At 54.9% G+C, this 230,686-nt stretch carries 189 protein-coding genes, 1 rRNA gene and 4 pseudogenes (1 of these 194 cut by a window edge); 77 read left to right on the top strand and 117 right to left on the bottom strand.

Annotated elements, in window-relative coordinates:
• The 3 genes in view from hisA to hisIE are tightly spaced (at most 40 nt apart) and all read left to right on the top strand, a layout consistent with a single transcriptional unit that may run on beyond the window.
• A protein-coding gene (gene hisA / locus HC757_RS00970; protein WP_169562388.1) for a 1-(5-phosphoribosyl)-5-[(5-phosphoribosylamino)methylideneamino]imidazole-4-carboxamide isomerase crosses the window boundary here: on the top strand, window positions 1-669 show its 3' portion. It extends 69 nt beyond the left edge of the window; only the last 669 of its 738 coding nucleotides appear in the window; its start codon lies beyond the left edge, outside the window; the stop codon is at window positions 667-669.
• Window positions 651-1,436: an imidazole glycerol phosphate synthase subunit HisF gene (gene hisF, locus HC757_RS00965; RefSeq protein ID WP_169562387.1), complete on the top strand. Its 786-nt coding sequence runs from the start codon at window positions 651-653 to the stop codon at window positions 1,434-1,436. The genes hisA and hisF overlap by 19 nt, the downstream gene beginning before the upstream one ends.
• A 40-nt stretch (window positions 1,437-1,476) precedes the next feature.
• Entirely contained in the window at window positions 1,477-2,160 is a 684-nt protein-coding gene (gene hisIE, locus HC757_RS00960) for a bifunctional phosphoribosyl-AMP cyclohydrolase/phosphoribosyl-ATP diphosphatase HisIE (RefSeq protein ID WP_169562386.1), read from the top strand.
• 45 nt (window positions 2,161-2,205) lie between these two features.
• Here hisIE and HC757_RS00955 read toward each other — a convergent pair whose 3' ends face one another.
• The 5 genes from HC757_RS00955 to pheS form a co-directional block, all read right to left on the bottom strand.
• Window positions 2,206-3,135 (bottom strand): mechanosensitive ion channel family protein, encoded by a 930-nt coding sequence (locus HC757_RS00955; protein WP_169562385.1) that lies wholly within the window; start codon window positions 3,133-3,135, stop codon window positions 2,206-2,208.
• Window positions 3,136-3,384: 249 nt separating this feature from the next.
• On the bottom strand, window positions 3,385-4,323 hold the full coding sequence (gene lpxM, locus HC757_RS00950; RefSeq protein WP_169562384.1) for a lauroyl-Kdo(2)-lipid IV(A) myristoyltransferase: 939 nt from the start codon (window positions 4,321-4,323) through the stop codon (window positions 3,385-3,387).
• 97 nt (window positions 4,324-4,420) lie between these two features.
• Window positions 4,421-4,717, bottom strand: a complete 297-nt coding sequence (ihfA, locus tag HC757_RS00945; RefSeq protein WP_169562383.1) for an integration host factor subunit alpha — start codon at window positions 4,715-4,717, stop codon at window positions 4,421-4,423.
• Window positions 4,718-4,720: 3 nt separating this feature from the next.
• Window positions 4,721-7,108, bottom strand: coding sequence for a phenylalanine--tRNA ligase subunit beta (pheT, locus tag HC757_RS00940; protein WP_169562382.1), 2,388 nt, complete (start codon window positions 7,106-7,108; stop codon window positions 4,721-4,723).
• Window positions 7,109-7,122: 14 nt separating this feature from the next.
• Window positions 7,123-8,103, bottom strand: a complete 981-nt coding sequence (gene pheS, locus HC757_RS00935) for a phenylalanine--tRNA ligase subunit alpha (protein ID WP_169562381.1) — start codon at window positions 8,101-8,103, stop codon at window positions 7,123-7,125.
• A 505-nt stretch (window positions 8,104-8,608) separates the two neighbouring features.
• Here pheS and HC757_RS00930 point away from each other — a divergent pair.
• Both HC757_RS00930 and HC757_RS00925 read left to right on the top strand, forming a co-directional pair.
• Window positions 8,609-10,117, top strand: coding sequence for a methyl-accepting chemotaxis protein (locus tag HC757_RS00930; RefSeq protein WP_169562380.1), 1,509 nt, complete (start codon window positions 8,609-8,611; stop codon window positions 10,115-10,117).
• Between the two features lie 141 nt (window positions 10,118-10,258).
• A complete protein-coding gene (locus HC757_RS00925) occupies window positions 10,259-12,928 on the top strand; it encodes a PDC sensor domain-containing protein (protein WP_169562379.1) in 2,670 nt (889 codons plus the stop codon).
• Window positions 12,929-12,940: 12 nt separating this feature from the next.
• On the opposite strand, the gene HC757_RS00920 is transcribed toward HC757_RS00925, so the two are convergent.
• The 5 genes from HC757_RS00920 to HC757_RS00900 form a co-directional block, all read right to left on the bottom strand.
• Window positions 12,941-13,312, bottom strand: coding sequence for a SpoIIAA family protein (locus HC757_RS00920; protein ID WP_169562378.1), 372 nt, complete (start codon window positions 13,310-13,312; stop codon window positions 12,941-12,943).
• Window positions 13,313-13,341: 29 nt separating this feature from the next.
• Window positions 13,342-13,653, bottom strand: coding sequence for a hypothetical protein (locus HC757_RS00915; RefSeq protein WP_244622992.1), 312 nt, complete (start codon window positions 13,651-13,653; stop codon window positions 13,342-13,344).
• A gap of 105 nt (window positions 13,654-13,758) precedes the next feature.
• Entirely contained in the window at window positions 13,759-14,115 is a 357-nt protein-coding gene (locus HC757_RS00910; protein ID WP_169562377.1) for a DUF3802 family protein, read from the bottom strand.
• A gap of 80 nt (window positions 14,116-14,195) precedes the next feature.
• A complete protein-coding gene (locus HC757_RS00905; RefSeq protein WP_169562376.1) occupies window positions 14,196-14,771 on the bottom strand; it encodes a YceI family protein in 576 nt (191 codons plus the stop codon).
• Between the two features lie 96 nt (window positions 14,772-14,867).
• Window positions 14,868-15,326 carry a YaiI/YqxD family protein gene (locus tag HC757_RS00900; protein WP_169562375.1) on the bottom strand — a complete coding sequence of 153 codons (459 nt, stop codon included), beginning with the start codon at window positions 15,324-15,326 and terminating at the stop codon, window positions 14,868-14,870.
• A gap of 184 nt (window positions 15,327-15,510) precedes the next feature.
• On the opposite strand from HC757_RS00900, the gene HC757_RS00895 reads away from it, so the two are divergent.
• Entirely contained in the window at window positions 15,511-15,723 is a 213-nt protein-coding gene (locus tag HC757_RS00895; protein WP_169562374.1) for a cold-shock protein, read from the top strand.
• 30 nt (window positions 15,724-15,753) lie between these two features.
• Here HC757_RS00895 and pdxH read toward each other — a convergent pair whose 3' ends face one another.
• The 5 genes from pdxH to speE all read right to left on the bottom strand — a co-directional run bounded on the left by pdxH (window position 15,754) and on the right by speE (window position 21,290).
• Complete coding sequence (pdxH, locus tag HC757_RS00890) at window positions 15,754-16,392, bottom strand: pyridoxamine 5'-phosphate oxidase (RefSeq protein WP_169562373.1); 639 nt, start codon at window positions 16,390-16,392, stop codon at window positions 15,754-15,756.
• Between the two features lie 110 nt (window positions 16,393-16,502).
• A complete protein-coding gene (gene speB, locus HC757_RS00885) occupies window positions 16,503-17,435 on the bottom strand; it encodes an agmatinase (protein WP_169562372.1) in 933 nt (310 codons plus the stop codon).
• Between the two features lie 31 nt (window positions 17,436-17,466).
• Complete coding sequence (locus tag HC757_RS00880; protein ID WP_169562371.1) at window positions 17,467-18,396, bottom strand: adenosylmethionine decarboxylase; 930 nt, start codon at window positions 18,394-18,396, stop codon at window positions 17,467-17,469.
• A gap of 68 nt (window positions 18,397-18,464) precedes the next feature.
• On the bottom strand, window positions 18,465-20,390 hold the full coding sequence (speA, locus tag HC757_RS00875) for a biosynthetic arginine decarboxylase (protein WP_169562370.1): 1,926 nt from the start codon (window positions 20,388-20,390) through the stop codon (window positions 18,465-18,467).
• Between the two features lie 30 nt (window positions 20,391-20,420).
• On the bottom strand, window positions 20,421-21,290 hold the full coding sequence (speE, locus tag HC757_RS00870; protein WP_169562369.1) for a polyamine aminopropyltransferase: 870 nt from the start codon (window positions 21,288-21,290) through the stop codon (window positions 20,421-20,423).
• A 688-nt stretch (window positions 21,291-21,978) separates the two neighbouring features.
• Here speE and HC757_RS00865 point away from each other — a divergent pair.
• The 4 genes from HC757_RS00865 to HC757_RS00850 all read left to right on the top strand — a co-directional run bounded on the left by HC757_RS00865 (window position 21,979) and on the right by HC757_RS00850 (window position 25,380).
• Window positions 21,979-22,818, top strand: a complete 840-nt coding sequence (locus HC757_RS00865; protein ID WP_169562368.1) for a CvfB family protein — start codon at window positions 21,979-21,981, stop codon at window positions 22,816-22,818.
• A 101-nt stretch (window positions 22,819-22,919) separates the two neighbouring features.
• The gene (locus tag HC757_RS00860) at window positions 22,920-23,594 is read left to right on the top strand and encodes a YceH family protein (RefSeq protein ID WP_169562367.1); all 675 of its coding nucleotides are present in this window, start codon (window positions 22,920-22,922) and stop codon (window positions 23,592-23,594) included.
• Window positions 23,595-23,644: 50 nt separating this feature from the next.
• Entirely contained in the window at window positions 23,645-24,478 is an 834-nt protein-coding gene (locus HC757_RS00855) for an ABC transporter permease subunit (protein WP_169562366.1), read from the top strand.
• Window positions 24,475-25,380, top strand: a complete 906-nt coding sequence (locus tag HC757_RS00850) for an ABC transporter ATP-binding protein (RefSeq protein WP_169562365.1) — start codon at window positions 24,475-24,477, stop codon at window positions 25,378-25,380. The genes HC757_RS00855 and HC757_RS00850 overlap by 4 nt, the downstream gene beginning before the upstream one ends.
• Before the next feature lie 985 nt (window positions 25,381-26,365).
• Here the strand turns inward: HC757_RS00850 and HC757_RS00845 are convergent.
• The 3 genes from HC757_RS00845 to HC757_RS00835 form a co-directional block, all read right to left on the bottom strand.
• Entirely contained in the window at window positions 26,366-26,575 is a 210-nt protein-coding gene (locus tag HC757_RS00845) for a cold-shock protein (protein ID WP_011789734.1), read from the bottom strand.
• A gap of 309 nt (window positions 26,576-26,884) precedes the next feature.
• Window positions 26,885-27,703 (bottom strand): 23S rRNA (guanine(745)-N(1))-methyltransferase, encoded by an 819-nt coding sequence (rlmA, locus tag HC757_RS00840; protein WP_169562364.1) that lies wholly within the window; start codon window positions 27,701-27,703, stop codon window positions 26,885-26,887.
• Window positions 27,704-27,734: 31 nt separating this feature from the next.
• Window positions 27,735-28,598 carry a hypothetical protein gene (locus HC757_RS00835; RefSeq protein WP_169562363.1) on the bottom strand — a complete coding sequence of 288 codons (864 nt, stop codon included), beginning with the start codon at window positions 28,596-28,598 and terminating at the stop codon, window positions 27,735-27,737.
• Window positions 28,599-28,773: 175 nt separating this feature from the next.
• Between HC757_RS00835 and sbcB the strand changes: the two genes are divergently transcribed.
• Entirely contained in the window at window positions 28,774-30,189 is a 1,416-nt protein-coding gene (sbcB, locus tag HC757_RS00830) for an exodeoxyribonuclease I (RefSeq protein ID WP_169562362.1), read from the top strand.
• Between the two features lie 58 nt (window positions 30,190-30,247).
• Entirely contained in the window at window positions 30,248-31,138 is an 891-nt protein-coding gene (gene cdd / locus HC757_RS00825) for a cytidine deaminase (RefSeq protein ID WP_169562361.1), read from the top strand.
• A 61-nt stretch (window positions 31,139-31,199) separates the two neighbouring features.
• Here cdd and HC757_RS00820 read toward each other — a convergent pair whose 3' ends face one another.
• From HC757_RS00820 to yceD, 10 genes are all read right to left on the bottom strand, one after another.
• A complete protein-coding gene (locus tag HC757_RS00820; protein WP_169562360.1) occupies window positions 31,200-32,075 on the bottom strand; it encodes an NAD(P)-dependent oxidoreductase in 876 nt (291 codons plus the stop codon).
• 138 nt (window positions 32,076-32,213) lie between these two features.
• Entirely contained in the window at window positions 32,214-32,699 is a 486-nt protein-coding gene (locus HC757_RS00815) for an acyl-CoA thioesterase (RefSeq protein ID WP_169562359.1), read from the bottom strand.
• Window positions 32,700-32,903: 204 nt separating this feature from the next.
• Window positions 32,904-34,142, bottom strand: coding sequence for a beta-ketoacyl-ACP synthase II (gene fabF / locus HC757_RS00810; RefSeq protein ID WP_169562358.1), 1,239 nt, complete (start codon window positions 34,140-34,142; stop codon window positions 32,904-32,906).
• A gap of 210 nt (window positions 34,143-34,352) precedes the next feature.
• Complete coding sequence (acpP, locus tag HC757_RS00805; protein ID WP_011865403.1) at window positions 34,353-34,586, bottom strand: acyl carrier protein; 234 nt, start codon at window positions 34,584-34,586, stop codon at window positions 34,353-34,355.
• Window positions 34,587-34,750: 164 nt separating this feature from the next.
• Window positions 34,751-35,497 carry a 3-oxoacyl-ACP reductase FabG gene (gene fabG, locus HC757_RS00800; RefSeq protein WP_169562357.1) on the bottom strand — a complete coding sequence of 249 codons (747 nt, stop codon included), beginning with the start codon at window positions 35,495-35,497 and terminating at the stop codon, window positions 34,751-34,753.
• 9 nt (window positions 35,498-35,506) lie between these two features.
• Window positions 35,507-36,433, bottom strand: coding sequence for an ACP S-malonyltransferase (fabD, locus tag HC757_RS00795; protein WP_169562356.1), 927 nt, complete (start codon window positions 36,431-36,433; stop codon window positions 35,507-35,509).
• Window positions 36,434-36,545: 112 nt separating this feature from the next.
• Entirely contained in the window at window positions 36,546-37,505 is a 960-nt protein-coding gene (locus HC757_RS00790; RefSeq protein WP_169562355.1) for a beta-ketoacyl-ACP synthase III, read from the bottom strand.
• 9 nt (window positions 37,506-37,514) lie between these two features.
• Window positions 37,515-38,543, bottom strand: coding sequence for a phosphate acyltransferase PlsX (gene plsX / locus HC757_RS00785; RefSeq protein ID WP_169562354.1), 1,029 nt, complete (start codon window positions 38,541-38,543; stop codon window positions 37,515-37,517).
• Between the two features lie 15 nt (window positions 38,544-38,558).
• Window positions 38,559-38,729, bottom strand: coding sequence for a 50S ribosomal protein L32 (gene rpmF, locus HC757_RS00780; RefSeq protein WP_011496728.1), 171 nt, complete (start codon window positions 38,727-38,729; stop codon window positions 38,559-38,561).
• Window positions 38,730-38,746: 17 nt separating this feature from the next.
• Window positions 38,747-39,271 (bottom strand): 23S rRNA accumulation protein YceD, encoded by a 525-nt coding sequence (yceD, locus tag HC757_RS00775; RefSeq protein ID WP_169562353.1) that lies wholly within the window; start codon window positions 39,269-39,271, stop codon window positions 38,747-38,749.
• Window positions 39,272-39,546: 275 nt separating this feature from the next.
• Between yceD and HC757_RS00770 the strand changes: the two genes are divergently transcribed.
• Window positions 39,547-40,146 carry a Maf family protein gene (locus HC757_RS00770; protein WP_169562352.1) on the top strand — a complete coding sequence of 200 codons (600 nt, stop codon included), beginning with the start codon at window positions 39,547-39,549 and terminating at the stop codon, window positions 40,144-40,146.
• A 69-nt stretch (window positions 40,147-40,215) separates the two neighbouring features.
• Here HC757_RS00770 and HC757_RS00765 read toward each other — a convergent pair whose 3' ends face one another.
• Complete coding sequence (locus HC757_RS00765; RefSeq protein WP_244622991.1) at window positions 40,216-40,884, bottom strand: HAD family hydrolase; 669 nt, start codon at window positions 40,882-40,884, stop codon at window positions 40,216-40,218.
• Window position 40,885: 1 nt separating this feature from the next.
• A complete protein-coding gene (rluC, locus tag HC757_RS00760) occupies window positions 40,886-41,845 on the bottom strand; it encodes a 23S rRNA pseudouridine(955/2504/2580) synthase RluC (RefSeq protein WP_169562351.1) in 960 nt (319 codons plus the stop codon).
• Window positions 41,846-42,437: 592 nt separating this feature from the next.
• Between rluC and rne the strand changes: the two genes are divergently transcribed.
• Both rne and HC757_RS00750 read left to right on the top strand, forming a co-directional pair.
• Window positions 42,438-45,788, top strand: coding sequence for a ribonuclease E (gene rne, locus HC757_RS00755; protein ID WP_169562350.1), 3,351 nt, complete (start codon window positions 42,438-42,440; stop codon window positions 45,786-45,788).
• Between the two features lie 126 nt (window positions 45,789-45,914).
• Complete coding sequence (locus HC757_RS00750) at window positions 45,915-47,474, top strand: SulP family inorganic anion transporter (protein WP_169562349.1); 1,560 nt, start codon at window positions 45,915-45,917, stop codon at window positions 47,472-47,474.
• A 180-nt stretch (window positions 47,475-47,654) separates the two neighbouring features.
• On the opposite strand, the gene HC757_RS00745 is transcribed toward HC757_RS00750, so the two are convergent.
• Window positions 47,655-48,566 carry a bifunctional methionine sulfoxide reductase B/A protein gene (locus tag HC757_RS00745; RefSeq protein ID WP_169562348.1) on the bottom strand — a complete coding sequence of 304 codons (912 nt, stop codon included), beginning with the start codon at window positions 48,564-48,566 and terminating at the stop codon, window positions 47,655-47,657.
• Between the two features lie 216 nt (window positions 48,567-48,782).
• Here HC757_RS00745 and HC757_RS00740 point away from each other — a divergent pair, with 216 nt between their 5' ends.
• Together HC757_RS00740 and ylqF are read left to right on the top strand one after the other, a co-directional pair.
• Entirely contained in the window at window positions 48,783-49,622 is an 840-nt protein-coding gene (locus tag HC757_RS00740) for an isopenicillin N synthase family dioxygenase (RefSeq protein WP_169562797.1), read from the top strand.
• Window positions 49,623-49,727: 105 nt separating this feature from the next.
• Entirely contained in the window at window positions 49,728-50,669 is a 942-nt protein-coding gene (ylqF, locus tag HC757_RS00735; protein WP_169562347.1) for a ribosome biogenesis GTPase YlqF, read from the top strand.
• Window positions 50,670-50,705: 36 nt separating this feature from the next.
• Here the strand turns inward: ylqF and HC757_RS00730 are convergent, their stop codons facing one another.
• Window positions 50,706-51,173, bottom strand: coding sequence for a low molecular weight protein-tyrosine-phosphatase (locus HC757_RS00730; protein ID WP_169562346.1), 468 nt, complete (start codon window positions 51,171-51,173; stop codon window positions 50,706-50,708).
• A 47-nt stretch (window positions 51,174-51,220) separates the two neighbouring features.
• On the bottom strand, window positions 51,221-52,081 hold the full coding sequence (locus HC757_RS00725; protein ID WP_169562345.1) for a DNA ligase: 861 nt from the start codon (window positions 52,079-52,081) through the stop codon (window positions 51,221-51,223).
• Window positions 52,082-52,288: 207 nt separating this feature from the next.
• On the opposite strand from HC757_RS00725, the gene HC757_RS00720 reads away from it, so the two are divergent.
• A complete protein-coding gene (locus HC757_RS00720; RefSeq protein ID WP_169562344.1) occupies window positions 52,289-52,660 on the top strand; it encodes a diacylglycerol kinase in 372 nt (123 codons plus the stop codon).
• Here the strand turns inward: HC757_RS00720 and HC757_RS00715 are convergent.
• The gene (locus HC757_RS00715) at window positions 52,632-53,522 is read right to left on the bottom strand and encodes a LysR substrate-binding domain-containing protein (RefSeq protein ID WP_169562343.1); all 891 of its coding nucleotides are present in this window, start codon (window positions 53,520-53,522) and stop codon (window positions 52,632-52,634) included. The two genes, HC757_RS00720 and HC757_RS00715, sit on opposite strands and share 29 nt — an antisense overlap.
• A 108-nt stretch (window positions 53,523-53,630) precedes the next feature.
• Here HC757_RS00715 and HC757_RS00710 point away from each other — a divergent pair, with 108 nt between their 5' ends.
• From HC757_RS00710 to HC757_RS00700, 3 genes are all read left to right on the top strand, one after another.
• On the top strand, window positions 53,631-54,065 hold the full coding sequence (locus tag HC757_RS00710) for a MaoP family protein (protein WP_169562342.1): 435 nt from the start codon (window positions 53,631-53,633) through the stop codon (window positions 54,063-54,065).
• A 22-nt stretch (window positions 54,066-54,087) separates the two neighbouring features.
• Window positions 54,088-55,104: an ATP-grasp domain-containing protein gene (locus HC757_RS00705; RefSeq protein ID WP_169562341.1), complete on the top strand. Its 1,017-nt coding sequence runs from the start codon at window positions 54,088-54,090 to the stop codon at window positions 55,102-55,104.
• Window positions 55,105-55,322: 218 nt separating this feature from the next.
• Window positions 55,323-56,189, top strand: coding sequence for a hypothetical protein (locus HC757_RS00700; protein WP_169562340.1), 867 nt, complete (start codon window positions 55,323-55,325; stop codon window positions 56,187-56,189).
• A 79-nt stretch (window positions 56,190-56,268) separates the two neighbouring features.
• Here the strand turns inward: HC757_RS00700 and HC757_RS00695 are convergent, their stop codons facing one another.
• Window positions 56,269-57,828, bottom strand: coding sequence for a M28 family metallopeptidase (locus HC757_RS00695; RefSeq protein WP_169562796.1), 1,560 nt, complete (start codon window positions 57,826-57,828; stop codon window positions 56,269-56,271).
• Between the two features lie 186 nt (window positions 57,829-58,014).
• Here HC757_RS00695 and HC757_RS00690 point away from each other — a divergent pair, with 186 nt between their 5' ends.
• Window positions 58,015-59,040: a diguanylate cyclase domain-containing protein gene (locus tag HC757_RS00690; protein WP_169562339.1), complete on the top strand. Its 1,026-nt coding sequence runs from the start codon at window positions 58,015-58,017 to the stop codon at window positions 59,038-59,040.
• Here HC757_RS00690 and HC757_RS00685 read toward each other — a convergent pair.
• The 3 genes from HC757_RS00685 to pdsO all read right to left on the bottom strand — a co-directional run bounded on the left by HC757_RS00685 (window position 59,027) and on the right by pdsO (window position 62,972).
• On the bottom strand, window positions 59,027-59,650 hold the full coding sequence (locus HC757_RS00685; RefSeq protein WP_169562338.1) for a class GN sortase: 624 nt from the start codon (window positions 59,648-59,650) through the stop codon (window positions 59,027-59,029). The genes HC757_RS00690 and HC757_RS00685 overlap by 14 nt on opposite strands.
• Before the next feature lie 26 nt (window positions 59,651-59,676).
• Window positions 59,677-61,929 (bottom strand): marine proteobacterial sortase target protein, encoded by a 2,253-nt coding sequence (locus HC757_RS00680; RefSeq protein ID WP_244622990.1) that lies wholly within the window; start codon window positions 61,927-61,929, stop codon window positions 59,677-59,679.
• A gap of 89 nt (window positions 61,930-62,018) precedes the next feature.
• Window positions 62,019-62,972, bottom strand: coding sequence for a sortase-associated OmpA-like protein PdsO (gene pdsO / locus HC757_RS00675; protein ID WP_425313938.1), 954 nt, complete (start codon window positions 62,970-62,972; stop codon window positions 62,019-62,021).
• Between the two features lie 194 nt (window positions 62,973-63,166).
• On the opposite strand from pdsO, the gene pdsR reads away from it, so the two are divergent.
• From pdsR to HC757_RS00660, 3 genes are all read left to right on the top strand, one after another.
• On the top strand, window positions 63,167-63,859 hold the full coding sequence (pdsR, locus tag HC757_RS00670) for a proteobacterial dedicated sortase system response regulator (protein ID WP_169562337.1): 693 nt from the start codon (window positions 63,167-63,169) through the stop codon (window positions 63,857-63,859).
• A 41-nt stretch (window positions 63,860-63,900) separates the two neighbouring features.
• Window positions 63,901-66,069 (top strand): proteobacterial dedicated sortase system histidine kinase, encoded by a 2,169-nt coding sequence (gene pdsS / locus HC757_RS00665; protein ID WP_169562336.1) that lies wholly within the window; start codon window positions 63,901-63,903, stop codon window positions 66,067-66,069.
• 127 nt (window positions 66,070-66,196) lie between these two features.
• Window positions 66,197-67,375, top strand: coding sequence for a cystathionine beta-lyase (locus HC757_RS00660; protein ID WP_169562793.1), 1,179 nt, complete (start codon window positions 66,197-66,199; stop codon window positions 67,373-67,375).
• 182 nt (window positions 67,376-67,557) lie between these two features.
• Here HC757_RS00660 and HC757_RS00655 read toward each other — a convergent pair whose 3' ends face one another.
• Both HC757_RS00655 and yegD read right to left on the bottom strand, forming a co-directional pair.
• Complete coding sequence (locus tag HC757_RS00655; RefSeq protein ID WP_169562792.1) at window positions 67,558-68,031, bottom strand: CreA family protein; 474 nt, start codon at window positions 68,029-68,031, stop codon at window positions 67,558-67,560.
• A 34-nt stretch (window positions 68,032-68,065) separates the two neighbouring features.
• On the bottom strand, window positions 68,066-69,508 hold the full coding sequence (yegD, locus tag HC757_RS00650) for a molecular chaperone (RefSeq protein WP_169562335.1): 1,443 nt from the start codon (window positions 69,506-69,508) through the stop codon (window positions 68,066-68,068).
• Window positions 69,509-69,801: 293 nt separating this feature from the next.
• On the opposite strand from yegD, the gene ppk1 reads away from it, so the two are divergent.
• Both ppk1 and HC757_RS00640 read left to right on the top strand, forming a co-directional pair.
• Window positions 69,802-71,943 (top strand): polyphosphate kinase 1, encoded by a 2,142-nt coding sequence (gene ppk1 / locus HC757_RS00645; protein WP_169562334.1) that lies wholly within the window; start codon window positions 69,802-69,804, stop codon window positions 71,941-71,943.
• Window positions 71,944-71,984: 41 nt separating this feature from the next.
• Window positions 71,985-73,496, top strand: a complete 1,512-nt coding sequence (locus HC757_RS00640; RefSeq protein ID WP_425313937.1) for a Ppx/GppA phosphatase family protein — start codon at window positions 71,985-71,987, stop codon at window positions 73,494-73,496.
• A gap of 89 nt (window positions 73,497-73,585) precedes the next feature.
• Here the strand turns inward: HC757_RS00640 and trhO are convergent, their stop codons facing one another.
• Complete coding sequence (gene trhO / locus HC757_RS00635; protein ID WP_169562332.1) at window positions 73,586-74,569, bottom strand: oxygen-dependent tRNA uridine(34) hydroxylase TrhO; 984 nt, start codon at window positions 74,567-74,569, stop codon at window positions 73,586-73,588.
• A gap of 288 nt (window positions 74,570-74,857) precedes the next feature.
• On the opposite strand from trhO, the gene HC757_RS00630 reads away from it, so the two are divergent.
• Entirely contained in the window at window positions 74,858-75,526 is a 669-nt protein-coding gene (locus HC757_RS00630; protein WP_169562331.1) for a glutathione S-transferase, read from the top strand.
• A 68-nt stretch (window positions 75,527-75,594) separates the two neighbouring features.
• On the opposite strand, the gene HC757_RS00625 is transcribed toward HC757_RS00630, so the two are convergent.
• Window positions 75,595-77,355: a SulP family inorganic anion transporter gene (locus HC757_RS00625; protein ID WP_169562330.1), complete on the bottom strand. Its 1,761-nt coding sequence runs from the start codon at window positions 77,353-77,355 to the stop codon at window positions 75,595-75,597.
• A gap of 139 nt (window positions 77,356-77,494) precedes the next feature.
• Window positions 77,495-78,103: a LysE family translocator gene (locus HC757_RS00620; RefSeq protein WP_169562329.1), complete on the bottom strand. Its 609-nt coding sequence runs from the start codon at window positions 78,101-78,103 to the stop codon at window positions 77,495-77,497.
• 93 nt (window positions 78,104-78,196) lie between these two features.
• On the opposite strand from HC757_RS00620, the gene HC757_RS00615 reads away from it, so the two are divergent.
• The 6 genes and pseudogenes from HC757_RS00615 to HC757_RS00590 all read left to right on the top strand — a co-directional run bounded on the left by HC757_RS00615 (window position 78,197) and on the right by HC757_RS00590 (window position 84,807).
• Window positions 78,197-79,594 (top strand): aminotransferase-like domain-containing protein, encoded by a 1,398-nt coding sequence (locus HC757_RS00615; protein WP_169562328.1) that lies wholly within the window; start codon window positions 78,197-78,199, stop codon window positions 79,592-79,594.
• 204 nt (window positions 79,595-79,798) lie between these two features.
• Window positions 79,799-80,980, top strand: a complete 1,182-nt coding sequence (locus tag HC757_RS00610; RefSeq protein ID WP_244623016.1) for a multidrug effflux MFS transporter — start codon at window positions 79,799-79,801, stop codon at window positions 80,978-80,980.
• 514 nt (window positions 80,981-81,494) lie between these two features.
• Entirely contained in the window at window positions 81,495-83,216 is a 1,722-nt protein-coding gene (locus HC757_RS00605) for an acetolactate synthase 3 large subunit (protein WP_169562326.1), read from the top strand.
• Entirely contained in the window at window positions 83,216-83,710 is a 495-nt protein-coding gene (gene ilvN / locus HC757_RS00600) for an acetolactate synthase small subunit (protein WP_169562325.1), read from the top strand. Before HC757_RS00605 ends, ilvN begins: the two co-directional genes overlap by 1 nt.
• Before the next feature lie 199 nt (window positions 83,711-83,909).
• Window positions 83,910-84,074 (top strand): annotated as a pseudogene (locus HC757_RS00595) (transposase); the annotation flags it as partial.
• A gap of 343 nt (window positions 84,075-84,417) precedes the next feature.
• Window positions 84,418-84,807: a putative quinol monooxygenase gene (locus HC757_RS00590; protein WP_169562323.1), complete on the top strand. Its 390-nt coding sequence runs from the start codon at window positions 84,418-84,420 to the stop codon at window positions 84,805-84,807.
• 168 nt (window positions 84,808-84,975) lie between these two features.
• Here HC757_RS00590 and HC757_RS00585 read toward each other — a convergent pair whose 3' ends face one another.
• From HC757_RS00585 to HC757_RS00565, 5 genes are all read right to left on the bottom strand, one after another.
• Window positions 84,976-85,395 carry a fucose-binding lectin gene (locus HC757_RS00585; RefSeq protein ID WP_169562322.1) on the bottom strand — a complete coding sequence of 140 codons (420 nt, stop codon included), beginning with the start codon at window positions 85,393-85,395 and terminating at the stop codon, window positions 84,976-84,978.
• Window positions 85,396-85,625: 230 nt separating this feature from the next.
• The gene (locus HC757_RS00580) at window positions 85,626-88,310 is read right to left on the bottom strand and encodes a cation-translocating P-type ATPase (RefSeq protein ID WP_244622989.1); all 2,685 of its coding nucleotides are present in this window, start codon (window positions 88,308-88,310) and stop codon (window positions 85,626-85,628) included.
• A 1-nt stretch (window position 88,311) separates the two neighbouring features.
• The gene (locus tag HC757_RS00575) at window positions 88,312-88,896 is read right to left on the bottom strand and encodes a hypothetical protein (RefSeq protein WP_169562321.1); all 585 of its coding nucleotides are present in this window, start codon (window positions 88,894-88,896) and stop codon (window positions 88,312-88,314) included.
• 4 nt (window positions 88,897-88,900) lie between these two features.
• Window positions 88,901-89,170 carry a DUF211 domain-containing protein gene (locus tag HC757_RS00570; RefSeq protein ID WP_169562320.1) on the bottom strand — a complete coding sequence of 90 codons (270 nt, stop codon included), beginning with the start codon at window positions 89,168-89,170 and terminating at the stop codon, window positions 88,901-88,903.
• A gap of 295 nt (window positions 89,171-89,465) precedes the next feature.
• Window positions 89,466-90,059 carry a Vps62-related protein gene (locus HC757_RS00565; RefSeq protein WP_169562319.1) on the bottom strand — a complete coding sequence of 198 codons (594 nt, stop codon included), beginning with the start codon at window positions 90,057-90,059 and terminating at the stop codon, window positions 89,466-89,468.
• Window positions 90,060-90,376: 317 nt separating this feature from the next.
• On the opposite strand from HC757_RS00565, the pseudogene HC757_RS00560 reads away from it, so the two are divergent.
• The 3 genes and pseudogenes from HC757_RS00560 to HC757_RS00550 form a co-directional block, all read left to right on the top strand.
• Window positions 90,377-90,650: pseudogene (locus tag HC757_RS00560) on the top strand (transposase family protein); the annotation flags it as partial.
• Between the two features lie 365 nt (window positions 90,651-91,015).
• Window positions 91,016-91,435, top strand: a complete 420-nt coding sequence (locus HC757_RS00555) for a GNAT family N-acetyltransferase (RefSeq protein ID WP_169562318.1) — start codon at window positions 91,016-91,018, stop codon at window positions 91,433-91,435.
• A gap of 119 nt (window positions 91,436-91,554) precedes the next feature.
• Window positions 91,555-92,025, top strand: a complete 471-nt coding sequence (locus tag HC757_RS00550) for a GNAT family N-acetyltransferase (RefSeq protein ID WP_169562317.1) — start codon at window positions 91,555-91,557, stop codon at window positions 92,023-92,025.
• A gap of 328 nt (window positions 92,026-92,353) precedes the next feature.
• Here the strand turns inward: HC757_RS00550 and HC757_RS00545 are convergent, their stop codons facing one another.
• From HC757_RS00545 to HC757_RS00535, 3 genes are all read right to left on the bottom strand, one after another.
• Window positions 92,354-92,809: an Hsp20 family protein gene (locus HC757_RS00545; protein ID WP_169562316.1), complete on the bottom strand. Its 456-nt coding sequence runs from the start codon at window positions 92,807-92,809 to the stop codon at window positions 92,354-92,356.
• 327 nt (window positions 92,810-93,136) lie between these two features.
• Window positions 93,137-94,846 (bottom strand): bifunctional UDP-sugar hydrolase/5'-nucleotidase UshA, encoded by a 1,710-nt coding sequence (ushA, locus tag HC757_RS00540; RefSeq protein ID WP_169562315.1) that lies wholly within the window; start codon window positions 94,844-94,846, stop codon window positions 93,137-93,139.
• Window positions 94,847-95,219: 373 nt separating this feature from the next.
• Entirely contained in the window at window positions 95,220-95,894 is a 675-nt protein-coding gene (locus tag HC757_RS00535; protein WP_169562314.1) for an alpha/beta hydrolase, read from the bottom strand.
• A gap of 199 nt (window positions 95,895-96,093) precedes the next feature.
• Here HC757_RS00535 and HC757_RS00530 point away from each other — a divergent pair, with 199 nt between their 5' ends.
• Entirely contained in the window at window positions 96,094-97,083 is a 990-nt protein-coding gene (locus HC757_RS00530; protein ID WP_169562313.1) for a glutathione S-transferase family protein, read from the top strand.
• A 14-nt stretch (window positions 97,084-97,097) separates the two neighbouring features.
• Here the strand turns inward: HC757_RS00530 and HC757_RS00525 are convergent, their stop codons facing one another.
• On the bottom strand, window positions 97,098-97,325 hold the full coding sequence (locus HC757_RS00525) for a DUF3389 family protein (protein ID WP_169562312.1): 228 nt from the start codon (window positions 97,323-97,325) through the stop codon (window positions 97,098-97,100).
• Between the two features lie 195 nt (window positions 97,326-97,520).
• Between HC757_RS00525 and HC757_RS00520 the strand changes: the two genes are divergently transcribed.
• Window positions 97,521-99,437: a M1 family metallopeptidase gene (locus HC757_RS00520; protein WP_169562311.1), complete on the top strand. Its 1,917-nt coding sequence runs from the start codon at window positions 97,521-97,523 to the stop codon at window positions 99,435-99,437.
• A gap of 159 nt (window positions 99,438-99,596) precedes the next feature.
• Here the strand turns inward: HC757_RS00520 and HC757_RS00515 are convergent, their stop codons facing one another.
• Window positions 99,597-100,079, bottom strand: coding sequence for an FKBP-type peptidyl-prolyl cis-trans isomerase (locus tag HC757_RS00515; protein WP_169562310.1), 483 nt, complete (start codon window positions 100,077-100,079; stop codon window positions 99,597-99,599).
• Window positions 100,080-100,192: 113 nt separating this feature from the next.
• A complete protein-coding gene (locus HC757_RS00510) occupies window positions 100,193-101,419 on the bottom strand; it encodes a lytic murein transglycosylase (protein ID WP_169562309.1) in 1,227 nt (408 codons plus the stop codon).
• A gap of 294 nt (window positions 101,420-101,713) precedes the next feature.
• Here HC757_RS00510 and HC757_RS00505 point away from each other — a divergent pair, with 294 nt between their 5' ends.
• Window positions 101,714-102,073, top strand: a complete 360-nt coding sequence (locus tag HC757_RS00505) for a DUF2750 domain-containing protein (RefSeq protein WP_169562308.1) — start codon at window positions 101,714-101,716, stop codon at window positions 102,071-102,073.
• A 51-nt stretch (window positions 102,074-102,124) separates the two neighbouring features.
• Window positions 102,125-102,769 carry a hypothetical protein gene (locus HC757_RS00500; protein ID WP_169562307.1) on the top strand — a complete coding sequence of 215 codons (645 nt, stop codon included), beginning with the start codon at window positions 102,125-102,127 and terminating at the stop codon, window positions 102,767-102,769.
• An 82-nt stretch (window positions 102,770-102,851) separates the two neighbouring features.
• Here the strand turns inward: HC757_RS00500 and HC757_RS00495 are convergent, their stop codons facing one another.
• On the bottom strand, window positions 102,852-103,802 hold the full coding sequence (locus HC757_RS00495; RefSeq protein WP_169562306.1) for a chemotaxis protein CheV: 951 nt from the start codon (window positions 103,800-103,802) through the stop codon (window positions 102,852-102,854).
• 115 nt (window positions 103,803-103,917) lie between these two features.
• The gene (locus HC757_RS00490) at window positions 103,918-104,526 is read right to left on the bottom strand and encodes a class I SAM-dependent methyltransferase (protein WP_169562305.1); all 609 of its coding nucleotides are present in this window, start codon (window positions 104,524-104,526) and stop codon (window positions 103,918-103,920) included.
• A 497-nt stretch (window positions 104,527-105,023) separates the two neighbouring features.
• Between HC757_RS00490 and HC757_RS00485 the strand changes: the two genes are divergently transcribed.
• Window positions 105,024-105,197 (top strand): hypothetical protein, encoded by a 174-nt coding sequence (locus HC757_RS00485; RefSeq protein WP_169562304.1) that lies wholly within the window; start codon window positions 105,024-105,026, stop codon window positions 105,195-105,197.
• A gap of 447 nt (window positions 105,198-105,644) precedes the next feature.
• Here HC757_RS00485 and HC757_RS00480 read toward each other — a convergent pair whose 3' ends face one another.
• Window positions 105,645-106,595: a 1-aminocyclopropane-1-carboxylate deaminase/D-cysteine desulfhydrase gene (locus tag HC757_RS00480; protein WP_169562303.1), complete on the bottom strand. Its 951-nt coding sequence runs from the start codon at window positions 106,593-106,595 to the stop codon at window positions 105,645-105,647.
• Between the two features lie 235 nt (window positions 106,596-106,830).
• On the opposite strand from HC757_RS00480, the gene HC757_RS00475 reads away from it, so the two are divergent.
• Window positions 106,831-107,238: a YccF domain-containing protein gene (locus HC757_RS00475; protein ID WP_169562302.1), complete on the top strand. Its 408-nt coding sequence runs from the start codon at window positions 106,831-106,833 to the stop codon at window positions 107,236-107,238.
• Between the two features lie 26 nt (window positions 107,239-107,264).
• Here HC757_RS00475 and HC757_RS00470 read toward each other — a convergent pair whose 3' ends face one another.
• From HC757_RS00470 to HC757_RS00455, 4 genes are all read right to left on the bottom strand, one after another.
• The gene (locus HC757_RS00470; protein WP_169562301.1) at window positions 107,265-107,999 is read right to left on the bottom strand and encodes an alpha/beta fold hydrolase; all 735 of its coding nucleotides are present in this window, start codon (window positions 107,997-107,999) and stop codon (window positions 107,265-107,267) included.
• A 67-nt stretch (window positions 108,000-108,066) separates the two neighbouring features.
• Entirely contained in the window at window positions 108,067-109,095 is a 1,029-nt protein-coding gene (locus tag HC757_RS00465; protein ID WP_169562790.1) for a DUF2817 domain-containing protein, read from the bottom strand.
• Between the two features lie 87 nt (window positions 109,096-109,182).
• Window positions 109,183-109,911: a transporter substrate-binding domain-containing protein gene (locus tag HC757_RS00460; protein WP_169562789.1), complete on the bottom strand. Its 729-nt coding sequence runs from the start codon at window positions 109,909-109,911 to the stop codon at window positions 109,183-109,185.
• 215 nt (window positions 109,912-110,126) lie between these two features.
• Window positions 110,127-111,848, bottom strand: coding sequence for an AMP-binding protein (locus tag HC757_RS00455; RefSeq protein ID WP_169562300.1), 1,722 nt, complete (start codon window positions 111,846-111,848; stop codon window positions 110,127-110,129).
• A 358-nt stretch (window positions 111,849-112,206) separates the two neighbouring features.
• Here HC757_RS00455 and HC757_RS00450 point away from each other — a divergent pair, with 358 nt between their 5' ends.
• Together HC757_RS00450 and HC757_RS00445 are read left to right on the top strand one after the other, a co-directional pair.
• Entirely contained in the window at window positions 112,207-112,698 is a 492-nt protein-coding gene (locus HC757_RS00450) for an EVE domain-containing protein (RefSeq protein ID WP_169562299.1), read from the top strand.
• A 1-nt stretch (window position 112,699) separates the two neighbouring features.
• Window positions 112,700-113,026, top strand: a complete 327-nt coding sequence (locus HC757_RS00445) for a hypothetical protein (RefSeq protein WP_169562298.1) — start codon at window positions 112,700-112,702, stop codon at window positions 113,024-113,026.
• A 109-nt stretch (window positions 113,027-113,135) separates the two neighbouring features.
• Here HC757_RS00445 and HC757_RS00440 read toward each other — a convergent pair whose 3' ends face one another.
• Together HC757_RS00440 and HC757_RS00435 are read right to left on the bottom strand one after the other, a co-directional pair.
• Window positions 113,136-113,930: a TIGR00266 family protein gene (locus tag HC757_RS00440; RefSeq protein ID WP_169562297.1), complete on the bottom strand. Its 795-nt coding sequence runs from the start codon at window positions 113,928-113,930 to the stop codon at window positions 113,136-113,138.
• A gap of 201 nt (window positions 113,931-114,131) precedes the next feature.
• Window positions 114,132-115,046 (bottom strand): LysR family transcriptional regulator, encoded by a 915-nt coding sequence (locus HC757_RS00435; RefSeq protein ID WP_169562296.1) that lies wholly within the window; start codon window positions 115,044-115,046, stop codon window positions 114,132-114,134.
• A gap of 260 nt (window positions 115,047-115,306) precedes the next feature.
• Here HC757_RS00435 and HC757_RS00430 point away from each other — a divergent pair, with 260 nt between their 5' ends.
• Together HC757_RS00430 and hppD are read left to right on the top strand one after the other, a co-directional pair.
• Window positions 115,307-116,467 (top strand): homogentisate 1,2-dioxygenase, encoded by a 1,161-nt coding sequence (locus tag HC757_RS00430; RefSeq protein WP_169562295.1) that lies wholly within the window; start codon window positions 115,307-115,309, stop codon window positions 116,465-116,467.
• 67 nt (window positions 116,468-116,534) lie between these two features.
• The gene (gene hppD, locus HC757_RS00425) at window positions 116,535-117,575 is read left to right on the top strand and encodes a 4-hydroxyphenylpyruvate dioxygenase (RefSeq protein WP_169562294.1); all 1,041 of its coding nucleotides are present in this window, start codon (window positions 116,535-116,537) and stop codon (window positions 117,573-117,575) included.
• Between the two features lie 86 nt (window positions 117,576-117,661).
• Here hppD and HC757_RS00420 read toward each other — a convergent pair whose 3' ends face one another.
• From HC757_RS00420 to HC757_RS00370, 11 genes are all read right to left on the bottom strand, one after another.
• Entirely contained in the window at window positions 117,662-117,823 is a 162-nt protein-coding gene (locus HC757_RS00420; protein ID WP_211164213.1) for a DUF3303 family protein, read from the bottom strand.
• A 625-nt stretch (window positions 117,824-118,448) separates the two neighbouring features.
• A complete protein-coding gene (locus HC757_RS00415) occupies window positions 118,449-118,757 on the bottom strand; it encodes a hypothetical protein (protein WP_169562293.1) in 309 nt (102 codons plus the stop codon).
• Between the two features lie 544 nt (window positions 118,758-119,301).
• A complete protein-coding gene (locus tag HC757_RS00410; protein WP_425313940.1) occupies window positions 119,302-120,243 on the bottom strand; it encodes an FAD:protein FMN transferase in 942 nt (313 codons plus the stop codon).
• A gap of 58 nt (window positions 120,244-120,301) precedes the next feature.
• On the bottom strand, window positions 120,302-121,600 hold the full coding sequence (locus tag HC757_RS00405) for a DUF3570 domain-containing protein (RefSeq protein WP_169562292.1): 1,299 nt from the start codon (window positions 121,598-121,600) through the stop codon (window positions 120,302-120,304).
• The gene (locus tag HC757_RS00400; protein WP_169562291.1) at window positions 121,591-121,806 is read right to left on the bottom strand and encodes a DUF4266 domain-containing protein; all 216 of its coding nucleotides are present in this window, start codon (window positions 121,804-121,806) and stop codon (window positions 121,591-121,593) included. Before HC757_RS00400 ends, HC757_RS00405 begins: the two co-directional genes overlap by 10 nt.
• A gap of 3 nt (window positions 121,807-121,809) precedes the next feature.
• A complete protein-coding gene (locus tag HC757_RS00395; RefSeq protein WP_169562290.1) occupies window positions 121,810-122,292 on the bottom strand; it encodes a TlpA family protein disulfide reductase in 483 nt (160 codons plus the stop codon).
• A gap of 150 nt (window positions 122,293-122,442) precedes the next feature.
• Window positions 122,443-123,861 (bottom strand): sensor domain-containing diguanylate cyclase, encoded by a 1,419-nt coding sequence (locus tag HC757_RS00390; RefSeq protein WP_169562289.1) that lies wholly within the window; start codon window positions 123,859-123,861, stop codon window positions 122,443-122,445.
• Window positions 123,862-124,083: 222 nt separating this feature from the next.
• Window positions 124,084-124,521 (bottom strand): nucleoside deaminase, encoded by a 438-nt coding sequence (locus HC757_RS00385; RefSeq protein ID WP_169562288.1) that lies wholly within the window; start codon window positions 124,519-124,521, stop codon window positions 124,084-124,086.
• Between the two features lie 234 nt (window positions 124,522-124,755).
• Window positions 124,756-125,235, bottom strand: a complete 480-nt coding sequence (locus HC757_RS00380; protein WP_169562287.1) for a P-loop nucleotide/nucleoside kinase family protein — start codon at window positions 125,233-125,235, stop codon at window positions 124,756-124,758.
• A gap of 10 nt (window positions 125,236-125,245) precedes the next feature.
• Window positions 125,246-126,160 carry a class I SAM-dependent methyltransferase gene (locus HC757_RS00375; protein WP_169562286.1) on the bottom strand — a complete coding sequence of 305 codons (915 nt, stop codon included), beginning with the start codon at window positions 126,158-126,160 and terminating at the stop codon, window positions 125,246-125,248.
• Window positions 126,161-126,166: 6 nt separating this feature from the next.
• Window positions 126,167-126,856 carry an N-acyl amino acid synthase FeeM domain-containing protein gene (locus HC757_RS00370; protein WP_169562285.1) on the bottom strand — a complete coding sequence of 230 codons (690 nt, stop codon included), beginning with the start codon at window positions 126,854-126,856 and terminating at the stop codon, window positions 126,167-126,169.
• A gap of 759 nt (window positions 126,857-127,615) precedes the next feature.
• On the opposite strand from HC757_RS00370, the gene HC757_RS00365 reads away from it, so the two are divergent.
• From HC757_RS00365 to HC757_RS00355, 3 genes and pseudogenes are all read left to right on the top strand, one after another.
• Window positions 127,616-129,580 (top strand): hypothetical protein, encoded by a 1,965-nt coding sequence (locus tag HC757_RS00365; protein ID WP_169562284.1) that lies wholly within the window; start codon window positions 127,616-127,618, stop codon window positions 129,578-129,580.
• Window positions 129,577-132,987, top strand: coding sequence for a hypothetical protein (locus HC757_RS00360; RefSeq protein ID WP_169562283.1), 3,411 nt, complete (start codon window positions 129,577-129,579; stop codon window positions 132,985-132,987). Before HC757_RS00365 ends, HC757_RS00360 begins: the two co-directional genes overlap by 4 nt.
• Window positions 132,988-133,524: 537 nt before the next feature.
• Window positions 133,525-133,788 (top strand): annotated as a pseudogene (locus HC757_RS00355) (transposase); the annotation flags it as partial.
• A 68-nt stretch (window positions 133,789-133,856) separates the two neighbouring features.
• Here HC757_RS00355 and HC757_RS00350 read toward each other — a convergent pair.
• From HC757_RS00350 to HC757_RS00340, 3 genes and pseudogenes are all read right to left on the bottom strand, one after another.
• On the bottom strand, window positions 133,857-134,300 hold the full coding sequence (locus HC757_RS00350; protein ID WP_211164235.1) for a GNAT family N-acetyltransferase: 444 nt from the start codon (window positions 134,298-134,300) through the stop codon (window positions 133,857-133,859).
• 203 nt (window positions 134,301-134,503) lie between these two features.
• The gene (locus HC757_RS00345; RefSeq protein WP_169562282.1) at window positions 134,504-135,334 is read right to left on the bottom strand and encodes a DUF4238 domain-containing protein; all 831 of its coding nucleotides are present in this window, start codon (window positions 135,332-135,334) and stop codon (window positions 134,504-134,506) included.
• Window positions 135,335-135,845: 511 nt separating this feature from the next.
• A pseudogene (locus tag HC757_RS00340) lies at window positions 135,846-135,995 on the bottom strand (transposase); the annotation flags it as partial.
• Window positions 135,996-136,060: 65 nt separating this feature from the next.
• On the opposite strand from HC757_RS00340, the gene HC757_RS19170 reads away from it, so the two are divergent.
• Entirely contained in the window at window positions 136,061-136,351 is a 291-nt protein-coding gene (locus tag HC757_RS19170; protein ID WP_425313936.1) for an ISAs1 family transposase, read from the top strand.
• Between the two features lie 47 nt (window positions 136,352-136,398).
• On the opposite strand, the gene HC757_RS00330 is transcribed toward HC757_RS19170, so the two are convergent.
• Entirely contained in the window at window positions 136,399-136,998 is a 600-nt protein-coding gene (locus tag HC757_RS00330) for a CPBP family intramembrane glutamic endopeptidase (protein ID WP_169562279.1), read from the bottom strand.
• 109 nt (window positions 136,999-137,107) lie between these two features.
• A complete protein-coding gene (locus HC757_RS00325; RefSeq protein WP_169562278.1) occupies window positions 137,108-137,455 on the bottom strand; it encodes a hypothetical protein in 348 nt (115 codons plus the stop codon).
• Between the two features lie 837 nt (window positions 137,456-138,292).
• Here HC757_RS00325 and HC757_RS00320 point away from each other — a divergent pair.
• The gene (locus HC757_RS00320; RefSeq protein WP_169562277.1) at window positions 138,293-138,910 is read left to right on the top strand and encodes a LysE family translocator; all 618 of its coding nucleotides are present in this window, start codon (window positions 138,293-138,295) and stop codon (window positions 138,908-138,910) included.
• A 47-nt stretch (window positions 138,911-138,957) separates the two neighbouring features.
• On the opposite strand, the gene HC757_RS00315 is transcribed toward HC757_RS00320, so the two are convergent.
• Window positions 138,958-140,094: a GNAT family N-acetyltransferase gene (locus HC757_RS00315; RefSeq protein WP_169562786.1), complete on the bottom strand. Its 1,137-nt coding sequence runs from the start codon at window positions 140,092-140,094 to the stop codon at window positions 138,958-138,960.
• 122 nt (window positions 140,095-140,216) lie between these two features.
• Here HC757_RS00315 and ggt point away from each other — a divergent pair, with 122 nt between their 5' ends.
• On the top strand, window positions 140,217-141,977 hold the full coding sequence (gene ggt, locus HC757_RS00310; protein ID WP_169562276.1) for a gamma-glutamyltransferase: 1,761 nt from the start codon (window positions 140,217-140,219) through the stop codon (window positions 141,975-141,977).
• An 80-nt stretch (window positions 141,978-142,057) separates the two neighbouring features.
• Here ggt and HC757_RS00305 read toward each other — a convergent pair whose 3' ends face one another.
• Window positions 142,058-142,675: a LysE family translocator gene (locus HC757_RS00305; protein WP_244622986.1), complete on the bottom strand. Its 618-nt coding sequence runs from the start codon at window positions 142,673-142,675 to the stop codon at window positions 142,058-142,060.
• 147 nt (window positions 142,676-142,822) lie between these two features.
• Window positions 142,823-144,325: a dipeptidase gene (locus HC757_RS00300; RefSeq protein ID WP_244623012.1), complete on the bottom strand. Its 1,503-nt coding sequence runs from the start codon at window positions 144,323-144,325 to the stop codon at window positions 142,823-142,825.
• A gap of 326 nt (window positions 144,326-144,651) precedes the next feature.
• Here HC757_RS00300 and HC757_RS00295 point away from each other — a divergent pair, with 326 nt between their 5' ends.
• Complete coding sequence (locus tag HC757_RS00295; protein ID WP_169562274.1) at window positions 144,652-146,868, top strand: M3 family metallopeptidase; 2,217 nt, start codon at window positions 144,652-144,654, stop codon at window positions 146,866-146,868.
• Window positions 146,869-147,008: 140 nt separating this feature from the next.
• On the opposite strand, the gene HC757_RS00290 is transcribed toward HC757_RS00295, so the two are convergent.
• A complete protein-coding gene (locus HC757_RS00290) occupies window positions 147,009-149,159 on the bottom strand; it encodes a M3 family metallopeptidase (RefSeq protein ID WP_169562273.1) in 2,151 nt (716 codons plus the stop codon).
• Between the two features lie 615 nt (window positions 149,160-149,774).
• Here HC757_RS00290 and HC757_RS00285 point away from each other — a divergent pair.
• Entirely contained in the window at window positions 149,775-151,802 is a 2,028-nt protein-coding gene (locus HC757_RS00285) for a bifunctional 2',3'-cyclic-nucleotide 2'-phosphodiesterase/3'-nucleotidase (RefSeq protein WP_244623011.1), read from the top strand.
• Between the two features lie 146 nt (window positions 151,803-151,948).
• Here the strand turns inward: HC757_RS00285 and HC757_RS00280 are convergent, their stop codons facing one another.
• Both HC757_RS00280 and cobB read right to left on the bottom strand, forming a co-directional pair.
• Window positions 151,949-152,452: an AAA family ATPase gene (locus HC757_RS00280; RefSeq protein WP_169562271.1), complete on the bottom strand. Its 504-nt coding sequence runs from the start codon at window positions 152,450-152,452 to the stop codon at window positions 151,949-151,951.
• Window positions 152,449-153,183 carry a Sir2 family NAD+-dependent deacetylase gene (cobB, locus tag HC757_RS00275; RefSeq protein ID WP_169562270.1) on the bottom strand — a complete coding sequence of 245 codons (735 nt, stop codon included), beginning with the start codon at window positions 153,181-153,183 and terminating at the stop codon, window positions 152,449-152,451. The genes HC757_RS00280 and cobB overlap by 4 nt, the downstream gene beginning before the upstream one ends.
• Window positions 153,184-153,434: 251 nt before the next feature.
• Here cobB and fur point away from each other — a divergent pair, with 251 nt between their 5' ends.
• Window positions 153,435-153,866, top strand: a complete 432-nt coding sequence (gene fur, locus HC757_RS00270; protein WP_169562269.1) for a ferric iron uptake transcriptional regulator — start codon at window positions 153,435-153,437, stop codon at window positions 153,864-153,866.
• A gap of 53 nt (window positions 153,867-153,919) precedes the next feature.
• Here the strand turns inward: fur and HC757_RS00265 are convergent, their stop codons facing one another.
• From HC757_RS00265 to sdhC, 10 genes are all read right to left on the bottom strand, one after another.
• Complete coding sequence (locus HC757_RS00265) at window positions 153,920-154,417, bottom strand: GNAT family N-acetyltransferase (protein ID WP_169562784.1); 498 nt, start codon at window positions 154,415-154,417, stop codon at window positions 153,920-153,922.
• Window positions 154,418-154,508: 91 nt separating this feature from the next.
• A complete protein-coding gene (locus HC757_RS00260; protein ID WP_169562268.1) occupies window positions 154,509-155,435 on the bottom strand; it encodes an AEC family transporter in 927 nt (308 codons plus the stop codon).
• 101 nt (window positions 155,436-155,536) lie between these two features.
• Complete coding sequence (gene sucD / locus HC757_RS00255) at window positions 155,537-156,409, bottom strand: succinate--CoA ligase subunit alpha (RefSeq protein WP_169562267.1); 873 nt, start codon at window positions 156,407-156,409, stop codon at window positions 155,537-155,539.
• Window positions 156,409-157,575 (bottom strand): ADP-forming succinate--CoA ligase subunit beta, encoded by a 1,167-nt coding sequence (gene sucC, locus HC757_RS00250; RefSeq protein WP_169562266.1) that lies wholly within the window; start codon window positions 157,573-157,575, stop codon window positions 156,409-156,411. Before sucC ends, sucD begins: the two co-directional genes overlap by 1 nt.
• 78 nt (window positions 157,576-157,653) lie before the next feature.
• A complete protein-coding gene (gene odhB / locus HC757_RS00245) occupies window positions 157,654-158,847 on the bottom strand; it encodes a 2-oxoglutarate dehydrogenase complex dihydrolipoyllysine-residue succinyltransferase (protein WP_169562265.1) in 1,194 nt (397 codons plus the stop codon).
• A gap of 30 nt (window positions 158,848-158,877) precedes the next feature.
• The gene (sucA, locus tag HC757_RS00240) at window positions 158,878-161,709 is read right to left on the bottom strand and encodes a 2-oxoglutarate dehydrogenase E1 component (RefSeq protein WP_169562264.1); all 2,832 of its coding nucleotides are present in this window, start codon (window positions 161,707-161,709) and stop codon (window positions 158,878-158,880) included.
• A 212-nt stretch (window positions 161,710-161,921) separates the two neighbouring features.
• Window positions 161,922-162,629: a succinate dehydrogenase iron-sulfur subunit gene (locus HC757_RS00235; protein ID WP_169562263.1), complete on the bottom strand. Its 708-nt coding sequence runs from the start codon at window positions 162,627-162,629 to the stop codon at window positions 161,922-161,924.
• Between the two features lie 12 nt (window positions 162,630-162,641).
• The gene (sdhA, locus tag HC757_RS00230; protein WP_169562262.1) at window positions 162,642-164,408 is read right to left on the bottom strand and encodes a succinate dehydrogenase flavoprotein subunit; all 1,767 of its coding nucleotides are present in this window, start codon (window positions 164,406-164,408) and stop codon (window positions 162,642-162,644) included.
• A complete protein-coding gene (sdhD, locus tag HC757_RS00225) occupies window positions 164,409-164,756 on the bottom strand; it encodes a succinate dehydrogenase, hydrophobic membrane anchor protein (protein WP_169562261.1) in 348 nt (115 codons plus the stop codon).
• Entirely contained in the window at window positions 164,750-165,145 is a 396-nt protein-coding gene (sdhC, locus tag HC757_RS00220) for a succinate dehydrogenase, cytochrome b556 subunit (RefSeq protein WP_169562260.1), read from the bottom strand. The genes sdhD and sdhC overlap by 7 nt, the downstream gene beginning before the upstream one ends.
• Before the next feature lie 412 nt (window positions 165,146-165,557).
• Between sdhC and HC757_RS00215 the strand changes: the two genes are divergently transcribed.
• The 8 genes from HC757_RS00215 to HC757_RS00180 all read left to right on the top strand — a co-directional run bounded on the left by HC757_RS00215 (window position 165,558) and on the right by HC757_RS00180 (window position 180,124).
• The gene (locus HC757_RS00215; protein WP_169562259.1) at window positions 165,558-166,844 is read left to right on the top strand and encodes a citrate synthase; all 1,287 of its coding nucleotides are present in this window, start codon (window positions 165,558-165,560) and stop codon (window positions 166,842-166,844) included.
• 321 nt (window positions 166,845-167,165) lie between these two features.
• A complete protein-coding gene (locus HC757_RS00210; RefSeq protein WP_169562258.1) occupies window positions 167,166-168,230 on the top strand; it encodes an efflux RND transporter periplasmic adaptor subunit in 1,065 nt (354 codons plus the stop codon).
• Between the two features lie 13 nt (window positions 168,231-168,243).
• Complete coding sequence (locus HC757_RS00205) at window positions 168,244-171,519, top strand: efflux RND transporter permease subunit (protein WP_169562257.1); 3,276 nt, start codon at window positions 168,244-168,246, stop codon at window positions 171,517-171,519.
• The gene (locus HC757_RS00200; protein WP_169562256.1) at window positions 171,516-174,560 is read left to right on the top strand and encodes an efflux RND transporter permease subunit; all 3,045 of its coding nucleotides are present in this window, start codon (window positions 171,516-171,518) and stop codon (window positions 174,558-174,560) included. The genes HC757_RS00205 and HC757_RS00200 overlap by 4 nt, the downstream gene beginning before the upstream one ends.
• Window positions 174,561-174,683: 123 nt before the next feature.
• The gene (locus HC757_RS00195; protein WP_169562255.1) at window positions 174,684-175,580 is read left to right on the top strand and encodes an MBL fold metallo-hydrolase; all 897 of its coding nucleotides are present in this window, start codon (window positions 174,684-174,686) and stop codon (window positions 175,578-175,580) included.
• 269 nt (window positions 175,581-175,849) lie between these two features.
• Window positions 175,850-177,208, top strand: coding sequence for a sigma-54 dependent transcriptional regulator (locus HC757_RS00190; RefSeq protein ID WP_169562254.1), 1,359 nt, complete (start codon window positions 175,850-175,852; stop codon window positions 177,206-177,208).
• A 149-nt stretch (window positions 177,209-177,357) separates the two neighbouring features.
• A complete protein-coding gene (locus HC757_RS00185; RefSeq protein WP_169562253.1) occupies window positions 177,358-178,170 on the top strand; it encodes a thioredoxin domain-containing protein in 813 nt (270 codons plus the stop codon).
• 313 nt (window positions 178,171-178,483) lie between these two features.
• The gene (locus tag HC757_RS00180; RefSeq protein WP_169562252.1) at window positions 178,484-180,124 is read left to right on the top strand and encodes a DUF11 domain-containing protein; all 1,641 of its coding nucleotides are present in this window, start codon (window positions 178,484-178,486) and stop codon (window positions 180,122-180,124) included.
• 92 nt (window positions 180,125-180,216) lie between these two features.
• Here HC757_RS00180 and HC757_RS00175 read toward each other — a convergent pair whose 3' ends face one another.
• Window positions 180,217-181,848 carry an Ig-like domain-containing protein gene (locus HC757_RS00175; RefSeq protein WP_211164210.1) on the bottom strand — a complete coding sequence of 544 codons (1,632 nt, stop codon included), beginning with the start codon at window positions 181,846-181,848 and terminating at the stop codon, window positions 180,217-180,219.
• A gap of 1,413 nt (window positions 181,849-183,261) precedes the next feature.
• Here HC757_RS00175 and HC757_RS00170 point away from each other — a divergent pair.
• Entirely contained in the window at window positions 183,262-185,538 is a 2,277-nt protein-coding gene (locus HC757_RS00170; protein ID WP_169562250.1) for a hypothetical protein, read from the top strand.
• Between the two features lie 92 nt (window positions 185,539-185,630).
• On the opposite strand, the gene HC757_RS00165 is transcribed toward HC757_RS00170, so the two are convergent.
• The 6 genes from HC757_RS00165 to HC757_RS00140 all read right to left on the bottom strand — a co-directional run bounded on the left by HC757_RS00165 (window position 185,631) and on the right by HC757_RS00140 (window position 195,855).
• A complete protein-coding gene (locus tag HC757_RS00165) occupies window positions 185,631-188,723 on the bottom strand; it encodes an Ig-like domain-containing protein (protein WP_244622985.1) in 3,093 nt (1,030 codons plus the stop codon).
• A gap of 651 nt (window positions 188,724-189,374) precedes the next feature.
• A complete protein-coding gene (locus HC757_RS00160; protein ID WP_169562248.1) occupies window positions 189,375-190,100 on the bottom strand; it encodes a lipopolysaccharide kinase InaA family protein in 726 nt (241 codons plus the stop codon).
• Between the two features lie 366 nt (window positions 190,101-190,466).
• Window positions 190,467-190,646 carry a Trm112 family protein gene (locus HC757_RS00155; protein WP_169562247.1) on the bottom strand — a complete coding sequence of 60 codons (180 nt, stop codon included), beginning with the start codon at window positions 190,644-190,646 and terminating at the stop codon, window positions 190,467-190,469.
• On the bottom strand, window positions 190,633-191,646 hold the full coding sequence (gene lpxK / locus HC757_RS00150; protein ID WP_169562246.1) for a tetraacyldisaccharide 4'-kinase: 1,014 nt from the start codon (window positions 191,644-191,646) through the stop codon (window positions 190,633-190,635). Before lpxK ends, HC757_RS00155 begins: the two co-directional genes overlap by 14 nt.
• Window positions 191,647-193,464: a lipid A export permease/ATP-binding protein MsbA gene (gene msbA / locus HC757_RS00145; RefSeq protein ID WP_169562245.1), complete on the bottom strand. Its 1,818-nt coding sequence runs from the start codon at window positions 193,462-193,464 to the stop codon at window positions 191,647-191,649.
• Window positions 193,465-193,497: 33 nt separating this feature from the next.
• Window positions 193,498-195,855, bottom strand: coding sequence for a DNA internalization-related competence protein ComEC/Rec2 (locus tag HC757_RS00140; protein WP_169562244.1), 2,358 nt, complete (start codon window positions 195,853-195,855; stop codon window positions 193,498-193,500).
• A 32-nt stretch (window positions 195,856-195,887) separates the two neighbouring features.
• On the opposite strand from HC757_RS00140, the gene HC757_RS00135 reads away from it, so the two are divergent.
• Window positions 195,888-196,421, top strand: a complete 534-nt coding sequence (locus HC757_RS00135) for a DUF2062 domain-containing protein (RefSeq protein ID WP_169562243.1) — start codon at window positions 195,888-195,890, stop codon at window positions 196,419-196,421.
• 141 nt (window positions 196,422-196,562) lie between these two features.
• On the opposite strand, the gene lolE is transcribed toward HC757_RS00135, so the two are convergent.
• From lolE to HC757_RS00120, 3 genes are all read right to left on the bottom strand, one after another.
• Window positions 196,563-197,810, bottom strand: a complete 1,248-nt coding sequence (lolE, locus tag HC757_RS00130) for a lipoprotein-releasing ABC transporter permease subunit LolE (protein ID WP_169562242.1) — start codon at window positions 197,808-197,810, stop codon at window positions 196,563-196,565.
• Window positions 197,807-198,502 (bottom strand): lipoprotein-releasing ABC transporter ATP-binding protein LolD, encoded by a 696-nt coding sequence (gene lolD, locus HC757_RS00125; protein WP_169562241.1) that lies wholly within the window; start codon window positions 198,500-198,502, stop codon window positions 197,807-197,809. Before lolD ends, lolE begins: the two co-directional genes overlap by 4 nt.
• 188 nt (window positions 198,503-198,690) lie before the next feature.
• On the bottom strand, window positions 198,691-199,923 hold the full coding sequence (locus tag HC757_RS00120; RefSeq protein ID WP_169562240.1) for a lipoprotein-releasing ABC transporter permease subunit: 1,233 nt from the start codon (window positions 199,921-199,923) through the stop codon (window positions 198,691-198,693).
• A 94-nt stretch (window positions 199,924-200,017) separates the two neighbouring features.
• Between HC757_RS00120 and HC757_RS00115 the strand changes: the two genes are divergently transcribed.
• From HC757_RS00115 to HC757_RS00105, 3 genes are all read left to right on the top strand, one after another.
• A complete protein-coding gene (locus HC757_RS00115) occupies window positions 200,018-200,632 on the top strand; it encodes a hypothetical protein (RefSeq protein WP_169562239.1) in 615 nt (204 codons plus the stop codon).
• Between the two features lie 78 nt (window positions 200,633-200,710).
• The gene (gene mfd, locus HC757_RS00110; protein ID WP_169562238.1) at window positions 200,711-204,211 is read left to right on the top strand and encodes a transcription-repair coupling factor; all 3,501 of its coding nucleotides are present in this window, start codon (window positions 200,711-200,713) and stop codon (window positions 204,209-204,211) included.
• Between the two features lie 17 nt (window positions 204,212-204,228).
• The gene (locus HC757_RS00105) at window positions 204,229-205,458 is read left to right on the top strand and encodes a peptidoglycan binding protein CsiV (protein WP_211164209.1); all 1,230 of its coding nucleotides are present in this window, start codon (window positions 204,229-204,231) and stop codon (window positions 205,456-205,458) included.
• A gap of 10 nt (window positions 205,459-205,468) precedes the next feature.
• Here HC757_RS00105 and HC757_RS00100 read toward each other — a convergent pair whose 3' ends face one another.
• Window positions 205,469-205,744: an acylphosphatase gene (locus HC757_RS00100; protein WP_169562236.1), complete on the bottom strand. Its 276-nt coding sequence runs from the start codon at window positions 205,742-205,744 to the stop codon at window positions 205,469-205,471.
• A 493-nt stretch (window positions 205,745-206,237) separates the two neighbouring features.
• Complete coding sequence (gene nagZ, locus HC757_RS00095) at window positions 206,238-207,266, bottom strand: beta-N-acetylhexosaminidase (protein WP_169562235.1); 1,029 nt, start codon at window positions 207,264-207,266, stop codon at window positions 206,238-206,240.
• Between the two features lie 392 nt (window positions 207,267-207,658).
• Between nagZ and HC757_RS00090 the strand changes: the two genes are divergently transcribed.
• Window positions 207,659-209,035, top strand: a complete 1,377-nt coding sequence (locus tag HC757_RS00090; RefSeq protein ID WP_169562234.1) for an L-serine ammonia-lyase — start codon at window positions 207,659-207,661, stop codon at window positions 209,033-209,035.
• 123 nt (window positions 209,036-209,158) lie between these two features.
• On the opposite strand, the gene cysB is transcribed toward HC757_RS00090, so the two are convergent.
• The gene (gene cysB / locus HC757_RS00085) at window positions 209,159-210,133 is read right to left on the bottom strand and encodes an HTH-type transcriptional regulator CysB (RefSeq protein ID WP_169562233.1); all 975 of its coding nucleotides are present in this window, start codon (window positions 210,131-210,133) and stop codon (window positions 209,159-209,161) included.
• Between the two features lie 216 nt (window positions 210,134-210,349).
• Here cysB and HC757_RS00080 point away from each other — a divergent pair, with 216 nt between their 5' ends.
• On the top strand, window positions 210,350-211,129 hold the full coding sequence (locus HC757_RS00080; protein WP_169562232.1) for a hypothetical protein: 780 nt from the start codon (window positions 210,350-210,352) through the stop codon (window positions 211,127-211,129).
• 79 nt (window positions 211,130-211,208) lie between these two features.
• On the opposite strand, the gene topA is transcribed toward HC757_RS00080, so the two are convergent.
• Window positions 211,209-213,854 (bottom strand): type I DNA topoisomerase, encoded by a 2,646-nt coding sequence (topA, locus tag HC757_RS00075; protein ID WP_169562231.1) that lies wholly within the window; start codon window positions 213,852-213,854, stop codon window positions 211,209-211,211.
• Window positions 213,855-214,185: 331 nt separating this feature from the next.
• On the opposite strand from topA, the gene astB reads away from it, so the two are divergent.
• A complete protein-coding gene (gene astB / locus HC757_RS00070; RefSeq protein WP_169562230.1) occupies window positions 214,186-215,520 on the top strand; it encodes an N-succinylarginine dihydrolase in 1,335 nt (444 codons plus the stop codon).
• A gap of 120 nt (window positions 215,521-215,640) precedes the next feature.
• On the opposite strand, the gene HC757_RS00065 is transcribed toward astB, so the two are convergent.
• Window positions 215,641-218,100 carry an Ig-like domain-containing protein gene (locus HC757_RS00065; protein ID WP_169562229.1) on the bottom strand — a complete coding sequence of 820 codons (2,460 nt, stop codon included), beginning with the start codon at window positions 218,098-218,100 and terminating at the stop codon, window positions 215,641-215,643.
• A 220-nt stretch (window positions 218,101-218,320) separates the two neighbouring features.
• Between HC757_RS00065 and HC757_RS00060 the strand changes: the two genes are divergently transcribed.
• Window positions 218,321-219,640 carry a dicarboxylate/amino acid:cation symporter gene (locus tag HC757_RS00060; protein ID WP_169562228.1) on the top strand — a complete coding sequence of 440 codons (1,320 nt, stop codon included), beginning with the start codon at window positions 218,321-218,323 and terminating at the stop codon, window positions 219,638-219,640.
• A gap of 326 nt (window positions 219,641-219,966) precedes the next feature.
• On the opposite strand, the gene HC757_RS00055 is transcribed toward HC757_RS00060, so the two are convergent.
• From HC757_RS00055 to HC757_RS00045, 3 genes are read right to left on the bottom strand one after another with little or no spacing between them, the layout of a single operon-like run.
• On the bottom strand, window positions 219,967-221,490 hold the full coding sequence (locus HC757_RS00055) for an ABC transporter permease family protein (protein WP_169562227.1): 1,524 nt from the start codon (window positions 221,488-221,490) through the stop codon (window positions 219,967-219,969).
• Window positions 221,491-221,525: 35 nt separating this feature from the next.
• A complete protein-coding gene (locus HC757_RS00050; protein WP_425313935.1) occupies window positions 221,526-222,233 on the bottom strand; it encodes an ATP-binding cassette domain-containing protein in 708 nt (235 codons plus the stop codon).
• Window positions 222,230-223,084, bottom strand: a complete 855-nt coding sequence (locus tag HC757_RS00045; RefSeq protein ID WP_169562226.1) for a putative selenate ABC transporter substrate-binding protein — start codon at window positions 223,082-223,084, stop codon at window positions 222,230-222,232. Before HC757_RS00045 ends, HC757_RS00050 begins: the two co-directional genes overlap by 4 nt.
• 226 nt (window positions 223,085-223,310) lie before the next feature.
• Here HC757_RS00045 and HC757_RS00040 point away from each other — a divergent pair, with 226 nt between their 5' ends.
• Window positions 223,311-223,985 (top strand): response regulator, encoded by a 675-nt coding sequence (locus HC757_RS00040; RefSeq protein ID WP_169562225.1) that lies wholly within the window; start codon window positions 223,311-223,313, stop codon window positions 223,983-223,985.
• A complete protein-coding gene (locus tag HC757_RS00035) occupies window positions 223,976-225,325 on the top strand; it encodes an ATP-binding protein (protein WP_169562224.1) in 1,350 nt (449 codons plus the stop codon). Before HC757_RS00040 ends, HC757_RS00035 begins: the two co-directional genes overlap by 10 nt.
• A gap of 21 nt (window positions 225,326-225,346) precedes the next feature.
• On the opposite strand, the gene HC757_RS00030 is transcribed toward HC757_RS00035, so the two are convergent.
• Window positions 225,347-226,042 carry a 2OG-Fe(II) oxygenase gene (locus HC757_RS00030; RefSeq protein ID WP_169562223.1) on the bottom strand — a complete coding sequence of 232 codons (696 nt, stop codon included), beginning with the start codon at window positions 226,040-226,042 and terminating at the stop codon, window positions 225,347-225,349.
• 116 nt (window positions 226,043-226,158) lie between these two features.
• Between HC757_RS00030 and HC757_RS00025 the strand changes: the two genes are divergently transcribed.
• Together HC757_RS00025 and HC757_RS00020 are read left to right on the top strand one after the other, a co-directional pair.
• Window positions 226,159-227,421, top strand: coding sequence for a cyclic di-GMP phosphodiesterase (locus tag HC757_RS00025; protein ID WP_169562222.1), 1,263 nt, complete (start codon window positions 226,159-226,161; stop codon window positions 227,419-227,421).
• A gap of 197 nt (window positions 227,422-227,618) precedes the next feature.
• The gene (locus tag HC757_RS00020; protein ID WP_169562221.1) at window positions 227,619-227,927 is read left to right on the top strand and encodes a DUF3135 domain-containing protein; all 309 of its coding nucleotides are present in this window, start codon (window positions 227,619-227,621) and stop codon (window positions 227,925-227,927) included.
• Between the two features lie 23 nt (window positions 227,928-227,950).
• On the opposite strand, the gene corA is transcribed toward HC757_RS00020, so the two are convergent.
• The 3 genes from corA to rrf form a co-directional block, all read right to left on the bottom strand.
• Window positions 227,951-228,898, bottom strand: a complete 948-nt coding sequence (gene corA / locus HC757_RS00015) for a magnesium/cobalt transporter CorA (protein WP_169562220.1) — start codon at window positions 228,896-228,898, stop codon at window positions 227,951-227,953.
• Between the two features lie 192 nt (window positions 228,899-229,090).
• Window positions 229,091-229,966, bottom strand: coding sequence for a patatin-like phospholipase family protein (locus tag HC757_RS00010; protein WP_169562219.1), 876 nt, complete (start codon window positions 229,964-229,966; stop codon window positions 229,091-229,093).
• A 420-nt stretch (window positions 229,967-230,386) separates the two neighbouring features.
• A 5S ribosomal RNA gene (gene rrf, locus HC757_RS00005) occupies window positions 230,387-230,502 on the bottom strand.
• Between the last annotated feature and the right edge of the window lie 184 nt (window positions 230,503-230,686).

Below are 230,686 nucleotides of genomic sequence, written 5' to 3'. Positions count from 1 at the left end.
CAGACCAGCTTCGATGTCGGCCCGCTGGCTCAACTGCAATCCTATCAGGCCCAGGGCGCTGCCTGGCTGCACCTGGTGGATTTAACCGGCGCCAGGGATCCCGCCAAACGGCAAATCGACTTGATTGCCACCTTGGTCGCGGGGCTCGAGGCCAAGCTCCAGGTCGGCGGCGGCATACGCACGGAGGCACAGGTGGCCGAACTGCTGGCCAGTGGCGTCCGGCGGGTGGTAATAGGCTCGCTGGCGGTCAAAGAACCCGAGTTGGTCAAGCGCTGGTTCGAGAAATACGGCAGCGAGGCCATCTGTCTGGCGCTCGATGTCAACATAGACGAGCGTGGCGAGAAGCAGGTCGCCGTCTCTGGCTGGCAGAGCGGCGGCGGCAAGCGCCTGGAAGACATAGTCGCCCAGTTCAGCAGCGTCGGCCTCAAACACGCCTTGGTGACCGACATCAGCCGCGATGGCACCCTGAGCGGCGCCAACACGGCACTCTACCGCGAGTTGGCCCAGGCTTACCCGGATATTCACTGGCAGGCGTCCGGCGGCATTGCCAGCCTGGATGACGTGGCCGCGGTGCGCGACAGCGGCGCCGCCGGCATCATCATAGGCAAGGCGCTGCTCATCAATCAATTCAGTGTCACGGAGGCAATCCAATGTTGGCCAAACGCATAGTCCCTTGCCTGGATGTGAAAGACGGCAAGGTGGTCAAGGGGGTGCAGTTTCGCAACCACGAAATCGTCGGCGACATAGTGCCCCTCGCCGCCCGCTACGCCCGGGAAGGTGCCGACGAGTTGGTATTTTACGATATCACCGCCAGCGCCCACGAGCGGGTGGTCGACAAGTCCTGGGTCAGCCGGGTAGCCGAGCAGCTGGATATCCCCTTCTGCGTCGCCGGCGGCATCAAGACTATCGCCCAGGCCCGTGAGTTGCTGGCCTTCGGCGCCGACAAGATCTCCATCAATTCTCCGGCGCTGACGGATCCCACGTTGATCTCCCGCCTGCAGGATGAGTTTGGCCGCCAATGCATAGTGATAGGCATAGACTCCTTCTACGATCAGGCAAGCGACAGTTACAAGGTGAAGCAGTTTACCGGCGATGAAGCGGCCACCAGGGACACCCAATGGTATACCCAGGATTGGGTCGAGGAAGTGCAGCGCCGTGGTTGTGGCGAAATAGTGCTCAACGTGATGAACCAGGATGGCGTCCGCGGCGGCTATGACATTCAGCAACTGAGCCTGGTGCGCGCCATCTGCGATGTGCCGCTCATCGCCTCCGGCGGCGCCGGCACCATGGCACACTTCAGGGACGTCTTTCTCCAGGCCGGGGTGGATGCGGCGCTGGCGGCCAGCGTATTCCACAAAGGGATCATAGATATAGGTGAATTGAAGGCCTACCTCAAGGGTCAAGGAGTCGCCATCAGACACTCGCGACCCGAGTGATCTGCAGCGGCAATGTTAACGAACAGATAGAGACATTATTATGCAACAACTCAATACACCCAAGGGCGCGGCGACGCAGCCGCAACCCGGGTCACAGGCAGATATAGGGACAGAGTCACTGGCAAGCGGACTCGATTGGGACAAGCAGGATGGCCTGATCCCTGCGGTAGTGCAGCATCACCTCACGGGCAAGGTGTTGATGCTGGGCTACATGGACAAGGCGGCGCTGGCCAAGACGCTGGAAACCGGCCGGGTGACCTTCTTCAGCCGTTCCAAGCAGCGGCTATGGACCAAGGGCGAAACCTCGGGCAATACCCTGGAGCTGGTCGCCATAGACAAGGATTGCGACAACGACAGCCTGTTGGTACAGGTGCTGCCCAACGGGCCGACCTGCCACAAGGGCACAGAGAGCTGCTGGGTCGATGGCAAGGCGCATGCCTTCCTCGACAATCTGGCGCGGCTTATCGCCTCGCGCAAGGGCCAGAGCGGCGACACCAGCTACACCGCTTCGCTGTTTGCCAGCGGCACCAAGCGGATCGCCCAGAAGGTCGGCGAGGAAGGGCTGGAAACCGCGCTGGCGGCGGCGACCCACGACAGGGAAGAATTGGTGGATGAAGCCTCGGACTTGCTGTTTCACCTGTTGGTACTGCTCGAAGATCAACAGCTGGGCCTGGCTGACATCAGCGCCAGGTTGATGCAGCGGCATCAGGCTCGTCAGGGCTGAGACCAGGCCCGGGGAGCCGGCTGGGTTCCCCGGGCGAGGTTCCACTCATCCCCGATCTTCGGGCTTCCCTTCCTGTGGCTCCTCCCGCCGTGCCGCGCGTTTGACTTCCCCTTTCACCTCCCGCTTCAGAGTCAGGGCGCCGTCAAGGTGCAGATCCCGTTGCGGGAAGGCGATGCTGATATGATGCTGCTGCAACAAGTCACATAACCTGAAGCGCAGTTCGCTGCGCAGGCGCCTGATATCCGTCTCAGAATGGGCCAACAGCCAGAAGACGATCTCGAAGATCAGCGCATTGTCGCCGAAGTCATCGAAGTACACATACGATCTGTGCTTCAGCACTATGTCCTCACGCTCATCCATGACCTGGCGCAACAGGGATGCCACCAGCACCACGTCCGAGCCATAGGCCACCCCCACCCGCACCGAGGTGCGCACATTGTTGTCTATCAGGGTCCAGTTGGTGACGGTATTTTCCAGCAGCTGACTGTTGGGCACCAACAGATGCACGCCGTCGTTACGGCGGATCAGGGTCGAGCGGGTGTTGATGCTCTCCACCATGCCACGGGCGGTGCCGACCTCGAGAAAATCCCCGATGCGAATGGGCCGCTCCCACATCAAGATCCAGCCGCTGATGAAGTTGTTGATGATGTTCTGGGCACCGAAACCCACGCCTATGGCGATGGCCCCCGAGACAAAGGCGAAGGCCGTCAACGGAATATTCAGCAACTCCAGGCTGGTGACTATCACCAGCGCCAGGGCGACGACCAGATAGACGCGGGAAAACAGATGCACAGCGTCGGCACTCACATGGCGCGCCACCAGGGCTTTTTTGATCAACTTGCCGAGTCGGGTGATGATGAACCAGGCCAAGAGTAAATACAGGGGCACCTGCAGCAACTGCATCACAGTGATGGGTCGCTGATCATAGCTGAAAATAACGTAGGCCAACCATTCACGTACCGTATCCAGGCTCATGCCATTCTCCCTTCATCGAGGCATTTGCTGAGTATAGTCAGGCGCGCGCGCCTCGTTAAACTGAGTCAAAAAGCCGGGCGTTAACGATAAGCCGCAGGACATAAGGAATAAGGGATAAGGGATAAAGATAGAAAAGGGTAGGAGCTTAGAGCTTGGCAGCCGGGACGGGACAGCAGGCTCCAGGCGTGGCCCTTGCCAGGGGAGCAAAAAAAGACAGGCCTGGGCCTGTCTCTTCATCGACGATAGCCGTCAATCGTAGATCTGGGCCTCGCCCGGGGGACGGGTCTTGAGCACCTTGAGGAACCACATGTACTGCTCAGGGTAAGCCAGGATCACCTGCTCGACCGCACGATTCAGGGTCAGGGCCTCGTTATCCTTGCCCTTCATGGTCTCAGGGGCTATCGCCGGCATCACAGTCAGCTCGAAGCGGCGCGCCGCTTGATCATAGCCTATCTTCACCGGCATCACCTGGGCATTGCCGGCCTGAGCCAGGCGCCCCACCACGGGCAAGGTCGCCTTGACCGTGCCCAGGAAGGGACTGAACACGCTCTGCTCCGGCCCCAGATCTTCGTCGGGCAGGTAGAAGAAGCTGTTATGTTGCTTCAGCTCACTCAACAGGGCGCGGATCCCCGCCTCGCGCATATACACATTGCCGCCCAGGCTGCTGCGCAGGCGATTGCTGAACCAGTTGAACAGCCCATTCCTATGGGCCTTGGCCATGGTCACCATGGGCAATTCGAGATTCAGTCGCAGGCCCGCATAATCTATGCCCCACACATGGGGCATGATGAAGATCACCGGCTGGCCGGCCGCCTTGGCCCGTTCGACATGCTCGAAGCCCATCAGCTTGACCCGGCGGCGTATATGGGCCGGCGAACGCAACAACAATTCGGCCTGGGCCAGGAGTATGATGACAAAGTTATCGACGTTGTCTTTAACCAGGGCCTCGATCTCGGCCTCGCTCTTGTCGGGAAAACAGGCGCGCAAATTGGCGCGGGCGACGGCCAGTGGCTTGGTGGCGAGCTTCATCACCAACCTGGCCAATAACCTGGCGAGGGGATCCCTCAGGCCTGCGGGCATGGCACCGAACGCCAACAGCAAGAGAATGGCCAGCCAAGTGAACCAATATCTGGGATGCAGCAGGGAAAGTGTAAAACGACGATCGAAATATTTGGCTTGTCTCGACAATGGATAACCTCTGATACTGGAACAACCAACTGAAAATAATACGACAGAAACAGCAAAGCCACTCAGCGAGTGGCTTTGCTGTTATACGCAAGCGAAACTATTTGCCCGTGTTGGATGCTTCTACACGGGTCTTCAGCTTCTGGCCGGGACGAAAAGTCACGACCCGACGGGCTGAAATAGGTATGTCTTCACCTGTTTTTGGGTTCCTTCCCGGTCTTTGATTCTTATCCCTAAGGTCAAAATTGCCAAAGCCAGATAGCTTGACCTGCTCACCGTTCTCGAGTGCGCCTCGAATTTCTTCGAAGAACGACTCTACCATCTCTTTTGCAACGCGCTTATTAATACCAAGCGTTTCAAAAAGATGCTCTGCCATTTCGGCCTTGGTAAGTGCCATACTCTATTCCCTCAACGATGCGTTGAACTCGACCTTCAGGGCGGAAACGACTGAATCAACGGTTTCAGCTATCTCTTTTTCCTCAAGGGTACGAGTAGTGTCTTGTAACGTAAGTGCTATCGCCAGGCTCTTCTTGCCGGGTTCAACACCTTTACCTAAGTATACATCGAACAAGTTTAAGCCAACCAACTGATTTTCGCCAACTTTTCTTATCAAATTCATCACATCGCTTGCTGCCACACTCTCGTCTACCACCAAGGCTATGTCACGGCGGTTTGCCGGGAACTTAGACACAGCTTGGGCTAGCGGCAATTTCGCATGTAATAAAGCATCCAATTCCAGTTCGAAAACGATTGTCTTACCATTGAGACCAAACGGCTTCTCCAGGCTGGGATGAACCGCACCTATGTAACCTATGACGCGATCATTCCTTAATATTTCAGCACATTGCCCAGGATGAAGCGCCGTATGGCTCGCCTCTTTAAAGCTAAATTCTGATGTGGAAACTGTCAAGCCGATAATGGCTTCTAAATCGCCTTTAAGATCGAAGAAATCAACGGTTTTCGACTCCATAGACCAATGTTCGTCCTGCTGCAGGCCGGTGATCACCGCGCCCAGCATGGCTTGCTGCCTGACACCGGATTCGGCATTCAGATCAGGAACAAAGCGTAAACCTGTCTCAAATAATCTCACCCGGCCCTGCTGACGCGCCTGGTTATAGCCGACGGCGGTCAATAAACCGGTGAACATGGACAGGCGCATGACAGACATTTCGCTCGATATCGGGTGCGGCAACACCATGGTGTCTTGCCCCGGGTGCACCAGAGACTGCAACTTGGGATCGACGAAACTGTAAGTCACGGCTTCCTGGAAACCCCTGCCCACCAAGAGGTCACGTACCCGCTTGAGGCTCAGCTCAGACTCTTTGTGGACGGGCATGCTGAGCGCCGCCACCGGGGCCACGTTGGGAATGTTGTTGTAACCATAGATACGGGCAACTTCTTCGATCAAGTCTTCTTCGATCGCCATATCGAAACGGTAAGTGGCGGTAGTGACCAGCCAGCTGTCGGCGGCGACTTCGACGCCAAAACCCAGGCGCTGCAAAATCTCGGTCACATCGCTGTCCGGAATGCTATGGCCCAGGATCCTGTCCAGCTTGCTGCGGCGCAAGCGGATCTCCACCTGCTTTGGCAGGTGTTCATCTGACTTGGCTTCGACCACAGGACCGGCTTCGCCGCCACAGATGTCCAGTACCAGACGGGTCGCCCTGTCCATGACCTTATGCTGCATCTGAGGATCGACACCGCGCTCGAATCTATGGGATGAGTCGGTATGCAGCCCCAGACGACGGGATTTGCCCATGATGGCCAGCGGCGCGAAGAAGGCACACTCGAGCAGTATGTCCCGGGTGGTGTCGCTGACACCTGACGCTTCTCCCCCGAAGACACCGGCCAATGCCAGCGGCTTGACGCTGTCGGCGATCACCAAGGTGTCGGCCGGCACTGTGACTTCGGTGCCATCGAGCAGCGTCAGCTTCTCTGCACCATTGCCCAGACGCACCTGGATATCCCCCTCGAGCTTTGCCAAGTCGAAGGCATGCATCGGCTGACCGAATTCCAGTAACACGAAGTTGGTGATGTCGACTATGGGATCTATGGAGCGAATACCGCTGCGGCGCAGCTTTTCCTGCATCCACAGCGGGGTCGCTGCCTTGACGTCTATGTTCTTCACCACCCGACCCAAGTAGCGCGGGCAAGCCTGAGGCTCGAGCAGGTTAATCTTGACCTGGGCGTCGCTGCCGGCAACCGCCGCTTCCCAGCTCGGCTCGATGACGGCCTGACGGTTCAGCACGCCCACTTCACGGGCGAGGCCGGCCAGACCCAGGCAATCGGCGCGGTTGGCTGTCAGGTCCACGTCGATGACGGCGTCGTCGAGTTGCAGGAACTCACGTATATCCATGCCGAGGGGCGCATCCTGCGGCAATTCGATGATGCCGTCACTCTCTATGTCTATGCCCAGCTCACCGTAGGAGCAGAGCATGCCCATGGAAGGCTGACCGCGCAGCTTGGCTTTCTTGATCTTGAAATCGCCTGGCAATACGGCACCGACCATGGCGACGGCCACTCTCAGGCCCTGACGACAGTTGGCGGCACCACAGACGATGTCGATAAGCTCATCGGCACCGACGTTGACCTTGGTGACCCTCAGCTTGTCGGCATCCGGGTGTTGGCCGCATTCGACCACTTCGCCGACGACGACACCGCTGAACTCGGCGGCAACGGGGTCGATACCGTCCACTTCCAGACCGGCCATGGTAATTTGATGGGATAAGGCCTCACGGCTAATGGCAGGGTTGACCCACTCACGCAGCCAGGATTCACTGAATTTCATTGGATACTGCTCCGTTATTTAAATTGCTTGAGGAAACGTAAATCGTTTTCGAAGAAGGCACGCAGGTCGTTAACGCCGTAACGCAACATGGTCAAACGCTCGACCCCCATACCAAAAGCAAAACCGGAGTATTTCTCGGGATCTATCCCTACGCTGCGCAGCACATTCGGATGTACCATGCCGCAACCCAGGACTTCCAGCCAGCCATTCTTGCCTTTCACGTCCACTTCGGCCGAAGGCTCAGTGAAGGGGAAATAAGAAGGACGGAAGCGCACTTCCAGATCTTCTTCGAAGAAGTTACGCAGGAAGTCATGCAATATGCCTTTGAGCTCGGCGAAATTCACATGCTCGTCCACGAACAGGCCTTCGACCTGGTGGAACATGGGTGTATGGGTCTGATCGTAATCGTTACGGTAGACGCGACCGGGAGAGATGATCCTCAAAGGTGGCTTCTCCGTTTCCATGGTGCGGATCTGCACGCCCGAGGTCTGGGTACGCAGCATCAGCTTGGGATTGAAGTAGAAGGTATCGTGATCCGCCCGCGCTGGGTGATGTTCGGAAATATTCAAGGCATCGAAGTTATGAAAATCATCTTCGATCTCCGGGCCATATTTGACACTGAAGCCCAGCTCACCGAAAAAGGTTTCTATGCGTTCTATGGTACGGGTAACTGGATGCAAGCCACCTAGGTCCATGGTGCGACCCGGAAGTGTCACATCAATTTTCTCGGCGACAAGTTTGGCTTCCAGCTCGGCGCGCTTGAGGCCGTCGATCTTTAGGCCCAATTTTTGCTGAACGGCTTGCTTGGCGTCATTGACGGCTTGACCAAACGCGGGCTTCTCTTCGGCACTCAGAGTCCCCATCATTTTCATCATGTCGGTGATCTTACCCTTCTTACCCAGGTAATCAACACGGATATCATCCAATGTCTTCAGATCACTGGCCTGGTCAATAGTGACTAAGGCTTGTTCTACGATCTCAGTTAACTGCTGCATCTTATCTTCCACTGCTTACTAGCACTCATAGGAGGCTGAATTGGCGCCTCAGGATCAGGCTATTGGCTGCTGTTGGTGTAACACTGCGCTTGGTTTTCCACCCGGCTTTTTCACCCGGCTATGCCTGGCTCTGACCTTAGCGCCGTTTTGGTTCCTAGCGAGAACAAAAGAGTAGAATTTTACGCGAGACAAGGGGCTTTTACTAGGCTTTATTCGCCCTTTTCATGATGTTAATGCATCTGTCGGCGCACTTAGCCGGCTGAATTTCAACCCAGGCTAAAGCCCCTCGCCGGCGGCCTTCCCGGGCGGATGGCTGCCAATGACGTCTTGCTATCTGCGGCCAAACTGACGCACACTCTAACGCTGATGGAAAATCCCCCAACAACAGGCGCTCCATGGCGATTTTCTGAACAAACAAACCCGAATACCCTGAAATAGCCTCAAGTCGGCGGCATATTACCCGATATAGAGAAGTCGTTTCAGAGTCCATAATATCGAGGCGTTAATGAAAGAAGTTAAATTTCGTTGGATAGATCAATTTCTCATCCACATGACCCTAAAAACCAAATTTGCCATTCTGGCACTGGTGCCCATCATCATCATCCTTGGACTCAGCTGGTTACTCAACAGCCAGTATAACCAATCCATGCGCGACGCCCTGCTCAAGCAAGAGCAGAGCCAAATTCAAGCGGCCAATAATCTCTTGGGTCAGGCCTACGCCGCCCTGCCCGCGGAACAGGCCGGCGATTTCTTAAGACAGCTCGGCGATGGGCTCAGCGTCAGCCGAGTCAATGACGCCGCCCCTGCCCTTGCACGGCTCGCCGCCGACGGCGGTGGCATGCTCCAAAACGGCGACAACTTTACCCTGGTCAGTGGCATCAACGGGCAACAACTCGTCAGCAGCCGCAGTGTCACCCGCCAGGCCCTCGACGCCATGACGGCGCATGACAATGGCCTGGTCTATGGCGCCATTGCGGCCTCGCTCATCATCCTCTGCCTGTTCAGCTATTACATTTCCACCTTCGTCGGCGGCGCCCTGTACACGACTGTGATGGCGTTGAAACGGGCCGCCTCGGGCGATCTCACCGGCCGGCTCAACTTCTTCGAAGTCAAGGATGAATTCAGCATCCTGGCCATCAGCATAGATGCCCTGGTCGAACGCCAGCACCAGCTGGTCAAACAGGTGTCACAAGCCACGGCACAGATCCGCAGCGTCGTCGCCGCCTTCCGGGATACGGCGCAGCAGGGGCAATCGCTGGCGATGAATCAACGTCAGCATCTGGACTCGCTGGCCACAGCGATGGAAGAGATGACGGCGGCGGTGAAAGAAGTCGCCCGCAACGCCGAACACTCCTCGACCGAGACCCAGGAAGCCAATGTCCAGGTCGATGCCGGTGCCAAAGGCATAGCCACCACAGTGCAGGCCATAGGCCAGCTGTCCAATGAAATCGCCGATGCCTCCGATGCCGTCAATGTGCTCAACGACAACGCCAGCCAGATAGACGAGGTCGTCTCGACCATCAACGCCATTTCCCAACAGACCAACCTGTTGGCGCTCAATGCCGCCATCGAGGCCGCCAGGGCCGGCGAGCAGGGCCGCGGCTTTGCCGTGGTTGCCGATGAAGTCAGGACCCTGGCCGGACGCACTCAGGCGGCGACAGTGGAGATCAAGTCCATGATCGAATCCCTGCAAGCCGGCACCCGTAACCTGACCCAGGTGATGTTGCGTACCGTGGGCCAGGCCGATGAAGGCAAGAAAAATGTATTGCAGACGGGCCAAGATCTGGAAAACATCGCCCTGCATAGCGGCAAGGTGTTCGAGATGAGTGTGCTGATAGCCACCTCGGCCGAAGAGCAGTCGGCGGTCGCCAACGAGATAGCCACCAATCTGATGGAGATCCGCAACCAATCCCACGATGTCGAGCAGTCCGCCAACCAGTCGGTTTCAGGGTGCGACGAGCTACATGCCACCGCCGAACAATTGGATCAGTTGTTGGTCGGTCTCAAACTCTAACTTCCCCGACCAAACCCCACAGAGCCAAGAGGTGCGCGCGCCTCTTGGCTTTTCTTTTGCGCAATTTCCACTTAAGTTAATACCAAGTAACAATAAAAAGGTTAAACTCAGCAGAGTTCCCCGCAACGATAAGGGATGGCGATGGTGCAAGGAATCACGACAGGGGCGAGATCCCAGTTGGCCCACTGGCGTAACAGTCTGACCTTCAAATTCAGCGTTATTCAATTCGTTATCGCCACCATACTCATCACCTGCACCGTCTGGGTGATGGTCATCATCCAACGCTCGCAACTCCTGGATCAACAGACGGCGCTCAATCAGAGCAATGGCCAGTTGGTGGTCGCCAGGCTGATGGAGATGACAGCCAAGGTCGAGACCAAGGTGGTGGCCATCGCCGATCTCGGCGCCCTGTATCGCCACGATCATGAACAGCTGCTCCATACCCTGCCGGCTATCATGGAGCAGAGCCATCCACAAAGCATCATAGCAGGGGGCGGCATCTGGCCCGAGCCAGGTGCCTTCGAACAAAAAAAATACCGCGACAGCCTATTCTGGGGCCGGGACAGCCGAGGCAAACTGCTCAGGGTCGATGATTACAACAGTGACAGCCGCATGAGTTATCACTCGGAGGATTGGTATCAACCGACCCGCTTCCTGCCCGCGGGCAAGACACTCTGGTCCAAGTCCTATCGCGATCCCTTCACTCACCAAACCATGGTGACCGTCTCGACGCCGCTCTGGGTCGAGCATCATTTCATCGGCGCGGCCACTGTGGACGTGAGCCTGACGCAATTCTCCGCCATGTTGCGCAATTTGATGCTGGACCTGAGCGGCTATGTGATAGCTCTGGATCCCCAGGACAGGATCTTGGCCTATCCGGATGAAGACAAGATCAGCGAGTCCGATCCCAATGGAGACAGGCGTTTCATCACCTTCGCGCAGCTGAGCGCCAGGCAAACTGAATATGAGGCGGTGCAGCAGGCGGTAATAAGCGCCAATCAGGCCTTCATGCGCAGCGCCGCCAAGGTGAGCAGCTCAGCGCCTCAAGGGGAACAACTGAGCCCACAGCTGGATCCAAGCCAGAGGGCCATGCTCGGCGCCATAGTCAACACCAGGGTCAACAACGAACTTCAGGCGCCTAGACTGTTACAGTCGGTCGAATTGAAACACGATCCCCTGCTGGGTGAACCCGCATTGGTGTCTCTGTTTCTGATGCCCAACACCTATTGGAAGGTCATCATAGTCACCCCCATCTCGTCTCTGGCCAACAAGGCGAATCTTATCGCCGCCAAGGTGGGGGCCTACCTCATCGCCATGCAGCTGCTGGCGCTGGTATTGCTGTTCCTGTTACAGCAGAGGTTATTTGTGACCCCCATGAGCCGCATGGCCGACGCACTGCAGCAGAATAATCCCGCCCTGCTGGAGTTGGATGCCTCCAGTCGCCAGGATGAGGTCGGCATGCTCGCCAGGGCTTTCATCGCCCGTACCCGGCAGCTGGAAGTGACCATGTCGAGCCTGGATGCCAACAACCTGGCATTGGAGCAGCAGCTGCAGAGCCAGAAGGAAGCACAGCAGGAGCTGAAACAATACAAGGACCAACTCAATGCCCTGCTGAAATCATCCAATAATTTGATTTATATAAAAGACTTGAATGGCCGCTATATCCTGGCCAACGACAAGTTCTGCGAAACCTTGGGCATAGAGAAGCGCCACATACTGGGGGCCACGGACAATGACCTCTTCCCGCTCGCCTTGGCACAAATTTACCGCAAGAATGATAACAGGGTACTGGAGAGCAACGACGCCATCAGCTTCGAGGAGGCATTCCCCTCGCCCCATGGGGATCTCAGTTATCTGGTCACCAAGTTCAGCATACTGGATGATAACGACAAGGCGGTCGCCGTGGGTGCCATCGCCTTCAATATTGCAACCAAGAAACAGCTGGAACAACAACAGGCCCAGGCATATCAACAACTGCTGGGTGAAAAACAACAACAGCAAAATCAACTTCAGCAGTTATCCCATAAATACCAGACCCTGGCCGCGCAGCATAGGGAGCTGGGTGCCAGCCTGGAGAGACAAATTCAGCTGAATAAGAGTGGCCACCTGAGCCATAGGTTGCTGCAGGGCCTGGTGGAGAGCCTGGTTGCCGGCATGATGCAGGAGCAGGATAGCCTGCTGGCGAAGATCTGCCGCCTCGACCCCGGGTCCCCCCAAACCCAGGAGCCACTCATGGCGCTCATGAGCCAGCATACCGACAGGATACGCCATCTGCACCAATTGGTGGCCGCCCAGCATAGCGACGTTAAACCCGTACACCTGGCGCAGTTCGTCCAACATCTGCTGAGCCTGCTGCAGCCGCAGCTGCACAAGCAAGGGGTCGAAGTCGAGCTCGAGTGTGATAACAAATTGGTGGTCGAAGGCGATGCCTGGAGCTACTTGCACCTCTTGTATCCCTTGCTGATCAACACCCTGGCACATGCCTTCAGTGAGCACATAGAACACAAACGCATCAGACTGACGCTTTACACCGAGCATCGGCAGCTGCATATCGACTGTGAAGACAATGGTATCGGGCTCACTTTCCAGCAGTTGGCACAACTCAAGGAATGGATACGCCAGGACAAGTGTCATGGCACCCTGAGCTGTCTGTCGCTGTGGCTGCGCACCGAACTCAAAGGCAGCCTCAACATTCAGTCGAGCATCAACAAGGGCACTAAAATCAGCTGTTGCCTGCCCTTGCCCAACAGCGACGAGAGCGACGAGAGCGAGAACCCAACTGAGACCCCAACTGAGAGCAAGGCAAATTAAGCCGTGAAGGGACTAGGAAGGTGTTTGCTCGAACCAGAGTTTGGCATCATTCAGCTCGGCAAGGCCGAAGACCCGTACCGAACAGGGGATCATGCTGGCCAGGGTCTTGGCCATGGTGCGCATCAGAGGATCGTCGGCCACTATGGCGATGCGGGAAAAGTCATTCAGATGAAACAACCCAAGCACGGCATCATCCCACAGGGCGCCAACAGAAATACCTTCAAATTGTGCTGAAAATTCATACCATAGGCGGATGCTGGCATGATCCCTGAGCTTGGCTTCTATGGCGGGCAGCAAGACTTCCTCATAGTCTTGCGCGCTAATCACACCCGAGGCCTTCACGGCGACTGTGTCGTGCTCGAAACCGGCCTTAAGCTCAAGCATGGTCACTCCTTCACGGCGTCAACGCACCATCAATAGACGAAATGGAAAATATACAACAGCAACAACCCCATGGTACAGGCGCAATGACAGGCATGCTGCCCCCTATGATGCCCTTCCTTGAAATAGCGGAAATGTCGCGAGAACTGTACACCTAGCCAGACGAGAATAAAGGGCACGAAAGGCAGGGAAATCACGAAGGGAATAAAGCCCCAACCGAAGTCGGTTGCATGGCTACTGAACAGCCGCAGCAACAGCCAGCATAGGAATAACAGCAGATAAATGACCAGATGATACCCCAGAAACGGCCGTCCAAATGGCTTGATATTCATCATATGCAACATAACGACTCCCTACACAAGAACAACTCAAACATTAGATGTGCAGGTAAAGAAGTACAAGCGGCATCAATCAAAAGACTGTAACTAAGTATTTAATCCCCATGAGTTTTATTCGACGGGCTCGAGCCTGGCGATTTCTTGATCGAACAGATTCTTGATCAGCCCGGAAAACTCGGTAATAAACAGGATCTGGGCCTGGGTCGCCTTATGGGAGGCGACTTTCGCCAAAATCTCTTCCAAATCGTAGATGATGGCATCTATCTCGCGGATCACTGTGTTGCGTTGTTCGAACGTCAGCGAAGGGTTTTGGCCGCACACCATGATGATCTGCGCCGAGAGTTGGTCCTCAAACCACTCCATCACAGTTTCGCTGCAAAGCTGCTGACTATCCGGAGTTTCAAACAGGCCTAGATGCTCAGTAAGATATTGTATCAAATGCATATAGCCGTCTTTATCTGTTACCATTTCCCCGCCCTTAACACGCTGATTATGATGAACGCCGGACCCGGGTCCGGCGGTTTTTTCCTGCCTGTCGCGGCTCGGCCTTATTGCGTCAGTGTCAGCACAAAAGACACCGGCACAGCCAGACTGATGCTGGGTAAGCCTGCAATATCCCGCAGCTTATCGACCCCGGCGACGAGATCAAACTCCTTGGCATTGACGATGACAGGTTGCCAGCTGCTGACCTGCACCTTATGCTCGGATAACTTGGCCAGCACCAGGCTGAAACGCTTATTCAAGGCCTTGCCATGCAGGCCTATCTGTCCATCGAGCTCGACCACCCGGCTATCACCGACCGCCAGATCTGCTATGAGTGCCGGGGCTATGCTGGCATTCAGGGTCAACTGCGGAAACCGAGTCACATCGAACAACAGACTCTGCATGCGCTCGTCACGGATCTCTACCCCGGTAGACACGCTCGACAGGGGGATATTCAGCTCGAAGTGGCCCTTATCATCCAGACTGCCGCTGAGGCGCTTAAAATGATGCACTTCGGCAATATCGCCTTTCTTGATGGAGATAAAACTGACCCTGGAATCTTGATTGGCAACTTGCCATGGGGCCGCATTGGCAGCGCCGGCAAGCATGGCCAAGGCGATAACACTCATCCATTTATTCATCACATATCCTCTTGGTATTATCTTTCCGTAAGTTACTTGTTCTGTCGCCGAGGCTGTCGCTGTGTCCCCAACGACGGCCTCCAGCCGCGAATTACTTTAACGACCTGCCAGCCATTTATCTAATGTTTTTGCAAAGGCGTGCTTATCCGCCTGGGAAAAACTATCCGGCCCGCCGGTATGCACCCCCGAGCCGCGCAGGGTTTCCATGAAATCCCGCATGGTTAATTTTTGGCGGATATTATCGGCGGTATAGAGCTCTCCCCTGGGATTGACCGCCAGCGCGTCCTTGTCGATCACCGCCGCCGCTAATGGAATATCGGCGGTGATCACCAAATCATTAGCCCGCACCTGAGCTTCTATGTACTGATCGGCCACATCGAAGCCACTGCCCACCCGCACCACGGCGATATGGGGCGATACCGGCACCCGCAGCAATTGATTGGCTACCAGGATCACCCTGACCCCTTTGCGCTCTGCCGCCCGGAACAGTATCTCCTTGATGGGATTGGGGCAGGCATCGGCATCTACCCAGATTTTGCTGTTAGTGTCGTTCATCTTCTCGTCTCAAAGTTACAGCCTGCGCCACTCGGCAACACACCTGCTCATTGGCAGCGACTGGATATCTTACGCTTGCACTGTCAAGTACTTGCAATAATTCACTGCTAGCCTATGAGGGTTTCATCCTGCCAGTGGATGGCGGTGCAAACGTGTAACAAACCCAAAATATATCGAGGATATTATGTCAGATCAGTTAGTTACCGGTGTTGTTAAATGGTTCAATGATGAAAAAGGTTTCGGTTTTCTCGCACTGGAAAATGCCGAAGACGTCTTTGTACATTACCGAGCCATCAACAGCCAGGGTCGCAAGACCCTCAGAGAGGGTCAACAGGTAAGCTTCATCGTCACCCAAGGTCAAAAAGGCCCACAAGCGGAAAACGTCACGCCGCTCTGACTGCGGCGCGAGGTTCCAGCTGGCAGGCTTTTAAGGCGCGAGCCTGTCTATCTGCCAGCTGCTTGCCTCTTTGGTGTAGAGGAAACGGTCGTGTAGCCTATGCTCGCCCCCCTGCCAGAATTCTATGCTCGAAGGCCTGACCAGAAAGCCGCCCCAGAATTTAGGCAAAGGTATCTCGCCCTGAGCAAATTTCGCCTTCATCTCCATGAATTTACTCTCCAGCGCCTGACGCGCCGACAGCTTACTCGACTGCTTGGACACCCAGGCGGCGATCTGGCTCTCCTTGGGGCGGCTCATGAAATACTTGATCACCTCGGCGGTGGATAGCGCCTCGGCCTGGCCCGTCACCGCGACTTGACGCTCCAGCGGATGCCAGGGAAACAACAGGCTGATCTTGGCGTTGGCGGCGATTTGCTGCGCCTTGCGGCTCTCGAGATTGGTAAAGAAGACGAAACCATTATCATCGAAGCGTTTCAGCAAGACTATGCGCTGGAATGGCTGACCACTGGCATCGACTGTGGCAACACACATGGCGGTTGGATCGCTCAGCTCAGCCTCCCTGGCCTGCCCCATCCAAGTGGCAAACAGCGTCATGGGATTGGCCGGCAAGTCGGCACGCCGCAGCCCTCCCTTGTTGTATTCCCGACGAATATCACTGAGATCTGTCATTGTTCTTTCCTTAGCATGTTGAGAAGCGGAAGCCGTCGTTATAGCGCTATTATGACGGCACAAATGAAAAAGCCAACGTCAGGACGTTGGCTTTTCGCTGTCGATAACACTTATTTCTTAATCAGCCCCTGACCTTCGGCCCAGACGTGCAGCATCTCCAGTCCCAGGGTCGCACCGGCCAGCGCCGTGATGTCGGCCGAATCATAGGCGGGCGCCACTTCAACCACGTCCATACCGACCACATTCATGCCACGCAGGCCACGGATAATCTTCATCGCCTTATCACTGGTGAGGCCGCCACACACTGGGGTACCAGTGCCTGGAGCGAAGGCAGGATCCAGGCAGTCGATATCGAAGGTGATATACAAGGGCATGTCGCCGACCCGGGTGCGGATCTGCGCCACGATTTCCTCGGCACTGAGATCGTTGGCGGTAGCGCCGTCGATCACTTGGTAGCCGTGGTTTTCACGATTGTATTCGGTGCGGATACCGACCTGCACAGAGTGCGCCGGATCTATGATGCCTTCACGGGGAGCATGGAAAAACATGGTGCCGTGATCATACTTGCTGCCCTGACTGTAAGTGTCTGTATGGGCATCGAAATGCAGCAACGCCATGGTGCCGAACTTCTTGTAATGGGCACGCAGCAAGGGCAAGGTCACGAAATGATCGCCACCGAAACTCATCAGCGTCTTACCCGACTCCAGCACAGAGGTCGCGAAGGCTTCCACTCTCTGGGTAAAGTCTTCGGCATCGCCGCAGTTATAAACCAGATCGCCGGCATCGACCATCTTCACATGCTGGCTCAGGCTGAAATCCCAAGGCCAGCGGGTCTCTTCCCAGGCCAGGTTAACCGAGGCACGACGAATCGCGTCCGGGCCCATACGCCCGCCAGAACGCCCGGTAGTTGCCATATCGAACGGCAAACCAATGACAACCACATCCGCATCGCTTTCGAGGGGCTTGAAGTTCAATGGTTGACGCAAATACCCAAACGCATTCGAATACAGCGAGTAATCGGGTTTATCTGCTAAGGTGGTCATACATTCTCCAAAAAGGGCAAACGCCGAAAAATTACATAGGTTCAGGGATCAACACTTCATGGGACAAGTGCTGATAATGACTGAAGTCGATATTATACCCCTGCTCCGAGGCTAAAGAACAACTTCCCAAGCATAAATGCGCCGGAAAAGTGTGATTCTGGGGGGTAGAATTAAAGCCGATCACATCCCAGCTCCCCGGATTGAGGCGGGCCAGGAGCTGCGCACAAATATCGACCGGATAATTGCCCAGGTCCAGATTGGTTTCCAGGCTCACATAGGAGCTGGTTTCCTGGGGGGTGATGTGTAGGGTGACATAGTCCTTGCCACGGATAGCGTTCACCGAATATCCCAGGGGCTGAAACAGGAAATCATCAAATTGAAACTCAGGCAGCATGCTCTCCAAGGCCAGCAAGTGACGCACTCCCGCTGCCGTCTGCCGACTGCCGCGCAGATAATCGGCCGCCTCACCGCGTATGTGGTACATGAGCAGCTCGCTGGTGCAGTCATCCGCCGCGGCTCGATAGTCTCTGTCGGTGCAAAAAATATAGTGGTGATGTGAGTCCAGATGCCCTATGCGATAGGCCTTGCCTGACACGTGCCGGCGCAGCCTGAGCAGATCTTGTTCGAATGAACTCGGCTGCAAGTGCGACAGGTATTCGTTCTTGCGCTGATAGCTGGCGAAAGCGATGGCATCCTGGCCCAGGTGCTCGATAAAGCCAATGGCCGCGTCGACCAGAGTGGTAGTGCCACAGGTTAACATCAAGAATCTGTCGTCCCAGACGAACAGACTCGATTCGCTCAACAGATAGGCATCGCAATATGGGTTGCGGATACAGGAGAGGATCTCGGCATTGGCACGGGTCACCAATTGCGCCCAGAAGCCGTCACCGAGCCGGCGCAGACTCTGATACTGAGGCGTGACTATGACCTCAATTTTTTTCTCCGAACCTTCAAAAAACATCGTGTCTCTATACCTAATACAGGCCGGAAGGATGGGCTCCTGCCGGCCTGTTTCATGCCTGCTTAGCTTTAAACCTGCTCTACCGAGAAGTCTTCTAAATAGGTATAACCCTTCAAGCCCAATTGCAGCTCTTCGAGTATGTTGGCCCGTTCAGCTTCCTCTATATGCAGATTCACCAATTCTTCATAGGTGCGCATGAAAGACACGGCATCCAGGTTAACGTAGCGCAACACGTCCGCCACCGTATCGCCGGCGAGCACGGACTCGATATTGGTCAGGCCCTTGTCATCGATACGCACCACGGCCGAGTTGGTATCGCCGAACAGGTTATGCATGTCACCCAGAATTTCCTGGTAAGCCCCCACCAGGAAGAAACCTATCAGGTACGGACTCTCGGCACTCCAGGCAGGCACAGGCAGGGTCGTTTCAATCCCCTGACCATCGACGTACTGATCTACTATGCCGTCGGAATCGCAGGTGATGTCCAGCATCACGGCGCGGCGCTCGGGAGCCTTATCCAGCCCGGACAGAGGCAGCACGGGGAACACCTGATCTATGCCCCAGGCATCCGGCAGGGATTGGAACAGGGAGAAGTTCACGAAAAACTTATCGGCCAGCTTCTCGTTGAGCTCATCTATGATGGGTCTGTGATAACGGTTTTTCGCATTCAACATGCCCTGCACTTCATGGCATACCCGCAGGTTCGCCTGTTCGGCCCAGGCGCGTTCCGCCAGATTGATTTGCCCGGCGGCAAACAAGGAATGGGCTTCGGCCAAGTCACTCTGGCTGTCATGGTAGATTTCAATCAGCGCCCGCTGATCGGCGCGGCCACGGATCTCGGACCAGGATTGCCACATGTTATGCAGCAACTGGGGCGATTCTTCCGCTGGTGGCTGAATGTTTTCAGGCACATAGGCTTCGGTGCCTATCACATCCGTGATCAGCACGGCATGATGAGCCGTCAAATAACGCCCGGATTCCGAGATGATACGCGGCATGGGTTGCTCGTACTCATTACAGATATCGGTCAGCACATTGACTATGTTGTTGGCATATTCGGTCAGGCCATAGTTCATCGAGTTATTGCTCTGGCTGCGGGTACCGTCATAGTCCACCGCCAGACCGCCACCCACGTCGAAACAATTGACGCTGGCGCCGAGTTTGCGCAATTCGCAATAGAAACGTCCGGCTTCGCTCACACCCTGGCGAATATCGCGGATGTTGGCGATTTGCGACCCCAGGTGGAAATGCAGCAGCTGCAGCGAGTCCAGCATGTCATGCTGTTTCAGCTGCTCGACGACTGTCAGTACCTGCGCCGCCGACAAGCCAAACTTGGACTTTTCGCCGCCACTGGCCTGCCATTTACCCTTGCCCTGGAATGCCAGGCGGGTACGCAGGCCCAGTCTTGGGGTCACGCCCAGGCGCTTGGATTCGGTCAATACCATCTTAAGTTCAGACAGCTTTTCCAACACTATGTAGACTTTATGGCCCAGCTTCTCGCCGATCAATGCCAAGCGTATGTATTCGTTGTCTTTGTAGCCATTACAGACGATGACGGAACTGGCCTTCTGCGCCATGGCCAGTACGGCCATCAACTCAGGCTTACTGCCGGCTTCCAATCCAAGCTGCGGCACTTCCTTGGAGACCTGGCTCGCCAGGATCTCTTCGACCACTGTCTGCTGTTGGTTCACCTTGATGGGGTAAACCAGCAAGTAGTCGGCCTGATATTCATACTTCTGGATCGCCTGATCGAAGGCGTGACACAGGCTGTTGACTCTATGATGCAATATCTGTGGGAAACGCACCAACACGGGTAAGGCTACCCCGGCCTTGACCATGTCTTTGGCCAGCTCGTTCAAGCCAATCTTGTATTCAGGGTTCGCAGGATCCGGTGACACAGTCACCTCACCGCCATCGCTGATACCGTAAAATCCTTGGCTCCAGTGGGTTACATTGTACCCAGAACGAGCATCATCAATAGACCAATCATTCATTATATATTTAGCCCGTTAATTAAAAATGGGTTAGACAGTCAGGGCAGACCTGACGGCTTGTTCTACAAATCCAGGCAAAGCGAAGCTCGCCTGATGTATTGCTGGCGTGTAATAACGCGTGCTGATCCCAGCCGCGTCATAACGAGCCATGAGGCTGGCCAAATCGAGCTGGCGCGCACTCAGGTTATCTGTTGCCCATGCAAACGCCATGCTGCCACCGACATAGGTGGGCACGGCGGCCATATAGAACCAACATTCCTTCACATATGGGCTCATGCGCCTTACTGTGTTTGGCACTTCGTCGGGTTGCATGAATGGCACCCCATTCTGGGCGACGAAAATACCCTCTTCGTTAAGGCATGCAATACAAGCCTGATAAAAGTCCGAACTGAACAAGACTTCACCCGGTCCGACCGGATCCGTACAGTCGGAAATAATCACATCGAAACCTTGCTGGCAGGACTGCACAAATGCCATCCCGTCCTCTATCACCACCTCGACCCGCTCATCCTCGAATGCGCCCTGGGAATGCTGCGGGAAGTAAGTCTTGCACATCTCTATCACTGCCGCATCAATTTCCACCAGAGTGATATTGCGGATCTGTGCATGCTTCACCACTTCTCTGAGCATGCCGCCGTCGCCACCCCCGATGATCAGCACACTCTGCACCGCACCATGGGCCAATATGGGCACATGGGTCAACATCTCATGATAGATAAACTCATCTCTTTCCGTCGTCTGTATGGCGCCATTGAGTGACATCACACGCCCAAACCTGGCATTGTCGAAGATAGTCAACTGCCACTGGGGCGTTGACTGCTCGAAGACCAGTTTATCCTGGGTAAAATATTGGCCATAAGCGCCGTACAGGGTTTCATAGTATCTGTTGTTAGCTTGCATGAAATTGACCGCACCACCTCGACATCAGAGGGTAAAAAAGCAAAGCACTCAACATCGGATGCTTCCCTCCAGGGAATTCCGATGCGCCAGCCGCCACTCCAGGGAGTTGAGCGACGTCTATGACTGGGGACTATTGGTCTCTTCGCGGCCGGAATTGATGCGGTTAAGCGTGAGGTGCTTCAAGCGTGTGTCGGCACAGGCTACCGGGCAGGCTGCCACAGGTAAGCGCAGAATGAAAAATCTATGGTTATGCATTAGCTAAAACCCCTCTTAACCCCGTGTAACTTATGATAGTGCAAGAACACGGTTCATGACCTGTGAACCATAAAGCCTGGAGGCGGCTTAAACCCGATAACTTAGTCGATGTCTCCATAAGTATCAAGCCGCTAACTCGTAAAACGGCGCAATTAAACCTTGCTGGGCGCCATAATGCAAGCACGAATATCACTTTAAATTAACCGTTAAAAAATAATCCACACAACATAGAGACAGCATTGGCACTAAATAACAAAATTTACCATAACAATCAGAATGATAACTCAACCTCCCTTCAGCAATACTGTTCAATATTTTTTAATATTCCGGGCTCATTCGCGCATTTGGGCATGGGAAAACTTGTCGAGCATCCCAAGGGGAATTCCTCTATAATTCTCCCCAGTTACAATCGATAGTGCACACAGAGAATTACATGATACAGATAGGCAGAATCTGCAAGCTTGAAGTCGTTAAACAGGTCAGTTTTGGGGTGTACCTCAACGCCCAGGAGCTGGGGCAAGTCCTGTTACCCAACAAGGTCACGCCAAAGGACTGCCAAGTCGGCGATTGGCTCGAGGTCTTCCTCTACCTGGACTCGGAAGATATGGTCATCGCCACCACCCGTCGCCCACTGGCGCAAGTGGGTGAATTTGCCTATTTGAAAGCCGTTGCCACCGGCCCCTATGGTGCTTTTCTCGACTGGGGGCTGGATAAAGACTTGCTGCTGCCCTTCGGCGAACAGCATAAGACCATAGAAGAAGGCCGCTCCTACCTCGTCTATGTCCATGCCAACCGAGCCGATGAACGTATCGTCGCCTCGGCCAAGCTCGACAAGTTCCTCGATAAGACGGCCCCGGATTATGACGTTGGCCAGCAGGTGGAGCTCATCATAGGCGGCACCACAGACTTGGGCTACAAGGCCATAGTCAACCAACAACACTGGGGCGTCATCTACCAGAACCAGGTATTCCAGAAGCTGAGGTTTGGCCAGAAACTGAAGGGGTTCATCAAACAGGTGCGCGCCGACGGCAAGATAGACTTAACACTGCAACAAGGCGGTAAAGAGGAGCTGGATCAACACGCCAGACGTATCTTGTCCAAATTAAAGCAGGCCGGCGGTTTCCTGCCGTTAACCGACAAGACCGATGCCGGCATCATTTACGAGCAGCTTGGCATGAGCAAGAAAGCCTTCAAGAAATCCATAGGCGGGCTATTCAAGGCCGGCCAACTCAGCATTGACAGCGACGGTTTAAGGCTCACAGAAGATGCCTGATCGACTGATTTAGCAGCAATATCTCCGCTCGCTGGGACAACTCCTAGGATAATCGGCATGGCTCTGTTATAACAAAGCCATGCTTTTTTATGGGAGTCCATATGCAACTCACGTCACACGAAGCCAGAGTCATAGGTTGCCTTCTGGAAAAAGAAGTCACCACCCCGGAACAATACCCATTGTCACTCAACGCCCTGACCTTGGCCTGTAATCAGAAGTCCAGTCGCGATCCTGTGCTGGAACTGAGCGAAACTCAGGTGCAGGCGAGTCTGGATTCATTGGCGAAACGCAGGCTCATCAGCGAGCAGTCCGGCTTCGGCAGCAGGGTCATCAAGTATCAACACAGATTCTGTAACACAGAGTTTGGTGAGTTGCAGCTGACGGCGGCGCAGCTGGCCATAGTTTGCCTATTACTGCTGCGCGGCCCACAGACGGCCGGCGAGTTGCGCACCCGCAGCAACAGGCTGTATAACTTCAAGGATATTGCCGAGGTCGAGCAGACACTCTCTGAGCTGATGCGAGCCGAGCCCCCCATGCTGGGACAACTCCCCCGGGAGCCGGGCAAGCGTGAATGCCGCTTCGAGCAGCTGTTCAGTGGCTCTGTCAGCCCGGCGGGCTCGCCAAAGGCCCAAGTGGCTCCAGTCGATAAACTTGCTGCCAGTGACACAGCCGCCGACACAGGCGAAGCCGAACTGGTCGAGCGAGTCGCTCGGCTCGAGCAGCAGCTCGCCCAATTAACCGAGCAAGTGGCGCTATTGCTGGCCGCCGCCAAATAATCCAGACCGTCCAAGATGGTCGGCAACATGCGTTAAAGGATCTGCACTCCATGGTCAATCACACTCCTCCCACGGGCTTGCGCAACAGTCTCATCATTGCCAAGTTCGAATTGCATAAACTCTTCTTACAAACCCGGGGAATTGTCGCCTTAATCGCTTTCGGCCTGGTATGGGGGCTCATTCTCCTCTATCCGGTGCAAAGCGCCTCGGGGATATTACTCCAACCTCAGTTTAAAGAGATGATAGATCGCCTCTTTGGCCCCAACACACTCAACGAGTTGTTTGACTGGCCGGTCGCCGAATTGGCGGTATTCTGGTGCGTCGCCCTATACCTGTTTCCGATTTTCAGTATTTTCATTGCCGCCGATCAGTTCGCCTCGGATAAGAGCCGGGGGACCTTCCGCTTCATTTGTCTCAGGGCCAGTCGCGACAGTTTGTTTTTCGGTCGCTTCCTGGGACAGATGCTCATTCAGTCCCTGCTGATCTTGCTCACTGTGCTGGCGACCATAATATTGGCCGCCTCCCGGGATCCCAACCTCCTGCTGACCGCCGGCAATACCGGCCTGGGGGTCGCGATTAACCTCATCATAGTGATAATGCCCTACACGGCCGGGATGGCCATACTGTCACTCTATGCCTCGACGGCCCGTCAGGCGACCATCTACGCCACCATATTATGGACCCTGGTCTCTATCGGCATCATGTTGCTGGACAGTCAATTGCCTTATGTTGGTGCGCTGCGCTGGGTATTGCCTGGCTCACAACTGGACGCCATGATCAACACCCAAGGGCTGGCCAGCTTCAGCTACGCCCCCATTCCGCTGCTCCAGACCGCAGTCATTCTGCTGCTGGGCCGAGTCTACCTGCAAAGGAGCGCATTATGATGTTGGTTAATTGCACCGGCCTCAGCCAATTCTATGGCAACAAACTGGCACTCGATAACGTCGATTTCAACCTGGGTGCCGGCGCCCCCATAGCCCTGGTGGGCCCCAACGGTGCCGGGAAGACCACGCTCTTCAGCCTCATGTGTGGCTATTTGACCCCCAGCAAGGGAGAGATATTGATCTTGGGTGAGAAACCCGGCAGTGCTCAACTCCTGGGACGGGTGTCGGCCCTGCCGCAGGATGCCAAGTTGGATCCCAACCTCTCGATTTTGTCACAGCTAACCCTGCTGGCTCAGTTGCAGGGCATGAAACCCAATGCGGCCAGACAGGAGGCCCTGAGGGTGCTGACCCTGGTGGATCTGACCGAGGTCGCCGGACAGAAGCCCCCCAGCCTGAGCCACGGCATGAGCAAGAGGGTCTCCATCGCCCAGGCGCTGATGGGCAGCCCAGAGTTGGTACTGCTCGATGAACCCACCTCGGGCCTGGATCCGGCCAATGCCAAAAAAGTCAGGGAGCTGGTGCTAAGCCTGTCCGGCGAGATCACTTTCATCATCAGTTCGCACAATCTGGATGAATTGGAAAAGCTATGCGATCAGGTATTGTATTTGGACCAAGGCCGGCTAACCCAATCCGTATCCTTACAATCCCGCAACCAGGCGCAGTTCGATTACCTCACCCTGACCATGCAGTCCTGTGATGCCGACAGCCTCACCAAGGAGCTCAGTGCCCGTACCGGAGTCATAGCGGTCACCTCCAAGAGCAGTAATGAGTTCGTGATCCAATACGATCCAGCCCTCACATCCGCTCTGGAGCCGACACTCTTCAGCCTGTTTGAGCAACAGGGCTGGCAGTATAAGATGCTGTTGAAAGGCCGTACCCTGGAGGACACCCTCTTCTCTTAAGGGCTTTGCCTGCAAAGGCGATGGTCGCAAAACACCGGCCCCAAGCCCACAATAACAGTCCCGGGCGCAGCGCCACTATAGCGCCACTATAGCGAGCGCCATCGCAGCGCTTCGCCCGGACACGCTGAAGACTCATCAGAACAAAGCGGTTTACACTTCCAGTTATTGCCAACGTGTATTGCCGATAAGCAGATATTCGCCCTTGTGATAGGACATGACGAGCCGTGCATATCGCGTCAGATCGCCGCCAAGGGCTTTATACTCCAGGACAAGCTCCCCCTCAAGGTGCAGATCAGATAGCGGGTTTCATCTATGGGCACAAAGGGAAAACCAGAGACGAAGCAGGATGAACCCCGCCGCTACTAATGCAGCTAAAGTTAATGCAGCCAAAGTTAATGCAGCCAAAGTGGCCCCGCCCCCAAAGAATACACTTTTGCGAAAAATACCCTCTCCCTTTGATTGGCGCTGACTCATCAATCCTGGTGAGTCATAGTTTAACACTCAGCCCCTGCGCCACTATCTGTGCCCGGTGTCCGGTGTCCAGTGTCTGTGGGGGCTTGACGCTTACCTTAGAGATTCATCATGAAGGAATCATTAAAGGTATTGCTAATGCATGTTTAAAATCGAATAAAAGCAATGACTTTATGCCAGTGAAAACAAAATTTGTCGGCAGGGGCTTAACCCATGGGGCTGAAAATAAGCGCAAAGAATCCGGAAAGGCAGACAGGCTGAGAGACGAAAGGGATGCTGAAAAGCGCCATAGCCGGCGGTGAGCCAGCCCAACCCCGGGTTGTACAGCTGTCTATTCGTTAAGGAGAACTAAGGAGTAGCTAAGCATACTGAATGATGGGTTTGAGGACACAACGGCTGCAATCGAGACTCGGGAGGGTAACAACGGCTCGAAAAATACAGATACAAAAAGAGCCATGGTTTGCACCATAGCCCTTTAGAGTCCTTACTGTCAGCCTGGGCCGACGAGTAATGATTAGCCGATAATTGTTACGTTTTCAGCTTGAGGACCTTTCTGACCTTGAGTCACAGTGAAAGATACTTTCTGACCTTCGTCAAGAGTTTTGAAACCGTCAGAGTTGATTGCACGGAAGTGAACGAATACGTCTGGACCAGACTCTTGCTCGATGAATCCGAAACCTTTGTCAGAGTTGAACCACTTAACTACACCAGTTACTTGAGACATGATATAAATCCTGTAAATAAAAATATTAAAGCCTTAACGGCGGTGGAGCTGGAAAATGCCGGTATTACTTATGTTTACAGGACGAACTGGGTCGTATTGAACACATAAATATAAGCCCAACCTTCAAGCTGGTATGACTATAACCCATTTTCGGAATATGTCAACAAACTATATCGACGCCAACTTTAGTTTCTGCATGACATTGTCCATACTCTGTGCCGGCTCATTGACCATGACGCTTGCGGTTTTAGAAGTCCGTAAAAAAAACAAATTAAAACATTTTAATTTCAATTGTTTGAGAAATAACATTCAGGCGCATTTCACTCTATGCACTTCAATCTGGAAATCCAGTTCGCAGCTCAGGCCCTGCTGGGTCAAATTAATTTTTTGGTCGGCGGTCAGTTTCCACGCATAAGGCGTCATCTCGAGGAAATGGGCTATGTCTTGTGGCTCAGTCAATGTCAGCTGCCACCTCAGACGCTCCTGATGCAGGCAATCGAAACCTGCCAGCTCGGCCGTCGTTTCCGGATGCAATCTGGGTTCAGGGTAAATCAGTTGTTTCAGGGCAAAATGGTGCCAGGGCCCGGGCGATACAGTGATCAATATGCCTTCCTTGGCCAATACCCTACACACCTCCTCCAGCTTGGATGGCGCGTAGATCCTGATGGCCAAGTCGAAACTCTGGGCCGCAAACGGCATATCGTAGGCACTCGCGACGCAGAAGGATGACTCGGGGTAGCGTTTGGCGGCATATTTTATCGCGGATTTGGAAATATCCAGCCCCTGCAAGTTGCAGGCATGATGCCGCTTGATGCTGTCAAACAGCCTCTGACTGTAATAGCCCTCACCGCAACCTATATCCAGCAGGCTCCCGGCTTCGGGGGCATGGGTCAACGCCAGCTCGTTGACCCTGTCGCTCAACGCCTGGTAATGACCGGCATTGAGAAACTCGCGCCTGGCGAACATCATCTGCCGGTTATCCCCCGGATCTTTGGAGTTTTTCTTCTGTACAGGCAATAAATTCACATAGCCTTCTTTGGCGCAATCGAAGCTATGTGAGGCCAAACACCCCCAGCTGTTGCCCTGTAAAACCAAGGGCGCGGCGCAGAGGGGACAAATATAATGCATAGTGATACCCGGCTTCCTTTAATGTCAGAAATTACAAGACGATGTCATGTTCATCATCTGTGAGTCGCCTGACCATCTCTGTCACGCCCGGCGGCGCCAACAGTTCGTAGCAGTCAAGCTTGCGCTGCAGCTTTTCCTGGCTCAGGCTCTCATTTGCTGCCTGGCCGTAGCTTTGGCGCTCAAGTTGTTGGCTGTAAGTCCGGAATAACCATTGTCTTTTTTTCAATAACTGGCTATCCAATTGCATTGCTTCGGCCGACAAGCCGGGATGCAACTTACCCAGCTCTCCCCTGAGAAACGCCTGCAGATCGCTTCTGACCTGCTCGAGTTCGGCAATATGCACCGCCAGCATCTGTGAAGACTCACTGTAATCATAGCTTCTGGCCAACAGGGCCTTGGCCAGCATTATGTCCTTGGGCTCTTGAAACAGGCGCAGATCATGCTCCAGCGGCACAGATTCGAACAAGCTGTCCCCTGCCTGACTGAAGCTCAAGCTTGTCGCTCCGGGCGTCAATGTCAGACGGATCCCGGTCCGCAACTGAGCGGCACAGATCCCGGGGGCCGTCCCCAGCCGGGGATAGAGTCTCAGGCCCTGCCCCATACCCCGGACCACGCTATGATCCGATGGCAGCTCTCTGGAGCCTGCCTCTGTTCCTGTCGCAGACTCTGCCTCCATCTCAGTCTCTGGCTCGAATTCCAAGCGCAAGAAGGCTTGGCTTTTAATGGTCAAACGACTCTTGCCGACACTGCTGTCGATAACGATCATTTCAACCAGGGGGGCATTGAGCATCTGCAAGACGATAAAATCGCTGACGTCTTCGGGTAATCTAAGTCTTAAATGGCGTTCTTGCTGCACATCGACAATGACGGGCTGACTGAAAAATGGGTTATACATACGGCTCACAGTCCCTTAATTAGCGCACGATTGTACCTTTGAAGCCGATAGGGGTCACGAGTTAACAAGGTATTTAATCAAGATAATGATGCCGATAGACAGTGATTGCTGCCCCTGTCAGCCCATTAGGTGGTAAGATAATTCCATTCTCACGTCTGCCTTTTTATTCATACTTATGTCCTCACCCGTTCAGCCAACCTTGTTTTGGCACGATTATGAAACCTTCGGTGTCAGCCCGGCCAGAGACAGACCGGCGCAGTTTGCCGGGATCAGAACCGATCTCGATCTCAACATCATAGGCGAACCCGTCAGTTTCTATTGTAAGCAAGCCACGGATTATCTGCCTTCTCCCGAGGCTATCCTGATCACAGGGATCACCCCTCAGCTGGCGAACCTCAAGGGCCTGGTCGAGACCGAGTTCATGGGGCAGATCAACGCCTTGTTCAGCCAGCCCAATACCTGTGTCGTCGGCTACAATTCACTCAGGTTCGACGATGAGGTCACCCGCTTTGGCTTCTATCGCAACTTCATCGACCCCTATGCCAGAGAATGGCAGCAAGGCAATTCCCGCTGGGATATTATCGACCTGGTCAGGGCCTGCTATGCCTTCAGGCCTGAAGGCATAAATTGGCCACAGAAAGAGGACGGTTCCCCCAGCTTCAAACTCGAACAGCTCACCCAGGCCAACGGCCTGAGCCATGATAAGGCCCACGACGCCCTGTCCGACGTGTATGCGACCATTGCCATAGCCAAACTCATCAAAGAGAAACAGCCCAAACTCTACCAATACTATTTCGGTCTGCGGCGTAAGCAGGCGGTCAGCGAGCAGCTGGATGTGCTGAATATGCAACCCTTGGTGCATGTCAGCTCCAAAATCAGCGCACTCCATGGCTGCACTACCATCATAGCTCCCGTGGCCCATCATCCAGTCAACAAAAATGCCATCATCTGTGTCAACATGGCGATGGATATCGGCCCGCTGATCGAGCTGGACGTTGAAGCCATCAAGACCCGGATGTACACCCCGAGAGCCGAGCTCGGCGCCGATGAGCTGCCCATTCCGGTGAAACAGATACATATCAACAAGTGCCCCTTCATCTCACCCGCCAAGACGCTCACAGATGAGAATGCGGCGCGATTGCAGATAGATAAGGCGTTTGCCCGCGAGCAATATAAGCGGCTGCGCAATCATCCTGAGATCCGGGAGAAGCTCACTGCCCTGTTCGAATCCCAATCCGAATATGAGTCAGACAACCAGGATCCCGATCTCATGCTCTACAGCGGTGGTTTTTTCAGCCATGCGGATAAGGCCAAGATGAAGATAATACGTCACACCACACCACAAAACCTGGCCGCCCTGGATCTGCAATTCGACGATCCCAGGGTCAAGGAGATGTTGTTCCGTTACCGGGCACGCAACTATCCTGAGCTGCTCGATGAACAGGAGTCCCTGCGCTGGCGTGAATTTTGTCAGCAAAGGTTGGCCGACCCCGACTATCTGTTGCGTCTGGAAAACTTGTTGCAAGACACGGAAGATGAAACGAAACAAAAGCTCCTGGCCGCCTTGTGCCATTATTTGCGTTCGCTCTGAATACCCTTCATTGCGACTGGATCACATTTAGCGACTTTAACGATTAAGGATGAGGGAAATGCAAGACAGATTCATTCACAGCATAACCCAGTTACCCCCAAAATTAGCCAGTGCCCTACTCCCCCTGTTGGGCCATGACTTTGCCGGCCATCTGGACGCACAACAATTGGCGCAGTTGATGACGGCCGCCAATCTGAGTGAAGCCGAGCTCCTGCTGGCCTTGCTGCCGATCGCCGCGGCGCTGGCCAATCCGCCGATCAGCGACTTCTATGTCGGTGCCATCGCCAAGGGAAAAAGCGGTGCTATCTACATGGGTGCCAACCTCGAACTGGCGGGCGAAGCCCTGTTTCATTCCGTCCATGCGGAGCAGAGCGCCATCAGCCATGCCTGGTTGAGCGGCGAGAGCCAGATCCTGGATATCATAGTCAACGCCAGTCCTTGCGGTCATTGCCGCCAGTTTATGAACGAGTTGGTCAATGGGGCGAACATCCAGATACATTTGCCCAGACAGCAGGTACAACCCCTGTCCCATTATCTGCCCCATGCCTTCGGTCCCCTGGATCTCAATGTCACCATGCCCTTGTTATCCAAGCAGCAAACCGAATTTGCCATCGAGAGCTCGGATCCCATGGTCATCGAAGGCCTGGATCATGCCAGCCTCAGCTATGCCCCCTACAGCAAATGCTTTGCCGCCGTGGTGTTGGAAACCCATGATGGGGCAACGTTCTGTGGCCGCTATGCCGAAAATGCTGCCTTCAACCCCTCAATGCTGCCCATGCAAATGGCACTGACGGCGCTGCTGCGCCATGACAGGGACTTTAGCGACATCAATCGCGCCCTGCTGATAGAGTCATCCCAGGGCAAGATCAGTCTGGTCGGGGCGACACTGGATGCACTTCAGGCCGTCAGCGCAATCGAGCTGGAGCATCTGGTGCTGGAACCGAGCTAAACGGGCCTAAGCCAATAAAAAAGGACTGAGCTTCAGTCCTTTTTTATTGCTGGTATCTGTACTAATCGCGCGTCTTTTCCAGTCGCGCCAACAGGCTGGAGGTATCCCAGCGATTGCCGCCCATGGCCTGCACCTCGGCATAAAATTGATCAACCAGCGCCGTCATCGGCAACTGGGAGCCGTTGCGGCGCGCCTCTTCGAGGGCGATGGCTAAATCCTTGCGCATCCAGTCTATGGCGAAGCCGAAATCATATTTGCCCTGCCACATGCTCTGATAACGATTTTCCATCTGCCAGCTCTGGGCCGCGCCTTTGCTTATGACCTCGACCACCTTCTCACCATCCAGTCCGGCGCTGCGGGCGAAATGCAGCGCTTCGGCCAAGCCCTGGACAACGCCCGCGATACAAATCTGATTGACCATCTTGGTCAATTGCCCGGCGCCCACATCCCCGAGGCGCTCGGCACAGCGGGCGTAAGCCGTCATCACGGGCTTAACCCTGTCGAACACGGCTTGCTCACCACCGACCATCACGGTCAAGACGCCATTCTCGGCTCCCGCCTGGCCACCCGAAACGGGGGCATCGAGAAAGCTCATCCCCTGCTCTGCGAGCAGAGCCGCCAGCTCCCTGGCGACATCGGCCGAGGCCGTGGTGTGATCGATAAGCACGGCACCGGGTGCCATGCCCGCCAGCGCCCCCTGTTCCCCGAGCACGACCTGACGCAGGTCATCATCGTTGCCGACACAAGTGATCACTATCTCCTGGCCCTCGGCGGCTTCTCTTGGGGTGGCGCAACTGCGGCCGCCATGGGTTTCGACCCATTTCAGGGCCTTTTCCTGGCTCCGATTGTACACAGTGACCTGGTGGCCTTTACCGACCAGATGTCCAGCCATGGGGAAACCCATGACGCCTAAACCTATGAATGCCACTCTTGCCATGAAAATACCTTCGCTTACCGTGAATATAAGGGGTTACAGAATTATTATGATGATGGTTAAAATCAGATGTTTATTGTCCCGCGGGAGCCGCGTATCAGTTTACCCCTTGGGGAGCAAATGTGAAAGCCACGGCCGGGGTTACCCTCCAGGCGTGACGTGGGCCGCCATTTCGGCGCCAATTTTCTTGCGCATCTCCATCAGCCTGAGGGCCGAATCCCGCAGTTTTATATCCGCTTCCGTGACAGGAACCCACTCGGGTACCTGCGTCGGCTGCCCCTCATCATCGACGGCCACCATGATGACGATACAATGTGTGGTCAGATGGCGCTCGGCGTTCTTGGGATCCCCGGCCCTGACGTCTATGCCGATATGCATAGAGGTCCTGCCGGTGTAGATCACCTTGGCCCCGACCTCGACCAGGTTACCGACATGGATAGGCTCGACAAAGCGGATCCCGCCGGCATAGACAGTGATGCTGTATTTACCGCTCCAACCTGCGGCGCAGGCATAAGCCGCCAAATCGATCCATTTCATCACGGCGCCGCCGTGTACCTTACCGCCGAAATTGACATCCGCCGGCTCGGCCAGGAATCTCAGGGTTATTTGCCTATCTTTACCCGCCATGCTCACCTCTTTTCTTCAGCTAGTTGTACCTGCTACATATGGGTACAGTGTACGCCAGAAATATCCCAGGGAATATTGCCCAAGCCCGGCAAACACGGCTTTTATGGCAGCCATTTGCGGAACAATGCCTAAACCTTGGCTGACGATTAATAAAAAAGCGCCGAATGGCGCTTTGTTGGTTCAAACCTGGCTTGGTTGCTGCTATCAGATTTTTTTAAATAACAGCGAGCCGTTGGTACCACCAAAACCGAAGGAGTTACACAGGGCATACTCCAGCTTCACGTCTCTGGCGGTGTGGGCAACGAAGTCCAGATCACAGCCTTCATCCGGGTTGTCCAGGTTGATGGTCGGCGGCACTGCCTGATCCCTGAGCGCCAACAGGGTGATGATGGCTTCGACCGAACCCGCTGCACCGAGCAGATGCCCTGTCATGGACTTGGTCGAACTCACCAGCACGTCATAGGCGTGGGCACCAAACACAGACTTCACCGCCGCCGCTTCGGCCTTGTCACCGGCCGGGGTCGAAGTGCCGTGCGCATTGATGTAGCCAATCTGTTCACGAGCCAATTGCGCATCCTTTATCGCATTGACCATGGCCGAGGCTGCACCCGCACCGTCGCTCGGTGGCGATGTCATATGAAAGGCATCGCCGCTCATGCCGAAACCGACCAACTCGCCATAGATGGTGGCGCCGCGGGCCTTGGCATGTTCATACTCTTCCACCACCATGACGCCGGCACCATCGCCTATGACAAAGCCATCTCTGTCTCTATCCCAGGGACGACTGGCGGCCGCAGGATCCTCATTGCGGGTCGACAGCGCCTTGGCGGCGCCGAAACCTGCAACCCCCAATGGCGTAGTGACATCTTCGGCGCCGCCGGCAACCATCACGTCGGCGTCGCCATAGGCGATGCTGCGGGCCGCGAAGCCTATGTTGTGTACCCCTGTAGTACAGGCGGTAGTCACGGCGAAGTTAGGCCCTGTCATGCCATACATGATGGACAGATGACCGGCGATCATGTTGATGATGGTGCTGGGAACGAAAAAGGGGGATACCTTGCGCGGGCCGCCGTTGAGCAGCGCGCTATGATTCTGTTCAATCAAGCCCATGCCGCCCATACCGGCACCTATGGCGGTGCCGACGCGACTGGGATCTTCCTTGCTCATGTCCAGACCCGAATCCTGGATAGCCTGGATCCCGGCCGCCATACCATACTGGATGAAGAGATCCATCTTGCGGGCATCTTTCCTGGTCAGGTATTGTTCGACATCGAAGTCTTTCACCGAACCACTGAAACGGGTCGAAAATTCACTGGCATCAAATTTGGTGATGGGCGCTATGCCGCTCTTACCCGCAAGCAAGGCCTTCCACGAAGCATCCACGGTATTGCCTACCGGAGTGACCAATCCTAAACCAGTTATGACTACACGACGTTTAGACACGTTATTCACCTTAATATGCAAAAAATGTGTGAACCATGATAGAAGCTAATGATATGTCTATCACAAATGATCCGCCAACCCGCGACGAGCATCTGAAACGAGAAAGGCTCAAAAATGTCAGACACTTTGAATGAAAACAACTGCAGAAATTGGCGGGCTTAAAACAAAAACAGGCGGCATAAATTGCCGCCTGTTTTCTAGAATTCTGGATTACTGATTCTTAGAAACGTAATCGATCGCTGCTTGAACAGTAGTGATCTTCTCAGCTTCTTCATCAGGGATCTCGGTATCAAACTCTTCTTCCAGAGCCATAACCAATTCAACAGTGTCCAGAGAATCTGCACCCAAATCGTCAACAAAAGAGGCCGCTGGTTTAACGTCTTCTTCTTTAACGCCCAGTTGCTCAATAATGATTTTCTTTACACGTTCTTCGATGTTGCTCATTAGTTTTCTTTCCTATTCAAATTACGCACTTGCGTAAGATTGCGAGTAGTTTATTCGATTCTACTGACAATGCAAGCTTAGTTTTTGTGGTCTAACCACGAAATTTGGCTTGCATCCCAATGAAAATCACAACTCAATTGCGACAGATTCCCTGCCATTCGCCCTTAAACCATGTACATGCCGCCATTCACATGCAAGGTTTCCCCTGTGATGTAAGCGGCAGAGTCCGAGGCCAAAAAAAGCACAGCGTTAGCAATTTCTTGCGCTTGCCCTAAACGTTCCATCGGAACTTGAGACATGATAGCTTGTTGCTGTTCTTCGGTCAGCTCATCCGTCATGTCTGTCTGGATAAATCCAGGAGCAATAGCATTAACCGTAATTTGCCGAGATGCAACCTCTCTGGCAAGAGATTTTGTAAATCCGATCAAGCCGGCCTTGGCCGCAGAGTAGTTCACCTGCCCTGCATTGCCCATGGTGCCTACGACTGAGCCAATATTGATAATACGACCGAAGCGTTTCTTCATCATGGTGCGCATCACAGGCTTGGACAGACGGAACAAGGATGTCAGGTTAGTGTCTATGATATCCTGCCATTCATCATCTTTCATGCGCATCAGCAAATTATCGCGGGTAATACCTGCGTTGTTGACCAGAATATCAACATCCCCGGCTTTTTCTTTGATCTGGGCGAATAAATCGCTCACCGACTGACTGTCGGTCACGTTAAGTACCAACCCGAAACCTTTATCCCCCAGATAGTCCTGAATGGCCGCGGCACCGCGCTCACTGGTCGCAGTGCCTATTACCAGGGCTCCCGCCTGGACTAACGTCTCGGCGATGGCCCGGCCAATTCCGCGGCTGGCGCCCGTGACCAAGGCCACTTTACCGTTCAAATTCAGGTTAACACTCATACAAACTCCTTATGCGGTCAGCGCGGCGAAAGATGCAGCATCGTTCACTGCTTGCGCTGACACAGATTTATTGATTCTCTTGGTCAACCCAGTCAATACCTTGCCTGGACCACATTCGACTAACTGGTTGATGCCTTCTGCCGCCATCTTCTCTACCGTCTCGCTCCAGCGAACCGGACAATACAATTGGCGTACCAAAGCATCTTTAATGTCTGCCGCCGAGGTGGGCGAAGCCACATCGACGTTATTGATCACTCTTATGCTCGGGCTTGAAAATGCGATGCTTTCCAGTGCCTGAGCCAACTTATCTGCCGCCGGCTTCATCAGGGCACAGTGGGATGGCACGCTGACGGGTAACGCCACCGCCATCTTGGCACCTGCGGCCTTGCAGGCAACGGCCGCACGCTCAACCGCCTCTTTCTGACCCGCGATAACGACCTGCCCTGGGCTGTTGAAATTCACCGGACTGACGACCTCCCCCTCGGACGCCGCTTCACAGGCCGCGGCAATGGCCGCATCATCCAGGCCAATGATGGCATACATGGCACCCGTACCCGCAGGTACCGCCTGCTGCATCAGTTGGCCACGCAGCTCGACGAGCTTGATAGCGGCCTTAAAATCTATCACACCGGCACACACCAGCGCCGAATACTCGCCCAGACTATGACCCGCCAAGACGTTTGGCAGTGCCTTGCCTGTGGCAAGGAAAGCCCGCCAGATGGCGACGCTGGCCGCCAATAATGCCGGTTGGGTCTTATCGGTTTCATTGAGCGTTTCCGCCGGACCATCTTGTACCAGGGCCCATAGATCATAGCCCAGGGCCTCGCTGGCCTCGGCGAATGTCTGGGTAACGACCTCATGTGTTGCGCCCAACTCGGCCAGCATGCCGACGGCCTGAGAGCCTTGGCCAGGGAACACGAAAGCAACATTTTCCATAATATTTATACCTATTTATTTGTCTATCAAACGGCGGCCCGAAGCGTTAGCTGCCGGCGATGATGCCCGCCGGTTAACCACACTCGGCGATCGGCAGCCTCGGGCCGCGGGGTTAAAAACGGATCAGTGCACTGCCCCAGGCAAAACCGGCACCGAAGGCCTCCAGCAACAATAATTGCCCCCGCTGAATGCGGCCATCCCTGACGGCTTCATCCAAGGCGATAGGCACGGAAGCCGCCGAGGTGTTGCCGTGTTTGGCCAGGGTCAATACCACCTTATCCAGGCTCATGTCGAGCTTCTTGGCCGTGGCATTGATGATACGGAAATTCGCCTGATGCGGCACCAACCAGTCGATCTCTGACTTACCTATGTTATTGAGCCTTAAGGTTTCAGTCACCACGTGGGATAACTGAGTCACTGCCACCTTGAAGACTTCGTTGCCTTTCATTGTCATATAACCGGAAATATCTGTGGGCTGCTCCCCTCGCGGCGGTAAGGCGCACTTGAGCAGGTCTCCCTGGCGACCATCGGCGTAGATATGGGTCGATAAGATCCCCGGGGTCTCACTGGCCCCAACCACCACGGCGCCGGCGCCGTCACCAAACAAGATAATGGTCGATCTGTCTTCCGGCTCACAGAGGCGCGACAATACGTCCGCGCCTACCACCAAGATTTTTTTAGCCGTACCGGCTTTGATAAATTGATCGGCAACAGATAAGGCATAGACGAAGCCTGAACAGGCGGCGGCAATATCGAAGGCTGGGATAGTATGAATGCCGAGCAAGGTTTGAATTTCACAGGCGGCGGCCGGGAATGCATTGCTGGCACTGGTGGTGCCGCAGATGATCATATCTAAGTCGGCTGCTTCTATGTTGGCCATTTCGAGGGCGTTGACTGCCGCCCTGTAACCCATGGTTGAAACGGTCTCTTCAGTGGCCGCAATGCGACGCTCCGAGATCCCGGTGCGTTCAACAATCCACTGATCTGTGGTTTCCACCATTTTTTCCAGATCTTGATTGCTACGTACCTGCACCGGCAGGTAACTGCCGGTTCCGAGAATTTTTGTATGCATAAGGAAGAGTCAGCTATTGATATCTAAAAGAATCGACTCCAAACGATCTTTTATCATTTCAGGGAGTCGACGTTGCGCTTCGGTCACTGCCAAACTAATCGCTTGTAAATAGGCAGTCGCGTCCGCGTTTCCATGGCTTTTTACTACTATTCCGCGCAATCCTATCAGACTTGCACCATTGTAGTGGTCGGGGTTCATCTGGCTCAGTACCGCCTGAATGCGCGGGGCGATGATTTTAGCCAGAAAACGTACAAAAAAACCTTGGGTCAAACCTTGCTTGAGCCTATCCACCAGTAACTTGGCTATGCCTTCGGATGTCTTGAGCGTGATGTTGCCGACGAAGCCATCACAGACGATCACATCGACATTGCCACTGTAGATTTCATCACCCTCGATAAAACCAGTGTAGTTGAGCCTATCCGTATGTTGTAATAACTGCCCGGCCTGTTGCACCTGATCGTTGCCCTTGATCTCCTCTCTACCTATGTTCAGTAACGCCACCTTGGGGCGTGACGTCTTCTCCACCGCTTCACACAGGACAGATCCCATGACGGCAAACTGAAATAAGGTTTCTGAGTCACAGGAGATATTGGCCCCCAAATCCAGCAAATACACCGGCTTGCGGGTCACTGTTGGCAAACAGGTCACCAGGGCGGGCCTGTCGATACCGGGTAAGGTTTTCAGCAGCACTTTCGCCATGGCCATCAAGGCACCCGTATTACCGGCACTGACACAGGCCTGGGCCTTGTCATCCCTTACCAACTCTATGGCGAGACGCATGGAGCTATTCTTGCGTGAACGCAATGCATGTACCGGACGATCGCACATTTTCACCACTTCTGTGGTGTGCAATATCTCTAAACGGGAGAGTAAAACGGCTTCTGCAGATTGCAGATGGATATCGATTTGGGCCTTATCACCGACCAAAATGATATTGAGAGAAGGATGTAATTTTAGTGCCCGCAAGGCTGCAGGCACTGTGACGTGGGGGCCATGATCGCCGCCCATCGCATCTAACGCAAGCGTCAGACTCGTCATTAGGAAACCAACAAATTACTTGTTGATAACCTTTTTACCGCGATAGAAACCATCGGCAGTCACGTTGTGACGCAAATGTAATTCACCGCTGGTAGCGTCTACAGACAACTGAGCTGTGCTCAGTGCGTCATGTGAACGGCGCATTCCGCGCTTTGAACGAGATTTTTTATTCTGTTGTACAGCCATGGGCCCTGTCTCCTAGATTACTTGCTCTTCAGTTTTTCTAACACTGCAAACGGATTTGGACGCTCCTCTTGAGCGGATTCGATCTCGCCTACAACCACATCCTTCGATCCCTTATTGCAATCAGTACCTTCATGCATAGGGATGATGGGCATGGCGACTATCAATTCATCTTCGATCAATTGATGCAGACGTATTTCGCCAATTTCATTGCACTCAATCGGGTCATACGCATCCGGGAGCTCATCGATTTCTGCCGGCGTCCGACAAGGACTAAAGCAGAAGTCGACCGTAACCTCTGTGGTATAAAGCGTCATGCAACGTTGACATATCAGAGTGAGCTCCGTCACAGCCTTCCCTTTCAGGTAGACTATCCCCTGTAAATCTACGCCACATTCCAACGACACTGTCACATCGGAACAGTCGCCGGCACATAACTCATTTAATCGCTTCAGCTGCTGACCAGGAACAACCCCCTGATAGGTGAGTCGACTCGCGGCAGTGCGAAAAGGATCAATTGAAACCGGTATCTTTACTGTTTGCATAAGGCGCGCATATTATAGTTTGAAAACGCCAGAGTCAAAGAAAAAATGATGCCTGGGTTGCAGTTTGCACTACAGACCCTTTCCTGACCCCGACATTGAAATTGACGGAAGCGAAATTTTACCCAAGCGCCCCGGGTTCCACAAGCATTAGCAGGCTAAAATAGCCGCATTCGCGCAAATGAATGCGTTCCGGGGGCATCCGGGTCATTCCCGGGTGACATAAAAGCCGCCACAGGTACAATACGCCCACATTCTACTCCCCCTTGGGTGACCCAATGACAGCAGATCTTATTTTAGCCTCTACCTCGGAATATCGAAAACAATTGCTGGAGAAGCTGCAACTGCCCTTCGGCTGCTGCAGCCCAAAGGTCGACGAGAGCCCTTTGCCGGGCGAAGGCCCCGAGGCCCTGGTGCTGCGTTTGGCCCAGGCCAAGGCCAGGGCCGGCGACAGGATGCACCCGGGTGCACTTGTGATAGGCTCGGATCAAGTCGCGGTTATCGAAGGCAAGATCACCGGCAAGCCGCTCAACTTCGCCACCGCCGTCGCCCAGCTCACCCAGGCATCCGGCAAGGCCATCACCTTCTATACCGGACTGGCACTCTACAACGGGGCCACAGACACCATGACCGCCGAGGTCGAGCCTTTCACGGTTCATTTCAGGACTCTGTCCCAGGCGCAGATCCAAAATTATGTTCGCCGGGAAGCGCCCTATTACTGCGCCGGCAGCTTCAAGAGCGAAGGTCTGGGCATAGCCCTGTTTTCCCGCCTCGAAGGCCGGGATCCCAATACCCTGGTTGGCTTGCCGTTGATTTTACTGACGCAGATGTTGCTCAGCCAGGGGCTGGACGTGCTCGGGGACGATGGACGGATGTGATTAAGGATATTGAAGGTATAGAAAAGGTATAGATAGGGAATAGATAGGACGGAAACCACCGGCGCGACGTTACAGGTGTGCAAGCAGCTCCCCGGCCGAGTCTATGATGGCTTTGGGGCCGGCGCCACGTAACTGCGCCGCGCTGTGGGCACCGTAGCTGACCCCGATGGCGTCCATGCCGGCATGTTTGGCCATGAAGAGGTCATGCACAGAATCCCCGACCATGATCGCCTGCTCGGGCCCGAGCCGCAGCTGATGCAACAACTGCTGCAGCATCTGTGGGTGGGGCTTGCTCTCGGCTTCATCGGCGCAGCGACTGGCATCGAAATACTCGCCCAGGCCCGTCTCCTGCAGCACACGCTCGAGTCCCTGCCGCCCTTTTCCGGTGGCGATTGCCAGTCGGTATCCCCGCGCCTTGAGCTGCACCAGCAAGTCCCTGCTGCCCTCGAAGAGCGGGCTGGGAGTGGTATCCAACTCGAGGTAGTGCTGTCGAAAGCAGGCTTGCATCTGCCGATAAACCTGAGGCGTCTCGTGCGGGAACAACTGCGCCAGCGCCTTGGTCATGGACAAGCCTATGATATCGCGGATGGCGGCCTCACTCGGCACCGGCCTGGCGAGTTCCAGGGCGAGCCGCGCCATGCAGGCGACTATCTTGCCGACGGAATCCATCAGGGTGCCATCCCAATCGAAAATCACCAGCTCGTAGCCTTGCCTCCGCTCGCCCATGCCCATACCCATGTCAGACCCGGGTCAGCTTAGTCAGCAGGGCTTCGAGATTGTCATCCAGCGGTGCCTTGACCCGCATTATCTCTTCCGAGTCGGGATGGGTAAACATCAGCTCGGCGGCATGCAGGAATAATCGGTTCAGCCCCAGGCTGCGCATGCTGTTATCGAACCCTTGCTCGCTGTACTTATCGTCGCAGGCGATGGGATGGCCTGTGTACTGACAATGCACCCGGATCTGGTGGGTCCTGCCCGTTACCGGGCTGGCCTGGACCAAGGTGCAGCCCTGGTAGCGCTGCATTATCTTGTAGCGTGTCTCGGACGGCTTGCCTTCGGCATTGACCCGGACGATGCGCTCACCGGACTTGAGGGTCAGCTTGAGCAAGGGTACCTTGACCACTTTATCCTGCGCCGACCACTCGCCCTTGACCAGGGCCAGATAATCTTTCTGCATCTTCTTATATCTGAGCTGATCATGCAGATATTTGAGGGCACTGCGTTTCTTGGCAATCAGCAACACACCTGAGGTGTCTTTGTCCAATCTATGCACCAGCTCGAGGAATTTCTGCTGTGGTCTGAGCGCCCGCAGCGCTTCTATCACCCCGTAATCCACCCCGCTGCCACCATGGACGGCGATCCCCGCCGGCTTATTGAGCACGATAAGATGCATATCTTCATGCAAGATACGGTCTTCGAGTTGCGAGACCTTGGTCAGATTGGCAGAAGGTGCGGTACGGTTATCCGGCTCGGCGACCCGCACCGGCGGAATACGTACAATATCCCTGTCCTGCAACTTATATTCCGGCTTGATGCGTTTCTTGTTGACCCTGACCTCACCCTTACGCACGATGCGGTAGATCATGCTCTTGGGAACGCCTTTGAGTTTGGTCAGCAGAAAATTATCTATGCGTTGTCCGGCGTTGTCTTCATCTATGGTGACCAACTGGACTTGGGGGGAGGTAGATTCTGTGTTCATGATGCGCCATTTCGTAGTAACGGCGCTCATTGTACAACAAGTGAGAAGAATTGTGCCTTTCCATTGCCGAATTTTTTGATTATTGCTATATTTCACCAGCGAGTGGGGATAATAGGTGAATAAAGTGTTCACAAAGGCCCCATTTCAAGCGGTGTTCACGCAGTAGAAACCCTGTTCAACTAGGTCGCAACTCATTGATTTGCAAATCGTACCTTGAGTTAATTATAGAAAAACACATTTTTACGATTAAACTTAGTTAACAACCTTAAATTAAGATGGTTTCCACCCAGAACACTTACCCGATTTCGAAGTAAATTTTAACTTGTCGTCAGACAAACCTATTCGATTTGGGCATTACCGGAACGTAATTAGAGAATTTATGGGGTTGGTTGATGTTTTACAACGAATTCCTTGTTTTTGTAATCATTAAAAAATAAGCCATAAATAGGATGCGACACGCAGCGATTGCGTCGGACAGCAATGCGCATCTTCTGCCTATCCCCAGCCGTGAGGCTGTGTTTATCAGGATTAGGCCCGTAATGCAGCGAAGAAGTGTTGTTTGATGACCCATTTATAGAAGAATAATGTCATCATGAAACGTATGTTAATCAATGCAACTCAATCAGAAGAGTTGCGCGTCGCCCTGGTAGATGGGCAACAACTTTATGATCTGGATATTGAAAGCCCAGGCCATGAACAGAAAAAATCCAACATCTACAAGGGTAAAATCACCCGCGTAGAGCCTTCTCTCGAAGCCGCCTTTGTCGACTATGGTGCCGACCGCCATGGCTTCCTGCCACTGAAAGAAATCGGCAGAGAATACTTCCCCAAGGGCTATTCTTTCCAGGGTCGCCCCAACATCAAAGAAGTGGTGCGCGAAGGCCAGGAAGTCATAGTACAGATAGACAAGGAAGAACGTGGCAATAAGGGCGCAGCCTTGACCACTTTCATCAGCCTTGCCGGTTCATACCTGGTCTTGATGCCCAATAACCCGCGCGCCGGCGGTATCTCGCGTCGCATCGAAGGGGATGAGCGCACCGAACTCAAAGAAGCCATGGCCGATCTGGAAGTGCCTGCCGGCATGGGCCTGATTGTCCGCACCGCGGGTGTGGGTAAGGAATCGACCGAACTCAAGTGGGATCTTAAGGTGCTGATGCACCACTGGACGGCAATCAAAGAAGCCTCGGAAACCAAGGGGGCTCCTTTCCTGATCCATCAGGAGAGCAACGTGATAGTCCGTGCCATACGTGACTATTTACGCCGCGATGTGGGTGAAATCCTCATCGACCATCCACGCATCTTCGAAGACGCCAAGCAACATATCGCCCTGGTGCGACCCGATTTCGTCGACCGCGTCAAACTCTACGAAGCCGAAGTGCCGTTATTCACCCACTTCCAGATCGAGTCACAAATCGAATCCGCATTCCAGCGTGAAGTGCGCCTGCCTTCGGGCGGTTCTATCGTTATCGACCCGACCGAAGCCTTGACCTCGATCGATATCAACTCGGCGCGTGCCACCAAGGGCGGCGACATTGAAGAAACGGCGCTCAATACCAACCTGGAAGCGGCCGATGAGATCGCCCGTCAGTTGCGTCTGCGCGACTTGGGTGGCCTGGTGGTCATCGACTTCATCGACATGACCCCGGTTCGCCACCAACGTGAAGTCGAGAATCGTCTGCGCGATGCCGTACACCACGACAGGGCCCGAGTGCAGCTGGGACGCATCTCCCGCTTCGGTCTGATGGAAATGTCACGTCAGCGTCTGCGTCCTTCGCTGGAAGAGTCGGCAGCACATTTATGCCCTCGCTGTCATGGCCAAGGCACCATCCGCAGCACAGAGTCTTTGGCCCTGTCGATACTGCGTCTGATGGAAGAAGAAGCCATCAAGGAAAACACCTCACAGATCGAGGCCATAGTACCGGTCGATGTGGCCGCCTTCCTGCTCAACGAGAAACGTAAAGCCATCCGCATCACGGAGCAGCGTCATGACGTCGAAGTCTATGTGATCCCAGACGCACACATGATGACCCCGGAATATCGGGTTGTGCGTCATCGCAGCGACGATGAAGTCACAGAGTCCAGCTATAAGCGTACCGAACGCCCTGAAAGCAAGCTGTACGAGCCGCGCAAGCTGGAAAGAACTGCGGCCCCCGAGCCGGCCCTGAAAGGTTTCGCTCAGCCACAGAAAATTGTCGCAGCCCCGGAAGTGGTGACGCCTGCGGCCCAGCCACAACAACCTGGCCTCTTCGCCAAGTTAATCTCTGCCATCGGCGCCCTGTTCAGCACAGAAGAAAGCAAGAGCAGCACACCCGTCAAGAAAGTTGAAGCCAAGGCAGCCGACAAGCCACAGGCGAATGCCAATGCCAACAGACGCAATCGCCGTAGCGATAGCCGTAGCGATAGCCGTCGCCCACGCGGCGAGGAAGGCAGAGGCAAGGACAGCGCAACACGTGAGCCGCGCGAGCCTCGCAGCCGCACCGCCAAGAAAGTCGATGCCACTCAGGAACGTCCGGTACGTGACAGAGATGAGCAGGCCAAGCGTCAGCCTAAGGCCGATGCCAAGCCGCGTTCAACGCCCCAAGCGGCACCGGAAGCCAACGTCGAGCAAGACACTCCCAAGCAGGAAGTCGCCCGTGAACGTCGTCAGCGTCGCAACATGCGCCGTAAGGTTCGCATAGAAAACGAGCACAACACGCCCGAAACCAAGCCGGAACTGGCTGTGGACGCGGTTGAAGCCCAAGTTGCCAGCGTCGCAGCTGTGGTTGAAACCAAGGAAAGCAAGCCGGCTAAGTCACGTCGTCAGCCACGCAAAGAGACTGAAGCGCAAACGCCAAGCGAGATAGGCGCCGGCGTAGTGGAAGAAGTGCTGGCCGCGACCATCACTGTGGTTGAGTCACAGCCGGATGTGGTGCTCAGTGCCGACAGCGAAATCCATGTTATCGCCGACCAGGCGCAAGCCGAGCCAAGCGATGCCGCCGAAACGCCAGAAGCCATGGATGACAGCGGTAAGCGTGAACCCAGAGAAGGTCAACGTCGCAGTCGTCGCAGCCCACGTCACCTGCGCGCCGCCGGCCAACGCCGTCGTCGTGATGAAGATGAACAGGGACAAAACGGCGAAGCGGCCTTCACTTCCCATGAGGAAGCCCCGGTCCAGCTCAATCCTACCGAGCCGGTCCGGGCCGCTGTGGCTGCAGAAACTCCGGTTACAGAAACATCGGTTGCAGAAACGCTGGTTGCCGACCAAGCCAAAGAGGCTGACGCCGCCGTGAGTCACACCGAGGCCAAGCCTGAAGTCGAATCTGAGGTTAAGGCTGAAGTTAAACCTGAGGCTAAGCCGGAAGTCGCATCTGAGGTTAAGCCGGAAGTGAAACCAGAGGCAGCTGTTGCCCCTGCCGCTGCTGAACAGACGGCTGAAATAGCTCAAACGACGGCAGAAGCTGAAGTCAGCAAGGCCGAGCCAGCCGTCACAGCCAAGGAGCCGCTGGTTGCCGACACAGTTGCCGAGGTTGTTGAGGTTGTTGAGGCTCAGGCGAGTGAAACCGCCGCGCCACAGGTCAAAGTCGAAGCTCAAGCCGAAGTTCAAGCCGAGAGCGAAAAATCGCAAACGACCGAAGCGCACACCAGCACCGCAGCCAAGGTCGCCGCGGAAGCCTCGGCGCCCATGGCCAAACCTGCTGTCATGCCTAAGCCTGCAATCAAGCCGACTGCGCAAGCCGTGGCGAGCGCCGAGCCCAAGCCTGTGGTTGAGACTCAAGTCAAAGCCAAGCCGGCCACCAGCCGTTTCGGCTCCATGGTATCATCGACCACCACCAAGCCGGTCGTCGATGCCCGTGACCAGGTTGAGACCCCTAAGGGCCGTGCCTACGAGCCGAGCGAGTCGGAACCTGCCGAAGCCAAGGCTAAAGTCACCAACAGTGCCGATGCGGATATGGCTCGTCCATAAGCCGGCACCCTGAAAACAAGCCATGCCTGGTGCATGGCTTTTTTTTTGTCCAAGGTTTAGCCGCAGTGGTTTTTTTGTTAGTATCCGCCGCCTGAACCGCAACCCAACATGAAAAACAGAGGATCAATGTTCGATCTCATTCGTCATAAAACCAGCAGCCACAAAGCCGACGTGCTTTCGGGGCTCACAGTGGCACTCGCACTCATTCCGGAAGCCGTGGCTTTCGCCTTCGTTGCCCATGTGGAACCCATGGTCGGGCTCTATGCCGCCTTCATCATGGGGCTAATCACCGCGCTCATTGGTGGCCGTCCCGGGATGATCTCCGGCGCGACCGGTGCCATGGCCGTGGTCATGGTGTCGCTGGTGATGGAACATGGGGTGCAATACCTGTTTGCCGCCGTGGTGCTCGCCGGCCTGATCCAGATCTGTGCCGGTATCTTCAAACTGGGCAAATTTATCCGCATAGTGCCTTACCCTGTGATGATAGGTTTCGTCAATGGCCTGGCGATAGTGATCTTTCTGGCCCAGCTGGGGCAGTTTAAGGTCAAGGATGCCGCCGGCGATCTGGTATGGATGGCACAGGAGCCCTTGCTCTTGATGCTGGGCCTGGTGGCCTTGACCATGGCCATCATTCATTTCCTGCCCAAGCTCACCACGGCTGTGCCCTCCTCCCTGGTGGCCATATTGACGGTGACGGCACTGGTCGTCGGCCTGGATCTGGATACCCGCAACGTGCTGGATTTTCTCAAGACCATGAGTGGCGATGACAATATCACCATAGCCGGAAACCTGCCCAGTTTCGCCATCCCCAGCGTGCCCTTCAACCTGCAGACCCTGTACATAATACTGCCTTATGCCTGTATCCTGGCGGCCGTTGGCCTCATAGAATCCCTGCTGACCCTGACAGTGATAGATGAGATGACCAGCACCCGTGGACGCAGCAACAAGGAATGCGTAGGCCAAGGTGTCGGCAACATCACCAGCGGCTTCTTCGGTGCCATGGGTGGCTGTGCCATGATAGGCCAGTCGATGATCAACATTAACTCGGGTGGCCGTGGCCGCCTGTCTGGCATCACGGCGGCTGTCGGCCTGTTGACCTTCATACTGTTCGGCTCGGCCTTCATCGAGATCATCCCCCTGGCCGCCTTGGTCGGGGTGATGTTCATCGTGGTGATAGGGACCTTCGAGTGGGCCAGTTTCAGGGTGATGAATAAGGTGCCTAAGCACGATGCCTTCGTGATAGTGCTGGTGACCACGGTCACAGTGTTCACGGATCTGGCCTTCGCGGTGTTTGTCGGGGTGATAGTCTCGGCCCTGGTGTTCGCCTGGGAGCACGCCAAGCATATCAATGTCGAGATCAGCGAAGACAGCCAGGGCTGGAAGGTGTATCGCCTCAACGGACCGTTATTTTTCGGCTCTGTGGCCAATTTCCTCGAACTGTTCGATGCCAAGACAGATCCACAGGATGTGATAGTCGACTTCGGTAATTCCCGGGTCGCGGATCACTCGGCACTGGAAGCCATAGATACCCTGGCCGAGCGTTATGTCACCGCCGGCAAACGCCTGCACCTGCGCCACCTCAGCGGCGATTGCAGGCAACTGCTGCGCAACGCAGGCGATCTGGTCGAAGTGAACTTGATTGAAGATCCCCATTATAAGGTGGCGGACGATAAGCTGGATTCCTAGGCTGCGGCCAGGAAAATAAAGAAGCGAGCCTGGCTCGCTTTTTTATTGCCTGATTCTTATTGCCTAGCTTTCATTGCTCGGTTTTATGGCTTGCTTTGCCCTTGCTGACAGGTCTCGGCTCGAGAGACAGGATGCTATTTCACCCTCCTATTTCAAGACTCTTGTTTCAACCCTCTTATTTCAAGACTCCTGTTTCAACAGGGCTGCGAAGGCGGCCCTGAATTTCTCAACCTTGGGGCGGACGACCAGCTGACAATAGGGCTGCTCTCCATGCAGGGCAAAGTAGTCGTTATGGTAATTTTCTGCCGGATAAAAGGCCTGGTACCCAGTCAGCTCTGTCACTATGGGCCCTGCCCAAAGGCCGGCCTGCCCCAGTTTTTCTATCATGGCCGAGGCACTGTCTATCTGCTCGGAATCGTGAGCGAAGATGACCGAGCGATATTGAGGGCCGATATCATTGCCCTGGCGATTGAGGGTCGTCGGATCATGGCTCTGGAAAAACACCTGCAACAGGGTACCGAAACTGATCTCGGCCGGATCATAGGTTATCTGCACCACTTCCGCATGCCCCGTGCTGCCACTGCAGACTGTCCGGTAATCCGCCTCCTCGGCCAAGCCACCGGCATAACCGGATCTCACTCCCTTAACCCCCTTGAGCGCGGCGAAGATTGCCTCCAGGCACCAGAAGCAGCCCCCTCCCAGGGTGGCCAACCGTTCATTCGAGCGCGGCTGCTCGGCATCCTGTGGCTGAAACAGCAAGGAGACAGAGTTCACGCAATGGCGGACATTCTTCGGGGTAAGGAATTCCCCCTCGAATACATGCCCCAGATGGCCTTGGCAGCGGCTGCAGACGATTTCGGTGCGGCTGCCATCCGGGTCCGGATGCCGGGTCACGGCCCCCGGGATCTCATCGTCGAACGCCGGCCAGCCACAGTGGGCGTTGAACTTGCTGTCGGAGCGATATAGCGGTGCGCCGCACTTCTTGCACAGGTATAACCCGGGGGCATCGAGGGTGACATATTCGCCGGAGAAAGGCCTTTCGGTCCCCTTCTCTTCGATCACATATTTCTCAAAATCGGTCAATTCACGCATCTATAGCTACCTTGTCTGCCGTTGGGATCCAATAGGACCCGCCGCCGTTGCGGATAATTTCGTATCATTATTCAAATAAGCGCCCGGGTTTGTCCAGTGAGATCCCAAGATAGTGCTGCACGGATGCCAGGGCCAAGCTGGCGATGGCAAAATTTGCACTTATATCTGCGCGCGGCTAAACTGGCGCGGGGTTAACTTAAAATAAGAACACAGATGATGAAATTAGAAACAATCGATTATCGCGCGCCCGACAGCGCCGCAAAATTTGTCGAGTCATTGAGGGAAACCGGGTTTGGCGTGTTGTCCAACCACCCGATAGACAAGGCCTTGGTGGAAAACATCTACCAGGAGTGGCATGCCTTCTTCCAATCCGAAGCCAAGCATGACTTCCTGTTCAAACCCGAGACCCAGGATGGCTTCTTCCCGGCATCCGTGTCGGAAACGGCCAAGGGCAATACGGTTAAAGACATCAAAGAATACTTCCATATCTACCCTTGGGGCAGGATCCCTGACTCACTCAGGGAAAACATCCTGACCTATTATGCCCAAGCCAACGCGCTGGCATCTGAGCTGCTGGGTTGGGTCGAGGCCCACTCGCCCGCCGAAGTGGCGGCACGTTTCTCCATGGCACTGCCGGACATGATCAAAGACAGTCAGCAAACCCTGTTGCGGGTGCTGCATTATCCGCCTATGACGGGTGATGAAGAGCTGGGGGCCATTCGTGCCGCGGCGCATGAAGACATCAACTTGCTGACCGTGCTGCCGGCCGCCAACGAGCCCGGACTGCAGGTCAAGGCCAAAGACGGCACCTGGCTCGATGTACCGAGCGACTTTGGCAGCATCATCATCAACATAGGTGACATGCTGCAGGAAGCCTCGGGGGGCTATTTCCCATCGACCTCACACAGGGTCATCAACCCTGAAGGTACAGATAAGACCAAGTCACGGATCTCCTTGCCGTTATTCCTGCACCCGAATCCATCCGTGGTATTGTCCGAGCGCTACACGGCCGACAGCTACCTGAAGGAAAGACTGCGCGAGTTGGGTGTGATTTAATCAGACTCTGAGATAAGAAGCGCCCCAGGGCGCTTTTTTTATGAATTTACCCGCCAAAGAGGTAGAATATTCCTCTTTGGCAATCAGTTAAGACAAGGCGTCATCATGGCAATTCAGTGGTATCCGGGACACATGCACAAGGCACGCAAAGAGATCGAAGAGGCCATGCCTCAGGTCGACTTAGTGATCGAGGTACTGGATGCCCGCATCCCCTTCAGCAGCGAAAATCCCATGGTGGCCAAGCTCAGGGGCGACAAACCCTGTATTAAATTGCTCAACAAATCGGATCTTGCCGATCCTTCAGTCACGGCCCAGTGGATCGAATATCTGGAGCGTGAACAAGGGGTGAAGGCCACCGCCATCACGACCCTGCAGGCCGCCATGGTGAAGCGCATTCCCGATATCTGCCGCAAGCTGGTGCCGAACCGTGACAAGGTAGAGAAGGACATACGCACCATGATCATGGGCATACCCAATGTGGGCAAGTCCACCATAATCAACACCCTGGCGGGACGCGTCATCGCCAAGACGGGTAACGAGCCCGCCGTCACCAAGACCCAGCAGCGCATCAACCTCAGGAATGGCATAGTGCTGTCAGACACTCCGGGGATCCTCTGGCCCAAGGTGGATAACGAGGCCAGCAGCTACCGCCTGGCGGTCACAGGCGCCATCAAGGATACCGCCATGGAATACGAAGATGTGGCCCTGTTCGCCGCCCAGTATTTCCTCAGCGCCTACCCCAAGGAAATTTGCGAACGTTATAAACTGAGCGAATTGCCCGAGGATGATATGGCGCTGCTCGAAGCCATAGGGCGTAAGCGCGGCGCCTTGAGGCCGGGTGGCCGCATAGATCTGCATAAGGCATCCGAATTGCTGCTGCACGAGTACCGCTCGGGTAAGATAGGCTTACTCAGCCTGGAAACCCCGGCCATGGCCGAGGTCGAGAAGGAAGAAGTGGCCCGCATCATGGCCGAGAAAGAAGCCGAGAAGCAAGCCAAGCTGGAACAGGAGCAACTGAAACGCTCAGGCAAACGCCATAACGATTAACACCTGAGCCGGACTCGGGTCCGGCTTTGCCCCATGCTAGTATACCGCCACCTGCTCGAGTAGCCTTTCCAGGCTGTCATCCAGCAAGTCCAGCACAGTTTCAAAGCCGTCACTGCTGCCATAGTAGGGATCCGGTACTTCCCCTATCCCCAGGGTGCCGAAGGATAACATCAGATGCAGTTTATCCTTATGTGCCGGCGGACATAGGGCGCTGAGTTCGACCAGATTCTGCTTATCGGCGGCGAGGATCAAATCGAATTGTTCGAAGTCTTCGGCAGTGATCTGCCTGGCGAAGATCCCATCGAAACTCAGGTGGCGTTTCTCGCCGGCGGCAACGGCACGGGGATCCGGCGGATTACCTCGATGAAAACCCAGGGTACCGGCAGAATCTATTCTGAGATTTAACCCCTTCTGTTGCAGTTTGGCCCGGCAGAGTGCCTCGGCCGTCGGCGAGCGACAAATATTGCCCATGCAAACGAAGAGTACCGATGTGATTGACTTCATTTAACCCTCTTGATTCATGCATTATCCGAATACCGCTCAGGCCTGTGCTAATCGGAACGTATCCGGAGAAAACGGGCAAATCTTGGCAGCCCATTGGCGGTCAGACCCGAATATTGATACGTCACCACTGTGCCTATGGCGGGCGGTTGTTGCCTTTGCTTAAGATTAAAACCTATGCCTAGACTGAATTCCAGCCCCTGTGGGGTACGCACCACCAGGGCCCCCATCATGCCGCTGAACTGCCCTTTGCCGGGGCGATAGCCTATCACTTCGGCTTCGGCATCGTAATGGGGTTTCAATTTCATCATATCCTGATTCCGCCCCGCCGCATATGGTGCGTGTTTCCTGTGCAAGACCAGCCCTTCGGCCCCGGCCGCCACACTGGCGTCCAACTTAGCGTATACACTGGCGATGCTGTCCAATTGAAATTGGGGGATGAGCTTGAGGTAAGCACTCGTTGGGTTGAGATGGGCCTTGGCGAAGGCGTAACGTTCGGCGAAAACCGCCGGGTAGGCGGGCAGGTCGAATACCCTGAAACTGACCCTATGCCAGAGCGCATCATCGGCGCCGCCATGCCGAACCAGGGTAGAGACGGCCTCGAAGCCGCCCCGCGCCAGCCACAACTCCCCATCCAGGGGATAATCGGGGAAATCGGCCACAAACCAAGCGGGGACGGCAATAGGGTAACCCTGGCGGGTCAGCAACTCACTGCCGGTCCAATAGCCTCTGACGCCATCGAGTTTTTCACTCACCAGATATTCTGCCGGGACTATGTCCTGAGTGAACTGGCTGGCGAGCTGGAGTGGCGGTTTGCTGCGGGGGCGGCTGAGATCGCGCGCGCTGCTGCCCAAGGGGAGCAACAAGAGGCTCAAACCCAGCACTAAGGTAACGACTCCAATGAATGACATGCTAGCCTCCTGGCCTGTTGCTGCGTCCTGCAGATGCTCCAATGAAGACTAGGAGGCCAAACCCAGTTATTCAAGGCCCGACGGTTTTATCCAGACCTGTGCCGATGTTATACTGCGGCCATTCATGTGCTTAGCGGCGTAAAGCAGCAAACGCCATCACGACTAGGCATTCCTGGCAATTCTATCAGTGAGCAACTCCGGAATTTTATGAAACCAGCAAACAATCACGGCATCAAACGCGTCTTTCGCGCCACCGGCTTTTCGATGCAAGGTCTGCAATCAGCCTGGGTCAACGAGGCGGCCTTCAGACAGGAGCTGATCTTGGCCCTGTTCATGTTACCCATCGCCCTGCTGCTCGATATCAGCACCCTGGAACGTTTGCTGCTGATCCTGACCCTGTTTATCGTGTTGATTGTCGAATTGCTGAATTCGGCCATAGAAGCCGTGGTCGACCGGGTCGGTGATGAGATCCATCCCTTGAGCGGTCAGGCCAAAGACATAGCTTCGGCCGCCGTATTCATGAGTCTGCTGCTGTGCGGCATTTGCTGGGCTATCGTGATTGCGCCTTTGTTGTGGTGATCGACTCGGCGTCATGCGGGCCATCGCTCTTGAGGATCTTGATGGCCTGAGCGACCTGGAGGCTTCTCTCGTTTTGCGGCCAATACGCCAGGTACACGGTTCTGGGAATGGCGTTGGCCCCGGCAACCAAGTGCAGCTCGCCGCTATCGAGATGGGGCTGCAGCAAATGATCCGGCAGGAAGGCACAGCCGGCATTATTGAACACGAAGTCCAGGGCGATGCTCGCCGAGCCGGTATGCAGGGCCGGCAGCGGCAGGTCCGCATAATCCTGGGCGTGTACTATGTTGAAAGCCGTGCCCCAATCCACCTTGATGTAAGCATGACGCCTTAGATCCGCCACCGCCAATCCGGCCTTACTCGACACCAGCAGCAACTTCACCCTGCCCAGGGGCACCAATTCCAATTCATCGAGACTGGGGGGGTCGAAGGAAATGGCGATGTCCAGGGTGCGTTCCATCAATTGACGCGTCATCACCGCCGGCGTCAAAATTTCGGTTCTCAGGGCAACCCCTGGCAAGCCCAGATGCAGCGGCTGCAGATAGGCCTGAAGATAGGCATCCCAGATATTGGGGGCGGCGCCTATCGCCAGCTGGGTCGATTGCAGCTGGCTCAGGGACACATCTTGCTTGGCGCGCTCCCAGGCGGTCAATACCGCCTCGGCATGCCCCAGCATGCGTTCTCCCGCCGGCGTGGGTTGAATATTGTTGCGCTGACGCTCAAACAATTCGACCCCAAGGATGCCTTCCAGCTGTTTCACGCGGAAACTGACGGCACTGCGGGTCAAATAAAGATTCTCCGCCGCCTTACCGAAATGCCGGGTGCGGGAAACCTCGAGAAAGGTCTTGAGTAGATCTGTATCCATAAAAATTCTTTACCGAGAGAGGCAATTTTTTTTGATTTCTAAATCAATGATACTAGCCAATACTCCAGTTGCAAATCTTTGTATATCAAAATTTAGTAGGTGACTGCCATGTCTGCATCGTCTCTATCGCCCCGCACTCCCGGTGCTGAAACATACCCACACTCAACCCAAACCGGCTTTGTGGCTCACAAGCGTTTCTATGACGACGTCAATTTCCCCAAAGGCTTCAAACGCTGCGGGGATTTTACCAACAAGGAAGCCGAGCTGCTGGAGACGCACGGCCAGGCACTCAAAGATCTTGCCGAGGGAAAACGCCTGCCCTGCTGCCCGGATGAGGCACAATTTGTCCAAGTAGCCCAAGGACATCTCGCCGCCTCCAGCTTGTTAGAGCAGATCTGGCAAAAGTATTGTAGACTCGCGCAGGGAAAGCCCTTCTATGCCGTGCTGGGCACAGTGCCAGCAGCGACAAGCAAGGCAGAAGGCGAAACAATATACGATATTGAAGACGATGCTCCGCAAGATGCTGAGCCTGAGGATAACTGATGAAAATTAAGGTTTGCGATTAATGCGTGGTTGGATTTTATATAAAGAGACCGCGACTCAGCTAAAACCTGAATTGTATGAAATCAACCGCTTGTTGGCCGCCGCCAAGGCAGACAACATAGAGTTGGAAGTGTACGCCCCGGAAGAGTTTGATCTGACGGTCACCCGGGAGGATAACAAGAGCATTTTACTCAACGGCCAGGCGGTCGACTTGCCCGACTTTATCATTCCGCGCATGGGTTCGGGCACCACCTACTTTGCCCTGGCGATCATCCGCCATTTGGAAAGACTGGGGGTCTATTGCCTCAATCCATCCAAGGCAATTGAAATAGTTAAAGATAAGTTATTCTCACAGCAATTGCTGGCCGAGAAGAATTTGCCTACCCCCAAGACAATGCTGGTCAAGTTTCCCGTCGACATAGACCTGGTCGAACGCCATCTGGGATTTCCCGTGGTGATCAAGACACTGTCCGGCTCCCAGGGCAGCGGGGTCTTCCTATCCCACAGGGCAAGGGAATTCGACGACTTGATGCAACTGATAGAAGCGACCAACAAGAACGCCAACATCATATTGCAGGAGTTTATCGCCAACAGCCATGGCCGGGATCTGCGGGTATTTACCATAGGCGGCCGGGTCGCCGGCTGCTATGAGCGCCGCGGTCAGGAAGACAGCTTCAAAGCCAATGTCAGTGCGGGTGGCTCGGCCAGGCCATTCGAGATCACCCCGGAAATCGAATGGTTGGCCACCCAAACCGCCAACATACTGGATCTGGATGTCGCCGGGATAGATCTGCTGTTCGATAACGGCCATTACAAGATCTGCGAGGCCAACTCCTCACCCGGGTTCGAAGGCCTGGAGTCCTGTTTGAATGTGGATATCGCCGCCCAGATATTACACTTTATCCGTATCCGCCTGGGCATGTTTAACCGCGATCCCATAGTACCGAAACAGCCTGCAGCGGCCGAGCCCGAGACCCAAGCCGCGACGACCTCGAACCGGGTATTGACGCGTAAGGTGACCGGCACCGAGGTCGAATAGCCTCAACCGCTGGCACAGGCCGGTGACAGACTCAAAAACGCAGCCTGGGCTGCGTTTTTTTATGCTTGTTTCCGACCAGGTATAAATTTCACACAAACTGAAACAATCTGTTCACATTTAGACGCAAAATGGTACACTCGCTGGGTTCGTCAAGGAAAGGCGCCATAACACAGAGTCAGTATTTGACCATAATAACTATAGGCTATGGAGCTAGTTTGATGGTAAAGCATTATTTGCTATTGTGTTTTTTTAGTTTGACCCTATGTGGTGCCGCCAGGGCGAGTGAAACCAGCATCAGTCTGGGTGGTTTCTATTCACAGTCCGACTCCAGTATCCAGGTCAGTGACCCGGTTCAAGACAGTCAATACACCCTGGATTACGAATCGGATCTTCAGTTAGCCGAAAATCAATTCCTGCCCTTTGTCGCTTTGAACCACCACTTCAACGAACGACACAATTTCTATTTTGACTGGAAGCAGCTGCACAGAGATGCAGATACCTCGGGCCTGGCTCAGCCCTTCCAGGTAGAAATCGATGATACCGTCTATGAAGTCAACGCGGGAGCCAGGCTGCATACCACACTCAATATCGACATTGCGACCTTAGGCTATGGCTACGACTTCCTTCAGGGCACCAACTACAATGTCGGTGCTTCTGTGGGCCTGCATACCATGTTTATCAAGGCCGGCTTCGAAGGCACCATAGGCGCCTGTGCCAGTTCGGACCTGGTTAACAACCTGTGTGGCAGCCACGCCATGCCCAGCATAATAGAAGAACATGTCACCGCGCCACTGCCCGACTTCGGTCTCTACGCCAACTACGAATTCTTGCCCGGCTGGCAATTCAATGCCCAGGCACAGTATTTTTACGTCAAACTCGACGATATGCAGGGCCGTTTGGTCGATGTCAAGCTCGGGGTTGAAGCCGAAATCGCCAAAAACTGGCACATGAGCGTGGCATACAACTACTACCAGATAGATGTCGAACTCGATCAACAGCGTCCAGATGCCGAGGTCAACATTGCCAACTACAACCTCAATTACAGCTTCACGGGTCCCATGGTGTCGCTGAGCTACAGGTTCTAAGCGAGTCCAGGCGATACAGTTGAGACATGGTTAAGACAAAAAAGGCGCCCAAGGGCGCCTTTCCTTTCAAACCATTAGCCTAACGCCCATCCAGAGCCCGGCGTTTCTTGAAATCCGATGCCTCCAGCCACTTGGGCCACGCCCTGTTGTTGGCCAGCTCGGCGAGCATATTGCCGATCAAGTCCAGATCTTGCTCGACTCCCTTCAGGGACCAGTCGGGATCGTAATCGTCGGCCCCCTTATGGTATTTATGAGCGATATAGTCGGGATCTGTGTCCCCCAGGCTCATGAATAGCAGCCCAGGCACGCCTTGCTGGGCCAAGGCAAAATGATCCGAGCGGAACATCAAACCGTTCTGCGCCTTGGGATCGGCTTTAACACTGCGCCGCTGCGCCGAGGCGAAGCGTTGCAGATAGTCTTCCATTTCGGAGACGCCCTGACCGTACTGGAGTATGTAGTCCACCCCGGCGTTGACATTCATGCCATCTATATTGAGGAAGGCGACGATATTCTTGGTCGGTACCACGGGATGGGCGGCAAAGTACTGTGCCCCTATCAGCCCGGTTTCCTCGGCGGTAAAGCTGCTGAACAGAATTGAGCGTTTGAAGGGCGTGCGATCGGCCGCCTGTTTGAAGATCCGCGCCAATTCCAGCACCCCGGCGACCCCGCTGGCGTTATCCACGGCGCCGTTAAACACCTGTGTCTTGCCCGCTTCGGTCGCCATCCCCAGATGATCCCAGTGAGCCTGCAGCATCACCACTTCGTCCGGACGTTCACTGCCGGGCAGCAGCGCCAATACATTGTAGGACTGAGCCTGCTCTATGTGATTCCTGAGTTGCAGCTTGACCTTCTGCTGCAGCGCCACAGGAGCGAATCCCGGCTTGGCGGCGCGGGATTTGAGGGCCTCGAAGTCCAGCCCGGCCCGGGCAAAAATTTTCTGCGCCGCTTCATGTTGCAACCAGCCCATGACACCCAGCCTGTCTCGGTTTTGCTTATCGTCCACTAGGGTAAATTTGACGTTTGTGTTGCCATTTCTGACGACCCCCCAGCCATAGGCCGCAGGCGCCGTCTCATGCACTATGAACACGGCCGCAGCGCCCTGACGCGCCGCTTCTTCATACTTATAGGTCCAGCGACCATAGTAGGTCAGCGCATTGCCTTTAAACACCTGGGGATCCTGAGTGGCGAACCCGGGATCGTTCACCAGCACTATCACCGTCTTGCCCTTCACATCCAGCCCCCGGTAATCATTCCAGCCATATTCGGGGGCATTGATCCCATAGCCGGCAAACACCAAGTCGCTGTCCTCGAGGGTCACGGTGTCACTGATGCGCTCGGTTCTGGCGGTGAAATCGCTGCCATTAGTGAAGCTCAAGTCACCTATCTGCAGCTGCATCTGCTGCTCGGCCCGTATCGAGGCCATGGGTACCGGCTGCAAATAGCTGTCGCCGAAGCCGGGTTGCAATCCCATGGCCTTGAACGCTTGGCTCAGATAGTCCAGTGTCAGTTTTTCTCCCCCGGACAGGGGCGCGCGGCCACCGAACTCGTCCGAAGCCAAGGTGCTGACATGCTGGCGGTAGCGCCCGAGATCCAACTGCTGCTTCACCCCGATCTCGGCCCACACCTGCGGCACCGACATGGCGCAGAGCAGACAAGTTAAAATGAGTCTGTTCACTGTGTTATTCTCCTTGGATTGATGTTTATCTTGTTTTAATTATCGGGTAACGTGTTCCGGATGGCACAGGCCATCGAGTATCCAAACAGGGATCCTCCGGTAATGCAAGCTTTCCTCCTGCCCTGGCAGGCTTTTGATTAAGGTCCCCAGATGTCGCCAACATTATTACAAACCGCCGCCATGCACCTTAAGCGAGCCGTGCCGCTGATGCTCAAGCATAGCATTCCCACCACCCCGACCAATTATGCCCTATGGTACACCTATGTAGGTGAGCAAAACCCCACGCTAAATCAAAAACTTGATACCATTATCTCCCAGTACTCCACCTGTCCGCCCATAGACAGCGAGCAGCTATACCGTCAGTTCGTTGCCGATCCCACGCAGTTGGATGTCAGGAATATGCGCCAGAATCTCGATGCCATGGCGACCGAGCTGTCACAATCGCTAACAGATACACGTTCCGATGCCAGCACCTTCCAGAACCGGATAAAGGGCCATTTCGATAAGCTGCACAGAGTCGAAGATGAAGGGTTCAGCGTCGAGCAGGTGTTGGATCTGGTGCGCAATTTCGTCAAGGAGGCCGATGATATACGTTCCAGCACTGAGTATTTCACCGAGCAACTGGCGCGCGCTCAGTCGGAAATCACCAGCCTGAGACATAGGCTGGAGCAAACTGAGAAAGATATGCTGTTCGATGCCCTGACCTCTTGCCTGAACCGACGGGCCTTCGATGAAGATCTCGCCGGGCTCTTGGCCCAGAGTCCCCAGGGTACCTGCCTTATCCTGCTGGACATAGATCACTTCAAGGCATTTAACGACAGTTATGGCCATCAACTGGGCGATCTTGTGTTGAAAGCCGTCGCCAAGCGGGTACAGGAAGCCTGCCGTGACGGCGCTAAGCTCTACCGAGTCGGCGGTGAAGAATTCGGGATCTTGGTCCCCGGCAGTCAATTGATGCGGGTAAGGCAACTGGCGGAAGCCATCAGGCGCAGCCTGGAAAAGCTGAGCGTCAAAGACAGGCGCTCGGGGAACATAATAGATAACATCACCGCCTCCTTCGGGGTCGCCCAGTGGCAGGCGAAACAGTCGTCGACCCAATTGTTCGAGGTTGCCGACAACCTGCTCTACCAGGCGAAAAATCTGGGGCGCAACCGGGTCATGCCTATGGCTCCCTGAGCGAGCTTATCCTTGGCACGGCTTCGACAATAAACCTCAGCTCGGCGCCTCCCGTCAGCGCATCGAAGGGATAGCAGGTGATGAGTGTCAACCTGTCTTCCCCGTCCCTGGCCATGAAGCGACCGTCACTCTCATGCACTACCCGGGTGCTGACAACGCTATAGGCCAGTTCCCGCCCATCGGCAGTTTGCAACCACAGGGGTTGTCCCTGCCGCACCTCCTGCAAGATGCCGAAATGTGTGTCCCTATGCCCTGCAATGATGGTATTGCCGGCCTCACCCACCCTGGCCCCGGATAGCACCAGGGCCGGGCCGAACGCCAGGTTGCGCCCCGAGGCGCCCGCCAGCACATACATGTCTTTCACCCGGATAACCGCGTCGGTGCCGGCTGACATCAGTGGCACGGACAACTTGGCGACAGGATAGGTATCGGCCCAGTGCCAGGGCTTATGAGGCCTCTGGTCCCTCAGGGTTTGCTGCCAGGCAGCCTGGATCAAGAACTGGGCAAAATGGGCTTTCGCCTGCATATAGACACCTCTGCCAAACAAGATGACCCCGAATAACAACACAGGCAGCCAGCCATAGCGGCGCATAGCCCTGGATAACGCCATCTCTGACTCCTTCAATCGGGATAAATTCAGGGCCGAAGCAAGCCTCCAGCCCTGCCTCTATGGCCCAGGGCCAGCAGGGCCGCCAGGCCTATGAGCAAGGCTCCCAACAAGATCTCCAACCGGCTCGCGGTGGCCGTTTGCGGCAGGCTCCCTGGGCCAGGCTGCCATCCCCAGGGGAAGGCCTGGCGCACTTGGGCCTCCCGAGTCGGCTCGCCTGTCTGCCTTGCCGGCGTCAACTCGACGGCGACCAGGCTGGTATGCCGGCTCACCAGATGATAGTCCAGTGCCAAGGCCGTCACTGCGGCTTTGACTTCCGCCTCGTTGGCCTGGGTCCGGCTCAGTTCGAGTGCGGCAAGCTGTTTCCTGGCCCACAAGATGTCCAGGCCGGTGCCGGGCAATGCCTCGCCCAGAAACAACTGCCTCTGCCAGAACTGGTCGTCGACGTTCCCCGACACCCGCAGCTCCTTAGGCGAGTCGGCTGCCTGTTTCAGGCTGATGAGCAAGGGTTCGCCGCGATAGAGATCCGTCACCCGCCTGGGCCAGTAATCGGGCACACTGCCATCCGGATATTCGAGCCTGATGTCGGTCACCACTGGCAGCGCCAGCTTACCAAGGAGGGTTTGCATCCGTGATGCCACCTCGGCCTGCTTGCCTATATAGAGAAAGCTGCCCCTGCCAAGCTCGGCCGCCCTCTGCATGAAGTGGGAATTGGGTGCCGGGCCTATGCCAACGGTGAACAAGCGGCTGGAACCCAGGTGTTCGGCTATCAGGCGGAACAGGGCGGCCTCGTTGTCCACGGCCCCATCTGTCATGAAGATGATCTGTCGTAACTTTTGTTGTAACTTCTGCCGTAACTTCTGCTGCCCGGCGGCTGCCAGCGCCCTCATCAGCGCCGGCGCCATTTCGGTGCCGCCGTCGGCGGTCAAAGCGGCGACAAAGTCCTGTGCCCGACTCAGATTGCGGCTATTGGCGGGCAAGGCGCCGGCAGCAAATGCGTTCACGCCGCTGCTGAACGCCAGAATGTTGAAGCTGTCCTGCGGTCTTAGGCCCGACAGCGCCTGGGCCATGGCCTGTTTCGCCTGCGCTATGGCATCTCCGGCCATGGAACCAGAAGTATCTATCACCAGGATGAGTTCCCGGGGCACAGGGTCCGGATGCCTGTCACTCGCCCCGGGCGGCATCAGCATGACCAAGGCGTACCTGGCCTCGTCCTCCGCCCCTGTGCCCTGAACCCCAGCCGGCGTCTCAGCCCTGGGCCGGGCTGAGGCGGCATGGGTCCGGCCCGGCTGGTTAAACATAGCCACCTCGGCCCCGAGCAGGGCCTGTGGCCGCCAGCGCAACACAAAATCACGGTTGGCTATGACAGCTTCCGTCAAGCTTATCTCTGTGCTGCCGTCCGGCTGCTCTGTCCTGGTGATGCCGTGGTAGGGACTAATCACCTCCGCCAACGGGAAACCCGCGGCCAGCCTCACCCGGATGTCGACATCCGGCTGAGGCTCAGTGGCGCCCACGAACCATTCCCAATACTCGGATTGAGCCGCTGCCCAGCCGCTCCCGGCCTGCTCATCTGCCTGCCTATTCTCTTGCCTATCCTCTTGCCAATCCTCTTGCTTATCCTCCAGACTTGCCTCAGGGTCATGGACCGGAGAGTCTTCTGCTGCGTCCGGCCGCCGAGGGCTATATCTGGGGGTGATTCGCATGGGAAAACGCAAGCCGACTTCACCATCCAGGTAGTTGAGGGTCTCCTGATAGCTGATTTCAACCGTCATTGTCTCCCGCGGAGCGAGATTAGCCACCTCGGTACTGAAGATGTTGGGCCTTTCCTGGGTCACCAGGCTGGCCCGTCTCCCCTGGACCTTGGCTGTCTCATAGCTTTGTCTCGCCGCGGCTTTCGCTTGGATCCTGCCCTCTATGATGCGCTCACCCAAAATCAGGCGCAGGGCATCGACGGCAGCCTCGTTGGGCAAGGGAAAGCGATACTCGCCGTTAAGCCAGTCTTGACCAGGATTCTCGAAGCTTTGAATCACCCTGACCCTGTTAACCAGCCCTGCGACCTGCATCTCGACCCTGGTATGCAGTGGCAGCGCCTGCCGATAGCCGCCATCCTCATCCAGGTACCAGAGGCTGCCCTGATCGAGCTCGGCTTCCTGGGCCGCGCCGGCTTCGGCCGCTGCGACTGCCGCCGGCGCGGCCCAGAGCAGGCAGGCTAAACTCACGAGTGCCGCCAACATGCCGCCGCAGCGAGGCGGCGCAATCACTTGCGCCTTAGCGATAGTCATTCCCTGTTCTCCTCTCAAATCCCTGCTCTTCTCTCAAATCCCTAGCTTTCCTCTCACACCCTTGCCAGAGGCATGGCGCCCCAGCCATCTCAGTGCCCGGCGGCCTTGGCCAGCTCTGTGTCCCTTGCCTGCAACTTCAGGGTCACCCGCCGATCGAACACGTCGGTTTCCCTGTCCTGGGTCTCGTTGAGCGGCGAGCTGGCGCCATAGGCCTGGGCGTTGAGCCTGTCCTTGGCCACGCCGCGCTGCACCAGATAGCTCTTCACTTCCGCCAGGCGCTGCTCGGACAAGGCCTGGTTATAATCTGCATCGCCACGGCGATCTGCATATCCCGTCAGATCCAACCTCAACTCGGGCGCCAGCGCCATGGTATCGGCCACATAGTCCAGTTGGCGGGCGAAATGCGGCTCTATCACGGAAGAGCCGGTACGGAACTGCACATTCAGTCCCAGAGCCAACTCGGCCAGCAGTTGTTGCTGTGCCTGTTTCAGGGCGCTCAGCTGCCGCTGGGCCTGGTCATATTCTTGCGCCGTCGCGGTCAACGCCGCCTGCTCCTGCCTGAGGGCCGCCAGCTCGTTCTCCTGTGCGGCCAACCGGGTCTGCTTGCGGGCCAACTCCTCGTCATCGCCGACACTCTTGCCCAAAATTCCCCCGGTGAATGCCCCTATGATGGCCCCGACCGGCCCGCCTACCACGGCGCCCAGGACGATACCCGAGCCTATGCCTATGAGCTCCTCATGCCCCTGTTCCTTCTCCTGTCCCTGCTCCTCATGCCCCAGGGCCTTCTCCTGCCGCTCGGCCGCCGAAACGCCCGTCCCGGCCAGGCTTTGACCTGAAAAGCCCAGGCCGGTCGCCACGCCGACACTCACCAGCAAGGGGAGTAACCGCCGCTTGAACGCCCGTGGCGCTATTGTTGCCGACGCTATCTGCCCCGACTCGGCGGGTGCTTGCTGCATTGAGCCTGTATGCATTTGTCTATTCATCTTCTTGTCCCTGTATTGTTGCTGAATGAAATGGCGCGACACCTTGGCCATTTTGGCCATGACCGCCGCTTAGCCGGCGACTCGTATGTCGATGAAGTCATTAAACATCAAGCAGATGGCAACGGCAGGGAAGAAAGAAGGCGGTTCGCCTATCAATAGTGGCAACAAAATGGCAATTGCCGCGCCCCTCTTCAATCCCGGATAAAATCCTGTATAGTCACGCCAAGTTCAGCAATGCCAAGTGGAATACCAGGATGAAACGTATCGCCATAGTGGAAGATGAAGCGGCCATTCGAGAAAACTATAAAGATGTCTTGCAGCAGCAGGGCTATAGCGTACAGACCTATGCCAATCGCCCCGAGGCGATGCAGGCGTTCAACACCCGGCTGCCGGATCTGGCCATCATAGACATAGGCCTGGGTCATGAGATCGACGGCGGCTTCGCCCTATGCCAGTCGCTGCGGGCGCTGTCGAGCAGCCTGCCGATCATTTTCCTCACCGCCCGCGACAGCGATTTCGATACCGTCTGCGGCCTGCGCCTGGGCGCCGATGACTACCTGAGCAAGGATGTCAGCTTCCCCCACCTCATCGCCCGTCTGGCCGCCCTGTTTCGCCGCTCCGACGTCGCAGGTACCCAGGCGAGCCAGGATAACCTGCTCGAGCGGGGGCCCCTGAGCATAGACAGCAACCGCATCAGGGTGCTTTGGGAGCAGACTCCCATAGAACTGACGGTGACCGAATTCTGGATGGTGCATGCCCTGGCCAAACACCCTGGGCATGTGCGCAGCCGCCAGGAGTTGATGCAGGAGGCCAAGATATTTGTCGATGACAGTACCATCACCTCCCATGTGAAACGCATCAGGAAGAAATTTATCGCCGCCGATCCCGCCTTCGACTGCATAGATACCGTCTATGGCATGGGCTACCGTTGGGATTCCCAGGGCTAGTATGTACATGTCGCCCGTTCACTCAGGACCTCAGCTCCAAGATGCTTAATCTGCCCATAGGCCTGCGCACCAAGGTCGTCATACTGTCGCTATTCCTGCTATGCCTGCCCTGGCTTGGCTACCAATATGTGTGGGAGATGGAAAAATACCTGCGCCAGGGCCAGGAGCGCACCCTGGAGGGCACCACCCAGGCATTGGCCACCGCCCTGCATGAGAGGCCCAAGCTATTCGACAACCAGGCGAGCTTCCTCAACAGGGTCGAGAAGAGCCGGGATCTGTATGCCTATCCGCTGAGCGGCCCCATCCAGCTCGACGGTAAGCTGGTCGACTGGCAGGGCTACAGCCACAGATTCATCAACTATGGCCAGTCCCATCTGATAATGCAGGCAGATGAGGATGCCCCCCTCAACCTCAGCTTCACCCATATGGTGGGCAGATACGGCGGTTATCTCTACGGCTTCTTCGACGTCACAGATCCCAATGTCGTCTACCGCGGCCGCAAGGCCCTCAGCGTCGACCATAACGATCATCTGACCCTGGCAACCCTGGCTCCGGACGGTCAGTTCAGGCGCTATATCATAGCCACCAGCAGGGATGGCTGGATCAGTGCCTTCGAGCTGCCCGCCAACCCGGCACGCTCCACCCCGGTCAGCCCAGAGGTGCGCATTCAGGGCCAGTGGCGCAAGACAGACAAGGGCTACAACATAGAGCTCAGATTGCCGCTGGAGATGGTCGGCAGCAAACTCGGCTTCGCCATTTCCGATGTCAACGACAAGCGGCGCCGCAGGGTCGAAGCCATAGTCGGCACCTCCGCCATCGACAGGGCCGATAACCTGGGGACGGTACTGGTACCCTCCCCCGAAATTGAGAACATCATCAAGGGCATGGGCCACAATAGCTCGCGGATCTGGGTGATAGACAACCACGGCCGGGTGCTGGCCAAGTCGGGGGATATTCGCGCCAACAGCAGCGTCTGGACCCGCACCCTGGATGAGGAGGAGGAGGAAGATCTCTGGAGCCTGTTCAAGCGTAAAATATTGCACCCCCTCTATTACCGGGTGCTGACGGCGCCCCCCCAGGACTTTGTCGACTCACTGCAAGACTCCACCGAACTGGATGGCAGTCATATTCGCAAGGCGTTGATCGGCAAGCAAGGTTCCACCTGGCGCCTGACACCGGACAGCAAGGCGGTGATCTTGGCCGCCGCCAGCCCCATCTGGATAGATGACAGGGTCATGGGCGCCGTCGTCGCCGAAGAGACCACCCACGGGATCCGCAGCCTGCGCAATCGCGCATTGGAGAAGCTGTTCAACGTCATCATCACCATCATGAGCATGGGCACCCTGGCGCTGTTCTTCTTCGCCTCCAGCATCTCCAGCCGTATCCGCAGCCTGAGGGACGAGGCCGAAGGGGCCATCGACAGCCAGGGGCGGATCCGCAGCGGCATCAAGGCCTCGAACAACAGAGATGAGATTGGCGACCTGTCGCGCAGTTTCTCCAACATAGTCAGCCGCCTGAGGCAGTACAACCAATACCTGGAAAACATGTCTTCGCGTCTGTCACACGAGCTGCGTACCCCGGTCGCTGTGGTGCGCAGCTCGCTGGAGCACCTGCAGCTGCAGCAGCTGGACGGCGACAGCCAGAAGTATGTCGATCGGGCCCAAGAAGGCGTCAGCCGTCTGGGCATGATACTCAACAACATGAGCGAGGCCACCCGGCTGGAAGAGAGCCTGTCCCAGGCCGAAATGCAGGCCTTTCCCCTGTCCAAGGTGATCTCCGGCTGCATGCAGGGCTACCAGCTGACCTATCCGCAGCAGGAATTTACCACAGAGATAGAGCAGGAGCTGAGGATGCGCGGCGTGCCCGAATACCTGGCCCAGCTGATGGATAAGCTCATCGCCAATGCGCTGGAATTCAGCCAGCCGGACAGCGCCATCCAGGTCAGCCTCAAATCCCAGGGCAAGCAGGCCTGCCTCATGGTCAGCAACAGTGGTCCCGCGCTGCCACAGAACATGGCCGAACAGATCTTCGAGTCCATGGTGTCGGTCAGACCCCATCAACAACAAGCCAAGCCACACCTGGGACTGGGGCTGTATATCGCCCGGCTGATCTGCGTCTTTCACCAGGGGCAGATCCTCGCCCGCAACCGCGCCGATGGCTCAGGGGTGGAAATAGTGATCCACTTGCCTCTGCTCAAGGACAGCCAATAGCGAGGCAGCATGAATAGGCTTCATCTTGCCGGCCTGTTATTCGGCCCGTGAGATGCTAAGATGCCAGCGCAGCAGCCAGACTTTTCGATTCAATCCATGGCAGGAATTAGCGATGAAACAGCATGATATGAAGCAAGACACCAAGATAGTCAGCCTGGGCCGGGACAAGAAGTGGACCAAGGGGGTGATTAACCCGCCTGTGTTCCGGGCCTCGACCGTGGTATTCGAAACCATGGATGACATGCGTCATGCCGCCAAGCATAAGACCCAGGGCGAGATGTTCTATGGCCGCCGCGGCACCCCGACCCACTTCGCCTTTCAGGCGGCGATAGCCGAACTGGAAGGCGGCGTCGGCACCGCCCTCTATCCCTCAGGCGCGGCGGCGATCAGCGCTTGCCTGCTGAGTTTCCTCAAGTCGGGGGATCACCTGCTGATGGTCGACAGCGCCTATGAGCCCAGCCGCGATCTCTGCGACAAGTTGCTGGCGGGTTTGGGCATAGAGACCACCTACTACGACCCCATGATAGGCGCCGGCATAGCGGCGTTGATCCGCCCCAACACCAAGGTGCTGTTCCTCGAGTCGCCGGGTTCGCTCACCATGGAAGTACAGGACGTGCCGACCCTATGCCGCATCGCCCATGAGCAGGAGTTGGTGGTCATGCTCGACAACACCTGGGCCTCGCCCATCAATTGCCGTCCCTTCGACATGGGGGTGGACATTTCCATCCAGGCGGCGACCAAGTACATAGTTGGACACTCGGATGTGATGCTGGGCACGGCCACCGCCAACGCCCGCTGTTGGGATCAGCTGAGGGAAAACAGCTACCTCATGGGGCAAACCACCTCACCCGACGATGTCTACCTCGCCGCCCGCGGCCTGCGTACCTTGGGGGTGCGCATGGCCCAACACCAGAAGAATGCCCTCAAGGTCGCCAACTGGCTCCAGGGGCGCCCCGAGGTGGATCACCTGCGCCACCCGGCATTCGCAACCTGCCCCGGGCATGAATTCTTCAAACGTGACTTCAGCGCCGCCAATGGCTTATTCTCCGTGGTGTTGAAGCATGGGGATCTCGACGCCATCACCGCCATGGTGGAAAACATGCAGCATTTCAAGATGGGCTTCTCCTGGGGCGGCTATGAGAGCCTGATCCTCGGGGTATTCGGCATAGAGAGCATACGCACCGCCACCCGCTGGGATAAGACCAAGCCGTTGCTCCGCCTGCATGTCGGCCTGGAAGATGCCGATGACTTGATTGCCGATCTCGAGGCGGGTTTCGCCCGCTTCAACGCCGCCTTGGCCAGATAACCCGGGCAGCCCGCTCTTACTTGGGGCATCTGACATAAAAAAACCGCCGGCCGGCGGTTTTTTATTCTGGCCCTAGGGGCCTGTTCCCTAGGCTTATATTCCCTAGACTTATATTCTCTAGACTTAGACTCCCAGGGCCTGGATTCTGAGGGCTCATAGGCGCTCAATCAAGGCCTGGGTTCTCAAGGCTTGGGCTCGGGAGCGACCCAGGCTGCCGTGCCATACAAGGGCACGGTCGACAAGGCATGCTTATGGCTGCCGTTGGTTTCCTTGGTGGAGTAAGACAGGTACAGCAGGGTCTGATGCTCCCTGTCGAAGATCCGCCTCACCTTGAGGCTCTTGAACAATATGCTCAACGACTCCTTGAAGACGATCTCGCCCTGCTTGCTGGTATCTATGCCCGCCAACTGGGCCGAGCTGATGGGCCCTGTCTGACGACAGCTGATGCTCATGTCCGAAGGATCGGCCAGATCCAGGTTCGCCTCTATGCGGCTGATGTGGCAGGTCACCCCGGGCAACTTGGGATCCTGTTTGGCATCTATGATCACATCCTTGGTGGTAAACAGCCCCAGGCTGACCTTACCCACATCGTCGCCACAGGCCGACAGTGCCAGACTCGCGCCCAGAACGGCCCCGGCCAGTAATCCGGCCTTCATGCTCTTGCTGCCGATAGTTTCACCTCCCTGCATATCAATACGCCTCGCTCGTTGCTTTGGTGACGGCTAAGTTTGCCGCCGGGGTGACGGGCGTAGCGGCAAACAGCTTCTGCGCCCAAAGGGTCAGGCCGGCGGTGACCGAGCCGAAATGATCGCCCACTACCACGGGCGTCTCTGGGTAGATGGCGGCAATCCTGGCGTAGATCGCCGGGCTCTTGGCCGTCCCCCCCGTCACATAGATCACCTCAGGTGCCTGTCCGTCAGCCTGGGCCAGTGCCTGGTGCATCAGCGCCTCGACCCTCGCCAGCGATGTCTCTATGGCGGCCTCGAACTGGCCGCGGCTCACCTCGACCCGCAACTCTGGGTCCAGATACCCCAGACTGCTGGCGACACTGGCCGCGTCAGACAAATCAATTTTAGCCCGCTCGGCGCTGCGCACCAGCTGATAACCCAGTTGCTCCCGCTGCACCTTGAGCAGCAAGCTTAAGCGCTCCGGCGTTTCGGCCTCTTCCAGCAGCGCCTGGATCAGCTTGCGTGAACTCAGGGCGGCGAACTCCCGCTGGGCACTGATGTCATTGACGGCGACCGCATTCCAGAAAGGCTTGCTCGGCATGGGTTTGCCGCTCCTGGTCTGACTGCCCAGGCCAAGCCGGGGCATGAAAGCCTGCATCGCCAGGGCGATATCCAGATCGTTACCGCCGATACGCTGCCCGCTGTGGCCGAGAAAATCGGCGCTGCGATCCGCTTTATGCCTGTGGCCAGGGCCCATCTTGACCAGAGAGCAATCCGTGGTGCCGCCCCCCACATCGACCACCAGCACAGTCTTGTCCTCGACCAGACTCGCCTCATAGTCCATGCCGGCGGCGAGAGGTTCGAACAGGAAGGCCACCTCGCTGAAGCCGGCACGGCTCGCCGCGACCCTGAGGATAGCTTCGGCCTGACGATTGCTCTCCTCGCCGCCTATGCCCTGGAAGTTCACCGGTCTGCCTATGACGGCATAACTGATGGCCCCCGCCATCTCCCCAGCCTCGGCCAACCTGGCTTCGGCCAGCGTCTTGATGTGCTGCATCATCAGGGTGACTATGTCCTCGAACAGGGCTATCTGCTCCGGCCTCAGGCCCGTGGCGCCGAGAAAGGATTTTGGCGACCGGACATAGAATCCCTCTTCCGGCAGCTCGAGATAGGCTTGCACCGCCGCCTCACCGACAAACACCGCCTGCTCGTCGGCGCCCAGATCCAGCTCGTGGCGCACCATGCGGGCCCGGCTCAACTGAGCGGCGCGCTTGCCGGCATACTCGGCCTTGAGCTCGGCCGGCAGGCCATGGAAGACGGCCTCGGCGATGAGTTCCCTGTCCATGGCGTATAAGGTGGACGGCAGGTAATCCGAATCACCCGACAGGGGCAGGAGCCGCACTTCGGCTCCCTGCATCATGCCGACGGCACAATTGGCACTGCCATAATCAAACCCAATAAACATAGCGAGGCTCCAAAGCGGAAAACCGCGTACCTTAGCATAGTTGGCGCCGCAGCTAAAGCCGCAGCCGGCATGCAAAGTCGCCCATCGAACGCCATGTCACCTGAGTGTCATATTTATGTCGCATTCGTCATCAAACTGACACAATGCCCTTGTAGCTTAATTGCCAGAAGAACCCCTTGGTGCCAGTCACTTACAGCCAAAATCCTCTGCCATGCCATGGGTAAATCCATTGCACAAAGCAGGATGAATGCTATTGTGTATTGCCCCGGACGCTTGCTATAAGGAGCCGTGCAGTGTCGCCCGTCACAGACAAGTTATCGATAGATAAAGAGCTTTCCTGGTTATCCTTCAACGAACGCGTATTGCAGGAAGCCTGCGATCCCCAGGTCCCCCTGGTGGAACGGGTGCGCTTTCTGGGGATTTTTTCCAGCAACATGGATGAGTTTTTCCGGGTCAGGGTCGCGGCGGTGCGCCGGGCCATCCTCATTTCCTCGCTGCAGGATGGCCGCAGCCACAGCCGCCACCTGATGGCCAAGATCCAGTCCAGGGTGCTCGCGCTGCAGGAGCGCTTCGACGCCATCTACGCAGATCTGATGCGTGAATTGGTCAGGCGTAATATTTTCTTAATCAATGAGAAACAATTGAGCGACTTCCACAGCGCCTGGCTCAAGAAGCATTTCAAGGATCAGTTCAAACGCCATATTAGCCCCTTGATAGTCAACAACAGCCGGGATCTGGTGAAACAGATCAACGATGACGCCACCTATCTCGCCGTCTGCCTCTACAGCAAGGAGCGACGCCAGTATGCCTTGGTCGAAGTGCCCACCAAGAACCTGCCGCGCTTCATCGAGCTGCCGACCGAGAAGAGCAAGGCCAAGAAATATCTGATCTTGCTCGACAATATTATCCGTCATTGTGTCGATGAGCTGTTCGGTCCCTTCTTCGAGTACGAGGCCATAGACACCTACTCGATGAAACTCACCCGGGATGCCGAGTTTGACATCACGGATGAACTGGAACAGACCCAGTTGGAGAAGATGACCAAGGGCCTGAAGAAACGCCTGACCGCCGAACCCGTGCGCCTGGTGTATGACAGGGACATGCCGGAACATATGCTGACCATGCTCAAGGACAATCTCAACATCAGCTCCACCGAGTGTCTGATCCCCGGCGGCCGTTATCACAGTTTCAAGGACTTCATCGGCTTCCCCAATCCCAGTCGCCATTACCTGGAAAACGAGAAGATGCCGGCGCTCGACAGTGCGGGCTTCGGGCGCTGCGCCAACAGTTTCGATGCCATCGCCATGGGCGATATCATGCTCAACTACCCCTATCACAAGTTTTCCCATTTCACCGAGATGGTACGCCAGGCGGCCTATGATCCCGCGGTGCGTTTCATCCGCATCAGCCTCTACCGGGTCGCCAAGAAGTCCCATGTGGTACAGTCGCTGGTGGATGCGGTCAAGAATGGCAAGAAGGTCACGGCGGTGATCGAGCTGCACGCCCGCTTCGACGAGCAATCCAACATAGAATGGTCCCGCATCCTGGCCGAGGCCGGGGTGAGGGTGCATCACGGCATCCCCAGTCTCAAGGTCCATTCCAAGCTCTGTCTGATAGGCCGCGAGGAGCAGGGCGAGACCCGCCTCTATTGCCATGTCGGCTCGGGCAACTTCAATGAAGGCACCGCCAGGATCTACACGGATTTCTCCCTGTTTACCGCCAATCAGGAGATCGCTAGGGAAGTAGAACAGGTATTCGAGCTGATCGAGCACCCCTACAGGCGCGATAACTTCCAACACCTTATCGTCTCGCCCTATGATGCCAGGCAGAAGCTCACCAACCTGATAGATCAGGAAATAGTCAATGCCCACGGCCGGATGAAGGCGGCTATTACCCTCAAGCTGAATAACCTCATCGATGAGGCGCTGATCCAGAAGCTGTACGAGGCCTCGGCGGCCGGGGTCAAGATCAGGTTGCTGATCCGCGGCATGTGCGCTCTGATCCCCCGCATTCCCGGGGTGAGCGACAATATCGAGGTCTACAGCATAGTCGACCGCTTCCTGGAGCATTCCCGGGTCATGCTGTTTCACGCCGGCGGCGAGAATAAGCTCTATATCTGCTCCGCCGACTGGATGAGCCGCAACGTCGACAACCGCGTCGAGGTCAGCGCCCCCATCTATGATCCCCGCCTGAAACAGATGGTGATGGACATACTGTCGCTGCAATTCAACGACAACACCAAGGCGAGGATCATCAACAAGGAACAGAGCAATCCCTATCGCAACAGGGGGAATAAACGCAAGCTGCGCTCCCAGGTCGCCATCTATCATTATCTGGTCAACTATGAGAAGCGCCAGCTGCAGGAACTGAAGCAACAGACAGAGGCGCAGGCGCACGACAAGGGCCATGACGTCTTGCTCACCAAGGCGGGATAACAGGCAAGGCCCCGGCGGCCTTGCTATTAAGGTAAATGACATTGGTTAACACACAAGCACAACCCAGGCACTTCGTCGCCATCGACATGGGCTCCAACAGTTTTCATCTGGTGATCGCCCGCGAGCAGGATGGCAGCCTGCAGGTGCTGCATAAGGAAAAGCAGCAAGTTCAACTGGCCCAGGGATTGGACGAGCAGGCCCGTCTCAGCCAGGAGGCCATGGACAGGGGGCTCGACTGTCTGCGGGACTTCAATCAGCGCTTTTCCAGCCTGAGCCAGGCCCAGGTGCGCCTGGTCGCCACCCATACTCTGAGAGTCGCCAAAAACCGGGACAGCTTCATAGAGGCGGCATCCGCCATCATGCCCTACCCGGTCGAGGTGATTTCCGGCCATGAAGAGGCGCGCCTCATCTACAACGGCATAGCCCAGAGCCAGGTATTGGCCAAGCACAACCTGGTGATCGACATAGGCGGCGGCTCCACCGAAGTGGTGCTTGGACAGAGAAACCGCCCTACCCACCTCTCCAGCCTGCGCTGCGGCTGCGTCAGCTTCAATGAACGTTATTTCGACGCCGGCCGGCTCACGGCCGACGCCTTCAAGGCGGCCCAGGCGGCGGCCGACAGGCAGTTTTCCAGCCTGTCCAAGGACTATTTCAGCGGCGACTGGCAACTGACCCTGGGCAGCTCAGGCAGCATCAAGGCCATCTGCGAGGCGCTGCTGGAAGAACATGGCGATGAAGTGGTGACCCTGGCGCGGCTCAAACGCCTCAGGCTCAAGTTGATCGCCTGGGGTCATGTGTCCCATATCCAATTTGCCAACATAGACGATAAACGCACGCCCCTGCTGGCCGCCGGACTGGCGATCCTCATCAGTTTCTTTCGGCGCCTGCCTGTGACCCAACTGGTTTTCGCCCAGGGGGCATTGCGTGAAGGGGTGCTGTACGAGCTGGCCAAGATAGGCCAGTACCAGGACATCCGCCTGCGCACAGTGGACAGCATCGCCAGGCTGTATCATGTCGATCCGGATCATGCCGCCAAGGTCAGGGACTCGGCCATGGCCCTGTTCGAACAAGTCGCCGACGCCTGGCAGCTGCGGGCCCACGCCCGCCTGTTGGCCTATGCCGCCAGCCTGCATGAAATCGGCATACACATAAATTCGAAGGCGGCCCACAAGCATGGGGGTTACATCATAAGCAACAGCGACCTGCCGGGATTCAGCCAGGCGCTGCAGCAGGACTTGGCGCTGCTCATCGCCAACCATTGCAAGAAACCCAACCTCGCCTCACTGGATGAGCTGCCCCAGCCACAGCGCCTGCCCCTGGTGCGCCTGCTATGCCTGCTGCGCCTGGCCGTATTGCTGAACCTGGGCCGCAACGCCCACAGCCTGACCCTGGATAGGGTGCAGGCCGGCAGCCAGGGGCTCAACCTGACCCTGCCCGGCAATAAGCGCAAGCTCAGCCTGTTCCTGAAGGACCTGCACAGGGAGCAGAAGCATATGTCGAGCCTGGGGCTGGAACTCAGCCTCAACCTGCAGGACAAGGCCCTGCGCGACTGATTGTCTCGGGATCACCGTCATAGCCCAAAGACAAAAAAGCCAGTGGCTATACCACTGGCTTTCTTATTTCAGATCGGGAGTTCGGCGACTCAGGCGTTTTGTTCGTTGCGGCTCTTTCTGAGCGCTTCTTTGTGCAAGCGCCGCTCCTCTATCACCCGGTTCACGTCGCTGCCTATGTGGGCCTCGTTGCGGGCCTTGGCCAGTTGCACCTGACGCTCGCGCTCGACGAAGCGCTGACGCTGCTCATCGGAAATCTTGTCTATGCAATGGGGACAGCTCACCCCCTGAACATAGGCTGGGCTCAGCTTCTCTTGCTCTGTGATCGGCATGCGACAGGCATTGCATTGATCGTATTGGCCCTTCTCCAGCTTATGATCCACCGCGACGCGGTTATCGAACACGAAGCACTCGCCTTCCCACAGGCTCTCTTCCTGTGGCACTTCTTCCAAATACTTGAGGATGCCACCTTCCAGATGATAGACCTCATCGAAGCCTTGCTCCTTGAGGAAGGCGGTGGATTTCTCACAGCGGATGCCACCGGTACAGAACATGGCCACCTTCTTATGCTTGGCCGGATCCAGGTTCTGTTTCACATACTCGGGAAACTCCCTGAAGGTCTCGGTCACAGGGTTGACGGCATTCTTGAAGGTGCCTATCTGCACCTCATAGTCGTTGCGGGTATCGACCAACACCACCTCGGGATCCGAGATCAGCGCGTTCCAATCCTTGGGCTTAACATAAGTCCCTACGACCTTGAGCGGGTCTATGCCCTCGACGCCCATGGTGACGATTTCCTTCTTCAGCTTGACCTTGGTGCGGTAGAAGGGCATCTCTTCGTCGAACGACAGCTTGTAGACGATATTGTCCAGGCCATCCTGATCCGCGAGCCAAGCCAGCAGGCCATCTATGGCCGTTTGGGAACCGGCAACAGTGCCGTTAATCCCCTCTTGGGCGAGCAGCAGCGTCCCCTTGATCCCGGCAGCTTCCATCACCTTCAGCAATGGCAGGCGCAGGGCCTCGAACTCGGGCAGGGATACAAATTTATATAAGGCACAGACAACAACTTTCGACATAACTTCCTCTCTGCTGGCTGGAACTTCATTTCCAGTGCATCTTCACTATATTACCCGCTGCGGCCACCACAGGGGCAAGCGCAGCGGGGCTTAAAATCGCGCGACATTCTACCCGAAACCGCCAACAAATGCAGTAATAAATCGGCCCAGACCCGACTCATGCCCCGTTCCTGGCGTCAATCTGGCGTCAATTCGAATATCAATGGCGCCGGCCTGGGGTTATCATGCCTAGGCATGTTACTTTTTCGGTCCAACAGACAGCGACCATGATAGCCATACAGTGAGCCTATGAAGCCATCCCCCCAGACACTGCCCATACTCTACTCCTTTCGCCGCTGCCCCTATGCCATGCGCGCCCGCATGGGCATACTCTTATCCGGCCAGCAGGTGATGCTGCGTGAGATCTTGCTCAAGCATAAACCCGAAGCCATGCTCCAGGCCTCACCCAAGGGCACAGTGCCAGTGCTGGTGTTGCCGCACGCCAAGGTGATAGACGAGAGTCTGGACATAATGCGCTGGGCATTGAACTTGGCGGATCCCCTTGGCGTGTTGCCCCAAAATCCAGAGCAACAGACGCTCAGCGAGACCCTGCTCGAGTGCAACGACAGGGAATTCAAGGCTTGGCTGGACAAGTACAAGTACGCCGACCGGCATCCACAGCACCCCCAGAGCCATTACCGCGCTCAGGGACTGGCGTTCATCGCCCGGCTGGAGCAGGCCCTGGAGCACCAGGACTTTCTCATCTGCGACCGCCCGACCCTGGCCGATTACGGCATCTTTCCCTTCGTGCGCCAGTTCGCCGGCGTCGACAGCCACGGGTTCGCCCAGGCCCCCTACCCTAAGGTGCAACTCTGGTTAGCCGGCCTGCTGCAGAGCCGGGTATTCATCCAGGCCATGGCGAAGTTTCCCAATTGGCTGGAAACCCGCACCGAGTGCCGCTTTCCCGCCGAACTCTGATGCCAATCTCTGACGCCGGACTCTGATCCCAGTTTTTGATGCCAATCTCTGACGCCGCCGGCCCAGGTTCACAGATGGCTGTGGGTGAGTGCCAGTTCATCTTCCTTGATTTTTTGTACCAAAGGCGCCTGACCTTCGGCGAGTGCCTGTTTATAGGCCTGGTTCATCTTCAGCGCCAGATACAGGTCCGGCCTGACCAGTATGCCGCCTTCTCCCGTCGGCAGGCCCGCCTGCTCGAACCAGCTGAGCAACTGCCGCTTGCGCCCCGCCATCACCAGGCGGACGCCGCGCTTCTTCAGCAGCTGCTGCAGATCCCCCAGCATGGCCATCACACTGAGATCCAAATGAGTAAAGCTGGGCACAGCATCTATTATGATGCAATCGACGGGCTCGGACTCACGCACGAAGCGCTCCAGCAATCGACGCTTGAAATAGGTGGCGTTGAAGTAGGTCAGCGGCGAGTTGAAGCGATAGATAAACACCCCGGGAATGGATTTGGCCTTGTCCGTGTCATCCATGCTGCGGATCACCCCCTTGGCATCCAGCCCCAGCACCTGATCCGTCGGCCGGGTGACGGTCAGGAGGAATTGAAACAGCCCGAGCAACACGGCCAGGGTGATGCCGGGGATCACCCCGATGAACAGCACGGCAAACAGGGTCGTCAGCGCCAGCAGGAATGCCGATCTGTCCCGGCTTCTCAGGTGCCAAACCGCCTTGATGTCGATAAGTGACAAAGAAGCCACCACCAGCACCACCCCAAGGGCGGCACTGGGAATGAAGGCCAGCGGCGCGGTGAAAAACAGCGCCACCAGGGCGATCAACAGCGCCGCCAACACAGACACCAGCTGGCTCTTGCCGCCGTTGGCATCGTTGACCGCGGTACGTGAATCGGCGCCACTGATGGCGAAACCCTGGGACAGGGCCGAGGCTATGTTGGCAAATCCCAGTGCCCTGAATTCTTTGTCCGCATCTATGTCGTAACCATTCTTGGCGGCGAAGCTGCGGGCGGTCAACATCATGCTGACAAAGCTCACCATGGCGAGGTTCAGCGCCGGCATCACCAGCTCACGGGCAATGCCCAAGTCGAACGCCGGCGCCTGGAATGACGGTAAACCGCTTCTCACCTCACCCACTGTGACTATCCCCAACTGCTGCAGATTGAATAACCAGACCAGCAGTCCTGCCAGTGCCAGCACACACATGGAGGCCGGCCACCCGGGGCGAAAGCGCTTCAACAACACGAACACCAAGACGGTGACGGCGCTGATCATCAGCGTCGGCCAATGCGTCCTGGTTAAGGCGCCGGGGACATTGAGCAGCCGCTCTATCAGGTAGCCTTTCTCGAAGCTGAAACCGAAAATTTTCGACAGCTGTCCCACTATGATGGTGATGGCCACCCCGTTGAGCAGCCCCATCAGGATGGGTTTGGAAAGAAAGTCCGCCATCACCCCGAGGCGGAAGCGGCTGGCGACCAGGCACCAAAAGCCCGTCATGACAGTCATGGTCATCACCAGCTGCCAATGTTTCAGGCTGTCTCCCCCCGCCAGCGGCGTCACCACGGCGGCAATCACGGCGCAGGTGGCCGCATCCGGGCCGACGATCAACTGTCTGGAGGTGCCGAACAGGGCATACACCAACATGGGCAAGACACAGGAATAGAGCCCCACGGCGGCGTTGACCCCGGTCAACTGGGCATAGGCGATGGCGACCGGCAAGGCGACGGCGGCGACGGACAAGCCCGCCCGCACATCGTCTTGCCACCACTGGGATTGGTAATTAGCTAATTGTTCTAAACCTGGCATAAATGCAATAAGACGAGGAAACGGCACGCTGGACTCTCAAACGAATGACCTCAATAAGTTATTAATATTAGGACGATTCGTTGCGAAAGCCAATGCCATGGCGGCGAGTATTGCAAGTATATTACCGTCGCTTTGCCTCACGGTTTTAGCGCCGGGTCTTGGCGGGTTATTTCACCAGCATGGGGATCGAGACCATCAACAGGCTCGCCATGAACCAGTTGAAATGCCGCCGACGCCGCACTGTGTTGAGCTTCTTGCTGATGGCGGCGCCTATCATCACCCAGGTAAAGCCAGCGGGAAAACCGATCAGATTGAACACCAACAATCCCAGCACGGCGCTCGCCCAATAGCCGTCGCCGCCGAGGGTGAAGGCGCTGCACAGGGTGATGGTCGTCATCCAGGACTTGGGATTGACCCACTGGAACAGCGCCGCCTCACGCAGCGACATGGGGCTGGCATCCTCGGGTGCCCCCGACGCCGCAACCGGCAGGGTGACTATCTTGATGACCAGGTACAACAGATAGGCTACCGAGCCATACTTGAGCAGCTGATGCAACAGGGGCCAGGCCTCGAACAGGGCGCCGAGTCCCAACAGTATCGCCAGGTGCAGCGAGGTCGATCCCAGGCGTATGCCCAGCACATGGGGCACGCTGCGCCTGATGCCAAAGTTGGCGCCCGAGCTTGCCAGCAGGATATTGTTGGGACCGGGTGTCATCGTCATGGTGGCACAGAAGAGCGCCGCCGACAGCATCAGAGCCAAGAGAGAATCGTCCATATCACCCCTTAAATGTATACATACAATAATTGACACAAAGCACATGTTGTGCATATTATCCGGATTATTCTCGGGATCAATGGATTTATTGTCATGGGTACAATGTGGACGCCTTCGCTGGCCGAATTCAGCGGGCCTAAATATCAGCGCTTGCTGAGCGCGCTGGCACAGGCCATACAGGCGGGGCAACTCCCCCCAGGCACCAAGCTGCCGCCCCAGCGACGGCTCGCCGATGCCCTGCAACTCACGGTCGGCACAGTCACCCGCGCCTATACACTGGCGGAACAACGGGGTTATGTCGAGGCCAGGGTCGGTGACGGCACCTATGTGGCCGCCATAGAAACCCCGGCGCACGAACCGGCGCAGGTCAACCTGGCAACCTGTCAGCAGCCGCTGACGGATCAGGTGGCCCAGCTGAGCGATTGCCTGCAGGCGCTGGCCAAGAGCCCGGCCAAGCTCGCCGCCCTGCTGGGGTATCACGCCAATCCCCTGCCCCATCAACAGGCCATATTCCATCGCTGGCTGAGCCGGCGCGGCATACTGCAGTCGCCGCAACAACTTGTGTTCACCCACGGAGCGCAGCAAGGCATATTCGCCATCCTCAATGCCCTGTGCAGCGCCGGCGATACCCTGCTGCACGAGGCCTATTGCTATCCAGGGGTGCGGGTGGCGGCCGCTCAGTTGGGACTCAATACCAGCGGCATCCCCCTGGCCCGGGAGGGGCTGGATCTGGCAGCCTTCGAACGACTGCTGCGTGCCCACAGGCCCAAGCTGGTGTATCTCACCCTCAATAACCAGAATCCGACCTGCATCCAGTACAGCCAGCCGCAGCGTCGCCGCCTGTTGGCACTGGCGAGCGAATACGATTTCTACATCATAGAGGACGACGTGAATTACTGTCTGCCGGAGGAGTGGCAACCGCCGCTGTGGAACCAGACTGCCGCCGCTCAGCCGACACTCAGACCCGAGACACGGCCTGAGGGGCAGCCGGAGAGCCGGGTCATCTATATCGCCAGCCTGTCGAAACTCTTCGCCGGGGGCCTGCGCCAAGGCTTCATGCTGCTGCCCGATGCGCTGATGCCGCAGATCAAACGGGCGCTGCATAGCCAGTGCTGGATGGTGTCGCCGCTCAATGTGGAGCTGGCCTGCCAGCTGCTGGAGCGCGGCGAGCTGCAGTCAGGGCGGGATCAGCTCATCCGCCGGCGGCAGCAGGCCTTTCGCGCCATGGGCGAGCGCCTCCGGCTGCAGCAGAACTGGCGCGGCCTCAACGGCTGGCTGCAACTGCCGGCGCCGGTGAAGGCCCACCACATAGTGACGGCACTGGCGGCCAAGGGCATCCTGGTGCGCAACGGCGACGACTTCAACAACCACGACAACCATATTCGCCTCAGCATTGGCGGTATAGGCAGCGAGGCCCAGTTCACCCACACCCTGGAGACCATAGCCACCACCATCAGCGCCGTCAGCCAGAGCGCCTACTCAGTGGTATGAGGGCCGCCCACGCCGGTTTATTTACACTCGGTGGGGATAAAACTCGCTTGAGCGCCATTGGCTTATCCCTGCCGGACGCTTACTATGTAGCTGTGCATGACCCGCGCTTTAGCAGCAAACTTAGCAGCCATCTTACAACCACCAGAGGTACCAGTGGACTCCCAACCCAGAGATTTAGCCGCTCAATCCAATAGACCCGTGCCCATGCTGGCACTGCTGATCCCCATGCTCGCCGCCATAGTGGCCATCACGCCGCTGGCCATCGACATGTACCTGCCGGCCATGGCGACCATAGCCGCCAGCTTCGACACAGATATCACCACGGTACAGCAATCCCTGAGTCTGTATCTGGCCGGTTATGCCCTGGGCATGTTGTGTTTCGGTCCCCTGGCCGATCGCATAGGTCGCCGCCCCCTGGTGATCATGGGGCTGGCGGGTTTCTGCCTCATCAGTCTGCTTATCGCCGTCAGCCCCAGCATAGAGGTGTTTCTCTCGCTGCGACTGCTGCAGGCCTTCATAGGCGCGGCCGCGACCGTGGTGGTGCCAGGCTATATCAAGGAGGTCTATGGCAACAACACGGCCAAGGGCATGTCCTATGTCAGCCTGATCATGATGTTGGCGCCCTTGCTGGCGCCGACACTGGGCAGCCTGATCCTGGGGCTGGGCAACTGGCACCTGATCTTCCTGGTGCAGGCAGGGTATGCCGTCACCTTGCTGCTGTTGGTGCTGTTCAAGCTGAAGATGCCCAGCGACCAGGACATAAGCAGCCGCAGCCAGAAGTCTTTCCTCGGCGGCTATGCCACTGTGCTTTGCCGCAGCGGCGTCAAGATGAACATCGCCAGCGGGGTACTGACCTCGTTCGCCTTCTTCTGCTACCTCACCGCCTCGCCATTCGTGTACATGGAGGTATTTGGCCTGGATAAGGCGATGTTCGCCCTGTTGTTCAGCACCAATGTCGGCGCTCTGATGCTGGCCAACATACTCAACTCGCGCATCGTGGGTCGCTACGGTTCGGTGCGCATGCTGCGTGTCGCCACCTTCTGCGGCGCCCTGGCCGCCGGCGGCCTCCTGCTGGTGAACCTGTTTGGGCTAGGCTACCAGTTCACAGTGCTGATGCTGATCCCCTTGATGGGCAGTCTGGGGATCATGTCGGTCAACGCAGATGCCATAGTGCTGATGAAGTTTCAGCAGCAAACCGGCACGGCCACCGCCGTGATAGGCACCCTGAGGTTCGGTTTCGGCGCCCTGGCGGGCCCGCTGTTGGCCCTGTTCTACACGGGCACTGCCGTGCCCTTCTCCGCCATCATGCTGCTGGCCGTGGTGCTGGTCGGCCTGTGTCAGTTCAATCGCCCCAGCCATCAAGCGGCAGAGAAGCCTGCGACTTAAGCTGTCACGATAAGGCCCGGCAAGCTCCTGTCACCACAGAACCGCAACGCCCATTGACGTTGCGGTCTGTGTCCCTTGGCGAACGCCAGTTTCAAAAAAGCCATTGCTTCAAAAAAGCTATTAGCTCAAAAAACCTGTTACTTCACAAAACCATGGTAACGCTGTCACCAACCCGGAGGCAGAGTCCGGCTTTCGGCCTTAACCCCATGACAAAAAGACGGTTCCAGCCACATAAAACTCCGCCAGCCGTCCTCGGCTGGCCGGCTTAAAGATGAAAATGTTTCATTCAGGTTATTTTTCTGATTAAAAGGCTTGAAACGCAACTGCTTTCCCCTATGATGAAAAGCTGTTGCCCAGCAACAGTTGCTGCATCCACAGGATGAAAAGTCTGCTCCACCGAGCAGTCATCGGCAAGCGAGAGTCGGGACTACCCTCCCGGCTTTAATTTAGAGCGATTACCGTCGCTGTAAGCAAGCTACTGTCTACCGTAACGGTAACTTAAGAGGAATTGCCCATGGAGATGTTATCCGGCGCCAGCATGATCGTCCGTTCCCTGATCGACGAAGGCGTGTCCCACATATTCGGCTACCCAGGTGGCTCGGTTCTCGATATCTATGACGCCCTGCACGAAATCGCCGGCGTAGAACACATACTGGTGCGCCACGAACAGGCGGCGGTACACATGGCCGACGGCTATGCCCGCGCCACTGGCAAGGTGGGCGTGGTACTAGTGACCTCGGGTCCGGGTGCCACCAATGCCATTACCGGCATAGCCACAGCCTACATGGATTCAGTCCCGCTGGTGGTCCTGTCCGGCCAGGTGCCGAGCAACCTGATAGGCAACGATGCCTTCCAGGAATGCGACATGATAGGCATTTCGCGTCCGATAGTGAAACACAGCTTCCTGGTCAAAGATCCCCAAGACATACCCGAAACCATCAAGAAGGCCTTCTACATAGCCGCCAGCGGCCGTCCCGGCCCTGTGGTGGTCGACTTGCCCAAGGATTGTCTGGATCCTGCGCTGCTGCATCCCTATGTCTACCCCAAGAGCGTCAAGATGCGCTCCTACAACCCGACGACCTCGGGCCACAGGGGACAAATTCGCCGCGGCCTGCAGGCGCTGTTGGCCGCCAAGAAGCCTGTGCTCTATGTCGGCGGCGGCGCCATCATTTCCGCCTGCGACCGCCAGATACTGACTCTGGCCGAACGCCTGAACATTCCGGTGGTCAATACCCTGATGGGACTGGGGGCCTTCCCCGGCACCCACGCCAATTGCCTCGGCATGCTGGGGATGCACGGCCGTTACGAGGCCAACATGGCGATGCACCATAGCGATCTCATCTTCGGCATAGGGGTGCGCTTCGACGATCGCACCACCAACAAGGTCGAGAAATACTGCCCCAACGCCACCATATTGCACATAGACATAGACCCTTCGTCCATCTCCAAGACCATCAGGGTCGATATCCCCATAGTGGGCAGTGCCGACAATATTCTCGATGCCATGCTGGAACTGCTGGACGCAGAACAAGACACCCGGCAGGACGAGGCCGCGATAGATTACTGGTGGAGCGAAATCAACCACTGGCGTGAGCGCGACTGTCTGGCCTACGACAGCAACAGCGACCGCATCAAGCCGCAGCAGGTGATAGAAACGCTGTACAGGCTGACGAAGGGCGAGGCCTATGTGGCCTCGGATGTCGGCCAGCACCAGATGTTCGCCGCCCTCTATTATCCCTTCGACAAACCCAGGCGCTGGATAAACTCGGGGGGCTTGGGCACCATGGGCTTCGGCCTGCCGGCCGCCATGGGGGTCAAGATGGCGATGCCGCAGGAGACAGTGGTGTGCGTCACCGGTGACGGTTCAATCCAGATGAACATCCAGGAGCTGTCGACCGCGCTGCAATACGATGTGCCTGTGAAGATCATCAACCTCAACAACCGCTTCCTCGGCATGGTCAAGCAGTGGCAGGACATGATCTACTCGGGTCGCCACTCCCACTCCTACATGGATTCTGTGCCCAACTTCGCCAAAATCGCCGAAGCCTATGGCCATGTCGGCATGACCATCAGCAGCCCGGCCGAGCTGGAGACCAAACTGGCCGAGGCCCTGGCCATGAAAGACAGGCTGGTGTTCGTCGACATCAGCATAGATGAGACGGAGCACGTATACCCCATGTTGATCCGCGGCGGGGCAATGAATGAAATGTGGCTGAGCAAAACGGAGAAAAGCTGATGCGGCGAATTATTAGTGTATTACTGGAAAACCAACCCGGCGCCCTGTCCCGCGTGGTCGGCCTCTTCTCCCAACGCGGCTACAACATAGAAAGCCTGACGGTGGCACCGACCGACGATCCTACCCTGTCGCGGCTCAACATCACGGTCGCCGCCGACGAGATGGTGCTGGAGCAGATAGAGAAGCAGCTGCATAAGCTCATCGACATACTCAAGGTATCCAACATCACTGAGTCGGCCCACATAGAACGTGAGCTGGCGCTGGTGAAGGTCAAGGCCAGCGGCGATACCCGCGAGGAGGTCAAGCGCACCGCAGATATCTTCCGCGGCCAGATAGTGGATGTCACCGCCAGCCTCTATACCATACAGATGGCCGGCACCAGCGAGAAGCTCGACGCCTTCATCCGCGCCTTGGGGGAAGTGACCAAGGTGGTCGAAGTCTCCCGCTCCGGCGTGGTGGGCCTGGCCCGCGGCGACAAGGCGATGCGCGCCTGAAGCCTGAATGCCTGAATGCCTGAATGCCTGAGTGCCTGTGCGATGGCAATCGACCAGCCACGTACGATGAACAACAAAGGCCGGCTCAGCCGGCCTTTGTTGTTTTTGAGACACTGCAGGGTGGGCTTATTACAGTTGCCTGGCTGATTGAACTTGACCCGTTTTAGTGGACATCCAAATGAGTCATTGAGGTGTTCCTATGCCGGCATACAAAACCGGAAAACGGACTCAGCAGTACACGCTTGAGTTCAAGATAAAAGCAGTAGCCTGGTCACACTTTCCTCATCCTTCGGTCAAGGATGTTGCCGAAACGCTGGACATACACCCCTTTATGTTGTCTCATTGGCGCAAAGAATATCGAGAGGTAAATGGGGTATGCCGCTGAGACCCACCCTGTGGCTCAATCTATGCCAAATTTTACCCAAAGCAATACAGGCACCGGCACTTCCCGGTTATTTCAACCCTTGGCTGCATCACTCTTAGGTTGTGACTGATTTTTGCGTACTATGAGTGGGTACCAAACAAAGTGCAAAAAATTTTGGAATATACTATGCGTTCCTTAATCGCCGCCCTTGGCTTAATTCAAACTTAAGCTGGCGAAGTCCTGTCGATTATGAGACCTTGGTTACATAACAAGGAACTGCTCACTTTATGTGGGTGGCATAGGGCCGTGTTCAGCTAAGGTTGCTTAAATCCTAAGGATATTTATGAAAACGATCGGAAAAATGATTTTAGGATTACTCTTATTCACTTCGCATCATGTGTATGCAGTAGATAAAATGGAGACAAGCAATTCAATCAGGTTTGGCATGCAGGCGGTGTTCACCGCACAGCCAGGAAAGGGCGAGGAATTAGCCCAAATTTTGCTCCAAGCCTCCCAAGTTGTATCCCATTTAGAAGGCTGCATGATTTATCTGGTACAAGTTGCCTCAGCCGATCAAGACAAAATCCTGATCACCGAGGTTTGGGAAAACCAGGAAGATCAGCAAACCTCATTAGCAAACACTGAAGTCCGGGAGTTAATTAATCGCGCACGTCCTCTTATTGTGGCCATGGAGCATACCCCAGCCAAACCTCTGGGTGGCAAAGGCCTGTGACAGCTTATTTAATAGAGGAACACCTTAGGTGGTGGTTTTGAAACAATAAAGGCAGATAATGCCCTATCTTTATTGTTTCATCTTGAGGGAATGGATGGCTATATTTGCCAGTCGCAGCTGAAATCGCTCGCTTCTACGCTCTCGTAAAAGCGAGCGGATGGTGGCTAGTTAAGAGCCTTCATAAACACCAACATACCAGGGACCACTGCCGTCCCAACATTGTTCCTGAACTTCACCCGATACTTTGGTGACATAGACACGTAAATGAACCGCGTTGTTCGCATACCATGCAGTTGCCGAAGAATGGGTGCCATCTGTGCTCAATGCCCCAATATACCACTTATCCTTATCCCAGCAGTGCTCGACAATTTTACCTTGATCACTGACATAGGCACGAATGTGAATTTGGCCAGAAGCATCGACCCAACTGGCTGCGCTCACAGTCTGCCCTTCTGCTTTAAATGCGCCGACATACCAGGAGCCACTGTCCCAGCACTTTTCCGTAACATTTTGACCATCGCTTGAATAAACACGAAGACTAATATTTCCCCAACTTACAACCGCAGTAGAATAATTAAAATTAAACATCTTAAATTCCTTTTAAAAAGTTAAGTTAAACATCCTTTGATACTTATATTTGAAACCTGCGTGCATATAGGTAAATTTACCCACTAAACCGGAATGGATATATTCGCCAAAAACACGCAGTAACAGTGCAATCACAGTATAGAAGCTGTTTATGAGGACAGCCAAAATTATTCTTGGCCGGCACCATCATTGTCGGCAGCTGCCCGAATGTCCACGCCTTGAACTCGGGATCATGGACCGCGGGCGCGGCCATCTGGGTACAGCAGGCCGCGGCGCAGCAGCCATTTCTCCGCTTCCACCGCCAGCAACACAGTGGCCGACAGCAAGAGGCACTGCAGCAGCGCAAAGGGGGGCAAGGGCTGGGTATGGAACACACGGTTGAGTACAGGCGTGTAGATCACCGCCAGTTGCAGCAACAGCGTCAGCAGCACAGTTCCCAGCAGTGGCAGGTTGCTCAGCAGCCCAAGTTGCAACAGAGACTGGCGCTCACTGCGTACCGCCAGCGCGTGAAACAGCTGTGCCACGGTCAAGACAGTAAACACCATGGTCTGCCAGTAGGCCTGTCCATGGGCGATGGCCCAGGCCATGGCGGCGAGGCTGATACCGCCGATATACAGGCCCGCCCAGACTATGTGTTGCCACAGGCCATGGGCAAAAATGTTTTCCGCCGGTGGCCGCGGCGGCCGCTGCATGATAGCCGGCTCGGCCGGCTCCAGCGTCAGTGCCAGCCCGGGCAAGCCATCTGTGACCAGGTTGATCCACAGAATATGGATCGGCAGCAGCGGCACCGGCAGTCCCATGAAAGGCGCCAGAAACAGGGTCCAGATCTCGCCGGCGTTGGATGTCATGGTGTACTTGATGAACTTGCGGATGTTGTCGAAGATCCGTCGACCGGCGCGGACAGAGTGCACTATGCTGGCAAAATTGTCGTCGAGCAACACCATGTCGGCGGCCTCGCGTGCCACATCCGTGCCCTTGCAGCCCATGGCCACGCCTATGCCGGCACGCTGCAGTGCCGGCGCATCGTTGACCCCGTCGCCCGTCATGGCCACAAATTCCCCATTGGCCTGCAACGCCTTGACGATGCGCAATTTCTGCTCGGGCGTCACCCGCGCATAGACCCTGATGGAGCCGACCTTCCGTGCCAGTTCGGCATCGCTCAGGGCCGCCAGTTGACCACCGCTGAGCAATTCGGCGGGTTGACGGGCGATGCCCAGCCCCCGGGCTATGGTCATCGCCGTGCCCGGGTGATCGCCGGTGATCATCACAGTGGTAATGCCGGCGCTGTGGCAGTCACTCAACGCCTGGGCCGCTTCCTGCCGCGGCGGGTCCATCAGCCCAACCAGCCCGAGGAACGTCAACCGTTGCTCCAAACTGTCGCTGCCCTGCCCCGCCGGCAGGGAAGCAAATTCACGCATGGCAAACGCCAGTACCCGATAGCCCGCCTCGGTCAGACGCTGCACCTCGGCCAGCACCGGCCGCTCCTCGAAAGGCTCGACGGCGGCAACACCCAGTTGGCGGACGCACAGGCTCAGCACTGTCTCCGGCGCGCCCTTGGTATAAGCCAGGACTCCCGGGTCACTCTGGTGCAGGGTGGTCATGCACTTGCGGCGGCCATCGAAGGCCAACGCCATCAAGCGGGGGAAAGCCTGCTCCAGTGCTGTCTTGTGAAAGCCGCTGCGGGCGGCGGCATCGAACAGCGCCAGTTCGGTGGTTTCCCCTGTCATCTGGCCATCCTGCAGGGCCACATCGTTGCTGAGTGCCATTGCCTGCCCCAGTTGCAGCCAGGGTGGCCCGGGCCGAGGCGGCAGCGCCGCGCTCCGCTCGCCGGCGGCAAACAGCGCCTCGACGCGCATGCGATTCTGGGTCAGGGTGCCCGTCTTGTCGGCACAAATATAGGTGACAGAGCCCAGCGTCTCGACCGCCGGCAGGTTGCGCACCAAGGCATGGTGGCGCACCAACTTGCGGGCACCCAGGGCCAGAGAGATAGTCACCACAGCAGGCAGGGCCTCGGGGATGGCAGCCACCGCCAGGCTGACGGCGGTAAGCAACATCAGCATGGGGGCCTGTCCCTGCCACACACCCACCACGAATACCAAGGCGCAAATCACCAACACCGCCAGCACCAGATAACGGCCAAAGCGCAACAGCCTCTGCTGCAACGGCGTGCTGACGCCCTGCTCTGTTTGCAACATTTGAGCTATGCGGCCCATCCGGGTCTGCAAGCCTGTGGCCACCACCACAGCGCGAGCGCGGCCGCGGGTGATCAGGCTGTGATTGAAGAGCAGATTGTGACGCGTCGCCGGATCCCCGTCATCGGCACACTGGCGGGCACTCTGCTTGTCGACAGGCAGGGACTCACCCGTCAGCGCCGACTCATCGGCCTGCAGATCCTCGGCCTCCAGCAACCGCAGATCGGCCGGTACCTGATTGCCGCTCTCCAGCAATACCAGATCGCCTGGCACCAGCTCGCTGGCCGCCAGCAACACAGGCTGGCCGTCCCTCAGTACCCTAGCCATAGGCGCCGCCATGGCCTGCAACGCACTGAGCGCGCGCTCGGCACGAAACTCCTGCAACGTGCCTATCAGGGCGTTGAGCAGCACTATCAGCAGGATAGTCACAGTATCCTGGGGCTCACCGATGAAACCGGAAATCAGCGCCGCAACCAGCAGCACCAAAATCATGAAATCGGCAAACTGCCCCAACAGCATCCGCAGCCACGAACGCTGACGGGCCGAAGGCAGCACATTGGCGCCATAGCGCTGTATGCGGCGCCTGGCCTCGGCGCTGTCCAGACCGCGGCGTGAGGATGCCAGCCGTTGCAGCACTGCGTCTGCGCCGAGCAGATGCCATTCGACGCGGTGCATGTCTGTGTCCACCAAGGGCCGCGGCGGCTCCTGGGCATTGTGATTCATGTCAGTGTCCGCCAATGAGGTAGATGAGTGCGGCGGTCAGCGCGGCGACCAGCAGAGTCTGCAGACCGCTGCGCCACCAGGACGTCTGGGCGATACGCCCGAGAAACACCCCGAGAAAGAAAATCAGCAACAGTGCCACCATCACCGCCAGCGGCAGCGGCGCCAAGGGCAAGGCCATGCCGGCGCGTGCCAGCCACAGGGGCGTGAGGATCAACAGGGATATTGCCAGCGGTGCAGCGCCGTTGATGATGGCGATAAACAGAGGTACCCAGCGCGCCGCCTTGCCGTGGGCACTGGCATGCAGATCGCTCAACATCGCCTCCTCCAGTTGGCTCAGTGCCCGCTTGCGCTCGGCCGCTTCACTTATATAGGCGCTGCTGGTGCCACTCATGGCAAGGGCGATGGCCGCCCCCAGACAGGCATTGAGGATAAGATCCAGCTCGGCCGGCGAGCTGAACAGAAAACCCAGGATCAACCCCAGCATGGTGAGCGCCCCATCGAAACCATTGACCACCAGATAACGCCGCACTATGCCCTGACTGCGACTGATGCGCAGCAAGAAATCCACCCATGCCAGCCAGCCCACGGCGTCAGTCCGTGCCGGCGCCGCTGTGCACTTCTACCTCATCTATGCTGTGCAGCGAGCCACCGAGAGTGTTGATGGCGCCATGAATGGCCTCGAAATCGAGGGCGGCACCTTCCACCTGCAGCCGCAACGACTCGGTTTTTTCATCCATCTCCAACACCGTCAGCTGTACCCGGTAATCGGCGCCGACCGCGGCGACCCCAAGGCAAAACTCCAGCGCATTGGGCCTGTGGGGTTTGAGTATATCCAAGACCATCTTTTTAACCGTAACCATGGCACCCCCTGACTGCTGTGACATTGCCGGCGTCCATCACTGCCGACGCTAAAACGCTTCCCAGAGGCAAGTGTAGGTCAGCGCAGATGCTTTGGCCTGTTAGGCCTCGCCGCACAGACCCGGAGCAACGAAGTGCCGACGCAGGCTAATGGTTAATGGTCAAACAGCCGGCTCAAGTTGAGCTGAAAGAAAAAGAACAAAGAGAAGGCGAAAAAAAGGAAAGAGAGGACATATACTCCTTTGGATTCTGGAGCTAAAAACCATTTTAATGGATTTTAGCTCTCCCAAATTTTATTTACGAGAGTGCTTTAAACACATAGACTGGACTGCTCACCGGATTATAATTCCCTTGAGGGAAAAATGTTCCCGGCGTACTAGAACCAGGGCTTTGTATTTTCCAGATAGAAATATCTTCAGTTGCACCAGATTTTTGATCATTCCAAATTAGTTCTCCTGCACTACCAAGAGTCAGTAAATCGTTTCTGACACAACGATAGTTACTAAGGTTTGGAGTAGTGTACCCTCGTTGTGCAACACCGCCTAGTGCAGTGTATCCATCCGGGGCTTCTGGCATCCAAATACTTCCATCTTCGTTAGCCCCTGATTTTTTGTCACCCCATATTTGTTTGTAAGAAACTGGTTTAGCAAGTAAACCACTACCGTCATCTTTTACGACAAGTACCTGACCAGATGGTTGCAAGTAATTACCTTGACAATAATCCCCCAAAATAAAATATCCTTGCGGAGGTGCAGGACGCCAAAAAGCCCCATCCATTTTTGCCCCACTACCTTTATCCCAGTATATGTTGGTTGGCTCAAAACTATTAATAAACTTAAACTGCAAACTTTCAATTGATGCAGGCATTTCTAACGCATCCAAGTTACTCATGATAAATTCCCTTTTATTGCATTAATTACTTAAAGACCTTTAACACCCTGTTTAACTGTTAAAGATTCTGCATTTTCCGCCAGAATTGAATAATCCTGCTGCAAAAAGTACAGATGAAGTTTAGTACATTCACTATCAAAAGTTATTACACGCCATTACATCAAGGCAAGATCGTGAACATATTTTAACCGCTTCAGACTCAAATTGACTAGCGGACTCTTGAATTCGCGGTCGACTATGATCTTATGTCCTATTTTTAATATATGATCATTTTTAATAGAGAGTAAAATGAAGCCTTCACATCGCATTTCGACTCGATTGCTGACAGCCGACAAGCCTCCAAAGCCACCCAGTCGTTATATGATGTTGTGTTTATCACTCTGTGCCGGCGTTATTGCCAAAGCCTAAGGCGGGTCTGAGATCCAAGGTTATGCTGCCTTGTAGCATAACTCGTTTACATGAAAGAAATTCTTACCGAAGGTGCCCCTGTCGATGATACTATCGTACGTATAATCTCTCGTATCGAGCCTGAGCAATTTCGTCAGTGCTTCGCAAATTGCGATGCGAGCACCTCATGAGATGAATGATGGTGTTAAATCTGGAGAAAAGTCATCCGCACACGCTAGATGACGAGTGGGTAGCAAACAAAGTACAAAAAGTTAAGATGTCCGTATACCTTATAGGGACGAAGAACAGTACTTCATCCCATACGCTAGCCATGCAATTTGAAGGACCATCAACACCGCTCCCACATCTGTCCTTTTGGCTAATGCGCAATGGCCCAAGAACCGCTCAGAAAACCATACACTCTCGATTTGCCACTGAAGATGGCACTTCTTGCTGCATAAACAAAAATTAAAAATTCATTAATTCAAAAGCATGAATTACCATTCTCTCTGGATAGCAAACAAACACTAAGCTGATAATGTCATATACCCCAGGGAGAAATCAGCACAATGAGAATCACGACAGTATCTCAACCAGCCGACGGCGACTTTGAAGTGCTAAAAAATGGGCTGAACGGCTTTAATGAAGTGCATACCGGCTCACTGTATCGGGAGAAAATATCTTCTTTCGTTAAAGATAACCAAAACCAAACCCTTGGCGGCATTCTTGGCGAAATAAAATGGGGCTGGCTATACATCGAAGGTCTATGGGTCTCTGAATCCGTTAGATCAAAGGGGTTTGGCTCCAAGTTGCTGCAACAACTGGAAGATTATGCCCAATCCAAAGGTGTTACAAACTACCGCTTGGAAACTACGTCATTTCAAGCTTTAGACTTCTACAAAAAGCAAGGGTATGTGTTATTTGGTCAATTACCCGACATGCCGCCCACTTTTACAAGCTACTTTTTAAAAAAGCAAACGGCCATATAGCAACCCAAGCCGGCGGAACAGATAAAGCTTGCTTGCTTGCTTGCTTGCTTGCTTGCTTGCTTAGCCAAGCCAATTAGCCCTGTTTGGGCTGTCGTGCACTGAATTAACATGGAAATACCATGGTAGAAATCGAGCAACTCACAAATTCACACCTTGAGTCGGTTAACAATATTCGCTTGACCGAAGAACAAGTGAAATTCGCCGGCACTGCCGCAGAGTTTCTGTTGGATGGCAGTGAGACTACCCATTTGCATGTCATCAAGTCCAATGATGTTATCGTAGGCTTCTTTAAACTGGATACCGCATACCCTGCAAACTACCGCTTCTGTCCCGAAGGCAGCCTGGGGTTAAGAGCCTTTGCCATTGATAAAAATCAACAGGGAAAGGGTATTGGTACTGCCGCGGTAAAGGCATTGTTTTCTTACCTAAAAACCCACTATTCAAATTACGGCTCAATCTACTTAACCGTCAATTGCAAGAATCCGGGTGCGGTTGCTTGCTATCAGAAAGGCGGCTTTGAAGACACGAATGAGCAATACCTTGGCGGTGCGGCTGGACCACAGTACATAATGCGTGGAAACATCGCCTAACAACTGACTCTGGTGTTGAATTCGCCCAGCAGATCTCGAAAGCCCGTAGGTGTGATTCCACCTAGGTTTTTTGTGGCTGACAATGCGGGTGAGCCTCCGATTAGCGCCCTGGCCTGATGACGCTGGAGAACCAGCCGCTCCCGGAATCAGCCGCTCCCGAAATCATCAGGTACGGACCGAGGTTGGGGCAGAGAAAGAACAATAACGCCGGTCGGCTTGTCGACTGGCGTTATTTTGCCGGACCATTTTTCCGGGCTATTTACCGAGCCATTTTACAGGCCAATGAAGCATACCTGCCGGGATGCTTCATTGGCCGCTGCGGCTGAGCCTAGTCGTTTTGGGACGCTTTGCTTTCAATCGTCCGGCTGCTGCCTATCTCTATCTTGCGGGGCTTGAGTGCCTCGGGGATTTCCCGCACCAGATCTATGTTGAGCAGGCCATGTTCCAACTCGGCGCCGACCACGGTCACGTGATCCGCCAACTGGAAGCTGCGTTCGAAGCCGCGCTCGGCTATGCCTTGGTACAGGTATTTGCGCTCTGTCTGCGCCTCGGTTTTGCTGCCCTTGACCAGGAGTTTCTCGCCTTCGCTGGTGATTTCCAGCTCGTCCATGGCGAAGCCGGCGACGGCCATGGTGATACGGTAACGGTTCTCACCCAGCAATTCTATGTTGTAGGGGGGATAACCGCTGTTGCCGTTGTTGGCGGCGGCATGTTCAGCCAGCTGGGCCAAACGATCGAAACCTATGGCACTGCGGTACAGGGGGGTTAAGTCATAATTACGCATGGTCATATCCTCTTACTCAAGCAATATGTGATAAATCGAATCGGCCGACTGGGTCGCGCCTCTAGTCACAAATGAACACACCTTACCAATGCAAATCGCGGCGCTGTTGGCCTATTGGTACTGTGATCCTCACCTCGAGCCCTCGATGAGCGACTCTGTAATTGATATGGATGCCGGAAAGGATTTTTCAAGCCGCAGGACAGATTTTTTTAGCTGCATGAAAAAGGCAGCCCTGGGGCTGCCTCCTGTATTAACGCTCGACTAACTGTCAATGCCATGGTTAACCCACGGCTTAATGGCTAGCCTCAAATTGCATTCGAACCTGTTTTAGTTGCTGATCTTGCAGCCGGCAACGCTTTCAGAGTTCTCGTACACTATGTCACCGACCGGGTTATAGTCGTTAGCCACTATGCTGCCCTTCTCTTTGAAGAAGTCATACAAGACGTCGGCATCGACATAACCTGTCTGTACCGGTGTCAGCACAGGATAACCGTCGCCGCCGGCGGCGTTGAAGCTAGGCACAGTGAAGCTATAGCTGTCGGTGGCGCTGAAGTCCTTACCGTTGATCTCGCTGATGGCCACTGTCTTGGCGGCGCAATCGACACTCATCTTGACGCCGGTTACCTGGGCATAGGCGCCAGAGTCTATCTGCATGCTGGCGACGGCGCCCAGATAATTGGCCACATCGCTGCCCGTCATAGTGCTCAGGGTCACCATGTTGCCGAAAGGCTGCACCGTCAGCACATCACGGTAGGTGATATCACCTGCTTCAATAGAAGCGCGCACCCCGCCCGAGTTCATCACGCCGAAATCTGCGTGAACCTTGGTGCTCTGGGCCATGGCCAGCAAGCGACCCAGGTTGGTTTGCATGTTGCGCACATTGGCACGTTCGCCGTCCAGCAGACCATCGGTAGTCGCTATCACTTCATCCAGCTTGCCGTTGCCTTTGTCCTGGAAGTATTGCAGCAATTCTTTCAGCTCGGCATCCGGTGCAATTTCGTCACCTATCAACACCTTGCTCTTGTTACCCGCATCATCGACGACGGTTTTCTTCAGATTGACCGGGATCAGCTTGTAGCTTGCCAGATGCAGCTTGCCGCCAAAATATTCGAAGTCGGCACGGCCTACATACTTGCCCCATTCATGGGCTTGCATGATCCAGGCACCGTTCTGTTGATCCGGTACACAGGCATCGCCGGCAGAGAAATCGGCATATTCATTGGTGCCGGGCTCCATACACACAGGGTTTTGCGAGTGACCGCCAACCACCAGCTGCAGATCGCCTTCAGTCAGGGCGCGCGCCATGGCGACATCCCCTGGGGCGTTGCTGCCGTTTTGACCATCGGCATAGTGACCCATATGAGTGGCGGCAAAAATCAGATCGGCAGCCTTGGCGTCCTTGATTTCCTTGATCACCTTGGCCACTTCGACTTTAGGATCTGTGAAGGTCAAACCGCTGATGAACTCAGGATTGCCTATCTTAGCCGTATCTTCCGTGGTCAGGCCGATAACGGCCACTTTCAGTCCCTTGATGTCGAACACCTTGTAGGCGTCGAAATAACGCGTGCCATCTGCCTTGTAGATGTTGGCCGCCAGCATAGGGAACTGGGCCAGGTGACGTTGCATGTCCAGGATAGACAATGGGTTGTCGAATTCATGGTTGCCTACGGCCATGGCATCGTAACCTATGTCGTTCATGCCGACGAAATCCGGAACGGCATCCTGTAAATCAGACTCTGGCACGCCGGTATTAATATCACCGCCGGACAACAATAAGGTTTCGCCACCGTTGGCTTCAACTTCGGCACGAATTTGTTGAATTAAGGTTTTACGGGCCGCCATACCATATTCGCCGTCGGCATTGGACCAGAAACGGCCATGGTTATCGTTGGTATGCAACACGGTGAACTTGGTGCAGTTATCGACACCACAAACTTCGGGTACGGGTGCTGTTGTATCGTCATTACCGTTATTACAACCTGCGAGTGCAGCTAACACAGCTGTGGCAAGCAATCCCTTAACCAATTTATTAGACATTATATCAACCCCTTGATTTTATTTATTTTAGTACTATTAATTTCCGGCGAACATTTGGTATTCGCCGGCGCGTATAATATCAAAGATTAAATCGTAAATGTGTCAAAAAAATTAATTAAACTGAAATATCTGCTTATTTAAATGAGCTAAATTGAGTTTATTTTGTTTTGTTTGAAGAAAAGGGTTTGCAAATAAAAACCTGATGCAGGAGAGGCAACAAATAATGTTGGAATATAAAAAGCTGGCAAAGGCGCCAGCTTATTGGATCTGAGTTAGAATTTTTACTCAGTTGTTCACACCCGGCATTGTCCCGAAATGAGAACAGACTGCGTGAGCGGGGGCGATTGGCGACTCTGTTTGTTACGCTTTATTTTTACGCCTGCAACACTTTTGTTAACCAGTTGCCTATCTCAATCAATTGCTGTGGCAAGACGCTATGTGGCATGGCATAGGTCTTCCAACTCAGCGGATAACCTGCCGCCAGCAGCGCATCTTTGGCCATGGAGGCCGCAAACAAGGGCACCACATCGTCTTGCTCACCATGATGTTGCAGTATCGGGGTGTCTCTGTTGGCATCGCTCAGCCCTTCGGGCAGCTTATCACCGCCGGGCAGATAACAGGACAGGGCCATGATGCCCGCCAGCGTCTGTGGGTAGCGCAAGCCGGTAAACAGGCTCATCACCCCGCCCTGACTGAAGCCTGCCAGCACTATCTTGTTGGCGGCAATCCCGGACGCGATTTGTTCGGCGATCAACCCGGCCACCAAGGCCTCGGACGTCAATACCCCCGCCATGTCGGCCCTGTCGTGCAGGTCCATGCTCTTGATGTCGTACCAGGCCCGCATCCGATAACCGCCATTGATGGTCACCGCCTGCTCCGGGGCATGGGGGAACACGAAACGTATGCCGTGATCCGCCTTCAATCCCAAGGCGGGCACCACGGGGGCGAAGCCGGCCCCCGAATCCCCTAAACCATGCAACCAGATCACGCAAGCCGTGGCCTGGGTGCTGGGTTCGACGACAATAGCTTCAAGCGGCAGAGCTGACATAATGTATCCTTTTACTTCTTATCATATGGAATGGATTGGGCCGCCATGATAGCAGCAGTCGGCCTTGGGCGTCACTCGGCGCCCTTCGCCTGACAGGAACTATAGAAAAAATCGAACGGTTAACGGCAGTTTTTCCGCTATATCCCAATCAACACAAACAATAGACTCACACCTGAGCCGACATTGAAAGGTAACAGAAATGGGATTATTACAAGCTGGAAAATGGGTCGACGCCTGGTATGACACAGACGCCAATCAGGGTAAGTTCATCCGTGAAGCCGCCCAACTACGCAACTGGATCACTGTCGATGGCAGCCCGGGGCTCAGCGGCCGCGGCGGCTTCGAGGCCGAAGCCGAACGCTATCATCTGTATGTGTCACTCGCTTGCCCCTGGGCACACCGCACCCTAATCTTCAGGAAACTCAAGGGCTTGGAGTCCCTCATAGGGGTGACAGTGGTTGAGCCGCACATGTTGGCGAATGGCTGGGAATTTCTGCACCCCAACACCCAACAGCATATCCAGGGGGCCCAGGCCGATCCCCTCTATGGCGACGATTTCCTGTATCGGCTCTACCAGCGCGCCATGCCGGATTACAGCGGCCGGGTCACGGTGCCCCTGCTCTGGGATAAACAGACTCAGTCAATCGTCAGCAATGAATCATCGGAAATCATCCGCATGTTCAACTCGGCCTTCGATCACCTGACCGGCAACAGCCAGGATTATTATCCTATTGCCCTCAGAGACGAAATCGATGCGCTCAACGCCTGGATTTACCCTCAGATTAACAACGGCGTCTATCGTGCCGGCTTTGCCACCAGCCAAGCCGCCTATGACGATGCCTTCGAGGCATTGTTTGCCGCCTTGGAAGAGCTGGAACTGCGCCTGACCCACAAACGCTATCTTACCGGCGCGACGATCACCGAAGCCGATTGGCGCCTGTTCACCACTCTGATACGTTTCGATGCCGTGTATGTCGGCCATTTCAAAACCAACCTGAAACGTATCGAGGACTACCCGGCACTCTCGGGCTATCTGCGTGACCTATACCAGCAGCCAGGCGTGGCCTCGACCGTGAATATGGAACACATCAAGCAACACTATTACTACAGCCATGCCAACATCAATCCCAGCCGCATAGTGCCACGCGGGCCTGAGATAGATTACCTCAGACCTCACGGCAGGGACTAACCTAGGTTAGTCCCTCACTCATAGTCCAGGCCCAGCTGTTCCCGGATCTGCTCCAGCTGGGCCTCGTCATCCAGACTCAGGCTCCAACGCACCGCGCCGCCATCGGCAAGCAGCAGCCTCCCCTGCCGCTTGAGCTGTATGTCTTCGGCCATCGCCTGCAACACCAGATTCGAAGCCCGCAGCCGCACTTGTACCTCAAATGCCGTGACTATTATTTTACCCTGTGAAAAATCCAACACCATTTCGAGTACGCTCCGATAAAAAACGCGCCATCATAGCAAACTTGGCCGCGGCAAACCCAAATTCATCTGCCGCGGACCTATTCCCGGGTCAAAGCCAATACCCGGGGCAATTAGCCAAAGGCGGTTGACCCTAAAAGATAAAATTCGGGTAAACTGGCCACTCAACAAATCCCATAGAACAAAAATAGGTTGATCATGACAATCTCTTACTCCCGCTGCGCCCTCGGCCTGAGCCTGCTTTGTGGCGCAGTCTTGCTGCCCGCGGCCGCTGCCCAGGCGCCCGCAGATCCGGCCGTGGCGCACCAGGCTGCCGCCAAGACAAGCATCTCCCAAAACAGCGACGCGCTCACCTTCGCCAACTATCTGGAAGTCAGTGTCACTCACATAGCACTGGATCTGGCGCTCGATTTTGCCCACCAACAAATAGCAGGCGATGCCATTCTGAGCCTGGACTGGCATAAACCTGGCCATACCCTGGTCCTCGACAGTCGCGGCTTGAACGTCAGCCAGATCAGCGCCCTGGACGGCGACGGCCACTGGAGCAAGGCCAGTTATCATATGGGGCCGAACCACCCAGTGATGGGCGAGCCCCTGATCATAGATTTCGCCGCCACCGACGTCAGCCGGGTAAAAATTACCTATCAGGCGTCGAGCACGGCTTCCGGCCTGCAGTGGCTGACGCCGGCGCAGACCCAGGGCAAGCAAGCTCCCTTCATGTTCAGCCAAAACCAGGCCATACATGCCCGCAGCTGGATCCCGCTGCAGGATACCCCGGCGGTGCGCAGCACCTATGAGGCCAAGATCAGTGCGCCCGAAGGCATCAATGTGGTGATGAGCGCCGATCGCCGGAAGCTGTCGTCCACCCAGACCCAATTCTCCATGCCGCAAGCTATCCCCGCCTACCTCATCGCCATCGCCGCCGGTCACTTGCAATTCAAGGCGTTCGATGCGACTTCCGGTGTCTGGGCCGAGCCGGAGATCCTGGCACAGGCACACGAGGAGTTTGAAGATACCCCGGCGATGATCAAAGTTGCCGCCAAACGTTATGGCGACTACCGCTGGGGCCGTTACGATCTGCTGATCCTGCCGCCGAGTTTCCCCTTCGGCGGCATGGAAAATCCCCGCCTGTCCTTCATCACCCCGACCGTCATCGCGGGTGACAAGAGCCTGGTGAGCCTGATAGCCCATGAGCTGGCGCACTCCTGGTCCGGTAACCTGGTGACCAACGCCAGCTGGCGCGATCTCTGGCTCAACGAAGGTTTCACCACCTATGTTGAAAACCGCATCATGGAAGACTTGTATGGCCGCAAACGGGCACTGATGGAGCAAGCCATAGGCTATGGTGAGCTGCTGGCCGAGCTGCCGCAACTCGACGACGGCGACTCTGTGTTGCACCTGGACATAGGCAGGCGCGATCCCGATGATGCCTTCAGCTCCGTCCCCTATGTCAAGGGCCAGCTATTCCTGCTCTTCCTGGAACATAAGTTCGGCCGTGAGCGTTTCGACGCCTTCGTCAAGGGCTACTTCAATCACTTCGCCTTTCAAAGCATAGACACCGCCAGTTTCAGGGCTTACCTGAAGACGCACCTGCTCGAAGCCTACCCGGGAATCGTCGGCGACGCTCAGGTAGACGACTGGATAGAGGGCCAGGGGTTGCCGGCATTCATGACGCCGCCGCACTCTGAGGCCTTCACCTCTGTGGACGAGCAGCGCCGGGCATGGCTCGACGGCAAGCTGGATGCCGGCCAACTCCAGACCCGGGACTGGGTGGTTCACCAGTGGTTGAGGTTTATCAATGAGATGCCCCGGCTGGATCTGAGCCACGACAAGCTGGCCGAGCTGGATAAGGCGTTCGACTTCAGCCACACGGGCAACAAAGAAATCGCCTTCTCCTGGTACTCACTGGCACTGGACAATCAGTATTACGAAGTGCTGCCCCCCCTGGATGCTTATCTGACCCAGATAGGCAGACGCCGCCTAGTGGTGCCCCTGTACCAGAGCCTGGCGGAGTCCAAGCAGAGAGCCTGGGCCAAGGCCGTCTACCTCAAGGCCCGTGCCGGTTACCATCCCCTGACCCAATCGGGTCTGGATAGGTTGTTCGACATACGCTAGCCGGCGGGTGCCACTCCATCAGACAGGCCAACATTCACAGCCAACAAAAAGCCCAGACCTGAGTCTGGGCTTTTTCATGCATGGGCCGATTGCCGGGCATCAATACTGACATTCAATACTGCAATTAAATACTGCTGCCCGAGACGGCAGGCGGCAGCATCAGTGGTGATGGCCACCGGCGCCATGGGCATGGCCATGGGCGATCTCTTCGTCGCTGGCATCACGGGCACCGACGACTTCGATATCGAACGTCAGCTCGCGGCCGGCAAGCGGGTGGTTGACATCGACCGTGGCCATGAACTTGCCCACTTTCAATATGGTCACCTGACGTTGCCCCTGATCCGTGTTGACCACGGCGCTCATGCCAGGCTTCCACACCTTGGCGCCCATCAGATGCTTAACAGACACGCGTTGCTCGGCACCTTCGATACGCTCGCCATAGGTTTCGGCCGCCGGCAGAGTCACGGTAAACTTGGCACCTATTTCTTTGCCATTGATGGCATTTTCCACGCCCGGCATCATGTTGTCATGGCCATGGAGGTAGGCGATAGGCTCGCCGCCCTGATTGCTCTCTATGACGTCACCCTTCTCGTCACGCAGTGTGTAGTTAAACTGCACTACCATATCGTCTTTAATGCTCATCGAATGTCCTTAAATTCACTTCGATTTCAAATGTGGCCGCAGCTTAGCAAAACTGCCCTGCGGGCTCCACATTTTTATCTGCCACCGGGCGCCTGGCCCGGGAAGGCAAACCGTCAAGGCGCTGTCTGTTGTTTAACCATCGTGGCCAACGCCTGCAAGGTTTCCTCGCCGGGATAACCATCGGCGATCAACTGCCGGCTGCGCTGAAACGCCTGGATCCCGGTCACAGTGTTGCGGCCGAGCACCCCGTCCGGCTCTCCCACCTGAAAGCCGAGTAAGTTCAGTCCGGCCTGCAGCTGCTTGACCCGCTCACGACTCAGCCTCGGCTGCTCCGGCGGCCTGACGGTGAGCGGCGCGGCGCCCACTATCCTGTCGGCCAGATGACCGACGGCGATGGCGTAAAATGCCGAACGGTTCCAGCGCATTATCACCTCGAAATTATCGTAGCCGAGAAAGGCGGGGCCGGTATGGCCAGCCGGCACATACAGCGCCGCCCGCATATCCGCCGTTGGCAGCGACCGGCCATTGGCGCGTTTGAGCTTGAGTTTGGCCCATTCGCTCAGCGGCTGCGCCTGCTGACGCCCCAAGTGGCGGTAATCGAACTCCTCGGGCAGCAGGACTTCCCTGCCCCAGCGTTCGTCCCGTTTCCAGCCCAGGTGCTGCAGGAAGTTGGCCGCCGAGGTCAAGGCATCCTCTGTGCTATGCCAGAGATCGGCCCTGCCGTCACCGTCACCATCCAGGGCGTACTTGCCATAGGCCGAAGGCATGAATTGCGTATGTCCCATGGCCCCGGCCCATGAGCCGACCATGTCCTTGGACTCGAAGCCGTAACGCTCTTTCAATTTCAGCGCCTGGATGAGCTCAGAGGTGAAATAGTCGCTGCGCCTGGGATCACAGGCCAGGGTCGCCAGCGAGTCCAGCACTGGCATCTTGCCCTTGTAGCGCCCGAAGTTGGTTTCCAGTCCCCAGAAGGCCAACAGATATTGCGCCGGCACCCCATGCTGCGCCGTCAGACGCGCGAGCAGCGGCTTATGTTCGGCCAGCAAACGCCGGCCCTCGGCGACCCGCCAATCTGTCACCCTTTGGTTGAAATAGTTGCCGAAGGTCTGGCTGAACTCGGGTTGTTTCCTATCCAGCTCCAGCACCCTGGGTACCAAGCGCAACTGCGCCACTGTCGTATCGACCGTCTCAGGCGACAAACCCGCCGCCCTCGCCTTGGCTTGCAGTCCGGTGACGCAGGTGGCAAATTCAGACGCGTCATCGGCAAGAGCAGTCTGGCCAAGCAGCAGACCGGAAAAAAGTGTTAATGCGGCCACAGAAATAAAAGTACCCAAAGACATGACTCCAAAAAAAGAACATCAAGAAGAATGACTGTGGCTCGAGGCGCGGCTGCCCTTATTGGTGCCAGCCGGCCTGTAACCCAACCTCAGTCCAGCCTAGGCAGAGACCCGGGCACCACAGTCGGCACTCAGAGCATACTACCCGTGAAGCCGCCGCGATTCACCCCCGGCGTGCAATTTAACTGAAGATGTGCTGTCTGAGGCCACAAAAAAATCTTAACAAAGAATCCCTTGGCCTATGCTGCCGTTGCCGTATAATGAAGCCGTTATCAGCACACACCAAAGAGACCTATCATGACTGAAATCAATCCGGCACTGGCTGGCTTTATCGAAAATGTAAAACAAGATCAGATCCTCTGGGGCCTGCAAGATGAAACCGGCGAAGGTTGGGTCGTTTGTGATTCATCTGAGTTTGAAGACACAGATGTGATGCCCCTCTGGTCCAGCCAGGCAGCGGCCAAGAGCCATTGCAGCGACGAATGGCAAGATTATCAGGCGGTTGCTATCACTCTGGATGAGTTTCTGGAGTTCTGGGTCTCAGATCTGAACGACGATGGCGTCTTGATTGGTGTCGATTGGGAAACGGATCAGGATTGTTTCGAGCTGGATCCCATAGTGCTGGCCAAAGAATTAGTCGATGTCGAAGAAGCCTAACCCTCTCGCTATCGCCCTTGTGACATGGGGTGCAGGCCGCGTCTGCCCCTGATGTCCATGGCAACCTTAGTCGATATCCCTTTCGACAAACGTCATACCTGCTGGTTCTGTGGGGAGCCGAGCAACCTGAGCTTCGAATACCCGGCGCAGCCCCCTACTCCGCACCCTTCACTGACAGTGCCCGCCTGCAAGGAATGCCTGCAGCTGGCCAGAAAACACCGTCTGACCTCCATCTGGGACTGCCGCATGGCGGTGAAGGATGATCTGCTGCGCCTCTATGCCAAGCACCTGGCCATAGGCATCAACTGGACCCCTGAAGAGCTGGCCGAATCGGAATTTTCCTGCAAGATATTGTCCGGGTTCAGGGAAAATGCCTGGATGATGTACGAAATCGCCCGTGACAGGGTCAATGCGCCCGGCTGGCCACTGAGTTTGGATGGTGTCTTGCTGGATGATCATGGCTATACCGCAGGCTTCAGTTTCGACGGCCTGGACTTCCGCTCGGTCAATGCCGCCATCAACCACTATGGCAATAGCCTCAGCCTGGACAAGGACTTGCTCGCCAAGCTGCTCGGCCTCCTGGGACGGGAGCGTTTCGGCCATGCCGTGCGCCTATGCCGTATGCATATAGGCGTCAGTCAAGAAATGAAGCGCCGGCTGTTACAGGATATCGCCGAAGAACTGGCCAGCGACTAGTTTAAGCATGGCTCGGATCATAGGCATCAGACCATGGACATCAGGCCATAGACATCAAACCATGGACATCAGACCATAGGTATCAGGCCGCGGCATCGAGCAGGCCCTGCAACCTTTCCTGCACCACGCCAACCAGCAGATCCGGCTGGAACTTGGCGATGAAGCGATTACAACCCACCTTCTCTACCATGGCATGATTGAAACTGCCGCTCAATGAGGTGTTCAAGGTGATATAGAGATCTTTCATGTCCTTGTCGCACCTGACCTCATGGGTCAGTTTATAGCCGTCCATCTCGGGCATTTCCGCATCTGTGATCATCATCAACAACTCATCGGCCACAGATTTCCCCTGATCGCGCCATTGCTGCAGCAAGGTGAGCGCCTGCAGGCCGTCACAGGCCTCGATGATCTCCAGTCCCAGGGGCCTGAGGGTGTCTGCCACCTGACGCCGGGCGGTGGCCGAATCATCGACTATGAGGATCTTCCGTCCCGGCATATGCGGCACCAGCTCATGATCCAGCACGCCATCCGACACGCAGACGTCGTAACTGATGATCTCCGCCAACACCTTCTCCACATCTATGATGGACACCAGCTGGGATACCCCCTGATACTCCATGCGGGTGATGGCCGTCAGGTAGGTGTTGCGTCCCACCGCCTTGGGCGGCGGCATGATATCGCCCCAGGTCATATTGACTATGTGCTCAACCTTACCGACCAGAAACCCCTGCACACTCTGGTTATATTCTGTGATGATGAGATTGGTTTCCTCCGACTGTGGCATGGGGGAAAAGCCGATAGCGGCTCGCAGGTTGATCACGGGAATGGACATGTTGCGGATCTTGGCGACACCACAGATATTGGGATGGCTCTCCGGCAAGAGACTCAGCCTGGGCACTTTCACCACTTCCTTGACTTTGAATACATTGATCGCAAATAACTGAGTCGAATTAATCCGAAACAATAACAGCTCGAGCCGGTTCTCACCCACCAGCTTAGTGCGTTGATCGACGGACGCTAAAACGTTTGCCATATCCTGATATGCCTCAATCCTAAATCCATTCCGGCCTACTTTTTGACCTTTGAGCCAGCGATTATAACGATACTCGTGACGGAAAAACCAGACTAAACGCCTAATATTCAGCAATTTAATTATTGGGGGTACGCTTTCGTGCCAGTACCATGCCAGCCAACTGCAGCAGGTTGCGGGCCTTGACTATCTCGAATCCGGCCAGCATCAACTGCCGCAAGATGTCGCCGTGGTCGAACCTGTTATGCTGCGGATGCACAAACAGCCGCCGGCTGAGGGGATTGCAGATGACCGCCCGGTAGAGATCTTCAATCACAAAGTAGCCCCCGGGCCGCAGTACCCTGGCGACCTCATCCACGGCCCGCTGCCAGTCGGGAACATGGTGCAACACGGCAAAATCAAACACCATGTCGAAGCTGTTGTCGGCAAATGCCAGCTCACAGGCATTGCCCTGGCGGACATCCAGCCAGTCACAGCCGGGATGGCGCGCCCTCGCGGCGGCGACCATCTGCGGGTCCAGATCTATGGCGCTGACATGCATGGCGCCAAAGCGCCGGCGGATGATGTCTATCCCCTGCCCGAAGCCGCAGCCTATTTCCAGCGCCGCCGGCACAGGACCGACATCGCCCTCGAACAGGGACAGCAACAGGGGCGCCTCGAGCCTGGCCTGCAGCCAATGCCGCCAGGGATGGGCGACCAGGTATGTTTCCAATCGATTCAACTTCATTCGTTCTCCCCCCTGTCGGCACCCACCCTGGATGCCTGACATAAGCCGTATTCTGCCACACAGGCCACGCTCCCTAGCCCTGGCTGTGGGCGCCGCGCCGGATACAGAACAATAAATGTTCAGATAAGGCTTGCATTAATCGTCAGCGGTGCTAGTATGGCGGACGTTTTGAGATCCACCTTGTCGTTTGTCTTTTTATACCGACGTTTTCAACGTCCGGTCCTCACAAGAAAATACCAACACTACAAGCTCGACCCTCTCTCGCTAAAGTCACACTGCTGTCATAAAGCTGTGGTCAACTGTTTCATCAAGTCATGGCGTTCGATGTCTGCACTCACAAATGAGTCTTACCTCAGACCAGACTTGATTAAGTGAAGAAAGATGGGTAACCTCGAGACTCACTAGAATTCATCTTTCGCAAAAAAGCTAAGGATATTTTATAGTTATAACTAAATCACCCCAGGGTGAACACGCAAATTTATAAAGGAGTATGCACTATGTCATACAATATTAATGGTCATGAAATTACAGTTAGCTTTCCGGTTGATTCAATTTCAGTAAACAAAACCTCGATTGCTTTTACCGACAGACAAGGTAAAAACAAACAAACCTTTTCCAAGCGCACCGAAGCGCTGACATTTATGAAATGGTTGTTGTCTGCCAACAAATAAGCCTCACAAGCTTAGGCACTGGCGTCGATACCGCCCACATTAAGCGGATTGATGCGATGATTCTCGCCGGACAATCGATAGCAAATCGATTTGAGACTCATGAAAAACTTGCTTAACATCGCTTCTCGGTACTTTTCCCTCTCACTCGTACCGGATGTTAACCGAGAGAGGCAGCGACTCGCAGGAGTAGCCTGGCTCACCCCATAAGACGTTACACATTTGGCTCAGGCGCATCTTATCTCACACAGATCCCGCCTGACCAAATGACTACCCCTCGCACATACCCTCGTCACATACCTTTTGCCCGTCAGCCAACAATGGCCCCCGGCATTCACGGTATCTGCTCGTTCCCGAACATGGCAAGGCTCAGGAGCATAGTCAGGCACATAGGTTGAAGCAGCTCACCTCATATGACTTTAGCACCGCATTAGCGCTGCATTGGCAGTATTAGGGGCCGTATTTACGCCTGTACCTTGGCAACATGCTGTCGTTCCCCAACAGTCCCCCTTGATGCAGGTACATGAGGCGTATCCCTGGCTCGGCCGCCAACAAGCCTTCGACCACCAACCAGCCGAGGGGATCGTACAGGAGTTCGAATTCTATGCCTGTGGCGCAGGCCTGTTTCCACATCCGATAGTACTCAGGGTAGAGCTTGCCGAAGTGATACTTCTTGGCCAAGGGCACTATCCTGGGGTGAAACTCGGTCTCGGGACAGAGCTGGGAAAATTGCAGCCTGAGGTAATCTTCACCGCCGACCACGGCGCAGGTGAGCACCTCGATGTCGGCCTGCACATTCATGAAATACTTGTTCAGGAACAAGGCTGTAGTGCCCGTCCCCGACGGCAGAAACAGCTTAAGCTCCCTTATCCCCTGAGCCTGTACCCAGGTGACGATTTCCTGCCCCAGCTGGCTCACACCGTATTCGGCGTAACCGCAGCGGCCGCCTTCGGGCACGAACAAAATATCCTCATGGCCGGGCAGGACATGCCCGGCAATATATTCGGCGCAGCCGAGGCCGGCGGTCGATGCCAATGGGTCCAGCGCCACTATGTTGGCCCCCATGGCCAGCGCGGCGGCATAGTTGCCGCAGGGCTGCTGCCTGAGCTGGGCGGCGATATGATCGACATAATAGTCCAATTGCCAGCCTTTCAACCTGGCCAGCACCGACAGGCTATAGAGGGAATTGGCCTGGGGGGAACCATGGCCCACCAGCTTGGTGATGCCGGGGAACTCATGGGCGAGGAAATAGGCGAACTTGCGCGCCTTGTTGCCGCTGAAGCCACTTGGGCAGCCGGCAACGGTCGCATCCGGGTGCGCCAGATGCAAGAGATCATCACGCTTGACGTAAACTTGCTTGCCATTGAAAGACACAGTATCGACGGGAGAAGGAGTCTGCATAAGGGAAAGATTAACCACAAGATGGGCTAAGTGTACTCCAGCGGCGCCGCGCTGGCAGCGACTTTCTGCCGCGCCCATGGCTGTGGCATTTTCACCATTTAGTGTTAAAACTCACTATTCCTGTATTCGCCTCCTGGCTCTATTCCTAAAATATCAATAGCTTATATATTGGCATGATTCTGGCTTAACAGGTGCATGAGTCGGGTAAGACACGCTTCACAGCAAGGAGTATTAGATGGCACTACTGAGATTAATCTTCAACATCGCCTGGTTTGTTCTGGGTGGTTTCGTCATGGGACTGGCCTGGTGGCTGGCGGGCATCCTCTGCTTCATCAGCATCATAGGCATCCCCTTCGGGCGCGCCTGCTTCGTCATAGGCGAGATGACCTTCTGGCCCTTCGGTCAGGAACAGATCAACCGCAGGCGCTTAACGGGTCAGGATGACATAGGCACGGGCGCCTTTGGCACCCTGGGGAATATCATCTGGTTCCTGCTGTTCGGCTTCTGGCTTGCCCTGGGACATATCATGCATGCCTTCGCCTGCTTCATCACCATCATAGGCATACCCTTCGGTATTCAGCACCTGAAATTGGCCATGCTCAGCCTGACCCCCATAGGTCAGAGTGTCGTGGCCAGTGACTGACCCAAACGGCGCCGCGGGCCAGAGATTCATGGCGACCGGCGCCTGTCCAGCAACAAGGCTAACAGCGCCTCCGGGTTATCCAGCGCGATATCATGGCCGCAGTGAGGCAGCTCACTGACGTCCAGACGGTAGAAACGCGCCAGCCGATAACTGCAGACAGGGTTCACCAGCCTGTCTTCGCGGCCATAGATGAGCACCAGAGGTACCTCTATTGCCGCCGGCGCCCGAAAGTGCGCCGCCGCCCATACCTGTCTCAGCAGATTGCACCAGCGGGTATGGCTGACGCGGCGCAAATCACTCCACTGGCTTATCAGTCCGAAATCCCTGCCATGCCGGTAGCTGGTCAGCTTGAGAATGAGCGATTCCAGCAGATTGAGGTGTGGGCTCTTCCTGCAATCTATGCAGGCCTTGAGGAGTCCCATGGGACTGAATCTCTGGTACCAGGGGGAAAGATTGGCGGCGCTGCAGTTGAGCAGGAATACCCTGGCGATGCGCTCGGGCGCTTGCCTGGCCATCTCCAGCGCCAGCATGCCGCCCATGGACAGGCCCACCAGATGCAAGTCATTTGCCTGACCCAGCTGCCGCCAGACGGCGTCGGCATAGTCGCGCATATGCGCCGGACTGACTTCATGGGCCAGCTCACCATTGCCCGGCAGATCTGGGGTGATGACCGCCAATCCCTGCTCCCTCAGCCTATGTTCAAACCCCTGCCAATGCCTATGATCCCGCATCAGGCCCCGCAGCAATACCCAAGTCGCCAATCTATGCCTCCTCCAGCCAGGTCTATGTCCGCGCTGCCAACCTTGGCCGCTGCCCCAAAAATAGTGCTTAAGTGCCGACCGCTGGGCCTGGCCCCCTGGAATACCACAGGCGTATCGCCTCCTCTGTGGCCAGTGCCAGTTCGCTCGCCGGCACCCCTTCCAATGCCCTGGCGTAGGCGAGATCCATCATGAACTGCATCAGCACAGTATGACGACGCAAGATCCTATGGTGTCTATGGGTCTTCTGCGGATTGAAGAAGCCCGCGAAGTTAAACACCTGGCGCGGATTTTTCTTGATCCAGGCCCAAGATCCCATCTCCAGGGTGAAGGGCACGAAGGGCGCCGCGCCCGAATGGGATGTCACCAGATAATCCCAGATGTCACCATGGGTGCGGTAGAACCTGCTCTGGGGCGCCAAGCCATAGTGACCATGATGCGGATAACTGGCTTCGAAGACCCGCTTGAGACGATATACGTGACCGACCGCAGGAATGGGCTTATGGGCACCGGCGAAGGGAAACCAGATATGATCTGTCAGGCCGAAGCCCGAATGCGCATCGAGAGACATCAGGCTGGAGCTGCCGGCCAGCAGTTGTTTGACATAATCCACCAACGCCGCCGTTTCCGGCTCCATGCCGTTATGACCCCGGAACCAGGGCAGGCGCGGCGACAACCTCTGCCCCCCCACCATGAAGGTCACTCTGTCGCTGGCCTCTATGGGGGCATTGCGCATCAGGTCGACGCCATTGCCATTGCCCCGGCTGCCCTTGAGCATCCCGACCGGGTTCACCACAGGCACGAAGGCCAGCCTGACCCCGGTCAGCAATTGCTTGAGATGCCTGTCCCAGTCGAGCCGATGCAGCAGACTGGTGAGCAGGGCCAGGATCACTTGGGAGCCGATGCGCTCGACGCCATGTACCCCACCGACAAACAACACGGTCGGGCAGCCCGGCGACTGGCTGCCAAGCTCGACACTGTAGAGCGGCAGGGTCCGGTCAAGATGGGGGATCTCGGCCAACACCCGGTGACGTAACACCGACTCGTGTGCTGCTATCAGCTGGCCCAAGGTATCCAGCTCGAAGGGTGGCCTATGCATAATGTGCTTCATTGAGACAAAACCAAGCGAAATTGTAGCAACACCAGACGACAAATTTATGACATGACGGCAAGCCCAATGCCTGACTCAAGGGGTCTGGCCGAGGTTGTCATGCAGAATTTTGGCAACATCGATCTTCTGCAACCCGGCATCTGTTATTGCCCGCCAGCGCCGACCTTGCGCGCTATTCTGGAAGGCGATATAGAGCTGCTTGTCGGCCAGCAGGCGCCGGTTAACCTGCAGGCGACTGGCCAGGCCCTCGAAGCCACCCTGCTTGAGAATATAATTGAGCACATGCACATCGATCACCGCGGCATCGACCCTGGCGGCGGCCACCTTCCTGACATTGTGTTCATCCGAACTGGAAAACTCCACTTTCTGGACACCGGCCGAGATCATGGCGTCCAGCTCTTCGGTATTCACATAATCTCTCACCACCCCCAGGGTATATTGATTCAGATCCCTGAGCTGCACCCAGCTTATGGGGTGCAACCTCTGCTCGACCAGTCCCAGAGGGCTGCTGCCCAGGGACGAGGAGAACAGGTATTTATCGGTTTTAAAGCCGTACTCGGGGAAGTAACCCACGTATTGGGCATTGGGCATATTGGCCAGCTTGATGGCCCGGCTCCAGGGGTAGAAATCCACCTCCAGCTCATGGCCCATGGCCTCGACCGCTGCCCTGACCACGGCCACGACCGCCCCCTGATTGGCCAGGTTCTGACTCGAGTAAGGCGGCCAGTGTAAAGAGGTCAAATGCAGCACCTCGGCCTGCAGCTGGGGTACCAGACAGAGCATGAGCCAGGCGCAGCGTCGCATCGACTCGAGCAGGCGGGCAAACAGAGTCTGGGTCATGGCTGACTTGGCCGGCATAGTTTAGCTCCTCGGCTGATTGGCAACAGGCTTAGGCGACCGCCCCGAGGCGAGTCCCATCTTGAGTAAATCACAGCTGAGTATAGCGGAACTTTCGCCGGGACAGCGGCGGATGCGCCCTGTCCCGCAAAGCTAACAGATTGATTGGAGGCAATTTAGCATCAGGCGTTAATCGCCCGGTGCAGCTCCTGGTACATGAGTTCACGCATCCTGAACTTCTGGATCTTGCCTGTGACCGTCATGGGATAGGCCTCGACAAACTTGATGTACCTGGGTACCTTGAAGTAGGAAATCTTCTCGGTGAGGAAATGCCGCACCTCATCCTCGCTCAGCTCACTGCCGGGGCGGGTCTTGATCCAGGCACAGACCTCCTCGCCGTATTTGTCGCTCTGTACCCCGAACACGGCGGCATCCTGAATATCCGGATGACGGTAGAGTTTCTCTTCAATTTCCCTCGGGTAGATATTCTCGCCACCGCGGATGATCATGTCCTTGATACGGCCGACGATTTTAACATAACCCTGCGCGTCCATTTCCCCCAAGTCCCCCGAGTGCAACCAGGCCTGTGCATCTATGGTCTCCGCCGTCTTGACCGGGTCATTCCAATAGCCCAGCATCACCCCATAACCACGGCTGCACACCTCGCCCGGCTGGCCCAGGGGCACTGTCTCGCCCAGCTCATCGACTATCTTGACCTCGGTATGCGCCAACGCGCGCCCCACGGTGCAGACCCGCTTCTCCAGCGGCGAATCGATTTCGGTCATGTTATTGATCGGGCTGCATTCCGTCTGGCCATAACCTATGAGCACCTCACGCATGTACATGAGATCTTGTACCCGAATCATCACTTCTTCCGGGCAGGTGGCGCCGGCCATGATGCCGGTGCGCAGGCTGGATAGGTCGTAATCGGCAAAGTCCGGCAGTTCCAGCTCGGCGATAAACATGGTCGGCACCCCATGCAGGCCGGTGCAGCGCTCCCGCTGGACCACTTCCAGCGTGGTGCGGGCATCGAACGACTCCCCGGGAAATACCGCCGCCGCGCCCTTGGCCAGGCACACCAGGCTGCCCAGCACCATGCCGAAGCAATGATACAGGGGCACGGGAATGCAAATTTTATCTTCACAGCTCAGGTTCATGGCCTCGCTCACCAGGAGGCCATTGTTGAGTATGTTCCTGTGGGACAGGGTCGCCCCCTTGGGGTTGCCCGTGGTGCCCGAGGTGAATTGGATATTGATGGCATCTTCACTCTTGAGCCGGAGCGCTATCTCGGCCAGGCGCAGGTATTCGGACTCACCCCCAAGGCGGGTCACGGCATCGAAATTCAGCATCCCGGCCGAGGCGTCGGCTCCAGTGCGGATCACCATCTCCAGCTTGGGCAAGGCCTTGGCCTCGAGTCTCCCCGGCTGGCACTGCCTCAACTCGGGCAAGAGCTCATAGAGCATCTGCAGATAGTTGCTCGACTTGAAGCTGTCGGCGCAGATGATGGCCCGGCAGCCGACGTTGTCCAGCGCATAGTGCAATTCTTCCGGGCGATAGGCGGGGTTGATGCACACCATGATGGCGCCTATCTTGGCGGTGGCGAATTGGGTCAGGCACCACTCGACCTTGTTGGGCGACCAGATCCCCACCCTGTCGCCCGGTGCTATGCCAAGCGCCAACAGGCCCGTTGCCAGGGCATCGACCCGTTGCCTGTATTGGCGGTAACTCCAGCGTATGTCCTGATGCGGCACCACCAGCGCCAGCCTGTCGGCATGCTCTTCGGCGATGCGATCGAAATATTGGCCTATGGTCAGTTCGGTCAGCGCCCCGGCGCTGCTGCCGGAATACAGGCTCTGACTCAAGGGAAACCGTGACTCGGCAACGGCCGGGGCGGTCCCTGACATACGCTGTGGTTGTGAGGGCTGTGATTGTGACTGTGGCTGTGATTGTGATTGTGATTGTGATTGTGGAACTGAAATAGACATTGGGCCTCCATGCTGACTGATTTCTTATTATTGACCCAATCTAACGAAAGCCGGGCCCGGATCACAAGTAAAACCCCAAGGCATTAGACTAAAGACGGGGTGCCCCGGGGAGCGGCAATCCGCTGGCCAGGGTATTCTCACCCAACATCCGCAAGCGTTCCCAGGCTGAACCTGAACTTAACCGGACAGGGACTCGCCCGCAAGCAGGCAAAAAACGCCTTGAGTTCGGCCTCGCTCACCGGGACAATAGCCGCAGTTCCCCACAGCAGGACAGACGATGAACTACTGGTTGATGAAATCTGAACCCCATGAGTTCAGTATCGATGATTTACACGCCAAGGCGCCGCAGGCCGAACCCTGGCAAGGCATACGCAACTACCAGGCGCGCAACTTCATCCGTGACGCCATACAAGTGGGCGATGAGGTGTTTTTCTATCACTCCAGCTGCAAGGTGCCCGGGATAGTGGGCATAGCCAGAGTCACCTCGACAGCCTACACGGATGCCAGCGCCTTCGACCCGGATTCGGCCTACCATGATCCCAAATCCAGCCCGGAGAAGCCACGCTGGCTCAGTGTCGATATCGGCTTCGTTAAAAAATTCGACCGTAACATCAGCCTGAGTGAGATCAAGGCCACACCCGCGCTGGCCGAGATGTATTTAGTCAAGAAAGGTGCCAGACTCAGTATTCAGCCGGTCACCGCAGACGAATGGCAATTTATCTGCCACATGGCGGCAGAGCCAGCGCACCATGAGACAACAGGAGCATAAGATGAACAGCAAGATACTGATACTCGCCACTGCGGCCTTCACCCTGCTCGCCAGTCAGAGCGCATTGGCCAAACACGACGACCATGACAAGAAAGGCAAGGCGTTGCCGCCCGGGCTACAGAAAAAACTCGCCAGGGGCGAACCCCTGCCGCCGGGCTGGCAGAAGAAGTACCACAGGGGCGATACCCTGGAGCAGGATCTCTATGACCGCGGCCAGGTGCGGGTCCCCGTGGGACAAGATGGCAGCATTACCCTGGATATCGAAGGTACCTGGTTCAGGCTCCATGCCGACACCCGGGAGATCCTGGAGATCCTCGGCCACCACTGATGCGCATGAGCAATAAAAAAGTCCCCTAACTCATGAGTTATGGGGACTTTTTTTTATTGGGTGCCATTTATGCGGACAACTGTGTTATCAATTAACAGTTGCCGTCCTATTAGCGGCCGTCCAACATGCGCCCCAGGCCGCCCAGCACAGAACCTTCACCCCTGTCGCTGCCGCCGCTCGAAGGCGCATGGGCTATGATGCGATCCGCCATACGCGAGAATGGCAGGCTCTGCAGCCATACGGTGCCATGGCCGGACAGGGTCGCCAGGAACAGGCCCTCACCGCCGAACACCATGGACTTGAGCGAACCGGCCCGCGCTATGTCGTAGTCGATCCCCGGGGTGAAGCCAACCAGACAGCCGGTATCGACCCTCAGGGTCTCGCCCTTGAGTTCTTTCTTTATCAGGGTACCGCCGGCATGCACGAATACCATGCCATCCCCCTGCAGATTCTGGAGTATGAAGCCCTCACCGCCGAAGAAACCTGTTCCCAAACGGCGGTTGAACTTCATGCTGACCTTAGTGCCCAGCGCCGCGGCCAGGAAACTGTCTTTCTGGCAGATGAGTTCTCCTCTATGCTCGGCGAGATCGATAGCCAATATGGTGCCGGGATAAGGCGCGGCGAAGGCAACTCTGCGCTTGGCCTGCCCTTGATTGGTGAAATGGGTCATGAAGATGCTCTCGCCGGTCAGTACCCGCTTGCCGGCCCCCAGCACCTTGCCGAAGAAACCCGACTCTGGCTCAGAGCCATCGCCCATCTTGGCTTCGAAGCTGATGTCCTGCTCCATATAATTCATGGCACCGGCTTCGGCGATCACAGTTTCATTGGGGTCCAGCTCCACTTCCACCAACTGCATGCTGTGGCCCTTGATCTCATAATCCACTTCGTGGCAACGTCTGCTCATCATCACTCCTTGGCGCTTGCGCACCTTGCTGGTTAATTACTTGGCCCTGTCTTCATCCACCTGGATCCGTCGCGAGCCGAACCCTTAGCCTATGACATAAAATGTCATGGTGACAAGTTTTTTATCTGCCGCGCCTTTTCCCTAAAAATTCGTCCCTTCATTGCCGGCCGCGATTTGCGGCAGCCAAGACTCAGTCCAAGTTTAGCCCAGGCCAGGATCCGTCAGCGGCTGCGCCTTGGCAAACTCTTCGAGGATAAGCTCAGTGAACAGGCGTCCCGCCCGTCCCAGTGGCCGCTCCAGGGTCGACACCAGCTGCGGGGTGAAACGATAGCGACTGCCACCGACGAAATCGACCTCCACCAGGCTGCCCTCGGCCAATTCCTCATGGATCAGGAAGTCCGGCATCCAGCCGAAGCCCAGCCCCTTGAGCAAGGCGTTCTTCTTCATGATGAAACCGGAGAGATAGAACACCTTGTCACCACCGAACTGCAGCTCGTCCCTGTTGCTCTTCACCGGCGATGAGTCGTCTATGGTCAGCTCCACATGCTGCTGCAGTTCGGCCAGGCTGATGCCACGCATCTGCGTCAGGGGATGGCCTGCGCCCGCCACCAACACGCTGGTAATGTCCGGCAGCGCCTGGGGATGATAATAGGGGCCGGTGCGATAGTCTTTCACCAACATGAGATCGGCGTTGTCGCGCTCGAACCTGTGCTGCACCCCGCCGAGGAACTCCATGTTGAGCTGGATCTTGGTGGGGATCTTATGCTCGGCCATGCGCTTGAGTGCCGTCATTATGGGTTCCATCGGCAAGGCACCGTCGATCACCAGCTCCAACTTAGGCTCCCAGCCCTCGCTGAAGCGGCTCGCCAGATGTTCTATATTGGCCAGATGTTGCAACAACCTTTGGCCCTCGGCCAGGATCACCTGACCCTCGGGCGTCAATTCGGCACGGTATTGCTCACGGTTGAACAACTGTACTCCCAGGTGTTCTTCGAGCTTTTTTACCTGGTAGCTGACGGCGGATTGCGCCTTATGCAGCCGCTCAGCGGCCTTGGCGAAACTGCCCTCCTCCACCAGCACCTGCAATACCTTGAAGCTGTCGACATCGATCCGCATGTTCTTCCCTTGGTTTCACCTGCTTATTCATTAACTTATGGCGTTTTTATCGCCAAATCCGTAACGCCAAGATTACCATCTTATTTTTTGATTGAGATGCACCATTTATTATTCTTTTTTTTGTTCATCTGAGCAACTAAATTGAGAGATAGATCAGAGTACAGGCTCATTTCGCGAACTCTGTGGTGCGGATACGGCACCAGAGGCGCACACCAGAGTCGATACAGATAACCAGCGACCCAGTTCGAGGAACAGCAAAGATGCCATTTTATGTGAAACAAGGGCAGATCCCCCACAAACGCCATATCGCGTTTGAAAAAGAGAACGGCGAACTTTACCGTGAAGAGCTGTTCTCCACCCATGGCTTTTCCAATATTTATTCCAATAAGTATCACCACAACATGCCGACCAAGGCATTGGAAGTGGCGCCTTATGCCCTGGGTCATGGCGAAGCCTGGGACGACCCGCTGATCCAGAACTACAAGCTCGACTCTCGGGTCGCCGACTGTGAAGGCAACTTCTTCAGCGCCCGCAACAAGATATTTTACAATAAAGATCTCGCACTCTACACCGCCAAGGTGACCCGGGACACGGACGAGTTTTACCGCAATGCCTATGCCGATGAAGTGGTGTTCGTTCATCAGGGTCAAGGTACCCTCTACAGCGAATATGGCACCCTGGAAGTCAAGCAATGGGACTATCTGGTGATCCCCCGCGGCACCACCTATCAGCTTAAGTTCAGCGATTACGCCAACGTGCGCCTGTTCGTCATAGAGTCCTTCTCCATGGTGGAAGTGCCCAAGCATTTCCGCAACGAATACGGCCAGTTGCTTGAGTCTGCGCCCTATTGTGAGCGTGACATCCGCACCCCGGAACTGCAGGATGCCGTGGTGGAGTCCGGCGTCTTCCCGCTGGTGTGCAAATTCGGCGACAAGTATCAGCAGATGACGCTGCAATGGCACCCCTTCGATCTCGTCGGTTGGGACGGCTGCGTCTATCCCTGGGCCTTCAACATCACGGAATACGCGCCCAAGGTAGGTCAGATCCACTTGCCACCCTCGGATCATCTGGTGTTTACCGCCCACAACTTCGTCATCTGTAACTTCGTGCCGCGCCCTTACGATTTTCATCCCAAATCCATTCCGGCGCCTTACTACCATAACAACATAGACAGCGACGAAGTACTGTATTACGTCGATGGCGACTTCATGAGCCGTACCGGCATAGAAGCGGGTTACCTGACCCTGCACCAGAAAGGCGTGCCCCACGGGCCACAGCCGGGTCGCACCGAGGCCTCCATAGGCAAGAAAGAAACTTACGAATACGCGGTGATGGTCGATACCTTCGCCCCGCTGCAACTGACCGAACATGTACACAAGTGCATGAGCCCGGATTACAACCGTTCCTGGATTGAAGATTAGTCTCAATCCCAACGCAAGGTCATCGCAGAATGGCCGGCAAGACGATAATTGAAATGAGGAAAGTACCATGGCAAGCGAACAGAACCCACTAGGCTTATTAGGTATCGAATTTACCGAATTCGCGAGCCCTGACAGCGATTTTATGCACAAGGTCTTCATCGACTTTGGCTTTTCACTGCTGAAAAAGGCAAAAAACAAAGACATTCTGTATTACAAGCAGAACGACATTAACTTCCTGCTCAACAAGGGCCGCGAAGGCTTCTCGGCCGAGTTCGCCAAGTCCCACGGCCCGGCAATCTGCTCCATGGGTTGGCGCGTCGAAGATGCCCAATTCGCCTTCGACACCGCGGTAGAGCGTGGTGCCAAGCCGGCCGAGCCTGCCGGCACAGACATGCCTTACCCGGCGATCTACGGCATAGGCGACAGCCTGATCTATTTCATCGATACCTTCGGCGCCGACAATAACATCTACGCCACAGACTTCGAAGATCTGGACGAGCCGGTGATCACCCAGGAGAAAGGCTTCATGGAAGTCGATCACCTGACCAACAATGTCTATAAAGGCACCATGGAACACTGGGCCAACTTCTACAAGAACATCTTCGGTTTCACCGAAGTGCGCTACTTCGACATCAGCGGCGTACAAACCGCCCTGGTCTCCTACGCCCTGCGCTCTCCGGACGGCAGCTTCTGCATTCCGATCAACGAAGGCAAAGGCAACGACAAGAACCAGATCGATGAATACCTGAATGAATACAATGGTCCAGGGGTACAACATCTGGCCTTCAGAACCCGTGACATAGTGGCCTCACTGGATGCGATGGAAGGCACCTCGATCGAGTGTCTGGACATCATCCCTGAGTACTACGACACCATCTTCGACAAACTGCCACAGGTGACAGAAGACAGGGAGCGCATCAAGCACCACCAGATCCTGGTGGACGGTGACGAGTCGGGCTATTTATTGCAGATCTTCACCAAGAACCTGTTCGGCCCTATCTTCATCGAAATCATCCAGCGCAAGAATAACCTGGGCTTCGGCGAAGGCAACTTCAAGGCATTGTTCGAGTCTATCGAACGCGATCAGATGCGCCGCGGCGTGCTCTAAGCCTGAATAAGGCCATGGCTGGCCACTGAAATGAAACGGCACCCACTGGGTGCCGTTTTTGTTACTGCCAAGCTGTCACCGGCCCTTCAGGCTATCGCCTCAAGCTCGACCCGCACCACAAACAACTCTGTGGTGAGATTGTCGGGCGTTTGCCATTGACCGAACACTTCCAGGATCCGCTGCTGCGCATTCTCGTACTCCACAGCCGAACCCTGTGGGCGCTCAAGCCAACTGCTCATATATTTCACAGCTTTATCCTCCTGCGTCTCTATGCCGCCATCGCCAAACGGCTTGGCGCCACCGCCATAAAGCTAAAGCCGAGTCCATTCTTCACTGGAGCAGACCGAAAGCGCGCGGGATCGCAGGAAATACTGTGACGGATTGAGGATTGAGGATTGAGAATCGCTTGCCTATACCAGTCGCTCGAGTGAGCAGAACTTAGCCAGACATTCACGGCGCTGGCTAACTATATTCAGGCCACTTATGCTCAGGCTAACTATGTTCAGACTAACTATATTCAGGCCACTTATGCTCAGGCGAACTAGGCTCAGGCGTACTATGCCGGATGACGACTTCATTGACCGGCTTCAGGATAGAAGCAGACTCAAATTGCTCTTAACCTCGCTAATATAGCCTAGTGCCTGATTGAAAAGTAACTTGCATCATCTGGAGGCATATCCGGTAACCCACCCAAAACTTAGGTATAGAGCGGACCATTTACTCTAACGAGAAAGAATACCGCCCCAATTTATCCAGATTTATCCAGATTTATCCAGATTTATCCAGATTTATCAAGAATCAGGTTCAATGAAAAAAGACATGGCTTTTTATGTATCAGCCCTGCAAACGATTCATGTAATAGTTATGATTTTTCTAGCCTTTATTATCCAATGCCTCTGAAAAAGAAATCGGACTCGCCTTAATCTTTCTCATCAAGCGTGTCATCCTGGTATCGTATGAAGACATGCATCTATCGGATGAATCCAGTGCTCTTTTCTTGATTTCATCTGAAATAGCCCATTGCCACTCGGCATGGTATTTATATGTTTTGTCTGCTAATTCAGTGCATAACTCTAGATCACTGAACTTGGCAACTCTTTCCTCTGGTTCACCTAAAAATACCGTACAGGCAGACAGGCCCATTAATAAAGCGGAGCCAAGCATTAATTTATACTTTTTCATTTTACCTTCTATACAGTTCTTAAATAATAATATGATGTAAACCTGACTCAGCCAATGTGGCATGGGGAGCCGTATCAACGCCCACAGCGCAGGCCGTCCAGCGCAAGCCCTTGGGGATGAAATAAATTAAGTTTGCTCCAAGAGTAATTACTGGGCCCTGGCGCCATGACGGCTGAACAAGCACACCCAAAATATGCTCTCAAAGATAACACCCAAAAAGAGGAATATAGCCCCAGCGACCGGAGCCCCGAACCTGTAGCAGGCGATTGCAGCCAACAGAAATAACAGTGTAATTGTGATTCTCTTCAATGACGTCAACATTCTCTCCCTGAAATCCCTGGCTCCAGCCAACACTCAACCTTTTACAGGTACGCACGAGCATATGTACCTGGATTCAGGCGACTAGGTTATCACAAGCTGCTGTTATGTAAAGTATTCAACTTGTTATTCCAGCGGGCACGCGCATGCGCTTCTATCATTGAAGCGCAATCAAAACTGTGCGTTAAGCGCTAAGGGAACACAGGGGCTGACAGGACGCTATGCCCTATCTGAAAACCTTGAAATACACTTGCTGCTCGGCCAAAAAGGCTTCCGCCTGTTCACCCTTGAGCATGGCCATGGTCGCCAGCATGCCGGCGGTCACGCAGTTGGGGCCAAGCACTGTGACTGAGCGCGGCGCCCCCACCACGGGGTAACCGCTGCCGGGATCTATGATATGGCCATAGCGCACCCCGGCCTTTTCGATGAAACGCCGGGTATCGCCACTGGTCGCCAGCGCCCCCTGGCGTATTTGCAATACCGCGGCGGCGCTGTCCAATGCCTGTGGATCCTCTATGCCTATTTGCCAGGGTGCCTGGCTCTCGGGTTTGGCAATGGGGCAAGCGATATCACCGCCGAAGTTGACCAACACAGACAAGCTGGGCCAGGCCCCGGCGAGCATGGATGCGACCCTGTCGACCGCATATTCCTTGGCGATGCCGCCAAAATCCAACTGCATGTCGGCAGGCAGCTGCAACTTCTGTGCTTCCAAGCGCAGCCTTGAGAAACCTATGCGTTTTCTTGCCGCCTCTATGGCATCTTGTGCGGGAATTTGCCCTTTGGCCGTCGCGTCGAAGCGCCACAGCGCCATCAAGGGACAGGCGCTGATATCGAATTGGCCATCACTCAGGCTGAAGCATTGTCCGGCAAATTGCAGCAGGCTATGGGTCTCGGCATCGATGTCGACTGCGGCCCCCTGGCTGTGATTGAGCCGCCAGAGGTAGTTGCCCTCGATGAAACGGCTGTATTTCGCCTCGATGCGCTGGGCCTCATTGGCGGCCAGCGTCAGCATCTGCCGCGCAATCGCCTCGTCGTGACTGGCGATCAGCAGCTCGCAGGGGCTCGCCATGGCGCGAAACTGCCCCAGATACCCCCATGGCCGCGAAAGCAGCTTAAGCTCGGGGGCAATAGCGCCTATGGTTGGAGTCTTCCTGGCATTTGGCGACATCTTAATGGCAAATTTCCTCATGGGTTTCCCTGTCTTCCCTGAATGCCTGAGTACTGGGCTAGAATGAATAGCCAAACTGCGCCACCACCGCCTTGACTGTGGGGAAGAGGTCATAGTTATTCAACTGGCCAAGCAGCTCTGTGCCGTTGTTTTCCGGGTTCTGCTGATAGTACTCGAGCCGAAAACTCATCTCATTCCCGCCCGCGAGCCGCTGACCGAATTTAAGCCCCAGAGTATAGCCCGTCATATCCCCTATGCGGTAATCCGCGCTGGCATAGTCAGGCAACGCCTCTGTGACCACGAGAAATGGCCGGTAGAAATTGGCCGCTTGCTGTTGATAGTAACGCAGATGCAGCTGACCATAGACATTGCCGCTGAAATAGTAACGGTAATGGCTGTCCAGGGTGTGCGACTGCAGATCCCAATCGTCTGAGCTGAAACGGTAGGAAAAGTCCACCACCCCAGAGTCGAGTGCCCCCTTGGCCAGCAGATAGAAACTCTGCTTCAACCGGGAATCCGGGCGGTGCTCATAGCGATAACTCTGAGTCGTGCCTGTGCCGTCGACCTGACTGAGCATCTTGTAGGGATCTGTCAGGTAACCGGACACGCTCGACAGGCTGTAATTGGCTTGCACTAACCAGCGGCTGTTCAACACTTGGGTCACACCCAGCATGAGATCCAGGGTTTGCTTATTGTCCGAGCTGTCGATGCGGGTCTTGTCAAACGCCGCCCTATAGGCCGCATCCGAGTCGAAGTCCTGTCTCAACGCCATGGCAGAAAAGGCCACGGGACGACCGCCAACGGGATCCACCTGATCATAAGTGTAGGAGCCGGATAAAGATAAGCTGGTGTTATCTTTGTTGAAACTTCGCTCTATGCCGCCATTGAGGCCCATAGACATATAGTCAAATTCCTTGGAGCCATAGAGGCCGCCATTGGCCTTCCAGTCGGGCGACAGGGTCTCGGTCCAATTCAGGCTGCCTTGGACGCGGGTGTCATGAAAGGTGTCATCCAGCGGGGTCTCGGCGGCAGCGACCACATATTGGCCATTGCCCGAAGGGCGGGTGAAGGTCTGGCTCTCTCCCTGTGGCACAGCGCCCGATGCCGAAGCGCCGGTGAGACTGTCGGCGACCAACTTGATATCCAGCACTGATGTATCACCGAAGGCCTTCTGCGCATTGCCAATGGCTTCGACGGCCTGTACCCGGCTTTGCTCACCGTAATACAGGATGGCGGCATCGACTTTCCAGTCGTCCAGTAGGCCAGCAGGCGCGGCGGCTTGGGCTGATTGTCCTACCAAACTGCAACTGGCCATGGCCAGGGCACCGGCGATATTGCGATTCTTGGTCAGTTGCATCCACAACCTCCGCCGGCAAATGCCCGGCCACCACTGCTGCCTTCCTTGCTGAAATAAATATGATCGTCCAAGGCTAAATCATTTTTCTCGCTGTCGAGCGCCATGTCGGCACGGGCCAACTGAGCCCTCTCCCAGGGCTCGACCCCAAAGCTGGCGCAGCCGGATAAGCTGGCCATGACTGCCAGGGCTAATATGGTTTTTTTCATGGGTTATTCCTTCAATAGGGTGACGAGCTCATTCTCGTAGGCATCGGCATGCTCGGTGAAAAAGCCAACATGGGTCTGCACCAGCTCACCTTGCTTGTTAAACACGAAGCTGCTGGGCATGCCTTGTAAATCAAACTTGTGGGCAACATCGCCGTCGGGATCGAAACGCAGGTTGAATGCGGCTGGCATTTTGGCAAGAAAGGCATCGGCAAGCGCCTTGTCACTATCCAGATTCACGGCGACAACCGCCAAGCCCAGGGCCCGATACTTGGCATGCATTTTTGTCATCCAGGGAAAGGACTTACGGCAAGGCCCGCACCAGGAGGCCCAAAAATCCAGATACACAACCCGGCCCTTAAACTCTTCGAGGCTAACCTGCTGACCTTTATCGTTTTGGACATTATTGGATAGGGAAGGCGCTGCGAGCGCGAGCTGGGATAGGACACTGGTTGATACCAAGGTCAACAACAGGAGGATTTTTCGCAATTTAATTCCTTATATGATGCGCCGGACGCATAAACGTTATCGAGCATCCGCTATTTCCATGCAATCTATGGGGCCAAGCTTAAGGCTTTATTAACACTGTTGCTGACTCGGGGAAATGCGCCCCGGCAGCTTACGTTAGGCTGGCGATCATCACTGCGCCTCGAAACAGACAATGCGGTTTTTCCCCTGGCGTTTGGCGCGGTACAGCGCCTTATCGGCCAGCTGCAACAGTGACTCTATCCCCGCCGTTTGGCTATTTTCCACCAGCCCTATGCTGACGCTGCAGTGAATCATGTCTCCCGCCACGGCTATCGGCGTGTCGACAAAGCTGCTGCGGATGCGCTCCAGCACCGGCTGCGCCTGTGCCAGGCCTATATCGCCGAGCACCAGAGCGAACTCCTCACCGCCGAGGCGGGCGGCAATATCATCGCTGCGGCAATTATTGCGCAGGATCTGTGCCAATGACTGGATCACCCTGTCACCAACGCTGTGGCCATGGGTGTCATTGATGGCTTTAAAATTATCTATGTCCAGCATGGCGACACAGACGGAAGTCGACTGCGCCTTGGCTTTCGCCTCCAACGCTTGCAACAGAGGTTTGAAGGAACGGCGATTGAACAACCCGGACAAGGGATCCAACTGCGCCTCTTTCTCGGCACTCAGCTTGTCTCTTTCCGATCTATGCAGCTGGGCGTGTTGCAGGGAGATGCCGAAGAGGGTCAAGGCACAGGACAAGACGAAGGCCATCATCTCGGTATTGGTTTGTGCCTGGCTCTCGCCGACAAACACCCCGAAGCCATGGGCCGTCGCCAGGATGATGAACAACAAAGACAGGCTGCTCAGCAGTCCGAGGTAAAAACGCGTGAGTTCGAAGGCCAGCACCACCAGCAGGGGCGGGATCAGATAAAACAGCCAGCCGAGATCCAAGTAAATCCCGACCATATAGAAGAGCGGCAGCCCTATGATGGGAAGCGCTATGTGGCGCCAGCGCCCGATAACCCATGCCTGAGGTTCGAGCCAGCCGTTATAAATCTGGTATACCAACAAGATGCCGAGAATATCGGCAAAAAAGAATAGCTGCGCCATGGTCGGCAACGACGCCCAGGGAATGTAGTCTCCTGCGGCTAAATTTGCCGATAACCACAGACTGGAGAGCAGAACCGGGATGACCCCGGCCAAGAGCACAAACTTCAACAGATCGCTGGCGTTACGCGTCCCCGAGGGCAGGAAAGCTTGCAGCAGAAGGAATCCGAGTGCCGGCGCGAGCATGTCGCCCAGGGCCGCTACGCAAATATGCATCAGGGACTTCAGCGGCGCCGCGTCCACAAACATACCGGGAGAGTTCACCACCAGGCTGGCCAAAAAGATGTATGCCAGGGCTTTCAGGCGCCAGGTGAGCAGCATCACCAGAGCGATACCCGAAGGCAGCCAGATCAAGGTGATGTTTGACGGTTGTAAACTGAGTAAGCTTTGCCCGAGGAAACCGGCAAGGCAATAGATAACACCGGAAAAGATAAGCCCTAAACTGCCATTTTCCAGTGAAAACAATCTATTAACTAAAGACTTCAATCAAACCCCAGAGATCAGGCATTCAGATGAGCCTACTATAACCAATTCCGGTGCGAATTGGTTAGCCAATACTGTTCATCCCAGGCTGGCGAGCACAGTGAGCTTAAGCAGGGGAATACCCAGGTCATAGGAAGCTGCCGAGGTTAGCCCACAGTGGGGCTGACGCCTTCATTCCCCCTTTGCCCCTGGTTCCCCGCTGCCGACTCCCCGCTGCCGGGCGCATTACTCCCCTATATCTTCGTTCCACAGCGCCGGGTTTGCCGAGATGAAGCTTGCCATCAGGTGTTTGCACTCGGGGTTATCCACCACGGTAACCTCGACACCACGGGATGCAACATACGCTTCCGGCCCCTGAAAAGTCACATTCTCGCCGACTATGACCCTGGGAATGCCATAGAGGAGCACGGCACCGCTGCACATGTCGCAGGGGGACAGGGTGGAATATAAGGTTGCCCGGCGGTAATCGGCGGCGCTGAGGCGGCCGGCATTTTCCAGGCAATCCATCTCGGCATGCAGCACCGAGCTGCCTTGCTGTACCCTCCTGTTATGACCGCGGCCGACAATCTTGCCATCGAGCACCAACACAGAGCCGATAGGAATGCCCCCCTCGGCCAACCCCTGCTTGGCTTCGTCAATCGCGGCGGCTAAAAATTCATCCATCCTGATATCCTTAATGAAGTTAGGTTATTTTCATGGGGCCGGCAGCTAATGCCTATGCCTCCGTTTCGACGTCATCAGCCCAGGCACCCGTGACACCCATGCCACATTAACATACTGATCTCCACTCGAAGTCAGCTAATAGCCGCAATGCTCATGGTTAAACGGCGAAAATCCATCATAGGTGAACTGACATCTGCGAGTAACCCAGGCAGGCATCCGGCCCCCATGGATACCTTACAGAATATTCAGCCCTTCACTGCTACTCGGGGCTTCAAAATAGTGGGTCACCTGTTTGAACATGGCCTCCGTATCGAATGCCGCCCTCTCGGGTTGTTCCGTGCGTCTTTGACCAATCTGCTGCAAGCATTGGGCATCGCTCACATCGAGATACACGAGTCGATGCTGGGCCTTGATTTCTGCAGCCAAGGCGAGAAACCACTGCCTTTGAGCCCGGGTATTTGCCGGAAAATCCATCACCACATTGGTACCCGTCGCCAGGATATGCTGCACATGGGCTTTAACCAAGGGCTTCAATTGAGCCGAATATTTGAGGTAGTCAGCGAACGACGCGATTTGTTGGGGATACAAGGATGACAGCCATTCATCCTCGGACAACAATACCGCATTCTGCTCCGTTGCGATAAGCCTGGCTTGAGTCGATTTTCCGGCCCCCATCTTGCCGCAGAAGAACACCAAGGTGCCTTTTTCTCTCATGCTTCCTCCATTAGTCCATATCGGCCATCTTGGCTTTAGTCTCAAAATGCCCAACAACCAGATACTCACCGGTATGAAAACTATGACGACCTGGCTGAGTCACATATTTTTGTTTTAATTCTTCGGTACCCGCATAGGACATTAACGAGCATTGGTACTGGGCTAAAAAGTCCTCGACGGCTTCACTTGGCAACATCCACTTGATAGGTTCGCCCACCATTTTCAGGTAACCGAACAGCAGAGAGCGCATGTTATTTTTGGGGCTGCCCTTGGGTTCCAAACAGGTGAAAATAACTGAACTGTCGGCATAGGTTGACTGAGAAATAGCATTAAACATCTTGTCTATGTCACTTTGTTCCAAGTACATTAACACCCCTTCACTGATAAACAGGGTTTTCTGACTCGAATCGAAGTGCTCAGAGTCACTCAATGCCGATTGCAACTCTTGCTTGGTAAAGTCAACACTCAAAAAATGGAAGTTATTGCGACCCATTAACTGCGCCGCCAATGCCCGGGATTTTAGCCTATGGGTTTGTGGATGATCGACCTCAATAAACTCGACATCAGGGTAACGACCACTTAGTTGGTATGCCAAACCGTCAAAACCTGCCCCCAAATTCACGACTTGCGTGACCCCATTGGCAATGGCATCCAGAGCGGCCTCTTCAATATATTTTTTTCTCAGGGCATAGTGCAAGGTGATCCCGGGTAATAATAGGGCTTCACGCAACTTAACTGACCACTTTGCAGATGGTTTATCTATTTGTTCTAAGCGCTTCTTGCCTTCAGCTGATTGAGACAATATCAGTTCGGCAAAGTCCACCTGCTCTTGCGCAACAAGCGCGGAAAATTGCGTGCGTTTGGCAACATAAAGTAGCCCTTGCAACACGGTAAAGGCCGTTAGGCTAGCTTGGTTTTCTTTCATGACTTTTTACACCTGACTCAGAAAGGATTCTTCATTGGCTTGCGGCACAGCGACAAACTTGCTGTCCGGTGTGACAGCATCTGGGCACACCCCAGCCAACATCTTGCTTAACCCCACTCGATCAGGCATGACTGAACCAAAGGCCCATGCGTTCAACTTGGCTAATTCAATCGCCACAGGCACTACATACTCACCAATTTGTGCCACCCACACAGCCTCAGCCAACACTTGATAACCCAATTTTTGGTATATCGCCAATTGCTTCTTGTTTACACCGGCCAGTATATGAGTGGCATGGTGCATAACGCCGAAGGCACAACAGACTCTGATCAATGCCTTAAACACATCCCGACGATGACGCCATTCTTTAGCGATCGCCAACATGCCCGCCCCACCAAATTTCACTTTGCCATGGTATTGCTCGCTCACTGCCGCGCGATATGCCGAGTAATCGAATATGCTGTCAGCCGGTAACTTAATTTCACTGTCAATATTGGCCCGCATGGTGCCTATCGCTTCTCCCTCTTGATAGGCCACGACAATACCTGCATGGGGAATTGCATCAAACTGGTCCACTATCAGATCGCTATGCTCTGCCTTAAAATAGCCCTCTTCTCGAACATAAACCTGATACCTTAACTTGTAAGCATCCTGCAGCTCTTTGGCTGTTTGTGCTATTTTCACATCAATGGTCATAACGTCTTATAATCCTGGCCCGATAAACTAGATACGGGATTTTTTGCCATCACTTTCTCATACTGCTGTGGACTTTGGTAGTACAAGCCAGGATGCTATCGACGACTGTTATAAAATTGTACAATCCACTCGGGCGGTGCTCAGCTCAAATTTTACTCATAGGGCAACCTGCCCTCGATATCCCACGAAACGGCACAGCAGCAATGGCTTTATGTGTCCTGATGCCACCCAGAGGTTTGGAAGTCTGTCCCGCACCAGAGCCGCCTCTCGACTGACAGCGAGAAAGGTTCGACCAAGTGACAGCTTTAAATGCGAGACGATATTGCCGAGCTAATTTCCCAGCCCTGTATGCCGGCATAGGAACACCTCAATGACTCATTTGGGTGTCCACTAAAACGGGTCAAATTCATTTTCCGTAGCAGCGCCTTGTTAAATGGCGACACCACTCTACTTCGTTATATTTATTGATGTTTTTATATATTTACCACCCATCGTCAGAAAAATACCCGTGTAATATGATGTAATATTTTTTTGATAATTAGTGATATATATTTAACCTTTGTTTTTACCAACGGCTTATTTAGGCTTTATGCATCTTACACAAAAAGTACTGGCTCTTTAACAGCCAAATAGGGTGTTAAAAGATCATAAAACGATAAAGAGATAGTGTAGATAAAGACCATTGCCTTTTAACACCATGTTATAGGCAATGATAAAAGCCTATAACAACCACTAAAACAAATTTAAAAGGTTTGAGATATGTATGAACAAATAGAGAAACTGAAAGCTAACAAAAAGAGAGCAGGTGCAAGTAGGGAAATGGTTTTGCAAGACGTTGTATTGTCAAATCCGAAAAACACATTTCTTGGTGGTTATGAGATGGCAGTCAGCTTGGCAATGTCTGCTGTAAACAAAGAATTGAAGCTTCTAAGTATAATGGAAGACCCAAAGGATCCAACTCAGACAATTATACGCACAGAGTTTACTTACTGGCAGATTGAGGATGATGACGATGGAGTATTGTGCAGTTGCTCAACCTCAGACAAGGCACAATATGAAAAAGCATTTGCCGACTTTACACCTGACGATAACGATGAGGATGGCCCTCAGCGGATCGTAGGCTTCGAAGGCTCGATTAAGTCACCTTACATCGAAGCAAAATCTCAGTCGGATAGAACCGTCAATTTGATTATGGACTTCACCGAAGGGACATATAACAGTAAACGCAGCAGCATGCGTACACCAGTAGAACTGAATGGATTGAAAGTCATTCTGAATGTCGACCTTTCATCAGCCCCAACATTAAGAGCGCTGGAAGAATACAACACACCGGAAGCAGAAGAAGCTGTGGAGAGACAGATTGCCTCAATAAAAAGCGATTTCGAAGAAAGTGGGCAGACTCTAAATGATCAAGATTTTACTGTAGAGTCACTTTTTCTTGATTTAGAAAACGCGGATTTTATTAATTACATTACTGTTTTTACCGCGAATGAAGAGCAAAAGGAATATACACAAAAAATTCAGTTAATGCTGTCTTCTTACCTTAACAACACACTAAAGGGTTCTAAAAGCCCTTATGTTCTTGGTTACGTGGTCACCTTACCAAACTTGAAAGAAAGCGATCCTGCCTTATTTCAGCCTCGGGCGATGACCTATTCAGTGTCTTATGTTTCCCAAGATGGAGAACAAGACCTAAATCGTTCCAGCGTAAACTACATGATGAATACATCACCAGATGCCCTTGCACCGCGCGATACATCCATGCCTTCACTTATCTCAAAACAAGATGCTTTACTTGGGTATTCGGTCTTTGGTATTGATGCAGCACTATTCAATGACGGTATTATCACTCCGGTTATTGATCAGCTCGTCACCGAATTGAACAACGCTTTTACGAAATTAGCAAAAGATCCAAACTTTGGATCGCAGCTAATTTTTGGGGGGCCGTCGATGTCGTCAAATCAAAGTCTGACTGTGAAATCAACAACAGATTGGATTTATCAATCCGTCCCGATATCCACATTGATTAAAGATGGCGTAACCTTACCAGAAAGATTGATTAACGCCTACGATGGCTTCAGTACCTTCAATCCCAAATCAGGCGCGACTACGGGAGACACTATGAATCTCGACATGAAATACTCGCCAAGAATCACAGTTGATTTTTATTCAGAGGAAGATAATCGTGGTTGTGAAATCGTTTTGCATTGCCAAGTTTTTAATAATTACTTGCACGAATACTGGACTACTGCCTTTAAAACGAATAAAAAGAAAGGTGAAGCTGCAAATTACGAATGCGATGGTATGCCAGCAGGCCAGAACCCTGAATGTCAAATTCTAACTATTCGTCTTACCCCAGATGCAAGCGGCGGCTTCCAAATTACGACCAAAGTAGATGGGGAGAATAAGTTCGGGATTATACAAAACGAAGATAGCGTTGTAGAAGGAGGTAATAATATGATTAATTCTCAGGGTTACTACGAATGTCTCAACACTAAGGACATATTGGAAGACGTTAAAAAAGAGATCACGCCTTGGCTTACGTTTCCCCGTGTTATTTTACCTCTCTGTAATGTTTACATTTATGCGGGCATGTCCTTCCAACAGGCTGACGATTCGAGCGACTATAATTCTATCGTCAACCTGCAAGCGGCATACGCTCCTCAAACGGCTGATCTCAACCAGCTTTCTAAGCCCACTTCATTTCAAAAAGAAACATTATGAACACTACAGCTACCAGTTTCACTCATATGGGTGAATTAATAACCAACTATGCAGCCATCAAACCCGTAGATGCAGGACACAAAATGCAGGCACTTATCGATATGAAAGGGCTGCCACTGATTTTTGCCATCGGCAATGATCAAAAACTTCGCGTCATCCATCAACCGATTGACTCACAGGCACCTTGGGAAACAGAACAAATATTCCAAGAAAACGTGAATAATTTTTCCGTTTATCAAAGTGCGGATAAGAAAAAAGTTCGCATCGCGCTAATCTCGGAAGAAGATGGTGTTCAGTCTATGCTCTATACGGATGTTCTAAGCAATGACTTTGCAGAAGTTCTTCAAAACGGCCCCTTGAATTGGATATCTCAATCTCTTCCTGATGATATCGGCAAAATTGATCGGATCATGATTGATCTGGACAATGGGTTAATTACAACTAAGGGCGATGTCACTTTTTATTACGGGTTTGTTCTCGGTAGCGATTTGAAAAAATACGTGCTTCCGGGTAATGGCAGCGAGATTATGGGCGTACAAATTGGCAGCTATATGGATGATCAGGGCATCTTTTTGCTCTATAATTCTAACGGAACTCCCGTCTTAGTATTTACCCCATTTGGCACACAGCCAGGTGCCTCCAATATTCGGTATAACCTAAAGGGCTGGGTAGGTTCCATTGCCCTTCATCGAACAGGTACAGGTACAGACCAAATTTTCTGCGCGGGTGATGCCTTAAATCTGCATAAAAACCACCGCAGCAATTTGGAATTAATTCCGGCCAAAAAAGATACCACCCTTGTCGTCCCTTCTGTTTCCTCCGACGAAAGTGGCGTTACTATCTTTTTGCTTCAACAAACAAATGTTGGCGAAAGCAAATTGTTATATCTGACCAACCGCTATCTCAATGGTGAGACAAACGAATTTTCTGAAGAATGGACATCTGCCATACCGATCTTGGATGACGTCAAACAATATACATCTGTAAAAGGAACACTAGACAATAACCACCTGGTTGTAGCGAACAGTCACGACCAGCTAAGCCATTGGTTCTTTGATCCTGTTTCCACCATGTGGCGCACTCAGGGTATTTGCATCGAAGGTCCTGATGATATATTGGAATTCGATAGCTACACCACAAGCATGTGCCTAGAGGATAACACAAGCGAATCTGCTGGCTATTTGTGTGGTGAAAAGTGCTACATCAGCGCCAGCGGAAATGTTAAAGCAGAGGTCAATGGCGTTAGTCTCCAACTCGGTCCTGATCAGCCAAAATTAACTAAAACCGACTTGACGGGTACAGTCTCCGTGATTATGCCAACGATGGGTTTAGATACACCCTTAATTCAGATTGGCCGAGATATAGGCAATGTTAGCGAAGTTATAGATCCCGCTCATTTAGCCATGCAACGCCTAACTAAAATTAATGGTGCAGAACAATTCAATAAAATCCGTACCCATGACGGTTTACCTCTGTGGAATAATGGCAACCGCCCCTCAGATACCAACCTTGACCAAGCTGCAAAAGTTTTGGGGCAATTGGTGAAAAACCGGCATGAAATGTTCCAAGAACAACGTGCGAAGATATTAGGGGAACATCACAATAATGATTACCTGCAAGATGATACTTGGGGCGCAAAATTTGAAGAGAATGGGGATATCTCATTCCTTGGAAGTCAGGCGGCAAAAGATGAAGTTGACCCTAATAAAACGTCTGGCGGATTTCACCCTTTTAAATGGATTGGACATGCCATCAGTACTGTTTTTCAGGGGATCAAAAGTGTTTTCCAAAAGATACGATCTTTCGTGGTGAAAATTAGAAACAAGGTTGTCAGTTTCATCATCCGAATCGGCAATAAAATTATCACTTATGTGATCAATACCATCGAAGAAATCTTCCCTTTTATGACCTACGTGTTTGACGCTATCAAACTTGTTTTCAGAAAAGTTATCGGCTTTTTAGGTGCTGTTTTAGGCCTTGACGATATTTGGGTAACACATAAGATCATTACTAAAACCACTCGTAATGGTAGCGATGCGCAAATAGATTATTTTGAAAAACAGGCGAGCAGTTGGGAAAACTATATAACCAATAACATCCAAGACCTATTAGAAAAATTCGATGAAGCGGGAAGTGCTAGTGATCCAGGAGGAAGTGGGCAAAGCGCTTTTGAGAAAGTGTTAAACGCATTTGCCAATCCTCTGATCAATTTCTCTTTTTATCATCTTCAACATTCTGGTGCGATGAAGATTTTATCCAAAATTGGTGTCAGTGATTTACCTCTTGTTGGAGACTATTTGGAACAACAAGAAAAGATGATGAAAGAGATGAAAGCCATTATTGACGAAGAAGTACGCGCCGTCACTCATGCTATTTCTCATCCGCTCCAATTCAAAAAGAACATTATCGCGATTATCAAGCCCTTTGCCAAACGCGTCTTAGAAATTACGCAAGGTATCTTAACTGGCATGGCTGACGCCCTTATTGGTGCTTTGCGTCACGCTCAACAGATGCTGAACACCCCTCTAAAGTTGCCATTTTTCAGCGCTTTTTATAAGTTTCTAGGAAGAACCTATGACCCAGACCAAGATTGGAATGAAGATCTTACCTTTTTGGATTTAACCAGCCTTATTATTGCAATTCCAACATCCGTCAGCTATCGAATTTTTACACTGGGCAAGAAAATTAAAAATAAGGTACCAGATGGTTTTGGTGATCGCGAAATGTTTGACACTATTCTGGCGCCTGCTGCCGTTAACGAGTTGAACTTAGCACAGTCAGCAAACACGCCCATAGGTCTCACATCTGTTCCTCAGGCAAATCAAGATGTAGATGAAATACAGAAAGTCATCCATTTTTATGGTGCTTTGGGTGGCGTTCTCGCCGGCTTTGGCGGTGCTCTTAAGAGCATTATTAATGCCTTTATCCCCGAAGACGTGCCATTAAAAGTTAATTTTGTAACAAGTTTGATATTAAGCAGCCTCACCATGCCTATTCAAGGCTATGATAGTGAAGAAAAAAAAGCCAAAGCCGCATATGGGTTACGATGGACAGCATTCATTATCGCTTTAATTAAAAATATTGTTTTTCAAAGCCCATCAGGAGAACAAAAATTAACGAAAAAAACGCGAAGAATAGGTGTTTTGGTTGCTGAGAGCGTCACTACAGTCATCGACCCAACAGCAGACATCCTAGATTGGCCTGGTGGTTTTTCATTCACGAGTCATTGTTGTGCAAGAATTGGTGGTATGACAAATGCTATAAACCAAGTCAAAACACCGCCTAACCCTAATGTCGCCTTGGTGGCTGTGTCTTTCTCTACTGCTGGTGCTATCATTGTATTCTTCAATTCAATATTCAACGTAAATAATTACGAAAAAAATTTACACCACGGTATCATCAACTAATCTCACATGATACATCCTAACTAAACGTTTAAAAGGGAATAAGGCCTTTCAGCCTTATTCCTAGGACGGGATCACACTTTGTAAAACAGCTTAAGTTTGTCCTTTTATTTGATCTAATAGCAACATATTTTTAGATATTTAGCAGTCTTTATGTCGTTATTTTTTCAACTTTGAATTTTTTAATTCAAAAAAATAAACAAAGAAATGCCGCGACTCCTACTTAAAGGCCAAAGAAATACAAGCGTCTAAATACCCATAACAAAACCTAAAAATCATTAAAACGCTTTTTAGCCTAATTGTTAAAAAACTCGTCTCATTTTTTAGTTGCACAATAGAAGCTGACAGCCATTTAGACATAATGATTCCCTGTGCAGGTGTCGGCCTCCGTGTTTTCTCGTGGGTTAGCAAAACCAGAGCCACACTGTTTGTTGCCATTTACAAACATAGATAGGCAAACATTCACAAGAGGCCGACATGTCTAAAGCTAACACACTTTTTATCGGCTTGGACGTGCACAAGGAGACCACAGATGTGGCCTTGGTTGCTCCCATGAACCGTGAAAGTGGTACCTACAAGGGAAAGCGCAGGATCCGAGGTGGTCGCCATAGAATACGCACAGTGATGTTCATGGCAATGATGTCGGCTATCCAGTGTAATCCTGTTTTTAAGCGCCATTACCAACACCTGAAGGCTGCAGGAAAACTCCCCAAAGTGGCACTGATTGCCTGCATGCGAAAGCTCATTGTGATCCTGAATACCATGCTAAAAAATGAGGAGTTGTGGTGTGCAAAAAATGTATAAATATATTGACTGAACACCACAGTCACTTGTTATACGCAAAAATATAACTGTAAAACTAAGAGATACGACTAACTAACATGTTCGAAACGTAGATTGCCGTCATCAACTCCAACTTCCCTAAAACCATTAGAAATCAAAACTTTTTTAGACGCTTCATTTTCCGGCGAAGTATGAGCAACAATACTATTTATTTTTTCAAAAGAAGATGCATGAGAAACGAGTGTATTTACTATTTCTGTAGCATAACCACGACGTTGCCACTCAGGTAATACGGAATAACCGATCTCAACCATTCCATTGCTATCTGGAGGCCCGAAATAACCACCTGAGCCAATTAGAGTTCTTTCTCCTGAAACGGGATCAATATTTATTGCATACCAGCCATACCAACCTTGAGAAGCTTCACCGCCATTTTCGAAACAGGAAAGAAAAAACTCCATTGCATCTCGGTCGTACTCACCAGAAGGCCAATTATTTGAAACAGTTGCATTTAATTTCTCAGCAAGTAACAGTGGTGTTTCAAGTTCTATACGAATATGAACAGCTGAGGATGATATTAATTCGATGCGGTCTGATTTTATAATTTTGATTTACTCCAACATTAGAATTTGTAGCGTATAACGCATCACTCATAGGCTAAAAATTGATGGCTAAAATAAGCGAGGCACGAGCAATAGCCAGCTGTTTTTAGTCCTTTGCAGTGACTTGTTAGTTTTTAATTTTCTGTCGCAGATCTTTGAAACTCTTGTAAGTACTCTTCTCTAGAGCCAATAACTCGCTCTCGAGCTTGCTTATAAATTTTTTGATTGAATTTATAAATATCTAAAGCTCCTTCATCAACACTGGAGGCTACAATGATATTTTTAGTTAATGGAAAAGCAAAAACTTTAAACTCAAATAACTCATTTAAGTCAGAATAAACTACAGGATTATCACATGTTAGAACCAATCCTTGGTCTTGTTCTGCAACGTAAAATGAAAAATCAATTAAGCCTTCATCTAACATCTTAAAAGTTAATAACGGTAATAGGGAATTTTGAATTAGCGTTAAATGAGAGTCTTTTTCCCTATGTGCATATAAATATTTAATAAATCTACGGTCATAACCTAAATTTTTCTTAGTCATCTCACTTGCTGAGTCGTATAACCCTAATAAGTTTGATGCATATTCTTTGGCTAACTCTCTTTGACAAGGCGTTCTCCAGAATTGAAGAGCAATAATAACTTTCAATAATTGATGAAATTCAACGGTATTTTTAGCTTCAAGGTATTCTTTAGGGCTATGTCTAAGCTCGTTCATCAATCGAAATGCGTCAGATAACTCACTCTCTACTTCAGAGTAAAAGTCTTCTATCATCTGTGAACGCTCGTTCTGAAAGCTAACTGTATATAAGTGCTTGTCATACATTATTTGAGCTGGGTGCATAGATGAAATATTATGCCTTGGCTTCCTTAGAACATATACTTTTTCTTTATCATCCATGGAAAACCCTTTCATATAAACTTCAGGGACATAGTGATGTTTTACTTTAGTTTGCCGGTTCAAATACTTTCCTTAAAAACTAACATTTTAATAGTGCGCATGCGCATATGTACATGGGTTCAATGCAAACCAGATTATCACAACTTACTGTTTTGTAAACCATTCAACTTGTTCACTCCACTAAGCCTTCCGGCAAAACGCGCATGCGCGTTTGCACCTCTTTATGAGCAGGACAAGATCTCGTTATTTCAGCACTGTTTTCTGTAACAGTCCCCTGAGTCCACTCGACAGTTTAAACATGGCTGCCGATTGATCCCTTGAGTGACCCGACGACCGGCACGGCCTGTACTGTTGAAAACAAATCAAGCCAGCCATGTTAAAACAATAACATAATGCACTTTGGGTTAGGGCTCAAGCTAAGGAAAGTGATTTAGCCGATAAAGAGTCGACAGAACATGATGCAAAACGGATGAGGATTGATAAAACAGGTCTACTTCACTCAAAAACAGTGATTTTTGGCGTCAGTTACCCAACCCATTTCCATTCATAGGATCCTGAAAGGTATCGCTTTAAACAATGACTCTACCCAGCCCCGGCGATGGTCATAGTTCTTACCCGAGTATCGAACATCCCCACAGAGGAAGGCGCGGCGCACCACCCGACTGCAGCAGTGGTAGAAAGGGGTGTCTTCGATACTGATCTGAGTTCTTCTGGGACGCGGCATGGCAAGGCTCCAACATCGACAATTTATCTCAGTCTAGAGGAGGCCGCTGGATCACACCATTTACTGTGGGTGGCCTGATTCAGCTCTTGGCCCAATTGTCAGCCAAGGAACTTGCGAGAGCGGCGCGTACTCACTGGGGAATTGAAAACAGCCTACACTGGAAGCTCGATGTCGGCATGAGAGAAGACGACTGTCGGATCCGGCGGGAAGGCGCAGCTGAAGTAATGGCAGGCGTCAGACATATAGCCATAAACCAGCTGCAATCAGAAACATCATTTAAGAAAGGAGTACGTGCAAAGCAAATGAAGGCCTGTCGAAATACGGCCTACTTAGAAAAGGTATTGTTTCGCAAGTAATTTTTTCATGCTCTTACCCTGCACCCTTGGTGGCCTGATTCACCCTTTTATGTGCGCTCCTTTAAATAGCCCAACTTGTTTAATAGTGCTGACTTAATTAATCCAGGTTCGATCAAACCAGTCACTATCGTGTGTGCGATTATGCAAAGAGCTAAATTTTTATCGCTCATTATGTAGACAAGGGCCAGACCAGAGCCTAAGAAAAAAGTATAAAACGTAGCATTAACAGCCGCTGATAATGCCTTACCACCCCATACCAGATGAGCCAGCCCGAATGCTAGACCTGAAATAATGATTTGAGTAAAATTACTAAAACCTTCTTCTTCAAGGTAATCCATTAATATTTTTCGAAATAGTAACTCTTCGAAGAAGCCACTAACTAGAGCCCCGATTAAAGCCAAATATTTTAACTTATTTAACTTAAACATGTGTTCGCGAACACTAGAAATGCTTGCGGCACCCCAAACGTATAAGGCGACGACCAAAGCAGCAATACACCATGCAAAAATGCTTACATTAGTTAATGTTGAGAAGCCAAGTGAGATAACGAAATTTTCGGATGTGATAAACCAGTAAAGTAATATCCCTCCTTGGACTAGGATTATTGATGATATTATTTTTAAAGTTTGATTATCGATAGATTGCATAAAAAGTCCTTTTGCACATAACGCCCCAAGCAGGGGCAACTTTAAGCTGGCTAAAATTAGGAGCGAAGCGACGGGGGCCTGCTTAAAATTGTCCCGTTGACTTGGCTTGTTATATGCGAAACTTGCTCAACTTTTCACTGTTGAGTTTGTTTGGAAATTCGTTTTGCAGTGCCTTAAACCAATTAAGACCATCATTACAATTGGAGTATAGTTTTACTTCCCCTAAGGCTTGACTACTAGAGTAGACCGAAACATCTTCGTTGGCTTTCCAACTAATGCCAATAAGAAAATTGCCGTTAGTCATATCCCAATTTACGCTATTTGTACCAACGCTGGGTCGGTCATGAGTTCTAAAATTATATTCTTCTTCCAAGAGTTGAGACAAAGCAGGAATGAATAGCTTTGTAAATTCACCAAGTGAAAGTGTATGCCATCCATTTTTAGTTGAAATATTCACAAAACTATCCTTCGCATATAACATTTTAATAGTGCGCATGCGCATATGTACATTGGTTCAATGCAAACCAGATTATCACAACTTACTGTTTTGTAAACCATTCAACTTGTTCACTCCACTAAGCCTTCCGGCAAAACGCGCATGCGCGTTTGCACCTCTTCATGAGCAGGACAAGATCTCGTTATTTCAGCACTGTTTTCTGTAATAGTCCCCTGAGTCCACTCGACAGTTTAAACATGGCTGCCGATTGATCCCTTGAGCGACCGGCACGGCCAGTACTGTTGATGACTGTTCAAAGAAGATGCCGCCTTGCAGGCAGGCTACCGCCCCTGGATTGCGGCTTCCGGTATGCCAATGAAGGGGTAAGCAAAAGGAAATGGGGTTCAAGATGGGGGTACGGCACGGCTCATCCTGAGTCTGTCCCACCGTCTGTCCCAATGGACAGCGCAGCGGCTTTGCTGTTGCTTGCTGCGACTGTCGGTGACTTTCTGTGACGTTCTATAATGTCGTTTCTTGGCTAAAGCATAAGACATAAGACATAAGACATTTGAAGCGCCTTAGGCAGGCTAGGATTAACTTAAGCAAAAACAGCGACAAAGGCAAGCAGGGATACAGATTAAGACGAGTCAGCCGCGTGCTGTGCCACTGACCAGAGACTCGCTGGCGCGGCCGCCTCGGCACGAACACAGTCTTTTCCGCCGTCCCTGCTCAGCCAAGCCTTGGCTGGCGGCCAGATTTTCACTAGACTATCGTCCAGTCCGCGCCTGCGCGGCTGGCGAACGCCTGCCAGATGCCGAGCCGGCACATCACGGCCACCCTCAATTCACGGATCACTCAATGCCAGATTTTGCTTTACTCGCCGTCTTCGTGCCGACCTTCTTCTTCGTGTCCATCACCCCTGGGATGTGCATGACCCTCGCCATGACCCTGGGGATGAGCATAGGAGTGCGCCGCACCCTGTGGATGATGCTCGGAGAACTGGCCGGGGTCGCCCTGGTGGCTGTGGCTGCCGTCATGGGCGTGGCGGCGCTGATGCTCAACTCCCCGGAGATCTTTCAGTTGCTGAAATGGCTCGGCGGCATTTATCTGGGTTATCTCGGGGTGCAGATGTGGCGCGCCAAGGGCAAGCTGGCGCTAGTGGATAACGCCACTGAGCCGACGGCCAGGTTGGCCCTGATCTCCCAGGGCTTTATCACCGCCATCGCCAATCCCAAGGGCTGGGCCTTCATGTTGTCGCTGTTGCCGCCCTTCATCAGTGCCGAGCGCCCGCTCGGGCCACAGCTGGCGGCGCTGCTTGGCGTCATCATGGTGACGGAATTCACTTCCCTGCTGGCCTACGCCAGCGGCGGCAAGGGCCTGAGACGTTTCCTCAGTCGCGGCGATAACATACGTTGGCTGAACCGGATCGCCGGCAGTCTGATGTTCGGCGTAGGTGTGTGGCTGGCGATAGGTTAACCCCACAGAGCCAATGTTGCCCGCCTTTATAAGACCTTAATCCTCGGTCAATCCGGGGCTTTGTAGGGCAGATACCGGCGCATCTGGAGCATGTAGACTTGCATCTGTCGCCGCTCTTCATCGACGAACTCGGCGATGGCTTTCCTGAACCCATCATGGGCTATCTGATGATTGGAATAGGTCGCCACAGGCTCGAAGCCACGGGCGAGCTTATGTTCCCCCTGGGCACCTGCGTCGAAATGGGCCAACCCATGGGCGATGCAATAGTCTATGCCCTGGTAATAACAGGCCTCGAAATGCAGGCCGTCTATGTCGACCGTGCTGCCCCAATAGCGGCCATAGAGGGTATCTTCGCCGAGAAAATACAGGGCGCCCGCCAGCATGTCACCCGAGCTGTCCTCCACCACCAACAACAGCAACTGCTCCGGCATGGCGAGCGCGAGCGACGCGAAGAAGGCCTGACTCAGATAGCCGCCATGACCCGAACGCTTGAGGTAAGTCAGCCGATAACAGAGGGCGAAGGTATGCCACTGGGCCTGGGTCACCTCTGCGCCGGGGACGAAGCGAAAGGTCAGCGCCTTGGCGGCGACTCTGGCACGTTCCTTCTGCAGGTTCTTGCGTTTGCGTGAACTCAGGCCGGTCAGGAAATCGCCGAAGTCGCCATAGCCGCGGTTATGCCAGTGAAACTGGGTGCCGAGACGGCTGAGTTTGCCCTGGGATGCCAGCGCCTGCTGTGAGGCGGCGGGCAAGAACAGGCAATGCCAGGAAGAATAGCCCTGTTGCTCGAGACAGAGATCCAGTTCGGCGGCGATGAAGTCGATGAGGCGCTGCACCTCGGCCCGTGACAAGCCGGGTTTGATCCCCAGCCGCGGACCTGTGACAGGGGTGAAGGGAATGGCACTGACCAGCTTGGGATAATAGTCCAGGCCATGACGTTCATAGGCCTCGGCCCAAGCCCAGTCGAATACATATTCGCCATAGGAATGCCCCTTGGCATACAAGGGCATCACGGCAAGCAAGTCGGCCCCTTGCCAGACGGTGAGGTGCCTTGGCTGCCAGCCTGTGTTCACACTCACACAGCCGCAATCTTCCAGGGCCAGCAAGAAGGCGTAACGGCTGAAGGGATTGTCTGAGGCCATCAGCCCATCCCAGTCGGCCTGGGCTATCTCATCTATCCGGCTCATAAAGCGAGCATGCAAGGGGGCTATGGTCAAAAACTGGTTCCTAATTCAGTGCAAGGATTGCAATTAAGGATAATTCTCGGCACATTGCATAGCAACAGCCAAAACAACACCAAGGATTGAGCATGCACTCAGCAACCGCCCCCCGGGGCCTTAAACGTCTGGCCAGTGGCATAGGCTTAGCCCTCTATCTGTCGCTGCCACTGCTGGGCAGCACCCAGGCGCTGGCCGCCGAATCCTCGATTTTCAGCCAGATGGCCACCGCCCAGCCCATCTATGCCAAACATGGCATGGTCGCGAGCCAGGAAGCACTCGCCAGCCGTGCCGGAGTGGAGATCCTCAAGCAGGGCGGCAATGCCGTCGATGCCGCTGTGGCCGTGGGTTTCGCCCTGGCAGTCACCCTGCCCCGCGCCGGTAACATAGGCGGTGGTGGTTTCATGTTGGTGCACCTTAACCAAGGCAACAAGGACATAGCCATAGACTATCGCGAGATGGCGCCGGGCAAAGCCCATAAGGATATCTTCCTCGACGAGCAAGGCAATCCGGTCGACAGGCTCAGCCGCGAACACGGCTTGGCAGTGGGCGTGCCCGGTACCGTGATGGGCCTGACCCAGGCGCTGGAGAAATACGGCAGCCTGCCACTCAAGCAAGTGATGGCACCGGCGATCAAGATGGCGACCGACGGTATCTCAGTCACAGCAGATCTCGCCACTTCGCTCTCGGGCCTCAAGCGGCGTATCGCCCAGTGGCCCAGCTCGGCCGCCGTCTTCTACAAGGCCGATGGCAGTGATTACCAGCTCGGTGACATACTCAAGCAGCCGGAACTGGCTCATTCGCTGCGCCTGATCGCCGCCAAGGGCAGCCAGGGTTTCTATCAGGGTGAGACGGCCACCAAACTGGTAGACGCCATCCAACGGGCCGGCGGCATAATGACGCTGAGCGATCTGGCCAACTATAAGGTGGTCGAGCGCCAGCCGGTGCGCGGCGAGTACCGCGGCTATCAAGTGGTGTCCATGCCGCCGCCATCGTCCGGCGGAGTGCATATTGTCGAGATGCTCAACGTGCTGGAACAATTTCCCATCGACAAGCTGGGCCATAACAGCGCCCAGACCCTGCACCTGATGGCCGAAACCATGAAGCATGCCTATGCCGACCGCAGCGAGTATCTGGGCGATCCCGATTTCTTCCATGTACCAGTCAACGCCCTGACCAGCAAGGACTACGCCAAGCAGATCGCCAGTCGGATCGCCATGAACAAGACCACCCCCAGCAGCGAGATCAGGCCGGGCAAGTTGGCCCCCTACGAGAGCGATCAGACCACCCACTACTCTGTGGTCGACAAGTGGGGCAACGCCGTCGCCAACACCTATACCCTCAACTTCAGCTATGGCTCGGGTCTGGTCGCCGAGGGCACTGGCATACTGCTCAACAACGAGATGGATGATTTCTCGGCCAAACCCGGCGTGCCTAACGGCTACGGCCTGGTTGGCGGCGAGGCCAATGCGGTCGAAGGCAATAAGCGCCCGCTCAGCTCCATGAGCCCGACCATGGTGATGCGCGATGGCAAGCCCTTCATAGTCACAGGCAGTCCCGGCGGTTCACGCATCATCAACACCACGCTGCAGATCATCATGAATGTGATAGATCACAAGCTCAACATAGCCGAGGCCAGCTACGCCCCCAGGGTGCATCATCAGTGGTTGCCCGATGAACTCAGGGTGGAGAAGAGCCTCAATCGCGACACCATCTCCCTGCTCGAAGCCAAGGGTCACAAGGTCTCGGTACAGGAAGCCATGGGCAGCACCCAATCCATCATGGTGACAAAGGAAGGCATCTTCGGTGCCTCGGATCCGCGCCGCTCCGGCAGCGAGGCCGTGGGTTACTGAGTAAGGCTCAGAGCCTGAAACCGCAATAAAAAAAGCCCTGAACTCAGGGCTTTTTCGTCTCCGCTATCGGCGCTGTGGCATTAGATCCAGGTCAGGCTCAGGCCCACGGCGAGCAGCATGGAAGCGGCGAAGCCAAAGCGTATGCACCTGGCCCACAGCGGCCGCTCGAACAAGCGGCGCAAGAGCCCGCCGAGCAACAGCCAGAGGCTGTCGACCAGCACAGCGACCAGGAAACAGACTATGCCGGTCGAGAGGTAACTGCCAAGCGCGCCGTCGCCCGGCAGCAAAAACTGGGAAAACAATGCCAGGAAGGCGGCATAGGCCTTGGGGTTGAGTATGTTGAGGATGAAACCATCGACAAACGTTGGCCGAGGAGCAGTGTCAGAGCCTGAAGCCGTCCCATGGGATAAGGCCGGCGCCATGGCTATCTTGTAGGCCACATAAGCTATGTAGAGCCCACCTGTGAGCTGCAAGGCCAGCTTGAGTTCCGGCCAGTTGGCCAGCACGGTCGCCATGCCGGCGGTGGCTCCCACTATCGCGACCGCCAGCCCACAGAGGATGCCGCCGAGGAAACCCAGGCTGGGTTTCACGCCGAAGGCCGCGCTGGTGGCCGCCAGCGCCAGTGGTGCGGGTCCGGGTGAACCGAGCAGCAAGGCAGTTGCGGTGGCCAAGGTGATAACAGCTTCCAATTCTATCAAGATCAAGCTCCTTCTTCATGGCTCGAGTGTCGAGCCGTGGTTGATGTTTTTTGCGCTAGGCACTTTGCTATGTGTTATGTGCTACGGGCCATGTGCTCTATGCCCTGCGCCGGGAGACAGGCTCACGGCGCAGCCCTTCTCCTCCCATCAGGCCCCTTTGCCCGCCAGCTCTATGAAGGCGGCGGTGTACATCTTGAGGTTGAGCATGAACTGCTCATGGGTGATAAATTCATGCTCTGTATGGCCCGTATATTCGACGCCCGGCATGGCCGGACCAAAGCTCAGGGCATTGGGGAATAGCTTGCTGTTGGTCGAGCCACCGATAGCCACCGGCTGGGGATCTTTGATGCCGGTGAAATGGGCGAACACCTCCAGCAATGCCTGCTGCTGCGGCGCGTCTTCCATCACCATGGGCTCGCCCCAATAGGTTTCTACGGCTTCGAGCCTTACCCCTTGCTCCGCTTGCCAGTGTGCCAACGCCTGCAGGGCCTGGCTGTCCAACAACGCGGGCGCCTTGCCTCTGGGGCGACGCAGGTTGAGAGTCACCTCGGTGCCGGCAGGCGTCTGCTTGACCACAGTCGGTGCCAGTGTCAGCGGTCCCATGAAGCTGTCGCTGTAGGCCAGCTCACCGAATTTCTCGGCATATAGCCCCAGCCCCACCAATTGGTGAATGAAGTTCTGGGTCAGCGACGCCTGGGTCTTGGGCCAGATTTGCAGCGCCAGCAACTCTGCCAGATGGGTCACGGCATTGACGCCGTCTTCCGGGGTGGAAGAATGGGCCGCCTTACCGTCGGCGGCGATGCTCAGGCTATCGCCCGTGAGTTCAAAGCCGTAATGCATGCCGGCCTGTTTTGCCGCCAAGGCCTTGAGCCGTGCCACCAGGGCCGCATCGGCTCCCTGGATGGTCGCCCGCGCCTGCTGGGGGATCTGACTGCCGAAGTAGCCGCCGCCGAACTCGGTCAGGCTGGCACCCTGGCGCTGCGTATCCGGTTGCTGGGGCGGCACCCGGAAGTTAATCTTGCTCCAGCCCTTCTCGGCGGTCACCACAGGGTATTCGGCATCTATGGTGATATTGATGTTGGCCGGGGTAAAGCCCGTCAGGAAGTGTTTGAGGGGATCCCAGTCGGACTCTTCCGCCAGATACACCATCAGCTCGATACGCTTGTTCAGCTCCAGGCCCTTATCCTTGATGGCTTTCATCGCATACATGGCGGTGACTATGGCGCCCTTGTCATCCTCGGTGCCGCGGCCGATCAACTTGCCCGGCTCCGAATGGGTATCGAGCAGATAGGGGCTCTGGGCCCAGAGCTTGGGATCGGCCGGCTGCACATCGCCATGGGTGATCACCCCCAGCTTGTCGCTGCTCTGCCCCAGGCCAATCAGGATCACATAACCATGATCCTGATAATCGAGCCCAAGTTGCTCGCTCAAGGCCTGCAAGGCGTCCTTGAACCCCAGGAACTCGGGATTGGTACTGGGTGTCAGTCCATCCTTGGCCTGGGTGTTGAAACTGACCAGCCGTGCCAGGCTGTCGACCATGGCCTTGTCATAGGTCTTGACCGCATAGTCGGCATAGGTGTCGGCGATGGGCGTCAGGGCGTTGGCAAGCGAAGGCAGGGCTAAACCGGCCAGGAGCGCCGCCAGTTGCATGGGTCGGAACAGAGATGATTTCATAGGGCCTCAGAGATGTATTGTTATTCTGCTTATACTGCGTGCTGCTATTGGTACTTGTGGGTACTTGTGAGCCGTCGGTGACATTTCAGGGACGAATTTTGCCATAGATAGGGGCAGGAATGTGCGGGTTAAACCCTTTGTTACAAACAAAAGGCTAAAAGGTTAGCGTAATAAATCCCTTACGTGATAAAAAAGCCGGCTGAAAAGGGTGGGTGCGCCTCTCCGGGGCATACACCCCAACTAAAGCAGCGACAGAGCTAATTAAAACAGACTCAAAATCCAATAAAATAGAGGGGAGTAACATGAAGAAGGGATACAGCCTCAAGCCCATAGTTTCGGCCATGACCTTGGCCCTGGCGCTCGGCGCCTGCAGCAACACGAGCCCGGCCGGCGACACACTGGCGGGCAGCAAGGGACTGGGGGTCGATGCCAAACAGTTCGCCGTACCGGCCCCTACGGACACGAATCCGTTTTTCCGCCCCTACAACACCTTCATGGGCATACCGGATTTCGCACACATCAAGCCGGAGCATTATCTGCCCGCCTTCACCGCCGGCATAGCCCGGCAGCGAGCCGAAATCCAGGCGATCATCGACAATCCCGCCGCCCCCAGCTTCGCCAACACGGTCGAAGCCATGGAATTTTCCGGCGACCTGGTGACTGAGGTAGGAAATGTCTTCTACAACCTCACCAGCGCCGATACCAGCGAGGCACTGCAGGCCATTTCCAAGCAAGTCTCGCCACTCCTGTCTGCCGCCGCAGACGACATCTTGCTGAACGACAAGCTGTTTGCCAGGGTAAAGGCCGTGTATCTGAGCCGCGACAGCCTGGATCTCAACCACGCCCAGGCCAAGCTGCTGGAAGACACTTACCTGTCCTTCGTCCGTGGCGGCGCCAACTTGAGTGTGCAGGACAAGGCCAAGCTGCGTGAGCTGAACGGCAAGATAGCCAAACTCAACCTGGAATTCGGCGATAACCTGCTGGCGGAAACCAACGCCTTCGAGCTGGTGATAGACAACCCGGCCGATCTCGCCGGCCTGCCCCAGGACGTGATAGACACGGCGGCCCAGACCGCCACCAAACGCGGCCATGGCGGCAGCTGGGTGTTCACCACCCAGAGACCATCCATCACCCCCTTCCTGACCTATGCAGATAACCGCGCCCTGAGGGAAACCCTCTTCAAGGGTTACATCAACCGCGGCAACAATGACAACAGCCATGATAACAAGCGGGTGCTGGCGAAAATTGCCGCCCTGCGCGCCGAGCAGGCCCAACTCCTGGGTTACAAGAACCATGCTGAGCTGGTATTGGAAGAGCGCACCGCCAAGACCCCGGAACACGTCTATGCCCTGCTCGACAAGGTCTGGCCGGCGGCACTGCAACAGGCCAAGGCCGAGGTGGCCGACATGCAGCAGCTTATCGACGCCCAAAGTGGCGGCTTCAAGCTGAAGGCCTGGGACTGGGCCTATTATGCCGACAAGATCCGCGTCGCCAGATACAGCTTCAACGAGCAGCAGACCCGGCCCTACTTCTCGCTGGAAAATACCCTCAAGGGGGTGTTCTACACCGCCAACCGTCTCTTTGGCATCACGGTCAAGGAGCGCAAGGATCTGCCCAAATACCACCCGGATGTGCGCACCTTCGAGGTGTACGATAAAGACGGCAGCCTGATGGCCATCTTCATGGGCGACTATTATGTGCGCGACAGCAAACGCGGCGGCGCCTGGGCCAACGCCTACCGTAAGCAGTACCGCATGCATGGCGAGGATGTTAAGCCCATCATAGCCAATGTGCTCAACTTCCCGCGCCCCGCGGGCAACGAACCTGCACTGCTGACCTTCGATGAGGCCAGCACCCTGTTCCATGAGTTCGGTCATGCCCTGCATGGCATGCTGTCGAACGTCGAATACCGTTCTCAATCCGGCACGGCTGTGCCGCGCGACTATGTCGAGTTCCCATCACAGGTGATGGAAAACTGGATGACCCAGCCGGAAGTGCTGGCCCAGTTCGCCAAGCATTACCAGACGGGAGAAGTGATACCCCAGGCATTGGTCGCCAAGATCCAGGCCGCCAGTCAATTCAACCAGGGCTTCAACACGGTCGAGTATCTGGCGGCCACCAAGCTGGATCTGGACTGGCATACCCTGACAGATACCCGGCCCAAGGATGCGGCCAAGTTTGAAGCCGACGCCCTGGCGAAGATGGGGCTGATCCAAGAGATAGCGCCGCGCTATCGCAGCACCTATTTCAGTCACATCTTCGCCGGCGGCTATTCGGCCGGCTACTACAGCTATCTGTGGTCGGATATTCTCGGCGCCGATGCCTTCGAGGCATTCAAGGAACACGGCATCTTCGACAAGACCACAGCCGATGCCTTCAGGAATAACGTCTTGTCCCAGGGTGGCAGCGAAGATCCCATGTTGCTCTACCGCAGGTTCCGCGGTCAGGATGCGGGCATAGAGCCGCTGCTGCGCAGTCGCGGCCTGCTGGGCGACGCAGGCAAGGCGGTTAAGTTCTAAGCGGACCAAGGCCCGGGCTTGCAACGGCATTCGCCTGGGCCATAAAAAAAGGGGAGCCAATGGCTCCCCTTTTTCATTTCTCTGTTTCATTCCGCTGCTTCATGCCTCTGCGGCAGTGATGCCATCGAGGCTGGCTTGCCTTAGTCGACCAGGCCACGGCGCTTGAGCAGCGCATCTGTGGTCGGCTTGCCGCCGCTGAAGTTGATGTAGTCCTGCATCAGATCCTGGCTGTTACCCTTGGACAGCACTGTCTCGCGGTACTTGGTGCCGTTTTCCAGCGTCAGACCACCGCGCTTGCCGATAACGGCGAAGGAATCGGCCGCAAACACTTCGGTCCACAGGTAGGCATAGTAACCGGCCGAGTAGCCGCCGCCGAAGCTATGGCTGAAGTAGGTGCTCTTGTAACGTGACGGAATAGGCGCGTAATCCAGACCATGCTTGGCCAGTGCCTGTTTCTCGAACGCGGCAACATCTTTTATCTCGGTACTGGCCGGGATTGAGTGCCACTCCATGTCCAGCAGCGCCGCCGCCAGATATTCAACAGTGCCGAAGCCTTGGTTAAACTGCTGTGATTTTAATACCTTGGCAAGCAAGTCGGCAGGGATAGCCTCGCCCGTCTTGTAATGCTTGGCATAGTTGGCAATCACCAGGGGATCTACGCTCCAGTCTTCGTTCGCCTGTGACGGGAACTCGACGAAATCACGGGCGGTGGAGGTGCCGGCCAGACTCGGGTATTTCACCTGGGAGAACAGGCCGTGGATCCCATGACCGAACTCGTGGAACATAGTGCTCACTTCGTCGAAGGTCATCAGCGTTGGCTGACCTTCGGCCGGCTTGGGAATGTTGAGCGCGTTATAGACTACCGGCTTGGCCTTCAGCAGACCGGACTGAGTCACCAACTCGTCCATCCAGGCGCCGCCATTCTTGCCTGGGCGGGCATAAGGGTCCAGGTAGAACAGACCTATGGAGCTGCCATCCTTATTGAATACTTCGAAGGCTTTCACGTCTTTATGCCATACCGGCAGATCGTCACGGGATTTGATCTCTATGCCATACAGCTTGTTCATGGCGAAGAAGAGGCCGTCGTGCAACACACGGTTGAACTCGAAGTAAGGCTTAACCAGCCCCTCATCCAGGGAATACCTTTCCTGACGCACTTTCTCGGCGTAGTAGGCCCAGTCCCAGGCCTGGAGTTCGAAATCGGCGCCCGATTTCGCTATCTCGGCCTGAATATCGGCCGCCTCGACTTTGGCCTTGGCCAATGCCTTGGGCGCCAGGTCATCGAGTATGCCGTAGACGGCTTCCGGGGTCTTGGCCATCTGATCGGCAACCGTATAGGCGGCCCAGCTTGGGTAACCCAGCAACTGTGCCTTTTCGGCTCTCAGTTGCGCCAACTTGATATCCAATGGACCATTGCTGTCCATGGCGCGATAGGCCGAGGTTTCCCAGATGGTCTTTCTCAGCTCGCGGTTCGCCAGACGCGACAGTATGGGTTGCCTGGTGGTGTTCACCAGGGTGATCATATAACCCTCTTTGCCCGCTTCTTTCGCCGCGGCCGCCAGGGAGGCGATTTCATCTTCAGACAAGCCTTCCAGCTGTTGCTTGTCCTGTACCAAGATCACGTCGTCTTTGAATGACTTGAGTATGTTCTGGGAGAACTCGGTGCCCAGCTTGGCCAGTTCACCGTTAAGCTCGCGCATCTTGGCCTTGTCGGCATCGGACAGCTTGGCGCCGGCACGTTCGAACTTGCTGTAATAGAAGTCGACCAGACGCTGATCTTCGGCATTGAGCTGGTCCTTGGCGTCGTACACCGCCTTTATCCGGGCAAACAACTTGGCATCCAGATAGATATTATCTTCATGCTCGGTCAACTTAGGCACCATGTCGGCTTCGATCTTGATGAAGTTGTCATCTGAAATCAACCCGGCCAGGTTGAAGAAGGCACGGCTGACGCGGCTGAGCAAGGCACCCGTGGTCTCCAGAGCCACCAGGGTGTTGTCGAAGGTCGCCGGCGCGGCGTTGTCCGTGATGGCCAGGATTTCGGCCTTATGCTGCTGCATGCCGAGTTCGAAGGCGGGCACGTAATCGCCGATGTTCAGCTTATCGAACTGTGGCGCCTGATCTTGCAGTGTGCTCTTATGCAACAAGACGTTTTCGGCACCCCTTGGGGCCGATATTTGAGCCTCAGTCTTCACGCTCTGGGTCTCCGTGATGCTTTCTGCTGAATTCTCGGAACAAGCGCCGAGCATTAACGCCGCACTCACGGCGGTGGTGATAAGAGTTTTACGCATTTGAGCTTCCTTAGGTCTTCGCCCTTTCAATTTTATTGTATGTATTCAGTCAATTCTGTCGGTGAAAGGGGCAACAAATCGATGTTTGACCGCATACCATATCAAGCCTGCCCCCCAGGGGACAATCTTTAATCTTCACCCTTGGCCCCATCCCGGCACGAACGACGCTTTATTATGCTTGCCGCCTCTATGCCCGCAGTGCCAAGCCCTGGCCTCGCCATCAACAAAGAAGCCATCGACAAAGAGGCAGTCAACAGAGAGGCCGTCAGCCAGATGCCCGCGGCACCGCGGCTGCGCCGTCGCATCCGGGCGCAGCTATTATGCGGCGACAGCGCAATTTAGCCCCAAGAAACAAACAGCTGATTTGTAACAGATTGATACAAGAATTATCCCTTCGGGTCATATAGCTTTCATCTGCACAGGGCATAATCCCCCCGCCGTCGCAGGGCAAATAACCCATAGGCCCGCCACGGCATCGCAGGCACCCGGATGTGCGGCGTGCCAGGGGTCAGATAAAACAATATGAGACTGGATATGCAGAACAAGAAACAAGTTAACCCATCGGCGGCAAAGGTATTGCAGGGCAAGCCGCAGCCTGGAAAGGCCCTGCTGGCCATGATGCTGGCCGCCACATGCGGACTGGCGGGCTGCAGTTCGGATGAGCAACAGGATGAAGAGGCACGGGTCGGGCTGCGGATCCTCGAAACCACGGACCTGCACACCAACATCATGGATTTCAACTACTACAGCGGTAAGGAAGATCCCACCATAGGCCTGGCACGCACCGCCAGCCTGATCCACGCCGCCAGGGCCGACGCCGACAACTCTGTGCTGGTCGATAACGGCGATCTGCTGCAAGGCAGCCCCATGGGTGACTACATGGCCAAAACCGGTCTGCAGGCCGGCGAGGTGCATCCCGCCTATAAGGCCATGAACCTGCTCGGCTATGACGTGGGCAACATAGGCAATCATGAGTTCAACTATGGCCTGGACTTTCTGGAAAAATCCCTGAGCGGCGCCAACTTTGACTACATCAACGCCAACGTCTACTGCGCCGATGCCCAGGGCTGCTGGCACGACATAAAGCAAGGCGAACACTTGTTCACCCCCTATGTCATCAAGGAAAAAACAGTCGTCGATGCCAAGGGCAACAGCCATAGCCTCAAGATAGGCTACATAGGCTTTGTGCCACCGCAGATCATGTTGTGGGATAAGCAAAACCTCACGGGCAAGGTCCGAGTCGAGGGCATAGTGGCGACGGCAAACAAATACGTGTCGCAGATGAAGGCCGAGGGCGCCGATGTCATCATCGCCATTCCCCATTCTGGCCTGGGCTCGAGTGACAATCCGGGCGATCCCGCAGCCGAAAATGCCAGCTACGCCCTCACCTATGTCGATGGTATAGATGCTGTCATGTTCGGCCACAGCCACTCCATCTTCCCCGATGCCAGGTACGCCGACTTGCCCAATACCGACGTGGAAAAGGGCCTGCTGAATGGCGTGCCCGCCGTGATGCCGGGGCGCTGGGGCGACAACCTGGGAGTCGTCGACCTGAGCCTGGCATACAAGGCGGGAAAATGGTCTGTTGTCGATGCCAAGAGCCAGGCCATCCCCATCTACGACGGTGCCAACAAGTTGCCTCTGGTGGCAGCCGACGGCGCTATCCATGATGCTGTGGCGCAGGAACACCAAGGCACGCTCGCGTTCGTCGCCGAGCCCATAGGGGTAGCCGCGGCCGACATGTACAGCTTCCTGACCCTGGTGCAGGACGATCCTACGGTGCAGATAGTCTCGGACGCCCAGATTGCCAGGGTCAAGGCGCAACTCCCCGCCAACCTGAGCCAACTGCCCGTGCTGTCGGCATCTGCGCCCTTCAAGGCCGGTGGCCGTCATGGCACCAGCAGCGACGCGGATCAATATGTGCAGGTCGATAAGGGCCCGCTGACCTTCAAGAATGCCGCCGACTTGTACCTCTACCCCAACACCCTGGTGGTGGTCAAAGCCACGGGGGCGGAACTCAAGGACTGGCTCGAATGCTCGGCCAATCAGTTCAACCTCATAGATCCCGACTCGAGCGCCCCCCAATACCTGATCAACTGGGAAGGCCATCCGACCTATAACTTCGATGTGCTCGATGGCCTCAGCTATCAGATAGATGTGACTCAGCCGAGCAAGTTTGACCGCGACTGCATGCCACTCAATCCTGGGGCGAACCGCATTCAGGCCTTGAGCTACACGGACGAGACGGGGGCTGTGTTCAGCGGCGAGGCGCTGGCGGCAAAAGAATTCATCGTCGCCTCCAACAACTACCGCGCCTTCGGTGGCAAGTTTGCCGGCACGGGTGCGGATCATGTGGTGCTCGAACTGCCGGATACCAACCGTGAGGCGCTGGCATCCTACATCAGCGCCGAGTCTCAGTTCAATGCGGTCACGGGCCAATACGAGGCCATGGTCAACCCCAGTGCCGACTACAATTGGGATTTCAAGAGCATAACGACGGATGTGCCACTGGACGTGCGTTTCGAAACCCAGGACAGCGCCAAGGCCGCCGCCTTCATCGCCGCCAATCAGCAGCGCACCATGGTGAAGGTCGCCACCGACGCGTTGGGCTACGCCGTCTATCGGATAGATCTGACGCAATAAACACCCCTCCCCCCCAAAAAAAACAGGCCGAGCGCTGCTCGGCCTGCTTGCATCTCCTCAGGCTCGTCATGGGCCTGATTTTTCAACCCAAGTGCCCGGTCACTGCAGCCGGCTCTTTCTCTTTCTCTTTAACTTTATCTTTACCTTTATCCTGGGCCAACGCTCACATCATCGTCTTCAAAATTTTTCGCCATGCTGCCAAGCTGGGCCAGCGGCACCCCGTGGCGATTGCGTTCGGCGCATAACGCCCTGTGGCGGGGATCTCTGGGGTTACCTATCAGCACCTTGCGCACCCCATACCCCAGGGCCTGTGCCGCCGCCTCGTAGGCCATATACTCCCAATGGGCGAGATTGGTGTTGTCACAGATCACCACAGGCTCCCCCCGAGCCAGCGCCTGAATGAACCCCGTCAGGTTACGCTGATGGTATTCGGCCAGGCGCGCGACATTGAAACGGTACTCGCCCTCGACGAGGAAAAAATCATCGGTGGAAAACAGTCCATGACGACGTATGCGCAAGGCCAGTGGCAGTGGCTGTGAGGCGATAAACTGTTCGACCCAGTGGGACTTGCCACTGCCGGGCAGGCCGCGCATTATGATGGCCAGTTTAGCGGGCGCGAGCAGCTCGGTGGAGGCTTCTGGCCGGCTCATGCTTGCAGCAACTCCTTGTCTATCTCATGTCCTGCCAGTATCGCCTCAACCAGTTTAGGGACTATCACACTGGCCTTGCCTTCGAAATGACACTGAAACTGGCTGTGAGGTTCGACCCCCGAGAGATTCACTTCCACCGTCCTGGCACCATGATGGTTGGCGGTATCGACAAAGCCCGCCGCCGGATAGACGGTGCCCGAGGTGCCTATGGCGATGAATAAGTCGCAGCGCTCCAGCGCGGCATGGATCTTGTCCATCCCCAGTGGCATCTCGCCGAACCAGACCACGTGGGGCCGCAGTCGTTGCCCGGGAATACAGCAAGTGCAGAGGTTGTCGGGGCCGAAGGGCTCACGCAGCAGGAAGGTCTGTCCCGAGCTGGGACAGCGGCCCTTGACCAGTTCACCATGCATATGCAGCAAACGTTTCGAGCCCGCCTGCTCATGCAAGTTATCGATATTCTGGGTGACCAGCAGCAGCTCGCCGGGGAACGCCTGCTCCAGCCTGGCCAGCGCCAGGTGCGCCGCATTGGGGTGGACATCGCCGTGGCGCAACTGTTGCCAACGGCTGTTGTAGAAACGTTCGACCAAGGCCCTGTCCCTTTGGTAGCCTTCAGGCGTGGCAACATCCTCGATATCATGCTCTTCCCATAAGCCGTCTTGTGCCCTGAAGGTTTTCAATCCGGATTCCGCCGAAATTCCCGCGCCGGTTAACACTAGAATATGCCGGTACATGCTGCTCCCTTTGGTGAGTTTTCTATTACCGGGGCAGTGAAATCGGCCAAACCGGCCTGAAGCGACAATACCCCCACAAACGCTAAGCTCTAATCGGTTGCATTTTTAGCAATCGAAGACAGCCTCTTACAATTTATCCACATATGGTCCCTTATTGCCAGAACAAAGGTTTAAGTTTTTAGGTTGAGCACATATAATGGATTATTAAATACATGGATGAACCTATTGGTTCTGCAATCAAGAGATTAGCAATGACAGATGGAAACCAAGCGCTAAAAAAAGCGGGTTTGAAGATTACCCTGCCACGAGTCAAGATCCTCGAGCTGATGCAAGAGCCTGAAAACCAGCATATCAGTGCCGAAGACTTGTATAAGAAGTTGCTCGAAATTGGCGAAGAAATAGGTTTGGCGACAGTTTACCGTGTGTTAAACCAATTCGATGATGCCGGCATAGTGACACGCCACCATTTCGAGACCGGCAAGGCCGTCTTCGAACTGTCGACCCAGCATCACCATGACCACCTGGTGTGCCTGTCTTGCGGCAGGGTGATCGAATTTTCCGACGAGGTTATCGAACGCCGCCAGCTGGAAATTGCCGCGCGCCACAACATCAAGCTGACCAACCACAGCCTCTACCTCTATGGTCATTGCACCAACGATACCTGCGATCATAACGACGAGTAATAGCGCGCCGTCGCTGTCAGCATAAAAAAACCAGCCCTAGAGCTGGTTTTTCTTTACAAAAACTTGTGATAAATATTCACCCTGTGGCCCATGAAGCTATTCTTCTCCCGCCACTGCATCCCCACCTTCCTGGCCACACCTTCGGATCCCGTGTTGCCTTCCAGAATGAGGGCGATGGCCTCCTCTATGCCGTGATGGTGAAATTCGGCCAATGCCGCCTCTGCGGCCTCATGGCCTATCCCCTGACCCCAATAGGCGGGCAGATACCGGTAACCCAGCTCGACTTCATCGAATTCCGTGATGTATTTAGGGCCGCAGAAACCTATCACCTGATTATCTGCCTTATGTTCCACCGCCCAGCGACCATAGCCAAACTCCTGATAGTTGGCGAAAATCACCTCCCGCAACAGGGTGGCAGCCTGCTCCCTGGAGCTGAAGGCATCACCGGGAATGTAGGTCAGCACTTCGGGGATGCTGTTGAGCTGAAAAATGGCTTCAACATCGTCCTCGGTAAACTGACGTAATATGAGACGCTCGGTTTCGGTGATTATCATAGTCGCTCCTTGCTATGAGTCGGTGGGAATACAGCCTCTTTTATACCCAGAGCCTTGAGTAATAACAAGATCTTCCCAGATTTTATTGTTACAGGAGCAACCAGAGCCAAAAACTGAAGCTCAGTACACTGAGCAGGGTCGACAACACCACACAGGTGGCCAGCGTGCCCTGATGCGACTGCAACTGAGTGGCTATCAGGTAGGCGTTCACCCCTAAGGGCGAGGCGCTGAGCAGCACCAACATGGCGACGCTATCCGCCGGCAGGGCAAACAACCAATGGCCGCACAGATATACCAAGGCCGGCAACAGCAACAATTTCAGCAGGCTCGCCAACAAGGCCAAGCGCCAGTCATTGCCTATACGGTAGAAACTCAAATTGGCCCCGAGGACAAACAAGGCGCAGGCCAGCGCCGGCTGGGCCAACAACCTGAGTCCGGCCTGCAACTGCTGCGGCAACACCAGGCCGACGGCGTTGGCCAAGAGTCCCAGCAGAATGCTCAACACCACGGGATTGAGGCACATGGAACGGCCAAATTGGCGCCAGGAGAATCCCTGGGCCTGCCCCTTGGCGGCCAGAATAAAGGTCAGCGCAAACAACAGCGCGCTATGGAAGGTGATGATCATGAACACCTTGCCCAACATATCCTGCCCCAACGCGGCGATGATAATGGGCAAACCGACCAGCACCGTATTGGAATAGCTGGCGCCCAGGGCAAATACCCCGCTGGCTCGGGTGGTGCGCAGCGACTCGGGGGCAAACAGCCGGTTGAGCCCGAACCCCAGACCATAGAGTATCAACACGGGCACATAAAACGCCAACAAGGCATGGATATTCAGAGTCTGACTCAAGGGCGCGGCCAGCATATTCAGGAACAGGAAGGCGGGAATGCTGACATAAAAAGTGAACTTGCTGATGCCGGCGATCTGGGTCTCGGTGAAAAATTTCCTGTCGGTCAACAGGTAACCCAGGAGCACCAGAAACAGCAGCGGGAAGATGATGGAAACTATGTTCATACTGACTCTTTGATATTAGCTGGCTCAAATGGACTGGCCCACGGCAGTCAAGCCACAAAAAAGGCGCCCTAGGGCGCCTTCTTTACCTCAACCGTCTGGGATTACCAGCCGGTTTTAGTACGCAGTGCCTTGCCGATATCGGCAAGTGAGCGAACAGTGGTGACACCGGCCGCTTCCAGTGCTGCAAACTTGTCAGCCGCAGTACCTTTACCACCAGCGATGATAGCGCCGGCATGACCCATGCGCTTACCTTCTGGTGCAGTCACACCTGCGATGTAAGATACCACAGGTTTAGTCACGTGTGCCTTGATGTACTCGGCCGCTTCTTCTTCAGCAGTACCACCGATTTCGCCGATCATGACAATGGCTTCTGTCTGTGGATCGTTCTGGAACATTTCCAGCACGTCGATGAAGTTGGTGCCTGGAATTGGGTCACCGCCTATGCCTACGCAAGTAGACTGGCCGAAACCTTCATCAGTCGTCTGCTTAACCGCTTCATAGGTCAGGGTGCCTGAACGTGAAACGATACCGACTTTACCACGCAAGTGGATGTGACCTGGCATGATGCCGATCTTACACTCACCAGGAGTGATAACGCCTGGGCAGTTAGGGCCTATCATGCGAACGCCGGTTTCTTCCAGCTTGACCTTAACTTGCAGCATGTCCAGAGTAGGAATGCCTTCTGTGATACAAACGATCAGCTCTATGCCGCCGTCGATAGCTTCCAGGATGGCATCTTTACAGAAAGGTGCAGGTACATAGATAACAGAAGCGGTGGCGCCGGTAGCGGCAACTGCGTCTTTTACCGTGTTGAACACAGGCAGACCCAGGTGAACCTGACCGCCCTTACCTGGAGACACACCACCGACCATTTGCGTACCGTAATCGATAGCTTGTTGTGAGTGGAATGTACCTTGACCGCCAGTGAAACCCTGACAGATAACCTTGGTATCTTTATTGATTAAGACAGACATTATTTGCCCTCCGCAGCTTTAACTACTTGCTCAGCCGCGTCAGTCAGACTGGTAGCTGCAATGATATCAAGACCGGATTTGGCCAGCACTTCGCGGCCCAGTTCGGCGTTAGTACCTTCCAAACGTACAACCACAGGCACTTTAACACCGACTTCTTTAACCGCACCTATGATGCCTTCGGCGATCATGTCACAACGCACGATGCCACCGAAGATGTTAACCAGAACCGCTTTCACATTGCTGTCAGACAGAATGATCTTGAAGGCTTCGGCAACACGTTCTTTGGTCGCGCCACCGCCTACGTCGAGGAAGTTGGCAGGCTTGCCGCCGTGCAGGTTGACTATGTCCATGGTACCCATGGCCAGACCGGCACCGTTCACCATACAGCCAACGTTGCCGTCCAAAGCAACATAGTTCAGTTCGAACTTGGCAGCGTGGGCTTCACGGGCATCATCCTGTGAAGGATCGTGCATGTCGCGTATTTTTGGCTGACGGAACAGTGCGTTGCCATCGATACCTATCTTGCCGTCCAGGCAATGCAGGTTGCCATCTGTGGTGATAACCAGAGGGTTAATTTCCAACAGGGCGAAATCGTGATCGACAAACATGTTACCCAGACCCAGGAAGATCTTGGTGAACTGCTTCATTTGTGTTGGGTTCAGACCCAGCTTGAAGCCAAGATCACGGGCTTGATAAGCCTGAGGACCCGTCAGTGGATCTATGATGGCCTTGTGGATGAGTTCCGGCGTTTCTTCAGCCACTTTCTCAATCTCAACACCACCTTCGGTCGACGCCATGAACACCACACGACGAGTGCTACGGTCAACAACCGCGCCCAGGTAGAGTTCATTGGCGATGTCGGTGCAGCTCTCAACCAAGATCTTAGCGACAGGCTGACCTTTCTCATCAGTTTGATAAGTCACCAGATTTTTGCCTAACCAGTGTTCGGCAAAGGCTCTGATTTCTTCTTTATCGCCAGTGACTTTAACGCCACCTGCTTTACCACGGCCGCCGGCGTGTACTTGACACTTAACAACCCACATATCTCCGCCAATATGGCCTGCCGCTTCTACCGCTTCTTGAGGGGTATCACAGGCGAAACCTTCTGACACTGGTAAACCATATTCGGCAAATAGGGCTTTTGCCTGATACTCATGCAAATTCATGATGATCTATCCGTATACTTCAAATCAAATCCAATTGGCCCCGGGGGGCCAATCACGAGGGTAAAGTCTGGCTGTACCTTAGAGGTCGAGCAGCAGACGAGTTGGATCTTCCAGGAAGTCTTTAATGGCGACCAGGAAGCCAACAGACTCACGGCCATCAACGATACGATGGTCATATGAGAGTGCCAGGTACATCATGGGCAGGATTTCAACCTGACCATTGACTGCCATAGGGCGATCTTTGATGGCATGCATGCCCAAGATAGCGCTCTGTGGCAGGTTCAAAATTGGGGTAGACAGCAGGGAACCGAACACACCACCGTTGGTCACAGTGAAGTTACCGCCTGTCATGTCGGCAACGGTAAGTTTACCATCGCGACCCTTGAGCGCCAGTTCACGTACCGCTTTTTCGATCTCGGCCAGATTCATGGTATCTGTATCACGCAGCACAGGGGTAACCAGGCCGCGAGGGGTAGAGACCGCGATGCTGATGTCGAAGTAGTTGTGGTAAACGATATCGTCGCCATCGATAGAGGCATTGACTTCAGGGAAACGCTTCAGCGCTTCGGTCACGGCCTTGATGTAGAAAGACATGAAACCTAAACGTATGCCATGACGCTTCTCGAAGATGTCCTGATACTGCTTACGGATATCCATGATGGGCTTCATGTTGACTTCGTTGAAGGTCGTCAGCATGGCGGTAGAGTTCTTCGCTTCCAACAGACGAGTCGCTATGGTCTTGCGCAGGCGTGTCATAGGGACGCGCTTCTCGCTGCGACCTTCGGCCAGTGGCGCGACTGCCGGAGCTGCAGCGGCTGGCTTGGCAGCCGTCTTGGCGAAGGCTTCGACGTCTTCCTTGGTGATGCGACCACCCACACCCGTGCCTTTGATCTTGCCGGCATCCAGGTTCAGTTCGGCCAACATGCGGCGTACCGATGGGCTCAGGGCATCGTTAGTCTCATCGCTGCTCGCTTCCGCTGCGGCAGGCGCCGCCGCTTCGGCCTGGGCCTTGGTCACTTCGGTACCTGCCACGGCACCGGCAACGAACTTGGCGATGACTTGCTCGCCCAGTACCGTGTCGCCTTCCTGAAACAGGAATTCGCTGATGTGGCCATCTTCAGGGGCAACCACTTCGAGTACCACTTTATCTGTTTCTATATCTACCAGATTTTGATCGCGAGAAATTGGCTCGCCAGGCTTAACATGCCATGTGGCAATAGTTGCATCGGCAACTGATTCTGGCAGTACGGGTACCTTGATTTCGATACTCATGGAAAGCTTTCCTTTTTATATTGTCTATTACTAAAGTGTTATTTCGAGTTTTAGGGCGCTGTTCACTAAAGACTCTTGCTGGCGTACGTGCAGATCCGGATAACCACAGGCAGGCGCAGCGGATGCTTCCCGGCCGGCATAGGTTAACTGAGCGCCTGCAGGAATGGTGGCCCAGAAGTGATGCTGGCTGCAATACCAGGCACCTTGGTTCTGAGGCTCTTCCTGACACCAGACAAAATCTTTCACATGCTGATAGTCAGCCAAGGCAGCGGTCATTTCATCGTGCGGGAACGGATATAACTGTTCGACACGGATGAGCGCTACGTTGGTGATATTTTCTTTGCGACGTTTTTCCAGCAGCTCGAAATACACCTTACCGCTACAGAAGACCACGCGATCCACTTGCTTGGCATCCAGGGTATCGATTTCACCGATAATATTCTGGAAGCTGCCTTCGGCCAATTCTTCCAGGCTGGATACCGCCAATGGGTGACGCAGCAGGGACTTGGGCGACATCACCACCAGAGGACGACGCATAGGACGCACCACCTGACGACGCAGCATGTGGTAAACCTGAGCCGGTGTCGAGGGCACGCACACCTGCATATTGTGGTTGGCACACAGCTGCAGGAAACGCTCCAGACGGGCGCTGGAATGCTCGGGTCCCTGACCTTCGTAGCCATGTGGCAGCAGCATGGTCAAGCCACACAAACGGCCCCACTTCTGCTCGCCGGATGACAGGAACTGATCTATCACCACCTGGGCACAGTTGACGAAGTCACCGAACTGGGCTTCCCATATGGTCAGGCCGCCGGGTTCGGCTGTGGCATAACCGTATTCGAACGCCAGCACCGAGGCTTCGGACAGCACAGAATCTGTGATGTCGATAGGCCCTTGCTCTTCGGCCACGTTACGCAGTGGCAGATAAGTGGTGGCATCGTTTTGATTATGCAGCACGGCGTGACGGTGGAAGAAGGTGCCGCGGCCAGAGTCCTGACCCGTGATGCGCACCCTCTTGTTATCTTCCAGGATAGAGGCATAGGCCAAGGTCTCGGCAAAGCCCCAGTCCAGCGGCTTCTCACCTTTGGCCATCGCAATACGGTCGTTGTAAATCTTGGCGACCCGCGACTGCAGCTTATGGTTCTCGGGCACATAGCTTATCTTGTTGGCCAGATTCTTGATTCTGTCGAGTGACATCTGCGCCGGGTAGGTTTCGTCCCACTCGCGGCCGATATAAGGTGTCCAGTCGACAGAATGCAACGTCATGGGACGCCATTCCCTGACCACACAATCACCATGATCCAGTGCGTCGCGGTATCCGTTAACCATGGAGGTCACTTCATCGGCGCCAATGACCTTGTCGGCGATCAGCTTGTCGGCATAGATCTTACGTGGCGTCGGGTGTTTCTTGATCTTGGCGTACATCAGCGGCTGGGTCGCACTCGGCTCATCGGCCTCGTTATGACCGTGGCGACGGTAGCAAACGAGATCTATCACCACATCGCGCTTGAACTCGTTGCGATAGTCGACAGCCAGTTGCGACACTAAGGCGACGGCCTCGGGATCGTCGGCATTGACGTGGAATATCGGCGCCTGCACCATCTTGGCGATGTCGGTACAATATTCGGTGGAGCGCACATCCTGCTGGCTGGACGTAGTGAAGCCAACCTGGTTGTTGACCACGATACGTATGCTGCCACCCACTTTGAAGCCGCGGGTCTGAGACATGTTGAATGTCTCTTGGACTATGCCCTGCCCTGTGATCGCCGAGTCACCGTGAATGGTGATAGGCATGACCTGCAGACCCGATTCACAACCGCGGCGGTCCAGACGGGCGCGTACCGAGCCCATGACCACGGGGTTGACGATTTCCAGATGCGAGGGATTGAAGGCCAGCGCCAGGTGGACGTTGCCGCCCGGGGTTTCGAAATCGGACGAGAAACCTTGGTGGTACTTAACGTCACCTGAACCGTGGGATTCCTGATGTTTACCGGCGAATTCGTCGAACAACTCACCAGGACGCTTGCCCAGCACGTTGACCAGGACGTTGAGACGACCGCGGTGGGCCATGCCGACCACGATTTCCTTGGTGCCGGCAGAACCTGCACGATAGATAATCTCGCGCAGCATGGGCACCAAGGCGTCACCGCCTTCGAGAGAGAAGCGTTTGGCACCGGGGAATTTGGCTCCCAGATACTTTTCCATGCCTTCGGCGGCATTCAGGCCTGCGAGAATGCGGGTCTTGACCGCCTTGTCGTAGTTGGCCTTGCCCAGAGACGGTTCGAGACGTTGCTGGATCCAACGCTTCTCTTCGGTATCTGTGATGTGCATGTACTCGGCACCGATAGAACCGCAATAGGTGCTCTTCAATGCCTTGACCAGATCCGCCAGCTTCATGGTTTCGCCGCCATGGGCGAACGAACCCGTATTGAATTCGCGCTGCATGTCTTCGGCGGTCAAACCGTGGAACGCAGGATCGAGTTCCGAAACCGCTTCGCGTTTCCACAGCTCCAGGGGATCCAGATTGGCGCCCTGATGACCGCGGAACCTGTGAGCGTTGATCAGCTGCAGGACCTTGACTTGCTTAGCATCGAGTTCAGGATCGGAAACGCGAGCCGAGCTCTTGTGACGTCCTTCCAGGGCTAAACTACGAAAATAATCACGTACTTTGGAGTGAGCAGCTTCGGGCGCGTCAACAGAGGCACCGTTCACCGGAGGGAGATTATCAAATACCGTACGCCAATCGTCGGAGACTGACTGAGGGTCTTCTTGATAGGCTTCATACATCTCTTCTACGTAGGTCGAATTTGCACCACTTAAGTGAGATGATTCGAGCCAGGCTTTCATGATGCCTTGGTGCATTTCTATTCCTTTCAAACTTTATACACGTGCTTAGCCATAAGTATTAACTATGCGTTTCATCGTCAAACGATGCGACGCATATATCTGCCGCCCTAGAGTTCCAGATTTCACGGCGTGGCGTATTCCTTTACACACAAAAGAGCCACCCCCCGCTATGGAAGGTGACTCTTCACGAGCTATATTATTATTGGTATTAGCTCAGGTTGTCGCATTTACACCGCTCTTTTCAACAGCATGGACTTGATATGACCTATTGCCTTGGTCGGATTAAGACCCTTGGGACAAACGTCAACACAGTTCATGATGCCATGGCAACGGAATACGCTGTAGGCATCATCCAGCCCAGACAAACGTTCCTCCGTCGCGGTATCGCGGCTATCGATCAAGAAGCGATAGGCGTGCAGCAAACCACTAGGACCAATAAATTTATCAGGATTCCACCAGAAAGATGGGCAAGCCGTCGAGCAACAGGCGCACATGATGCACTCATACAGGCCGTCCAGATGAGCACGCTCCTCGGGTGACTGCAGATGTTCACGGGCCGGTGTCTTCTCATCATTGATGAGGAACGGCTTGATTTTCTCGTACTGGATGTAGAACTGAGTCAAATCGACCACGAGATCACGCACGACAGGCATACCAGGCAGTGGGCGTATTTCCAGTTTCTTACCCTTGAAGGTAGAAACCGGGGTAATACAGGCCAAGCCATTCTTACCGTTCATGTTGATACCGTCAGAACCACACACGCCTTCACGGCATGAGCGACGGAACGCCAATGTTGGGTCCTGTTCTTTCAGTTTGAGCAGCGCATCCAGGACCATCATATCGGAACCTTCGGCCACTTCCAGGGTGTAATCCTGCATGTAAGGCTTGGTATCTACATCAGGATTGTAGCGATAAACTGCAAATTGTAATTTCATCTCTGCCATTCCTTAGTAGGTACGTTTCTTCGGCGGGAAGGCTTCACGTAACTTAGGCGTCATGTTCACTTCACGACGATCCATGGTCTCGGTCACAGGGTCAAACAGGCTGTGACATAACCAGTTATCGTCATCACGCTCGAGGAAATCTTCACGTGAGTGCGCACCACGACTCTCGGTACGGAAGTTAGCCGCATAAGCTGTGGCAATCGCCGTCGCCATCAGGTTGTCCAGCTCCAGACATTCGATACGCTGGGTATTGAATTCACGGGAGTTATCAGACAGCTTGGCATTGGCAAGACGCTCGCGGATCGCTTTGAGCTGTTCCAGACCTTCGGCCATGGCATCGCCACGACGGAATACCGAGAAGTTCAGCTGCATGCACAACTGCAAGTCTTTACGTATTTGCACCGGATCTTCGCCGTCTTTATTGCTTTCCCAACGGTTCAGACGCGCCAGAGAGGCTTGGATATCGGCTTCGGTAGCCGCCTTGGGATCGACAGTCGCATCCAGGGCTTTGCCCAGATGTTGACCCGCAGCGCGACCGAAGACCACCAAGTCGAGCAGTGAGTTACCGCCCAGACGGTTGGCACCGTGTACTGAGACACAGGCGATTTCGCCAACGGCAAACAGACCTACCACTTCTTGCTCTGTGCCATCGTCATTCTTGCGAATCACCTGACCGCTGACCTTAGTCGGCAGACCGCCCATCATGTAGTGACAGGTTGGCAGCACTGGGATTGGACCATCGGCCGGATCTATGTGGGCGAAAGTACGCGACAGTTCGCACACCCCAGGCAGACGCTCTTCGAGAGTCTCTTTGCCCAAGTGATCCAATTTCAGCAGCAAGTGCGGGCCTAATGGGCCGTCACAACCACGGCCTTCACGAATTTCGGTCATCATGGAACGTGCTACCACGTCGCGTGAGGCCAAGTCTTTCGCGTTAGGGGCATAACGCTCCATGAAACGTTCGCCGTCTTTGTTCAGCAGATAACCGCCTTCACCACGACAACCTTCGGTGACCAACACACCCGCACCGGCGATGCCTGTTGGGTGGAACTGCCACATTTCCATGTCCTGCATCTGCACACCGGCACGCATTGCCATACCGACACCGTCACCGGTGTTGATGTGGGCGTTGGTGGTCGAGGCATAGATACGCCCTGCTCCGCCCGTTGCCAGAATCGTTGCCTTGGCCTTGAAATACACTATTTCGCCGGTTTCGATTTCGATCGCGGTACAACCTACAATGGCGCCATCTTCGTTCTTCACCAGATCCAGTGCATACCACTCGGAATACACTTCGGTCTTGTGCTTAACGTTTTGCTGATACAAGCAATGCAACAAGGCATGGCCGGTACGGTCGGCCGCAGCCGCGGTACGTGCCGCTTGCTCGCCGCCGAAATTCTTCGACTGGCCACCGAAAGGACGCTGATAGATGGTGCCGTTTTCGAAACGCGAAAAGGGCAGACCCATATGCTCGAGTTCGATAACAGCTTCAGGACCGGTTTGACACATGAATTCGATCGCTTCCTGGTCACCGATAAAATCGGAACCTTTCACCGTGTCGTACATGTGTTGTTCCCAATGATCTTCATGGGCGTTACCTAAGGCTACGGTAATACCACCCTGGGCAGATACGGTATGAGAACGGGTCGGGAATACTTTAGATAACAGCGCGCAGCTCTTACCTTCTTTGGAGATTTGCAGTGCTGCACGCATACCGGCGCCGCCGGCACCTATGACTACAGCATCAAATTCACGTACTGGAATACTCACTTAGACACCCCACACTATGACTATGCCAGCCGCCAGGTAACTAAAGGCAGTGATGACAAAGATAAACTGTAAAACACCCCGTAACGCAGTACATTTAATGTAATCCGTCAGGACTTGCCAAACACCGATCCAGGCATGGATCAGCAAGGCAAACAGGGCCAGGAGTGTGAACACTTTCATCGGCAGTGTGCTGAACAGACCATGCCAAACGTCAAAAGTGAGAGGAGAACTAAGGGCAATAAAGCCAACCAGAAATATAGAATAACAGGCCAGAATTACCGCGCTTGCGCGTATAAGAATATAGTCATGGACACCGCTGCGTCCAAAACTCGCTGCATTGGTTACCATACCCAGATCCCCGCTACGATTGAAAAGGCTACCGTCAGCACAAATAAGCCTTTGGCTGATGCGGTACCCGAAGCCAACTCTTCCCAACGACCCGAATCCATCACTAAATGGCGTATACCACCCAGCAGATGATAACCCAGAGCGGTCAGAATGCCCCAGACGATGAACTTCACGACGAAGCTATCGAACAGTGCTTGTACGCCAGCGAAACTCTCAGCTGATGCTAAAGACGAATTTAGCAACCAAATGAGAATGCCAACAGCGAACAGCATGATGACACCGGAGATACGGTGAAGAATTGACGCAATCGCTGGTGCAGGCATGCGAATGGTTTGCAGATCTAAATGGACAGGTCTTTGCTTTTTCACGTTCTGCTCACTCAGCTCCATTGAGCATTTTTTTTGTTATGTGAACCGCTTTTGGTCAAACTTTGAACTGTGAGCCAGCTCACAGCTAATGTCATTGCAAAAGCAAAGTTTAAACAAACAGTTAACCCTTTGAGAACACACCAGTTTCATAGCAAAAACTGTCTGTCTAAAGGGTGATGTTTGCGGCCCTCTGTGGGCGGGAGCAAGTATACTCGCGGCAAATGTCAAATACAAACCTCACATTATGCAAATTCTCTTTTTTTGCGATTTTTTTGCCTTAAGTGTCAGCGCCAACAGGCAATAGCGGGGTTTGTATACCTTGGTCTAACAAATTTAAACGCTTATTTGAATTGAAATCTTATGCACAATCGCTGTAAAGTAATGCCCTTTGACATGCCGCACTCACATAAGAAAGAAGTAAGGAGAACGGGGTATGGCTGACTTAAAAGCCAAATTAGAACTACCAGGAAACGACTCGATTGAGTTGCCAATCAAGCAGGGCACTGCCGGATTTGACGTCATCGACATAAGCAAACTCGGAAAGAAAGGCTATTTCACCTTCGATCCAGGTTTCCTCGCGACTGCATCATGTGAATCTGCGATCACTTACATAGATGGTGATCAAGGTGTGTTGCTGCATCGCGGTTATCCGATCGATCAGCTGGCCGTCGATTCAGATTACTTAGACTTATGCTACCTGTTGCTGTACGGCGAACTGCCGACGAAAGCTCAGTATGCTGAGTTCGTGCACACTGTGAAGACTCACACCATGGTGAACGAGCAGTTAGCCTTCTTCTTCAGAGGCTTCCGCCGTGACGCTCACCCTATGGCCATGCTATGTGGTGTGACCGGCGCCCTGTCGGCTTTCTATCAGGACTCGTTAGACGTGAACGATGCCCGCCATCGTGAGATCGCCGCCTATCGCTTAGTCTCCAAGATGCCGACCATAGCGGCCATGTGCTACAAGTACTCCAGCGGCCAGCCATTCGTGTACCCACGCAATGATCTGAGCTATGCCGGAAACTTCCTCAGCATGATGTTTGCCGTGCCGTGTGAAGAATATAAGGTCAATCCTATCGTCGAACGTGCGATGGACAGGATCTTCATTCTGCATGCAGATCATGAGCAAAACGCGTCCACTTCCACGGTGCGACTGGCGGGTTCATCGGGTGCCAATCCGTTTGCCTGTATCGCTGCCGGTATCGCTTCTCTCTGGGGTCCTGCCCATGGCGGCGCCAACGAAGCCTGCCTGCAAATGCTGGAAGAAATCGGCAGTGTCGAGCGTATTCCCGAGTTTATCGAACGCGCCAAAGACAAGAATGATCCATTCCGTCTGATGGGCTTCGGTCACAGGGTATACAAGAACTTCGACCCACGTGCCAAGGTGATGCGTGAAACCTGTCATGAAGTGCTGGCAGAGTTGAAAGTCGTAGATCCATTATTGGATGTGGCGATGGAGCTTGAGCGTATCGCGCTCGAAGATGAGTACTTCATCTCCAAGAAGCTGTATCCCAACGTCGACTTCTACTCAGGCATCATAATGAAGGCCATCGGCATCCCAACCAGTATGTTCACCGTACTGTTTGCGCTGGCGCGTACCGTCGGCTGGATTGCCCACTGGAAAGAAATGCTGGATCAGCCTGGTCATAAGATCAGCCGTCCTCGTCAGTTGTACACAGGCGAAACCACCCGTGACTTCGTATCACGGGATAAGCGCTGATAGCCTGCTGAACCAAGAAAAGACGCCCCTGGGCGTCTTTTTTTTCCCTATTATCCGGTCACTCTCTTCAAGTCACCTCCTCCAAGCAACTGTATCCAAGCGCTCTGGCTGCCCCTCGCTGCAAGAATGCCGGAAAACTAGCTTACATTTTTTAAGTTAGTTAAATTCATCATTAGATAAACTTTTTCGCTACAATATGCGAAACCTTGGTTAACACCCTGAGGTAAAACAAAGCTATACCTTTGTAACCTAAAGGATTTTAATATTGGCACACTCTGTGCTTATGAAGTTTATTGCCACATCCAACACAGGTAAACTTACATGGACAAGTTACAAGAACTCAAAATTGCCCTGCCACTACTCTTGGTCTCATTGCTCGGAGCCTGCAGCCAAGAGCCTGAAGCCAAAGAGGAAGATAAGTACGCCGTCCCCATTGAAACCACTGTCGTGTCGCAGGGGAATGTTTCTTCCTTTTACAGCACTACGGCCACACTGGAAGCGCCCCAGGAAGCCAAGGTCGTCAGTCGCATCGCCGGCCTGCTCCAGAGCATAGCCGTCGAAGAAGGCGACAGAGTCAGGAAAGGCCAGGTACTGGCCGTCATAGACGCCAAGCGCCAGAAATATGATCTGGACCGCTCCGAAGCCGAAGTCAAGATCATCGAACAGGAGCTCAACCGCCTGAAGAAGATGAGCAACAAGGAATTCATCAGCGCCGATGCCATGTCCAAGCTCGAATACAACCTGCAGGCCGCGATAGCCAAGCGCGATCTCGCCGCGCTGCAGGTGCAGGAGAGTCATGTCACCTCCCCCATAGACGGTGTCATCGCCAAACGCTACGTGAAGACGGGCAACATGGCCCAGGAGTTCGAAGAACTGTTCTACGTGGTCAATCAGGATGAACTCCATGGCATAGTGCATCTGCCGGAGCAACAACTGCAGAGCCTGCGCTTAGGCCAGGATGCCCAAGTCTACACGGGTAAACAGCATGGCCTGGCCATCGCCGCCAAGGTCCTGCGCATCAGCCCGATTGTCGATGCCCAGAGTGGTACCTTCAAGGTCACATTGGCCGTGCCCAACCAAGATTCCAGCCTCAAGGCCGGCATGTTTACCCGGGTCGAACTCAGGTATGACACTCATAAGAATGTGATCACAGTCCCCTATAATGCCCTGATAAACCAAGACAATAAGTTAGCCCTCTATGTCATCAATGGCACCAATGCCAGCCGTCGCGAGGTACAACTGGGTTACCGTGAAGGCGACACAGTCGAGATAGTCTCGGGGGTAGAGCCGGGAGAGCAGATAGTGATCCGCGGTCATCAAAACCTCAAAGACCAATCTCTGGTCGAAGTGATCACGCCGCTCGACTTAGCCTCAGCCCAGAAGTAACGGAGCCAGCCTTATGTCTTTAATCAGCACATCCGTGAAACGGCCGGTGACAGTGTGGATGTTCATGCTGGCCATCATCTTGTTCGGCATGGTCGGTTTCTCCCGCCTTGCGGTGAAACTCCTGCCGGACCTGAGCTACCCCACACTGACGATCCGCACCTCCTATGAAGGCGCCGCGCCGGTCGAAGTGGAACAACTCATTTCCAAACCCGTCGAAGAAGCCGTCGGCGTGGTCAAGGGACTGCGTAAGATCTCGTCGATTTCCCGCTCCGGCATGTCGGATGTGGTGCTGGAATTCGAATGGGGCACCAACATGGACATGGCGAGCCTGGAGGTCCGTGAGAAATTGGATACCATAGCCCTGCCGTTGGACATCAAGAAGCCCCTGCTGCTGCGCTTCAACCCCAATCTGGATCCCATCATGCGTCTGGCGCTTTCCGTGCCCGATGCCAGCGAACCCCAGCTGAAGCAGATGCGTACCTATGCGGAAGAGGAGCTCAAACGTCGCCTCGAGGCCCTTTCCGGAGTCGCGGCAGTCAGGCTGTCCGGAGGCCTGGAGCAGGAAGTCCATATCCAGCTCAATCAGGATAAACTGGCCCAGCTGAACCTCAATGCCGACCTGATCAAGACGCGTATTGCCGAAGAAAATATCAACTTGTCCGCCGGTAAGGTCATTCAGGGCGACAAGGAATACTTGGTGCGTACCCTGAACCAATTCAGCTCATTGCAGGAACTGGGACAGGTCATAGTCTATCGCGATGGCCAGACCCTGGTCAGGCTGTTCGAAGTCGCCGAGATCACCGATGCCTATAAGGAGCGCAGCGATGTGACCCGTATCGGCAGCCAGGAGTCCATAGAACTGGCCATCTACAAGGAAGGTGACGCCAATACTGTGGCCGTGGCCAATAAGCTGCGGGATGAGCTCGTCAAAATCAATCAAGATCCGGCGGTATCTGAACTTAAGGTCATCTATGATCAATCTGAGTTTATCGAGAGCGCCGTCAGTGAAGTCACCTCCTCGGCGCTCATCGGCAGCCTCTTGTCCATGCTGGTGATCTATCTCTTCCTGCGTGACATCATTCCGACCCTGATCATCTCCATTTCGATCCCCTTTTCTGTCATCGCCACCTTCAACATGATGTATTTTTCCGGCATCAGCCTGAATATCATGTCCCTGGGCGGCATAGCGCTGGCGGTTGGCCTCTTGGTGGATAACGCCATAGTCGTGTTGGAAAACATCGACAGGTGCCGCAGCGAGGGCATGAGCAAGAAAGACGCTGCGGTAACAGGTACCAAGGAAGTAGCCGGGGCCATTTTCGCCTCCACCTTGACCACACTGGCGGTGTTCGTGCCGCTGGTATTTGTCGACGGCATCGCCGGTGCCCTGTTCTCGGATCAGGCGCTGACAGTGACCTTCGCCCTGCTGGCCTCCTTGCTGGTCGCGCTGACCTCTATTCCCATGTTGGCCTCCAGAGAAGGCTTCAACCTGCTGCCCCCCCTCCTGGCCAAGGCCCCCAAGGCAATGCCCCAGACCCGAATGGCTAAACTGAAACATTATAGCGCCACGGTATTTTCTTTCCCCATACTGCTGCTGTTCAGCTATTTGCCCAATGCGCTCTTGACCCTGACACTGCTGCTCGGTCGCCTGCTCTCCTGGTTAAGCGGCCTGCTGATGCGCCCCCTAAGCAGTGCCTTCAACGCCGTTTATCACGGCCTGGAGCGCCTCTACCACAAGTTGTTGGCGGTGGCGCTGCGCCGGCAGAAACTCACCCTGAGCCTGGCCATCGCCGTCACTCTGGGGGCCATAGCCCTGCTGCCGCGGCTCGGAATGGAACTGATCCCGCCGATGAATCAAGGCGAGTTCTATGTGGAAATTCTGCTGCCACCCGGCACAGAAGTCACAGTCACGGACAGGGTATTGCAACAGTTGGCCTTGTCTATTAAGGACAGAAGCGACGTCAAGCACGCCTATAGCCAGGCGGGCAGCGGCGGCTTGATGACCTCTGACACCAGCAGAGGCGGCGAGAACTGGGGCAGATTGCAGGTGGTGCTGGCCGACCATCAGGCCTTCGACGCCGTCAGCCAGGTGCTGCGCACTACCGCCAAGCGCATTCCCGAACTCGAAGCCAAGATAGAACATCCCGAGTTATTCAGTTTCAAGACGCCACTGGAAATCGAGCTCTCGGGCTATGATCTGGCCCAGCTCAAGCACAGTGCCGATGCCTTGGTCTCGGCCTTGTCCGAGTCGGATAGATTTGCCGATGTGAACACCAGCCTGCGCGACGGCCAGCCTGAACTGAGCATACGCTTCGATCACGCCCGTCTCGCGGCACTCGGCATGGATGCGCCCACCGTGGCCGGGCGTATCGCCCAGCGTATCGGTGGCACGGTCGCCAGCCAGTACACAGTCAAAGATCGCAAGGTCGACATCCTGGTGCGCAGCGAACTGGAGGAAAGGGATCAGGTCAGCGACATAGACGCCATGATCATCAACCCCAACAGCACCCAGCCCATCCCCCTGAGCGCCGTTGCCGATGTCAGCCTGCAACTGGGTCCTTCGGCAATCAACCGCATCAGCCAACAGCGGGTCGCCATAGTCTCGGCCAATTTGGCCCACGGCGATCTCAGCGACGCCGTCATCCAGGCCAGGCAGATACTGGCCCAGCAGCGCCTGCCAACCTCGGTACAGGCACGTTTCGGCGGTCAGAATGAAGAGATGGAGCATTCGTTTCAGTCGCTGAAAATCGCGCTGATACTGGCTGTATTCCTCGTCTACCTGGTGATGGCGAGCCAGTTCGAGTCACTGTTGCACCCACTGCTGATCCTGATAGCCGTGCCCATGGCCGTCGGCGGCAGTGTGCTCGGGCTATTTATCACCCAAACCCACCTGAGCGTGGTGGTGTTCATAGGTCTCATCATGCTGGCGGGGATAGTGGTCAACAACGCCATAGTCCTGGTTGACAGGATCAACCAGCTGCGCGCCGAGGGGGTCATGAAACTCGACGCCATCAGCCAGGCGGCCCACACCCGACTGCGACCCATCATGATGACGACGCTGACCACGACCCTGGGGCTGTTACCCATGGCATTGGGCCTGGGCGACGGTGCGGAAGTTCGCGCCCCCATGGCCATCACAGTGATCTTCGGCCTGAGTTTCTCGACCCTGCTGACCCTGGTGGTACTGCCCGTGTTATACGCCTTATTTGATCGTAAGCAGTACGCTCGCAAAGACGATAGCGTCCAGGCATCCTCCGCTGACCTGGCTGACGCCACAGGGAGCGCGCTATGAACCTGACCCGTTTGGCGATTAAACGCCCTGTGACCACCAGCATGTTTTTTGTCGCCATACTCCTGTTCGGCCTGGCGGCCAGCCGCCTACTGCCACTGGAGATGCTGCCCGGGATCGACATACCTCAGATCATGGTACAAGTCCCCTACAAGGGTTCGACCCCTGCCGAGGTCGAGCGTGACATCACCAAGGTGCTGGAAGAATCACTGGCAACCATGGGCGGCATAGACGAGCTGAAATCCAAGTCGAGCCAGGACGGTGCCGAGATCCAGCTCAACATGAAATGGGGCGAGAATGTCGCCACCAAGAGCCTGGAGGCCAGGGAGAAGATAGATGCCGTTAGGCACCTGTTGCCCAAGGATGTCGAGCGCGTGCTGATCATGCAATTCAGCACCGCCGACATGCCGATTCTGACCATACGTATCTCCAGCGAGCGGGAGCTCTCGGGCGCCTTCGATCTGCTCGACAAGCAGCTCAAGCGGCCGCTGGAAAGGGTCGAAGGGGTCTCCAAGGTAACCCTCTACGGCGTAGAACAAAAGCAGATAGAAATACGCCTGGATGCCGACAAATTGGCGGCCAGCGGCTTGTCGGCCGCGGATATACAGCAACGCTTGGCCGGGGAAAACTTCGTGGTCAGCGCCGGCACCCTGAGGGCCGATGCCACCGTCTACCAGGTCTCACCCAAGGGGGAGTTTCGCAGTCTGGAAGACATCACCGCCCTGGTGCTGATCCCGGGGATCACCCTGGGTGACATAGCCAGGGTCCAGTATGCCCTGCCGGAACGCATCGAAGGCCGTCATCTGGATCAAAAATATGCCGTGGGTCTGGATGTCTTCAAGGAGTCAGGTGCCAATCTGGTCGAAGTATCCGACAGGGTGAATAAGCTGATAGAGCAGATAAAACAAGATCAGCAATTCCAGGGGATCAAGCTGTTTATCATGGAAGATCAGGCCCATGGGGTCAAATCTTCACTCAAGGATCTGCTGTTTTCCGGTCTCATAGGTGCCCTGCTGTCGTTCGCCGTGCTCTATCTGTTCCTGCGTAACTTCAAGATGACCCTGATAGTAGTGTCATCCGTCCCCATCTCCATCTGCATGACGCTGGCGGGCATGTATTTCCTCGGTTACAGCCTGAATATCCTCTCCATGATGGGGCTGCTGCTCGCCATCGGCATGTTGATCGATAATGCCGTGGTGGTGACCGAGAGTGTCTTGCAGGAGAAACAAGGCCACACAGGCAACGGCGAGGATGCCGTGCTCACAGGGGTGGATAAAGTCGCCCTGGCGGTGTTGGCGGGTACCCTGACCACGGCCATAGTGTTCCTGCCCAATATCGTCGGCGTCAAGGTGGAGCTGACCATCTTCCTCGAGCACGTGGCCATTGCCATCTGCATCTCGCTGGCCGCCTCCCTGCTGGTTGCCAAGACATTGCTGCCGTTGATGCTGACCAAGTTCCACTTCAAGATCGTCCCGCAGACCAAGGCGAGCAGGCTGGAACATTTCTACCATGTCAGCCTGGACTGGATCCTGGCGCGGCCCTGGCGCAGCGGTGCCATCGCCGTCCTGATCCTGGCCTCGACCGGCATCCCGCTGAAGTTTGTACAAAAAGATCAACAGGACAGCCAGAGTAAGGAGCGGATCTACATCAATTACAATGTCGAGGGACGCCACAGCCTCGAGGTCACTCAGGCCATGATCAATAAGATGGAAGACTATCTCTACGGCAACAAGGAGAAGTTCCACATCGACTCTGTCTACAGTTACTACTCGCCCGACAGCGGTCAATCGACCCTGTTGTTGCAGAAGGATATAGAGATAGATCTGGCCGAGCTGAAAAAATCCATTCGCGAGGGTTTTCCCAAGTTTTCCATCGCCAAGCCACAGATAGGTTGGGGAAATGAAAACCAGGGAATCAGAGTCACCCTCACAGGACGCTCGACCACGGAACTCATCCGCCTGAGCGAGCAAGTGATCCCCCTGCTGGCAAACATTACAGGCCTGGAGGATGTCCGCTCCGAGATCAGTGGCGCCCAGCAGGAAGTGATAGTGCGTATCGACCGGCAGATGGCCGCCAGGCTGGATCTTAAACTGGATCAGGTCGCCTCGGCCATCTCCATGGCACTGCGCGGCTCGCCGCTGCGCTCCTTCCGCCACGATCCCAATGGCGAGTTGCGGATAGAACTGGCCTACGACAAACGTTGGCAGGCATCGCTGGAACGGCTCAAGCAGCTGCCGCTGGCACGCATAGGCGACCGGGTCTATACCCTGGACAACCTGGCCGATATCTCGATAACCCCGCGCTTCGATACCATAAGGCATTACAATCGCCAGACCTCGCTCTCCATAGGGGCTAACCTGGAAAATCTCACCACGGAAGAGGCGCAAAAGCACATCAAGCAGGTGATGGCTGCGGTCAACTTCCCCCAGGGTTACGACTATTCGCTGCGGGGCGGTTTCCAGCGCCAGGATGAAGATCAAGCCGTGATGGCAACCAATATGATCTTGGCAATCGCCATGATCTACATAGTCATGGCCGCCTTGTTCGAATCCTTGTTGCTGCCGACGGCCATCATCACCTCGATACTCTTCTCGATAACCGGGGTTTTCTGGGCACTGCTGCTGACAGGTACGCCCGTGTCTGTGATGGCCATGATAGGCATATTGATCCTGATGGGCATAGTGGTCAACAACGGCATAGTGCTGGTGGATCAGATCAATCAGATGTCGCCGCCACTCGAGACCCTCTCCAAGACCATAAGCACTGTGTGTATCACGCGTTTGCGGCCCGTGCTGATGACGGTCGGCACCACGGTACTCGGCTTGGTGCCCCTGGCCATGGGCGATACCCAGATAGGTGGCGGCGGTCCTCCCTACTCCCCTATGGCGATAGCCATCATAGGGGGCCTGACCTTCTCTACTGTCACCAGTTTGTATCTGGTGCCCCTGTGCTACCAGAGCCTATACCGCATGCGCCATGGCGCCGCTATCGCCCTGGGTCAGGCCGATAACAGAGCCCGCCGCTGGCTGCCATGGACCCAATGATGTCCGGACGATGTCCGGATGATGTTCAGGAATAAAAAAGGCTGCTCATGCAGCTTTTTTTATGCCACATTTCGAACTAAATTAAGCTGATACCACAATCATCAATCTCTCTGAGGTCTTCCAATGCACAGTGTCATTCGTCTCTTCACCTTCCCCCCAGGCCGCTTCTTGCGCTTGTCCAGTCTCTGTCTTCCCCTCTGCGTCAGCCTGAACCTGCACGCCGCCGACGACAGTTTTGCCAAGGTTGAGATCAAGGCGACCAGGCTCACAGACACAAGTTATCTGTTCATAGGTGCCGGCGGCAACATAGGCGTCAGTGCCGGCAAAGACGGGATACTCATCATAGACGATCAGTTTGCCCCTCTGGCCGACAAGATAAGTCGCGCTCTGGCCAACATCCAACCCGGCGCCCCCAGGTATGTGATAAACACCCACTATCATGGGGATCATACGGGGGGCAATGGCCATTTTGGGCAACAGGCCACCATCATGGCTCACCACAATGTGCTCAAACGTCTGGCCGCCGACAATAAGCTGCCGGCCTCGGCTCTGCCCGTCATCACCTATGATCAACACATCGGTGTGCATTTCAACGGCGATACCCTGCAGGTCATGTATTTGGGCCCCGGCCACACGGATGGTGACAGCATAGTGTTGTGGGATGACAAAAGCCTGGTGCACATGGGGGATCTGTTTTTCAAGGATAGATTTCCCTACATAGATCTCGATGCCGGCGGCTCTGTTGGCGGTTATCGGGATAATGTCGCTCAGGTGTTAACACTGCTAAGTGACACGACCCAAGTGATCCCCGGGCATGGCGAGCTTGCCACCAAAGCCGATCTGCAGCGCTTCAAGCTCATGCTCGATGAAAGCATTGCCTGGATGCAACAACAATTGCAAGCGGGTCAGAGTCTTACCCAGCTAAAGGCCCAAGGCATACCCGCTCCCTGGAAGGACTGGGGCTGGCAATTTGTCTCTGAAGAGCAGTGGATTGAGACCCTGTACCAGGGCTTGCAATAAGGGCTTGCAATAAGCGCTGGCGCTAGACCTTGCGCTAGACCTTGCAATAGGCCTTGAGTCGCAGGGAACAACGACTATGCGCTGCAGAGACGACTGGTGTCCATTCCCCTGCAGCGTCTGCCACCCCTGGCTCGGATGGACTGGCTTGCTGAGCTTTAAAGCATGCATCATACGCCGGTCCGGCTTGAGAGATCCCACCCTGTCTCCTAGAATTAGGACATTCAAATAACATCACTCATGGATGATTGTTTATTCTATTTAGGTGTCTCATGACCAAGAGTGCTAAGAAATCATGTCGGCCCCGTTACTTGCTCATATTGGAACTGGGGCAACAAATAACAGACATAGCCTCCGAACTTGCTCATCATAACTGGCATTGCCTCACTGCAACCAGTGTCGACTGTGCCATGACATTGGCAAAACAATACCCAATCCATGTTGCCATTGCCCAGCTCACCCCGACATGCCAGACACAGGTATTTTCGACCATCACCCGCCTCAAGCATGCAGGTCACACAATGCAATGGGTCGCCATTACTTCGACCCCCTGTAACAACACAACCAAATTTCGCCATTCGTTGCCCGAATATTTCATCGATTATCATCATCTGCCACTCGACTGGCATAGGCTGGACCACACCTTGGGTCACGCCAATGGTATGGCAGAACTCATGCCGCCGACGGGCAACAGCAGCATCACGGCGGCAACCCTGCCACCGCTATTGGGCAAGGGCAAACTGATCCGCGATTTGAATGCCAAGATCGAACGCGTAGCCTATGTCGATAACACTATCTTGCTCAGCGGTGAAACCGGAACGGGTAAGGGCCTGTGCGCCAGATGGATCCATGCCTTGTCTGCCCGCCACGCCGGTCCCATGATCTCGGTTAACTGCGGCGCCCTGCCCCCCAGCCTGATCCATTCGGCGCTGTTCGGTCACGAGAAAGGGGCCTTCACGGGTGCCGATCAGCGTTATCTCGGCCACATAGAGAGGGCCCACAAGGGGACCCTGTTTCTGGATGAGATCGCCGACTTGCCCATAGAGTTGCAGGTCAACCTGTTGCAGTTCATCGAAGACTGTACCATAGAGAGGATAGGTGGCAGCCAGCCGATAGAGGTCGATTGCCGCATCATTTTCGCGACCCATCAGAACCTGGAAACCGCCATAGAAGAAGGCCGATTTCGTGAAGATCTCTACCACAGGATCAATATCTTGCGGTTACACATGCCGAGCCTGAGAGAATACCAGGAAGACATAATGCTGCTGGCCAACATCATACTCAAAGAATGCACCCCGGCTGACGCCGAATTTCACTTCTCACCCTCGGCCATCCAGGCCATGCAAGCTTACGACTGGCCTGGCAATATCCGCGAAATGAAGAACCGTATTCAAAGAGCCGTGGTGATGTCGGACACTCCCCGCATCACTGAGAGCGCCCTGGGGATCGCCGGTCACAGCAAAGAATACTCGGGGGCCAATCTGGCCGAACAGCGCACAGTGATAGACACGGAAGTGTTGCTCAGGGCCATAGAGCGCAACAATCACAACATCTCGGCGGCCGCCAGAGAACTGAACATTTCACGGACCACCTTCTACCGCCTGGTAAGAAAATGCCATATCGACCTGTAAAAATGTCATATCAACTTCTAATCTTGTTCAGAGTATTAGCGCGCCTTTCTGACAAGCTCCCGGCCACCGCCAAGGAGCTGAAAAGTTTGCATACAACCTTTAGCCGCGTCACGGCACTATGACAGGTGCCGACGCCAAGGAGTGTCATCATGTCAATCAACCCCCTGAAGCCTGTCTTACTCGCGGCAGTCATGACGAGCGTCATAAGTTGCCAACCCCAGGACAGTGCCCGCCATCAGGAAGAGGCACAAAAAGAGCTGGCGTCACTCAAGCAGGATCTCAAGCAAGAAATAGCCCAGCTAAGACAGGAAGTGGCCAGCATAGGCGCACAAGTCAAGGAAATACACACAATAGCGACCGCCTCACAACAACCGCAATTCCGTAGCCTGCCCACCCAGTCCAACCTGGATAACGATGGCCAGCTGCCTTTCCTCGGAGAGGCCGAGGCTCAGGTCGCCATTCTGGAATTTTCAGATTTTCAATGCCCTTACTGTAAACGCTACATAGATAAGGCATTCTCCAAAATAAAGACCCAATACATAGACACGGGTAAAGTCAGATACCTGACCAGGCATTTTCCACTGAGCTTCCATCCCAAGGCCCAGGGGGCGGCGGTTGCCGCCAGCTGTGCCCAGCAACAACAAGCCTACTGGCCCATGCGGGAGACATTATTCGCCAACATCTCCAAGTTGGATGATGCCTTATACCAGCAAACCGCGACCAAGCTGACGCTGGACATGACACGTTTCAATGCCTGTCTCAAGGATGAGCAAATTGCCGATAAGATCGCCATGGATACCGCCTATGGCTCCAGCATAGGCATCCGCGGCACGCCGAGTTTTATCATAGGCAGAGTCGAGAACAATCGGCTGTTGGAGCCCAAACTTGTGGTCGGGGCCCAAAGCTATGAAACCTTCGCCACCCTACTTGATAATTTAATGGAGACGAAAGCCGCACAATAGCCACCTAGACCCTGCTCGAGTGGGATTCAGGCTATGCCGGCCCCACTCGAGCCCATGCGGGGCCCATCCGCCCGGCAGGCATTAGAGACAGCTTGTCCCCGGGCAACACCTGTTTCACTTTCGATACAACTTCCTATCTTTTAAATCAAAAAACACCGCAAAAAAACACTAAAGCACCAGTTTATCAAAGTGTTATACTTACGGCCCAACTCTTGCTTATCAGTTATCGTCATTTCCACCCTGCTATTGCATTTCTCACTGGCGCAATAACCGCCTCTCATTGCAATAGCACTCATTTACAATGGAGAAGGCTATGAAAATAACTGGTAAAAACTCACTACTGACAAAAAGTCCGGCGTTTATTCTGGGCCTGGCCATAGGGCTATTCGCCCCGACCACGCTCGCCGTTCATGATGAAGGTATTTTCGAACTCGAGGGCAACGCGATTCAAGACAGTGTCGCTCCGCCCTATGACTGGGAAACACTCTACAACGGAGGACTCAATAACGGCGGTAATACCACGGCATTTACTGGCATAGTCAACGATGAACCCAATGCCCAAGGCATAGATACCAGTATCTTCACCGGGGGACGCAAAGACATCCAACCCATAGCCCAGTGGGCACACAAGGCAGGTAGCTCACCCGATAAGGATGAGATCACCAATGCCTATGCCGCGGCATACAACAATGCTGCCGGTGATTTGCTCATTTATTTCGGCGCCGACCGGATTTCCAATAAGGGTGATGCCTTCATGGGCTTCTGGTTCTTTAAACAACACGTCGAAGCCAAGGGTGACGGCAGTTTTGAAGGTGAACACACCAACGGCGATGTGCTGGTGCTAACCAACTTCCCCCAAGCTTCCGGTGCCAGTCCCGAGATCCGCGTCGACATATGGGATGACTCTTGCAGTAAGGCAGCCAGCAACAACCCAGGTATCGGGGAATGTGACGCCGCCAACATAAGATTGTTACATAAGAGTAACGCCATCTGCGGTTCTGCGGCCGGCGATCTGGTCTGCGCCATCACCAATGATGAAGATGGTCCCTATGATCCAACGCCTTCACCTTGGCCCTATCAGTCAAAAAATGACAATACGGCCAATCAATTCCCCTATGAATCCATATTCGAAGGGGGTATCAACCTGACCCAACTCGTCGGTGGGGATAACTGCTTCAGCAGCTTCATGGCAGAGACTCGCTCATCGAGCGAGTTCACCGCCACCCTCAAAGACTTTGTCTTGCATGACTTCGATCTCTGCAGTGTCGATATCACCAAGGTCTGCAGCCAAGCCGAGGTTAATGCAACCGAAACGGGTTATGTCTATCAGTACGAGGGCAAGGTCATCAACGACGGCAGTGGTACCCTGTATAATGTTGTGGTCACAGATAGTGAGGCCGGCAACATGCATGCGCTCGGCACCATATTGTCAGGCGCTGAAGCCCCCTACAGCGGCAGCTTCGAAAGTTCCAGCAATGGGCTCAATAACAGTGTCACTGTGACTGCCTCAGGCAGCCCAACGGGTGCCTCCACCATCACAGACACAGCCGGAGATGAGTGTGAGCCTCTCAGCCTGTCGCCCATGATCTATGTCGATAAGGAGTGCAGCAGCAGCTTCGTACCCACAGCGAATGGCATCATAGCCGAGGTCAGCTTCAGCGGCCAGGTATGTAACACAACCACCCCTGGACTGACTCTGGTCAATGTCAGTGTCGTCGACGATTCGGGAACCCCTGGCGATCCTGGAGACGATGTTGCCGTATTGTCCGGCATCACACTCGGCCCTGACGCCTGTATGAATTACAGCGGCAGCTACATACCCAAAGATTTCGCTAACCCTATCAACCAAAACTTCCGCGACACAGTTTTGGCCAGTGGTCAGCTAAAACTTGACGGTTCATCGGCCAGCAACACAGCTTCTGCAGATTGCCCTATCTGCCCGAGCGGTAACTGAGCGCCTGCAACAGGAGATACCTTTCAGCACTAACGGTGCAAAACCAAAAAGGCCTGGCGATACCGCCAGGCCTTTCTTTTGGATAAATACGCTTAGCGGCGCTTGCCCTTACCGCTTCCGCCGGATGAAACCAGGCTTATCTGCACGGTCGCGCTGGCGCTGCTAACCCCATCAGACAGGGTATAACTGAAGCTGTCACTGGTCTTGAAGCTCTTGGCCGGCGTGTAACGTACACTGCCATCACTCAGGGTTTCAACACTGCCCTTGGCTGCGCCAGACGCTTGCACTGTCACCTGAGTACCAGCAGGGACTGTATCGTTACCCAGTACAGCTATGGTAACGGCCTGCTTGCTCGAAATAGTCACCAAATCATCATTCGCAGCCAAGCCTGAAGAGCCACCGGTCGAGGATGATGCCACTTGGTAAGTCAGGTTGATACTCCCTTTGACATTGGCATTAACAAGGGAGGCGGCAGTAACGGGAATGCTGTAGCTTCCAGCAGCGCTTGTGCTTGCGGAAGTCACCGACAGCTTGACTTGCTGAGTTTGTCCCGGGGCCAAATTCACTGTCACAGTGTTGGCCAACCAACCACTCAATACACTTGCCTTGACCGAGAAGTCACTGGCGGCGCACTCAGCTGAGTCACGATTTTCTATTTTAACACTGTATTGCAGGGTATCACCCGCCATTGCCGAGCCGGAGCCCACCACCGAAGAGACCACGGGAGCCGCAATCACACACTGGCTTGAGCCTGAACCCATCTGAACGCTGATGTCGGCGGTACTGCCATTGGCAGACTGCAGGCTGAAAGTCACTCCTGACTCAGTGTCAGTGAAAGTGTCACCTATCGCCATCGCCGGGTCTTCCCAGTCACTGAAACCAAAAAGTTGCTTGAATGTGGAGTTTGGCTTCAGGTGCAGTAAACGGCTGCTCTTCTGCTCACCTTCGGTTGCCAGACGCACCACCACACCTTCGGTCACATCCCCACGATAGGCTTGGTAAGAGCGATCCGCCAGGAAGCTATCATGACTCAAGGCCTGACGATACTCGATATAGAACCAACGCATCTTGCCGGTAACAGGGTCCGCACCACGGGGAATTTTCAATGCGACAGGCAAGCCATTATTTTGCTCGTAAGCCCCCAGGGTGAATAGGCCGTCTTGCTGTACCAGAGTCACCTTGGGCGCCGCAGAGGCAGACAACCAGCCGAGGCGCTCCTTCTGGAAGGTATTGAAGTAGCCCATATCATGGTTACCCATGGTGTCATAGCTGTCGCCATACTCCAGCACCCGACATTGATCGCCGAGAGTGACATCACCACAATCGAGCGCACTGGAATGAGACAAGCCTAAGTTATGCCCCAGTTCATGGGCCACGACTCTGGGAGCAAACTTACCATTGATAGACGCGCGCGAAGGCAGCCCAGAGGAAGTGCCTGAGCCCTCGGAGGAACAGGCTGTGCTGGTGGTCAGGTAAATATAACGATCATAGTTTGCGATTGGCACACCGGCATCCACCGCCAGGGTGTTAACCGCCTCTGCCACAGCAGCATCATTACACACTGTATTAGACAAGGGGACGGTGAAGAGACCGGCAACCTTTCCCGATAACCACAGCTGGCCATAGGAATTGGCACGATAGAAATCATTGACAGTACCAAAGACCAACGAATTCGCTTCTGCGCTGCTCAGCGGCGCTTCATTCGGGTTTTCTTGAAAGTTCACCAGGAACACCAAGGTTTTCTGTTCCCCTGTAACCGCGGCCTCAGCAGGAGACACCGCAAAGCCGAATGCAGAAAATGCCAACAGTGACATGGCTAAAGGTCTTAACACCTTTACCGCGGAAAAACCTGATGCCGCAACAACATTCATCATGTTCAAATTCGTTACCCCTAAACTATGTAAATAATCTTGCGTCTCGGTCCCGAAGGCCGAGTCAATTATTCTTAAACCCGCTTAACAACTTCACTCGGTCTAACCCAGGTGTTTACTGGCTTTGCGAGTAAAAACAGCCGGCATACTAGCAAAAGGGTTGGCGATATAACAACCAATAATTGATCATTTTTCGATCGTTTTGGGGTTGTTTTTTTGAATTTGTATCAGAATCAAGGATAAAGCCATAAAATGAGCAAGCCTACTAATAGTCGTTCAGCAAGTTATTAATTACACTAAATAAGTTACAATGCTCTAGTATAAATGACCTTAATGTAGCAATTTTACAGAATAAAACACCAAATAATTTGATTGGTAAATCTTTCATTTTATGGGTGTTGGCAAAATGTTACATTTGCTAACAAATTGCATTACTGCTGAAAATAACGCCTATTGATGCTTTCTCTACTGAAAGCCTGATTTTCAGCGCAAAAATCTAGATGCGCGACTGTGCCACAGCTATTACCTGAACCCTGTGCCACAGCTATTACCTGAACCCAGCGACTCGGTCCAACATAGGACCGCTTCCCATCTCAAGCTCTCTATCTCAACGTCCCATCTCAACGTTCTCATCTCAAGATACGAGCCTCGCTCCCGTCGCCTATGCGGCGATGGACGGAACAAGGTGTACAACATAGCAACAGTGTGACAAGCCCATGTGCAGTGTGACACTTGAATAAAACACCATTGTTTACAAATGGATACCACCAGAGCCATCGCCACGGGTGTTTCATGAGTGTTAAATCGAGTGTAACGAAAGCGATTCAAACTCATCAAATAAAAACACTTTATCAATTGCAATCAAGCTCTTACAAACATGGTCCAGTGCTTGCTTTTACATCTACCAGTAGCCGAAGCCCGGCACTCTCCCCTGTCTCAGACGCGGTATGCAGTACAGGAGACAATACATGGGTAGTGAGCATGGACAGAGAACATGGACAGAGAGCATGGATAAAGCGCCTGGGCTCATCACTGCAGCAGCGATACAGGACCGCAATCAAGGTCCGGATAGGCAGCAGGGCTACCAATCAACACAGTTAGCATAAAAAGTTCGTTTTATCATTTATATACAAGTTTTTACCTGAAGCATGTAGTGAATAGATCCGATGACTGGGAGCCCAGTGCCCCCTATGACCGACCTCTTATGACAGGCTTCTTATGACTTTCCATAACTGATTTGAAATACTGAAATGGATGGGAAATATTATGAAACGATTCAATTGTAACCGGCTTACCAGGGCACTGGGCGTTACCCTGATAAGCAGCGCCTTCCTCTATGGTGCTACCAGTCTCACGCCCGCCAACGCCTCCTTCTTCCCACAGAAGATGGACCAGGCCTGTATGGCCGAACAGGCAGGTTTCAACCTTAACTGTACCGCCAACGACGTGCGGGTGAGTAAGGTAGATAACATCAAGAATATTGATAACCCAGGTGATCCCGTGGAATGCGTGTTGGGCACAGAAGTGACCTTCCTGGCCGATGTCACCATCACCACCACGGCCAACGAGCGTTACGACTATTCAGCGTATCTGCCCGAAGGCAACTGGAGTGCCCAAGATTCCAACCCGGATAACACCTGTTCCATTCTGCTGGGTCGAACCGATGGCCCAGGGGTGGACTTGGAAGAAGGTCTGGATGTCTGTGCCGACATCAGTAAGGCGGCAGGCTTTAACCCAACCCACTTATATGAAGCAGAAGAGATCACCCTGTTCTGCCGTGACGATGACAATTCCGGCAAGGCAGAATTCAATTACTGTATGGCCTGGCATAACAAGACAGGTGAAGATTGTAGCGAAGAAGACCCAGCCGCTCCCGGCACTCCATCCAAGTGCCGTTGTGACTCCTTCGACATAGACGTGTTCATCAAACCCAACCCACCAACCGTAGTCAAGGCCCTGATAGGCACCAATACCTATAGCGAGCCGGGAGGCGAATACACCTTCAGTGTGAGTTTCACCAACCCCAATGCTCAGACAGCCCTGTACCTCACCTCGCTCAGCGATGTGATAGACACAGGCGCCGACGGCAGTTATGAAACTACCTTCGATCTCTGGGGCGCCACAGGCGCAGCAGGTGCAGCCGACGGTCTCTATCTGACTGCCAGCAACTGTACTCAGCCTGCCAACGGCGGTGAAATCGCCCCAAGCGGCTCCTACAGCTGTCAGTTCAAGGTGCATATCGTCGACACAGATCTGCCCGACGATCAGAGTCCGGAGTTATATAATGACCTGATCAAATTGTCACTCGAAGACAAGAATGGCTCCCCTGTGACCGACGGTAACACCTGCGCCGCAGTGGGCGGCGTTGACGGTGATCACTGCAGTAACGTGATCCAGGTACAGGTCACTAACCTGCCACCCACCATCAGCGTACTCAAGTCTGCCAGTCCGGATCAGGTACCCGAGTCTGGCGACACAGTCACTTACACAGTAAGGGTCGACAACACCTCAGATACTTGGGATTCACCGCTGCTACTCACCAGTCTGATGGATGACAAGTTCGGTGATCTTAACGGTAAAGGCACTTGTGCCACAGGTGGTTATATCGCCTACAATGATTTCTATGAATGTAGTTTCGACGAATTTATCAGCGGTTCAGGCGCCGGCTCACACACCAACATTGCCACAGCCAAGGCGGTGGATAATGAAGCCGATGAAGCCACCAATTCAGACTCTGAAACCGTGGTGATCAACGATGTGCCTTCGATGATTAACCTCATCAAGACCGCCGACCCAACCTCGGTACTGGAAACAGGTGACGATCCTGCCGTCACCCGCGCCGTCGACTACACCTTCGAGTTCAGTGTAGATGCGGCCGGTGTCGACAAGGTCACCTTCAGCAGCCTGATCGATGATAGGTTTGACGTGTTAACCGGCGATTGTCTGGTCGACATGTTGAACGGTGCACCTATTGCACCTACCCCACTCAATGGCTTCATGCTGCTGCCGGGTGAATACGCCAGCTGTACCATCACTGAGCAGCTGAAAGGCAATGCGGGTGATGTGCATGTCAACGTTGCCACCATAGACGGCGTGGACGAAGATGGCCAACCAGTGCAAGACATGGACGATGCCGCTGTCACCTTCATTCCTGGCTCACCAGCCACAGACATGAAGTTCGCCGCCAGCATGCTGGTGGTACTGGAGCTGCATAACGCCGGCATAGAAAACGTCAACCTGACGCTGCTCACATTGGGCGGTGCTAATGTCTTTGCCAACCAGGCGACTCCTGGATTCAGGCTGATCAACGGTGGTGGTGTCTTCGACAGCATAGGTTATGGTCCTTGTGTTGAGAACCAACAGCTCACCTATAATGGCTCGCCTGGCGACACCTATAGTTGTGCCTTTACTATCGAGTTCATTCCAGGTCTGGAAAATACCCTGCCCATCAACTTCCTCAACAGCGTAATTGCTACGGTTGAAGATGATGAAGGCGATGATTCAACCAATGATGTGTTAATTCAGGTCATTACCCAGGAATAATCTCAGTGTGAACAACTTGGAGTAGATAAAAGGAGTAGATAAAAAAGAAGCCGGGGCATTGCCCCGGCTTTTTTTTTGTTCGACTTCAGCGGTTATCTTTTACCCTTGCCATTACCGCCGCCCGAGCTTGTCAGGCTGACCACCACAGTGGCGGTCGCTGTGGCCTTACCGTCTGTGACTGTATAGCTGAAGCTGTCACCGCTCTTGAAGCTCTTGGACGGGGTATATACCAGCTGGCCACCGGCCATAATTTGTACACTGCCTTTGGCGCCTTGAGTCACGCCACTGATGCTGAGCTTATCGCCGTCGGCATCGCTGTCGTTGCCCAGCACATTGATGCTGATGGACGTCTTGCTCGACATGGCGACACTGTCGTTGACCGCCACAGGGGCGCTGTTGGCCTTGGCGGCCACAGTGTAACTGACTGAGGTGCTGGCCTGGTAACCGCTGTTAACACTGTCGCGCGTCGTCAACGTCAGGCTGTAGCTGCCGGATATGGCCGTCGATGCAGAGGTCACGCCCAGGCTCACCGTCTTGCTGGCACCGCTCGCCAAGGTCAGGTTGGCGCTGTCGGCACTCCAACCCGCAGGCACAGAAGCAGACAGATTGAAGCCGACATCATCACACCCTTGACCGTTCTGGTTGGTCACTGTGACGCTGTAGCTTTGTAAACTGCCGGCGGCCAGTTCCAAGCCAACCGGGTTGGCAACTGTTATGCGCGGCGCGGCCAGGCTGCATGTCGGCAGCGGCGCGCTCACGGTATAGTTGGCGCTGGCAGACGCCTGATAGCTCAAATTGTTGCGATTGCGGGCCAACAGGCTGAAATCATACACGCCATCAACAGCAGTCGAAGACGAAGTCACTGTGATGCTCACGGCCTTCGCCTCGCCCGGTGCCAGGCTGACACTGGCAGTGTCGGCGCTCCAGGAGGTGGGCAGGCTGGCTGCCACATCGAAGCTCGAGGCGGCGCAGCTGTCGCTGTCATTGTTCTTGAGCATGCCCTGATAAGTCACGGCTGTACCGGGTGCGACTGCACCGCTGCTGTTGCTTGTCAGTGACCACACAGGGTTAGCCAACACACAGGCCGCAACCGGGGTCTCCACCACATAACTCACCAGGCCGCTGCTCTGGTATTGACTGTCGCTGCCATGCTTGGCACTGATGTTGATGTCATAGAAACCGTCGGCCGCACTGGCTGACGAGGTCACCGTCAGGGTCACGCTGCCGCTGGCACCCGGAGCCAGATTCAGGCTATTGCTCGTGGCGCTCCAGCCCGCAGGCACCTGTGCCGAGACGGCAAAGCTGTCGGCGGCGCAGTCCTGGCTGTCGCGGTTGGTCACGGTCGCGCTATAGCTCACGCCGGTGCCGGGGGCGACCCAGGCACTGGTATTGGGCGACAGAGCCAAAGCGGGACTGGCCCTGACACAGCTGGCGCCCGTGCCACCCGAATAACTGACGTTGACGCCAACGCCCGAGCCGTCGGCCCATTCTGTGGTGATGGTCACACCGGCAACACTATCTGTGTAGCTTTGACCGGCCACCAGGGCGGCATCATCCAAATCATAGATAGAGCTTAGCGGTGTCATATCCAGCAGTTGGCTGCTTTCTATGTCTTCGGCGCTGCTATTGAGATGCACCAACACCCCGGCCGTATCCGCCTTGCCCGCGAGGAAACTGTCAAAACCTGTGGGTTGACGATACTCCAGGTAGTACCACAACTGCTCGCCAGTAGTCGCATCCGTGCCGCGGCGCACCTTGAGCCCCTTGGCCACACCGTTCGGGCTGGTTTCATAGGGTTCCAGCAGGAAGCTGCCATCCTTGTCTGCTGTGGCTATCTCACCCTGTTCGGCGGTCAGCCAGCCCAGTCGCTCTTTATTGAAGACGTTAAAATGGCCCTCGGACTTCCCCATGATGTCCAGCACATCGCCATAGGTGATGGCAACACAAGCATCGCTGATGTAGCCACTGCCACAGTTCAGCCTCTTGGCATGCTTAAGACCCAGGTTGTGGCCCAATTCATGACCTATGGTGAGCAGATTGAGTTCACCGTTGAGCCAGGCCCTTGAAGGAACGCCACCGACTGTGCCCTGACCACGCCAGCCACAGGCGCTGTTCTGGGGTAACATGTACACCAGTCGTTGGTACTGGCTCAAATCTATGCCGTTATCTTTGGCGACCTGCTGCGCATAACTGTCCATGCCGAAGTAATCACAGGTGGTGTTGATGGGTAAGGTGTAATAGCCCTTCACATCTCCCGTGAGCCAGGTCTGGCCGTAGGAGGCTTCCCGGTAGTAATCATTGACTGTGCCAAACACCATCTGCTGCACCTGCGCCGCAGTCCAGGGTTGCACACTCGGATTGTCCTGAAAGTTGAGCATGAGTACCAGCAGCTTCTGCTCGCCCTTGGTGCCCGACAGTGGCGTCATGGTCGAGACAGAACTCGTGCCGGCAAGAGTGTCGGCACCCGCCGCCAATACCACCAAACCGTCTTGAGCCTCGTCGACGACCAGGTCGCCGTTGGCCGCGTCTTGCCGACCATCATTGAACTGCCAGCCCTTGACCCGCACCTTGTCGCCGGTTTTCAACTGTGCAGTCCGGGCATTGGCGGGCAGATGCAATACCACCCGGCCCTTGTCGGTCACCAGCGTATGCTGTAAACGATTCAGGCTGGGATCCTCGAAATCTTCATAGACGACTTCAAGCTCACCTTGCAGTTCGCCCCTATGTGCCAGCCTGGCCTCGACCTCGGCCGGCAGGCCGGCGCGTTTGGATTCGGGTAGCACGCTGCGCAGCGCAGCGCCGGGATCTGTCTTGAGCAACTCACCCTGAGCGGCCTGACGGGCGATGGCCAGCTCCAGCAGTTGTTGCGCTAATTCAGCATCCCGTGATGCCCTGGCGCCATTGACGTCGGCGGCCTTGGCTGCATGGCGATACTCCGCCATCAGCCCGGCCAACGCCAGCGTCTGTTGCTCGGTTTGTTGCTTGTCGGCCCTGGCTTTGTCTGCCCTGGCCTTATGTGCTTTGCCTTGAGGTAGGTGGATTTGGGAGTGAGAGTCATGGCTCTGTGCTTTGGCCAGGGCTGGCCCCGAAAACGTGGTGGCCGATGCCAGTGCCAGGAGTGTCAAAGCACTCAACCGGGAAAAGTGAGTCGCGGCAAAGCGCGATGCCACTGAGACATTCTTCATGTTCAAATTCATTACCCCTAAACAATACAAATAATCTAGCGCCCCGGTCCCTAAGGCCGAGTCAATTATTCTTGAAACCGCTAAACAACATCACTCGGCCTCCAACCCGGTTGAACCCAGGGTTTTACTGGCTTTGTGAGTAAAAACAGCCGGCATACTAGCAAAGGGACTGACGATATTACAATCAATAAGCGCTTATTTTTTGATCGTTTTTGAGTTGTTTTTTCGAATTTGTATCAGAATCAAAGGTAAAGCGGTAAAATAAATTTGCTTACAATCATCTGCGTCATAATAGTCTGATTCACAACAAAAATAAGTAACGATACGAAATAATCGACTAAAATGTAGTCAACTTTCAGTTTAAAACACTAAATACAGGCATAGGTAAGCACCTAATTTTTGAGGTGTTGCTAAAATGTAATATTTACTAACAATTAACATTATGGGTAAAAAAAGCTGCTACTGCAGCACTATTCATCCAAAGCCTGGTTTTAGCAAAAATCCCCCAGCTGCCCCCAGAGCATTAGCCTGAATAACACCTGTTAAAATGCCAATTTCAATGCAAAAAACCAATGACTGGACAAATAACAGAACTTAATGCCGGCACAGGGAGCGTGAGCCGGTGATGCTAGGGGGAAGTAAAAAAGCAGGCTAGCTCTGCTCAGCCCTGAACGACCTGAGTACCCAGTAAATGGGTTTCAAATCCCGCCCACCACGGTGACGAAAGGGTCGCAGCAGGAAACCCAGCCATTGCCAACCGGCCAACAAAGTTTGGGTATGGCGCCACACCCTTTCACCGCCCGTGTTGCGGTAATGCTTAATGGCCTCGCCAATCATCTGCTCCGCCGGACCCAAATAGCGGTACAGGCTATGAATATAAACCAACAGATCCCTGATCTGTTGCATCAGCAGGTTGCTACCTTGTTGATTAGCTTCAAAATCGATAAAAGTCACCCGCCCTTGCTGCCAGCTGATGTCCCTTAATGCCGGCCTGCCGTGGGCCAGTGCCATCTTATGCAGCCCTGCCAGCGCCTTGGCGCTATCGTTCAATATGCTCTGCAGACAAGCGGGTTCCAATCCGGGGGCCGATAGCCATTGATTGACGGTAGGACCGACATCCTCCAACACCAGATAATGCTCGTCGGCCTGGATAAGCTTAGGTACCGGAGCCTGTAGCTCGGCCAAGCGCTGCAGCACTCGAACTTCTTTAAGAAAGGATTGATGCGGATCGGCCTTCAACAAACGCATGGCGCCCTGGAGGCGTTCGGTTTGCTTCAACCAATATTTCTTGCCTTCATACTCAAATTGGCAGACGCGCTCACCTGGGTGGGCGGCCAGCATGTTGGTAACCAGGTGATTAAATGACGGGGAATTCATACTCCGGGACTCCATTCCAATGAACGACGCCGAGTATAAATAAGGCCATGAAGCGAATCAATTCTCAGACAAAGAAATTAAGCGCATTTAACTACTTAAGCAGTTATTTTGTTACATTTTTATAAAAACAAAAACACAATCTACTGCCGTGAATCAAGTTGACAACATCAACACACTCCAGTGCCTGGTTCCTGCTGCGGTACTGACAGCGCCTGTTATCGGCCGGCTCCCATAGCGCCGGCAAGAGTCGATGAGCCTGTAGCTATGGGCATCTAGCAATGGGCATATATCAATGGGCGCATAACCAGGCGATAGGCATAAAAAAGCGCTTCACAGGGAAGCGCTACAGCCGAACAGACGCCGGGATTATTCCGCCTTATGCCACTCTCTGGCACGATTTTCCAACAAGACAGGGATACCTTCTGTGATGGGGTAAGCCAGCTTGTCAGCCTTACAGATCAACTCCTGCGCCGCCTTATCGTATTCGAGTTTGCCTTTACAAACAGGGCAAGCCACTATGTCCAACAGTTTTTTATCGAATGCCATCTGGGGTTCCTCGTTTAGCCTCAATCACGGCCTTGAGCCGGCTCAGCAACTGGCTGTCAAATTGTGGTGCTATTTTGGCATCGACTGCCAGATACCACCAGTTCTCTTGTGCAAAATCACGGCATTTTACCGCATCTTTTTCTGTCATCAGCAAGGGCTGGTCCCGGGCCAGCGCCTGCAATGTTTCAAGCTTGAAAGCTTGATGATCGGCGAAGGCCACACCCTGTTTCAGCCGATACCCCAATGCCGCCAGGGTGCCGAAAAAACGTGCCGGATGACCTATGGCCGCCATGGCGATCACCTCCTGCCCGGGTCGCGGAGGGGCGAGTCTGGTGCCCTGCCCCACGGCCTTGAGTTCACCGGGTTCCAGCGTCATCTGCCACTCCCCCGCCCGAGCCTCACCGCCGTTGACTAGCACCCAATCGACAGTCTGCAGTCGCCAGGCCCCTTCGCGCAGCGGCCCCGCCGGCAACAACAGGCCATTGCCAAGACGTCGCTCGCCATCAAGGATCGCCAACTCCAGGTCCCTGTGCAGCGCATAATGTTGCAAACCATCGTCGCAGAGAATGACATCGACATCGAACTCGGCGATGAGCCTGCGCCCCGCGGCGATACGACTGGGGCCGACCACCATGGGCACGCGGGTACGCGCTACTATCATGGCCGGCTCATCCCCCACATCCTCGGCCTTGGCCCCCGGCAGCACGCTTTTCACCCCGTCTATGTGGATGCCGTAGCCCCGGCTTATCACCCCTGGCTTATAGCCCGCCGAGCGCAGCAACCGAATGAGATAGAGCACGGTCGGGGTCTTGCCGACACCGCCGACACTGATGTTACCCACCACTATCACGGGCACAGGCAAAACAGTGGTCTGCTTGAGCCCCAGGCGATACAGGCTGCGGCGCAGTGCCGTCAGCAGCATGAACAGCAGCGACAGGGGCGCCAGCAACCAACGCGCCGGGTGTCTTAGATACCAGAGACGATTTACCCAAGCTTGCATCTAGCTGCCGAACTGCATCTGATAAAGCTTGGCGTACATGCCATTTTGTTCGAGCAGCGACTTGTGGGTACCCCGCTCGACTATACAGCCCTGATCGACCACCAAGATCTGATCGGCGCTCTCGATAGTCGACAGCCTATGGGCTATCACCACAGAGGTACGGTTCTGCCGCAAGTTATCCAGGCCCAGCTGAATCGCCTTCTCCGACTCGGTATCCAACGCCGAGGTGGCTTCATCCAGGATCAGCACGGGCGCATCGCGCAGCATGGCACGGGCGATGGCGATGCGCTGACGCTGGCCGCCGGACAGGAGCACACCGTTCTCACCCACCTGGGTATCCAGGCCCTCAGGCAAGGCCTCGATGAACTCCATCGCATAGGCCAACTCGGCGGCCTTGATGATCTGTTCACGGGTCACTTCCCCCGGATAGGCGTAGGCTATGTTGTTGGCTATGGTATCGTTGAACAGGGTCACCTGCTGCGACACCAGGGCAACCTGATTACGCAGCGACTTGAGGCTGTAATCATAGATGCTGACATCGTCGAGCAAGATGTCGCCCCGCTCCAAACCGGCATAGAAACGGGTGATCAGACTGGCGATGGTCGACTTACCCGAGCCGGAGCGGCCAACCAGCGCCAGGGTTTGCCCCTGGCGAACCTCAAACGACACCCCATCGAGCGCCAGCTTGTCCTGGTTGGCATAACGGAAACTGACGTCATCAAATCTCAGATTACCCGCGGCTCTGGCGACCTCGTAATGGCCATTGTCTTCCTCAGGCTCGGTATCCAGCAGTTCGAATACCGTGGTTGAAGCGGCGATGCCACGCTGGAACTCGGCATTCACCCGGGTGAGATTCTTGATGGGTTGCAGCATGCCCAACATGGCGGCAAGAATGGTGGCGAAGGTACCGGCAGTCAGGTCGGTTTTCATGCTGTCGAAGCTGGCGGCATAGAGCACAAATGCCAGCGCGAAGGAGCCAATCACCATGATGACAGGCTGGCTCACGGACTGGGCCACAGCCAGCTTCATGTTCTGGTGGCGGTTTCTATCGTTGATCTGGGCAAAACGCTTGGCTTCGGTTTCCTGGCCGCCAAAGGCCAGCACATTCTTATGCCCCTTGATCATCTGCTCTGTGGTCGCAGTCACCCCACCCATGGCGGCCTGGATCTGTTTGGAGACCTTGCGAAAACGTCGGCTCACCACACTGATCACCAGCCCCATAATGGGACCTATGACCAGGATGCACAGCGACAATTTCCAGGAGTAGAAGAACATCAACGCCAACATACCGACCACAGTGATGCTGTCGCGAACGATGGAAATCAGGGCGCTGCCCGAGGCTCTGGCTATCTGCTCGGTATCGAAGGTCACCTTGGAGATCAGATTGCCGGTATTCTCTCTGTCGATATAGCTGACGGGCAGGCTCAGGTAGTGTTCGAACACTTGTTGGCGCATGTCCATGATCAGCCTGGCGCTCATGTAGGAGATGCCGTAGGTGGACACGAAATTAGCCAGCCCCCGCAGGGCGAACATGCCTATGACCACCAGCGGTGCCAGGGTCAACACATCCTTATTCGCCTTGAAACCATCCGAGGTCATTCCTACCCCACCCGTCAGTGACGTCACGGAAGGCACGACACTCTGGCCGGAAAAACCTTCGTCGATGAAAGGTTTAATGAAGGCGATGAAGGCGGCGTCGACCAGGCCATAGGTCAGCAGGCCCAATACCGACAGCACAAACATGCCTTTCATCGGTTTGAGATACCCCATCAGTCGCTTGAAGACTGTCCAGATTTCATTTTTTGGCGATGTTGTCATTGATAACACTGAGATAATGGCAAAGTGAGCATTCTACTCCGGTTTAGGCGTCTCACCAAATCTAAACAAACGGTTATACCAAAAAGGCGCCAAATCAGCGCGATAGCCACGAACGACCCGTTCGTCGCGATTAAAAAGCACACTGATCTGGCCGGCCTCCCCCGTGCTCAGGGCACGGATCCCCTGCGCCCGGTAGCGTTGCACTATGTCCGCCTTGGGAAACCCGTAGCGATTCTCGAACCCGGCGGGAAACAGCACCAGCTCGGGCGCCACGGCGGCGATAAACGCCGGGGATGACGAGGTTCTGCTGCCATGATGGGGGGCGATCAGGACCTGGCTGTGCAGCTGCGCCCCGCCGGCCAACAAGGCCTGTTCGGCATCGGCTTCTATATCCCCCGTGAGCAGCAGCTTCTGCCGCTCATCGCCGATGCGGATGACACAGGAACCATTGTTGCCCGCAACGGCTTGCGCCGGCCCCACTATCTCCAGACTCAACCCCTGCCAGGCGAGGCGTTTGGGGCGGCAATTTATCTGGCCGAATTCGGGCAGATCCGAGATCACCCTGGCCTCATTGAAGGCTGCCAGCATGGTCCGCGCCCCGCCGGCGTGATCGTTGTCGCCATGGCTGATAACAAGATAGTCGAGTGCCGACAAGCCCTTGCTGCTCAGGAATGGCAAGATCACCCGCTCGGCATAGCTGAAATCGCCGAAGGCGGCGCCTGTGTCGTACAACAATGCCCTGCCCGACTTTTCCACCACCACGGCCAGCCCCTGACCGACATCGAGCAGATGCACCCGCCAGCGCGCCTGCGCTATGGGGTACAAGGTCAACCAGAGCGACAACAGCGCCGGCAGCAAGCAGACCGACAGAGCCAAATGCCAGCCCCAACGCTGCCAGCCGGCATGAGCCGATGGCCTGGCCTTGAGCAACAACAGCAACCCCAGCCCGGTGAATATCGCCGCCGCCAGCATGGCCTGTGAGGGCTGCAGCCAATGAGCCGGCAGCCGATTGCTAAAGTCGATCAAGGCGGTGAAGGGCTGCAGACTGGCATCGGCCAGCACCCAGAGCCAGTGCCAGTCCTGGCCAAATGCCAGCCCCAGATCCCAGAGCATGAATACCAGCAACACCAGCGGGATCACCAGGAAACTGAAATAAGGCACCAGCAGCAGGTTCAACCATAGGCTATGGAGGCTGAACCCCTGGAACAATAGCGCCTGCAGCAAGCCCAGCCCGAGGCTAAGACGCCATTGGACCGCCCAGAATTGCCGCGCCCACAGGCCGACTCTTGGGCCTATGCCAGGATCCGTCTGAGCACTGGCATGGGCACTGGCATCGGCAAGCTGGGCCGCATGGGGGTAACTCTGGAGGCTGAACAGGATAATCGCCAGCGCCGAAAATGACAGCCAGAAACCGGCGCTCAGGCCGGCAAAGGGAGAGATGAGCAGCACCAGGAATAAGGCGGTCAGGAGGCGCTCCCAGGGCGAGGAGAAGCGCCGCAACGCCCCCAGCAACATCAGCAGCAAGATCATCAACAAGGCCCTCTGGGTGGCGATGCCAAAGCCCGCCAAATAGGCATAACCCCAGGCGCTGCCAGCGGCCAAGGTCAATGCTATCAACAGATTACGCCGCCCCTGACTGGGCCAGAGGCGTCCAAACCAGAGCGCCAACGCATAGGCCCAGGCCGCCACCACGGACAGATGTAACCCGGAAATCGCCACCAGATGGCCCGTGCCCGTTTGCCTCAAGGCCTGCCAGCGCTGCGCCCCTATGAGTCGTTTGTCACCGAGCAACAGGGCCAGCAGTATGTCTCCCCTCTCCAAGGGCCTCAGCACGGGCAATAAGAGGTTCAGCCATGCTTGGCGCACCGAAGTGTGCGCCATCAGCAGCTCACCATGGATCACTCTGCCCCTGGCTATGATATGCTGACCGATGAGGTGTTTCTGCTGGTTATAACCGCCCTGATCCAGCAGGCTGCTGAGCCCTTTGGGTTTGAGTTCGAGACGCCAGATCTGCCCGGGGGCGAGCGGCGGCGGATCTCGCCATGTCAGCCTGAGTTTGGGTCTGGGCAAGGGTAATGGGGCCAAGATTAAATTTCGATTAATTAATGCGATATCCAGACTAACCCAGTCGCTGTTTCGATCCACTAGTGTTATGATTTCGCCTCTGATACTGACAGATGGCGGCAATTGCAGCGCCTCTGACGGCAACAAGATGAGGCCGAAGCTGGATATCCACGCCAGGGCCGACAAACTTCCTGACAACAGCGGGGATATTTTAGCCAGTAGAAGCCCCCCCAGGATCACCACAGGAATGAGGGGCGCAGGCAGGAGTGATGGCCACAACATCGCCGACAATAAACAGGCACAAAAGCCAAACATGAATCCATTCATAGTGAATTAAGTTAAGACAGCAATCTCAGCCTATGCCAAAAAAATTTATCAGCAGGTTTATGCCCAAGCCGGAAACGCTGCGGGACCATAAACACCTGCGCATGTTCGGAACCTTGCTCCATAAGCCAAACCTGTGGGCTCTGAACCGCAAATCGGCCCCCGGCGCCTTTGCGGTCGGCCTGTTTGTGGCCTTCGTCCCCATGCCGTTTCAGATGGTACTGGCGGCAGCGCTCGCCATCGCCTTTAATGTGAACTTGCCCGTATCGGTCGCCCTGGTGTGGATTACGAACCCACTGACCATGCCCGTCATCTTCTACGCAGCCTACCTCCTGGGTGCCAGGCTCCTCGGCCATACGCCTCAGAACTTCAACTTCCAGGCGAGCTGGCAATGGATAGAAGCTTCGATCACCACCATAGGGCCGCCATTTCTGCTCGGTTGTTTCGTGCTGGGGACCATTTTCGCCGTGCTTGGCTTTCTCACCATCAAGAGTCTGTGGCGCTATTCGATAATCTTTAAATGGCAACAACGCAGCAATGGCAATGGCAATGGCCGCAACAAGCAGTAAACCTGGCAAAAGCCTGACAAAACCTAGAACATAAAAAAACGCGCTCAAGGCGCGTTTTTTATTGGCTGACGTTGATGACCCTGACCCAGACATCTTGTATGAGTCATCTTGCATGAGTCATCTTGCATGAGGCAGCCTGGATCAGCGCCCGGCGAGCGCCGTGGCCGGCGCTATCTGACTGGCCTTGAAGGCCGGATACAGGGTCGCCAGCAGGCTCATCACGAAGGCCATGGTGATCACCAGCGCGGCATCCGGCCACTGCAGCTGCGACGGCAGGAAGTCGATAAAATACACATCGGCAGACAAGAACGTCATCCCGAATAGCCGTTCCAGCCCAGAGGCGAAACTGCTCAAGTTCAGCGCCAGGGCAACCCCTATCAGGCCACCGAAGGCACAACCCAACAAACCATTGAGTGCGCCCTGGACCATGAAGATGGTCATGATAGCCGTCCTGTCCAGGCCCATGGTCATGAGTATCGCTATCTCACTGGCCTTGTCCCGCACCGCCATCACCAAGGTAGAGACGATATTGAAACAGGCGACGGCGATGACCAGCGCCAGCACCAGATACATCACGGTGCGCACCAGTTGAATGTCCTGATACAGATGCCCCTGGGTGCGGGTCCAGTCGCTGATGTACAGATATTGATCTTGGCTGTAACCCAATTCGCGGATCAGCCCGGGGGCATCGAACACCTTATCGACCTTGATACGCACCCCGGAGACGCCGTCCATCTGCAGCAGCTCGGCGGCGTAACGCAGCGGTATGTAGGCGGTGGAGAGTTCCAGCTCACCGCCCAGCCGGTAACTGCCCGAGATCACAAACCTATGGCTCTTGGCCGCCCCCAGGCTGCCGCCTTGCTCGGCGGTCTTATTCGGCATATAGAGTGCCAGTATGTCGCCGACCTCGAGACCCAATTTATCCAACAACCCCTGCCCTAGCACTATATGGTTCTCATCCGTCGCCAGACTCTGCCAGCTGGCCGGCGTCATATAATCGGCTAAGGTCGAGACCTTGGCCTCTTCGGCTATGTCTATGCCAACGATCGACAGGCCCTGAAAGCCACCGGGTTTCTGCACCAGTCCCTGCAGCTGGATGAAAGGCGCCGCAGCGCTTATTCCCTGAATATGGGCCGCATCCGCAACGGTTTTTTGCCAGTCATGCAGCGGCTCATTCACCCCTGTGAGCTCGCCATGGGACACCACGCCCAGCAGGCGCTGCTCGAGTTCCCGCTCGAAACCATTCATGGCGGATAACACCAAGATCAGCACGGCGACGCCGAGGGCGATGCCCGCCGTCGACGCGAAGGAAATGAAGCTGATGAAGCTGTTCGCCTGCCGGGCCCGATAGAAGCGCCAGCCGATGGCCAATGGCAGTGTGCCCCTCATAGCACCAGACCCGACAGAGGTTGCAGCTTGCCGTCTTTCATGGTCACCTGCCGGTCCATTCTCGAGGCCAGTTTATGATCATGAGTGACCACCACGAAGGCGGTGCCCAGCTGTTCGGCCAACTCGCGGATCAACGCATAGACGGCATCGCCGCTGACGGCGTCCAGGTTGCCTGTCGGCTCATCGGCGAGCACCAGCTTGGGCTTGTTGATCAGGGCCCTGGCGATAGCCACCCGTTGGCGCTCGCCGCCGGACAGTTCTGCCGGGATATGGCTCATCCTATGCCCCAGGCCAACCCGCTCCAGCAAGGCACCGGCTTCGGCCAGCGCCTGTTGGCGCGCCCGCCCCTGGATGAAGGCCGGCATGGCGACGTTTTCCAGCGCTGTGAACTCGGGCAACAGATGATGAAACTGATAGATGAAACCCAGCTCCTGGTTACGGATCTGCGACTGACGCCGGGCGGAAACCCGATAAAGATCTTCCTCCAGCAGGAGCACCCGCCCGGAACTGGGTGCATCCAGGGTGCCCATGATGTGCAGCAAGGTACTCTTGCCCGAGCCTGAACTACCGACGATCGCCAGCTGTTCGCCCTTGAATAACTGCAGCTCGACCTCGGATAACACCCGGGTCGTCACGGCTCCGTCATGGTAATCCTTGCTGACATTCTCGACTCGTAATAACACGTCTTGCATTTAACCTTCTCTCTATTTTTTGCCCGGGCGACCCGCATCACTGGCTTAGCCATGCTGCCGGTCGCGGGGGGAAAGTGGACCAGGTTCGGCGACGTCTCAGGCCCCCATGTGAGGCCAGATACTAACGCCAGATACTAAAGCCAGATATTGGAAATTTGCCACCCTACCCATAGGCTTCGCAGCCTATGCTACTCATACCTCAATGCCGTGGCCGGTTGCACACCGGCGGCACGCAGCGCCGGATACACAGTCGCCAACAGGCTGATGCCCAAGGTACCCGCCACTATCAGAGTCAGTTGCTCCCAGGCGAGTTTCACCGGCAGTGCCTGACCGGCGCCGAGCACGGACACGCCCAGTTGCATCAAGATGCCATTCAGATTCAGGGTCAACAACACCCCCACCAGCAACCCCAGCAGCAACCCCAGCAAGGCGTTGAGGCTGCCCTGCACCACGAAGATCCCCATCACTTCCGGGGTCGACAACCCCTGGGTCTTGAGCACGGCCACATCCGTGGTTTTATCCACCACCATCATCACCAATGCCGACACTATGTTGAAGGCCGCCACCGCCACTATCAGGCTGAGCATCAGCGCCATCATGTTTTTTTCCATTTTAACCGCCCCGAACAACTGGCCATAACTGTCGCGCCAATCGCTGGTGGATACCGGCAGCCCTCGGGCGGCCAAAAGCTCAGTCACCTCGGGCGCCAACGCCTGGGCGGAAAAGGGATCGTTCAGATAAAGCCTCAGCTGTTCGATATCCTGTGGTGGCAGGCGCATCAACCTGCGCACGTCGCTATAATGCACATAAGCCAGGTTGGCATCGACCTGGGAGCCCATCTCAAACACCCCGGCCACGGTAAACTTACGTTGGCTGGGCACGGGTCCCAGAGGGGAATAGACGACGCCATCGCCACTGAGCAAACGTACACTGTCGCCGACAGCCACCTTGAGCCGGCGCGCCAACTCGGCCCCCAGCACTATGCGGTATTCACCCGCCTCGAGTTCGGCGAAGGCCCCGGAATAGGTATGCTGTGCTATGGCGGACAGGCGCTTTTCATACTCAGGGAACACCCCATAGACCTGCACGGCACTGATGTTGGCCACAGATTGCACCATGGCCTGAGTGGTTGCACTCGGGGTCGCCCCCAAGACACCCGGTATATGGGTTAGGGCCGTCGCCGTTTGTTGCCAGTCTTCGAGCGGCGCCTGGCTGTGGACAGTCAATTGCGGCACAGCCCCGAGAATACGCTGCTTCAACTGGCCTTCTAGGCCATTCATCACAGAGCTGACGACTATCAGGGCAGCGACCCCGAGGAAGATGCCCGACACAGCGAACACAGTGGTAAAGGAAGCGAAGGCGTTGGCCTTTCTGGCACGCCAATAACGCAGGCCGACAAAAAAAGAAAATCCTGGATTCATGGAAAAAGGCCCGGGTCCTTGGTGGTGAACTTGCTAAATCATGAAGATGCGCACGATAATAGGTCTATTAGTCCGATAAATAAAGAGGCAAGCCTTGTTCACCGACGCCAATCCCTATTTTAGTGTGCCTCACAACTTCGCCGTCTATCTCAGTCCCTGGCCGGAGGATAAACCCTTACCCAGTGAGTCCAGCCTGCGTGCCATGCAGTCCCAGGGCATGCAGTTGCTCACCGAAGCCAAGGCATTGGAAGCCCATTGCCTGCTGCAACTGCGCCAATTGGACAACGAGGCCAAGGCGGTGGTCGACTTCCTCAAGATACAGTCACGCAAGGTCGATCTTGTGCTGCAGTATGTGCTGGAGCGTGAGCATCAGCAGGGCGACAAGTATATCGGCATGCAATTTGGGGGCAGCGGCCTGGTGATAGCCACGCCGGCGCCCTTGCCGATCGGCACCCAGCATCAACTGATGCTCTATATCCATGACGAGCTGGTGGCCATACTCTGCATCGCCAGTGTGAGTTCCTCTGTGGAGGCGGCGCCTGTGGCCCCAATCAATGGCGACACGCCAGCGCCTTGCTGGCATACCAGATTGGACTTCAGCCAGATCCTCGATGCCGACGTAGAGCAGCTGGTCAAAGCCAGTCTCAATGTGCAACAGAAGCAGCTTAAACAGCGCAAGCAAGCCAGGGAGCAAGCCGGCCAGGACTAGACTTTTCGCTGGCCCCCGACCATTCAAGCCTCTACAATGGCCACAACTCTTTGTGAATAAATCAGTTACCGTATTTCAATGACGCATTTTTCAGTACTGACCCCGCCTGCGGTTAAGAAAGGCACCCAGATGCAAACCCTGTCCACTCTGGGCGGGGCGTCCCAGGCCTTGGCATTAGCCAATATCATACGCCAATACCCGGGCACCACCCTCATAGTCACCAGTGATACCCCGAGCGCACTGACGCTGGAAACTGAGCTGCACTATTTACTGGAAACCCGTCTCCCGGACCAGCAGCGCCCGGATAAGGAACGGATCCGGGTCTGCCTGTTCCCCGACAGGGAAACCTTGCCCTACGACAGCTTCTCGCCCCATCAGGACCTGATCTCCCAGCGACTGGAAACCCTGTCGCAATTGGGCGGCGATGAGCATTGTGTGGTGATAGTGCCTGTAACCACCCTCATGGTGCGTCAGCCCCCAAGGGCCTACCTGGCGGGTAATGTGTTGCTGCTCAAGAAAGGCGACAGGTACAGTTTGCAGCAGATGCGGCAGCAACTGACGGATACCGGCTACCATCTGGTCGAGCAAGTATATGAGCACGGTGAATTTGCCATTCGCGGCTCCATCCTGGACATCTTCCCCACCGGGGCCCAGCAACCGCTGCGCATCGAATTGTTCGATGACGAAGTCGAGTCTATCCGCTATTTCGACGCCGAGACCCAGAGGTCCAGCGCCGCCGTGGACGCGATACGCATGCTGCCGGCCAAGGAGTTCCCCACAGACAGCGCCGCCATCGAAGGTTTCCGTCAAAGATACAGACGGCGTTTCGAGTTGATAGCCAAGGAGCCTGAATCTGTCTATCAACAGGTGAGCCGTAACCTGATGCCGGCGGGAATAGAGAATTACCTGCCACTGTTCTTCGATGACACCGCCAGCCTGTTCGATTACCTGCCGTCCCAGACCCAGCTGGTCACCCTGGGTGACATAGAGAAGGCGGCCAAGGCGCATCTGCATGAGGTGCAGACACGTTTCGAGGACAGGCGGGTCGATCCCCTGCGGCCACTGCTCGAACCCAAGGAATTGTATCTGCTGACCGAGCAATTGTTTGCCGCCTTCAAGCCCTTGCCCCGTTACCAATTAGAAACACAGGCCGATGCCGATTTCCCCAGGCTGGATGCCAATCCCCTGCCCGAGATAGGCGCCAACCATAAGCTGAAACAGCCGCTGCAGGCGCTGCAGGACTACGCCGCCACGGCGCCGAGAATGTTGTTCAGCGCCGAGTCCGAAGGCCGGCGCGAGGCCCTGCTGGAGCTCTTGTCTAAAATTAACATAAAGCCAAAATTATTCAGCCACTTGGATAATTTCTTTGCAGCCGATGCCCCCCTTGGCCTGATCGTTTCTCCCCTGGCCCATGGCTGTCACCTCTCTCTGGCTGGTGGCGATATCAGCCTGATTTGCGAGACTGAGTTGTTCGGCCAGCGCATCTCCCAGCAACGCCGACGGGAAAAACAGAAACAAATCAGCAACGATGTGCTGATCAAGAACCTCGCCGAACTCAAGGTAGGTCAGCCGATAGTACACCTAGAGCATGGGGTCGCCCTCTACCAGGGGCTGGAAACCCTGGACACGGGTGGCTTGGTAGCCGAGTACCTCAAGCTGGAATACGCCGGCGGCGACAAGCTGTATGTGCCCGTGTCGGCGCTGCATCTCATCAGCCGCTACAGCGTCGGCCCGGACGAGCAGGCCCATCTCAACAAGCTGGGCAACGAGACCTGGGCCAAGGCGAAGAAGAAGGCGATAGAGAAGATCCGGGATGTCGCCGCCGAGTTGCTGGATGTGTACGCCAGGCGCCAGGCCAGACCCGGTGAGGCCTGCAGCCTGGATGAAACAGAGTATGCCAGCTTCGCCCAGGGCTTTCCGTTCGAGGAAACCGTCGATCAGGAAAGCGCCATCGAGGCCGTGCTGCAGGACATGCAATCCCCCACCGCCATGGACCGACTGGTATGCGGTGACGTAGGTTTCGGCAAGACAGAGGTTGCCATGCGGGCCGCCTTCGTCGCAGTCAACGCCGGCAAACAGGTGGTGGTGCTGGTACCCACCACCCTGCTGGCACAGCAGCACTATGAGAATTTCAAGGACAGGTTCGCCGACTGGCCGGTCGTCACCGAGGTCATGTCGCGCTTTCGCACCGCCAAGGAACAGAGCCAGGTACTGCAATCCCTGAGCGAGGGCAAGGTCGATATCGTCATAGGCACCCACAAGCTGCTGCAATCCGACGCCAAACTGGATAACTTAGGCTTGCTCATCATAGACGAGGAGCATAGGTTCGGTGTGCGCCAGAAGGAAAAGATCAAGGCGCTGCGGGCCAACGTCGACATACTGACACTGACGGCGACCCCCATTCCCCGCACCCTCAACATGGCCATGTCCGGCATGCGGGATCTGTCCATCATAGCCACCCCGCCGGCCAAACGCCTGGCGGTGAAGACCTTCGTGCGTGAATACGACAAGCCGACGGTACGCGAGGCCATACTGAGGGAGATACTCCGTGGCGGTCAGGTGTATTACCTGCATAACAATGTCGAGACCATAGAGAAATGTGCTCAGGATATACGTGATCTCTTGCCCGAATCCCGGGTGGTGGTGGCCCACGGACAGATGCGCGAGCGGGAGCTGGAACGGGTCATGTCCGACTTCTACCACCAGAGATTCAACGTGCTGGTGTGCACCACCATAATAGAAACCGGCATAGATGTGCCGAGCGCCAACACCATATTGATCGAACGCGCCGACACCTTCGGTCTGGCGCAGCTGCACCAGCTGCGTGGCCGGGTCGGTCGCTCGCACCATCAGGCCTACGCCTATCTGATGACCCCACATCCCAAGCGCATGACCCAGGATGCCCGCAAGCGGCTGGAAGCCATAGACGCGCTGGAAGATCTCGGCGCCGGCTTCATGCTGGCGACCCAGGATCTGGAGATCCGCGGTGCCGGCGAACTCCTGGGCGATGAGCAGAGCGGCCATATCTCCAAGATAGGCTTCAGCCTCTACATGGAAATGCTCGAATCCGCGGTCAAGGCACTCAAGCAAGGCAAGGAGCCATCGCTGGCGCAGATGCTCAACCAGCAGTGTGAGATAGACTTGAGGATCCCCGCCTTGCTGCCGGAAGACTATGTCGGTGACGTCAATGTGCGCCTGTCGCTGTATAAGCGCATCGCCAATTGCGACAACGAACGGGCATTGGATGAGATGAAGGTCGAGCTGATCGACAGATTCGGTCTGCTGCCGGACGCCACTCGCAACCTGCTGGAGATGACCCTCTACAAGCATAGGGCCAGCGCTTTGGGGGCCACCAAGATAGAAATGCACGCCAAGGGCGGCAGCATAGAGTTCGGCGAAGATCACCGCATAGATCCCGGTTTCATCATAGGCCTGCTGCAGAGTCAGCCACAAATCTATCGAATGGAAGGTCCAAATAAGTTAAAGTTCAGCCTGCCGGCCGAAACCAGCAAAGACAGATTAACCTTGGTTAACTTACTGCTGACGCAATTATCGCAACACAGTATTGGAGAGAAATAGTGCTTGGTAAAATTGCTATGTCCATCGTCACCCTGGCCGCCCTGTCGGCCCAGACCTGGGCAAGAGAAGCCAGTGAAGAGGCTTGGTTCGAAGTTGAAGTTTATGTGTTTGCCCGCCAAGCCCCATCGACCGAACAATGGCCTGAGCTGGTCGCACCGGCCAAGGCAAGCAAGCGGGTGGATCTCATCACCCCAAGAATCCTCATTCCACAGAGCATAGCGGCTTTCGGGTCTGGGCAGACAGAGGCGGAGCTGCAGGCGCCACAAACACTGGAAAGCCAGCCGGCCCGACAAGCACAATCCATGCAGCCGGAAGCGGGAATGTTGCCGGAGCAGCAACTACTGGCAGAGCAGCAGGCACAGCCAGTTCAGGCCGACTGTGTTGCCGACGAGTCGACGCCCTCGACTTGTGCACCAGCAGCCGCAGTCATCCACTACAGCTATCCCAGCCGAGTGCCTGTGTCTGTTGCGGCCAGCAGCCCCCAATACGCGGTTCAGGGTGGCCCGCCTGTGCTGCTGGCGGAGAGTCAGGGACAATTTCAGGACATCATGGCCAAACTCGCCAGAGAGCCGGGCAACACCAGCCTGTTGCATATGAGCTGGCAACAGAACATGCAGCCCAGACACAGAGCCGTGCCTGTCAGGCTGTTTGCCGGGCGTAACTTCGCCGCCGAATTTGAAGCCAATGGCCTGCCGAGAGTGACCATACCGGCGATGAATGACCCGGACAGCCTGGCGGTTCTGGGAGGCGACACAGAAAATCTGGCAGCAGATAGCCGGATGCCACTGAATGGCGATACCCCAGCTGTGATTGACATGCCTGCCGTTGCTGATATGCCTGAAACGCCTGCCCCCGTGTGGCAGTTGGATGGCGACATCAATATCTATCTCAGCCACTACCTCTATATCGAAACCGCGCTGAATTTGCGAGAAGAAGTGGAGAAGTGGCAGCTACCTGCGACGCAACTCGATGGTCAGGCAATACAAGCGCCGGCAACAGCTCAGCCACCAGAGGCGCAGCAACAAACGGTACCGACGCCTTTCCTGGCCAGTATTCCTCTGGTGCAGAATCGCAGGGTAAAGAGCGGTGAGATACATTATTTCGATCATCCCAGGATGGGGATAGTGATGCAAATACGCAAGATGGCGCCCCCCAGCATCCAAGAGACAGACCAAGAAACAGACAGAGAGCCCGGCACTGAAGCCGCGCCGGCGCAGGGGACTAAAGGCGCAGCGGGTCTCCTTTAAGACTGCACTATTAAGACTGCACTATGGAGAAGTCGAGGTAGATATCATTCGCCTCGTCTTCTTCCACTGTGATGCGTGTCACCTTCGCCAAGGGCGAACCTGTGTCGCACCAGAGCAGCAAATTGTTAACGGCGGCATGGCTGCCCTGGGCCAGGATAAGCACACTGCCATCGGCCTGGTTGCTGACGTAACCTGTGATCCCCAGTTCTCTGGCCTTGAGCACGGTATAACGCCTGAAATCGACCCCCTGCACCTGCCCTTCCACTTTGATTAATACCCGCTTCATCTATGCATCCTCTTCGCATAATGCTATGCAAAACATAACTCATAGATCTTAGGTCGGCAAAAAATAACGGTTTATTTTCCATACAAAAAAAACAGCTAACGAAAATTCGGTTAGCTGTGTCGGGCGACATACGCAACTTGTGAACCCCTGAGGCTCAGTAAGTGTGGGTAACAGTCAATATAGGTAGCAGCATTTTACCGAGCGGTACAAATGCTGGACGATCGCCACTTTACAACTAACACAATAATTTTCAAGCATTTTAACAATAAGACTCCCTGCCCGCACACCCAGCGTGATCTGCGTCACATTTATCCGGGTTATTCTTCATGGCGTACCGTATAAACTACTGAGAAATAAGATGATTAATGAGTTTTTCATGGCTTGGACAGCGAGAAAGGAACCCAACGCAGGTCCGCTCCCTGAGCGGTCCGCGTTGGGTAACAGGATGGCAACAACAACTAGGGGCTAAGCCTTGCTGCAAGCACTGGGCAGGTTAGGATCGGCTTGACTGCGCCAGATTGAGCTGTTCGGCCAGCTGTTTCGCCTTCTCCCAACGCGCGCCATCTTCCAGAGCCCGCGCCACGGACTTGGCGTTCGGCTTAAGCAAGGTTGCCGGGTATTGGGGGGCCTGCTCGGGCCAGCTGAAGCCCTCAAGCAATGAAGCCACGCCCTGGGCGTCGTTACAGACCAAGATCATGTCGCAGCCGGCATCCAGTGCCGCGCGGGCCCGCGCCGGGTAGTCACCGGCAAAGGCGGCGCCTTTCATTCCCAGATCATCGGAGAAGATCACTCCCCGATAGCCAAGCTCGGTTCGCAGCACTCGCTTCAACCAGTACTCCGAAAAACCGGCAGGATTGGGATCCACTCTGGGGTAAATCACATGCGCCGGCATGATGCCCGCCAGCTTGTGGGCATCGATGAGCCGCTTGAATGGCTGCATATCCTGGCCGAAGATCTGCGCCGGCTCGCGCTCATCTATGGGCTGAGCTATGTGAGAGTCGGCCGCGACACTGCCATGGCCCGGGAAATGTTTGCCAACGGCGGCCATTCCCGCATCGCTCATGCCGTCGATGAAACTGGATGCCAGCAAGCTCACCACCTCGACATCGCTGCCGAAGCTGCGCTTGCCTATGACCTGGCTGATCCCATCGAGATCCAGCACGGGGGCGAAGCTTAAGTCTATGTCACATGCCAGCAGTTCTATGGCCATCAGGAAACCCAACTCCTTGGCCCAGCGCTGCGCCAACGACCTGTCTCCCTTGGCCGCCGGCAGTATGTCTCCCATGGCAGGAATGGCGGTGAAACCTTCCCTGAATCTCTGCACCCGTCCGCCTTCATGATCTACGGCGATCAACAGCTCGGGCCTTAGGCTGCGTATCTGTTTGATCAGCGCAATCAGCTGCTCCCTGTCGCTAAAATTGCGACTGAAGAGGATCAAGCCCCCGACCTGAGCATGGGTCAACATCTGCGCTTCGGCGTCACTCAGCTCCACGGATGAGATATCCAACATTAAGTAGCTCACGCTTCCTCCTAAAATAGCCAATTAACCTAAAAAATCTGCTGCCATAACCGGATGCAGGCAAGGTTAAACGCCCCGGTCCGGCAATATTGTCACTGCAGCTCATACCTAAAGAATGTTAAATCCAGCCAGAGTCGCAGGATGCTGGCATATTCCACCTTAATCAAGCTAATCCGAGAACAATTGGATAAAAAAACTAATGCCAATTCCGAGCCCGAATTGTGGGATACTCTTACTTAAGGGGAACCACAAGCCATCCTGGCTAATCCAAGACCCGCAGAGGCTGAAGCCATGGGCTTGTCTGACAGGATGAGATTACTCTGGTTCTAACAAGTGCGCGAGCAATCCACGGCGCAAAGACTAAAATAATAATTAAAGTAAGCAAGGCTTCTATCATGATTAGCGTATTTGACATGTTCAAGATCGGCATAGGCCCATCGAGCTCCCATACCGTCGGCCCCATGAAGGCGGGTAAGATCTTCATGCAGCATGTGGCCGAATTAGGGCTGCTGGACAGCACAGATGAACTGCGTGCCGAACTCTTTGGCTCACTGGGACAAACAGGTAAGGGCCACGGCACGGGGAAGGCCGTCATTCTTGGACTCATGGGCGAAGATCCTGAAACCGTCGACACAGAGAACATAGAGCGGATCCTCGATGCCGTATCCAAACAAGAAACGCTCATCTTAGCCGATGGCAAGCGGGTCAAATTCACCCGCGAAGACGGTATCCTCTATCACAGACGCAAATCCCTGCCGGCCCATGCCAACGCCATGACCCTCTATGCCTATGGCGCAGGCGAATGCCTATGCCAGCGCACCTATTATTCAGTCGGCGGTGGCTTCATCCTCGATGAGGATGAGATCAACCAAAGAAATGCATCACCGGCCGCGCCGATCGAGGCCGCCCCCTATGATTTCAACAGCGCCGCCCAGATGCTGGAGCTATGCGCCAGCCATGGTTTCAGTATTTCCTCGCTGATGATGGCTAACGAGCTGAGCATTGCCACGGAAGAAGATGTCAAACAGCGCCTGTGGCATATCTGGCAAACGATGAAGACCTGTATCGAACGCGGTTACCATAAGGAAGGCATCTTACCCGGTGGACTCAAGCTTCGCCGCAGGGCTCCTGCCTTATACCGTCGCCTCAAGGCCGAAGGCCGCAACAACGTGGATCCCCTGACGGCGATGGATTGGGTCGACTTGTTTGCCCTGTCGGTCAACGAACAGAATGCCGCCGGCGATCGCGTGGTCACGGCACCGACCAACGGTGCCGCCGGGATCATCCCCGCCGTGCTCTGCTATTACGACACCTTCGTGCAGGAAGTCGACATAGATGTCTGCGCCCGTTATCTGCTGACGGCCGCCGCCATAGGCATCCTATATAAGAAGAATGCCTCTATTTCGGGTGCCGAAGTGGGCTGCCAGGGTGAAGTCGGCGTCGCTTGCTCCATGGCGGCGGGCGCCTTGACGGAGATCATGGGCGGCACGGTCGAACATGTGGAGAATGCAGCCGAGATAGGCATGGAACACAACCTGGGACTGACCTGTGATCCCGTCGGCGGCCTGGTGCAAGTGCCTTGCATCGAACGCAATGCCATGGGGGCCATCAAGGCCATCAACGCCTCGAGAATGGCCCTCAGAGGCGATGGCAATCATAAGGTCTCCCTGGATAAGGTGATCAAGACCATGATGGATACCGGCAAAGACATGCGCAGCAAGTATAAGGAAACCGCCAAGGGCGGCCTGGCGGTAAACATAGTCGAATGTTGACCCCAGGAAAATCGTGCCACAACGAGCAGCATTGACAGAAAACATAAAAATCTCGCCACGGCGAGATTTTTTATTGCTTGCACCGGCAAACCGCCGCTTGCCAGCACAAGTCAACCACCGCCTCTAGCGCATGGGCAACTCTTTATCGGCAAACATCTCTTCGATCAACTGGGAGTCCCTCAGGGCCACGGCTTTTTCCACCACATCCCGGGTCAGGTGCGGCGCGAAGTGTTCGATGAAATCGTACATATAGCTGCGCAAGAAGCTGCCCTTCCTGAAGCCGATTTTGGTGGTGCTGTGGGCAAACAGATGGCCGGCATCTATGGCGACCAAGTCATTGTCTATGACGGGATCTATCGCCATGGAGGCTATGACTCCAACCCCCAAGCCCAATCTGACATAGGTCTTAAGCACATCGGCACTGGTGGCACTGAACACCACCCTGGGCTCGAGGTTGGCACGATTGAAGGCTTTCTCTATTTCCGATGCCCTGTCGAAGCCAAACACATAGGTCACCAGCGGAAAACGGGCCAGCTCCTCTATGCTGATCTTACTGCTGCTCGCCAAGGGGTGCGTTTTAGGCACCACCACCGAGCGATTCCAGTGATAACAGGGCAACATGACCAGGTCAGAGTACAAGTGCATGGCCTCGGTGGCGATGGCGAAATCGGCATCGCCGCGGGCCGCCTGCTCGCTGATCTGTGAGGGCGTGCCCTGATGCATATGCAGATTCACCTTAGGGTAACGCTCGATGAAGCTGCGGATGATACCCGGCAGGGCATACCTGGCCTGGGTATCGGTAGTGGCGATATTCAGCTCGCCCTGATCCGGCTTGGTATACTCTTCCGAGACTTTCTTGATGCTCTCGACCTTACCCAGAATGTCGTTGGCTATGCTGATGACTTGCAAACCTGCCGGGGTAACATGGGTTAAATGCTTGCCGCTGCGGCCAAATATTTGGATACCCAGCTCATCTTCCAACATGCGCACCTGTTTGCTGATCCCAGGCTGAGAGGTGTATAAATTCTCTGCGGTCGCCGACACATTGAGGTTATGTTTCACCACCTCGGCAATATATCTGAGTTGTTGCAGCTTCATCTGGTATCCTTGTGCCGGGCCGGCTAAACGGGGCTGAATTTGATTCGTTATCTATAATTAAACGTTATAGTACATCGGAAAAATTAAAGCAAATAGATATATAGAAAGCCGTAACACAGGGGGATGCTGCAGAAATGATAAGCCAGGCTAAGATAACTATGCTAGTTTATTGATTTATTGTAGCATTGACAGAATTAGACTTTTAGTGGAAGACCTATGATATTCACCTTGGTGCTGATCCTCATCGGTGCGCTATTACTGCTTGTTATCGGAATCAACGTCATACAACAACAAAAAGAACGTGTTGAAGCCGAGCGCAGAACCGAACTGGCCCGTCAGAAAGCCATTATCGACGAAACCGAAAACGTCTTGTCCAACACAGGCATGATCCCCTGCAGCACTCAGATCATGTTAATTCTCTATAAACGGGTTCGCGACGGCCTGGAGATCGCACGTCATCTGGTGACGCAGCAACAGCAGAACGATTATCTGCGCAGACTCTCAGATCTTAAGGCTCAGATAGAAACCCTCAGCCACAATCCCAGCCAAACTCCGGCCATTGAGAGCTTCAGACTACCGGACAACGACAGGCAAGTGCTGGTGCTGGTGCAGACACTCAAGAAACTCAAGGCCATCCTCAGGGCCGAACATAACAAGGGCAAGGTCGAACCCGCTGTCTTCACCCTCGAAGAGAACCGCATCGACAGCCTGCAGTTGAGGATCAACGTAGATTCCATGCTGTCACGGGCCCGTGCCGCCAGTTTCATGAAGCAATATGGTTCCTCGAGACAGATGGTGACTAAGGCACTGGCGACCCTGCATGCGATCAAGGCACAAACACCCAACGATCCTTTCATCGCCCGTAAGGTCGACGAAGCCAAACTCCTGCTCGATGAGATCATGGGCGCCCAGAGACGTTCTGAGCCCAATGCTCCCAAGCCCAAGGATGACGACGGCGATATCGATATGCTATTCCAACCCAAGAAGAAGTGGTAACAGCTTCCCACCCAGCATCTCAGCCCAACAAAAAGCCCCGCATTAGCGGGGCTTTTTGTTGGGAAGTCAAGCTAACCCGTTAGCCGGTGCTCTTCTTGGTTTTCTTGGCACTCTCGCTCACCCATTTACCATCGATGAACTTGGCGGACCAACCCGTGGCCTTGCCATCGACTTCGCTGGCGACATATTGCTCCTTGGTCTTGCGGCTGAACTTGACTGCAGTCTTGTTGCCTTCATCGTCGACCACGGGGGCATCGGCCAAATACTGGTACTTGGGCCAGAGGAGTTCACGGTATTTCACCAGTTCTTCCACCAGCGGCGCCCGAGTCTCACGCGACTTGGGGAAAGTGCTCGCGGCCAGGAATATGCCGGCGGCACCGTCCCTGAGCACGAAATGTGCATCCGACTTGGTACACTTCAGCTCGGGCAAGAAGATAGGATCTTCCTTCGGCGGCGCAGCTTCGCCACTCTTCAACAACTTGCGGGTATTCTTACACTCGCTGTTGGTGCAGCCGAAGTACTTACCGAAGCGGCCGTTTTTCAGCTCCATATTGGCGCCACAACGGTCGCACTCCAGTAACGGCCCCTCATAACCCTTGAGCTTAAATTGCCCCGTCTCTATGGTGTAACCCTCACAGAGGGGGTTATTGCCGCAGACGTGCAGTTTGCGTTTCTCATCGATGAGATAGCTATCCATGGCCGTGCCACACTTATCACACCTATGTTTGGCTCTCAGGGCATCGGTTTCGGCATCTTCGCTGTTTTCACTGATGGCCTCTTCGCCCGGGGTTAGGTTGATCGTGGTCTTGCAGCGCTCCTTCGGTGGCAAGGCATAGCCGGAGCAACCGAGGAAGACCCCTGTGGTGCCTGTGCGTATGCCCATCTTGCGGCCACAGGTAGGACACTCTATGTCTGTCATCACCATCTGGTTCGGGCGCATGCCGCCCTCTTCCGGCGGCAATTCGGCGTGTTCCAGCTGCTTGGTGAAATCGGCATAGAAGCCGTCGAGCACTTTCTTCCATTCCAGCTGGCCTTTGGCCACATCATCGAGCGTCTGCTCCATGCTGGCGGTAAAGTCGTAGCTCATCAAATCTTTGAAGCTGGCAACCAGACGCTCACTGACGATCTCGCCCATCTTCTCGGCGTAGAAACGGCGATTCTCGACCCTGACATAACCTCGGTCCTGAATGGTCGAGATGATGGTGGCATAGGTGGAAGGTCGGCCGATACCACGCTTCTCCAGCTCTTTCACCAGGGAAGCTTCACTGTACCTTGCCGGCGGCTTGGTGAAGTGCTGCTTAGGCAACAACTGTTTAAGCTCCAAGACATCGCCCTCGGCCACGAATGGCAGGGTGTTATCTTCTTCATTCTTCTTCCTCAGCGCCGTTTGCACCCGAGTCCAACCGTCGAATCTCAGGGTTCTGCCCGTGGCTTTGAGCTCATAATCCCCCGCCCGTACCGTCAGCTTGGTGGCGTCGTACTGGGCTGGCGTCATCTGACAGGACACAAACTGGCGCCAGATGAGTTCATATAAGCGCTGGGCATCGCGTTCCATATCGGTCAGCAAGGCGGCCTGGATCTGCACATTGGATGGACGGATCGCTTCGTGCGCCTCCTGGGCGCCTTCCTTGCTGCCGTAGCGGATCGGCTCCTTGGGCAAATATTTGTCACCAAACTCCTTGGCTATCATGTCGCGCACATTGTCGAGCGCTTCCTGGCTGAGGTTGGTCGAGTCGGTACGCATATAGGTGATGTGGCCGGCTTCGTACAAACGCTGCGCCATCATCATGGTCTTCTTCACCCCGAAGCCCAGCCGGGTACTCGCCGCCTGCTGCAGGGTAGAAGTAATATAAGGTGCCGAAGGCTTGCTCTGGGTGCCTTTGTCCTCACGGGACAAGACCTTGAAACTGGCGCTAGACAGGGCAGTGACGGCTGCCTGGGCCTGCTGTTCGTTGACAGGATTGAAGGCGGCGCCCTTGCACTTGACCACTTCCATGGTCAAGGAAGCCTGAGCCGGTGTATTCAGCTCCGCATGCACATCCCAGAACTCTTCGGGAACGAAGGCCTTGATCTCACCTTCGCGCTCGACGACCAGGCGAGTGGCAACCGATTGCACCCGACCTGCAGAGAGGCCACGGGCGACCTTCTTCCACAGCAGCGGCGACACCATGAAGCCCACCACCCGGTCGAGGAAACGCCGCGCCTGCTGGGCATTGACCATGTTGGTGTCCAGGGTCGATGGATGGCTGAAGGCATCCTGAATGGCCGTCTTGGTGATTTCGTTGAATACAACCCGCTGATACCGTGAAGCGTCGCCACCGATGATCTCCTGCAAATGCCAGGCGATGGCTTCCCCTTCACGGTCCAAATCCGTTGCGAGATAAATTTTATCGGCAGAATCAGCGAGCGCTTGCAGCTCTTTAACCACCTTTTCTTTACCGGGCAAAATCTGATATTTGGCTGCCCAGCCCTTCTCTGGGTTAACGCCCATACGTGAAACCAGCGCTTGCTGATCCTTCACCTTCTTATATTGAGCCTTCTCTTCGGGCGACATCTTCTTCACTTCGGCAGCAGATTTAACGCTCTTATTGCCTTCTGAGGACGAAGATGTCGGCAGATCACGTATATGACCCACACTCGATTTAACGATGAATTCTTTGCCAAGATACTTATTGATTGTCTTAGCTTTGGCCGGTGATTCGACAATAACTAGCGATTTACCCATAGTGTGATTTGCGCCAAAAATTCTCAAGCAGATGGAAATTGGCTCCATATATAGAGGGTTGTACTGATAGTTTCAAGCTAATCCCTCTTTTATGTGTACCAGCGAGTCACTTTTTAATCAAAGTTGAAGAAATGTGAAAAAAATAATATTCGTTATTAAAAACTAATATTTCATTATTCGCCATCAATCAAGTAATAGTTATGCATTAATGGGCAAAAACGCCGCATGGGTGCCCCAGCCCCTCTCTTGTGCGGCGCCCGCGAGCCAGTATACTGGGGCCAATCAGCGATTTCAGAGGGCAATGCCTGCCCTTCCCGGTAAAGGATAAACAATGAAGCATTTCGAAGCCAATTTTGATGGACTCGTAGGACCGACGCATAATTATGCCGGCCTGTCGTTCGGTAATGTCGCCTCACTGAACAATGCCGCCCTGGAATCCAACCCCAGAGCCGCCGCCAAGCAAGGACTGCAAAAAGCCAAGGCTCTGGCCGACATGGGTATGGTCCAGGGCATGTTGGCCCCTCAGGAGCGCCCAGACCTCTATACCCTGCGTCGAATTGGTTTTTCCGGTACGGATGCTGAAGTATTGCAAAAAGCCGCTAAGGAAGCGCCTGCGTTGCTCAATGCCTGCTGCAGTGCTTCGAGCATGTGGACCGCCAATGCCGCCACAGTGTCACCGAGTGCCGACAGCCGCGATGGCAAGTTGCATTTCACCCCGGCGAATCTGGTCGACAAGCTGCATCGCAGCATAGAACCCATCACCACGGGCAATATACTGCAAGCCACCTTCAGCGACAGCCGTTTCTTCAGCCATCACAGCCACTTGCCCGAACACGCCAGTTTCGGCGATGAAGGTGCGGCAAACCACACCCGCATGTGTACCGAATACGGTCATGCCGGGGTCGAACTGTTCGTCTATGGCCAGGTGGCAACAGATCCGAGCGCACCTAAACCGACCAAATACCCTGCCAGGCAAACATTGGAAGCCTCACAGGCCGTCGCCCGCCTGCATCAGCTCGATGATGAGAGCACAGTGTTCATCCAGCAAAATCCAGGTGTGATAGACCAAGGGGTGTTCCACAACGATGTGATCGCCGTCGGTAACCAGAACGTGCTCTTCTACCATGAGCAGGCATTTCTGGACACTCAGGCTAAACTGGACGAAATTCGCAGCAAGTTGAATACCGAACTGCATTTCATCGAGGTCCCCACCAACAAGGTCGGCATTCAGGATGCGGTCAAGAGTTATCTGTTCAACACCCAGATCATCACGCTGCCCAACGGCGAGATGGCTATCATAGCGCCGACCGACTGCCAGGAAAATCCGGCGGTATTCGCCTATCTCAACGAACTACTGACCTTAAATACCCCCATCAAGCAAGTGCTGTATTTCGACGTGAAGCAAAGCATGCAAAATGGCGGCGGCCCCGCCTGCCTGCGCCTGCGGATTGCCATGAACCAGGCCGAATTGGCCGCGGTCAATCAACATACCCTGATGAACGACGCCCTGTTCGGTCGTTTGAACGCTTGGGTCGACAAGCACTATCGCGACCGCCTGAGCGTCAAGGATTTAGCCGATCCTCAACTGATAATCGAATCACGCACCGCACTGGATGAATTGACCCAGATAATGAAACTCGGCAGCGTATACCAGTTCCAACGCTAGGGTAGCCCCTGGATTTCAATTTTTAGGCCGCTAAGGTTTATCCATAGCCTGCGGCTCATTTGTTGAAACAGCAGACAATAAAAAAGGCGCCCAGGCGCCTTTTTTCATTTCTTAGTGGATTCAGATGATGTTAATCGGAATCGACAGCACTTCCGTGACGGTCCCCCCCGGGGTGGTCACTGTCACCAGGAAAGTGCCATTGTTGGGTTGTTCTTCGCCCTTGATTGACACGGTAAATTCGCGGCCACCATTGTAGTTGGAACTTGGCCAGGTATATTCGGCCGTGCTGACAACCGAGCCCGCGCTGGCAACAAATTTAACCACAGACCCCGCCGGCATCTGCTGGTTGTGTAAATCAGAGAGCGTAAAATTCACCAAGGCGACGCCCTTACCCAGGATATCTATGCTGCCCCCCAAGTTGTCGCCGTCATTATCGACAATCCTGACATCGTCTTCATCCGTGGCAAAAGCGACGCTGCCCGACATCACCATCACCAGGCTGGCACGCACATACAAGGTTTTCGACTCGCTGATACCATCGGCACAGCCCGCATGGGCGGGTTCGCTGCATAAGACGCCATTGTACTTGCCATCTTTAACATCGAATACCCCGTTGGCATTGAAATCCACCAGCTCTTCCAAGGTGCCGCCGACCTGACCACCCGTTTGCTGCGGATTGAAGAAACCATCTTCGTTGTAATCGTTGTAAGCGTCATCGAGATCGAAACTGTTACCGCTGACATCTTTCTCAGTGAGAAAGGTCGCCATTTCGTCGGCATCGAAACGGCCGTTACCATTGAGATCGGGGAAAGACTCTTCGCCGATGGCGGTGGCCGTGATAGTCGCCCGGCCGCCGTATTTCTGGCCATAGAGGTTACCATAGAGATCCAGGGCGGCATCGTAGCTCAGCTGGGCACTGGGGTTTTTGGTCTGTGCCCCGGCACCGTCGAGCAGGGTGTTACCCTCGGGACGTGCCTGCTGGCTCCTCCATGTCACAGTACAAGCGCCATTGACCGTGGTGCAAGAGGGCTCGATCGCCCCGCCCTCTGTGGTGAAATACACTGTGGTGCCGTCAGGCGCTGGGTTGTTGAAGGCATCGGCTAAGCGGGCGGTCACCGCGACTTCGGTCCCCTCTTGATCCCAGCCTTCGGCATTGACCACTTCGGCCGACAAGGAAAAGCTGTCTTGATCCGGAATACCTGTCGATATCACCAGCTCATTCGACTGACTGGAAATAATGGTTCCCGATTTAACTTCTGTCGAGCCTGTGACCCGCACCGAGGTCGATACTGTGCCTGTCCTGACAACCGTCTGGACTATGCCCTGGGCGTTGGTAGTGGCACTGGCGGGATCCAGAGAGATGCCTCCCACGACCGTGTTCAGCGAAAAATCCACCGCCTGGTTGCTGACAGGATTACCGTTGGTATCCAGCACCTTGAACAGGATAACCGAGGACTCGGCGCCGCCGGTGCCCTTCAAGCTGATATTTTCCGGTGAGGCGGACACAAACACTATGCTGCCAACGTCTGCCGACAGCACCTTCACTGTGCCGGCGGCAGCCAGGCTCAGTCCGCCGGCGTTGGCGCTGACATTGATAGGATCGTCACCGACGCAGCCCTTGGCCAGGTAAGTGCTGGTGGCCACGCCGTTGACCGAGGTCACAGGGGAGCTGATTTCCGCCTCAGGTGTCGCCTTGGCTGAACAGGTAGAGACAAAGTTGACTTCCACCGGCTGGGTGAAAGGGTTGCCCTGATCGTCCTGGATAAGCACCGACACGGTTGCCGTGCCGCCGGCAGATAACACGGCCGCACTCACCGCCGCCTGGCCTTTGACAAAAGGATCGCCGCTGCCCATGAGCACATTGGTGGCGCCTATCACTACGACTGTTTGGCCAATTTCACCACTGGAGAGTGAGGCAGTCACTTCGCCAGCCCCCAAGACGTTGCCGGCATAGATGTCGATACTGGCCTTACCCTGGGCGTCGGTCACCGCCGTCTTGATCGGCAAATCACCAATGCTGGAGTCGAAGGTCACTATCGCAGGCTTGTTGATACCCGTCACTGTGGCAGTCAGCTTACCAGGGGTCAAAGAAGTGATAGCTCCTATGGCGTTACCCGCCGCATCGGTTAGGGCCAGGCTCACCTGGGCGCCGCCACCGGCCTCACCGCCGTCGCCCTTCATGGTAAAGCCGACACTCGCCGACTCGCCGCCGGGAATGGTGCCGGTGACCAAGCCAGCGCCGGCAATACTGGCGGTACTGAGCTTGATCGTCGCCTTGCCGTCACTGCCGGTCAAGGCCGTGCCTGTGATGGGATCGAATGAGCCAATCAGGCTGTTATTGAGAGTGAAAGTAACCAACTCACCGGCAAGAGCTCCCGTAAGCGTGTTTGACACAGTCGCAATCACAGTGGCCGGAGTGAGTGCATCAATCTCGGAGTTGGAAATAGTGAGCACAACGCTTGTGGTTCCTGTAGGTGGGGTGCTGCCATCACCGTTGTCGGTTATGCCTCCGCCGCCACTGCAGGCCAGTAAGAAAAAAGAACAAAAAAACGCCAAAATATAGTTATAGGCTGACTTCATTGTCAGGCTCCTGTGTTACTCAGATTATGTTATGAAGCTTTACGCTTACTAGTTATAGGCTAACATTACACAATCTTCGTATTACATTTCCATAACTCTCTTGTTTTATTTGTTGATATCCCCGAAAAAATTAACTTCAGTCGCCATTTCATCTACAGCGCTTTCTTGTTAGGCTTACCCCGCCAGAATTAGAAAGCATAAAAAATAAACAGGAACAACTATGGCCGCGACTCAAAGTTACAAACTCGGACTGACAGCTAAGATCCTCATTGGCATGGGAGCCGGTATTTTATTCGGCCTATTGCTGAGAAATCTCTTTCCAGGCAGTGAATTCATCCAAAATTATATTACCGACGGTTTTTTACATGTTATAGGCACGATTTTCATTTCCAGCTTGAAGATGCTGGTCGTCCCCCTGGTCTTTATCTCGCTGGTATGCGGCACCTGCTCCTTGAGCGATCCCGCTAAACTCGGCCGTCTCGGCGGCAAGACCATCGCCTTCTATCTGTTCACCACGGCAATCGCTCTGTCGCTGGCCATCTTAACCGCTGTCTTGATCCATCCGGGCAACGCTTCCATGGTCACGGAGAACATGCAATACAGTGCCGGCGATGCCCCCAGTTTAGCCGAGGTGTTGATCGGCATAGTCCCGACTAACCCGATGAAGGCCATGAGCGAAGGCAATATGCTGCAGATCATCATATTTGCGGTGATTTTTGGCTTCGCCATCTCCCACGTTGGGAGCAAGGGCAAGCGAGTTGCAGCCTTGTTTGAAGATCTCAATGAAGTCATCATGCGCGTCGTCACCCTGATCATGCTCCTGGCACCCTATGGGGTCTTCGCGCTCATGGGAAAACTGGCGCTCACCCTGGGACTGGAAACCTTCGGCAGCGTGGTGAAGTACTTCTTCGTGGTACTGACGGTACTCTTTGTCCATGCCTTCCTAGTTTACCCTCTGCTGTTGAAGCTCTTCTCAGGCCTGAGTCCACTGACCTTCATACGTAAGATGCGTGATGTGCAACTGTTTGCCTTCAGCACCGCCAGCTCCAATGCCACCCTGCCGGTCACCATAGAAACTGCCGAGCATAGATTGGGAGTGGACAACAAGATCGCCGCCTTTACCCTGCCGCTCGGTGCGACCATCAACATGGATGGCACGGCGATCATGCAAGGGGTTGCTACCGTCTTCATCGCCCAGGTCTTTGGCATAGAATTGACCATCACAGACTATATTGCCGTGGTCGTCACCGCCACTCTGGCGTCAATCGGCACGGCCGGAGTCCCGGGTGTAGGACTTATCATGCTGGCCATGGTGCTTAACCAAGTCGGCTTGCCGGTCGAAGGCATAGCCCTGATCATAGGCGTAGACAGACTGCTGGACATGGTTCGCACCGCGGTGAACGTGACGGGTGATACAGTCGCGACCGTGATCATCGCCAAGTCTGAGGGGGAGTTCAATGAAGCCACCTTCATGGATCCCAAGGCGGGGAAGGCGACATTGGAAGAAGCGGCCGCCGATCTCACAGGGAATAAAGGCTGATTTTCGAGGATCACGCAGTTAGTCTCAAAACGTCACTTCTATAGACATCTGTAAACACCTTGCCCCCATGGCAAGGTGTTTTTTTATCCTTTCCTGGCCTCAAAACGGTTATTCAAAACAAGCAAAACCACCCCAACCACTCGCCTCCCCCACCGCATACTGCCAAGCCAAGCCCCATCGTCCACATGGGGCACCACAGACCAGAGAGCCAGGCAGTGCCTTGCACGCCTGCAAAGGCCCGACACCAAGGAATATTCGCATGGAGAACATCAAGAGCAGGGAGTGGAAAGAAACGACCGAATGAGGCAGGGTAAGTTAAGGCTGAACTAGCAGCCGAGCAACGGCACCTTTTGCCCCTTGAGGATCTTTCGCCCCAGGGCATCCACGCCGATATTCATCATGGCGGTGAAGCACATCAGCACCAAGGCACCAGCGAAGCGGATCTCGACAAATTGGCTGTCGATGTAGAAGCCCAGGGTGGCGATACCCAACATGCCGAAGATGGCCGTTTCCCTTAAGATCACTTCGAAGCGATAGAAGAGCAGCGCCATCACCCCGGGATAGAGTCTGGGGAGGATTTCATAGAAATAGTTATCCAGCTTAGGGGAAAACTGCGCCGAAACGACCAACTTATCGCTCTGCCTGGTGGTCAGGAAGATCAGCAAGGCAGCGTTATGCAGTGCCAGTGCCAGCATGGCCGGCAACATGGAAGGCCCCAACAGCAGCATAAGCACGAATGCCAACAGATATTCGGGCAGGGAGCGCAGAACCAGCAACATGGCCTTGCCGCCGAAGACGGTCCATTTCCCCCGCAACTTGCGGCTGACCAGCGGCAACCACAGCAGCGTCAGCACATGGGTCATGGCCAATGCCACCAAGGCCAGGATCAGGGTGGCAAAGATCCCCGGCAACGCCTGCTTCTCTAACAGCGTGAACAACCAGCTCCCCAGTGCATTGAGCCTTTGCAGATCCAACTGCTCTAGATGGCTGACTCCCTGTAACATGGGTGGCCAGATATCCTGACTCAAAAAACGCCAGATGAGATGTCCATCTATGGCCGGGAGTTCGGGCAGAAACACCAGCGCCAACAAGAGATACAGCGGCAGCAACCTGGCACGGCACCAATAAGAGATGCTGCCGATCAACAGCACAAACAGGATCAACAAGGCACCACCTTGATGGTACTGTCCCTGCTTGAACGCCGACTCGAGATAAAAGCCCAGAGTCGGCATGCCGACAAAGCCCAGCACCGCACTGCTGCGCAAGGCACATTCGAAGCGGTAGCGAATATAGGCTTGCAGCTGCCCCGACACATGGACTATGCGGCCAAAGACATAGCGGCTGAGCATATCTGTGCCCGCGGGCAGATTCTGGCCTGTATCGGCCGGCGCGAGTGAGATGATGTCGTGAAACACCCTGGCGAAGGTGGCACCGAAGGGCAAGGCGATCGCCAGGATGCCGGTAACGGGTGATAAGCCAAACAGCTGCAGGAACAAGAGTGCCCAAAAAATCTCATGGATGGCGCGGATGAAGGCGCAAAATGCCGCCACCCAGGGTTTATGGTAAACCAGCGCCAGGGGCGCGCCCCACAGGAGGCCGGCACACACTCCCAGCAGCGCGAAGCTAACGGTCTGCCATAGGGCCTCGAGCAGGTATTCGGTCGCGAAAAAATCGGGTTGCAACACCCCGAGCAACATGTGTCCGAGTTCGCTCCAGGGCTCGAGGGCAATCACTTCGGTATCGGCGAGCATGAAACAGCCACAGGCCAACAACCAGAGCCCGATTGTCATCTTCTGCCAGTAACCCAGAGCGTAAGGCACTGCCTTAGAAACCACAGTCTTAGCGAACATAAAGCAGCATCATCATGAATGGCATGACCGGACTATTACCCATGCAGCGGGAGAGGGTCATGGGGAGTTATCCGCGGCGGCGCTTCCATGCCGGTATAAAACTCCGCCAGCATGGCGGCATCGACCTCGGCGGAGGGCAGGTCGAAGGCGACCCGCCCCGCTTTAAGCCCTAAAATACGGTCGAAATTGTTCAAGGCCAACTGCTTATCGTGCAGCACCATGACCACAGTGGCGTGGCGACTGAAAACCAACTCCAGCAGCCGTTGCCCCATGGCAGGGTCGAGTGCCGAAAAGGGCTCATCTCCGATGAAGACGGGCTGCTCCTGATACAGGGCCCGCCCCAGGGCGACCCTCTGACGTTGGCCACCGGATAGTCTGCCCACCTGAGTGGCCAAAGGACTGTCCAACTCCAGCTGCCGACACAGCTCTGTCACTTCCAGACGGTTTTTCTTAAATGGGTACAAGAGGTTGAAAAGATTATAAACACTGTTATGCCGGGCGAGCGCCCCCATATAGATGTTGTGATACAGGCTCAAGCCCTCCACCAGCCCTTGAGACTGAGCGCATAACGCCGCCTCGGATTTGAGCCGCTGATAGAGGTGTTGCACCAGGGTCGACTTACCTGTACCCGAGGGCCCCAGGATGGCGACACGTTCACCACGGCGCAGCCGAAAGTCAACGCCGGCAAGAATCATCTTGCCGGCGTATCCGAGTGACGCTTGTTTAAGTAGCAATAGGGTCAATCGAGCATGCCTATGGTCTTGGCGACATTTTCTATCGGCTCGTAATCGCTGTTTTCAGCAGACACGAACGACTGGCGCGGGAAGCTCGCCAGCAAGTCGGCATCTTTCATGTTCAGCAGCGCGGCGGTCAACTTGGCCTTGAAGCCTGCACCGAAACCGGCATCCACTCCGGCGCGCACCGTCCATTGGTAATCCGGATAGACAGGGCTTTCCCAGATTACCTTGACCTTAGTGGTGTCTATCTTGCCATCGGCCAGTGCCGTTTCCCACACCTTGTAGTTGACGGCGCCCACCTGATAGACCCCGGCTTGCACCTGAGTGATGGTGCGGCTGTGATCGCCGGAGAAACCCACGCGCTTGAACACCTCTTCCGGCTTCTTGCCCAGATTGCGTTCGATGAAGAATTGCGGCATCAAGCGGCCCGAGGTGGAATCCTTAGAGCCGAAGGTGAAGGTCTGCCCCTTGAGCGCCGGGAAGTTAGCCGACGGCTCCAGCCCAGTCGAATGATGGGCGATGAAATAACTCTTGAAGAATTGATCTTCATAACCTTGGGCTATCGCCTCCGAGCCAGGCACCAGACGGCGGGCCTGCACTCCGGATAGACCACCGAACCAGGCCAGCTGCACCTGGTTATTGCGAAAGGCGGTAACCGCGGCGGAATAAGACTTCACCGGCACATACTTCACCTCGACGCCGAGTTCTTTCTCCAAATACACTGCAACCTTGTCGAAACGGGTCCGCAGTTGGCTCTCATTCTCATCCGGAATGGCGGTAAAGGTAAACGTCGCGCTGTACACGCTGCTGGCAAACAAACTGAGGCATAGAGCGCCTATGTAGGGCAAAGTTTTCATGTTGGTAATCCCCCGATAAATTTCGACAATTTTAACCTATTAGCCAAGGCTTACAAGTCATCATGCGCTACGGGAGGCAATAATCGCACCAAATCGCGCTTCTGCTGCTTAATAAAGCGTTCGGGTCAGCAAGGGTTAAGTTAACCCCCAATAACATGAGACAATATTTGGCTAGGTTCGCAGATCTGCGTAAACTGATGCCAGTCGAGGTAAGGACAAAGCTGTTATGAGAATTTTGGTCGTTGAAGATGATCCGATTTTATCGCATCACCTTAAGGTGCAACTGAGTGAGTTGGGAAATCAGGTGCAGGTTGCCCTCACTGCGGGTGAAGGCTTTTATCAGGCGACCAACTACCCTATCGATGTCGCCATCGTCGATCTGGGACTGCCGGATCAAGATGGCATAGGTCTGATCCAAAGGTTGAGGGAGTCCGGTCTCAAGGCCCCCATTCTCATCCTCACAGCGCGCGTCAATTGGCAAGATAAAGTCGAAGGACTCAATGCCGGCGCCGACGACTACTTGGTCAAACCCTTCCAGAAGGAAGAATTGGTGGCCCGTCTCGATGCCCTGGTCCGCCGCAGCGCGGGCTTCGTCAGGCCCGTCATCCGCAGCGGCGATCTGGAACTGGATCTCGCGGCCAAACAGGTGAGGCTGAATCAGGAACCCATGGAGGTCACGGCCTTCGAATATCAAATCCTCGAATATCTGATGCGCCACTGTCATGAGGTGGTCGCCAAACAGCGCTTGCTGGATGTGATCTATGGCGACAAGGAAGGGGATCCCAATACCATAGAAGTCATGGTCAGCCGCTTGCGCAAGAAGCTCACCCGGGACGGCATAGACAACCCCATAGTCACCATACGTGGGCAAGGATATAAATTCAACTTACCATGCAGCTGAGCCTGAAACCCAAGAAACGTCTGCTGACGCGGATGTTTCTCACCTCTTTGTCTATCATTGCGCTGGTCGGCTTCGGTCTCGCCTGGATGATCAATATACTCCATGCGCAGAACAGCTATAACGAAGAGACGGCACAGCTGATCGCCGAAATTCCCCAGGTCGCCGCCGAACTGAGGGAACATGATCTGATCCCCGACACCAGCGCCTGGCTCGAAGAGAACAACAAACAGGAACGCTATGTTATCGCCAGCTGCGACAAAAGCTTTCAACAGGTCTGGACCTCGTCATTGGCGGTCGACCGGGGCCTGTTCGACACCTGTGAAAAGTTCAATGAAATTCGCAACGATTCCCCCCCCTACTACCTGACCCTGGCCGATAACCGGGGTTACTTCGTCTACCTGCTCGCGGTCGAAATTGCCGGGGTACATTACAACTTGCTGGTCATGAAGGATGCCGCCAAGCTGGAGCTGGAATACAGCAAGTTCAGCAAGCGCACCTATGTTCGCCTGGCGTTGGTACTCTCCCTGGCACTGGTGTTGTTGGTCAGTGCCGCTTACTGGGGGATGCGCCCCTTGGTGCGTATGCAAACCGAATTGCAATCGATCAACCAAGGCAATGCCAAGGCGCTGTCCGAAGGCTATCCGGTGGAGCTTGAGGGCGTCACCCAGGCGCTTAACCAGTTGCTGCAACAGTCCACGGCCCAACAGGAAAGGTATCAGAATGCGATGAACGACCTGGCCCATAGCCTCAAGACCCGCCTCGCCGCCGTGCATGCCATCACGGATGATGCCAGTCTGGACAAGCAAGCGGGCAACGAGAAAATCATGGAGCAAGTCAGCCAGATGGACCAGCTGGTGAAATACCAGCTCAAGCGCGCCATGCTGGGACGCCAGGGACTGAAACAGGAGCTGACCCCCCTGGCCCAGGTGGTGGAACCCCTGGCGCAAATGCTGTTCAAGATCTACCGGGATAAGCAGGTCGAGTTCAGCAGCAAGCTGACCGCCGATGTCTCGTTTCCGGGCAATAAGGGCGATCTGATGGAACTGTGCGGTAACCTGATGGAAAATGCCTTTCGTCTCTGTATAGGCAGGGTGCACTTGGCAGCCGACATCAACGCCAACGGCGAGTTCGAGCTGCTTGTCGAAGATGATGGTCAGGGAGTCGAAGAAAGCCTGAGGCAAAAGATTATTCAGCGCGGAGTGCGGGCAGACACTCAATCCCCGGGACAAGGCATAGGCCTGGCCGTATGCCATGAGATAGTCACAAGTTATGGTGGCAGCTTAACCATAGAAGACAGCCCGCTCGAGGGGGCCTGTTTTCGCATTAAGATCCCGTTTTAAGCCGGGCCCGGCCTGAGGCAACTATTTCGCCTGAGCGTACAACTGCTCGGCACGGTTAAACATGATCCAGGATGTGGCAATGTACTTATCATTGCTCACAGGCATGTTCCCCCTGTGGGAATGGCTAAAACCGGCCGGGGCGATCACCATGGTCCCCTTCTTCGGCCTTATCTTACGCTGCTGGTAGAAAAACTCTGTCTCCCCCCCCTCTTCGACATCATTGAGATAGAACATGTAGAGCACCACTCTATGCAGGGCTTCATTATGGCCATTCTGGGGAAACTGTTCCGAGTGCCAATGGGGATACCCACCTTTATTCTGTTGATATTTTTGAATATTAATAGTGCCACTGCGGTATAAATACTTCACCAGCGCTTCGGCCCGCGGCAAGCCGAGAGCGGCGAAGTTATCCGGGGTCAAGGTGGCAGGCTTGCCTTCCTCGTCGGCCACAGTCACGGACACGGCCCCCATCAATGCCATGGCATAACGGCAGAAATAACTGGTGGTATGCTTGAGGGTATGGCTCAAAAGTTCGTTACGCAGCGACTGCAAGTCTGGATGTGCATCCAACATCAGATCACGACTGAGCTTCTTGTCGACATCGACACCATTGCCTGTGTGGCCATCGACGACCCCCTTGTGCTGTTCGAACACAGAAATCAAACGCTCACATAAGTCGTGGGGTAATGCATCCGGATAGACTTCTATAAAATCCATAATTCCTCAATGAATAGGCCATTTTATCGGCTGTCTATGCTGACATGGCTGTGAAGTAATTGTAAAGCTGGATTGTTAAGATAAACTAGCCCTACTATTTCTCCTCATACCCCATTATGGCCAAAACCTGCAAAGTGATGATCAACCAGCTCCAGTTGGGGAATTTTGTCCGCCTGCCTCTGGCTTGGAAAGATCATCCCTTTCTGTTCAGTAATTTCCAGTTAAAGCAACAGGCACAGATAGAACTGCTCAAGAATCTCAACCTGGAATTTGTGTTTGTCGATCTCGAACGCAGTAAGGCCCCCCCGCTATCCGCGGCCGAAGCCGCCGCAACCCAAGCCAGCCCCGCAGGTTCCACGGATGTACTCAAGCGTGATATGGAGAAAGACAAGCGCACCCGCATAGAGATGCAAAAGAAATTTCGCCGGGACCTGCAGAAAACCGAACAGGCCTTCAATCGCTCGGTCAGCATAATGCGTAACCTGGTCGGTAAACTGCGCAACCGGCCACTCAATGCCGTCGATGACGCCAAAGACTTGATATCGAATATAGCCGACCAGCTATTGGACTCCAACAGCCTGGTGCTGCATCTGATGCCGGATGACAAGCAAGATGAAGGCTTCTACTATCACTCGCTCAATGTGGCCGTCCTCTCCATGTTAGTCGCCAAGGAATTCGGCTGGGAGCGCAGCGAGATTGAGACCCTGGGCATGGGCGCTTTATTTCACGATATAGGCAAGTTGAAGATCCCCTCGAACGTACTCAAAAAGTCGACTCCCCTGACTCGTCCGGAAGCCAACTTCATCAGACAACACCCGCTGTTTGGCATAGAGTTTCTGCGCCTGGCAGATACCTTCCCCAAGGCCGCCCTGGCCTTGATTGCCAATCACCATGAATTCCTCGATGGCAGCGGCTTTCCCCGGGGACTGGAAGAGAAAGATCTGAGCAAGTTATGTCAGCTCATTGCCGTGGTGAATCAATACGATACATTATGCCACCCGGCTCCCCAGACAAAAGCCAAAACGCCCTATGCCGCCCTGGGTTACCTCTACAAACATTTCAAGACCAAGTTAAATCCCAGCTATGTCGGCAGCATGATAAAAATGCTGGGCATCTATCCCCCAGGGAGCTTGGTCGAGTTATCCAATGGCCAATTTGGCATGGTGATGGCGGTCAATCTCGAGCAGTTGTTGCTGCCCAGAGTCTTGGTCTACGACGCCCTGGTGCCCAAGGATCAGGCCGCAATCATAGATCTCAAAGAGCATGAATTGACCATAGTACGTTGTCTGCCCCCCTCGGCTTTGCCCAAAAAAATCCATCAGTACCTGAATCCAAGAGAAAGGGTAAGCTATTACTTCGGCGACAATAACCCGGCCTGAGTGCGCCGCTTATTTAAAGTTGACGCACTAGAGGTCGCGCTCCTGCCCCTGCGGTTTAGCGCCTAACGCCTGCACCAAACATCAGACATCAATGGCGCCTGACGCGGCAGCGCCCGGCACCAGGCTTGCTTGTAGAAAGGCGCCGGATTGGCTAGCTTTACTAATAGACAGCCCTGACTGTCTGCGGGAGGCTAACCATGACCCCAGTACCTGATTTCGATACCTTGCTGTGGCTGGCACAGCATGAACCGGCGCAACTGGCGCAGCTGCAACAGAGGCTCAACGACGAGTTGATCGCAGCATCGGATAACCGGGCGCAGCTATGTTGCGTCAAACACAATCTGGAGCAACGTCTGTCACTCTGCCACAATCCCTATCACAGGTGTGTCGTCATCATGTCCTTGATGCGTAACAGGCTCATGACACTGGCCACAGTGCTCAATCAGCCGCAAGACTTTGCGCAGCAACAGGCACAGATAATGCCATTCGAGCTAAAGCCCAAATAGCACGGCAGCAGAGAAACCTGGAGCTAGAGCCAGTGTTTACGCTTGAAGAAGAAATAGGTACCTGCGGCGCTCGCCAGCATCATGACTATCGCCATAGGATAGCCGTATTGCCATGACAGCTCAGGCATAGTGGCGAAGTTCATCCCGTAACTGCTGGCGATCAGGGTCGGAGGCAGGAACACCACTGCGGCTACCGAGAAGATCTTGATGATCTTATTCTGCTGCAGGCCACTGAAACCCATGGCCGCATCGAGCAAGAAGTTAAGCTTATCGAAGATAAATTGACTGTGGGGCATCAAAGACTCGATATCCGACAACATCTCACGCAAGTCTTTCAGATGCTCATCGGACAGCTCACCGCGGTAATAACGTTGCATGTAACGCAAGGAGCGCTGGGTATCGAGCAGACTCAGGCGTATCTTGCCGTTGGAGTCTTCCTGCAGCGTGATGAGCTTAAATACATCATCTAGCTCTTCGCTCTCGAATACCTGCTCACCGACATTCTCCAATACGGTATAGACGTCTTCGATCAGGTCAGACAGATAGTCTACCTTGAGGTTGAACAACTCCAGGAACAGCTCCTGCGGCGTCGAGGCATCTATCCGCCCGAGCCGCAGGTAGTTGCGCAGCAAGCGGATCAGGCCAACGTCGTCTTCACGAATGGTGAGCAGAAAGTTGCTGCGCAGGTTGAAGGAGACGTTCACTCCGCGGACATCCTGGCCGACACGCTGGGGAAAGAGGGAGTTGATATGCAGGCCGTCGCTATTCTGATAGAAACGCGCCGAGGCCTCGATCTCGTTGATATCTTCTTCATCCGGCACTTCTTCGACGGAAAAGCGGCTCAACCAGTCACGTTCTTCATCGTCTGGCTTATAGAGATCCAACCAGAGAGTCGAAGGAGGAAGGCTATCCTGCATATTTAATTCTACTATCGTAAGACTACGATTCTCATAGACATAGGCAGTGATCATATATCCTCCGGGAGATTATCTGCGACGTAAAAATGCAGACCAAAAAATTGGGGCTAGTTTACCCCATAGGCGCACAATGGAAAGCCACCTGTAAGATTTTATTCAGATTATTTAATTCTGGTCCGAGCTGAAGCGGTGCAATAGCTACCGCCATGCTGATACCGGTGATGCCATGGAAAAACGGTCAGCAGCCTAATGCCATAGCGTTAGAAAATCCAACCCGGCGATAACACCGAGTTGATAATCCCGATAAAGTGCCACCCTACTGCTGCCGAGCAGCTTGGTACATAGGCTGGCCGGAGGGATGATCTGCTTTATCTCAACATCTGCGGGTGGACTGGCCATGAAAGCCAACTCACTCTCATAAGCCAGCGCATGTTGCACCAGATAATCCAGGGTCTTGGGGCAATAGCCTGGGGCGCATAACCAGTCTTTGAGCTTATTCGCCCAGGCGAATTCGGTCTGAAACGATGTCGACAGGGTTCGAATGACCACAATCCGGCGTGCGCCGCGATGATACGCCTCCTGTACGGGCAAAGGAGCGGCCAGGCCCCCATCGACATACCTTTGCCCCCCTATTGCAACCCCATGGCGATACAAGAGGGGTAAGGCACAGGACGCCTTGAGCAACTCCCGCCAATTGTGCAACTCGGGTTCAAAATAATATGCCTTCCTGTCATGCAAGCCTGTCGCCACAATCAAGAGGCGCTTCTGCCTCAGTTGTTCGTAGGCGGCACAGAGATCCAAGCTATACTCCTGTCGTTTGGTTTGTTCAAAATACCAGTCGAAATCGACCAGATGCCCCCCCAATAAGTAGCGCTTAGGATCGACGAACTCGACCTGCTTCGACAGTGTCATGATCAGCCGCCGGGCATAGCCCGCTTGCCCGGCGAGAAAACTTGTCAGGTTCTGTGCTCCTGCCGAGGTGCCGAGCAGCAAATCGAAGGGGTTATACTTGGCCCTCAACCAGGCATCGAGCACCCCGGCGGTAAAGATCCCCCTCTGACCTCCGCCTTCGGCCACTAACGCCACCTTGGCTGCCTGCTCATTCCCATGATCGCCCATCATCACAGTCCCATGGCAGTCTTCTTACTTAAGCTAAATGTAGGCTCGAACGGCACGAAAAGATAACCGACGGAGCGGATTATTAAGACGGCTCTTTTCAATGAGATGGGGCAATGAGATGAGAGTAAGGAGATGAGGGTGGCGCAAGGTAGTTTTACCGTAACTAATACAAAAAAGCCCATTGCTTTCGCAACGGGCTTCTTCGATTCTCTTACGAGCAATTAGGCGCCTGTCATGGCCAGTTTCGAGCAAGCTCTCTGCGTTCAGTGCCGGCATCAAGCTGCGTTTGATAAACGCAGGCACCTCACTGCGTTCGGACTTGTTGTCTTCCCCATGAGAGAGGATATTTTCAGGCTGTTAAACGAAAAAATCCCCAACACAGTGTGCTGGGGATTTATCGCTTCTCTTTCGAGAAAATTAGGCGCCTGGAAATGACCTACTCTCACATGGGGAGACCCCACACTACCATCGGCGCGATTGCGTTTCACTTCTGAGTTCGGGATGGGATCAGGTGGGGCCACAATGCTATGGTTTCCAGACAAAACTGCTTAATCGTGTCTTCGACACAATTAATAATTCGGAAAGCTGATTTGCCTTGAGTTCAAGTACATGGAGGTACTTGATGTCATAAATGCCTGGAGCATTTTATGACCCACTTTATCAAGCGCTTGTATTCTATCTAAGGTCTGAAAATCGCGTTTTCAGTAAAACCCATCTGGGTTG

The organism is Shewanella salipaludis (assembly GCF_012911865.1).
Lineage (GTDB): Bacteria > Pseudomonadota > Gammaproteobacteria > Enterobacterales > Shewanellaceae > Shewanella > Shewanella salipaludis.
This window is presented reverse-complemented; position numbering and strand designations above follow the sequence as displayed.

Bases quoted from the DNA above. Each gene is read 5' to 3' on its own strand.
- HC757_RS00720 (WP_169562344.1), top strand. From the start codon at position 52,289: ATGAAACCAGCAAACAATCACGGCATCAAACGCGTCTTTCGCGCCACC.
- HC757_RS00430 (WP_169562295.1), top strand. From the start codon at position 115,307: ATGCCATTTTATGTGAAACAAGGGCAGATCCCCCACAAACGCCATATC.
- HC757_RS00565 (WP_169562319.1), bottom strand. From the start codon at position 90,059: ATGAGTAACTTGGATGCGTTAGAAATGCCTGCATCAATTGAAAGTTTG.
- HC757_RS00155 (WP_169562247.1), bottom strand. From the start codon at position 190,646: ATGGCATTCGATAAAAAACTGTTGGACATAGTGGCTTGCCCTGTTTGT.
- HC757_RS00210 (WP_169562258.1), top strand. From the start codon at position 167,166: ATGGACAAGTTACAAGAACTCAAAATTGCCCTGCCACTACTCTTGGTC.
- HC757_RS00900 (WP_169562375.1), bottom strand. From the start codon at position 15,326: ATGAACGACACTAACAGCAAAATCTGGGTAGATGCCGATGCCTGCCCC.
- HC757_RS00365 (WP_169562284.1), top strand. From the start codon at position 127,616: ATGTATGAACAAATAGAGAAACTGAAAGCTAACAAAAAGAGAGCAGGT.
- HC757_RS00585 (WP_169562322.1), bottom strand. From the start codon at position 85,395: ATGTTTAATTTTAATTATTCTACTGCGGTTGTAAGTTGGGGAAATATT.
- HC757_RS00370 (WP_169562285.1), bottom strand. From the start codon at position 126,856: ATGACCATTGATGTGAAAATAGCACAAACAGCCAAAGAGCTGCAGGAT.
- HC757_RS00380 (WP_169562287.1), bottom strand. From the start codon at position 125,235: ATGAGAGAAAAAGGCACCTTGGTGTTCTTCTGCGGCAAGATGGGGGCC.
- HC757_RS00280 (WP_169562271.1), bottom strand. From the start codon at position 152,452: ATGAGCCGGCCAGAAGCCTCCACCGAGCTGCTCGCGCCCGCTAAACTG.
- cdd (WP_169562361.1), top strand. From the start codon at position 30,248: ATGCAAGACAGATTCATTCACAGCATAACCCAGTTACCCCCAAAATTA.
- trhO (WP_169562332.1), bottom strand. From the start codon at position 74,569: ATGTCGAAAGTTGTTGTCTGTGCCTTATATAAATTTGTATCCCTGCCC.
- HC757_RS00715 (WP_169562343.1), bottom strand. From the start codon at position 53,522: ATGGATACAGATCTACTCAAGACCTTTCTCGAGGTTTCCCGCACCCGG.
- HC757_RS00920 (WP_169562378.1), bottom strand. From the start codon at position 13,312: ATGCTTGAGCTTAAGGCCGGTTTCGAGCACGACACAGTCGCCGTGAAG.
- HC757_RS00010 (WP_169562219.1), bottom strand. From the start codon at position 229,966: ATGATGGGCGATCATGGGAATGAGCAGGCAGCCAAGGTGGCGTTAGTG.
- HC757_RS00570 (WP_169562320.1), bottom strand. From the start codon at position 89,170: ATGGTTACGGTTAAAAAGATGGTCTTGGATATACTCAAACCCCACAGG.
- HC757_RS00630 (WP_169562331.1), top strand. From the start codon at position 74,858: ATGAAGCCATCCCCCCAGACACTGCCCATACTCTACTCCTTTCGCCGC.
- HC757_RS00090 (WP_169562234.1), top strand. From the start codon at position 207,659: ATGATTAGCGTATTTGACATGTTCAAGATCGGCATAGGCCCATCGAGC.
- HC757_RS00860 (WP_169562367.1), top strand. From the start codon at position 22,920: ATGCAACTCACGTCACACGAAGCCAGAGTCATAGGTTGCCTTCTGGAA.
- HC757_RS00055 (WP_169562227.1), bottom strand. From the start codon at position 221,490: ATGTTCGCTAAGACTGTGGTTTCTAAGGCAGTGCCTTACGCTCTGGGT.
- msbA (WP_169562245.1), bottom strand. From the start codon at position 193,464: ATGACAACATCGCCAAAAAATGAAATCTGGACAGTCTTCAAGCGACTG.
- HC757_RS00320 (WP_169562277.1), top strand. From the start codon at position 138,293: ATGCCAGATTTTGCTTTACTCGCCGTCTTCGTGCCGACCTTCTTCTTC.
- hppD (WP_169562294.1), top strand. From the start codon at position 116,535: ATGGCAAGCGAACAGAACCCACTAGGCTTATTAGGTATCGAATTTACC.
- HC757_RS00880 (WP_169562371.1), bottom strand. From the start codon at position 18,396: ATGTTTTTTGAAGGTTCGGAGAAAAAAATTGAGGTCATAGTCACGCCT.
- rne (WP_169562350.1), top strand. From the start codon at position 42,438: ATGAAACGTATGTTAATCAATGCAACTCAATCAGAAGAGTTGCGCGTC.
- HC757_RS00375 (WP_169562286.1), bottom strand. From the start codon at position 126,160: ATGAAAGAAAACCAAGCTAGCCTAACGGCCTTTACCGTGTTGCAAGGG.
- HC757_RS00330 (WP_169562279.1), bottom strand. From the start codon at position 136,998: ATGCAATCTATCGATAATCAAACTTTAAAAATAATATCATCAATAATC.
- rlmA (WP_169562364.1), bottom strand. From the start codon at position 27,703: ATGCATTATATTTGTCCCCTCTGCGCCGCGCCCTTGGTTTTACAGGGC.
- HC757_RS00545 (WP_169562316.1), bottom strand. From the start codon at position 92,809: ATGCGTAATTATGACTTAACCCCCCTGTACCGCAGTGCCATAGGTTTC.
- HC757_RS00895 (WP_169562374.1), top strand. From the start codon at position 15,511: ATGTCAGATCAGTTAGTTACCGGTGTTGTTAAATGGTTCAATGATGAA.
- HC757_RS00120 (WP_169562240.1), bottom strand. From the start codon at position 199,923: ATGAATCCAGGATTTTCTTTTTTTGTCGGCCTGCGTTATTGGCGTGCC.
- mfd (WP_169562238.1), top strand. From the start codon at position 200,711: ATGACGCATTTTTCAGTACTGACCCCGCCTGCGGTTAAGAAAGGCACC.
- sdhC (WP_169562260.1), bottom strand. From the start codon at position 165,145: ATGGAGCTGAGTGAGCAGAACGTGAAAAAGCAAAGACCTGTCCATTTA.
- HC757_RS00135 (WP_169562243.1), top strand. From the start codon at position 195,888: ATGCCAAAAAAATTTATCAGCAGGTTTATGCCCAAGCCGGAAACGCTG.
- rpmF (WP_011496728.1), bottom strand. From the start codon at position 38,729: ATGGCTGTACAACAGAATAAAAAATCTCGTTCAAAGCGCGGAATGCGC.
- HC757_RS00930 (WP_169562380.1), top strand. From the start codon at position 8,609: ATGAAAGAAGTTAAATTTCGTTGGATAGATCAATTTCTCATCCACATG.
- pdsO (WP_425313938.1), bottom strand. From the start codon at position 62,972: ATGGCCAAAATGGCCAAGGTGTCGCGCCATTTCATTCAGCAACAATAC.
- fabD (WP_169562356.1), bottom strand. From the start codon at position 36,433: ATGGAAAATGTTGCTTTCGTGTTCCCTGGCCAAGGCTCTCAGGCCGTC.
- HC757_RS00435 (WP_169562296.1), bottom strand. From the start codon at position 115,046: ATGCGGATCGATGTCGACAGCTTCAAGGTATTGCAGGTGCTGGTGGAG.
- HC757_RS00040 (WP_169562225.1), top strand. From the start codon at position 223,311: ATGAGAATTTTGGTCGTTGAAGATGATCCGATTTTATCGCATCACCTT.
- HC757_RS00480 (WP_169562303.1), bottom strand. From the start codon at position 106,595: ATGCAGACTCCTTCTCCCGTCGATACTGTGTCTTTCAATGGCAAGCAA.
- HC757_RS00620 (WP_169562329.1), bottom strand. From the start codon at position 78,103: ATGGACGATTCTCTCTTGGCTCTGATGCTGTCGGCGGCGCTCTTCTGT.
- HC757_RS00065 (WP_169562229.1), bottom strand. From the start codon at position 218,100: ATGAAGTCAGCCTATAACTATATTTTGGCGTTTTTTTGTTCTTTTTTC.
- HC757_RS00490 (WP_169562305.1), bottom strand. From the start codon at position 104,526: ATGAAGTTGAATCGATTGGAAACATACCTGGTCGCCCATCCCTGGCGG.
- HC757_RS00400 (WP_169562291.1), bottom strand. From the start codon at position 121,806: ATGAAAAAAACCATATTAGCCCTGGCAGTCATGGCCAGCTTATCCGGC.
- HC757_RS00525 (WP_169562312.1), bottom strand. From the start codon at position 97,325: ATGGTGTTGGATTTTTCACAGGGTAAAATAATAGTCACGGCATTTGAG.
- HC757_RS00180 (WP_169562252.1), top strand. From the start codon at position 178,484: ATGAAAATAACTGGTAAAAACTCACTACTGACAAAAAGTCCGGCGTTT.
- HC757_RS00190 (WP_169562254.1), top strand. From the start codon at position 175,850: ATGACCAAGAGTGCTAAGAAATCATGTCGGCCCCGTTACTTGCTCATA.
- HC757_RS00845 (WP_011789734.1), bottom strand. From the start codon at position 26,575: ATGTCTCAAGTAACTGGTGTAGTTAAGTGGTTCAACTCTGACAAAGGT.
- rluC (WP_169562351.1), bottom strand. From the start codon at position 41,845: ATGAACACAGAATCTACCTCCCCCCAAGTCCAGTTGGTCACCATAGAT.
- HC757_RS00685 (WP_169562338.1), bottom strand. From the start codon at position 59,650: ATGGCGTTATCCAGGGCTATGCGCCGCTATGGCTGGCTGCCTGTGTTG.
- acpP (WP_011865403.1), bottom strand. From the start codon at position 34,586: ATGAGCAACATCGAAGAACGTGTAAAGAAAATCATTATTGAGCAACTG.
- HC757_RS00590 (WP_169562323.1), top strand. From the start codon at position 84,418: ATGAAAACGATCGGAAAAATGATTTTAGGATTACTCTTATTCACTTCG.
- HC757_RS00475 (WP_169562302.1), top strand. From the start codon at position 106,831: ATGGCACTACTGAGATTAATCTTCAACATCGCCTGGTTTGTTCTGGGT.
- HC757_RS00730 (WP_169562346.1), bottom strand. From the start codon at position 51,173: ATGAAGTCAATCACATCGGTACTCTTCGTTTGCATGGGCAATATTTGT.
- HC757_RS00580 (WP_244622989.1), bottom strand. From the start codon at position 88,310: ATGAATCACAATGCCCAGGAGCCGCCGCGGCCCTTGGTGGACACAGAC.
- ushA (WP_169562315.1), bottom strand. From the start codon at position 94,846: ATGTCTAATAAATTGGTTAAGGGATTGCTTGCCACAGCTGTGTTAGCT.
- HC757_RS00285 (WP_244623011.1), top strand. From the start codon at position 149,775: ATGATGCTGGCCGCCACATGCGGACTGGCGGGCTGCAGTTCGGATGAG.
- ggt (WP_169562276.1), top strand. From the start codon at position 140,217: ATGCACTCAGCAACCGCCCCCCGGGGCCTTAAACGTCTGGCCAGTGGC.
- odhB (WP_169562265.1), bottom strand. From the start codon at position 158,847: ATGAGTATCGAAATCAAGGTACCCGTACTGCCAGAATCAGTTGCCGAT.
- HC757_RS00770 (WP_169562352.1), top strand. From the start codon at position 39,547: ATGACAGCAGATCTTATTTTAGCCTCTACCTCGGAATATCGAAAACAA.
- HC757_RS00700 (WP_169562340.1), top strand. From the start codon at position 55,323: ATGGTAAAGCATTATTTGCTATTGTGTTTTTTTAGTTTGACCCTATGT.
- HC757_RS00660 (WP_169562793.1), top strand. From the start codon at position 66,197: ATGAAGCAAGACACCAAGATAGTCAGCCTGGGCCGGGACAAGAAGTGG.
- HC757_RS00165 (WP_244622985.1), bottom strand. From the start codon at position 188,723: ATGAAGAATGTCTCAGTGGCATCGCGCTTTGCCGCGACTCACTTTTCC.
- ilvN (WP_169562325.1), top strand. From the start codon at position 83,216: ATGCGGCGAATTATTAGTGTATTACTGGAAAACCAACCCGGCGCCCTG.
- speB (WP_169562372.1), bottom strand. From the start codon at position 17,435: ATGACCACCTTAGCAGATAAACCCGATTACTCGCTGTATTCGAATGCG.
- HC757_RS00530 (WP_169562313.1), top strand. From the start codon at position 96,094: ATGGGATTATTACAAGCTGGAAAATGGGTCGACGCCTGGTATGACACA.
- yegD (WP_169562335.1), bottom strand. From the start codon at position 69,508: ATGTTTATTGGGTTTGATTATGGCAGTGCCAATTGTGCCGTCGGCATG.
- HC757_RS00550 (WP_169562317.1), top strand. From the start codon at position 91,555: ATGGTAGAAATCGAGCAACTCACAAATTCACACCTTGAGTCGGTTAAC.
- HC757_RS00215 (WP_169562259.1), top strand. From the start codon at position 165,558: ATGGCTGACTTAAAAGCCAAATTAGAACTACCAGGAAACGACTCGATT.
- HC757_RS00750 (WP_169562349.1), top strand. From the start codon at position 45,915: ATGTTCGATCTCATTCGTCATAAAACCAGCAGCCACAAAGCCGACGTG.
- HC757_RS00445 (WP_169562298.1), top strand. From the start codon at position 112,700: ATGAACAGCAAGATACTGATACTCGCCACTGCGGCCTTCACCCTGCTC.
- HC757_RS00610 (WP_244623016.1), top strand. From the start codon at position 79,799: ATGCTGGCACTGCTGATCCCCATGCTCGCCGCCATAGTGGCCATCACG.
- HC757_RS00030 (WP_169562223.1), bottom strand. From the start codon at position 226,042: ATGGATTTTATAGAAGTCTATCCGGATGCATTACCCCACGACTTATGT.
- HC757_RS00865 (WP_169562368.1), top strand. From the start codon at position 21,979: ATGATACAGATAGGCAGAATCTGCAAGCTTGAAGTCGTTAAACAGGTC.
- HC757_RS00915 (WP_244622992.1), bottom strand. From the start codon at position 13,653: ATGTTGCATATGATGAATATCAAGCCATTTGGACGGCCGTTTCTGGGG.
- HC757_RS00200 (WP_169562256.1), top strand. From the start codon at position 171,516: ATGAACCTGACCCGTTTGGCGATTAAACGCCCTGTGACCACCAGCATG.
- HC757_RS00300 (WP_244623012.1), bottom strand. From the start codon at position 144,325: ATGCAACTGGCGGCGCTCCTGGCCGGTTTAGCCCTGCCTTCGCTTGCC.
- HC757_RS00555 (WP_169562318.1), top strand. From the start codon at position 91,016: ATGAGAATCACGACAGTATCTCAACCAGCCGACGGCGACTTTGAAGTG.
- sucD (WP_169562267.1), bottom strand. From the start codon at position 156,409: ATGTCTGTCTTAATCAATAAAGATACCAAGGTTATCTGTCAGGGTTTC.
- lolD (WP_169562241.1), bottom strand. From the start codon at position 198,502: ATGCAAGACGTGTTATTACGAGTCGAGAATGTCAGCAAGGATTACCAT.
- HC757_RS00160 (WP_169562248.1), bottom strand. From the start codon at position 190,100: ATGAATTCCCCGTCATTTAATCACCTGGTTACCAACATGCTGGCCGCC.
- cobB (WP_169562270.1), bottom strand. From the start codon at position 153,183: ATGTACCGGCATATTCTAGTGTTAACCGGCGCGGGAATTTCGGCGGAA.
- pdsR (WP_169562337.1), top strand. From the start codon at position 63,167: ATGAAACGTATCGCCATAGTGGAAGATGAAGCGGCCATTCGAGAAAAC.
- HC757_RS00690 (WP_169562339.1), top strand. From the start codon at position 58,015: ATGTCGCCAACATTATTACAAACCGCCGCCATGCACCTTAAGCGAGCC.
- HC757_RS00290 (WP_169562273.1), bottom strand. From the start codon at position 149,159: ATGCGTAAAACTCTTATCACCACCGCCGTGAGTGCGGCGTTAATGCTC.
- sucC (WP_169562266.1), bottom strand. From the start codon at position 157,575: ATGAATTTGCATGAGTATCAGGCAAAAGCCCTATTTGCCGAATATGGT.
- plsX (WP_169562354.1), bottom strand. From the start codon at position 38,543: ATGACGAGTCTGACGCTTGCGTTAGATGCGATGGGCGGCGATCATGGC.
- HC757_RS00695 (WP_169562796.1), bottom strand. From the start codon at position 57,828: ATGTCGGTGCCGCAGGTGTGGGCCGAGATCGGGGTGAAGCAGCAGTTG.
- HC757_RS00850 (WP_169562365.1), top strand. From the start codon at position 24,475: ATGATGTTGGTTAATTGCACCGGCCTCAGCCAATTCTATGGCAACAAA.
- lpxK (WP_169562246.1), bottom strand. From the start codon at position 191,646: ATGCAAGCTTGGGTAAATCGTCTCTGGTATCTAAGACACCCGGCGCGT.
- HC757_RS00170 (WP_169562250.1), top strand. From the start codon at position 183,262: ATGAAACGATTCAATTGTAACCGGCTTACCAGGGCACTGGGCGTTACC.
- HC757_RS00515 (WP_169562310.1), bottom strand. From the start codon at position 100,079: ATGAGCATTAAAGACGATATGGTAGTGCAGTTTAACTACACACTGCGT.
- HC757_RS00605 (WP_169562326.1), top strand. From the start codon at position 81,495: ATGGAGATGTTATCCGGCGCCAGCATGATCGTCCGTTCCCTGATCGAC.
- HC757_RS00455 (WP_169562300.1), bottom strand. From the start codon at position 111,848: ATGTCAGGGACCGCCCCGGCCGTTGCCGAGTCACGGTTTCCCTTGAGT.
- HC757_RS00185 (WP_169562253.1), top strand. From the start codon at position 177,358: ATGTCAATCAACCCCCTGAAGCCTGTCTTACTCGCGGCAGTCATGACG.
- HC757_RS00025 (WP_169562222.1), top strand. From the start codon at position 226,159: ATGGCCAAAACCTGCAAAGTGATGATCAACCAGCTCCAGTTGGGGAAT.
- HC757_RS00260 (WP_169562268.1), bottom strand. From the start codon at position 155,435: ATGAACATAGTTTCCATCATCTTCCCGCTGCTGTTTCTGGTGCTCCTG.
- HC757_RS00820 (WP_169562360.1), bottom strand. From the start codon at position 32,075: ATGGCAAGAGTGGCATTCATAGGTTTAGGCGTCATGGGTTTCCCCATG.
- HC757_RS00615 (WP_169562328.1), top strand. From the start codon at position 78,197: ATGGGTACAATGTGGACGCCTTCGCTGGCCGAATTCAGCGGGCCTAAA.
- ylqF (WP_169562347.1), top strand. From the start codon at position 49,728: ATGGCAATTCAGTGGTATCCGGGACACATGCACAAGGCACGCAAAGAG.
- cysB (WP_169562233.1), bottom strand. From the start codon at position 210,133: ATGAAGCTGCAACAACTCAGATATATTGCCGAGGTGGTGAAACATAAC.
- fur (WP_169562269.1), top strand. From the start codon at position 153,435: ATGACAGATGGAAACCAAGCGCTAAAAAAAGCGGGTTTGAAGATTACC.
- speA (WP_169562370.1), bottom strand. From the start codon at position 20,390: ATGAATGATTGGTCTATTGATGATGCTCGTTCTGGGTACAATGTAACC.
- pdxH (WP_169562373.1), bottom strand. From the start codon at position 16,392: ATGACAGATCTCAGTGATATTCGTCGGGAATACAACAAGGGAGGGCTG.
- HC757_RS00415 (WP_169562293.1), bottom strand. From the start codon at position 118,757: ATGAAAAAGTATAAATTAATGCTTGGCTCCGCTTTATTAATGGGCCTG.
- pheT (WP_169562382.1), bottom strand. From the start codon at position 7,108: ATGAAATTCAGTGAATCCTGGCTGCGTGAGTGGGTCAACCCTGCCATT.
- astB (WP_169562230.1), top strand. From the start codon at position 214,186: ATGAAGCATTTCGAAGCCAATTTTGATGGACTCGTAGGACCGACGCAT.
- HC757_RS00835 (WP_169562363.1), bottom strand. From the start codon at position 28,598: ATGTATAACCCATTTTTCAGTCAGCCCGTCATTGTCGATGTGCAGCAA.
- HC757_RS00855 (WP_169562366.1), top strand. From the start codon at position 23,645: ATGGTCAATCACACTCCTCCCACGGGCTTGCGCAACAGTCTCATCATT.
- HC757_RS00295 (WP_169562274.1), top strand. From the start codon at position 144,652: ATGAAGAAGGGATACAGCCTCAAGCCCATAGTTTCGGCCATGACCTTG.
- HC757_RS00510 (WP_169562309.1), bottom strand. From the start codon at position 101,419: ATGTCTTTGGGTACTTTTATTTCTGTGGCCGCATTAACACTTTTTTCC.
- HC757_RS00205 (WP_169562257.1), top strand. From the start codon at position 168,244: ATGTCTTTAATCAGCACATCCGTGAAACGGCCGGTGACAGTGTGGATG.
- pheS (WP_169562381.1), bottom strand. From the start codon at position 8,103: ATGCAGCAGTTAACTGAGATCGTAGAACAAGCCTTAGTCACTATTGAC.
- HC757_RS00035 (WP_169562224.1), top strand. From the start codon at position 223,976: ATGCAGCTGAGCCTGAAACCCAAGAAACGTCTGCTGACGCGGATGTTT.
- HC757_RS00520 (WP_169562311.1), top strand. From the start codon at position 97,521: ATGACAATCTCTTACTCCCGCTGCGCCCTCGGCCTGAGCCTGCTTTGT.
- HC757_RS00460 (WP_169562789.1), bottom strand. From the start codon at position 109,911: ATGCGACGCTGCGCCTGGCTCATGCTCTGTCTGGTACCCCAGCTGCAG.
- HC757_RS00080 (WP_169562232.1), top strand. From the start codon at position 210,350: ATGATATTCACCTTGGTGCTGATCCTCATCGGTGCGCTATTACTGCTT.
- HC757_RS00315 (WP_169562786.1), bottom strand. From the start codon at position 140,094: ATGAGCCGGATAGATGAGATAGCCCAGGCCGACTGGGATGGGCTGATG.
- HC757_RS00535 (WP_169562314.1), bottom strand. From the start codon at position 95,894: ATGTCAGCTCTGCCGCTTGAAGCTATTGTCGTCGAACCCAGCACCCAG.
- HC757_RS00140 (WP_169562244.1), bottom strand. From the start codon at position 195,855: ATGAATGGATTCATGTTTGGCTTTTGTGCCTGTTTATTGTCGGCGATG.
- HC757_RS00905 (WP_169562376.1), bottom strand. From the start codon at position 14,771: ATGAATAAATGGATGAGTGTTATCGCCTTGGCCATGCTTGCCGGCGCT.
- topA (WP_169562231.1), bottom strand. From the start codon at position 213,854: ATGGGTAAATCGCTAGTTATTGTCGAATCACCGGCCAAAGCTAAGACA.
- corA (WP_169562220.1), bottom strand. From the start codon at position 228,898: ATGATCACTGCCTATGTCTATGAGAATCGTAGTCTTACGATAGTAGAA.
- lolE (WP_169562242.1), bottom strand. From the start codon at position 197,810: ATGAGGGGCACACTGCCATTGGCCATCGGCTGGCGCTTCTATCGGGCC.
- HC757_RS00505 (WP_169562308.1), top strand. From the start codon at position 101,714: ATGACTGAAATCAATCCGGCACTGGCTGGCTTTATCGAAAATGTAAAA.
- HC757_RS00710 (WP_169562342.1), top strand. From the start codon at position 53,631: ATGTCTGCATCGTCTCTATCGCCCCGCACTCCCGGTGCTGAAACATAC.
- HC757_RS00485 (WP_169562304.1), top strand. From the start codon at position 105,024: ATGTCATACAATATTAATGGTCATGAAATTACAGTTAGCTTTCCGGTT.
- HC757_RS00105 (WP_211164209.1), top strand. From the start codon at position 204,229: ATGTCCATCGTCACCCTGGCCGCCCTGTCGGCCCAGACCTGGGCAAGA.
- HC757_RS00360 (WP_169562283.1), top strand. From the start codon at position 129,577: ATGAACACTACAGCTACCAGTTTCACTCATATGGGTGAATTAATAACC.
- HC757_RS00495 (WP_169562306.1), bottom strand. From the start codon at position 103,802: ATGGCAAACGTTTTAGCGTCCGTCGATCAACGCACTAAGCTGGTGGGT.
- HC757_RS00655 (WP_169562792.1), bottom strand. From the start codon at position 68,031: ATGAAGGCCGGATTACTGGCCGGGGCCGTTCTGGGCGCGAGTCTGGCA.
- hisIE (WP_169562386.1), top strand. From the start codon at position 1,477: ATGCAACAACTCAATACACCCAAGGGCGCGGCGACGCAGCCGCAACCC.
- HC757_RS00100 (WP_169562236.1), bottom strand. From the start codon at position 205,744: ATGAAGCGGGTATTAATCAAAGTGGAAGGGCAGGTGCAGGGGGTCGAT.
- HC757_RS00440 (WP_169562297.1), bottom strand. From the start codon at position 113,930: ATGAGCAGACGTTGCCACGAAGTGGATTATGAGATCAAGGGCCACAGC.
- HC757_RS00955 (WP_169562385.1), bottom strand. From the start codon at position 3,135: ATGAGCCTGGATACGGTACGTGAATGGTTGGCCTACGTTATTTTCAGC.
- HC757_RS00235 (WP_169562263.1), bottom strand. From the start codon at position 162,629: ATGAAATTACAATTTGCAGTTTATCGCTACAATCCTGATGTAGATACC.
- HC757_RS00705 (WP_169562341.1), top strand. From the start codon at position 54,088: ATGCGTGGTTGGATTTTATATAAAGAGACCGCGACTCAGCTAAAACCT.
- fabG (WP_169562357.1), bottom strand. From the start codon at position 35,497: ATGAGTGTTAACCTGAATTTGAACGGTAAAGTGGCCTTGGTCACGGGC.
- HC757_RS00680 (WP_244622990.1), bottom strand. From the start codon at position 61,929: ATGACTATCGCTAAGGCGCAAGTGATTGCGCCGCCTCGCTGCGGCGGC.
- sucA (WP_169562264.1), bottom strand. From the start codon at position 161,709: ATGCACCAAGGCATCATGAAAGCCTGGCTCGAATCATCTCACTTAAGT.
- HC757_RS00765 (WP_244622991.1), bottom strand. From the start codon at position 40,884: ATGGGTATGGGCATGGGCGAGCGGAGGCAAGGCTACGAGCTGGTGATT.
- HC757_RS00745 (WP_169562348.1), bottom strand. From the start codon at position 48,566: ATGCGTGAATTGACCGATTTTGAGAAATATGTGATCGAAGAGAAGGGG.
- HC757_RS00045 (WP_169562226.1), bottom strand. From the start codon at position 223,084: ATGAAAACTTTGCCCTACATAGGCGCTCTATGCCTCAGTTTGTTTGCC.
- HC757_RS00060 (WP_169562228.1), top strand. From the start codon at position 218,321: ATGGCCGCGACTCAAAGTTACAAACTCGGACTGACAGCTAAGATCCTC.
- HC757_RS00020 (WP_169562221.1), top strand. From the start codon at position 227,619: ATGACCCCAGTACCTGATTTCGATACCTTGCTGTGGCTGGCACAGCAT.
- HC757_RS00815 (WP_169562359.1), bottom strand. From the start codon at position 32,699: ATGGCGGGTAAAGATAGGCAAATAACCCTGAGATTCCTGGCCGAGCCG.
- HC757_RS00790 (WP_169562355.1), bottom strand. From the start codon at position 37,505: ATGCATACAAAAATTCTCGGAACCGGCAGTTACCTGCCGGTGCAGGTA.
- HC757_RS00195 (WP_169562255.1), top strand. From the start codon at position 174,684: ATGCACAGTGTCATTCGTCTCTTCACCTTCCCCCCAGGCCGCTTCTTG.
- HC757_RS00410 (WP_425313940.1), bottom strand. From the start codon at position 120,243: ATGTCGCCAAATGCCAGGAAGACTCCAACCATAGGCGCTATTGCCCCC.
- HC757_RS00725 (WP_169562345.1), bottom strand. From the start codon at position 52,081: ATGTCATTCATTGGAGTCGTTACCTTAGTGCTGGGTTTGAGCCTCTTG.
- pdsS (WP_169562336.1), top strand. From the start codon at position 63,901: ATGCTTAATCTGCCCATAGGCCTGCGCACCAAGGTCGTCATACTGTCG.
- HC757_RS00925 (WP_169562379.1), top strand. From the start codon at position 10,259: ATGGTGCAAGGAATCACGACAGGGGCGAGATCCCAGTTGGCCCACTGG.
- speE (WP_169562369.1), bottom strand. From the start codon at position 21,290: ATGCAAGCTAACAACAGATACTATGAAACCCTGTACGGCGCTTATGGC.
- ihfA (WP_169562383.1), bottom strand. From the start codon at position 4,717: ATGGCACTTACCAAGGCCGAAATGGCAGAGCATCTTTTTGAAACGCTT.
- HC757_RS00465 (WP_169562790.1), bottom strand. From the start codon at position 109,095: ATGCATAGGCCACCCTTCGAGCTGGATACCTTGGGCCAGCTGATAGCA.
- sdhD (WP_169562261.1), bottom strand. From the start codon at position 164,756: ATGGTAACCAATGCAGCGAGTTTTGGACGCAGCGGTGTCCATGACTAT.
- HC757_RS00740 (WP_169562797.1), top strand. From the start codon at position 48,783: ATGAAATTAGAAACAATCGATTATCGCGCGCCCGACAGCGCCGCAAAA.
- HC757_RS00910 (WP_169562377.1), bottom strand. From the start codon at position 14,115: ATGGTAACAGATAAAGACGGCTATATGCATTTGATACAATATCTTACT.
- yceD (WP_169562353.1), bottom strand. From the start codon at position 39,271: ATGCAAACAGTAAAGATACCGGTTTCAATTGATCCTTTTCGCACTGCC.
- HC757_RS00385 (WP_169562288.1), bottom strand. From the start codon at position 124,521: ATGGATGAATTTTTAGCCGCCGCGATTGACGAAGCCAAGCAGGGGTTG.
- HC757_RS00500 (WP_169562307.1), top strand. From the start codon at position 102,125: ATGTCCATGGCAACCTTAGTCGATATCCCTTTCGACAAACGTCATACC.
- HC757_RS00450 (WP_169562299.1), top strand. From the start codon at position 112,207: ATGAACTACTGGTTGATGAAATCTGAACCCCATGAGTTCAGTATCGAT.
- sbcB (WP_169562362.1), top strand. From the start codon at position 28,774: ATGTCCTCACCCGTTCAGCCAACCTTGTTTTGGCACGATTATGAAACC.
- hisF (WP_169562387.1), top strand. From the start codon at position 651: ATGTTGGCCAAACGCATAGTCCCTTGCCTGGATGTGAAAGACGGCAAG.
- HC757_RS00405 (WP_169562292.1), bottom strand. From the start codon at position 121,600: ATGCAACTGACCAAGAATCGCAATATCGCCGGTGCCCTGGCCATGGCC.